This is a genomic window from Streptomyces sp. NBC_01717 (assembly GCF_036248255.1).
Classification (GTDB): domain Bacteria; phylum Actinomycetota; class Actinomycetes; order Streptomycetales; family Streptomycetaceae; genus Streptomyces.
Map to the genome: position 1 here is coordinate 4180477 of NZ_CP109178.1, position 227753 is coordinate 4408229.

The 227753-nt window shown below is 70.8% G+C and carries 213 protein-coding genes, 1 pseudogene and 1 riboswitch (2 of these 215 only partly in view); of the genes and pseudogenes, 116 read left to right on the plus strand and 98 right to left on the minus strand.

All coding sequences use genetic code 11. The annotated features are described in order from the left end of the window. The 6 genes from OHB49_RS18875 to OHB49_RS18900 form a co-directional block, all read right to left on the minus strand. Positions 1–2079, minus strand: the 5' portion of a protein-coding gene (locus tag OHB49_RS18875) for a zinc ribbon domain-containing protein (RefSeq protein WP_443079538.1). It extends 222 nt beyond the left edge of the window; only the first 2079 of its 2301 coding nucleotides appear in the window; it begins with the start codon at positions 2077–2079; the stop codon falls past the left edge of the window. 218 nt (positions 2080–2297) lie between these two features. Then, positions 2298–2990 (minus strand): demethylmenaquinone methyltransferase, encoded by a 693-nt coding sequence (locus tag OHB49_RS18880; RefSeq protein ID WP_030926348.1) that lies wholly within the window; start codon positions 2988–2990, stop codon positions 2298–2300. Positions 2991–3243: 253 nt separating this feature from the next. Further along, positions 3244–3897, minus strand: coding sequence for an imidazolonepropionase-like domain-containing protein (locus OHB49_RS18885; protein ID WP_329161656.1), 654 nt, complete (start codon positions 3895–3897; stop codon positions 3244–3246). A gap of 7 nt (positions 3898–3904) precedes the next feature. Continuing rightward, entirely contained in the window at positions 3905–5104 is a 1200-nt protein-coding gene (gene mqnC, locus OHB49_RS18890) for a cyclic dehypoxanthinyl futalosine synthase (protein WP_329161659.1), read from the minus strand. 72 nt (positions 5105–5176) lie between these two features. Further along, on the minus strand, positions 5177–6940 hold the full coding sequence (locus OHB49_RS18895; protein ID WP_329161660.1) for a serine/threonine-protein kinase: 1764 nt from the start codon (positions 6938–6940) through the stop codon (positions 5177–5179). Between the two features lie 384 nt (positions 6941–7324). Next, positions 7325–8203 (minus strand): menaquinone biosynthetic enzyme MqnA/MqnD family protein, encoded by an 879-nt coding sequence (locus OHB49_RS18900; RefSeq protein ID WP_329161662.1) that lies wholly within the window; start codon positions 8201–8203, stop codon positions 7325–7327. 352 nt (positions 8204–8555) lie between these two features. Between OHB49_RS18900 and OHB49_RS18905 the strand changes: the two genes are divergently transcribed. Next, entirely contained in the window at positions 8556–8759 is a 204-nt protein-coding gene (locus tag OHB49_RS18905) for a cold-shock protein (protein WP_003967102.1), read from the plus strand. A gap of 167 nt (positions 8760–8926) precedes the next feature. Then, positions 8927–9754, plus strand: coding sequence for a MerR family transcriptional regulator (locus tag OHB49_RS18910; protein WP_030975682.1), 828 nt, complete (start codon positions 8927–8929; stop codon positions 9752–9754). Positions 9755–9825: 71 nt separating this feature from the next. Here the strand turns inward: OHB49_RS18910 and OHB49_RS18915 are convergent, their stop codons facing one another. After that, on the minus strand, positions 9826–11052 hold the full coding sequence (locus tag OHB49_RS18915) for an amidohydrolase family protein (RefSeq protein ID WP_030975680.1): 1227 nt from the start codon (positions 11050–11052) through the stop codon (positions 9826–9828). A 261-nt stretch (positions 11053–11313) separates the two neighbouring features. Between OHB49_RS18915 and OHB49_RS18920 the strand changes: the two genes are divergently transcribed. After that, a complete protein-coding gene (locus OHB49_RS18920) occupies positions 11314–14286 on the plus strand; it encodes an AfsR/SARP family transcriptional regulator (RefSeq protein ID WP_329161666.1) in 2973 nt (990 codons plus the stop codon). Between the two features lie 194 nt (positions 14287–14480). Beyond that, positions 14481–14654 carry a hypothetical protein gene (locus tag OHB49_RS18925; RefSeq protein WP_329161668.1) on the plus strand — a complete coding sequence of 58 codons (174 nt, stop codon included), beginning with the start codon at positions 14481–14483 and terminating at the stop codon, positions 14652–14654. Between the two features lie 187 nt (positions 14655–14841). Here OHB49_RS18925 and OHB49_RS18930 read toward each other — a convergent pair whose 3' ends face one another. After that, positions 14842–16398, minus strand: a complete 1557-nt coding sequence (locus tag OHB49_RS18930; RefSeq protein ID WP_329161670.1) for a FadD3 family acyl-CoA ligase — start codon at positions 16396–16398, stop codon at positions 14842–14844. A gap of 97 nt (positions 16399–16495) precedes the next feature. Here OHB49_RS18930 and OHB49_RS18935 point away from each other — a divergent pair, with 97 nt between their 5' ends. The 3 genes from OHB49_RS18935 to OHB49_RS18945 are packed head-to-tail and all read left to right on the plus strand — an operon-like array spanning position 16496 to position 18897. Next, a complete protein-coding gene (locus tag OHB49_RS18935; RefSeq protein WP_329161672.1) occupies positions 16496–17644 on the plus strand; it encodes a lipid-transfer protein in 1149 nt (382 codons plus the stop codon). A 1-nt stretch (position 17645) separates the two neighbouring features. Next, a complete protein-coding gene (locus tag OHB49_RS18940; protein WP_329161674.1) occupies positions 17646–18086 on the plus strand; it encodes a Zn-ribbon domain-containing OB-fold protein in 441 nt (146 codons plus the stop codon). 31 nt (positions 18087–18117) lie between these two features. Continuing rightward, the gene (locus tag OHB49_RS18945) at positions 18118–18897 is read left to right on the plus strand and encodes an enoyl-CoA hydratase/isomerase family protein (RefSeq protein ID WP_329161676.1); all 780 of its coding nucleotides are present in this window, start codon (positions 18118–18120) and stop codon (positions 18895–18897) included. A 52-nt stretch (positions 18898–18949) separates the two neighbouring features. Here the strand turns inward: OHB49_RS18945 and OHB49_RS18950 are convergent, their stop codons facing one another. Next, positions 18950–19498, minus strand: a complete 549-nt coding sequence (locus OHB49_RS18950) for a hypothetical protein (protein WP_329161679.1) — start codon at positions 19496–19498, stop codon at positions 18950–18952. Between the two features lie 193 nt (positions 19499–19691). On the opposite strand from OHB49_RS18950, the gene OHB49_RS18955 reads away from it, so the two are divergent. Next, positions 19692–20342 (plus strand): hypothetical protein, encoded by a 651-nt coding sequence (locus OHB49_RS18955; protein ID WP_030975665.1) that lies wholly within the window; start codon positions 19692–19694, stop codon positions 20340–20342. A gap of 69 nt (positions 20343–20411) precedes the next feature. Here OHB49_RS18955 and OHB49_RS18960 read toward each other — a convergent pair whose 3' ends face one another. After that, positions 20412–22814 carry an outer membrane protein assembly factor BamB family protein gene (locus OHB49_RS18960; protein WP_030975663.1) on the minus strand — a complete coding sequence of 801 codons (2403 nt, stop codon included), beginning with the start codon at positions 22812–22814 and terminating at the stop codon, positions 20412–20414. A gap of 171 nt (positions 22815–22985) precedes the next feature. After that, the gene (locus OHB49_RS18965) at positions 22986–23924 is read right to left on the minus strand and encodes a VOC family protein (RefSeq protein ID WP_329161681.1); all 939 of its coding nucleotides are present in this window, start codon (positions 23922–23924) and stop codon (positions 22986–22988) included. Between the two features lie 296 nt (positions 23925–24220). On the opposite strand from OHB49_RS18965, the gene OHB49_RS18970 reads away from it, so the two are divergent. Continuing rightward, on the plus strand, positions 24221–24868 hold the full coding sequence (locus OHB49_RS18970) for a TetR family transcriptional regulator (protein ID WP_329161683.1): 648 nt from the start codon (positions 24221–24223) through the stop codon (positions 24866–24868). Positions 24869–24988: 120 nt separating this feature from the next. Here OHB49_RS18970 and OHB49_RS18975 read toward each other — a convergent pair whose 3' ends face one another. Next, on the minus strand, positions 24989–25480 hold the full coding sequence (locus OHB49_RS18975; RefSeq protein ID WP_329161684.1) for a nitroreductase family deazaflavin-dependent oxidoreductase: 492 nt from the start codon (positions 25478–25480) through the stop codon (positions 24989–24991). Continuing rightward, a complete protein-coding gene (locus OHB49_RS18980) occupies positions 25480–26724 on the minus strand; it encodes an acyl-CoA dehydrogenase family protein (RefSeq protein WP_329161686.1) in 1245 nt (414 codons plus the stop codon). Before OHB49_RS18980 ends, OHB49_RS18975 begins: the two co-directional genes overlap by 1 nt. Before the next feature lie 139 nt (positions 26725–26863). Here OHB49_RS18980 and OHB49_RS18985 point away from each other — a divergent pair, with 139 nt between their 5' ends. From OHB49_RS18985 to OHB49_RS19010, 6 genes are all read left to right on the plus strand, one after another. Then, positions 26864–28045 (plus strand): thiolase C-terminal domain-containing protein, encoded by a 1182-nt coding sequence (locus tag OHB49_RS18985; protein WP_329161688.1) that lies wholly within the window; start codon positions 26864–26866, stop codon positions 28043–28045. A 138-nt stretch (positions 28046–28183) separates the two neighbouring features. After that, positions 28184–28543 (plus strand): DUF805 domain-containing protein, encoded by a 360-nt coding sequence (locus OHB49_RS18990; RefSeq protein ID WP_329161690.1) that lies wholly within the window; start codon positions 28184–28186, stop codon positions 28541–28543. Between the two features lie 252 nt (positions 28544–28795). Continuing rightward, positions 28796–29482, plus strand: coding sequence for a pyridoxine/pyridoxamine 5'-phosphate oxidase (locus tag OHB49_RS18995; protein ID WP_329161691.1), 687 nt, complete (start codon positions 28796–28798; stop codon positions 29480–29482). A 111-nt stretch (positions 29483–29593) separates the two neighbouring features. Then, a complete protein-coding gene (htpX, locus tag OHB49_RS19000; protein WP_030975646.1) occupies positions 29594–30502 on the plus strand; it encodes a zinc metalloprotease HtpX in 909 nt (302 codons plus the stop codon). A gap of 18 nt (positions 30503–30520) precedes the next feature. Then, complete coding sequence (pspAB, locus tag OHB49_RS19005) at positions 30521–31105, plus strand: PspA-associated protein PspAB (protein ID WP_329161693.1); 585 nt, start codon at positions 30521–30523, stop codon at positions 31103–31105. A 34-nt stretch (positions 31106–31139) separates the two neighbouring features. Beyond that, entirely contained in the window at positions 31140–31742 is a 603-nt protein-coding gene (locus OHB49_RS19010; protein WP_329161695.1) for a DUF1707 SHOCT-like domain-containing protein, read from the plus strand. Between the two features lie 34 nt (positions 31743–31776). On the opposite strand, the gene OHB49_RS19015 is transcribed toward OHB49_RS19010, so the two are convergent. Both OHB49_RS19015 and OHB49_RS19020 read right to left on the minus strand, forming a co-directional pair. Further along, entirely contained in the window at positions 31777–32187 is a 411-nt protein-coding gene (locus tag OHB49_RS19015) for a Zn-ribbon domain-containing OB-fold protein (protein ID WP_329161697.1), read from the minus strand. After that, positions 32184–32636 (minus strand): DoxX family protein, encoded by a 453-nt coding sequence (locus tag OHB49_RS19020; RefSeq protein WP_329161699.1) that lies wholly within the window; start codon positions 32634–32636, stop codon positions 32184–32186. Before OHB49_RS19020 ends, OHB49_RS19015 begins: the two co-directional genes overlap by 4 nt. A gap of 172 nt (positions 32637–32808) precedes the next feature. Here OHB49_RS19020 and OHB49_RS19025 point away from each other — a divergent pair, with 172 nt between their 5' ends. Both OHB49_RS19025 and OHB49_RS19030 read left to right on the plus strand, forming a co-directional pair. Next, positions 32809–34026, plus strand: coding sequence for a flavin-containing monooxygenase (locus tag OHB49_RS19025; RefSeq protein WP_329161701.1), 1218 nt, complete (start codon positions 32809–32811; stop codon positions 34024–34026). Positions 34027–34141: 115 nt separating this feature from the next. After that, entirely contained in the window at positions 34142–34600 is a 459-nt protein-coding gene (locus OHB49_RS19030) for a carboxymuconolactone decarboxylase family protein (RefSeq protein WP_030975635.1), read from the plus strand. A 58-nt stretch (positions 34601–34658) separates the two neighbouring features. Here the strand turns inward: OHB49_RS19030 and OHB49_RS19035 are convergent, their stop codons facing one another. Beyond that, positions 34659–36626 (minus strand): Ig-like domain repeat protein, encoded by a 1968-nt coding sequence (locus OHB49_RS19035; protein ID WP_329161704.1) that lies wholly within the window; start codon positions 36624–36626, stop codon positions 34659–34661. Positions 36627–36995: 369 nt separating this feature from the next. Here OHB49_RS19035 and OHB49_RS19040 point away from each other — a divergent pair, with 369 nt between their 5' ends. From OHB49_RS19040 to OHB49_RS19050, 3 genes are all read left to right on the plus strand, one after another. Then, a complete protein-coding gene (locus tag OHB49_RS19040; protein WP_329161706.1) occupies positions 36996–39224 on the plus strand; it encodes an acetate--CoA ligase family protein in 2229 nt (742 codons plus the stop codon). A 31-nt stretch (positions 39225–39255) separates the two neighbouring features. Continuing rightward, positions 39256–40086 carry an enoyl-CoA hydratase/isomerase family protein gene (locus OHB49_RS19045; RefSeq protein ID WP_329161708.1) on the plus strand — a complete coding sequence of 277 codons (831 nt, stop codon included), beginning with the start codon at positions 39256–39258 and terminating at the stop codon, positions 40084–40086. A 71-nt stretch (positions 40087–40157) separates the two neighbouring features. Next, on the plus strand, positions 40158–40763 hold the full coding sequence (locus tag OHB49_RS19050) for a flavin reductase family protein (protein WP_329166539.1): 606 nt from the start codon (positions 40158–40160) through the stop codon (positions 40761–40763). Positions 40764–40840: 77 nt separating this feature from the next. On the opposite strand, the gene OHB49_RS19055 is transcribed toward OHB49_RS19050, so the two are convergent. After that, on the minus strand, positions 40841–42172 hold the full coding sequence (locus OHB49_RS19055) for an MFS transporter (RefSeq protein WP_376254058.1): 1332 nt from the start codon (positions 42170–42172) through the stop codon (positions 40841–40843). A gap of 161 nt (positions 42173–42333) precedes the next feature. Between OHB49_RS19055 and OHB49_RS19060 the strand changes: the two genes are divergently transcribed. Further along, entirely contained in the window at positions 42334–42666 is a 333-nt protein-coding gene (locus tag OHB49_RS19060; protein ID WP_030975625.1) for a hypothetical protein, read from the plus strand. Between the two features lie 19 nt (positions 42667–42685). Here the strand turns inward: OHB49_RS19060 and OHB49_RS19065 are convergent, their stop codons facing one another. Further along, complete coding sequence (locus OHB49_RS19065) at positions 42686–43057, minus strand: ribosomal maturation YjgA family protein (protein ID WP_329161710.1); 372 nt, start codon at positions 43055–43057, stop codon at positions 42686–42688. Continuing rightward, a complete protein-coding gene (locus OHB49_RS19070) occupies positions 43054–44277 on the minus strand; it encodes an MFS transporter (RefSeq protein ID WP_052189898.1) in 1224 nt (407 codons plus the stop codon). The genes OHB49_RS19065 and OHB49_RS19070 overlap by 4 nt, the downstream gene beginning before the upstream one ends. Positions 44278–44435: 158 nt before the next feature. On the opposite strand from OHB49_RS19070, the gene OHB49_RS19075 reads away from it, so the two are divergent. Next, on the plus strand, positions 44436–45425 hold the full coding sequence (locus OHB49_RS19075) for a GlxA family transcriptional regulator (RefSeq protein ID WP_329161712.1): 990 nt from the start codon (positions 44436–44438) through the stop codon (positions 45423–45425). Positions 45426–45477: 52 nt separating this feature from the next. Here OHB49_RS19075 and OHB49_RS19080 read toward each other — a convergent pair whose 3' ends face one another. The 3 genes from OHB49_RS19080 to OHB49_RS19090 form a co-directional block, all read right to left on the minus strand. After that, the gene (locus OHB49_RS19080; RefSeq protein ID WP_329161713.1) at positions 45478–46527 is read right to left on the minus strand and encodes a Zn-dependent alcohol dehydrogenase; all 1050 of its coding nucleotides are present in this window, start codon (positions 46525–46527) and stop codon (positions 45478–45480) included. Beyond that, a complete protein-coding gene (locus OHB49_RS19085; protein WP_030975616.1) occupies positions 46524–47675 on the minus strand; it encodes an acyl-CoA dehydrogenase family protein in 1152 nt (383 codons plus the stop codon). The genes OHB49_RS19080 and OHB49_RS19085 overlap by 4 nt, the downstream gene beginning before the upstream one ends. A gap of 82 nt (positions 47676–47757) precedes the next feature. Continuing rightward, on the minus strand, positions 47758–48672 hold the full coding sequence (locus OHB49_RS19090) for an SDR family oxidoreductase (RefSeq protein WP_030975614.1): 915 nt from the start codon (positions 48670–48672) through the stop codon (positions 47758–47760). A 100-nt stretch (positions 48673–48772) separates the two neighbouring features. Here OHB49_RS19090 and OHB49_RS19095 point away from each other — a divergent pair, with 100 nt between their 5' ends. Beyond that, positions 48773–49699 (plus strand): cyclase family protein, encoded by a 927-nt coding sequence (locus OHB49_RS19095; protein WP_329161716.1) that lies wholly within the window; start codon positions 48773–48775, stop codon positions 49697–49699. Between the two features lie 3 nt (positions 49700–49702). On the opposite strand, the gene OHB49_RS19100 is transcribed toward OHB49_RS19095, so the two are convergent. The 4 genes from OHB49_RS19100 to OHB49_RS19115 form a co-directional block, all read right to left on the minus strand. Beyond that, positions 49703–50197: an ATP-binding protein gene (locus OHB49_RS19100; protein ID WP_329161718.1), complete on the minus strand. Its 495-nt coding sequence runs from the start codon at positions 50195–50197 to the stop codon at positions 49703–49705. Between the two features lie 527 nt (positions 50198–50724). After that, on the minus strand, positions 50725–51678 hold the full coding sequence (locus OHB49_RS19105) for an acyl-CoA dehydrogenase family protein (protein WP_329161720.1): 954 nt from the start codon (positions 51676–51678) through the stop codon (positions 50725–50727). A 7-nt stretch (positions 51679–51685) separates the two neighbouring features. Continuing rightward, a complete protein-coding gene (locus OHB49_RS19110) occupies positions 51686–52852 on the minus strand; it encodes an acyl-CoA dehydrogenase family protein (RefSeq protein WP_329161722.1) in 1167 nt (388 codons plus the stop codon). Further along, positions 52849–54054, minus strand: a complete 1206-nt coding sequence (locus OHB49_RS19115) for an amidohydrolase family protein (RefSeq protein WP_329161724.1) — start codon at positions 54052–54054, stop codon at positions 52849–52851. Before OHB49_RS19115 ends, OHB49_RS19110 begins: the two co-directional genes overlap by 4 nt. Positions 54055–54243: 189 nt before the next feature. Between OHB49_RS19115 and OHB49_RS19120 the strand changes: the two genes are divergently transcribed. Continuing rightward, positions 54244–55788, plus strand: coding sequence for a class I adenylate-forming enzyme family protein (locus OHB49_RS19120; protein WP_329161725.1), 1545 nt, complete (start codon positions 54244–54246; stop codon positions 55786–55788). A gap of 141 nt (positions 55789–55929) precedes the next feature. Here the strand turns inward: OHB49_RS19120 and OHB49_RS19125 are convergent, their stop codons facing one another. Both OHB49_RS19125 and OHB49_RS19130 read right to left on the minus strand, forming a co-directional pair. Beyond that, a complete protein-coding gene (locus tag OHB49_RS19125; protein WP_329161727.1) occupies positions 55930–56451 on the minus strand; it encodes an EF-hand domain-containing protein in 522 nt (173 codons plus the stop codon). Positions 56452–56544: 93 nt separating this feature from the next. Next, positions 56545–56919, minus strand: coding sequence for an STAS domain-containing protein (locus OHB49_RS19130; protein WP_030926424.1), 375 nt, complete (start codon positions 56917–56919; stop codon positions 56545–56547). A gap of 278 nt (positions 56920–57197) precedes the next feature. On the opposite strand from OHB49_RS19130, the gene OHB49_RS19135 reads away from it, so the two are divergent. Further along, complete coding sequence (locus OHB49_RS19135; RefSeq protein ID WP_329161732.1) at positions 57198–57824, plus strand: RNA polymerase sigma factor; 627 nt, start codon at positions 57198–57200, stop codon at positions 57822–57824. Then, complete coding sequence (locus tag OHB49_RS19140; protein WP_329161734.1) at positions 57821–59254, plus strand: maleylpyruvate isomerase N-terminal domain-containing protein; 1434 nt, start codon at positions 57821–57823, stop codon at positions 59252–59254. Before OHB49_RS19135 ends, OHB49_RS19140 begins: the two co-directional genes overlap by 4 nt. Positions 59255–59272: 18 nt before the next feature. On the opposite strand, the gene purU is transcribed toward OHB49_RS19140, so the two are convergent. Then, positions 59273–60151: a formyltetrahydrofolate deformylase gene (gene purU / locus OHB49_RS19145; protein WP_030975594.1), complete on the minus strand. Its 879-nt coding sequence runs from the start codon at positions 60149–60151 to the stop codon at positions 59273–59275. Positions 60152–60179: 28 nt separating this feature from the next. Next, a complete protein-coding gene (locus OHB49_RS19150; RefSeq protein WP_030975592.1) occupies positions 60180–60626 on the minus strand; it encodes an SCO4402 family protein in 447 nt (148 codons plus the stop codon). A gap of 174 nt (positions 60627–60800) precedes the next feature. Between OHB49_RS19150 and OHB49_RS19155 the strand changes: the two genes are divergently transcribed. Continuing rightward, complete coding sequence (locus OHB49_RS19155) at positions 60801–62081, plus strand: ABC transporter substrate-binding protein (protein ID WP_030975590.1); 1281 nt, start codon at positions 60801–60803, stop codon at positions 62079–62081. A gap of 91 nt (positions 62082–62172) precedes the next feature. Here the strand turns inward: OHB49_RS19155 and OHB49_RS19160 are convergent, their stop codons facing one another. Then, positions 62173–63585, minus strand: a complete 1413-nt coding sequence (locus tag OHB49_RS19160; protein WP_329161739.1) for a hypothetical protein — start codon at positions 63583–63585, stop codon at positions 62173–62175. Between the two features lie 148 nt (positions 63586–63733). After that, positions 63734–65116 (minus strand): hypothetical protein, encoded by a 1383-nt coding sequence (locus OHB49_RS19165; protein WP_030975587.1) that lies wholly within the window; start codon positions 65114–65116, stop codon positions 63734–63736. A gap of 338 nt (positions 65117–65454) precedes the next feature. On the opposite strand from OHB49_RS19165, the gene OHB49_RS19170 reads away from it, so the two are divergent. Genes OHB49_RS19170 through OHB49_RS19180 form a run of 3 tightly spaced genes read left to right on the plus strand, consistent with a single transcriptional unit; the run spans position 65455 to position 68610 of the window. Next, positions 65455–66111: a bifunctional DNA primase/polymerase gene (locus OHB49_RS19170; protein ID WP_329166541.1), complete on the plus strand. Its 657-nt coding sequence runs from the start codon at positions 65455–65457 to the stop codon at positions 66109–66111. A 40-nt stretch (positions 66112–66151) separates the two neighbouring features. Further along, positions 66152–66961, plus strand: a complete 810-nt coding sequence (locus tag OHB49_RS19175; protein ID WP_030975583.1) for an ABC transporter ATP-binding protein — start codon at positions 66152–66154, stop codon at positions 66959–66961. Continuing rightward, positions 66958–68610 (plus strand): transporter, encoded by a 1653-nt coding sequence (locus tag OHB49_RS19180; protein ID WP_329161743.1) that lies wholly within the window; start codon positions 66958–66960, stop codon positions 68608–68610. The genes OHB49_RS19175 and OHB49_RS19180 overlap by 4 nt, the downstream gene beginning before the upstream one ends. A 33-nt stretch (positions 68611–68643) precedes the next feature. Here OHB49_RS19180 and OHB49_RS19185 read toward each other — a convergent pair whose 3' ends face one another. Together OHB49_RS19185 and OHB49_RS19190 are read right to left on the minus strand one after the other, a co-directional pair. Then, positions 68644–69537, minus strand: a complete 894-nt coding sequence (locus OHB49_RS19185) for an alpha/beta fold hydrolase (protein WP_030975580.1) — start codon at positions 69535–69537, stop codon at positions 68644–68646. Between the two features lie 597 nt (positions 69538–70134). Beyond that, positions 70135–70827 carry a metal-dependent transcriptional regulator gene (locus OHB49_RS19190; protein WP_030926443.1) on the minus strand — a complete coding sequence of 231 codons (693 nt, stop codon included), beginning with the start codon at positions 70825–70827 and terminating at the stop codon, positions 70135–70137. Positions 70828–71046: 219 nt separating this feature from the next. On the opposite strand from OHB49_RS19190, the gene OHB49_RS19195 reads away from it, so the two are divergent. Next, positions 71047–71802, plus strand: a complete 756-nt coding sequence (locus tag OHB49_RS19195; protein ID WP_030975578.1) for an SIS domain-containing protein — start codon at positions 71047–71049, stop codon at positions 71800–71802. Between the two features lie 194 nt (positions 71803–71996). Here OHB49_RS19195 and OHB49_RS19200 read toward each other — a convergent pair whose 3' ends face one another. After that, a complete protein-coding gene (locus OHB49_RS19200) occupies positions 71997–73331 on the minus strand; it encodes a PAS domain-containing protein (RefSeq protein WP_329161745.1) in 1335 nt (444 codons plus the stop codon). A gap of 19 nt (positions 73332–73350) precedes the next feature. Between OHB49_RS19200 and OHB49_RS19205 the strand changes: the two genes are divergently transcribed. After that, the gene (locus OHB49_RS19205; RefSeq protein WP_030975575.1) at positions 73351–73635 is read left to right on the plus strand and encodes a hypothetical protein; all 285 of its coding nucleotides are present in this window, start codon (positions 73351–73353) and stop codon (positions 73633–73635) included. A gap of 251 nt (positions 73636–73886) precedes the next feature. On the opposite strand, the gene pdxH is transcribed toward OHB49_RS19205, so the two are convergent. After that, positions 73887–74513, minus strand: a complete 627-nt coding sequence (gene pdxH / locus OHB49_RS19210; protein WP_329166543.1) for a pyridoxamine 5'-phosphate oxidase — start codon at positions 74511–74513, stop codon at positions 73887–73889. Between the two features lie 224 nt (positions 74514–74737). Between pdxH and OHB49_RS19215 the strand changes: the two genes are divergently transcribed. Further along, on the plus strand, positions 74738–75847 hold the full coding sequence (locus OHB49_RS19215; RefSeq protein WP_030975571.1) for a citrate synthase 2: 1110 nt from the start codon (positions 74738–74740) through the stop codon (positions 75845–75847). Positions 75848–75879: 32 nt separating this feature from the next. Here the strand turns inward: OHB49_RS19215 and OHB49_RS19220 are convergent, their stop codons facing one another. From OHB49_RS19220 to OHB49_RS19260, 9 genes are read right to left on the minus strand one after another with little or no spacing between them, the layout of a single operon-like run. Further along, complete coding sequence (locus OHB49_RS19220) at positions 75880–76464, minus strand: hypothetical protein (protein WP_329161749.1); 585 nt, start codon at positions 76462–76464, stop codon at positions 75880–75882. 13 nt (positions 76465–76477) lie between these two features. Next, positions 76478–77071, minus strand: coding sequence for a TetR/AcrR family transcriptional regulator (locus OHB49_RS19225; protein WP_329161751.1), 594 nt, complete (start codon positions 77069–77071; stop codon positions 76478–76480). Beyond that, positions 77059–77793 carry an enoyl-CoA hydratase family protein gene (locus OHB49_RS19230; protein ID WP_329161754.1) on the minus strand — a complete coding sequence of 245 codons (735 nt, stop codon included), beginning with the start codon at positions 77791–77793 and terminating at the stop codon, positions 77059–77061. The genes OHB49_RS19225 and OHB49_RS19230 overlap by 13 nt, the downstream gene beginning before the upstream one ends. Then, entirely contained in the window at positions 77790–79415 is a 1626-nt protein-coding gene (locus OHB49_RS19235; protein WP_329161756.1) for a 4-coumarate--CoA ligase family protein, read from the minus strand. The genes OHB49_RS19230 and OHB49_RS19235 overlap by 4 nt, the downstream gene beginning before the upstream one ends. Positions 79416–79460: 45 nt before the next feature. Further along, positions 79461–80657 carry an acyl-CoA dehydrogenase family protein gene (locus OHB49_RS19240; RefSeq protein ID WP_329161758.1) on the minus strand — a complete coding sequence of 399 codons (1197 nt, stop codon included), beginning with the start codon at positions 80655–80657 and terminating at the stop codon, positions 79461–79463. Continuing rightward, positions 80654–82600, minus strand: a complete 1947-nt coding sequence (locus tag OHB49_RS19245) for an acetyl/propionyl/methylcrotonyl-CoA carboxylase subunit alpha (protein ID WP_329161760.1) — start codon at positions 82598–82600, stop codon at positions 80654–80656. The genes OHB49_RS19240 and OHB49_RS19245 overlap by 4 nt, the downstream gene beginning before the upstream one ends. Positions 82601–82608: 8 nt before the next feature. Next, the gene (locus tag OHB49_RS19250) at positions 82609–84207 is read right to left on the minus strand and encodes an acyl-CoA carboxylase subunit beta (RefSeq protein ID WP_329161762.1); all 1599 of its coding nucleotides are present in this window, start codon (positions 84205–84207) and stop codon (positions 82609–82611) included. Further along, positions 84204–85922 carry an acyclic terpene utilization AtuA family protein gene (locus tag OHB49_RS19255; protein ID WP_329161764.1) on the minus strand — a complete coding sequence of 573 codons (1719 nt, stop codon included), beginning with the start codon at positions 85920–85922 and terminating at the stop codon, positions 84204–84206. Before OHB49_RS19255 ends, OHB49_RS19250 begins: the two co-directional genes overlap by 4 nt. Continuing rightward, positions 85919–86740, minus strand: a complete 822-nt coding sequence (locus OHB49_RS19260; RefSeq protein WP_329161766.1) for a TIGR03084 family metal-binding protein — start codon at positions 86738–86740, stop codon at positions 85919–85921. Before OHB49_RS19260 ends, OHB49_RS19255 begins: the two co-directional genes overlap by 4 nt. A 133-nt stretch (positions 86741–86873) precedes the next feature. Here OHB49_RS19260 and OHB49_RS19265 point away from each other — a divergent pair, with 133 nt between their 5' ends. Further along, positions 86874–87608 carry an NUDIX domain-containing protein gene (locus tag OHB49_RS19265; RefSeq protein WP_329161768.1) on the plus strand — a complete coding sequence of 245 codons (735 nt, stop codon included), beginning with the start codon at positions 86874–86876 and terminating at the stop codon, positions 87606–87608. Between the two features lie 11 nt (positions 87609–87619). On the opposite strand, the gene OHB49_RS19270 is transcribed toward OHB49_RS19265, so the two are convergent. Next, positions 87620–88585, minus strand: a complete 966-nt coding sequence (locus OHB49_RS19270) for an EamA family transporter (protein ID WP_329161770.1) — start codon at positions 88583–88585, stop codon at positions 87620–87622. A gap of 162 nt (positions 88586–88747) precedes the next feature. On the opposite strand from OHB49_RS19270, the gene OHB49_RS19275 reads away from it, so the two are divergent. Both OHB49_RS19275 and OHB49_RS19280 read left to right on the plus strand, forming a co-directional pair. Then, on the plus strand, positions 88748–89632 hold the full coding sequence (locus OHB49_RS19275; RefSeq protein ID WP_329161772.1) for a LysR family transcriptional regulator: 885 nt from the start codon (positions 88748–88750) through the stop codon (positions 89630–89632). A gap of 78 nt (positions 89633–89710) precedes the next feature. After that, a complete protein-coding gene (locus tag OHB49_RS19280) occupies positions 89711–90853 on the plus strand; it encodes a serine hydrolase domain-containing protein (RefSeq protein ID WP_329161774.1) in 1143 nt (380 codons plus the stop codon). A 165-nt stretch (positions 90854–91018) separates the two neighbouring features. On the opposite strand, the gene OHB49_RS19285 is transcribed toward OHB49_RS19280, so the two are convergent. After that, positions 91019–93838 (minus strand): FAD-binding and (Fe-S)-binding domain-containing protein, encoded by a 2820-nt coding sequence (locus OHB49_RS19285; protein ID WP_329161776.1) that lies wholly within the window; start codon positions 93836–93838, stop codon positions 91019–91021. A 146-nt stretch (positions 93839–93984) separates the two neighbouring features. Beyond that, positions 93985–95157 (minus strand): RNA-guided endonuclease InsQ/TnpB family protein, encoded by a 1173-nt coding sequence (locus OHB49_RS19290; protein WP_329161778.1) that lies wholly within the window; start codon positions 95155–95157, stop codon positions 93985–93987. Between the two features lie 454 nt (positions 95158–95611). Here OHB49_RS19290 and OHB49_RS19295 point away from each other — a divergent pair, with 454 nt between their 5' ends. The 7 genes from OHB49_RS19295 to serC all read left to right on the plus strand — a co-directional run bounded on the left by OHB49_RS19295 (position 95612) and on the right by serC (position 102163). Continuing rightward, positions 95612–97054: an ATP-binding protein gene (locus OHB49_RS19295; protein ID WP_329161780.1), complete on the plus strand. Its 1443-nt coding sequence runs from the start codon at positions 95612–95614 to the stop codon at positions 97052–97054. Further along, positions 97051–97491 carry a roadblock/LC7 domain-containing protein gene (locus OHB49_RS19300; protein WP_030975547.1) on the plus strand — a complete coding sequence of 147 codons (441 nt, stop codon included), beginning with the start codon at positions 97051–97053 and terminating at the stop codon, positions 97489–97491. Before OHB49_RS19295 ends, OHB49_RS19300 begins: the two co-directional genes overlap by 4 nt. Then, on the plus strand, positions 97488–97850 hold the full coding sequence (locus tag OHB49_RS19305) for a DUF742 domain-containing protein (RefSeq protein ID WP_030975545.1): 363 nt from the start codon (positions 97488–97490) through the stop codon (positions 97848–97850). Before OHB49_RS19300 ends, OHB49_RS19305 begins: the two co-directional genes overlap by 4 nt. Then, positions 97831–98493, plus strand: a complete 663-nt coding sequence (locus OHB49_RS19310; protein ID WP_030975543.1) for a GTP-binding protein — start codon at positions 97831–97833, stop codon at positions 98491–98493. Before OHB49_RS19305 ends, OHB49_RS19310 begins: the two co-directional genes overlap by 20 nt. Further along, positions 98490–99743 carry a cytochrome P450 gene (locus tag OHB49_RS19315; protein ID WP_030975541.1) on the plus strand — a complete coding sequence of 418 codons (1254 nt, stop codon included), beginning with the start codon at positions 98490–98492 and terminating at the stop codon, positions 99741–99743. Before OHB49_RS19310 ends, OHB49_RS19315 begins: the two co-directional genes overlap by 4 nt. After that, entirely contained in the window at positions 99743–100951 is a 1209-nt protein-coding gene (locus OHB49_RS19320) for a cytochrome P450 family protein (RefSeq protein WP_030975539.1), read from the plus strand. The genes OHB49_RS19315 and OHB49_RS19320 overlap by 1 nt, the downstream gene beginning before the upstream one ends. A 93-nt stretch (positions 100952–101044) precedes the next feature. Continuing rightward, positions 101045–102163, plus strand: coding sequence for a phosphoserine transaminase (gene serC, locus OHB49_RS19325; protein WP_030975537.1), 1119 nt, complete (start codon positions 101045–101047; stop codon positions 102161–102163). Between the two features lie 65 nt (positions 102164–102228). Here serC and OHB49_RS19330 read toward each other — a convergent pair whose 3' ends face one another. Beyond that, a complete protein-coding gene (locus OHB49_RS19330; protein WP_329161785.1) occupies positions 102229–102639 on the minus strand; it encodes a DUF4259 domain-containing protein in 411 nt (136 codons plus the stop codon). 70 nt (positions 102640–102709) lie between these two features. Here OHB49_RS19330 and OHB49_RS19335 point away from each other — a divergent pair. After that, positions 102710–102958, plus strand: a pseudogene (locus OHB49_RS19335) (Uma2 family endonuclease); the annotation flags it as partial. Here the strand turns inward: OHB49_RS19335 and OHB49_RS19340 are convergent. Together OHB49_RS19340 and OHB49_RS19345 are read right to left on the minus strand one after the other, a co-directional pair. Further along, positions 102933–103460: a GNAT family N-acetyltransferase gene (locus OHB49_RS19340; protein ID WP_329161786.1), complete on the minus strand. Its 528-nt coding sequence runs from the start codon at positions 103458–103460 to the stop codon at positions 102933–102935. The pseudogene OHB49_RS19335 and the gene OHB49_RS19340 overlap by 26 nt on opposite strands. An 82-nt stretch (positions 103461–103542) precedes the next feature. After that, entirely contained in the window at positions 103543–104547 is a 1005-nt protein-coding gene (locus OHB49_RS19345) for a WD40 repeat domain-containing protein (protein WP_329161788.1), read from the minus strand. A gap of 59 nt (positions 104548–104606) precedes the next feature. Here OHB49_RS19345 and OHB49_RS19350 point away from each other — a divergent pair, with 59 nt between their 5' ends. Further along, positions 104607–105338: a GDSL-type esterase/lipase family protein gene (locus tag OHB49_RS19350; RefSeq protein WP_329161789.1), complete on the plus strand. Its 732-nt coding sequence runs from the start codon at positions 104607–104609 to the stop codon at positions 105336–105338. Here OHB49_RS19350 and OHB49_RS19355 read toward each other — a convergent pair. Then, positions 105319–105978, minus strand: coding sequence for a TetR/AcrR family transcriptional regulator (locus OHB49_RS19355; protein WP_078852858.1), 660 nt, complete (start codon positions 105976–105978; stop codon positions 105319–105321). The two genes, OHB49_RS19350 and OHB49_RS19355, sit on opposite strands and share 20 nt — an antisense overlap. 259 nt (positions 105979–106237) lie before the next feature. Next, positions 106238–108028 (minus strand): serine/threonine-protein kinase, encoded by a 1791-nt coding sequence (locus OHB49_RS19360; RefSeq protein ID WP_329161792.1) that lies wholly within the window; start codon positions 108026–108028, stop codon positions 106238–106240. A gap of 254 nt (positions 108029–108282) precedes the next feature. Between OHB49_RS19360 and OHB49_RS19365 the strand changes: the two genes are divergently transcribed. Together OHB49_RS19365 and OHB49_RS19370 are read left to right on the plus strand one after the other, a co-directional pair. Next, a complete protein-coding gene (locus OHB49_RS19365; protein ID WP_329161793.1) occupies positions 108283–109605 on the plus strand; it encodes an AAA family ATPase in 1323 nt (440 codons plus the stop codon). Continuing rightward, positions 109602–110666: a tetratricopeptide repeat protein gene (locus OHB49_RS19370; protein ID WP_329161794.1), complete on the plus strand. Its 1065-nt coding sequence runs from the start codon at positions 109602–109604 to the stop codon at positions 110664–110666. Before OHB49_RS19365 ends, OHB49_RS19370 begins: the two co-directional genes overlap by 4 nt. A 1-nt stretch (position 110667) precedes the next feature. Here the strand turns inward: OHB49_RS19370 and OHB49_RS19375 are convergent, their stop codons facing one another. Genes OHB49_RS19375 through OHB49_RS19385 form a run of 3 tightly spaced genes read right to left on the minus strand, consistent with a single transcriptional unit; the run spans position 110668 to position 112833 of the window. Continuing rightward, entirely contained in the window at positions 110668–111531 is an 864-nt protein-coding gene (locus OHB49_RS19375) for an ABC transporter permease (protein WP_329161796.1), read from the minus strand. After that, positions 111491–112405 carry an ABC transporter ATP-binding protein gene (locus OHB49_RS19380; protein ID WP_443079663.1) on the minus strand — a complete coding sequence of 305 codons (915 nt, stop codon included), beginning with the start codon at positions 112403–112405 and terminating at the stop codon, positions 111491–111493. Before OHB49_RS19380 ends, OHB49_RS19375 begins: the two co-directional genes overlap by 41 nt. Next, positions 112378–112833, minus strand: coding sequence for a MarR family winged helix-turn-helix transcriptional regulator (locus OHB49_RS19385; RefSeq protein ID WP_030975513.1), 456 nt, complete (start codon positions 112831–112833; stop codon positions 112378–112380). Before OHB49_RS19385 ends, OHB49_RS19380 begins: the two co-directional genes overlap by 28 nt. A gap of 236 nt (positions 112834–113069) precedes the next feature. Between OHB49_RS19385 and OHB49_RS19390 the strand changes: the two genes are divergently transcribed. Further along, entirely contained in the window at positions 113070–114083 is a 1014-nt protein-coding gene (locus OHB49_RS19390) for a helix-turn-helix domain-containing protein (RefSeq protein WP_329161800.1), read from the plus strand. A gap of 12 nt (positions 114084–114095) precedes the next feature. Here OHB49_RS19390 and OHB49_RS19395 read toward each other — a convergent pair whose 3' ends face one another. Beyond that, positions 114096–114590: a cupin domain-containing protein gene (locus OHB49_RS19395; RefSeq protein ID WP_329161802.1), complete on the minus strand. Its 495-nt coding sequence runs from the start codon at positions 114588–114590 to the stop codon at positions 114096–114098. Between the two features lie 65 nt (positions 114591–114655). Here OHB49_RS19395 and pip point away from each other — a divergent pair, with 65 nt between their 5' ends. Continuing rightward, on the plus strand, positions 114656–115627 hold the full coding sequence (gene pip, locus OHB49_RS19400) for a prolyl aminopeptidase (RefSeq protein WP_329161805.1): 972 nt from the start codon (positions 114656–114658) through the stop codon (positions 115625–115627). 186 nt (positions 115628–115813) lie between these two features. After that, a complete protein-coding gene (locus OHB49_RS19405) occupies positions 115814–118093 on the plus strand; it encodes a peptidoglycan recognition protein family protein (protein WP_443079540.1) in 2280 nt (759 codons plus the stop codon). 84 nt (positions 118094–118177) lie between these two features. Here OHB49_RS19405 and OHB49_RS19410 read toward each other — a convergent pair whose 3' ends face one another. Continuing rightward, positions 118178–119173 (minus strand): aldo/keto reductase, encoded by a 996-nt coding sequence (locus tag OHB49_RS19410; RefSeq protein ID WP_329161808.1) that lies wholly within the window; start codon positions 119171–119173, stop codon positions 118178–118180. Between the two features lie 55 nt (positions 119174–119228). Then, positions 119229–119798, minus strand: a complete 570-nt coding sequence (locus OHB49_RS19415) for a PadR family transcriptional regulator (protein ID WP_329166545.1) — start codon at positions 119796–119798, stop codon at positions 119229–119231. A gap of 55 nt (positions 119799–119853) precedes the next feature. Between OHB49_RS19415 and OHB49_RS19420 the strand changes: the two genes are divergently transcribed. After that, on the plus strand, positions 119854–120627 hold the full coding sequence (locus OHB49_RS19420) for an alpha/beta fold hydrolase (protein ID WP_329161809.1): 774 nt from the start codon (positions 119854–119856) through the stop codon (positions 120625–120627). A 127-nt stretch (positions 120628–120754) separates the two neighbouring features. Here OHB49_RS19420 and thpR read toward each other — a convergent pair whose 3' ends face one another. The 3 genes from thpR to OHB49_RS19435 all read right to left on the minus strand — a co-directional run bounded on the left by thpR (position 120755) and on the right by OHB49_RS19435 (position 123344). Then, positions 120755–121318, minus strand: coding sequence for an RNA 2',3'-cyclic phosphodiesterase (gene thpR, locus OHB49_RS19425; protein WP_030975494.1), 564 nt, complete (start codon positions 121316–121318; stop codon positions 120755–120757). 153 nt (positions 121319–121471) lie between these two features. Then, entirely contained in the window at positions 121472–122806 is a 1335-nt protein-coding gene (locus OHB49_RS19430) for an MFS transporter (protein WP_329161810.1), read from the minus strand. A gap of 97 nt (positions 122807–122903) precedes the next feature. Further along, a complete protein-coding gene (locus OHB49_RS19435) occupies positions 122904–123344 on the minus strand; it encodes a MarR family winged helix-turn-helix transcriptional regulator (protein WP_030926516.1) in 441 nt (146 codons plus the stop codon). Positions 123345–123479: 135 nt separating this feature from the next. On the opposite strand from OHB49_RS19435, the gene OHB49_RS19440 reads away from it, so the two are divergent. Next, positions 123480–123674, plus strand: coding sequence for a hypothetical protein (locus tag OHB49_RS19440; RefSeq protein ID WP_030975490.1), 195 nt, complete (start codon positions 123480–123482; stop codon positions 123672–123674). A gap of 42 nt (positions 123675–123716) precedes the next feature. On the opposite strand, the gene OHB49_RS19445 is transcribed toward OHB49_RS19440, so the two are convergent. Next, positions 123717–125174: an NCS2 family permease gene (locus OHB49_RS19445; RefSeq protein WP_030926520.1), complete on the minus strand. Its 1458-nt coding sequence runs from the start codon at positions 125172–125174 to the stop codon at positions 123717–123719. Between the two features lie 187 nt (positions 125175–125361). On the opposite strand from OHB49_RS19445, the gene OHB49_RS19450 reads away from it, so the two are divergent. Further along, entirely contained in the window at positions 125362–125649 is a 288-nt protein-coding gene (locus tag OHB49_RS19450) for a DUF2530 domain-containing protein (protein WP_030975488.1), read from the plus strand. A 203-nt stretch (positions 125650–125852) separates the two neighbouring features. Continuing rightward, a complete protein-coding gene (locus tag OHB49_RS19455) occupies positions 125853–128321 on the plus strand; it encodes an HAD-IC family P-type ATPase (protein WP_030975482.1) in 2469 nt (822 codons plus the stop codon). 3 nt (positions 128322–128324) lie between these two features. Here OHB49_RS19455 and OHB49_RS19460 read toward each other — a convergent pair whose 3' ends face one another. The 4 genes from OHB49_RS19460 to OHB49_RS19475 form a co-directional block, all read right to left on the minus strand. Further along, on the minus strand, positions 128325–129092 hold the full coding sequence (locus OHB49_RS19460) for a DUF5707 domain-containing protein (RefSeq protein ID WP_329161812.1): 768 nt from the start codon (positions 129090–129092) through the stop codon (positions 128325–128327). Positions 129093–129195: 103 nt separating this feature from the next. Next, on the minus strand, positions 129196–130119 hold the full coding sequence (locus OHB49_RS19465; protein WP_329161813.1) for a hypothetical protein: 924 nt from the start codon (positions 130117–130119) through the stop codon (positions 129196–129198). 175 nt (positions 130120–130294) lie between these two features. Further along, entirely contained in the window at positions 130295–133501 is a 3207-nt protein-coding gene (locus tag OHB49_RS19470) for a sacsin N-terminal ATP-binding-like domain-containing protein (protein WP_329161814.1), read from the minus strand. A gap of 325 nt (positions 133502–133826) precedes the next feature. Next, positions 133827–134762 carry a DUF3027 domain-containing protein gene (locus OHB49_RS19475; protein ID WP_329161816.1) on the minus strand — a complete coding sequence of 312 codons (936 nt, stop codon included), beginning with the start codon at positions 134760–134762 and terminating at the stop codon, positions 133827–133829. A gap of 403 nt (positions 134763–135165) precedes the next feature. Here OHB49_RS19475 and OHB49_RS19480 point away from each other — a divergent pair, with 403 nt between their 5' ends. From OHB49_RS19480 to OHB49_RS19495, 4 genes are read left to right on the plus strand one after another with little or no spacing between them, the layout of a single operon-like run. Continuing rightward, positions 135166–136608 (plus strand): MFS transporter, encoded by a 1443-nt coding sequence (locus OHB49_RS19480; RefSeq protein WP_329161818.1) that lies wholly within the window; start codon positions 135166–135168, stop codon positions 136606–136608. Positions 136609–136635: 27 nt separating this feature from the next. Further along, entirely contained in the window at positions 136636–137115 is a 480-nt protein-coding gene (locus tag OHB49_RS19485) for a hypothetical protein (protein WP_030975473.1), read from the plus strand. A gap of 29 nt (positions 137116–137144) precedes the next feature. Then, positions 137145–137879 (plus strand): futalosine hydrolase, encoded by a 735-nt coding sequence (locus OHB49_RS19490; RefSeq protein WP_329161821.1) that lies wholly within the window; start codon positions 137145–137147, stop codon positions 137877–137879. Beyond that, positions 137863–138729, plus strand: coding sequence for a 1,4-dihydroxy-6-naphthoate synthase (locus OHB49_RS19495; protein ID WP_329161823.1), 867 nt, complete (start codon positions 137863–137865; stop codon positions 138727–138729). The genes OHB49_RS19490 and OHB49_RS19495 overlap by 17 nt, the downstream gene beginning before the upstream one ends. A 50-nt stretch (positions 138730–138779) precedes the next feature. Here the strand turns inward: OHB49_RS19495 and OHB49_RS19500 are convergent, their stop codons facing one another. Continuing rightward, on the minus strand, positions 138780–139163 hold the full coding sequence (locus OHB49_RS19500) for a cold-shock protein (protein ID WP_030926546.1): 384 nt from the start codon (positions 139161–139163) through the stop codon (positions 138780–138782). 197 nt (positions 139164–139360) lie between these two features. On the opposite strand from OHB49_RS19500, the gene OHB49_RS19505 reads away from it, so the two are divergent. Further along, on the plus strand, positions 139361–139597 hold the full coding sequence (locus tag OHB49_RS19505) for a hypothetical protein (protein WP_030926548.1): 237 nt from the start codon (positions 139361–139363) through the stop codon (positions 139595–139597). A 43-nt stretch (positions 139598–139640) separates the two neighbouring features. Here OHB49_RS19505 and OHB49_RS19510 read toward each other — a convergent pair whose 3' ends face one another. Beyond that, positions 139641–140267, minus strand: coding sequence for an HAD family hydrolase (locus tag OHB49_RS19510; RefSeq protein WP_329166546.1), 627 nt, complete (start codon positions 140265–140267; stop codon positions 139641–139643). Positions 140268–140403: 136 nt separating this feature from the next. On the opposite strand from OHB49_RS19510, the gene OHB49_RS19515 reads away from it, so the two are divergent. Genes OHB49_RS19515 through OHB49_RS19525 form a run of 3 tightly spaced genes read left to right on the plus strand, consistent with a single transcriptional unit; the run spans position 140404 to position 143335 of the window. Continuing rightward, on the plus strand, positions 140404–141414 hold the full coding sequence (locus OHB49_RS19515; protein WP_030975465.1) for a FecCD family ABC transporter permease: 1011 nt from the start codon (positions 140404–140406) through the stop codon (positions 141412–141414). Beyond that, positions 141411–142487 (plus strand): FecCD family ABC transporter permease, encoded by a 1077-nt coding sequence (locus tag OHB49_RS19520; RefSeq protein ID WP_329161827.1) that lies wholly within the window; start codon positions 141411–141413, stop codon positions 142485–142487. Before OHB49_RS19515 ends, OHB49_RS19520 begins: the two co-directional genes overlap by 4 nt. Beyond that, entirely contained in the window at positions 142484–143335 is an 852-nt protein-coding gene (locus OHB49_RS19525; RefSeq protein WP_030975462.1) for an ABC transporter ATP-binding protein, read from the plus strand. The genes OHB49_RS19520 and OHB49_RS19525 overlap by 4 nt, the downstream gene beginning before the upstream one ends. Positions 143336–143850: 515 nt before the next feature. Here the strand turns inward: OHB49_RS19525 and OHB49_RS19530 are convergent. Beyond that, complete coding sequence (locus OHB49_RS19530) at positions 143851–144966, minus strand: hypothetical protein (protein ID WP_329161829.1); 1116 nt, start codon at positions 144964–144966, stop codon at positions 143851–143853. Positions 144967–145042: 76 nt separating this feature from the next. On the opposite strand from OHB49_RS19530, the gene OHB49_RS19535 reads away from it, so the two are divergent. Next, a complete protein-coding gene (locus tag OHB49_RS19535; RefSeq protein ID WP_030975458.1) occupies positions 145043–147502 on the plus strand; it encodes a helicase C-terminal domain-containing protein in 2460 nt (819 codons plus the stop codon). 212 nt (positions 147503–147714) lie between these two features. Beyond that, positions 147715–149358 (plus strand): DNA repair helicase XPB, encoded by a 1644-nt coding sequence (locus OHB49_RS19540; protein ID WP_030975456.1) that lies wholly within the window; start codon positions 147715–147717, stop codon positions 149356–149358. Between the two features lie 97 nt (positions 149359–149455). Here the strand turns inward: OHB49_RS19540 and OHB49_RS19545 are convergent, their stop codons facing one another. Then, positions 149456–149683, minus strand: a complete 228-nt coding sequence (locus OHB49_RS19545; protein ID WP_329161832.1) for a hypothetical protein — start codon at positions 149681–149683, stop codon at positions 149456–149458. 383 nt (positions 149684–150066) lie between these two features. Between OHB49_RS19545 and OHB49_RS19550 the strand changes: the two genes are divergently transcribed. Continuing rightward, a complete protein-coding gene (locus OHB49_RS19550; protein WP_329161833.1) occupies positions 150067–152160 on the plus strand; it encodes a HelD family protein in 2094 nt (697 codons plus the stop codon). 67 nt (positions 152161–152227) lie between these two features. On the opposite strand, the gene OHB49_RS19555 is transcribed toward OHB49_RS19550, so the two are convergent. Then, complete coding sequence (locus tag OHB49_RS19555; RefSeq protein ID WP_329161834.1) at positions 152228–152935, minus strand: copper homeostasis protein CutC; 708 nt, start codon at positions 152933–152935, stop codon at positions 152228–152230. A gap of 245 nt (positions 152936–153180) precedes the next feature. On the opposite strand from OHB49_RS19555, the gene OHB49_RS19560 reads away from it, so the two are divergent. After that, complete coding sequence (locus OHB49_RS19560) at positions 153181–155460, plus strand: heavy metal translocating P-type ATPase (protein WP_329161836.1); 2280 nt, start codon at positions 153181–153183, stop codon at positions 155458–155460. A 24-nt stretch (positions 155461–155484) separates the two neighbouring features. Here the strand turns inward: OHB49_RS19560 and OHB49_RS19565 are convergent, their stop codons facing one another. Genes OHB49_RS19565 through OHB49_RS19575 form a run of 3 tightly spaced genes read right to left on the minus strand, consistent with a single transcriptional unit; the run spans position 155485 to position 157870 of the window. Next, positions 155485–156345, minus strand: a complete 861-nt coding sequence (locus OHB49_RS19565) for a biotin-dependent carboxyltransferase family protein (protein ID WP_329161838.1) — start codon at positions 156343–156345, stop codon at positions 155485–155487. After that, positions 156342–157124: a 5-oxoprolinase subunit B family protein gene (locus OHB49_RS19570; RefSeq protein WP_329161839.1), complete on the minus strand. Its 783-nt coding sequence runs from the start codon at positions 157122–157124 to the stop codon at positions 156342–156344. The genes OHB49_RS19565 and OHB49_RS19570 overlap by 4 nt, the downstream gene beginning before the upstream one ends. Continuing rightward, positions 157121–157870 (minus strand): LamB/YcsF family protein, encoded by a 750-nt coding sequence (locus OHB49_RS19575; RefSeq protein ID WP_329166547.1) that lies wholly within the window; start codon positions 157868–157870, stop codon positions 157121–157123. Before OHB49_RS19575 ends, OHB49_RS19570 begins: the two co-directional genes overlap by 4 nt. A 174-nt stretch (positions 157871–158044) precedes the next feature. On the opposite strand from OHB49_RS19575, the gene OHB49_RS19580 reads away from it, so the two are divergent. From OHB49_RS19580 to OHB49_RS19605, 6 genes are all read left to right on the plus strand, one after another. Further along, positions 158045–158761, plus strand: a complete 717-nt coding sequence (locus OHB49_RS19580) for a GntR family transcriptional regulator (RefSeq protein ID WP_313938545.1) — start codon at positions 158045–158047, stop codon at positions 158759–158761. A 377-nt stretch (positions 158762–159138) separates the two neighbouring features. Further along, entirely contained in the window at positions 159139–159870 is a 732-nt protein-coding gene (locus OHB49_RS19585; RefSeq protein WP_030979511.1) for a DUF969 domain-containing protein, read from the plus strand. Continuing rightward, positions 159867–160835 (plus strand): DUF979 domain-containing protein, encoded by a 969-nt coding sequence (locus OHB49_RS19590; RefSeq protein WP_329161841.1) that lies wholly within the window; start codon positions 159867–159869, stop codon positions 160833–160835. The genes OHB49_RS19585 and OHB49_RS19590 overlap by 4 nt, the downstream gene beginning before the upstream one ends. Positions 160836–160933: 98 nt before the next feature. Next, positions 160934–161962 carry a DUF2891 domain-containing protein gene (locus OHB49_RS19595; RefSeq protein WP_329161842.1) on the plus strand — a complete coding sequence of 343 codons (1029 nt, stop codon included), beginning with the start codon at positions 160934–160936 and terminating at the stop codon, positions 161960–161962. Between the two features lie 104 nt (positions 161963–162066). After that, on the plus strand, positions 162067–162780 hold the full coding sequence (locus OHB49_RS19600) for an HD domain-containing protein (RefSeq protein ID WP_329161843.1): 714 nt from the start codon (positions 162067–162069) through the stop codon (positions 162778–162780). Between the two features lie 95 nt (positions 162781–162875). Further along, positions 162876–164102, plus strand: coding sequence for a Cmx/CmrA family chloramphenicol efflux MFS transporter (locus OHB49_RS19605; protein ID WP_037853867.1), 1227 nt, complete (start codon positions 162876–162878; stop codon positions 164100–164102). 28 nt (positions 164103–164130) lie between these two features. On the opposite strand, the gene OHB49_RS19610 is transcribed toward OHB49_RS19605, so the two are convergent. Both OHB49_RS19610 and OHB49_RS19615 read right to left on the minus strand, forming a co-directional pair. After that, the gene (locus OHB49_RS19610; protein WP_030979503.1) at positions 164131–164406 is read right to left on the minus strand and encodes a DUF4031 domain-containing protein; all 276 of its coding nucleotides are present in this window, start codon (positions 164404–164406) and stop codon (positions 164131–164133) included. Further along, positions 164403–164771 (minus strand): hypothetical protein, encoded by a 369-nt coding sequence (locus tag OHB49_RS19615; protein WP_030933043.1) that lies wholly within the window; start codon positions 164769–164771, stop codon positions 164403–164405. The genes OHB49_RS19610 and OHB49_RS19615 overlap by 4 nt, the downstream gene beginning before the upstream one ends. Before the next feature lie 134 nt (positions 164772–164905). On the opposite strand from OHB49_RS19615, the gene OHB49_RS19620 reads away from it, so the two are divergent. The 3 genes from OHB49_RS19620 (at position 164906) to OHB49_RS19630 (ending at position 168460) form a co-directional block, all read left to right on the plus strand. Further along, positions 164906–165826 carry a MurR/RpiR family transcriptional regulator gene (locus tag OHB49_RS19620; protein ID WP_030933046.1) on the plus strand — a complete coding sequence of 307 codons (921 nt, stop codon included), beginning with the start codon at positions 164906–164908 and terminating at the stop codon, positions 165824–165826. A gap of 62 nt (positions 165827–165888) precedes the next feature. Beyond that, entirely contained in the window at positions 165889–166866 is a 978-nt protein-coding gene (gene murQ, locus OHB49_RS19625; RefSeq protein WP_329161848.1) for an N-acetylmuramic acid 6-phosphate etherase, read from the plus strand. Positions 166867–166918: 52 nt separating this feature from the next. Next, positions 166919–168460, plus strand: a complete 1542-nt coding sequence (locus tag OHB49_RS19630) for a PTS transporter subunit EIIC (RefSeq protein WP_030979497.1) — start codon at positions 166919–166921, stop codon at positions 168458–168460. 45 nt (positions 168461–168505) lie between these two features. Here OHB49_RS19630 and OHB49_RS19635 read toward each other — a convergent pair whose 3' ends face one another. From OHB49_RS19635 to OHB49_RS19645, 3 genes are all read right to left on the minus strand, one after another. Beyond that, positions 168506–168985: an amidase gene (locus OHB49_RS19635; protein WP_329161850.1), complete on the minus strand. Its 480-nt coding sequence runs from the start codon at positions 168983–168985 to the stop codon at positions 168506–168508. A gap of 121 nt (positions 168986–169106) precedes the next feature. Then, complete coding sequence (locus OHB49_RS19640; protein WP_030979493.1) at positions 169107–169343, minus strand: hypothetical protein; 237 nt, start codon at positions 169341–169343, stop codon at positions 169107–169109. Continuing rightward, positions 169333–169584 carry a hypothetical protein gene (locus tag OHB49_RS19645; RefSeq protein WP_030979491.1) on the minus strand — a complete coding sequence of 84 codons (252 nt, stop codon included), beginning with the start codon at positions 169582–169584 and terminating at the stop codon, positions 169333–169335. Before OHB49_RS19645 ends, OHB49_RS19640 begins: the two co-directional genes overlap by 11 nt. A 113-nt stretch (positions 169585–169697) precedes the next feature. On the opposite strand from OHB49_RS19645, the gene OHB49_RS19650 reads away from it, so the two are divergent. Together OHB49_RS19650 and OHB49_RS19655 are read left to right on the plus strand one after the other, a co-directional pair. After that, on the plus strand, positions 169698–170540 hold the full coding sequence (locus OHB49_RS19650; protein WP_030979489.1) for a helix-turn-helix domain-containing protein: 843 nt from the start codon (positions 169698–169700) through the stop codon (positions 170538–170540). Beyond that, positions 170521–170730 (plus strand): DUF397 domain-containing protein, encoded by a 210-nt coding sequence (locus OHB49_RS19655; RefSeq protein ID WP_329161852.1) that lies wholly within the window; start codon positions 170521–170523, stop codon positions 170728–170730. The genes OHB49_RS19650 and OHB49_RS19655 overlap by 20 nt, the downstream gene beginning before the upstream one ends. A 50-nt stretch (positions 170731–170780) precedes the next feature. Here OHB49_RS19655 and OHB49_RS19660 read toward each other — a convergent pair whose 3' ends face one another. Continuing rightward, positions 170781–171608 carry a glycoside hydrolase domain-containing protein gene (locus OHB49_RS19660; RefSeq protein ID WP_329161853.1) on the minus strand — a complete coding sequence of 276 codons (828 nt, stop codon included), beginning with the start codon at positions 171606–171608 and terminating at the stop codon, positions 170781–170783. A gap of 568 nt (positions 171609–172176) precedes the next feature. On the opposite strand from OHB49_RS19660, the gene OHB49_RS19665 reads away from it, so the two are divergent. Further along, positions 172177–173097, plus strand: coding sequence for a hypothetical protein (locus tag OHB49_RS19665; protein ID WP_443079541.1), 921 nt, complete (start codon positions 172177–172179; stop codon positions 173095–173097). A 187-nt stretch (positions 173098–173284) separates the two neighbouring features. Here the strand turns inward: OHB49_RS19665 and OHB49_RS19670 are convergent, their stop codons facing one another. Then, positions 173285–174559 carry an LAETG motif-containing sortase-dependent surface protein gene (locus OHB49_RS19670; RefSeq protein WP_329161854.1) on the minus strand — a complete coding sequence of 425 codons (1275 nt, stop codon included), beginning with the start codon at positions 174557–174559 and terminating at the stop codon, positions 173285–173287. A gap of 793 nt (positions 174560–175352) precedes the next feature. On the opposite strand from OHB49_RS19670, the gene OHB49_RS19675 reads away from it, so the two are divergent. Next, a complete protein-coding gene (locus tag OHB49_RS19675) occupies positions 175353–176021 on the plus strand; it encodes an HAD family acid phosphatase (protein WP_329161856.1) in 669 nt (222 codons plus the stop codon). 100 nt (positions 176022–176121) lie between these two features. Here the strand turns inward: OHB49_RS19675 and groL are convergent, their stop codons facing one another. The 4 genes from groL to thrC form a co-directional block, all read right to left on the minus strand. Next, entirely contained in the window at positions 176122–177744 is a 1623-nt protein-coding gene (gene groL / locus OHB49_RS19680; RefSeq protein WP_030933074.1) for a chaperonin GroEL, read from the minus strand. A gap of 358 nt (positions 177745–178102) precedes the next feature. Beyond that, positions 178103–178309, minus strand: coding sequence for a cold-shock protein (locus OHB49_RS19685; RefSeq protein ID WP_003967346.1), 207 nt, complete (start codon positions 178307–178309; stop codon positions 178103–178105). Positions 178310–178763: 454 nt separating this feature from the next. Beyond that, entirely contained in the window at positions 178764–179042 is a 279-nt protein-coding gene (locus OHB49_RS19690) for a MoaD/ThiS family protein (protein WP_030979478.1), read from the minus strand. Positions 179043–179100: 58 nt separating this feature from the next. Continuing rightward, positions 179101–180402: a threonine synthase gene (gene thrC, locus OHB49_RS19695; RefSeq protein WP_030933081.1), complete on the minus strand. Its 1302-nt coding sequence runs from the start codon at positions 180400–180402 to the stop codon at positions 179101–179103. 17 nt (positions 180403–180419) lie between these two features. Next, a riboswitch (SAM riboswitch) is annotated at positions 180420–180546 on the minus strand. A gap of 152 nt (positions 180547–180698) precedes the next feature. On the opposite strand from thrC, the gene OHB49_RS19700 reads away from it, so the two are divergent. Further along, the gene (locus OHB49_RS19700; RefSeq protein ID WP_329166550.1) at positions 180699–181649 is read left to right on the plus strand and encodes a glucosyl-3-phosphoglycerate synthase; all 951 of its coding nucleotides are present in this window, start codon (positions 180699–180701) and stop codon (positions 181647–181649) included. Between the two features lie 54 nt (positions 181650–181703). After that, entirely contained in the window at positions 181704–183098 is a 1395-nt protein-coding gene (locus OHB49_RS19705) for an alpha,alpha-trehalose-phosphate synthase (UDP-forming) (protein WP_329161861.1), read from the plus strand. 18 nt (positions 183099–183116) lie between these two features. On the opposite strand, the gene otsB is transcribed toward OHB49_RS19705, so the two are convergent. From otsB to OHB49_RS19720, 3 genes are all read right to left on the minus strand, one after another. Continuing rightward, a complete protein-coding gene (otsB, locus tag OHB49_RS19710; protein WP_329161862.1) occupies positions 183117–183971 on the minus strand; it encodes a trehalose-phosphatase in 855 nt (284 codons plus the stop codon). Between the two features lie 154 nt (positions 183972–184125). Then, positions 184126–184404: a DUF3263 domain-containing protein gene (locus OHB49_RS19715; RefSeq protein WP_329161863.1), complete on the minus strand. Its 279-nt coding sequence runs from the start codon at positions 184402–184404 to the stop codon at positions 184126–184128. Between the two features lie 32 nt (positions 184405–184436). Next, positions 184437–185702 carry an ABC transporter substrate-binding protein gene (locus OHB49_RS19720; RefSeq protein ID WP_443079542.1) on the minus strand — a complete coding sequence of 422 codons (1266 nt, stop codon included), beginning with the start codon at positions 185700–185702 and terminating at the stop codon, positions 184437–184439. A gap of 276 nt (positions 185703–185978) precedes the next feature. Between OHB49_RS19720 and OHB49_RS19725 the strand changes: the two genes are divergently transcribed. The 5 genes from OHB49_RS19725 to OHB49_RS19745 all read left to right on the plus strand — a co-directional run bounded on the left by OHB49_RS19725 (position 185979) and on the right by OHB49_RS19745 (position 191105). Then, the gene (locus OHB49_RS19725) at positions 185979–186887 is read left to right on the plus strand and encodes an SIS domain-containing protein (protein WP_329161864.1); all 909 of its coding nucleotides are present in this window, start codon (positions 185979–185981) and stop codon (positions 186885–186887) included. Between the two features lie 102 nt (positions 186888–186989). Beyond that, positions 186990–187922: an ROK family protein gene (locus OHB49_RS19730; protein ID WP_030979470.1), complete on the plus strand. Its 933-nt coding sequence runs from the start codon at positions 186990–186992 to the stop codon at positions 187920–187922. Continuing rightward, complete coding sequence (gene nagA, locus OHB49_RS19735) at positions 187922–189076, plus strand: N-acetylglucosamine-6-phosphate deacetylase (protein ID WP_329161865.1); 1155 nt, start codon at positions 187922–187924, stop codon at positions 189074–189076. Before OHB49_RS19730 ends, nagA begins: the two co-directional genes overlap by 1 nt. 167 nt (positions 189077–189243) lie before the next feature. Further along, positions 189244–190173, plus strand: a complete 930-nt coding sequence (locus OHB49_RS19740) for a 1-phosphofructokinase family hexose kinase (RefSeq protein WP_329166554.1) — start codon at positions 189244–189246, stop codon at positions 190171–190173. A gap of 83 nt (positions 190174–190256) precedes the next feature. Next, the gene (locus tag OHB49_RS19745) at positions 190257–191105 is read left to right on the plus strand and encodes a class II fructose-bisphosphate aldolase (RefSeq protein ID WP_030979465.1); all 849 of its coding nucleotides are present in this window, start codon (positions 190257–190259) and stop codon (positions 191103–191105) included. Between the two features lie 114 nt (positions 191106–191219). Here the strand turns inward: OHB49_RS19745 and OHB49_RS19750 are convergent, their stop codons facing one another. Together OHB49_RS19750 and cdgB are read right to left on the minus strand one after the other, a co-directional pair. Further along, positions 191220–192215 (minus strand): CBM35 domain-containing protein, encoded by a 996-nt coding sequence (locus OHB49_RS19750; RefSeq protein ID WP_329161868.1) that lies wholly within the window; start codon positions 192213–192215, stop codon positions 191220–191222. Between the two features lie 174 nt (positions 192216–192389). Beyond that, positions 192390–194048 (minus strand): diguanylate cyclase CdgB, encoded by a 1659-nt coding sequence (cdgB, locus tag OHB49_RS19755; RefSeq protein WP_329161870.1) that lies wholly within the window; start codon positions 194046–194048, stop codon positions 192390–192392. 385 nt (positions 194049–194433) lie between these two features. Here cdgB and OHB49_RS19760 point away from each other — a divergent pair, with 385 nt between their 5' ends. Continuing rightward, positions 194434–194940, plus strand: a complete 507-nt coding sequence (locus OHB49_RS19760) for a flavin reductase family protein (protein WP_329161872.1) — start codon at positions 194434–194436, stop codon at positions 194938–194940. A gap of 16 nt (positions 194941–194956) precedes the next feature. On the opposite strand, the gene arfB is transcribed toward OHB49_RS19760, so the two are convergent. Beyond that, on the minus strand, positions 194957–195382 hold the full coding sequence (gene arfB, locus OHB49_RS19765; protein WP_030979457.1) for an alternative ribosome rescue aminoacyl-tRNA hydrolase ArfB: 426 nt from the start codon (positions 195380–195382) through the stop codon (positions 194957–194959). A gap of 191 nt (positions 195383–195573) precedes the next feature. On the opposite strand from arfB, the gene OHB49_RS19770 reads away from it, so the two are divergent. From OHB49_RS19770 to OHB49_RS19780, 3 genes are all read left to right on the plus strand, one after another. Then, a complete protein-coding gene (locus OHB49_RS19770) occupies positions 195574–196149 on the plus strand; it encodes a TerD family protein (RefSeq protein ID WP_030933124.1) in 576 nt (191 codons plus the stop codon). Positions 196150–196442: 293 nt separating this feature from the next. Continuing rightward, positions 196443–196964, plus strand: a complete 522-nt coding sequence (locus tag OHB49_RS19775; protein WP_329161874.1) for a GNAT family N-acetyltransferase — start codon at positions 196443–196445, stop codon at positions 196962–196964. 136 nt (positions 196965–197100) lie between these two features. Then, on the plus strand, positions 197101–198699 hold the full coding sequence (locus OHB49_RS19780; RefSeq protein WP_329161876.1) for a M4 family metallopeptidase: 1599 nt from the start codon (positions 197101–197103) through the stop codon (positions 198697–198699). A gap of 24 nt (positions 198700–198723) precedes the next feature. On the opposite strand, the gene OHB49_RS19785 is transcribed toward OHB49_RS19780, so the two are convergent. The 3 genes from OHB49_RS19785 to OHB49_RS19795 form a co-directional block, all read right to left on the minus strand. After that, positions 198724–200115: a M1 family metallopeptidase gene (locus OHB49_RS19785; protein ID WP_329166555.1), complete on the minus strand. Its 1392-nt coding sequence runs from the start codon at positions 200113–200115 to the stop codon at positions 198724–198726. A gap of 62 nt (positions 200116–200177) precedes the next feature. Then, entirely contained in the window at positions 200178–200780 is a 603-nt protein-coding gene (locus tag OHB49_RS19790; protein ID WP_329161878.1) for an ankyrin repeat domain-containing protein, read from the minus strand. Between the two features lie 26 nt (positions 200781–200806). Then, entirely contained in the window at positions 200807–201364 is a 558-nt protein-coding gene (locus OHB49_RS19795) for a GlcG/HbpS family heme-binding protein (protein WP_329161880.1), read from the minus strand. 186 nt (positions 201365–201550) lie between these two features. Between OHB49_RS19795 and OHB49_RS19800 the strand changes: the two genes are divergently transcribed. From OHB49_RS19800 to OHB49_RS19810, 3 genes are all read left to right on the plus strand, one after another. Further along, the gene (locus OHB49_RS19800) at positions 201551–202891 is read left to right on the plus strand and encodes a sensor histidine kinase (protein WP_329161882.1); all 1341 of its coding nucleotides are present in this window, start codon (positions 201551–201553) and stop codon (positions 202889–202891) included. After that, the gene (locus tag OHB49_RS19805) at positions 202888–203514 is read left to right on the plus strand and encodes a response regulator transcription factor (protein ID WP_329161883.1); all 627 of its coding nucleotides are present in this window, start codon (positions 202888–202890) and stop codon (positions 203512–203514) included. Before OHB49_RS19800 ends, OHB49_RS19805 begins: the two co-directional genes overlap by 4 nt. A 105-nt stretch (positions 203515–203619) precedes the next feature. Further along, positions 203620–204117 carry a hypothetical protein gene (locus tag OHB49_RS19810; RefSeq protein ID WP_030979447.1) on the plus strand — a complete coding sequence of 166 codons (498 nt, stop codon included), beginning with the start codon at positions 203620–203622 and terminating at the stop codon, positions 204115–204117. A 26-nt stretch (positions 204118–204143) separates the two neighbouring features. Here the strand turns inward: OHB49_RS19810 and OHB49_RS19815 are convergent, their stop codons facing one another. Next, positions 204144–204845 (minus strand): pentapeptide repeat-containing protein, encoded by a 702-nt coding sequence (locus tag OHB49_RS19815; protein WP_052190119.1) that lies wholly within the window; start codon positions 204843–204845, stop codon positions 204144–204146. 100 nt (positions 204846–204945) lie between these two features. On the opposite strand from OHB49_RS19815, the gene OHB49_RS19820 reads away from it, so the two are divergent. Both OHB49_RS19820 and OHB49_RS19825 read left to right on the plus strand, forming a co-directional pair. Further along, the gene (locus OHB49_RS19820; RefSeq protein WP_329161886.1) at positions 204946–206145 is read left to right on the plus strand and encodes an NAD(P)-binding protein; all 1200 of its coding nucleotides are present in this window, start codon (positions 204946–204948) and stop codon (positions 206143–206145) included. Between the two features lie 45 nt (positions 206146–206190). Further along, positions 206191–207192 carry a zinc-binding dehydrogenase gene (locus OHB49_RS19825; RefSeq protein WP_329161888.1) on the plus strand — a complete coding sequence of 334 codons (1002 nt, stop codon included), beginning with the start codon at positions 206191–206193 and terminating at the stop codon, positions 207190–207192. A gap of 17 nt (positions 207193–207209) precedes the next feature. On the opposite strand, the gene OHB49_RS19830 is transcribed toward OHB49_RS19825, so the two are convergent. Then, a complete protein-coding gene (locus OHB49_RS19830; protein ID WP_030979439.1) occupies positions 207210–207683 on the minus strand; it encodes a GNAT family N-acetyltransferase in 474 nt (157 codons plus the stop codon). A gap of 55 nt (positions 207684–207738) precedes the next feature. After that, positions 207739–208677 (minus strand): aminoglycoside phosphotransferase family protein, encoded by a 939-nt coding sequence (locus OHB49_RS19835; protein WP_443079543.1) that lies wholly within the window; start codon positions 208675–208677, stop codon positions 207739–207741. Positions 208678–208686: 9 nt separating this feature from the next. Here OHB49_RS19835 and OHB49_RS19840 point away from each other — a divergent pair, with 9 nt between their 5' ends. The 21 genes from OHB49_RS19840 to OHB49_RS19940 form a co-directional block, all read left to right on the plus strand. Next, positions 208687–209349, plus strand: a complete 663-nt coding sequence (locus OHB49_RS19840; RefSeq protein WP_329161891.1) for a rhomboid-like protein — start codon at positions 208687–208689, stop codon at positions 209347–209349. A gap of 84 nt (positions 209350–209433) precedes the next feature. Next, positions 209434–210834: an NAD(P)/FAD-dependent oxidoreductase gene (locus OHB49_RS19845; RefSeq protein WP_329161893.1), complete on the plus strand. Its 1401-nt coding sequence runs from the start codon at positions 209434–209436 to the stop codon at positions 210832–210834. 201 nt (positions 210835–211035) lie between these two features. Next, positions 211036–211368, plus strand: coding sequence for a hypothetical protein (locus OHB49_RS19850; protein ID WP_329161895.1), 333 nt, complete (start codon positions 211036–211038; stop codon positions 211366–211368). Between the two features lie 22 nt (positions 211369–211390). Then, a complete protein-coding gene (locus OHB49_RS19855; RefSeq protein WP_267003503.1) occupies positions 211391–211702 on the plus strand; it encodes a pore-forming ESAT-6 family protein in 312 nt (103 codons plus the stop codon). 86 nt (positions 211703–211788) lie between these two features. Next, the gene (locus OHB49_RS19860) at positions 211789–212181 is read left to right on the plus strand and encodes a DUF6507 family protein (protein WP_326744825.1); all 393 of its coding nucleotides are present in this window, start codon (positions 211789–211791) and stop codon (positions 212179–212181) included. Further along, positions 212178–214799: an ADP-ribosyltransferase gene (locus OHB49_RS19865; protein ID WP_329161898.1), complete on the plus strand. Its 2622-nt coding sequence runs from the start codon at positions 212178–212180 to the stop codon at positions 214797–214799. The genes OHB49_RS19860 and OHB49_RS19865 overlap by 4 nt, the downstream gene beginning before the upstream one ends. A gap of 15 nt (positions 214800–214814) precedes the next feature. Then, the gene (locus OHB49_RS19870; RefSeq protein ID WP_329161899.1) at positions 214815–215228 is read left to right on the plus strand and encodes a hypothetical protein; all 414 of its coding nucleotides are present in this window, start codon (positions 214815–214817) and stop codon (positions 215226–215228) included. 2 nt (positions 215229–215230) lie between these two features. Then, the gene (locus tag OHB49_RS19875; protein ID WP_329161900.1) at positions 215231–215629 is read left to right on the plus strand and encodes a hypothetical protein; all 399 of its coding nucleotides are present in this window, start codon (positions 215231–215233) and stop codon (positions 215627–215629) included. 35 nt (positions 215630–215664) lie between these two features. Then, on the plus strand, positions 215665–216066 hold the full coding sequence (locus OHB49_RS19880) for a hypothetical protein (protein WP_329161901.1): 402 nt from the start codon (positions 215665–215667) through the stop codon (positions 216064–216066). Positions 216067–216068: 2 nt separating this feature from the next. Continuing rightward, positions 216069–216476 (plus strand): hypothetical protein, encoded by a 408-nt coding sequence (locus OHB49_RS19885; RefSeq protein ID WP_329161902.1) that lies wholly within the window; start codon positions 216069–216071, stop codon positions 216474–216476. 120 nt (positions 216477–216596) lie between these two features. Next, complete coding sequence (locus OHB49_RS19890) at positions 216597–216929, plus strand: hypothetical protein (protein WP_329161895.1); 333 nt, start codon at positions 216597–216599, stop codon at positions 216927–216929. Between the two features lie 59 nt (positions 216930–216988). Continuing rightward, entirely contained in the window at positions 216989–217300 is a 312-nt protein-coding gene (locus tag OHB49_RS19895) for a pore-forming ESAT-6 family protein (protein WP_267003503.1), read from the plus strand. 111 nt (positions 217301–217411) lie between these two features. Next, positions 217412–217804, plus strand: coding sequence for a DUF6507 family protein (locus OHB49_RS19900; RefSeq protein WP_326744825.1), 393 nt, complete (start codon positions 217412–217414; stop codon positions 217802–217804). Continuing rightward, entirely contained in the window at positions 217801–220725 is a 2925-nt protein-coding gene (locus OHB49_RS19905) for a hypothetical protein (RefSeq protein ID WP_329161905.1), read from the plus strand. Before OHB49_RS19900 ends, OHB49_RS19905 begins: the two co-directional genes overlap by 4 nt. A gap of 14 nt (positions 220726–220739) precedes the next feature. Continuing rightward, the gene (locus OHB49_RS19910) at positions 220740–221606 is read left to right on the plus strand and encodes an immunity 49 family protein (protein WP_329161907.1); all 867 of its coding nucleotides are present in this window, start codon (positions 220740–220742) and stop codon (positions 221604–221606) included. A gap of 311 nt (positions 221607–221917) precedes the next feature. Beyond that, positions 221918–222778 carry an immunity 49 family protein gene (locus OHB49_RS19915; protein WP_329161909.1) on the plus strand — a complete coding sequence of 287 codons (861 nt, stop codon included), beginning with the start codon at positions 221918–221920 and terminating at the stop codon, positions 222776–222778. Between the two features lie 80 nt (positions 222779–222858). Beyond that, the gene (locus OHB49_RS19920) at positions 222859–223512 is read left to right on the plus strand and encodes a pentapeptide repeat-containing protein (RefSeq protein ID WP_329166556.1); all 654 of its coding nucleotides are present in this window, start codon (positions 222859–222861) and stop codon (positions 223510–223512) included. Between the two features lie 545 nt (positions 223513–224057). Further along, positions 224058–224429 (plus strand): toxin-antitoxin system YwqK family antitoxin, encoded by a 372-nt coding sequence (locus OHB49_RS19925; RefSeq protein WP_329161911.1) that lies wholly within the window; start codon positions 224058–224060, stop codon positions 224427–224429. 671 nt (positions 224430–225100) lie between these two features. Continuing rightward, complete coding sequence (locus OHB49_RS19930; protein WP_030929537.1) at positions 225101–225412, plus strand: hypothetical protein; 312 nt, start codon at positions 225101–225103, stop codon at positions 225410–225412. 108 nt (positions 225413–225520) lie between these two features. Then, the gene (gene eccD, locus OHB49_RS19935; protein ID WP_313938503.1) at positions 225521–226861 is read left to right on the plus strand and encodes a type VII secretion integral membrane protein EccD; all 1341 of its coding nucleotides are present in this window, start codon (positions 225521–225523) and stop codon (positions 226859–226861) included. Between the two features lie 54 nt (positions 226862–226915). After that, positions 226916–227753, plus strand: partial view of a hypothetical protein gene (locus OHB49_RS19940; protein ID WP_329161914.1) — the 5' portion only. Its footprint extends 704 nt past the window's final position; the window shows 838 of its 1542 coding nt (coding positions 1–838); its start codon is at positions 226916–226918; its stop codon lies beyond the right edge, outside the window.

Sequence of the window (227753 nt, forward strand, 5' to 3'; positions counted from 1 at the left end):
CTGCAGCCGCAGGTAGTTCTTCTGGTTGGCGTCGGCGGTCCGCTCCAGGTTCCGGAAGTTCTCGTACGAGGTGTACGGGGCGTTGCGGATGACGCCGACCTTCAGCTCGGCCCGGCCGGTGGAACCCGCGTACGTGATCTGGTGGTTCCTCTCGCTCTCCCGGTCCCACTGGACCGGAACGGCGAAGGAGAAGCCGGCACTGTCGGAGACCATCCGGTAGCCGCCGGGGACGGTGGGCGCGGCAGGGGGCGCGGTCGCGGACGCGGTGGGGGACGTGGTCGGTACCGGCGTCGGGGACGGCGTCGGGCCGGCTTCGGGGGGCGCGCTGTCACTGCTCCCGGACGCCGCGGGCTTGTTGTCCTCGGCGGCCGCCGCGGGCGGCTGCCGGCTGTCGCTCTTGTCGCTCTTGAGGAACAGGACTCCGGCGGTGATCCCGCCGCCCAGCACGACGGCTGCGACGAGGGTCACGCTCCAGACGACGACGGAGCGCCTACGGGCGGCGGTGGCGGCCGCTGCGGTGGCCGCCACAGCTGGGCCGAGATGTACGGTCCGCGGATCGTACGGGGGGTACGGGGTGGGCTGGGGAGTGGCCGTGGGGACGGTTGTGGGCGGCGTCTGCGCCGGGGGGGTCCAGACGGGAGGCCGAGGCTGCGTGCCCGGGCCCCACGCCGGCGCCGGAGCCGTCGTGCCGGCCGGACGCCCCACCAGCCGCAGCAGATGCGGCGCCACCAGCACCGCTCCCCCCACCCACAGCAGCCCGAAGAGCAGCGCGTCCGGCACGCTCGGGGCGATCTCCGCCATGCCCTGACCGCCCACCCCGGCGACATCGCCCGAGAGCTCCGCGGACACCCCGCTCAACCCGGTGAGCAGCAGATACAGCACGAGGAACAGTCCGCCGGCGATGGCCTGTTCGCGCCGGTCCACCGAGCGGCGGGCGGCCGACACACCGACGTACAGCGCACAGACGACGCCGATCAGCACCGCACCGGCCACCGCCCACCCGTTCACCGCGTCGCCCAACTCGGAGAGTCCGAAGCCGCCGTGCTCCATCCCGGAGCCGAACCAGCCGAACTCGCCCCGCACGTCGTACTCGACCGGGGCGCCCCAGCTCACCCCGAGCACCGCCAGACCGATGTTGGGCAGCACCGGCAGTGTGAGCAGCATGGCCGTGCCGTCCACCCCGTCGACGTTGGCGTACGCGATGAACCCGATCAGCGCGCAGAGCGCGATGACCGCGCCGAGTGCCCGGACCGCCGTGCCCGTCGCACGGACCACGGCATGCGCGGCAGGGCGCTGCGCCAGCCACTGGGCCGCCGCGTCCTGTTGCAGGACGCCGCCGGTGACGAGCAGCGAGAGCACGAGCGCGCCGAGCGCCGCGAGCAGCGGGGAGGACGAGACCGACACCCCGGCGATGTCCGGCTGGGCGAACAGTCCGAGGACCAGGATCGCGCCGGTGACCAGGGCACTGATCCGCACCGCCGCCTCCATGCCGCCGCCCTGCTTGCGGGCCGCCCGGGCGGCGAGCAGCAGCGCACCGACCCAGAGCACGGTGACGGTGAGCGGTACGAGGGAGAGCGTGGCGCCGGCCTGTCCGGCGGTCCCGTAGCCGGCGCCGAACGCGTCGGAGCCCCCGGATCCGTCGGAACCGGAGCCGTACGGCGAGCCCGGCCCCGCCGCCCGGACCTCGAAGCCGCCGCCGAACGCCTGGAGCAGCATGGCGAGCGCGATCCGCAGGCGGTCGCTCCAGCCGACGACGACGTCGTCGCCCTGACCGTACGAGGGGATGGCCAGCGCCACCGCGAGCGCCAGGATCAGCCCGGTCGGCCAGGCGGCCGCCTTCAGCGACCCCGCCCAGTCGCCGCGCATCGCCCGGCCGAGGAACTCCCCGGCGGGCGACGGCCGGACGGGTGCGTAACCGGGCGGGGGTGCGTAACCGGGCGGCGGGCCCATCGGCGGCAGCGCGGGAGGAACCGGGTCCCCTGCTCCCGCCGCGGTCGGCTGTTCTCGCCCGCATTTCATGCAGAAACGCGCCCCTTCGGGCGCGGCGGTTCCGCAGTGCGGGCAGTAGGACGGCGGCATGGGCGGACTCCGGCGCAGCGACGGGGACACAGAGAACCGGTGACACACGGGAACGGAGAAAACGCGTGCCGTATCAACGGACACATCTTCCCGCCCACCGGTTCCCGCATTCACCGAACCCGGCAACTTCCGTCCGACGAAAGGGCTCGTCCCGGTTCATCGCGGCCGCGCCGCCTCCGGACCGCCTCGGCACCGCCGCGTCCCGACCGCCGCAGGCGTCAGGGGCGTACGCCCCGGTGCAGTGCCACCACACCGCCGGTGAGATTGCGCCAGGCCACCTTCGACCAGCCGGCCTTCTGCAGCAGCTGGGCGAGCCCGGACTGGTCGGGCCAGGCGCGGATGGACTCGGCGAGATAGACGTACGCGTCGGGGTTGGACGAGACGGCACGCGCGACCGGCGGCAGTGCCCGCATCAGGTACTCGGTGTAGACCGTGCGGAACGGCGCCCAGGTCGGCTGCGAGAACTCGCAGATCACCACGCGGCCGCCCGGCTTGGTCACCCGGTACAGCTCGCGCAGCGCCGTATCCGTGTCCTGGACGTTGCGCAGCCCGAAGGAGATGGTCACCGCGTCGAACGTCTCGTCGCGGAACGGCAGCTTCGTGGCGTCGCCCGCGGTGAACGGCAGCCAGGAGTGCCGCTTCTTGCCCACCTGGAGCATCCCGACGGAGAAGTCGCACGGCACGACGTACGCACCGGTCGCGGCGAACGGGAGCGAGGACGTCGCCGTGCCCGCGGCCAGGTCGAGGACCTTCTCCGCCGGGCGGGCGTGCACCGCCTTCGCGACCTCCTTGCGCCACAGCCGTGCCTGGCCGAGCGACAGCACATCGTTGGTGAGGTCGTAGTTCGCCGCCACGTCGTCGAACATCGAGGCGACTTCGTGCGGCTGCTTGTCCAGGGATGCTCGGGTCACCCACCCATTCAAGCAGCCCGGCCGGCGGCGCCTCGCGCCGGTCGGCACCCGGGCCCGCCGGAAGTCGGCTTCGACCTTGTGGAAGTGCCCGGGGGCCGGGCAGCCCGCGCCAGCGGTGATGCGGCAGAGCAACGGGCTGAGGGGGGCGTCGCCGATGCGTGGCCGTACACGGCCGCAGGCGCGTACGTACGTGGCCCGTCCGTCCCCTGACGGAGCGGAGCCCCGGATACCACCGGTCGGCGCACCGCCCCGGTCACCGCCGCCGGTACACCAGCCGCCCGCCCAGCACCGTGGCCACACACGTCCCCGCGCCCGCCGCGCAGAGCCCCGCCTCGTCCGGTACGTCGAAGACCGCGAGGTCGGCGCGGCCGCCGACGATGAGCGGGCCGTGGGCCGAGCCGGGCAGGTCGTGCCCCTCCGCGAACGGGTCCGGGCTCGGTTCGCCGATGAGGATGCCGGGGGCACCGACGGCCGAGACCTCCGTCAGACCCGAGCGGGCGACGGCGGTGCGCACGGCCGGGTCGTGGAACCGGCCCGCGAGGTGCGTGGTCCCGTACCGCAGCATCTGCTGCAGCCCGCGCCGAACGCTGCCCGCCCGCCGCGTCGCGTCCATCCCGGCGGCCAGCCGCTCGAACTCCTCGCCCCACAACGGCCGGTCGCCGAGCTGGTCCGCCTCGCGCGGGTCGGGGTGGTAGCAGCGGGTGAGCAGCCAGAGGCCGTGCCACTGCCGCAGACCGGGGGTGATGACGCCGGGCCACTGGCGGACACGGGCCGTCGGGTGGGTGGCCATGACGTCGTCGTACGGGCCGAGGGCGACGATCCGGTCGCCGTCCACGCCCACCGCGCCCTGCCGGACGGCAGCCGCGCCGACCGGAAGCACCAGCGGCGCGGCATGAACGGTCAGCAATGCGGCCTCAGTTGGCGCTCAGGAGCTTCAGCTCCGGATGCGCGGTGCCGCCCTCGATCGCGGTGGAGGAGATGTGCGAGACGACGCGCTCGTCGACCGGGTCGTTCGCCGGGTCGTCGTGGACGACGAGGTGCTCGTACGTCGTGGCGCGCTGCGCCGGGACGCGGCCGGCCTTGCGGATCAGGTCGATGATCTCCAGCCGGTTGGAGCGGTGCTTGGCACCCGCCGAGGAGACGACGTTCTCCTCCAGCATGATCGACCCGAGGTCGTCGGCGCCGTAGTGCAGCGACAGTTGGCCGACCTCCTTGCCGGTGGTCAGCCAGGAGCCCTGGATGTGCGCGACGTTGTCGAGGAAGAGCCGGGCGATGGCGATCATCCGCAGGTACTCGAAGAGCGTGGCCTGCGTCCGGCCCTTCAGGTGGTTGTTCTCCGGCTGGTACGTGTACGGGATGAACGCGCGGAAGCCACCCGTCCGGTCCTGTACGTCGCGGATCATCCGCAGGTGCTCGATGCGCTCGGCGTTGGTCTCGCCGGTGCCCATCAGCATGGTGGAGGTGGACTCGACACCGAGCCGGTGCGCCGCCTCCATGATCTCCAGCCAGCGCTCGCCGGACTCCTTGAGCGGGGCGATCGCCTTGCGCGGCCGGGCCGGCAGCAGCTCGGCCCCGGCTCCCGCGAAGGAGTCGAGACCGGCGGAGTGGATCCGCTGGATGGCCTCCTCGACGGAGACCTTGGAGATCCGGGCCATGTGCTCGACCTCGGAGGCGCCCAACGAGTGGATCACCAGCTGCGGGAACGCCTTCTTGATCGCGGAGAAGTGCTCCTCGTAGTACTCGACGCCGTAGTCCGGGTGGTGTCCGCCCTGGAACATGATCTGCGTGCCGCCGAGTTCGACGGTCTCCGCGCAGCGGCGCAGGATGTCGTCGAGGTCGCGGGACCAGCCCTTGGCGGTGTCCTTCGGTGCTGCGTAGAAGGCGCAGAACTTGCAGGCCGTGACGCACACGTTGGTGTAGTTGATGTTGCGCTCGATGATGTACGTCGCGATGTGCTCCGTACCGGCGTAACGACGGCGGCGCGCGGCGTCCGCGGCCGCACCCAGTGCGTGCAGCGGCGCCGACCGGTAGAGGTCGAGTGCCTCCTCCGGAGTGATCCGCCCGCCCTCGGCGGCTCGGTCGAGGATGGGCTGGAGGTCGGCCTTCTCGGTCACCGGGCTGTCACCTTTCGGCGGTTTTTCAACGGATCTACGGACCGCTTCAGCCTACGCCAGCCCCTGTCGGCGTCAGCGGCCGGACCGGCTGAGCGTGCCGTACGGCAGGCCCGCGCCCCTCTCCTCGGACCTGAAGCGCAGTGTTCCGTCGCCGGCCAGGGTGAACAGGACGTCGGTGGTGGTGCTCGTGCACAGCCCGGCGGTGCTGGGACGGTCCGGATCGGTGCGCTCCCGGAGCGTCAGTTCCTTGGCGGTGCCCGAGGAGAGCCGGGCGATGCTGTTGCAGCTGACGGTCACTCCGAGGGTGGAGACCGTGGTCTTCATACGGACGACGTCCGTGCCTTTCTCCCCCTCGGTGAACACGGCGGTGAGGGTGCCGTGCGGTTGTCCGGTGGTCTTCTCGGTCAGCGGCCCCTTCCAGGTGCCGACGAACGCCTTCGGCAGTGCGGCGACCTGGTAGGCGCCGCCCTCGTCCGTCGGGGTCGACGGCCGGGAGGCGGACGTGGTGGGCGCGGGCTGGGCGACGCCGTCGTGCCCCCCGGCGTCGCCGCCACCGCTGCCCGGCAGCAGATCGAAGAGGAAGGCGCTGCCCACGGTCACGGCGGCGAGCGCGCCCGCCACCGCGAGGGCGACGGTGCAACTGAGCCTGCGGCCGCGGTTCCGGTCGGGACGGGCCGGCCCGGAGTCGGCGCCGACGGTGAGGGAGAAGCGGGGTTCGGGGGTACGGGGGCCGGGCAGCCCGGTCGAGTTGTCCCCGGCGCTCCCCGCCGGCTGATGCGCCCGAGGAGGGAAGGCCGGCTCGATCGGCGGCCCGAACACCCCGAGCGCACCGCCGGTCCGGCCCCCGGCCTGTGCCTCGTTGCCACCCGGTGTCCCGTCGGCCTGGCCGTCGAGGAACGCATTGCTGAACGGCACCGGCCCCGACTGCACGGGCGCGTCCTGCGGCTCCAGGTCCAGCAGTGCCACCGCGGCCCGGCTGAGCTCCCGCACCAGGGTGCCGGGCAGCCAGCCCGCCGCCACCCGCGCGGCCGCCCCGTCCGGAGCCAGCCGCCGGGCCAGTTCCGAAGGGGTGGGCCGGAGCGCCGGGTCCTTCGCCAGGCACGCGGCGATCACCTCCCGCAGCTCACCCTCGATCTCGCCCAGCTCCGGTTCCTCGTGCACCACCTTGTAGAGGAGCACCGCCGAGGAGTCGCCGAGGAAGGGTGCGAGGCCCGTCGCCGCGTACGCGAGCACCGCGCCGAGCGAGAACATGTCGGCCGCACCCGAGATGGCCAGGCCCCGGATCTGCTCCGGTGCCATGTAGCCGGGCGAGCCGACCGAGACGCCGGTGGAGGTGAGCGAGGCGGTGGCGTCGATGGCACGGGCGATACCGAAGTCGATCAGGCGGGGGCCGTCCAGGGCGAGCAGCACGTTGGACGGCTTCACATCGCGGTGGATGAGTCCCTGCCCGTGCACGGCCGCCAGCGCCTCCGCGAGTCCGGCGCCCAGGGTCCGTACCGACTGTTCGGGCAGCGGCCCGTGCTCGGCGACCGCCCCCGACAGCGGCGGCCCGGCGACATAGCCGGTGGCCACCCACGGCACGGGCGCGTCCGGATCGGCGTCCAGGACAGGTGCCGTCCACTGCGCCCCGATCCGCCGCGCCGCGTCCACCTCGAGACGGAACCGGGCCCGGAACTGCTCGTCGAGCGCGAAGTGCGGATGGACGACCTTGACCGCGACGGTGCGTCCCCCCGCGCTGCGCCCCAGATAGACCCGGCCCATGCCGCCCGCACCGAGCCTGCCGAGCAGACGGTAGGCGCCGATGGTGAGCGGCTCGCCGGCTTCCAGCGGCTGCATATGGACTCCCCCTGTGGACCGGCCGGACCTCCGACCGAAGCCTAGGGGGCGAAGGTCATGCGGTCACAGAGAAACCATCCGCCGATTTCGCCCCTATGGGAACGAACAGCGGTTTTCGACACAGCAAAAGGCGCGAATGTGTCGTTCACTCGAACGATTCCTGCACTCAACCGGGACTCACCCCGGAAGCCATCCGCTATTCGGATACGGCGTGCGGGGTGGCCGGTCGCGGCATTCACCGGAAGGGAATCCCAGAGAGGGAATCCCCCGGACCGGGCAATAAATACCGGGCTATAAATAACGCCGGAGCGGGCGGGGCGGGCGGGAAGGACAGAGGAAGGTTCAGGATTCACCCATTGCCCGGCCCTTTCCCGTCCGCACGGATCAGTGGTCGAGCAGCTCGACGTTCACATCCGCCGGGAAGCCGCTCGTCGGTCCCGTCCGGCGCGCGAACTCCCGTACACCCTCCAGCTGCGCCGCACCGAAGCGGAAGTCCAGCGTCGTGAAGTACCGCTCCAGCAGTTCCGCGTCGAAGACCTCCCACCGCGCCGCGGTCTCCGAGACCTTGGTGACCTCTTCCAGGGAAAGGTCACGCGAGGCGATGAACGCCCGGTGGACCTCGTTCACCATGGCCGGGTGGGCGGCCAGGTAGTCCTTGCGGGCCGCCCAGACAGCGAAGACGAACGGCAGCCCCGTCCACTCCTTCCACATCTGTCCGAGGTCGTGGACCTGCAGGCCGAGCCGCGGCGCGTCGTGCAGCGAGGCACGCAGCGCGGCGTCACCGATGAGCACGGCGGCGTCCGCCTCCTGCATCATCAGGCCGAGGTCGGGCGGGCAGGTGTAGTAGTCCGGCGACACCTCGTAACGCTCGGCGAGCAGCAGTTGGGCGAGGCGTACCGAGGTGCGCGAGGTGGAGCCGAGCGCTACCCGGGCACCGTCGAGCTCCTCCAGCGGCCGCTGGGAGACGATCACGCATGACATGACGGGTCCGTCGCAGCCGACCGCGATGTCCGGGAAGGCCACGAGCTGATCGGCGTTGCGCAGGTACTCGACCAGGGTGATGGGGCCGATGTCGAGGTCACCGCGGACCAGCTGCTCGCTGAGCTTCTCCGGGGTGTCCTTCGACAGCTCCAGGTCGAGCAGGGTTCCGGTCCGTGCCAGGCCCCAGTAGAGGGGGAGACAGTTCAGGAACTGGATGTGGCCGACGCGCGGCCTGCTGCGACGGTCGTCGCCTGCTGCGAGAGAGACGGTTGAATTGTCCACATCGCGAGGCTAGACCCGCGCGGGGAGCCCGGTGCCACCGGGGCTCGGAGGCTCACCCGATCCCGCTCTCCGGACCGCCACGGACCGCTCCGCGACCACGCCCCGGCCGCCTCCCGAGCACCCCCGGGCCCCTATGTTCGTCAGCTCATCGGCACGGCTATCAAACGTCCGAGTGAAGTGATCTTTCCCTCTACCCCTCCGCACATGCTGCATGCTAGGCTCATCGCCAAGTTGCAGTTTGGTTTCCCTTGCAGTACAGAGCCTGCGGAGCATGTAACCCGCAGGCTTTTGTAGTTTTCAGACTTCTTTGCAGGTTCTGGAGCAGGGCAACCCTTTGGCCCAAGGAGGGCTTATGGCTACCGGAACCGTCAAGTGGTTCAACGCTGAAAAGGGCTTCGGCTTCATCGCCCAGGACGGCGGCGGCCCGGATGTCTTCGTTCACTACTCCGCGATCAACGCGTCCGGGTTCCGCTCCCTCGAGGAGAACCAGGTCGTGAACTTCGACGTCACTCAGGGGCCGAAGGGCCCGCAGGCTGAGAACGTCACCCCGGCCTAGTTGCCCGGGTCGGCCGATCGCGGCCGGCATGCATTACCCAAGGAGCCCCGCTCCTCCGCTTCGGCGGGGAACGGGGCTCCTGCCTTTTGCCGCCCCGCCGCGGTGCCGGCGCCACGTACGAGGGGCTTGACCTTGACACCGTGTGAGGCCGTGCACTGGGAGACATCATGTTCACCATCGGAGACTTCGCCAGGTACGGACGGGTGTCGGCCCGGATGCTGCGTCACTACGACGCCATCGGGCTTCTGCCTCCCGACCGTACCGACCCCGCCACCGGCTACCGCTTCTACGGTGCCGCCCAGCTCGCTCGCCTCAACCGCATCATCGCGCTGAAGGATCTCGGCTTCACGCTCCAGCAGGTGCAGGCCGTTCTCGACGACCAGGTCGGCCCCGAGGAGTTGCGCGGAATGCTGCGGCTGCGGCAGGTGGAGCTGGAGGCTGCCATGGCGGCAGCGGCGGCGCGGCTGGCGCAGGTCGAGGCGAGGCTCCGGTCGATCGAGAGCGAGGGGCACATGCCCGCTGACGAGGTTGTGGTCAAGAACGTTCCGGCCGTACGCGTGGCGGAACTGACCGGGACGGCGGTGAGCTATCAGCCGCAGGACATCACGCCGGTGATCGGACCGCTGTACGACCGGTTGTTCCCGCTGCTGGAGGCGGCCGGGATCAGGCCCACCGGACCCGGTGTCGCACGGTACGAGGACGCACCGGACGGCAACGGCACGATCGTCGTGCACGCCGGAGTGACGGTTTCGGTGCCGGTCGGTCCGGTCGGCGACACCGGTGTAACGGTGCTGGAGCTGCCCGCGTTCGAGGCGGCGACCATCGTCCACCGCGGCTCGATGGACGGGGTCCTGATCACCGAGCAGACGCTGGCCCGCTGGCTGGACGCCAACGGATACCGGTCGCTCGGCTACACCCGGGAGATCAATCTGGAGTGCCCCGAGGACAAGGACAAGTGGGTGACCGAGCTCCAGGAGCCGGTGGCCAGGGCCTGACCACGGCACGCGGGGCCCGCCGGAGACGGTTGGCCCCGTGCCGTACCACCCGCCGGCGGGGTCTCTGTGCGCTACGCCCCGGGCCCCGCCCACAGCCCGTCGGCCGTGAGCCCCAGAAGGTCGATCGCGTTGCGGCGCACGATCCGGTCCACCACGTCCGGGTCCAGGTGTCCCATCTGCGCCTCGCCGACCTCGCGGGATTTCGGCCAGGTCGAGTCCGAGTGCGGGTAGTCCGTCTCGTACAGCACGTTCCCGACGCCGATCGCGTCCAGGTTCTTCAGCCCGAAGGCGTCGTCGAAGAAGCACCCGTACACATGCTCCGTGAACAGTTCCGACGGCGGCCGGTGCACCTTGTCGGCGACCCCGCCCCAGGCCCGGTTCTCCTCCCAGACCACGTCGGCGCGTTCCAGGATGTACGGGATCCAGCCGATCTGACCCTCCGCGTACATGATCCGGAGGTTCGGGAAGCGTTCGAACTTGCCGCTCATCAGCCAGTCGACCATCGAGAAGCAGCAATTGGCGAAGGTGATCGTGGAACCGACCGCGGGCGGGGCATCGGCCGAGGTGGACGGCATCTTCGAGGAGGAGCCGATGTGCATCGCGATCACGGTGCCCGTCTCGTCACAGGCCCGCAGGAACGGATCCCACTCGTCCGTATGTATCGACGGAAGGCCGAGATGTGGGGGTATCTCGGAGAACGCGACGGCTCGCACCCCGCGCGCGGCGTTCCGCCGGACCTCGTCGGCGGCGAGCTGCGCGTCCCACAGCGGGACGAGGGTGAGCGGGATCAGCCGGCCCCCCGCCTCGGGGCCGCACCACTCCTCGACCATCCAGTCGTTGTACGCGCGCACGCCGAGCAGTCCGAGTTCGCGGTCCTTCGCCTCGGTGAACGTCTGGCCGCAGAACCGCGGGAAGGTCGGGAAGCAGAGCGCGGACTGGACATGGTTGATGTCCATGTCGGCGAGCCGGTCCGGCACCGAGAACGAGCCCGGACGCATCTGCTCGTACGTGATGATTTCGAGCTTGATCTCGTCCCTGTCGTAGCCGACCGAGGTGTCGAGCCGGGTGAGCGGCCGGTGCAGATCCTCGTACACCCACCAGTCGCCGATCGGGCCGTCGTCGCCCTTTGCACCCATGACCGGTGCGAACTTGCCGCCCATGAAGGTCATTTCCTTCAACGGGGCACGGACGATGCGCGGGCCGCGGTCGAGGTACTTGGACGGGAGCCGGTCCCGCCAGACATGAGCGGGCTCCACCGTGTGGTCGTCCACCGAGATGATCTTCGGGAAGGTCTCCATGCGTATCACGGTAGCGCTGATCTGACGAACCGTCAGCTATCTTCACCGGGGCCCCGTTCCAGATCGTTGTCGAGGGCTTGTGCAGAGAGTCACCCACTGCTGACGTGTCCGCCCATAACAAGGCAGACTGTTGAGCGCGATAGCAACGGTAGGGCGCAATCCGGATCCACCCGGCGCACATGGGTGCACCGGCGGGCATACCGAGCAACAGCACCAGCGTGACCGGCAGGACCGGCGGGGCGAGCAGGACAGGGGGCATCAATGGACCGTGACAACGGGCCACGCGTGCGTGTTCCGGAGCAGCGGGCTCCGCAGCAGCAGACGGCCGACACCGACCTCCGCTTCGCCGTACTCGGACCGGTACGCGCCTGGCGGGGCGGCGAACCGCTGCCCTCCGGCTCACCGCAGCAGCGAGCCCTGTTGACCGCCCTGCTCCTGCGCGACGGCCGCACGGCCACCGCCGCCGAACTCATCGACGCCATCTGGGGTGAGGAGCCGCCGTCCCAGGCGCTCGCCGCCGTACGGACATATGCTTCCCGACTGCGCAAGATCCTCGACCCGGACACGCTGGTCAGCAACGCCGGCGGATACGCGATACGGACCCGGCCCGACGCGCTCGACCTCACGGCGGCGCAGGAGCTGGCCGCGGACGCGGAGAAGGCGCGGGCCGGCGGCGACCGCGCCCGGGCCCGCGGCCTGTTCAACGAGGCACTGGCGCTGTGGGACGGCGAACCGCTGGCCTCCGTCCCGGGGCCGTACGCCGAGAACCAGCGCACCCGGCTGGAGGAGTGGCGGCTCCAGCTCACCGAGACCCGGCTCGACCTCGACCTTGAGCTCGGCTGCCACGCGGAGGCCGTCTCCGAACTGACCGCGCTCACCGCGGCGCACCCGCTGCGGGAGCGGCTGCGCGAATTGCTGATGATCGCCCTGTACCGCAGCGGCCGTCAGGCGGAAGCGCTCGCCGTGTACGCCGACACGCGACGGCTGCTCGCCGACGAACTCGGGGTGGACCCGCGCCCGGAGCTCTCGCAGCTCCAGCAGCGGATCCTGCAGGCCGACGAGGAACTGGCCCACTCGGCCGACGAGGCGGCACCCGCGCCCGCGGCCGTCCGCCCGGCCCAGCTCCCGGCCACGGTTCCGGACTTCACCGGCCGCGCCTCCTTCGTACGCGAACTGGGCAACCGGCTGGCGACGGCCGAGGGTTCGGTCATGGCCGTGTCGGCGCTGGCGGGTATCGGCGGCGTCGGCAAGACGACCCTGGCCGTGCACGTCGCGCATCAGGCCCGCCCGCACTTCCCGGACGGCCAGCTGTACGTCGACCTGCAGGGCGCGGGCGCACGGGCCGCCGAACCGGAAACGGTCCTGGGCGCCTTCCTGCGGGCGCTCGGCACCGCGGACTCGGCGATCCCCGACTCCCTGGACGAACGGGCCGCGCTCTACCGCTCCACGCTCGACGGCCGCCGCATCCTGGTCCTCCTGGACAACGCCCACGACGCGGCCCAGATCCGCCCGTTGCTCCCCGGCACGGCGGGCTGCGCGGCGCTGGTCACGAGCCGCGTCCGCATGGTCGACCTCGCGGGCGCGCACCTGGTGGACCTCGATGTGATGTCACCCGAGGAGGCGCTCCAGCTCTTCACCCGTATCGTCGGCGAGGAACGGGTCAACTCGGAGCGCGAGGCGGCCCTGGACGTGGTGGCCGCGTGCGGCTTCCTCCCCCTCGCCATCCGCATCGCCGCCTCCCGCCTGGCCGCCCGCCGCACGTGGACGGTCTCGGTCCTGGCGGCGAAGCTCGCCGACGAGCGCCGCCGCCTGGACGAACTCCAGGCGGGCGACCTGGCGGTGAAGGCCACATTCGAACTCGGCTACGGCCAACTGGAGCCGGCCCAGGCCCGCGCGTTCCGCCTGCTCGGCCTGGCGGACGGCCCGGACATCTCCCTTGCGGCAGCGGCGGCGCTGCTGAACCTGGAGGTGCATGCGGCGGAGGACCTGCTGGAGTCCTTGGTCGACACGAGCCTGCTGGAATCGGCGGCGCCGGGCAGGTACCGCTACCACGACCTGGTACGGCTCTACGCGCGTGCATGCGCGGAGCGGGACGAGCAGCCGCCGGTGGAACGAGAGTTGGCGCTGTCGCGACTGCTGGACTTCTACCTGGCCACGGCGGCGGGGGTGTACGCGCTGGAGCGGCCGGGGGAGCGCGTACTCGACCACTTCTCGCCCACCGAGTACCCCGGCCTGACTTTCCGCAACCGCGAATCCGCCTTGGACTGGCTCTTCGCCGAGTCGAGCGGACTTCTCGCGTGTGCACGCCAATCGGCCGGGATCGGCATGGCCGGCCGAGCCTCCGATCTCCTCATGGCGGCGGTGGACCTAGGCGAATCAGGCGCAAATTCACACCAGTTCGCCACAGCGGCAAAAGCGGTGAGCGAGGCGGCCGAGGCCGCCGGGGATGCCCAGGCGGAGGGGCGTGCACGCACCATGCTCACGCATGTGCACAGCGTCTCGGGACGGTTCGCCGATGCCGAGGCAGAGTCCCGGCGCGCTCTCGAGCTGGGTCGGCTCGCGGATGATCCGGTCTCCTTGGGACAGGCCCCGAACCAGCGGGGAATCATCGCCCTTTACGAGAACCGACACGCCGATGCTGAGAGCCACCTCACCGAGGCGCTGGCCGCCTTTCGGGCCGACGGCAATCGACCGGGCGAGGCGTCAGCGCTCTGCAACCTGTCCCGCGTCCACCTCGCCACAGGGAGAACGGCCAGCGCTGTAGATCTCGCGCAGCAAGGCGTCGGTATCTATGAGGCGGACGCCTCGGGTCTGGCGCTGCGCCTCGCCAACGGGAAGTACGCCTTGGGGCTTGCTCTCACTGGTACCGGCCAGACCGGCCGGGCGCAGGATGCGCTGACCGAGGCCATGTCCATATTCCGCGACAGCCGACAGCAGTTGTGGCACGGCATGACACTGTTCCGGCTGGCCCAGGTGCACCTCGCCATACGCCAGCCTGCCCACGCGGCATCGCATGCGGAGCAGGCGCTGGCTGTCCTGCGGGGCATCGGGGGCGAGTGGCGCCGCGCCAACATCCTCACCACACTCGGGCGCGGGCTCGCCGGCATAGGCCAGACGGACCGCGCGCAGGTCTGCTGGAACGAGGCCCTTTCGATCTTCGAGGAACTGAGCTCACCCGAGGCCAACTCCGTTCGCGATCTGCTGCATCCGGCTTCGGTTGCCCAAGCATCCTGACCGGCGTTCATCAATCGTTTATCGCCCCAAGGCACTCTCTTACTCATCGATCCGTCGCGTCGGGGGGCAGACGGATTGTCGAGTGGCCTCACCGCTAGGGTGAACGGCCCTGGAATGCCCGTCCGGCGATCCTCGGGGGAACCGCCGGGCGGGCTCATCCATCCGTAGCCATCACTTTTCAGGAGTTGAATCCCATGGCCGACAAGAGCGACATCCTCAAGCCGACGGACGCCCACGCCACCGGCGAGGAGATCACCACCCAGGACGCGCACGCCACCAGCGAGCCGCTCAAGCCGACGGACGCCCACGCCACCAGCGAGCCGGCCAAGCCGACGGACGCGCACGCCACCAGCGAGCCGGCCAACTAGATCTGACCCGCACGGGGAGCGGCCGCGGCGGCGCGGAGGGGGAGCCGTCGCGGCCGCTGCTTGTCCGCGCACCGTCAGTGCAGTCGAGTCAACGTTCGGCTGGTTCGCCACTGAGAGGTATCGCCCCCCTGTCACTCACCGCTGGCCGCCCCCGTGGGGGGCAGAAGTCTGACCAGTCAGGCACCCCCTACCCCCGCGCCCGCAGCTCCCCCTTCACCACCTTGCCGCTCGCGTTCCGCGGCAGTTCGTCCACGAACTCCACCGTCCTCGGGACCTTGTAGTTCGCCATCTCCCGCCTCGACCAGGCGATCAGGTCGTCGGCCGTCAGCGTCGCACCCGGGCGGCGGACCGCGTACGCCTTGCCGACCTCGCCGAGCCGCGGGTCCGCGATGCCGATCACCGCCACGTCGGCCACATCCGGGTGCAGCCCCAGGAGTTGTTCGATCTCCGCGGGATACGCGTTGAAGCCGCCGACGATGAACATGTCCTTGATCCGGTCCGTGATGCGCAGATTGCCCGCCGCGTCGAGGACGCCTATGTCACCCGTGTGGAGCCAGCCGTCCGAGGTGATGGTGGTGGCTGTGGTGCCGGGGTCCTCGAAGTAGCCCTGCATCACGTTGAAGCCCCGGACCAGGACCTCGCCGGGGGCGCCGGGGGCCGCCAGGACGCGGACCTCCGTGCCGGGGATCGCGCGGCCGGAGGTGGAGGAGATCACGTCGGGCCGGTCGCCGCGGCGGCACATGGTGACGATGCCGCTCGCCTCGGAGAGGCCGTATGCCGTGAGGACCGTCGCGATGCCCAGCTCCGTGCGCAGGCGTTCCACCAGTTGAAGGGGGACGACCGCCGCACCCGTCACCACCAGGCGCAGGGCCGAGAGGTCGTGCGCAGCCCGCGCCGGGTGGTCCAGCAGGGACTGGTGGAGGGTGGGTGGGCCGGGGAGGACCGAGATGCGTTCGGCGGCGATGTTCGCAAGGACCGTGTCCACGTTGAACACCGGCTGCGGCACCATCGTCGCGCCCCGCATCAGGCACGCGATGATGCCCGCCTTGTAGCCGAAGGTGTGGAAGAACGGGTTCACGATCAGATAGCGGTCGCCCTCGCGCAGGCCCGCCAGCTCGCTCCAGATCGCGTAGCAGCGCAGCGTCTGGGCGTGGGTGATCACGGCGCCTTTGGGGCGGCCCGTGGTGCCCGAGGTGTAGATGATGTCGGAGGGGGCGGAGGGGGCGATCGCGTCCGCTCGCGCCCACACCTCCGCCGGAGAGATCCGCTCGCCCGCCGCCAGGAAGTCCTTCCAGGTGACGTAGGACTCGGGGGCCGCGTCCGCCAGCACCACCACCCGTTCCAGGTCCGGGAGTTCCACCTCCGCCCGGCGCAGCGACGCCACGTAGGACGTGCCGAGGAACGTGCCGGTGACGAAGAGCAGCTTCGCGCGGCTGCGCTGCAGGATGTACGCCGCCTCCGTGCCCTTGAAGCGCGTGTTGAGCGGGACCAGGACCGCGCCGGCCGTGACCGCACCGAGCGCCGAGACGATCCAGTCCAGGGTGTTCGGCGCCCAGACCGCGACCCGGTCCCCCGGTTCCACGCCCGACGCCATGCACGCGGCGGCGGCTCGCTCGACGCGGTCGCCGAGTTCGGCGTACGAGATGCGGGAGCGGCCCTCGACGACCGCCTCCCGGCCCCCGTACCGCCACGCTGCCGTCCGTACCAGCCCCGGGATGCTGCCCCATTCCTCGTCGCCGCGCATCGCATGCCCTCCCGCCGAACCGCAATAGCTGACTAACCGTCAGATTAGCTGTAGCCTCTGCGGCTGTCAGCAGTCATGACGATCGCGGAGGTGGCGGATGGCGACGCTGAAGGACGTGACGGCGATAGCCGGTATCGGGCAGACGGCCTTCGCGAAACAACTTCCCGAGTCCGAGAAGACCTTGGCCTGCCGGGCGATCGTCGCGGCCCTCGACGACGCGGGCATCGCCGCGTCGGAGGTCGACGCGTTCGCCTCGTACACGATGGAGGAGACCGACGAGGTCGAGGTCGCCAAGGCGATCGGGGCCGGCGATGTCACCTTCTTCTCCAAGGTCGGCTACGGAGGCGGGGGTTCGTGCGCGACGATCGCGCATCTCGCCGCCGCCGTCGCCACCGGACAGGCGAGCGTCGGGGTCGCGTGGCGCTCACGGAAGCGCGGCTCGGGGCCGAGGCCCTGGAAGAACACCACCGTCCAGCTGCCCACCCCCGCCCAGTGGACCCGTCCGTACGGGCTGCTGCGGCCCGCCGACGAGATCGGGATGCTCGCACGGCGGTACATGCACGAGTACGGGGCCACCCGCGACCATCTCTTCAATGTCGCGCTCGCCTGTCGCAACCGCGCCAACCAGAACCCCGACGCTGTGATGTACGAACGGCCGCTGACCCGCGACATGTATATGACCTCGCGCTGGATCAGCGAGCCGCTCTGCCTCTTCGACAACTGTCTGGAGACGGACGGCGCCCTGGCCTGTGTGATCGTCTCCGCCGAGCGGGCCCGTGACTGCCGCCACAGGCCCGTCTACATCCACTCCGTCGCCCAGGGCCTGCCCGCCCAGCACCACGGGATGGTCAACTACTGGAACGACGACCCGCTCACCGGACCCGCATGGACGGCTGCCCGGCAGCTGTGGAAGCAGGCCGACTTCGGTCCGGACGATGTCGATGTCGCGCAGATCTACGACGCGTTCACCCCGCTCATCCCGCTCTCCCTGGAGGGCTACGGCTTCTGCGGTCGCGGCGAGGGCGCCGCGTTCACCGAGGGCGGGGCGCTGGAGAGCGGCGGCCGGCTGCCCATCAACACGGGCGGCGGCGGACTCAGCGAGGGGTACGTGCACGGTTTCAACCTCATCAACGAGGGCGTGAAGCAACTGCGCGGCACCTCCACCGCCCAGGTGCCGTCCGCCGCCACCTGCCTGGTCACCGCCGGTGAGGGCGTGCCCACCTCCGCCGTACTGCTGAGGAGCTGACATGGAATCGCTGTTGCTGCCCGTCGTCGACGGGGACGGAGCGCCTTTCTGGGAGTACGCCGCCCGGGGTGAACTCCGTGTCCAGGCATGCGCCGCCCCCGACTGCGGCAGACTCCGCTTCCCGCCCCGGCCCTGCTGCCCGCACTGCACGTCGTTCGAGAGCGAGTGGCGGGCGATGAGCGGGCGCGGGCGCATCTGGTCGTACGTGGTGCCGCATCCGCCGCTGCTGCCCGCGTACGCCGCACAGGCCCCGTACAACGCCGTCGTCGTCGAACTGGCCGACGCCCCGCACATCCGGCTGGTCGGCAATGTGGTCAGCGGGCCCGACGCGCCGCTGAACTCGGTCGATCCGGGGAGGTTGCGGATCGGGGCATCGGTAAAAGCGGTCTTCGCACCGGTGAGTCCGGATCTGACCGTGGTCCGCTGGCAGTTGGAGCGGTGAGGGGCAAGAGGCATGCGATGAGGGGACGACGGTGACACTGCGGACGGAGACCGACAAGGAGACCGGGGTCGCGGTCGTCACCCTCGACCGGACCGAGAAGCTGAACGCGATCGATCTGGCGACGGCGGATGAACTGGGCGGCGTCTGGCGGGCGTTCCGCTTCGATGACGAGGTGCGGGCCGTCGTCGTGACGGGCGCGGGCGGGCGGGCCTTCTGTACGGGGCTCGACCGGGACGTGGCGGTGCCTCAACCCTCGTCCCCGTACACGATCGACGATCCGCTGATCGCGATCGGGCCGAAGGCGAACGACCTGTGGAAGCCGGTGATCGCCGCCGTGGAGGGGATGGCGTGCGGTGGGGCGTTCTATCTGCTGGGCGAGGCGGAGTTCGTCGTCGCGTCCGAGGAGGCGACCTTCTTCGACCCGCATACGACGTACGGCATGGTCAGCGCGTACGAGGCGATCCACATGGCGCAGCGGATGCCGTTCGGGGAGGTGGCCCGGATGTCCCTGATGGGTACGGCCGAACGAGTGACGGCCCGCCGTGCCTACGAAACCGGGCTGGTCAGCGAGGTGACAGCGCCCGGTGGCGCGGTAGCCGCGGCGGTGCGGGCGGCGGGCGTGATCGCGTCGTATCCGACGGAGGCGGTGCAGGGGACGGTACGGGCGGTGTGGTCCGCGAAGGAGGCCGCGAGGGCGCAGGCGCTGGCCCATGCCCCGCAGCTGATCGCGCTCGGGAACCTGCCGGTGGAGCGGCAGGCTGAGCTGTTCAAGGGGCGGGGGCGGGGCAGCGGGGAGTTCCGGCTGCGGTGAGGCAGGGCCGGAACTCCCCGCTGCGGTGAGCCGGAGCCCCCGTCCGCTGCGGTCAGTAGCTCAGTTCGGCCTCGGCCCGGCACGTCTTCACCCGGGACACCTTGCCCGGGCTGTCCATCCGCACGGAGACGGTCGCGCTGTCGACGCCCGTCAGCTCCACGTTCGCCTCGCCGGTGCCGACGGTGTCGCCCCGCGCGTCGAGGAAGGTGACATCGACCTCGTACGTGTGCGTTCCGAGCTCGCTCGAGCTGACCTGGACGGTGGAGGAGGTCACAGCCCGCCGCTTGCCCTTGCGGGGCCGGGCGCAGCTGATCACGGTCACCGTGGGCGCGTCCGTCGCCGTGGCGTCGGGTGTCGCGGTCTCGTAGTCGGAGCTGCCGGACGAGCTGCTCGACGAGTCGTCGTAGATGTCGTCGTCGTAGTCGTTGTGGTGGTAGCTGCCGTTGCTCTTCTTGGAGTTGGAGCAGCCGCCACCGCTGCTGCTCGAACCGTGGCTCCTGCTGCCCCGGCTCTTGCCGCCGTGGCTCGACGTCGAGAATCCGGTGAGTGCGAGCACCACCACGACCAGAACCGCCGAAAGTTTCAGATGCTGCCGCATCATCGATGCAGCCCCCCTTGATTTGTTGTCATGTCGCTGTCCATAGACCGCGCGACACCGTAACGCATGGCCCGTGCAGGAAGAGGTGCCAGGCCGGTCCGTCCCTGGTGGCGAGGGTGGACGGCCGGGCGTAGCGTCGACGCCGAGAGCGGTGCAGATCCGCGACGCCGATCCGCATACCCGCAGGAGGCCGAAGATGATCCGCAACATCCTCGGCTCGATCGTCGCTCTCGCAGGAGCGGCGGCTGTCGTGCTGAGCCCCTTCCGTGTCTGGTACGACGGCCGTCTCGGGCGTCATTACCGGGTCGCGGACCTCTTCAACGGCATCAGTGGCGCGCGGCCGGGACCGTTGGCGTCGATCTGGCTGCCGTTCCTGTTCGCTGCCGCCGTGGCGTTGGTGGGCGTGGTGCTGCGATCGCGGCTGCTGGTCGCCTGCGCGGGCGTGATCGTGCTCGGCTTCACCGTGCTGTGGATGGTGCGCCAGGGGCAGGTGGGCGGGAGCCTGACGGTGGCGTCGGACGGGTCCGGGCTGCAGCTGGGGGTGGCGTACGCGGCGGGCGGCGGGGTGCTGCTCCTGCTGGGCGCGCTGCTGATGTCGGGACGGCACGGCAGCGGCAGCCGCCTCGGCCGCAGGGCCCGCAACCAGCCGTACGCGGCGCCGGGGGCGGAGGATCCGGATACGTGGCCGCCGACGCAGGAGCCTGGGCCGTCGGTGCAGACGAGTCCGTGGCCGGAGCCGGAGGTCGACCCGTACACGGGTCCGGACACGCACCGGAGGGACCAGGACACGGCGCCGTATCCCGTGCAGGAGGAAGGCCCTGACACCCGACGCCCTCCCCAGCCGTGACGCGTCCGCGATGCGGGGTTCCGTCCTCGAACGCCGGACGGGCGGGAAGCGGCCGCCGAACGGCCGCCCCTACGTCCGGGCCCTGTTCCCCGTACCCGTTCCCTTCAGCGCGTCGAGCGCGTACACGCAACGGTCCTTGCTGCACGCGTACACCACGCCGCCCTGCGCCACCGGTGAACCCGTGATCTCGCCGCCCGTCGCCAGCTTCCATCTCAGCTGACCGCCCGCCGCGTCCAACGTGTACAGCACATGGTCGGCGGAGCCGAAGTGGACCCGGCCGTCGGCCACGACCGGTGCGCCGACGACCTCGCCACCCGCGGCGAAGCGCCACTTCGGGGTGCCCGTCACCGCGTCCAGCGTGTAGAGCGCGTGGCCGCTGCCGACATGGACGTTGCCCGCTGCCACCAGCACCGGTTCGATCGACTGGCGGGCCTCCGTCGCAATGCGCCAGCGGTCCTTGCCGGTCGCCGCGTCCAGCGCGTACACCGTGCCGAGGTAGTCGGCCAGATACACCCCGCCGCCCGTGACCGCGGGGCCGGGTGCGAAGGCCGGCGGGGAGAGGAAGACCGCGGGCGACTCGAAGTGCCAGCGCACCCGGCCCGCCGCGATGTCGACGGCGAGGACCCGGGTGCCTGCGGCGATGTACACATAGCCGTCCGGCGCCGGGGTCACCCGGACGGGCACCCCGCCGCAGGAGGCCGCGTCGCCGATCGGGTACGACCAGCGCTCGATGCCCGTGCGGGCGTCGACGGCGCGCAGCCGGGCGTCCTGCCACAGGTACACGGTGCCTTCGTGGATCGCGGGCCCGGCCTCCGCCGTCTCGAAGTCGGTCTGTACGCCGCTCGTCTCCCACAGCTTCTCGCCGGTGGACGCCTCCCACGCCTGGACGCCGCCGCCACGCGTGCCGGTGACGACCGTGCCCCGGTCGGCCTTGAGGGAGTACACCCAGGCGTCCGTCTGCAGCCGCCACCGCTCGGCGCCGGTCAGCGCGTCCAGGGCGTACAGCGAAGGGCCGTCGGAGCCGTGGATGCGGCCGCCGTCGAGCGCCATCGACCAGGCCACGTCGCGGGTCTTGAACTGGCGCCGGCCGTTGCCGACGTCCAGCGCGTGCACCTCGAAGGACGTCACGTACAGCAGGTCCCCGGCGACAACCGGCGTGCCCCACACGTCGTTCGACATCCGGAACCGCCAGGGCCGCCAGCGGTCCGGCCCGGCGGGGGCCGCTTCAGGGGCGTGCGCCGGAGCGGGTACGGGCGGGGCGGCGGCCGGGGCCGTGCCGTTCAGTCCGGCGGGCGGGCGCACCCAGCCCGTCGCGGGACCGGCCTCGGCGCCGGCCATGGCACGCACGTCACCGGCGCGCGGTCCGGGCCCGATCGGCACCTTCGCACCGCTCAGCCGCACCGGACCGCCCCCGTCCGGAGCCTGGACGGGCGACCGGGAGAGGGAGGGTGCGGGGGACGGGGATCTCAGGTCGGCGCCGCTGCGCCATGCCGGCTCCCAGTCCGCGCCCGGCGGGCGATGGCGCGGTGGGGGCGGCGGAGCAGGCGCCGGTGCGGGTGCGGACGCCGCCGTACGCCCTCCCCCGCGCCGCTGCTCGATCATCGCCGTGGCCGATGTCGGCAGCCAGGCCGACGCCGTACCGCTGTCGTCGCTGCCGGAGGCGAAGAGGTGCGGGGCCAGCTGGGCCTGCAGATCGGCGGGGCTGGGCCGCAACGCCGCATCCATCTGCATACAGGACTCGATCAGGGGCCGCAGATCGTCGGGCAGGCCCTCCACATCGGGGCCCTCCCGCAGCAGCATGAAGACCGTCTCGACCGGGTTGGCCCCATGGAACGGCGCATGGCCGGTGGCGGCGAACACCAGCGTCGAGCCGAGCGAGAACACATCGCTGGCGCCCGTCACACTGCGCGAGTCCCGCGCCTGCTCGGGCGACATGTAGGCGGGGGTGCCCACCGCCACGTTGGTCATCGTCAGCCGGGTGTTGGAGACGCCGGACGCGATCCCGAAGTCGATCACCCGCGGGCCGTCCTCGACCACCAGCACGTTCGACGGCTTGAGGTCGCGGTGGACGAGGCCCGCGCCATGGATGGACTGCAGGGCCTCGGCGATACCGGCGGCCAGCCAGCGCACCGCCTGGGTCGGCATCGGACCGCACTCATTCACTATTTCCTCGAGCGAGGGAGCGGGCACGTACGCGGTGGCCAGCCACGGCACGGCGGCACGCGGATCGGCGTCCACCACGGCCGCCGTGTAGAACCCGCTGACCGCCCGGGCTGCCTCCACCTCACGCGTGAAGCGGACCCGGAACAACTGATCCTCGGCAAGTTCCGTACGTACGGTCTTGATCGCCACCCGTCGGCCCGACGCCGAGCGGGCGAGATAGACCAGCCCCATGCCGCCGGCCCCGAGCCGTCCCAGTACCTCGAACGGGCCGATCCGCCTCGGGTCGTGCTGCGTCAGCTGCTCCACCACTTACCTGCCACCTCCCCGTACGGACCTCAGCAACAGAAGCCCGCGAAAAACCGCCCCGTGCAGGGTCTCACCACTGGGCACCACCCGGCGGTGCGCACCCCGATTGTTCCTGGCTGAAGCGATGGTTGCGAACCCGGGGGCGGATCGGGGTGTCACATGTCACTCTGCCCTCTATCGGGGCACCGGGGGCTGAAGTACGGCGAACTCGGCACCCTGATTGTCGTGCAGGACCGCCATCCTCCCGTACGGGATGTCGAAGGGCGGCACGGAGACCCGGCCGCCGAGGTGGGCGCCGGTCTCGGCCGTGGCGTCGCAGTCCGCGACGGCGAAGTAATTGAGGAAATAGCTGGGCATCTCGGCCGGGAACGCGTCGGTGATCACACTGCGCCCGCCGATCGCGGTGTCGGGGCCCGGTTCGGTGCCTGCCGGGGACCACATCCGGAAGTCGACCCCGGGCACGTCTGCGCCCGACCCGCTGATGCCGGACTCGGGGGTCTCGGAGTCTGTGGTTTCGGACTCGGGGGTCTCGGACTCGGGGGTCTCGGACTCACCCGTGCCGGACTCACCTGTTCCGGACTCGCCCCTGCCCGACTCATCCGTGCCGACCGCAGCGAGATCCGTGCCACGGAACCCGAAGACCTGCTCGTAGAAGGCGTCCACGCGGTCCTTCTGCCGCGTGTACACCTCGGTCCAGCAGAAGGATCCCGGCTCGTTCTGCTTCTGGAACCCGCCGCGGTCCCCTGCCTGCCAGAGCCCGAAGACCGCGCCTCCGGGGTCGGCGGCCTGCGCGAGCACCCCGGCCCCGCCCATCCTGACGGGCTCGGTGATCACCTGACCGCCCGCCTGCCTGATCCTGGTGACGGTCGCGGCGATGTCGTCGGTGGCGAAGTAGATGCCCCAGGCGGTCGGCATCCGGCCGTCCTGCTTGGCGGCCAGTGCGGCTACCAGCTTGCCGCCGCTGAGGGCATCGACACAGGGGCCGCCCCTGTCCACCTCTTCGCCGGCCCGGAAGGTCCATCCGAAGAGCTCACCGTAGAAGCGCTTGCCCGCTTCGAGGTCGGGGAGCTGCACATCCACCCAGCACGGCGCGGAGTGCGCGAATGCGGCCATGGGCCCGGATCCTTCCGCAGTAGTGACGCTCGTCACACCCAAAGTAGCCGCGCGCCGGCCACGCCGCGCCACGACGAACCGTCGAACACGGTCTCGATATCGAAGTTCCTTGCCCATCGCGTCACGGAAAGTTATCCACGGAAGTTGTCCACAGGCTGTTGATAACACAATTCAAGCTGTGGATCGCATCCGCCGAAATCCGGCCACTTCCCCCACACCACCCCACCGCACCTGCGGACCTCCCCATTTGCAGTCGGCCGAATCGCGCTCCGATCACCCCTCGGTAAGCTGACGGCATGACAGGACAAGTGCGCACCGTCGACGGCCGCGTGGCCGGTCGACGCGGACAGGCGACGCGGCAGAAGCTGCTCGACTGCCTCAGCGAGATGCTCAGCTCCTCGCCGTACCGGGACGTCAAAGTCATCGACGTCGCCCGGAAGGCAGGGACTTCACCCGCGACCTTCTACCAATACTTCCCCGACGTCGAGGGCGCCGTCCTCGAGATCGCGGATGAAATGGCCAAGGAGGGCGCCGCGTTGACGGAACTGGTCGCGGGCCGCTCCTGGGTCGGCAAGTCCGGCTGGCAGACCGCCGAAGAACTCGTCGAGGGATTCCTCGACTTCTGGCGGCGCCACGACGCGATCCTCCGCGTGGTCGACCTCGGCGCGGCCGAGGGCGACAAGCGGTTCTACAAGATCCGCATGAAGATCCTCAACTCGGTCACCAACTCCCTTACGGATTCGGTGAAGGATCTCCAGGCCAAGGGCAAGGTCGACAAGGACATCAGCCCCGCGGCGATGGCGGGCTCGCTGGTCGCGATGCTGGCCGCGGTCGCCTCGCACCAGAAGGGCTTCCAGACCTGGGGTGTCAAGCAGGCTGAACTCAAGCCGAACCTTGCCCTGTTGGTGCACCTGGGCATCACCGGCAAGAAGCCGACGAAGTAGCGCCGGCTCCCGGCTCCCCCCTTCCGCTCCGGGCACCGCACGGCCATCCGGGCTGCCCACGTCCTGTCGCGCCGACGGCGGACCACGCAATGTGGTCCGCCGTCGGCGTATCACCGTGCCTTACGAAGTCGCGCGCCGCTCCAGCCGGAAGAGCCGGATCTCCCGCTCCACCCGCGCCTGGTACGTGGCGTACGGCGGCCAGAACGTCAGCGCCGCCTGCCACACCTCCTCCCGTTCCGCGCCCTCCAGCAGCCGGGCGCGTACCGCGATGTCGTGGCCCTTCCAGTTGATGACGGCGTCGTCCGGATGGGCCAACAGGTTCGCAGTCCAGGCAGGATGACCCGTACGGCCGAAGTTGCTGCCGATGAGAACCCACGTTCCGTCACCGTGCTCCGGGGTGGGCATACAGGCCAGTGGAGTGGTCCGCAGCTGCCCGCTCTTCGCGCCGCGCACCGTGAGGATCAACCCGGGCAGCATCTGCGCGCTGAGCAGTACCTTGCCGCGGGTGAGCCGGTGGACGGTGCGGTCCATGGCGGGTATGACGTGCGGGGCGATCCTCGCGAAGGCGCGGGTCGAGGACACCTTCTGGATCATCCGGGCTCCGGCTGCCATCAGACCGCCACCTCCATGCGCGGCCCGTACCCGGGCCCCTGCGCCTGCCCGTGCCCCTGTCCCTGGGCGTCCTGCGTGAAGAGCCCGGCCTGCTCGGCCGCGTGGTCGCGCAGCCGGTGGACCGGCCCGAAGAGCAGTTCGTCGGCGGCGGCCCGCTTGAAGTAGAGATGCGCCTCGTGTTCCCAGGTGAAGCCGATCCCACCGTGCAGCTGGACCGCCTCGGCGGTGGTGATCCGCAGGGTTTCCAGCGCCTGGGCGAGGGCGAGCCCTCCGGCCGCCGGGTCCCAGGCCGCGTAGTACGCCGCAGACCTGGCTGCCTGCACCCGCACGTACAGATCGGCCAGCCGGTGCTTCACGGCCTGGAAGGAGCCGATGGCGCGGCCGAACTGTTCGCGCGCCTTGACGTATTCGACGGTCCGGTCGAGTGCGCTCGCCGCGGCTCCGACCGCTTCCGCCGCCAGTACGGCGGCGGTGGTGCACCCGACGGCGGCCAGGGCGCCCGCAGGGCCGGCCACATCGGCCGTGTCGTCCGCGCCGAGCAGTTCCGCGGCGGTGTCGCGCAGTTCGATGCGAGCCAGCGGCCGGGTCTCGTCCAGCGAGGTCTGCCGGGTGCGGGCGAGCCCGGTCGCCGTGTCCACGCGGACGAGGAAGAGGAGCGTACGGCTGCGTGGGAAGCCGCCCGCGTGGGCCGCGACCAGCAGCAGCCCGGCGCTGTGCCCGTCGAGGACCCGCGCGGCCTCCCCGTACAGTCGCCACCCCTCCGGGCCGGGCCGGGCCTGTACGCCACCGGCCCGCCCGCCGCCCGCCCAGGCGCCACCGGTGGTGTCGCCGGTGAGACCGAGGGCGGTGGAGAGCGAGCCTCCGGGCACGGCGAGGGTCGCGGTCAGCTCACCCGCGGCGATGCGCGGCAGCAGGGCCGCTCGCTGGGCCTCGGTGCCGAGTGCGGTGATCAGAGGCGCGGCGAGCGCGGCGGTGGCGAGCAGCGGGGACGGCAGCAGGGCGCGGCCGGTCTCCTCGCAGGCGACGGCGAGTTCGACGGTCCCGCAGCCGACTCCTCCGTACTCCGGCGCGAGCGCGAGCCCCGGCAGCCCGAGGTCCTGGGCGAGTTGCCGCCACAGGGCCTCGTCATAACCGTGCGCGGTCCGCACGGCACTCCTGACCTCGCCGGGCCCGCAGCGTTTGACCAGCAGTTCGCGCAGGGTGCGGCGGATCTGGTCCTGCTCCGCGGTGAAGGCGGCGTCCATCGTCGGGCTCCTTCCCCTCAGGGGCCGTAGGCCTCTGATCTGACGGATCGTCATGCTAGGCGTGATGTTGCGAGAAACCCAGAGCCGCGCATGCGCTCGCCCACCCCCCTCCCGCCACATCTGATGTACCGTCAGATTCATGCCTTCCTCACCCTCCTCCCGCCCGCGCAAGGTCGCTGTCGTCGGCATATCCCTCGCGGACTGCGGACGCGTCGACGGCCCCACTCCGTACGTCCTGCACGCCCAGGCCGCCCGTCGGGCGCTCGCCGATTCCGGTCTGGACCGCTCGGTCGTCGACGGCTTCGCCTCCGCCGGACTCGGCACGCTCGCCCCGGTCGAGGTCGCGGAGTATCTGGGCCTCAAGCCCACCTGGGTGGACTCCACCGCGGTCGGCGGTGCGACCTGGGAGGTGATGGCCGCCCATGCCGCCGACGCCATCGCGGCCGGCCGCGCCGACGCCGTACTGCTGGTGTACGGGTCGACCGCGCGCGCAGACATCCGGGCCGGGCGCCGCACGTCGAATCTCTCGTTCGGCTCGCGCGGCCCGCTCCAGTTCGAAGTGCCGTACGGGCACTCACTGATCGCGAAGTACGCAATGGCCGCCCGCCGCCATATGCACGAGTACGGAACGACGTTGGAGCAGCTCGCCGAGGTAGCCGTGCAAGCCCGCGCGAACGCGTCGGCCAACCCGGACGCGATGTTCCGGGACCCGATCACGGTGGACGACGTCCTGTCGGGCCCGATGATCGCGGACCCGTTCACCAAGCTGCACTGCTGCATCCGCAGCGACGGCGGGTGCGCGGTACTGCTGGCGGCCGAGGAGTACGTGCCGGACACGGCGAAGGACCCGGTGTGGATCCTCGGCACGGGCGAGTACGTCTCGCACTCCACGATGTCCGAATGGGACGACTTCACGGTCTCCCCGGCCGCGGTTTCGGGCCGACTGGCCTTCGAGCGTGCCGGGGTGCGGCCCGCCGACATCGATCTGGCCGAGATCTATGACGCCTTCACCTATATGACGCTGGTGACGCTGGAGGATCTGGGGTTCTGCGCGAAGGGCGAGGGTGGCGCGTTCATCGAGAAGGGCCGGATCGGTCGGTCCGGGGAACTTCCGGTGAACACCGACGGGGGTGGTCTTTCGGCCTGCCATCCTGGGATGCGCGGGCTCTTCCTCCTGGTGGAATCCGTCCGTCAACTCCGTGGTGAGGCGGGGAAACGGCAGGTCAGAAGGGCGGACGGTAGCCTTCCCGAGCTGGCCGCGGCGTCGGGGACGGGTGGCTGGTTCTGTTCCTCGGGCACGATCGTGTTGGGACGGGGCTGAGAAGCCTGAATCCCAGGCAGGCACTGCCTGAAAGCGCTCTCTCTATAACTTTTTGACCCGCGCACCTCAAACCTCTAGGTTCTGGCGTCCAGGCTCGGTCCAGCGAGGACGAGCTTCCATCGTCCTTGGGGGGACAACATGCACTGGTATCTCGATGTCCTGAAGAAGTACGCGGTGTTCAGCGGCCGTGCGCGCCGCCAGGAGTACTGGATGTTCACGCTCTTCAATTACATCGCTTTCATCATCGCGGCTGTGCTCGACGCGGTGCTCGGCACGTCGCCGGTCATCACCGGTATCTACTTCGTCGCCATCCTGCTGCCCAGCCTCGGGGTCTTCATACGCCGCCTGCACGACACCGGCCGCTCCGGCTGGTGGATTCTGTTCGGGATCATCCCGGCGGTGGGCGGGATCACGCTGCTCGTCTTCTCGTGCCTCGAGGGCGACCGCAGCCAGAACGCGTACGGCCCGGACCCGAAGTCCGGCTACGCCGCGGCCTAGTGGGTCCCGCAGTCGGGCGACCGCCCGGCCGCACGCATGACCGCATGACCGTGCGCTCACCGCTCTGAGCGCACACCACACAGGGCGTCGCCCGGCAACCCACTGCCGGCCGACGCCCTGTGGGCGTTCGGCCACGCCGCGCTCCCAGGGATCGTCGTCCCCACCCGGTCCTCGACGCCGAGGAACTCGTCCGCCTCGCACACCGCGGACCGACCCGGCGGCCCCGCGCCCCGGCGGGCATGATGGGGCCGTATGACCGATGTGACGCCTGATCCGCACTCCGCCCAGCAGGCCTTCCGGGACCTCCTGCACGCCCAGCGCGTATGGGACGTCGAGCTGCCCGCGTTCGATCCCGCCGTCGCGCCCCGCACCCCGCTCCCCCTCTTCCACGCCTGGTTCGCCGAGGCGGTGGCCGCCGGGCAGGCCGAGCCGCACACCATGACGCTGGCCACCGTCGACGCCGAGGGACACCCGGACCTGCGGACACTGATGCTGCACGACGCGGACGACCGCGGCTGGCACTTCGCCACGCACGCCACCAGCGCGAAGGGCTGCCAGCTCGCCGCGCACCCGCACGCGGCGCTCGGCTTCTACTGGCCCGCGCAGGGCCGGCAGGTGCGGGTACGAGGTCCGGTCACCGCCTGCACCCCCGCCGAGAGCCGGGCCGATCTGCACGTCCGCTCGACCGGGGCGCTGGCGTCGGCGCTGGTGGGACGGCAGAGCGAGGTGCTCGGCTCGTACGAGGAGCTGAACCGCGCGTCGGACGCCGCCTGGGAACGGGCACAGGCGGAACCGGAGGCGGACGTGGCGAGCTGGACGCGGTACGTGGTCGAGCCGCGCGAGGTCGAGTTCTTCCAGGGTGACGCGAGGCGGCGCCACATCCGGCTGCGCTACCGCCGGGACGGCGGGGGGTGGGAGCGGGAGCTGCTCTGGCCGTGACCGGCCCTCCGGCCCGTCCGGCTCACTCGTTCCATCCGGTTTCATTCGGCTTATCGGGTTCCAACAGAAAAGGAGCACTATGGGAGACAGGTGAGTTGCTGGAGGCATTCCATGACACGAACCCGTTCCCGCTACGCCCCCGACCACGGTCTGACCACGCGCATGGTCACCACCATGTTCCTGATCGGCCTGCTGTACGTGGTCCTGGTGGGCGTGCTCCTCGCGGTGCTGCGGGGCGCCTGGCCGATCATCCTGATCTTCACCGGCGGCCTGTTCATCGCCCAGTTCTGGTTCAGCGACCGCATCGCCGCATTCAGCATGGGTGCCCGCGAGGTCACCCCGGAGGAAGCACCCGAGCTGCACGGCACCATCGACCGGATCTGCGCCCTGGCGGACATGCCGAAACCCCGGGTGGCCATCGCCCGGAGCGACGTACCGAACGCCTTCGCCACCGGCCGTGGCGAGAAGAGCGCCCTCGTCTGCGCCACCACCGGGCTCCTGCGCAGACTCGAACCCGAGGAGCTGGAGGGCGTCCTCGCGCACGAGATGTCGCACGTCGCCCACCGGGACGTCGCCGTCATGACGATCGCCTCGTTCCTCGGCGTCCTGGCCGGCATCGTCACCCGCGTCGCCCTCTGGGGTGGCTTCTCCCGCAACCGCAGCAGCGACCCCGTCGGCATCGCGATCATGCTGATCCCGCTGATCAGCGCCGTCGTGTACTGCCTGAGCTTCCTGCTCACCCGGCTGCTCTCGCGCTACCGCGAACTCTCCGCCGACCGCGCCGCCGCCCTCCTCACCGGCCGCCCCTCCGCGCTCGCCTCCGCGCTCACCAAGGTCAGCGGTCAGATGGCCAGGATCCCGACGGAGGACCTGCGGAAGGCGGAGCCGTACAACGCCTTCTACTTCGTCCCTGCGTTCTCCTCGAAGGAGAGCCTCAGCCGGCTGCTCTCCTCCCACCCGACCCTCGAGCAGCGGCTCGACCAGCTGGCCCGCATCACCGCCGAGCTCGCCCGCCCGTAAGGAACCAGGGAGTCCGCAGTGGGTCTTCTCGACACCATCCTCGGCCGCAGCAAACCGGTCCGCCCCGATCTCGACCAGCTCTTCGCCGTACCGTCCGCCGCCCTCACCCTCCAGGCGGGCGCCGGCTTCACCCCCACCGGTCTCGGCTCGGTCTGCTTCGCGGGAGTGGAGGGCGGCACCTTCGCCCGGATCCGGCAGGACGTCCAGGAACTGCTCGACGCGGACACGGACCGGGGCGGCATCCCGGTGGAGTTCAGCCAGGACACGTACGGCTACACCTGGCTGCTCTCCCGCCGCTCACCCGGCGATGTGGCCGCCCTGGTCAACGACCTGCACGCGGTCAACACCCTGCTCCAGGACGGCGGCTTCGGCCCACAGTTGCTCTGCTCACTGATCGGATTCCGGGACGCCGAGGGGCGGTCTCTGGCGCTGGTCTATCTGTACAAGCGCGGCACGTTCTATCCGTTCGCCCCGGTGCGGGGCGGCGCCGAAAAGCGCGACAACCAGTTGGAGTTGCAGATCAGGGCGACACTCGGGGACGACCTGCGGGTCGAGAAGGATCTCTCCCGGTGGTTCCCGGTCTGGGGGGCGCCCGGACTGTGATCCGGGCGCCGAGCCGTTCCGTATCATCAGGTTCATGACTGCTGAGCGCCCGAACTCCGTCAGTCGGCTGCGTGCTTCCGACGCCGACCGTGAAGCGGTGGTGGACCAGTTGAGGGAGGCCGCGGCCGAGGGCCGTATCGACCTCGACGAGCTGGACACCCGGCTGGGCCAGGCACTGGTCGCCAAGACCTACGCCGAACTGGCACCCCTCACCGCCGATCTGGGGCCCGCGCCGCAGGACGCGGGGAAGCCACTGGTCCTCAAGGGCGGCATCCACGGCGCGGTGCGCACCGGGCGCTGGAAGGTACCCGCGCACATCGATGTGGACGGCGGCATGGGCGGGGCCAAACTCGACTTCACGCAGACCGACTGCCGGCTGCGCGAGATCGAGCTGGAGGTCAACGGGCAGATGGGCGGGGTCAGGATCATCATCCCCGCGGGCTGGGCCGCGGAGACCGACGAGGTCGATCCCGGCCTGGGCGGCTTCAAGGACCGCACCAGGGACGAAAGGCTCCCGGGCACCCCGCTGATCCGCGTCACCGGCACGGCCGGCATGGGCGGTGTGGTCATCCGCCACCCCAACGTCTGGGAGCGGTGGAAGCTGCGGCGCGCGCTGCGGCGCAGCAGGTCGTTCTGAGTCGTGCCGGGTGAGCGGCCGATGCGGGGCCGCCTCACGGCCGGAAGACCGGGACCGCCTCGCCACCCTCCTCCTGCCTGAAGGTGACACGTAGTTCCATGCCGATGGCGAGGTCGGACTCCGCGCAGTCGACGATCTCCGTCATCATGCGCGGCCCCTCGGCGAGATCGACGACGGCCGCCGTGTACGGGACGCGGGCGCCGAACGGCGGCAGGTCGTTCCGATGGACGACCGACCAGGTGTAGAGCGTGGCGCGGCCGCCAGCCCGCTCCCAGGTGACGTCCTCGCTCCAGCAGCGCGGGCAGAACTCGCGTGGGTAGTGATGAGCTTTCCCGCAGGCGTGGCAGCGGCGCAGCAGCAGGTGTCCGTCGGCGGCCGCGTCCCAGTAGGGCCGGGTGAAGTCGTCCGGTTCGGGCAGGTCGAAGCGGGGGGCGGCCGTGGTCATCCGAAGAGTCCGATCGCGTGGTCGAGGGACCAGACCTGCCAGGACATGGCGAAGAGGGCGACCAGGGAGATCAGCGCCATCATCGCGTTCTGCCCCTGCTCGGCCCAGTCGTGGATCATCAGCACCAGGTAGAGGAGGTTGAGGACCAGTCCGCCGATGAGCGCGACGGGCGTCAGGAGGCCGGTGATCAGGCCGAGGCCCAGGGCGAGTTCGGCGTGGACGACGAGGTACGCCATGGCCTTGGGGCGGGGTGCGACGATCCGCTGGAAGCCGGTCCGTACCGCCGCCCATCGGTGTTTACCCGCGACGTCCGCCGCCCAGGCGATACCCGTACCGCGTTCGAACCAGCCCTTCTTGTCCTTGTGCCGCCAGCTCTCCAGCCACCACAGGCCGAGCCCTATTCGGAGGACGGCGAGCCACTCGGCTCCGCCGAGCCAGATCGTCTGCATCGGGGCCCCTCCCATTCACCGGATCTGACGGTACGTCAGTTCACCCGATCCGGCATCGCTGCGCAAGAGGTGCGCAGAACACGGGCCGGACGCACACACTCGTGATCAATTCGCAATCGATTCCGGTCTTGACCGAGACCCATCAAGTAATCGGGCGATTACGCTCCGATCCATGCCCAACAGCACCTCCACCTCCGGCAGTAGTCCCATGCCCGCGCCCGCCCCCGCGCCCACCGACCTCACGGAACACCGGCCCGTCTACGTCGTCGGCGGCGGCCCCGGCGGTCTCGCCGCCGCGGCGGCCCTGCGCGAGCAAGGGGTACGGGCCGTCGTGCTGGAGAAGTCCGGAAGCGTCGGCGCCTCCTGGCGCGGCCATTACGACCGGCTGCACCTGCACACCACCCGACGCTGGTCCACGCTGCCGGGGCTCGCGATGCCCCGCCGGTTCGGACGCTGGGTGTCCCGCGACCATGTGGTGCGCTACCTGGAGAAGTACGTCGAACACCACGAGCTGGAGGTGGTGACGGGCGTCGAGGTGACCCGTATCGACCGGGCGGCCGACGGCACCGGGTGGCAGCTGACCGCGACCGGCGGCCGGGTGCTGACCGGGCGGGCCGTCGTCGTGGCCACCGGCTTCAACCACACCCCGCGGATCCCGGACTGGGCCGGCCGCGACACCTTCGCGGGCGAGCTGGTGCACGCCCGCGACTACCGCAACCCCGCCCCGTACGCCGGCAAGGACGTCCTCGTCGTCGGGATCGGCAACACCGGCGCGGAGATAGCCGTGGACCTGGTGGAGGGCGGCGCTTCCCGGGTACGGATCGCGGTACGCACCGTTCCGCACATCGTGCGCCGCTCGACGGCGGGCTGGCCCGCGCAGGCGACCGGCATCCTGGTCCGCAGACTGCCGGTGCGGCTGGTCGACCGGGCCGGCCGGCTGATGGCCAAGGCCGCCGTGCCCGACCTCACCGAACAGGGTCTGCCGCGCCCGGACACGGGCCTGTACTCACGGGTCAAGGATGGCGCCATCCCGGTCCAGGACGTGGGGCTGATCGACGCGGTGCGGGGCGGCCACGTGCTGCCGGTGGCAACGGTCGACTCGTTCGACAAGGACACGGTCGTGCTGGCCGACGGGACCCGGATCACCCCGGACGCGGTGATCGCGGCGACCGGCTACCGGCGGGCCCTGGAACCGCTGGTCGGTCACCTCGACGTGCTGGACGCACGCGGCCGGCCGGTGGTGCACGGCGGCCGCACGCCGAAGCACGCACCCGGGCTCTACTTCACGGGATTCACCAATCCGATCAGCGGCATGTTCCGCGAAATGGCCCTGGACGCACGGAAGATCGCCAGGAAGCTGGCGAAGGAATCCGGCCGTCTCCGCCCCTGACCCGGATTTTCTCCCGGCCCCCCGTCACATCCTCGCGACGCGCTCCGTCATTGCTCCGAAGGACGAAAACCAGCGGGTGTCACCACAGGCCCCGAAGATCCGGAGGAGCAGCATCATGGAAGCACGGATGAAGAACCCGGCCGCCCTCATCCCCGAGGCCGTGCCCGCCATCCAGGAACTCCTGAAGGCCACCCGCAACCGCGGTGTGCCGGACTCGACACTGGAACTCGTCCACCTGCGGGCCAGCCAGATCAACGGCTGCAGTTACTGCGTCGACTACGGGGTCCGCAGCGCGAGGAAGGCGGGCGTGGCCGACGAGCAGCTGTTCGCCGTGGCGGCCTGGCGCGAGGCGCCGTACTTCTCCGACGAGGAGCGTGCGGCGCTGGCGCTCGCCGAGGCGGCGACGCGGCTGAGCGACCGGGGCGACGCGGTGCCGGACGAGATCTGGGACGCGGCGGCCGACCACTACGACGAGCAGGGACTGGCGGCGCTGACTCTGATGATCGGCATCACCAACCTGTTCAACCGTGTCAACGTCACCACCAGGCAGCCGGCGGGTCCGCCTACCTCGTAGCCGGTGCATGGAGAAGGGCCTCCACAGCCGTGGAGGCCCTTCTCGCTTCCGCCGGGCCCTACTTGGTGAAGATGAAGTACTTCCAGGCGCCGTGGGTGGTGGAGTTCACGTTGTCGCCGGAGGAGGCGTTGATGTACGAGGCGCGCATGCGCATCCGGTAGCCGGTGTCGTGCGTGCCGGTCAGCGTCACGGCGGACTTGCCGTTGGTCCCGAGCTTGAAGTACTGCGAGCCCGCGTCGTACCACTTGCCCTGGTAGTAGATCTCCAGGTTCAGCCTGTGCGAGCGGTTCTTGTAGTACGTCATGGTCGTGGTGAAGACCGGGTTGGTCTTCTTGTGGAAGTACGCGTACGAGGTCGAGCCGATCTTCGCCGTCTTGTACTGCTTGGCGACCGACGTGGACACCTTGACCTTGGCGTACGCGACGGACTTCGCGGTCTTCGGTGCATAGCGGGCGTCGCCCGCGAAGACGGCGGTGACCGTGGTGTCACGGGTCATGTCCACGGTGGCGGACAGATTGCCCTTGGAGTTGACCGTGCCCCGCTTGACCAGCTTCTTCGGCTTGTCCGTGCCGAACGGGTCGGCCCAGATCTCGACCGTCCGGTTCTTGTACGTCGTACCGAGGTGCGCGGTGAACGAGACATCGGTGCCGTACGAGTACAGGGCGCCGTTGCGGTTCAGGGTCAGCGAGGGCGTCGCCCGCGAGACGGCGACCGAGGCCTCGGCCGACACCGGCGCGTGCGTGGCGTCACCTGCGTACTGCGCGGTGTAGGTGACATCGCCGCCCGCGGGCGGGGCGTCCGTGAACGTGAAGGCGCCGTTCGCGGCGACCGTGCTCGTACCGAGCGACTTGCCCTTCGGGCTGTCGAGGTCGGTACGGACGACCGTGACCTTCGCGTCCGCCGGGAACGGCCTGTCGGAGGTCAGCCGCCCGGTTGCGCTGAGTTGCTTGCCGCGGGTCGCCCGGGCGGGAGCGGAGACAGTCGCCGTGACCGGGTAGCGGGCGGCGTCGTCGAGGACCCGGAGATAGGTCTTGCCCTGTCCCCGGGCGATGGCGAACAGCCGACTGCCGTCCGGCGCCCAGCTCAGCCCCTGTGCGGCGATGATGTCGCCACCGGAGGCGGAGGCCCCGTACGTGTATGTGCGGAACGGCTCCGTCGCGCCCGGCTTGAAGACGAAGACGTCCTTGTCGTACGGGCTGTCGGCGGCCAGGGCGACCGTGCCGTCCGGGGCGATGGCGGCGGAGTCGGGGCCGTACGCGTCGATCGGGTAGCCGCCGGTGCGGGTCAGGTCACCGGCGTTGATCGCGGTCGCCTCGTAGGAGGAGGTACCTGAGGTGGTGACGATCTGCGCGCCGTCGGCACTGAGCGCGAAGTCCGCCATGTCGCTGCGGGCATCGGCCTGCGCCCCTTCCTTGCGCAGGACGGGGGCGCCGGTGGACACGTCGTACACGGCCAGCTCCGACCAGGTGCCGTGGAACCCCAGCACCAGGGTGTTCCCCGCGGACTCCAGTTCGGGAGCGACGGTCCACGCATTGCCGGGGAGCTGGTCGAGCGCGATCTCGGGGGTGCCCTGCGCGGGGTCGAACGAGCCCAGGTTGCGCGAGGACTCCTGCCCGTACGCGAACCAGACCCGTCCGCCCGCCACCGCGAGGGTCTGCGGGTCGGTGTTCTCGCCGGTGCTGTACCGGGCGGCCGCGGTCGAGCCGGTCGTCTCGATGGCCACGACGGCGTCGGCGCCCGGGAGGGCCGCGTAGACGAATCCGGAGTCGGGCGAGATCGCCAGATCCCGCACGCCGGAGAGATCCGGGACGGTCGCCACGACCCGGCCCGTGTAGTCGGTGACGACGACCTTGTTGCCGGCCGGATCGCTGATGTACACCCGCTTGTGGACGCCGTCCACGGCGATGTCGCCGTACGAGGTGATCGGCAGGGCGCCGGCGGAGTCGGCCGCCGCCGGTCCTGCGGTGCCGACGGCCATGACCGTCGAGCTGAAAAGGACCGCGAGCGCGGTCGCCACGGTGCGCATGCGCACGTTGATTCGAACCCCCAGGGAGAAACCCGGTTCGGTCGGCCGGGTGACGAGTCGGGCCGCGCGACACCCGCACATCGTCATGTGAAGACAACGTGAAGGGCGCGGCCGCACGCGCAGCGTATGTCATGACTGCGGCAAATGGGGAGAGGTTTCTGTGGGGCGGCTGCGATTCGCGGCCGACGCGCCGTCGACTCCCGCACCTCGGGCGTGCGAAGGGGCGGTAACCGGGCCAGGGTCCGTCGAGCCTTTGCCTTCCTACCCATTCCTGACGGAGCGTCAGTTCAGTAACCTGACATGGCGTCAGCTAATTGGATACGGGCGCCCCGAAGCCCGGACGGACCTCTAGCAGGAGTGGGCGGAACGATGCTTGGATCGACTCACGGCACCCTCACCACACACTTCCGCGCCCGGGTGGTGGCCTGCGGCGAAGAGCCGCACGCCGCCGTCCACAGCATGACGGCCGCCGCCGCGGAAGGCGATCTCGACGTCAGCGGCCGCCCGCTGCACGCGACCGTGCCCGACCTGGACCGGTTCTTCCGGCCCGAGTCCGTCGCCGTCATCGGGGCATCCGACACCGAGGGCCGGCCCCGTACCGGCATCACCCAGCAGCTCGTCGCCTGGGCCGAGCGGGTCGGGGCACGCCTGCACCCGGTCCATCCCACCCGGGAGTCCGTCTTCGGCCGCCCCTGCTCTCCTTCCGTCGCGGACCTGCCGGAGCAGGTCGATCTGGCGGTGCTGCTGGTCGGCGACCCGCTCCCGGTGATCGAGGAACTCGGGCAGGCCAAGGTGAAGTTCGCGGTCGCCTTCGCCTCCGGATTCGCCGAGACCGGTGAAGAGGGCGCCGCCGCCCAGGCGCGGCTGGCGGCCGCGGTGGAGCGGTCGGGGCTGCGGCTGCTCGGGCCGAACACCAACCTCAACGCGTTCGAGGCGTTCCGGGACGACCTCGACGGGCCGGCGATCGCCCTGATCACCCAGTCCGGCCATCAGGGCCGCCCCGTCTACACCCTCCAGGAGCTGGGCGTACGGCTGTCGCACTGGGCCCCCACGGGCAACGAGGCGGATCTGGAGACCGCCGACTTCATCTCGTACTTCTCTCAGCGCCCCGAGGTCGGGGCCATCGCCTGCTACGTGGAAGGGCTCAAGGACGGGCGTTCCTTTCTGCTCGCCGCCGACCGGGCGGCACGGGCCGGGGTTCCGGTCGTGGCCGTCAAGGTGGGTCGTACGGAGACGGGGGCCAGGACGGCCGCGTCACACACCGGCAAGCTCACCGGCGCCGACCAGGTGGTGGACGCGGCGATGCGGCAGTTCGGCGTGATCCGGGTGGACGGGCTCGACGAACTCCAGGACACCGCCGCCCTGCTGGCCCGGGCACGGAAACCGCAGGCCGACGGGGTCGTCGTGTATTCGATCTCGGGCGGCACGGGCGCGCACTTCTCGGACCTGGCAACGGGGGCGGGGCTGAAACTCCCCACCCTGTCCGAGGAGAAGCAGCGCGAGCTGCACGAGTGGATTCCCGACTATCTGAATGTGGCGAACCCGGTCGACAACGGCGGGCATCCGGTCGGCGACTGGCGCGGCCGGAAGATCATCGACGCGATCCTCGCCGACCCGGACGTCGGGGTGCTGATCTGCCCGATCACCGGCCCGTTCCCCCCGATGAGCGACAGGCTCGCGCAGGACCTGGTGGACGCGGCGGAGACCACGGACAAGCTGGTGTGCGTGGTGTGGGGATCGCCGGTCGGTACGGAGGACGCGTACCGCACGACGCTGCTCGGCTCGTCGCGCGTCGCCACCTTCCGCACGTTCGGCAACTGCATCACCGCCGTGAAGGCCTATCTGGACCATCACCGGTTCGCCGCCTCGTACCGCTCGCCCTTCGACGAGGCGCCGCGCACGCCGTCGCCCTCGTTCCGCAAGGCGCAGGCCCTGATGCGTCCGGGCCACCAGCTGAGCGAGCACGCGGCGAAGCAGCTCCTGCGGGCCTACGGCATCCGCGTGCCCCGCGAGCAACTGGTCACCAGCGCGGCGGCGGCCGTCCGGGCGGCGGGCCTGGTCGGCTTCCCGGTCGTCATGAAGGCGTCCGGCGCGCGGCTGGCCCACAAGACGGAGCTCGGCCTGGTCAAGGTCGGGCTCACCTCCGCCAGCCAGGTCCGCGACGCGTACCGGGAACTGACCGACATCGCCCGCTACGAGGGCATCGAGCTGGACGGCGTCCTGGTCTGCCAGATGATCGAGCGGGGCGTCGAAATGATGGTCGGCGTCACCCACGATGCCCTGTTCGGGCCGACGGTGACGGTCGGACTCGGTGGCGTCCTCGTGGAGGTACTGCACGACGCGGCGGTGCGGGTGCCGCCGTTCGGCGAGGACCAGGTGCGGGCGATGCTCGGCGAACTGCGCGGGCGGGCCCTGCTGGAAGGCGTACGCGGCGGACCGCCGGTGGATGTCGACGCGCTCGTGGAGGTCGTGCTGCGCGTCCAGCGGATGGCGCTGGAACTGGGCGACGACCTCGCCGAGCTGGACATCAACCCGCTGATGGTGCTGGGGCGCGGACAGGGCGCCGTGGCGCTGGACGCCCTCGCCGTCTGTCGCTGACCGCCCACGCCACCTGCCGAGGAGCCACCTCATGCCGTCCTCCCCCGAAGACGCTCCCGGGTCCGCCGACCCGCTCGACTCATTGGTACTCCACGCCACTGACAACGGCGTCTCATGGATCACTCTCAACCGCCCCGAAGCGATGAACGCCGTCACCTGGGACCAGCGGGAACGCCTCATCGCCCTCCTCGCCCGGGCCTCCGCCGACCCGGCGGTCAGGGCCGTCGTCCTGACCGCCACCGGTCGCGGTTTCTGCGCGGGCGCCGACCTGCGCGGCGCCCCGTCCACGGGCGACCGGATCCCCGGCGATGTGGCCCGCACCATCCGGCTCGGCGCACAGCGTCTGATCGCGGCGGTCCTGGACTGCGAGAAGCCGGTGGTCGCGGCCGTCAACGGCACGGCGGCCGGCCTCGGCGCGCACCTGGCGTTCGCCTGCGACCTGGTGCTGGCCGCCGACTCGGCGAAGTTCATCGAGGTGTTCGTACGCCGCGGCCTCGTACCGGACGGCGGCGGCGCTTACCTGCTGCCCCGCCTGATCGGACCGCAGCGCACCAAGGAGCTGATGTTCTTCGGCGACGCACTCCCCGCGGCGGAGGCGGAACGTCTGGGTCTGGTCAACCGGGTGGTGCCGGCCGAGGAGTTGACGGCAACGGCCCGCGCGTGGTCGCAACGACTGGCGGACGGACCGACCCGCGCCCTCGCCCTCACCAAACAGCTGGTCAACGCATCCCTGGACGCCGACCGTGCAACTGCGTTCGCCGCCGAGGCGATGGCCCAGGAGATCAACATGACGACGCAGGACGCGGGCGAGGGCGTGTCGAGCTTCGTGGAACGCCGCACACCGAAGTACCGGGGGCTGTGACGATCCGGGCCCAGCTCTTCTGATCTGACGCTCCGTCAGCTTAAATGGGAGATGTGATGGGACACGCAGGCATGGCCGCCATCGCCGTCCGGTACCTCAGGTCCGTCGGCGCCGCCACAACTGCCGGCCCGGCGCCGGTCGATCCGCTGCCGCGCCCCGATCTTCGGGCCGTCGCCGACGACGAGCGGTTGCCCGTCGATCCGGCCGAGTTCCGGCGCGTGCTCGGTCACTTCGCGACCGGTGTCACCGTCGTCACCGCCCACGACCCGGACGACCCGGACGGCCCTGCGGGGTTCGCCTGCCAGTCGTTCGCCTCGCTCTCCCTCGACCCGCCACTGGTCACCTTCATGGTCGCCCGCACGTCGACGACCTGGCCGCGCATCGCCCGCGCCGGGGCGTTCTGCGTCAACATCCTGGGCGCGGAGCAGAGCGCGTTGTGCCGGGGGTTCGCGGTGAGCGGGGCCGACAAGTTCGCCGGGGTGACGTACCGGGCCGCTCCCGCGACCGGGTCGCCGCTGCTGGCCTCCGTACCGGCCTGGGTCGACTGCCGCATCCAGGCCGTCCACACGGGCGGCGACCATCTGATCGTGGTCGGGCGGGTGGAGGCGCTGGGGGCGGCGGACGGGGCCGGTCCGCTGCTGTTCCACCGGGGGGTGTTCGGGCGCTTCAGCGGGTGAGTGGCCCCCGTGCCCGGCGCCGCGTCCTGAACCGGCCGAGCTGTTCGTACACCACTCGACCGCGCCGGCTGAGCCGGTCACCCAGCGGCCACCACCGGCTCCGGGGTCTGCGCCTGCCGCCGGATCACCAGCGCCATCAGCGCCGCCGTCGCGCACAGCGCCCCCGACGCGTACCAGACCATGTCGTACGAGCCGAACACATCGCGCGCCACACCGCCGAGGAACGCCACCAGCGCCGCGCCCACCTGATGGGAGGCGAGGACCCAGCCGAAGACGATCGCGCTGTCTTCGCCGTACTGCTCGCGGCACAGGGCCAGCGTCGGCGGGACCGTGGCCACCCAGTCCAGGCCGTAGAACACGATGAAGAAGACCATCGGCGGGTGCACCGTCGGCGCCATCAGCATCGGCAGGAAGAGCAGCGAGATGCCGCGCAGCGCGTAGTAGACGGCGAGGAGCCGGCGGGCGTCGAAGCGGTCGGTGAGCCAGCCGGAGAAGACCGTGCCGATGATGTCGAAGACCCCGATGACGGCGAGCAGTGAGGCGGCTGCCGTGATGGGCATGCCGTGGTCGTGGGCCGACGGCACGAAGTGCGTACGGATCAGGCCGTTGGTCGAGGCGCCGCAGATCGCGAACGTGCCCGCGAGCAGCCAGAACGGTCCGGTGCGGGCGGCGTCGAACAGCACGCGTACGGTACGGGCCGCCGCGCCCCGGGCGGGCGCCGGCTTCTCCACGTACGCACCGCCGTAGGGGGCCAGGCCCACATCGGCCGGGTGGTCGCGCATCAGGAGCCAGACGAACGGGACGACGACGAGCGCGGCCAGCGCGACGGTCACCGAGGCCGGGCGCCAGCCGTGCTCCTCGACGATCCAGGCGCACAACGGCAGGAAGACCAGCTGACCGGAGGCGCCGGCCGCGGTGAGGATGCCGGTGACCAGGCCGCGCCTGGCGACGAACCAGCGGTTGGTGACCGTTGCCGAGAAGGCCAACGCCATCGAGCCGGTGCCGAGGCCGACGAGCAGGCCCCAATAGATCATCAGCTGCCAGGAAGCCGTCATCCAGACACTGGCCAGGGCCCCCGCCGCGACCGTGGAGAGGGCCACGACGACGACCCGGCGGATGCCGAACCGGTCCATCAGCGCGGCGGCGAACGGCGCGGTCAGTCCGTACAGCGCCATGTCGATCGAGACGGCCAGCCCGATCTCCCCGCGCGACCAGCCGAACTCCGTGTGCAGCGGGTCGATGAGGAGGCCGGGCAGGGAGTTGAACGCGGCGCCGCCGATGATCGTCACGAACGTGACGACGGCGACGATCCAGGCACGGTGGATGCGCAGGCGGGACGGCGTGCGGTCGACCGGGCGGCCGTCGTCCTGCGCGGGACCTGCGGCGGCGCTATCGGTTGTCTGGGTCACGTCGCCCAGCATCCGGTCCCGGGGCATGTCCTCACGAGTGGCCCGAAGGACATGGTTCGCAGGGATCGGGCCAGGAGGCAAGGCGTACGATCATCCGTCGGCCGGGGCGAACACTCACCCGGCCGAATGAGACGGACGAGCCGATCGAACCGGGGGATCTCATGCAATGGGTCGCGCGTCAGCAGTTCCATCACCGTTCCGCACTGATGCAGGCGTGGGGCGCCGGACTGCTGCTCATCGCCGCCGGGCTCTGGATCTGGCTGGCGTTCCTGCTGGTGGATCAGGCGGACGCGTACTGCTACCGCGTCACCATGCAGTGCACGGTGGTGTCGGAACTGCCCAAGCAGCTCACCGTCCTGGCGGTCTCCGGACCGCTCTCCGTCCTCGGCTCCGCGCTGCTCGTCGGTGGCAGTGTGCGCAGGCAGACCAGTGCGCATGTCTTCCAGGTCATCGAGATGCAGAAGTCCGAGGAGCGGGACCGGCAGAAGCGCTGACGGTAGCCTGCCCGGCCGGTCAGCCGGCCGTCCGGGCAGCCGCCCCGCGGTGCACGGCCCAGGCCGCACCCGCCCCCACCGCGTACCAGAACAGATCCGGCGCGTTGAACGTCGAGCCCAGCACCAGACGAGCGACCGTGCTGTGCCGGGACAGCACCCCGGGCACCCCCGTCAGCTGCAGCAACTCCACCGCCCAGCTGAACGCCAGCGCCGCCCCGGCCACCGCCGGCGGCCTCGCGCGGGGCGCGATCAGCACCACCAGCGTGTAGATCAGCACGGTGTAGAGCGCGTCCCCGGCGTACTTGGCCAGGCCGCCGGACGCCACCGCCCGGATTCCGAGCCCGGCCGCGACCGTCAGCGCCGCCGCTGCCGCCGCGGTTGCCCGGCTCACCCGATCCGCTCCAGGCGGCGGATCGGGCGGGCCGCCAGCAGCACCGCCACCACCAGCGCGTTGATCACTGCTCCGGCCAGCAGCACTTCCGAAGCGCCCACCGCGTCCGCGACCGGTCCCGCCAGTGCGCGGCCCGCCGCCAGCATCAGCAGGGAGCCCGCCACGTCGTATGCGTGGAGCCGGTTCAGGGCCTCCGGCGGGACGTGGGTCTGGACCGTCGTCGACCACATCACCAGCCAGAACGCGAACACCCCGCCCGCGACGAACTGCCCCACCCCCAGGGCGAACACCGGCATCCCGAGGCCCAGCACCACCAGGTTCACGCACACCCCGGTCAGGGCGATCGCGCCCGCCGCGAGCGGCCGGCGCGGTCTCAGCCGCAGGGCCAGCAGGCCGCCGACCACGCTGCCCGCGCCGTTCACCGCCATCATCACGCCGTAGGTGGCCGAGCCGTGTGCCTCGGTGACCTCGACCGCGGTCAGCGGGAGCATCGGGCCCATCACGGTGAAGCCGTACACCGTCCAGATCGCGATCACTCCCCACAGCCAGCTGCGCGCCCTGAATTCCCGCCAGCCGTCGACCAGTTCGGCGACGAATGTGCCGCGTGGCGCCTCGTCCGCCGGCATCGGGGCGAGGCGCAGCAGGAAGAGACAGACACCGGAGACAGCGAACGTCGACGCGTTCGCCGCGTACACCGCTCCGGCGCTCGCCAGCCCGACCAGCAGCCCCGCGAAGGCGGGGCCGGCCATGGTCATCAGCGCCTCGGAGACCCGGAGCACCGCGTTGCCGCGCTGCACGTCCAGCGACACCCGGGGCACGGTCGACGCGACGCCCGGCTGGAAGAGCGCGGCGCCGACGCCGGCCACCGAGCTCAGTGCGTACACCGCCCACAGCGGCGGGTTGCCGGTGGCGAAGGAGATGGCCAGTACGGATGCCCCGACCAGCCGCAGCCCGTCGGCGATGATCATCATCCGCCGCGGGGTGAACCGGTCCGCCAGCACTCCGCCGAAGAGCACGAAGAGCGCCAGTGGCCCCATCCAGGCGGCCAGCGCGAAGCCCACGGAGGAGGGCGGACGGCCGGCTCCCAGCAGACCCGCGGTGAGCGCCACCGGGATCATGCCGTCGCCGAACAGTGCGGCGGTACGGGCGATGAAGAAGAGCCGGAAGTTACGGTTCCAGAGCTCGCTTCCCGGTCGGTCACCGTCCCATCGCACATCCAGGGCCGACGAGGAACCCGGAGGGCCGAGGGAGGACGAAGGGGAGGGGGCGCTATCGAGGATCGCGCCGGGAATGCACTCGTGCTCTGCTGACTTTTCCTTCACGTCAGTGACATGTATCAGTTTAAGGTCTATACCACTAGGGGTGAAGGGAGTACGCCATGCGACATCGAGTCGTCGTCCTGGCCCTCGACGGGCTACTCCCTTTCGAACTGGGCATCCCACAAAGGATCTTCGGCCTGGCGCGCGATTCCGAGAGCGGCGACCGGGACCGGAAGCTGTACGAAGTCGTGACCTGTTCCGTCCGCCCACCGGGACCGGTCACCACCGACGCGGACTTCACCATCTCCGTCGAGCGCGGCCCCGAGGCGCTGGCCACCGCCGACACGGTCGTCATCCCCTCCTCCTACGAACTCGGCCCCGTCTACGAGGAGGGCAGGCTGACGGACGCGCTGGCCACCGCGCTCGCGTACATCAGGCCCGGCACCCGGCTCGTCTCGATCTGCACGGGCAGTTACGTGCTTGCCGCCGCCGGGCGTCTCGACGGACGCCCCGCCACCACGCACTGGTCGTCCGCCGACCACTTCCAGCAGCTGTTCCCGCAGGTCCGGGTCGACCCCGACGTCCTGTTCATCGACGACGGGGACGTCCTCACCTCCGCCGGGGTCGCCGCCGGGATCGACCTCTGCCTGCACATCGTGCGCCGCGACCACGGCACGGCCGTCGCCAATGACGTCGCCCGGCGCACGGTCGTACCGCCGCACCGCGACGGCGGGCAGGCACAGTACATCCAACGGCCCGTCCCCGAAGCACAGTTCGCGACCACGACGAGCGCGCGGGCCTGGGCGTTGGGGCGGCTCGACCGGCCGATCCTGCTGCGCGACATGGCACAGCAACAGTCGATGAGCGTACGGACGTTCACGCGCCGGTTCCGTGAGGAGGTCGGGATCAGTCCCGGGCAGTGGCTGACCCGGCAGCGGGTGGAGCGGGCACGGGGGCTGCTGGAGGCCACGGACCTGTCGATCGACCAGGTGGCGCGGGAAGCGGGGTTCGGGACGGCGACGTCGCTGCGCCAGCACGTCCAGGCGGCATTGGGGGTGTCACCGACGGTGTACCGGCGGACGTTCCGGGCGGGGGTGGCCGGTCGTTGAGGGCGCGGAACGGGATGCGGCGCCCGGGGAGCCTTTTGTGCCGGGAGGGGCACTAGAACACCAGCACGCCGCGCGCCACTCTCCCGTGGTGCGCGTCGTCCGCCGCCTTCGCGAAGTCCTCCACCGGATACGTCTCCGTCACCAGCTCGTCGAGGAGCAGCCGGCCGTCCCGGTACAGGTCCGCGTAGAGCGCGATGTCCCGCTGCGGGCGCGACGAGCCGTACCGGCAGCCCAGGATCGACTTGTCCAGGTACATCGACGAGACCAGGAACGACGCCTCCGCCGTCGCCGCCGGGACACCCAGCAGGATCGCCTGGCCGTGCCGGTCCAGAAGGTCGATCGCCTGCCGGATCAGTTCCGTGCGGCCCACGCACTCGAAGGCGTGGTCGGCGCCGGTCGGCAGGATCTCGCGCACGCCGTCCGCCGACGGCAGGAAGTGCGTCGCACCGAACTGCCGCGCCACCGCCTCCTTCGCCGGGTTGGCGTCCACCGCGACGATCGTCAGCGCGCCCGCGATCCGCGCACCCTGGATCACATTGAGCCCGATGCCGCCGGTGCCGATCACGACGACCGTGTCCCCGCGGTCGACCTTCGCCCGGTTGAGTACGGCTCCGACTCCCGTCAGCACACCGCAGCCGATCAGGGCGGCCGACGTCAGCGGGATGTCGGCGGGGATCTTCACCGCCTGCACGGCCTTGACGAGGGTCCGTTCGGCGAACGCCGAGTTGGAGGCGAACTGGTACAGCGGCTTGCCGCCCCGCGAGAACGGCTGACCGGGCATCCCGATCGCCTTGCGGCACATCGTCGGCCTGCCCCGGTCGCACTGGGCGCACGCGCCACAACTGGCCAGCGTGGACAGCGAGACATGGTCGCCGGGCGCGACATGCGTGACACCCGCGCCGATCGCCTCCACCACGCCCGCACCCTCGTGCCCGAGCACCACCGGCAGCGGGAACGGAATGGTCCCGTCCACGACCGACAGATCGCTGTGGCACAGGCCGGCGGCGGCCACCGCGACGAGCACCTCGCCGGGTCCCGGGTCACGTATCTCCAGGTCGTCGACGACCTCGGTCCGCTTGCCGTCGAAGACGACGCCTCTCATCTCGGCTCCCTCGGTAGGCCGAGCACCCGCTCGGCGATGATGTTCCGCTGGATCTCGTCCGAGCCGCCGTAGATGGTGTCGGACCGGGTGAACAGGAACAGGCGCTGTGCCTCGTCGAGTTCGTACGGCGTGGCGGGCGACCAGTCGTCCGGGCCGACGGCTCCGGCGGCGCCCCTGATCTCCACGGCGAGTTCGCCGAGCCGTTTGTGCCAGCCACCCCAGAGCAGCTTGGCGACGCTCGGGGCGCCCGCGTCGCCGGAACCGCCCAGGGTGCGCAGGGCGTTCCAGCGCATGGTCCTCAGTTCGGCCCACTGCCGGACGAGCCGTGCGCGCAGTACGGCGTCGGCGACCGCACCGCCGGCGACGGCGGACCGGACCACACGGTCCAGCTCGGCGGCGAAACCGATCTGCTGGACCAGGGTGGAGACGCCGCGCTCCAGGGCGAGCAGCCCCATGGCCACGGTCCAGCCGTTGCCCTCGCCGCCGACCACCTCCTCGGCGAGCGCGCCGTCGAAGAAGACCTCGTTGAACTCGCTCGTCCCGGACATCTGACGGATCGGGCGCACCTCGACACGGCCCGGCTGGTCCATCGGCACCAGCAGGAACGACAGTCCGTGGTGGCGCTGCGAGCCGGGGGTGGTGCGGGCGAGGACGAAGCACCAGTCGGCGTCCTGGGCGAGCGAGGTCCATATCTTCTGCCCGGTGACGATGTACCGGCCGGCGCCGTCCGGCACTGCTGCGGTCCGCACCCCGGCGAGGTCGGAGCCGGCGCCGGGTTCGCTGTAGCCCTGGCACCAGAGTTCCTCGCCCCGGGCGACGGCGGGGAGGAACCGCTGCTTCTGCGCGTCGGTTCCGTACGCGACGAGGGTGGGGGCGAGGAGGTTCTCGCCGATGTGGCCGACCCGGGCGGGCGCGGTGGTGCGTGCGTACTCCTCCGCCCAGGCGACCTGCTGGGTGAGGGTGGCGTGCCGGTTTCCGTAGCCGGCTGTCCCGGTGTCCCAGCCGAGGCCGATCCAGCCGGCGCGGCCCAGCTCCTGCTCCCAGGCGCGGCCGCCCTCGGTGGCGCAGGGCCGTGTGAGGTGGGCCTCCAGCCAGGACCGGGCCTCCTGGCGGAAGGCGTCGTCCGCCGCGTCGAACGCGAAGTCCACGTCCACTCCTTGGGGTCGGGCGGGAAATCCAGCCCCTCCGTCGGTCGAGGAGCGGGGTCCGGGGCGGGGCCCCGGCGGGATGTCACGCGTTGGGCCTCGCCTTCGCCGCCGCCGCGGCCGCCATCGCCTCCAGCTGCGCGAGCATCGGCATCGGATCCACCCCCACCGTCCCCGGCAGGAAGTCGGCGATCCGCTCCGGCGTCCAGGCCCCCTCCGCGTACCCCGCCCGCAGTTCCCTCGGCTGCGCCCAGACCGCGATCTTCGGGCCGGCGATCGTGTAGACCTGACCGGTGATCTTCTCCTTGCGGGCCCGATCGCTCAGCAGGTAGACGACGAGTGCGGCCACGTCCTCCGGTTCGCCGATCTCCTTCAGTTCCATCGGGACGTTCGCGGACATCCGGGTCCGGGCCACCGGGGCGACCGCGTTCGCCGTGACGCCGTACTTGTGCAGGCCGAGCGCCGCGCTCCGGACGAGCGAGATGATCCCGCCCTTCGCGGCGCTGTAGTTGGCCTGGGCGACGCTGCCCTGATGGTTGCCGCTGGTGAAGCCGACCAGCGTGCCGCCGCCCTGCTGCTTCCGCATGACCGCCGAGGCGGCCCGGAAGACGGTGAAGGTGCCCTTCAGGTGGGTGGCGACGACGGGGTCCCACTCCTCCTCGGACATGTTGAACAGCATCCGTTCGCGCAGGATCCCGGCCACGCACACGACTCCGTCGATCCGCCCGAACCGCGCCAGCGCCGTGTCCACGATCCGCTGTCCGCCCGCCATCGTGGAGATGTCGTCGGCGACCGCTACGGCCTCGCCGCCCGCCGCCTCGATCTCCTTGACGACGGACTCGGCTATCTCGCTGCTCGGTTCGCCGCCCTCGATGGAGACCCCGTAGTCGTTGACGACGACCCGGGCCCCCTGCGCCGCCGCGGCCAGCGCGACCGCTCGTCCGATGCCACGGCCGGCACCGGTCACGGCCACCACCTTGCCTGCCAAGAAGTTCCCCATGCCCGGCCCCTTCCCGCGGTTTCTGACGGACCGTTAGATTTTACGGGTAGTCGGCTCCGTCAGCACAAGACCGGCGACCCATCGATTCCAGGAGGCCCCCATGCCACTGCCGGCCGAGTTCCACGAGATCGCCAAACGCGTGAACAACTGGGGCCGCTGGGGCGCGGACGACGAGATCGGGACGCTCAACCTGATCACCGACGCGGTGGTACGGGACGCGGCGGCGACCGTCCGCACCGGGCAGCGGATCCCTCTCGCGCTCGCCCTCCAGCAGGACGGCGTGCAGAGCGGGCTGATTCCGGGGCGGGTCAACCCGCTGCATGCCATGGTCCAGATCAATCAGGAGATCTTCGGCCCAGGCACGGTCGCCACCAGCGACGACGTCGTGACGCTCGGGCTGCAGGCGGCCACCCACTGGGACGCGCTCACGCACGCCTCGCACTCCGGGAAGATCTACAACGGCCGCCCCGCCGCCACCGTCACCGCGCACGGCGGCGCACAGTTCAGCTCCATCGCCGCACCCCCGCACCTCGTCTCACGCGGCGTGCTGCTGGACGTGGCACGCGCCCGCGGCGTGGACCGGCTGCCCGGCGACCACGCCGTCACCCCGGAGGACCTGGACGCGGCCGAGGAGTTCGGCGGGATCCGGGTCCGGGCCGGTGACATCGTCCTCGTACGGACCGGGCAGATCCAGGTGTATCTGGCGGGCGACAAGCACGCGTACGCCTATCCGTCTCCCGGCCTGTCGATCCGGACGCCCGAGTGGTTCCACGCGCGCGATGTCGCCGCGGTCGCCAATGACACACTGACCTTCGAGATCTTCCCGGCGGAGATCGAGGATCTCTGGCTGGGTGTGCATGCACTGGACCTGGTCGAGATGGGCATGCTGCAGGGCCAGAACTGGAATCTGGAAGGGCTGTCCACAGCCTGTGCGGAGGCGGGACGCTACGGCTTTCTGCTCTCCGCCATGCCGGAACCGTTCGTCGGCGCCACCGGCACCCCGGTCGCCCCGGTGGCCGTCCTGTGACTCCTAAGCGGGATGGGTGACGACGGCGGGCGACGGCTCATGCACGCCGGCCCCGTGCGCCCCCACCTGCATCTGGACCTGCACCACGGGCGCCCCGCGGTCCACCTCGCACCAGATCTGCTTGCCGGCGCCTTCCGGCTGCCACCCCCAGCGGTCGGCGAGGCCGTCGACCAGCTCCAGGCCCCGGCCGCCGGTGTCCTCGCCCGCCGCGTGCCGCTGCTGCGGCGGGCGGCAGCTGGTATCGGCCACCTCGACCCGTACGGTCCCGGCCGCCCCCGCCGTTTCAGCCGCGCCGAACAGCATGCGCAGCACGGCCGGACACCCAGTATGGACGACCGCGTTGGTGACCAGCTCCGAGATCAGCAGGATGAGCGTCTCGGCCAGCGGCTCGTCGTCCCTTATCCCGGACCCGACCAGTCTCGACCGGGCCCACCTGCGGGCCCGCCCGACCTCTGCGGGATCCGGCCCGACCTCCAACTGAACCTGAAGCACCTGCACCGCTCACACCATCCGAACCGGCGGACACATCGCCTCGCGCCTCCTCAGGGTCACGGAACGTGATTCCCTTACGAGACAGCATGGTTGACGTACAGTCACCGCAACAAGCGCTTCGGGCATATTCCAGCGCGAAGGAGTACGCGTGGTGCATACTGTGCGACGCACGCTGCGGGGGGTCGAACAGAAGCACACGGAGGGCGCGGGAATCGCCCCACGGGCAGGCCCGGCGCTTCTGACGGGAACGCGAGCAGGGCACCGCGTCCGGACCGGAGTCGCCCCAGGGGCAACACCCGGATCGTCGGGTTCCACAACCACTCGCATCCAACGGAGCGTACCCGAGCCGACGGCAACTGCGGCCCGTGACGAATCACGCAAAGGACACAAGCCGGTATCGGGACTTACCGACTGCACTGCGTGACTCCGCAGCGTGAAGTTCAGGGGCGTTTCGCGTGACGTGCATGCACTCGGCACTCATCCCCCGATCGCAGCCGCACCCGTCCCGGGTCGGCCCTCGGTCCGCCGCGCGCTCAGCACAGATCGGCCGCAAGCGTCTCCTCGGCCTCGGCCGCCGTCAGCCACTGCCCGGCCCGCAGCCACGCCCGTTTGAGGTGCAGATGTACGTCCGCCTCCCAGGTGAAGCCCATCCCGCCGTGCACCTGGAGACAGTCCCGCGCATTGCGGACGGCCGCCTCGTCGGCGAGCAGCTTCGCGCCGGCGATCTCGACCGGGTCCGCGGTCACGGCCGCCGCGTACACCGCGGTACGGGCCAGCTCGGCGCGTACCAACATCTGGGCGCACAGGTGTTTGACCGACTGGAAGGCACCGATGGGCGAGCCGAACTGCTCGCGCCCACGTGCGTGTTGAACAGCCATCTCGGTGGTGCGTGCGGCGCTGCCGAGCTGCTCGGCGGCGGCCAGCAGTACGCCTTCCCGCCGGAACCGCGCCGCCTCGGCCCCGGGCAGAGGGTCCCCGAGCGAGGCCGCAGCCGTCACGCGGTGCAGCGGCGTGAGCGGATCGAGTGACCGTACGGGGCAGGTGGCGCCCCGTACGAACTCGCGCAGCGCCGCCCCCTCCAGCACCCGCACCTCCCCTCCCACCAGGGCGATCAGTGCGTCTGCCGCGCCCAGGTGGGCGACCGGGCGGCACTCGTCCAGCACCGCGACCACCGTCCCGCCCTCCGCCGCCCCCTTCACCGCACCGGCGGCGAGATGTGAGGCGGCCAGCGGTCCGGGCAACAGCACCCGCCCCGCCTCCTCGAACAGCAGGACGGACTCGGGCAGCCCGAGCCCCACGCCGCCCTCCGCCTCCGGCAGCCGCAGCGCGAAGAACCCGGCCGCGCCCAGCTCTCCCCACACCACCCGGTCGACGTCCGTACCCGCGTCGAGCGCCGCCCGCATCCGGTCCCTGCCGAAGCGGCCGGCGAGCAGCTCCCGTATCCCGGTCCGCAGGGCGCGCTGGTCGTCCGAAAGCTGGAAGTCCACAGTCCGCTCAGCGCCCCTTCGGCAGGCCGAGGATCCGCTCGGCGACGATGTTCTGCTGGATCTGCGAGGTGCCCGCGGCGATCGTGTACGAGAGCGAGGTCAGCCGGTCCAGGACCCATTCCCGGTCCAGATCGGCCCCGTCCGCGCCGAGCACCTCGGCCGCCGCGTCGTAGAGCTCCTGGCGGGCCTGCGAGTAGCGCAGCTTGAATACCGAGCCGCCGGTGCCGGGCACGCCACCGCTGCCCCCGGCCCGCTGCGCCTCGCTGACGTTCCACTGGGTGAGCCGCCACAGCGCCCGGAATTCGGCGTTCAGCCTGCCGAGCGTCCTGCGCAGCACCGGGTCGTCCCAGCGGCCGTTCGCCCGGGCCTCGGCGGCCAGGGCGGCCAGGGTGCGACGGCAGGCGACGACCTCGCCGACGAACGCCGTACCGCGCTCGAAGGACAGGGTGACCATGGTGACCCGCCAGCCGTCGTTCTCCGCGCCGACCCGGTGGGAGACCGGCACCCGCACCTCGTCGAGGAACATCTCGGCGAATTCGGTGGACCCGGCGAGCGTGCGCAGCGGGCGGACGGTGACACCGGGGGCGTCCATCCGCATCGCGAGCCAGCTGATCCCGCGGTGTTTCGGCGCGGCCGGATCCGTGCGCACGAGCAGTTCGCACCAGTCGGCGACCTCCGCGTGCGAGGTCCAGATCTTCTGGCCGCTGGCCACGTAGTGATCGCCGTCGCGGACCGCCCGGGTGCGCAGCGAGGCCAGGTCGGAGCCCGCTTCCGGTTCGCTGAACCCCTGGCACCAGATCTCGTCGCCGCACAGGACCGGCGGCAGCCAGCGGGCCCGCTGCTCGGCCGTGCCCTCGGTGGCGATCGTCGGCCCGGCGTGCAGCAGCCCGACGAAGTTCGCGCCGACGTACGGTGCCCCGGCCTTCTCCGTCTCCTCCAGGAAGATCAGGTGCTGGGTGGGGGTGGCGCCCCGCCCGCCCGCGTCGACGGGCCAGTGCAGCCCCGCGTACCCGGCGTCGTACAGCATCCGCTGCCAGGCGGTGTCGTACGCCCGCCGCCCCGGCCAGTCGTCGGGACGGGGTTTCGCGGGCAGTCCGGGCAGTACGTCGCCGAGCCACTCCCGCAGCCGCGCCCGGAACTCCTCCTCCTCGGGCGTGTACGACAGATCCGTCACCTGCCGAGGTCCCGGTCGAGGTCCAGGCTCAGCATCCGGATCGCGTTTCCGCGCATCAGTTTGTAGACGGTCTCGTCGTCCAGTCCCTTGACGTGGTCGAGGGCGACCTCCTTCGTGTGCGGGAAGGTCGAGTCGACGTGCGGGTAGTCGGTCTCGAACGTCGCGTTGTCCCGCCCGACCACATCGAGCGACGCGACACCGTGCTTGTCGCGGAAGAAACAGCAGAACATCTGCCGGTAGTAGTACGTCGACGGCGGTTCGGGGATCAGATCACGCACCCCGCCCCACGCCCGGTGCTCCTCCCACACGTCGTCGGCGCGTTCCAGGGCGTACGGGATCCACCCCATCTGGCCCTCGCTGTAGGCGAGCTTCAGCCGCGGGTACTTCACCAGCACCCCGCTGAACAGGAAGTCCATCATCGACGCCATCGCGTTGTTGAAGGAGAGCGAGGCCTGTACGGCGGGCGGGGCGTCCGGCGAGGCGGCCGGCATCTGTGAGCTGGACCCGATGTGCATGTTGACGACCGTGCCGGTCTCCTGGCAGATCGCGAAGAACGGGTCCCAGTGGCCGGTGTGGATCGACGGCAGCCCGAGATGGGTCGGGATCTCGGAGAAGGTCACCGCCCGCACCCCGCGCGCGGCGTTCCGCTCGATCTCCGCGACCGCCAGGTCGATGTCCCAGAGCGGAATGATGCAGAGCGGGATCAGTCGGCCACCGCTGTCGCCGCACCACTCCTCCACCATCCAGTCGTTGTAGGCGCGCACGCAGGCGAGCGCGACCTCTTTGTCGTGCGCCTCTGCGAAGGTCTGGCCGCAGAAGCGCGGGAAGGTGGGAAAGCAGAGCGACGCCTCGACGTGATTGAGGTCCATGTCCTTGAGCCGTTCGACCGGGTCCCAGCAGCCCCGGCGCATCTCGGCGCGGGTGATGCCCTCCAGCGTCATGTCGTCACGGTCGAAGCCGACGGCGGCGATGTTCCGCTTGTACGGGAACTTCAGGTCCTCGTAGATCCACCAGTCGGTCGGCGGGCCGTCCGGATCCATGGTGATCACGTATTTGCCGCCCGTGTACGCCAGCTCGCCGATGCCCGCGGTGAGCGGCTGCGGACCGCGGTCGCGGTACTTGGCGGGCAGCCAGGTCGAGAAGAGGTGCGGCGGCTCGATCACATGGTCGTCGACGCTGACGATCCGAGGCAGTTCCGTCATGGTGTCCCCTTCGGCGCACACGGCTCGCACCGGATGCGTGTCCGGTACGCATCCGATACGTATCTGATGACCCGTCAGATTCAGTTCGGCTCCCAGGCTAGCCCCGCGCCCCTGGACCGACAAGGCGCAGCGCTCTACGCTCTCCGCACGATCTGACTACCCGTCAGTTACGAGGGAGCGGGGAACGCAGTGAACGAGACCGCACACGCCCTGGGCGCATCGGCCACCTTCTGGGAGCTCATCGAGCGCCGCGCCGCGCTGACCCCGGACCGTCCCGTCCTCGTCCAGGACGACCGCTCCCTCACCTTCGGCGAGCTGCGCGAGCGCTGCGAGCGGGTCGCGGCCGGGCTGTACGGGCTGGGGGTGCGTCCCGGCAGTGTGGTCGCCTGGCAGCTGCCGACCCGCCTCGAAACGGCGCTGCTCTCCTTCGCCCTCACCCGGATCGGGGCCGTCCAGACACCCGTCATCCCGTTCTACCGGGATCGTGAGGTGGGGTTCGCGCTGCGCGAGTCGAAGGCCGGCTTCTTCGCCGTACCCGGCACCTGGCGCGGCTTCGACCACACGGCGATGGCGCACCGGCTGGCCGCGGAGCTGGACCGTCCACCGCTGATATTCGAGGCGTACGACCAGCTGCCGGACGCCGACCCGGCGGTACTGCCCGCACCGCCCACCGACGGCACTGCGGTGCGCTGGATCTACTGGACGTCGGGGACGACCTCCGATCCGAAGGGCGTCCTGCACACCGACCGCAGCCTGATCGCGGGCGGCTCGTGCCTGGCCCACGCGCTGCACCTGTCGGCCGACGACATCGGCTCGATGGCGTTCCCGTTCGCCCATATCGCCGGGCCCGACTACACCGTGATGCTGCTGCTCTACGGCTTCCCGGCGGTCCTCTTCGAGCAGTTCGCCATGCCCGGTGCACTGGACGCCTACCGGCGCCACGAAGTGACGGTTGCGGGCGGCTCGACCGCGTTCTACTCGATGTTCCTGACCGAACAGCGCAAGGACCCCACCGCCAGGGTGGTCCCCACCCTGCGGCTGCTGGCGGGCGGCGGGGCGCCGAAGCCGCCGGAGATCTACCACGCGGTCGTACGGGAGATGGGCGTCCAGCTCACCCACGGCTACGGCATGACCGAGGTCCCCATGATCACCATGGGCGCCCCGGACGACACGGTGGAGCACCTCGCCGAGACGGAGGGCCGGCCGCCCGAGGGCATGGAGATACGGATCACCGACGAGGACGGCAAGCCACTGCCGTACGGCACGGACGGCGAGGTACGGCTGCGTGGGGAGGCCGTCTGCCAGGGCTATCTGGACGCGGCCGCGACACGGGACGCCTTCGACGGGGACGGCTTCCTCATCACCGGTGATGTCGGCCATCTCCGGAGGAGCGGCCATCTGGTCCTCACCGGCCGGCTCAAGGACGTCATCATCCGCAAGGGCGAGAACATCTCCGCCAAGGAGATCGAGGACCTCCTCCACCGCCACCCCGGCGTGGCCGACGCGGCCGTGATCGGCCTGCCGGACATGGAACGCGGGGAACGCGTCTGCGCGGTCGTCGAGCAGCCGGCCGGGGCCGGGACGCTGACACTGGCGGAGCTCGCCGGGTATCTGCGCACGGCGGGGCTCGCGGTGCACAAGCTGCCGGAGCAGCTGGAGGTGGTGGACGCGCTGCCGCGCAACGAGACGTTGCGCAAGGTGCTCAAGTACAAGCTGCGCGAGCGGTTCTCCTGATACGCGCACACGGGGCACACCCATGGACCGCCGGGACACGCGCCCACGGACACACGGGTGGGGCCGGGTGGGGCCCCGGCGAGGAGGCCACGCACCCGGCCCGGTCGGTAACGCGCTGCGGACCGATCCGAAGGAAAAGCCCTACGCGTCCGGTTCGATCACCGTGAAGTAGACGGCGAACGCGGCCACCGCGTCCTCCTCGGCGATCCGGCCATCATGGTCCGCATCCAGGCTCCGTGCCGCCAGGCTCGCCGATTCGGCACTCGCACCGAGCACCTTCAGCGCACGCTCCACGGCCTGCACCGAGGCCGCGCCGTTGTCGTCGTTGTCGGCCACGGCGATCGCCCCGCGGAGGAACGGGCGGGCGATCTCCGCGAAGCGCTCGGGGTTGTCGCGCAGCCGTTTCACGGCCCCGCCCACGAACTCCTCACGGGTGACGCGCTGGTCCCCGTCGACGTCTGCGATGCCCGCCATGCCCTGCCAGAAGGCCTCCGCCCCCGTGTAGAGCGCCTGGCCCTTGTCGGAGCGGGCCGTCGTACCGAATTCTGCGAGCAGACGGGCCGCGGCGGCATTGAAATCGGCGCGATCGATGTATCCGTTGCCGTCCTGGTCGAAGGCGGCGAACCGGAAAGCGATCTTGCGCTCGTACTCTGCGCTGTCCATGCGGGGAGCGTACGACGCCGAACGGCGTCACGTGTCACTTACGCGCGCCACCGGTGTTACAACCTGGTCTTAACGCCGGGTGGCGGACACGTTTCAGGCCGAGAGCGGCTGGGCCTCTTCGTCGACAGCCGCGTCCCGGTCGGGGTAGACCTCGAACAGCCGGCGTACGCCGAGGGCGGCCAGCACCCGGTTGACGTGGGAGCCCTCCTCGGCGCCCCGGGCGGGCAGGATCAGTCGCAGCCGGCCACCACAGGAGCGCATCAGGCGGCGGGCGGCGACCAGCACGCCGACGCCGCTGGAATCGCAGAACAGCACCTCGGAGAGGTCGAGCACCACATCGTGCCGCCCGAAGGCGACCGCGTCGTGGATGCTCTGGCGGACGACCGGGGACGTCACCAGATCCAGCTCGCCGTATATGCGCAGTACGGTCCATGGGCCCTGCTCGGTCTCGGCCACTTGCAGAGTCACGCAACTCGGCCTCTCGTTCCAGGGATCCCAGAGATCCGGAAGTATCCGTTCCTCCTCGCGGCTGCCCCGCCGCACGCCCATGAAACACCGACCCGCCGAGGAAGACACAGTTGGTTTCAGGCAGAAATGATCACTTCAGGTCCGATTCCAACACCCTCGACGCCGCATTCCCTACCATCCAGGGCGTTCACAGTGGGCGTACTTGCCGCAAAGAGACGTGCATGGTCAGTACGGCCGACTACATTCGACGTGACGAGGGGTACAGGGCTGGGGGTCCTATGGCGAAAGACACACCACCCCGCTGGGACCGCAAGATGCAGCAACGGCTGGCACGCGGCGAGGCGGCAGCCCTCGGCGAGCTCTACGACCGTTTCGCCTCGCTCGTGCACAGCCAGGCCCACCGGATGCTCGACGACGAATCGGCCGCCGACCTGGTGACCCGCGAAGTCTTCGGTTACGTGTGGGAGAACCCCGACGCGTACGACCCCAAGCAGGGCTCGATGCGGTCCTGGGTGGCCCGGCTCACCCACCGCCAGTCCGTGCGGCGGCTGCGCGGGACGGCGCCGTCCGCGTTCGCACAGGGATACGAGGACGGGACCGACGACGGCGGCGGGACCGGCGGTGCGGAAGAGGCCGTGGCCCGGGAGGAGCTGGAGGAGCGGGTGCGGCGCGCCACGGCCGCGGCCCGCGCCGACTACATCGTCGCCTCCATGCCCGCACCGCTGCGGGCCGCGCTGGAGCTCGCGTACATCCAGCGCAGGGACTACCGGCAGACCGCGGCCGACCTCGGGGTGACCGAGGACGAGGCCCGCCGTCGCCTGCGGCTCGGACTGCAGCTGCTCTCCACCGCCAACACCCGTCCACTCGAAGGGTCCTCGCCACCCGGATACGGACGGGCCCTGTGAGCGCGAACGACGACGCGGACGGGCGCGACGACGAGGCGCAGGGCGCACGGCGCATACCGGGACCGCGGGCCGCCGCGGACGACTTCGACCTCGACGCCGTACCGCTGCCCGCCCCGCGCACGGAATCCGCACAGCAGAGGGAACCGGAGCCGGGAGCGGAGCCTGAAGCGGAACCGGAGCCCACGGATGGACCGGCGGTGCCGGCGGTGCCGACGGGACCGATGGAGCCCACGGGACGTACGACGGCCATGGGACCCCCGACACCGCCTGCCCTGGCGACCTCGCCTGCGCTGGTGCTCCCCCACCGCGTCCTCAAGTCCCTCCTCGGCGCGTGGGCCCTCGCCGCCTGTTCCGCCGAGGAGACCGAAGCCGTCGAGGCGCACCTCACCGGGTGCGCCGCCTGTGCGGACGAGGCGCTGCGGCTGCGCGACGCGGTCGGCCTGCTGCACAGCGACGGCAGCCTGGACCTCGATCCGATGCTGCGCTCCCGGGTGCTCGACGCCTGTCTGAGCCGCCGCCCGGCCAAGATCCCGGTGCCGGACTGGGCCGCTCCGTATGACGCTGAGACCGCCCGGCTCGATGCGCTGCTCCGGGACATCGGCGGCTCGGAATGGCACGCGCCGGTTCGGCTGAAGTGGTTCGAGCGTGAGCGGGCGGTCAACCGGAAGACGACGGTCGCCGGCGTGATCGGCCATCTCATGACCGTCGACGGACTGGTCAGCACGGCCCTCGGCCTGGACGATCCGCTCGGCAACGCCGCCGGCGAACGGGGCGGGAGCGACGCCGCCCCGGGCCGCGTCCCGCTCTCCCCCGGCGCGCGCACCGAGGCCTACTGGTCGGCCGCCCGGCGCCCGCCCACCCGGGCCGTCCGCGAGCCCTGGCGCGAGCAGAGCCACGCCCTCATCCGCACGGTGTCCTTCGCCGGCCGCGGGGTCGCCGAGCTCTCCGTCTCGTACGGGGACTTCGCCCTTCCGCTGCAGGACTCCATGCTGGACCGGGCCTTCGAGTGCTGGGTGCACGGCGGCGACATCGCGGACGCGGTGGACTATCCGTACGAGGCCCCGTCGGCCGCCCATCTCCACCGGATGATCGACCTGGCCGCGCGGCTCCTCCCGGCCGCCCTCGCCGGACGCCGCCGGGCCGGGCTCGCGGGGCCCGCCCGCCATCTGGTGACGGCCGGTTCGCCGGGCCGTTCGCTCCATCTGGAGATCGAGGGCTCGGGCGGCGGCGACTGGTACATCGCGCTGGACTCCCCGGCCGCCCTCGGCTCACCCGCCCACGCGGTCGCGCAGGTGGCGCTGGACGGCGCCGAGTTCTGCCAGCTGGTCGCGGGCCATGTGTCGCCCGTCGAGGCGGCGGCCGGGCAGGAGGGCGACCGCGAGGCGATCCGCGACGTCCTGTTCGCCGCGGCGTCCCTCAGCCGCCTCTGAGCCGTACCACCGGCCGCGCTACGCGAAGATCACCGTGCGTCGGCCGTTGAGCAGAATGCGGCGCTCCGCGTGCCACTTCACCGCGCGGGCCAGCGCCTGGCACTCCACATCGCGTCCGATCGCGACCAGCTCGTCCGGCGTCACGCCGTGCCCGACCCGCTCGACCTCCTGCTCGATGATCGGCCCCTCGTCGAGGTCGGCGGTCACATAGTGCGCCGTCGCACCGATCAGCTTCACCCCGCGGGCGTGCGCCTGGTGGTACGGCTTCGCGCCCTTGAAGCTGGGCAGGAAGGAGTGGTGGATGTTGATGATCCGGCCGCTGAGCTGCTTGCAGAGATCGTCCGAGAGGACCTGCATGTAGCGGGCGAGGACGACCAGCTCGACGTTCTCCGCGCGCACCAGCTCCAGCAGCTGCGCCTCCGCCTCCGCCTTGTTGTCCTTGGTGACCGGGATGTGCCGGAAGGGGATGTCGTACGAGGCGACGAGCTCGGCGAAGTCCGTGTGGTTGGAGACGACGGCCGCGATCTCGACCGGCAGCGCCCCGATACTGGCGCGGAAGAGAAGATCATTGAGGCAGTGGCCGAACTTGCTGACCATCAGCACGACCCGCATGCGCTCCGACGGCCGGTGGATCTGCCACTCCATCCGGAACGAGTCCCCGACGGCGGCGAAGCTGGCCCGCAGCTTCTCCACGGTCACCGGGGCGTACGCCGAGAAGTGGACGCGCATGAAGAAGAGACCCGTGTCGTGGTCACCGAACTGCTGGCTGTCCTCGATGTTGCAGCCGGTCATGAAGAGATAGCTCGACACGGCGTGCACGATGCCCTGTCTGTCCGGGCACGAGAGGATGAGGACGTACTGCTCGGGGGTGGTCTCAGCAGGCTGCGGCGCGGTCATGTCCGTAGCGTGCCACACCGACCACGGTTCAGGCGGTCCTGGTCATGATGCGGAGCACGTCCAATGAACGCGGCGGAACGTCCGGGTCCTCGCCGTCGTTCGTGGCGAGCAGCACATGGGCCTCGCGGGCGGCCCGTACGGCCTCCGGCCAGCCGTGGTGCTCCAGATAGGCGGACACCGGGGCATCCGCGCCGATCTGGTGCATGATGCGCAGCACCCGCAGCACGGCGACGTCGACGAGAGCGGCCTCGCCGGAGTCACGGAAGACCGTCCCGACGTATTTCTCGGCGGACCAGTTGTCCAGCCAGGTGTCCTCGACCAGGCGGTACACGGCGTCGGTGATGTCGCCGTACCCTTCCCGGCCGGCCAGCCAGCACTCGTGGTGGAAGACGGGGTCGGAGAGCATGTGCAGCGCCGAGCGCACGTTGCTGCGCCAGCGCCACCAGGGAACGTCATTGAGCGGCATGCCGCCCATGGTGGAGGAGCGACGGCCGCGACGGGAAGTGTTCTCCGAACCTTGCTGCACGGTTGTCGATCGTACGTTCCCTGCCGCCGGGCATGCATCGGCCCCTGTAATTCACCTGGATGTCACCGAGGGTTGAGCGAAGCACACATCTGCGTTACCCGGAGCGCGGAAATGTTCATGCCCATGACCGGATGGCGACGCCTCACCTCCCCCCGTCCCTACAAACTCCTCACATGTACGGCGGCGGTCGGGGCCTTGCTGATGACCGGCTGTGGCGTGCTGCCTGGGGCCCCGGGGGACTCCAGGGAGCCCGTCACCGTCATGACCTGGGCCCCCAACGGCTCCACCGGCCCCGATACGGCGAACATGGCCGGCATGACCGCGATGGCGCGGGCGTACGCGCGCTGGGTGAACAACAACGGTGGGATCGACGGCCACAAGCTGCTCGTCGTCACATGCAACGAGGGCGACACCCCGGTCGGAGCGGGGAACTGCGCCCGGCAGGCGGTCAAGGAGAAGGCGGTCGCGGTCGTCGGCTCGTACAGCCGGCACGGACAGGCCTTCATGGCGCCGCTCGAGGTCGCCGGGATCCCGTACATCGGCGGCTACGGCGCCTCCGAGGAGGAGTTCAGCAGCTACGACTCGTACCCGGTCAACGGCGGTCAGCCGGCGCTCCTCGCGGGCAACGCCAAGCAGCTCGCCCGCGGTTGCGAGCGGGTCTCCGTGGTGCGGCCCGACACGCTGGGCGGCGATAACCAGGCGTGGCTGCTCAACACCGGCCTCAAGGAAGCGCAACGGCCGGCTGCGACGGACGTCCGGGCCGCGGAGGCGGCGACGTCGTACGACGAGGCGGCCGGTCAGGCGCTGCAGGGGGCCGGAACGGCCGACGGGTGTGTGACGGCGGTGCTCGGGGACCGCACGGAGACGTTCTTCGACTCCTTCCGCCGGCTCGAACCGTCGTACGGGGACGTACGGATCTCCTCCGTGCTCGGCAGTGTCGACCAGCCGCTGATCGACCGCACCGGCGGCCGGGAGAGTCCCTTCGAGGGGGCGTACGTCGCCGGTTGGTACCCGGACGCGGGGGACGCCCGCTGGGACGAGATGCGCGAGGTGATCCGGAAGCACGCCTTCGGCGACAACCGGATCGACCCGGACGACACGGGCGTCCAGACGACATGGATCGCGTACACGGTGCTGAAGGAGATCGTCGCGGCGATCGACGAGCCGGAGATCACCGCGGGCAAGCTCACGGTTGCCCTGAACCGGGGCGCCAAGGTGGACACCGGCGGGCTCACGCCGGTGCTGAGGTGGCGGTTCGAGGACATGCTGGGGTCGTCGGCGTACCCGCGGATCGTGAACCGGAAGGTGACGTTCCAGGTGGTGCGGAAGGGGCGGCTGGTGGCGGAGAACAAGGGATTCGTGGACGTGACGAAGACGTTGGCGGACGCCAGCGCGAAGGGGTGAGGGGCGGGGAACAGGCCCGCCTCCCTGCCCCATACCCGGGGGCTGCGCCCCCGGGCCCTCTCCTCGAACGCCGGAGAGGCTGATCTACGGATCAGAGATCGGTCGACGATCGCCGAGTCAGCCCGTACTTCGTCGCGATCGAGTTCCACAGCCCTGACGCCTGCTGCTTCGCCTTGCTCGCCTCACCGCTCGCCCGGTCGGCCTGAGCCTTCTCGGACGTCGCACGAGCCTTCCCGTGCTTGCACACCTTCTTGCCGTTCTTGGCCTGGCGCGCCCACGCCGCGTAGTGGGCGTCGGCGGAGGCCGATGCCTGCCAGGCCTTCGTGAGCGCCTCGGTCAGCTGCGCGTGGTCGGGAAGCTTGTCCACGGACAGCCCCTGCAACCGTGTCACCAGCTCGCGGCGCTGCTGAGCGGCGCCCTGCAGATCCGTGACCGCCTGGTCCAGGTCCGTGCATGACCCGGTCTTGGCGACGGCCCCGATCACGGCGGAACGGCTGTTGTTGCTGTCGGCCAGCAGCTTGTCGAGAGCCTCGGCCTGCGGCTTCGCCGGGTCGGCGGCCGCCTGCGTGGAGGGCTGCGCGGCGGGTGAGCTAGCTGCGGCCACCGGCTGCTTGTCGTCCTTGCCCTTGTCGTCGCCGCTCATCAGCGCACCCGCGCCGAGCCCGATGATCGCGCAGCCGACGACGACCGCTGCGATCAGCGGGACGTGCGACGGCTTCTTGCGCTGCCCGGCCCGCCCCTGCGGCGGTTCGCTGTGCTGCGGCTGCTGCGGCTGCTGGAACGGCGGCTGCTGGGCGCCTCCGTACGGCGCGGCCTGCCCCGGGTCGAACCGGGGCATCTGCTGCGTGGCGCCTGCGGGCTCCTCGCTGCGGAACAGGTTGTCGAACTCGGCGGGCGGCTGCCGCTCGCCGGGCGTCCCGGGTCTGATGCTGTACGGAGCGCCGCCGGGCACCGGCGGCATGTACTGGGTCGCCTCGGCGTCGGAAGCCGGTGCGGGCGGCTGGGTGTGGGCCAGGAACTGGGTGGCCTCCGCGGGGCTCTCGGGTGGGAGACCGCCCGGCGCGGGACCGGCCGGCACCGGGGCGATGTACTGCGTGGCATCGGCGTCCGCACCCGCGCCCATGCCCGGCACGACCTCCGGGGGCAACGGCTGCGCATACGGCTGGGGCAGGGGCTGCCCCTGGGGCTGCTGTCCGTACGACGGCTCCTGGCCGTACTGGCCCTGCTGGCCCTCCTGGCCCTGCTGGCCGTACTGGTGCTGGCCGTGCTGGTGCTGGCCGTGCTGGTCGTACTGGCCCTGCTGGTCGTACTGGCCGTGGCCGTACTGTCCCTGTGACGCCTGAGGCCCCCAGGGCTGGCCCCACGGCTGCCCACCCGCCGGAGCGGCCTGGTCGGCCGCTCCGCCCGGTATCCAGGGCTCTCCGCCACCTGCGGGCAGCACGACACCTTCGTGCGTGGGCCGTACAGCAGGGAGCTGCTCGTCACCCTGTCCGCTCTGCGTCACCGGGACTCCTACGTGTAAACCTACGGAATCGTCGGCCCACGCTATCGGGTGGCTGCCACCCTTTGCCAAGCGCCCGTTGTCGCTCACCGCCGCTTCACCGGGGCAGTAACACACAGCGCCCTCACGGCGCAGTTAACGGGCGCCCCGGTCAGGCCGCCTGGAGTTCGAGTCGCGCCCCGAACTCCCGTACCGCCGGCTCGTCCCCGTACGGCACGAGCCTCTGCTGCAGATCGTCCAGATACTCCGTGCCCCGGCTGGACCGCACCGTCCCCAGCAGCTCCATCGCCTGCATTCCCGTATGACACGCCTGCTCGACCTCGCGCAGCTGCACCTGCGCCGTCGCGAGCAGCACCAGGCCGATGCCGCGGCGGCGGGCCCGGGACTCCGGGTGGCCCTCCAGGGACTCCGTCGCCCGGCGGACGGCCGCCTCGGCCTGGCCGAGGTCGCGGTGGCAGTGCGCCAGCTCGTCGGCCAGATAGGCGTGGTCGAAGTGGGCGATCCACGCCGGGTCGTCGCCCGTGTCGGGATCGGCTTGCTCCAGGGCCGTCAACGCCCGGCCCGTCACCTGCTGGCAGGTGCGGACGTCACCGAGCAGGGCATGCCCGCGGGCCTCCGCCGCGTAGAACATCGCCTCGGCGCGCGGGGTGACCCGCCCCCGCGCCCCCTCCTGCGCGGCCCGCGCCAGCTGCGCGATCTCCCGTGGGTTGCCGAGCTGGGCGGCGAGATGACTCATCGAAGCGGCCAGTACATAGCCGCCGTACGCCCGGTCGCCCGCGGCCTGCGCCAGCCGCAGCGCCTGGATGTAGTACCGCTGGGCGAGCCCGGGCTGCCCCGTGTCGACCGCCATGTAACCGGCGAGTTCGGTGAGCCGGGCGACGGCCGCGAACAGCTGCCGCCCGACCGTTTCGCGGTACGCCCCCGCGAGCAGCCCGGAGACCACGCTGTTCAGGTAGTGCACCAGCACCGGCCGGACGTGCCCGCTGCCGAACCGGTGGTCGAGGTCGACCAGCGCGGCCGTCATCGCCCGCACCGCCTCGACGTCCGACATCCCGACCCGGGCCCCGGCGGCCCGCGCCACCTGCGGGTCGGCGGCGGTGATCAACCAGTCCCGGCTGGGCTCGACCAGCGCCGACGACACGACCGCCGAACCGGACAGGAAGTCACGGCGGCCCACATCGCTGCGCCACAGCTCGCAGACCTGCTCGATGGCGCCGGTCACGGTCGGTGCGAACTGCAGGCCGACGCCGGACGCCAGATTCTTGCCGTTGGCCATCCCGGTCTCATCGATCGTGACCGTGCGGCCGAGCTTGCGGCCGAGCGCCTCGGCGATGATTCCCGGTGCCCGGCCGCGGGGTTGCTGTCCGCGCAGCCAGCGGGCCACGGAGGTCTTGTCGTACCGGAGATCGAGGCCGCGCTCCGCTCCGACCATGTTGACGCGGCGGGCCAGGCCCGCGTTGGAGCATCCGGCTTCCTGAATGAGTCCCTGGAGCCGTTCGTTCGGCTGGCGGGCGACGAGAGGCCTGGCTGCCATGTTTTCCCCCTGAGGCCGCAGTGATCGATGGGGAGATCACTGCCCGGCAATTGCACAAGAAATGCACACATACATCGTGTTGGTCGTTTCACGTTGTTCAGGGTGTTCGCGTACTCATCGTGGCGTTGTGCGTTCTTGGTACGTATTCGTCTTGGGCGAACTGTTCCGGATTCCCCCCAATGGCTACCCGCCCATCCACGCACCGCCTCATGCGCGCCCCCGTCCATGCATCCATGCGCCCCATATGCGGGATCGGTGCACCGTGGCCGCGTTCACCACGCCCGTAACCCCAGGTGGTTGCGGCAGTTGAGGTGTTCGTGGAAGAGCCCATCAAAGTCATGGAAGCCGCACAGATCCCCAAGCAGCGAGGAGAACAACTGCTCGACGCCGCCGTGCGGTACACGGAAGAGCGGCACTGGGACGTGTTCCCCGGCACCTGGCTCGAGGCGGTGGGAGGGGCGGAGCGATGCTCGTGCGGAGAGGCCGGCTGCGCCTCTCCCGGCGCCCACCCCAACCGGCCCGACTGGGCGGGCCGGTCGACCGGCAGCGGCGCCGCGGCCCGCCGGATGTGGTCCGAGTACCCCACGGCATCGGTCCTGTTGCCCACCGGGCGCACCTTCGACGCGATCGACGTACCGGAGTCGGCCGGTTTCCTCGCGCTGGCCCGGATGGAGCGGATGAACCTGCCGCTCGGCCCCGTCACCTGCACCCCCGACCGCCGGATGCTCTTCTTCGTACTGCCCGGGGCGGCGGCCAAGGTGGACGACCTCGTACGGAAGCTGGGCTGGAGCGCCGCCGCGATCGATCTGTCCGGCCGCGGCGACGGCGACTACGTGGCGGCGCCGCCGACCCGGGTCGGCGGGCGCGGTGCGGTGCAGTGGGCGCGCCGCCCCACCCCCGCAAACCGGTGGTTGCCGGACGCGGCGGAGGTCATCAGCCCGCTCGCGTACGCCTGCGGGCGGGAAGCAGCCACCGCGCGCGCACGCCTTTCGTAGGCTGTCCACCACATACGGGGACACCGAAAGGCAGTGCACCATGTCGGACCGGACGGAAGCGGAAGCGAGCGGGGCGGTGACGGCGCCGCCCGCCGTTCGCGTGCAGGGCCTCTGGAAGCGGTTCGGCGAGCAGACCGCCGTCGCCGGGATCGATCTGGAGCTGCCCGCAGGGAAGTTCATCGGTCTGGTCGGGCCCAACGGCGCGGGAAAGACCACCACTCTGTCGATGGTCACCGGCCTGCTCCGCCCCGACCACGGGACGATCGAGGTCGGCGGGCGCGACGTCTGGCGCGACCCGGTGGACGTCAAGGCCAGGATCGGCGTCCTGCCGGAGGGGCTGCGGCTCTTCGAACGCCTCTCGGGACGCGAACTCCTCGCGTACACCGGCCGATTGCGCGGGCTGCCGGGCGCCGAGGTCGACAAGCGTGCCACCCAGCTCCTGGACGTACTGGATCTGGCGGGCGCCCAGCACAAGCTGGTCGTCGACTACTCGACCGGCATGCGGAAGAAGATCGGGCTCGCGGCGGCTCTGCTGCACAACCCCGAAGTGCTCTTCCTCGACGAGCCGTTCGAGGGCGTCGACCCCGTCTCGGCACAGACCATCCGCAGGGTGCTGGAGCGGTACACCGGCTCCGGGGCGACCGTCGTCTTCTCCAGCCATGTGATGGAGCTCGTCGAGTCGCTGTGCGACTGGGTGGCCGTCATGGCGAACGGCACGATCCGGGCCCAGGGCACCCTCTCCGAGGTGCGCGGCTCGGCGTCGTCGCTGCAGAACGCGTTCCTCGAACTCGTCGGTGCGGGCGGCCGGGACACCGGCGAGTCCCTCGACTGGCTGGGCGGCACCCGATGAGCGTGCTCGACACCCCCGTCATCCCCGCCCCCCGCCCCTCGGACGGCCGGGGCGGTGAAGGACTCGTCTCCGTCTTCGTACGGCTCAAGCTGACACTGCTGCGCAACGGGCTGCGGCAGTCGTCGGGTCGACGGGCCGCCTACATCTCGTCCGTCGTCGTCACCCTGCTGATCGCCGCCGGCCAGGTCATCGGGCTGATCGCGCTGCGCGGCAACGCCCACGCAGGCTCGCTCGTGGTGCTGCTCACGGCGGTGCTGGCGCTCGGCTGGGCGGTGATGCCGCTGTTCTTCCCCAGCGGCGACGAAACCCTCGACCCGAGCCGGCTGGTGATGCTGCCGCTGCGGCCGCGCCCTCTGATCGGGGCGCTGCTGATGGCGTCCCTGATCGGCATCGGGCCGCTGTTCACGCTCTGCCTGGCGGTCGGTTCGGCGTTCGCGGTGGCGGAGGGGGCGGCGGCCGTGGTGTTCGCGGTGGTGGCCGCGCCGCTGACCCTGCTGGTGTGCGTGGCGCTGGCCCGGGCCGTCGCCACGGCCAACACCCGGCTGCTGACCTCCCGTAAGGGCCGCGATCTGGCGGTGCTCAGCGGGCTGGTGATCGCCGTCGGCATCCAGGTCGTCAACTTCGGTGCGCAGCGACTCGGCCGGGCCGGCGGGCTGTCCGCGCTCGACCCGGCCGCGGACGTGGTGCGCTGGCTGCCGCCGGCCTCGGCGATCGGTGCGGTGGACTCCGCGGCCCAGGGGTCGTACGGCCGGGCCGTGCTGCAACTGCTGCTCTCCTTCGCGGCATTGGGCGCGCTGCTGTGGCTGTGGCAGCGGAGTCTGGTGAAGCTCATGACCGCCCCGGACGGTTCGACGCTCGCCGCCGCGGAACCGACCCGCGAGAAGTCCGCGACGGCCGGCTCCCGGATCTCCACGCTGCTGCCCGAGGGGCGCACGGGGACGGTGATGCGGCGGAGTCTGCGGTACGTCGCACGGGACCCGAAGACCAAGGCGGCCTGGGTGACGGCGCTCGCCATCGGTCTGATCGTGCCGCTGCTCAACGCGGTGCAGGGCACCGGCTCGGTCTACTTCGCGTGTTTCGCCGCCGGGATGCTCGGCATCCAGATGTACAACCAGTTCGGGCAGGACACCTCCGCGTTCTGGATAGTGGCGCTGACGATCTCCTCCACCCGGGACGCCTACCTCGAACTGCGGGCGCGGGCGCTGGCACTGCTGGTGATCACCCTCCCGTACACGATCCTGGTGACCGTCGTGACGGCGGCGGTGCTCGGGGACTGGGCGGCGCTGCCGGGCGTCACGGGTCTCTCCTTCGCCCTGCTGGGCGCGATGCTGGCGACGGGCGCGGTGGCGTCGGCCAACTTCCCGTACTCGATCCCGCAGGACGGCGCGTTCAAGAACGTGGCACCGGGGCAGGCCGGGCTCGCCTGGATCTCGATCTTCGGCGGCATGGTCTCGGCGGCGGTACTGTGCGCGCCGGTGATCGTGGCGACGATCTGGCTGCATCTCGCCGATGCGGAGGACTGGTTGTGGCTGCTGGTGCCGGTGGGTGGCGTGTACGGGACGCTGATCGCCTGGGCGGGGCTGCGGCTGGCGGCTCCCCGCACGGCGAACCGGCTTCCGGAGATCCTGGCGGCGGTCAGCAAGGGGTGACCTGAGCGGGTCCGGCCGGGGGCGCGGCTGTCGTTACGAGGAGACGGGCTCGCGGTCGTCCTGGGGGTCCTCGGCGAACTGTTCGAGGAACGGCTCGACCGCCGCCCGCCAGCCCTCCGGCTGGTCGTAGTGGACGAGATGACCGGCGTCCGCCACCTCCGCGTACTGCCCGCGCGGCAGTACGCGGACCATCTCCTGGGCCTCCGCCCGGCCCAGTTCGCCGTCCAGGCCACGGACCACCAGCGTCGGGCACCGGACCTGCGCCAGCTCCTCCCAGTGCGCGTCGTGGACCCAGGTCGCGCGGGACTGGAGCATCTGGCGGCGGGAGAAGACCGGCCGCCAGCCGTCGGCCCGCTCGGCCATCACCTCGGCGAAGAACTCGCCGCGGGACGGGTTCGGCCGCTCCACCCAGGGGTCGTCCTCGCCGAACCACTTCCGTACGTCGGAGAGCGTCGCGAACGGCAGCGGCCAGGACTTGAACCAGTCCTCCCACTCCCGCTGCGAGGCGGCGCCGAGCGCGGAGGCCCGCATGTCGCAGATGATCAGGGCCCGGACGAGATCGGGGCGCTTCGCGGCGAGCTGCCAGGCGGTGAGGGCGCCCATCGAGTGGCCGACGACGGTGGCGGGGCCCAGGCCGAGCTGTTCGATCGCCTCCTCGGCGTCGGCGACGTACGCGTCCCGCGTGTACGGGCCTTCGGCCGGCTTCTCGCTGCGGCCGTGCCCCCGCTGGTCGAGGCCCACGGCCCGGTGCCGCTCGGCGAGCCAGCGGGTGGTGGGGGCCCAGTGGGAGGCCCGGCCCATCAGTCCATGGAGCAGTAAGACCCCGGGGGCGCGCTCGCCTTCCGTACGCCCTTTGGGCGGGTCGGCGAACTCCCAGGCCGCGAGGCGTACGCCGTCGGATCCCGTCACATCGATGCGCCGCACCATATGTCCTGGCACCCCCTTCTGGTCCTCGATCACCGCTCGCTCACCGTGCGGTCGCGTCACGCCAGACTATCGAACCTTTATTCGAACAACGGGTTCCGGCTCGCAACACCCCTCGTTCGAGTGACAGCCCCCAAGGATTGACGTCGGCCCCGGCGGGGAGATCTTCTTCGGGAGGCGGACCACTCGGGGATGAGGGCCCGCGGGGACCGACCTTGAGAGCTCGGGGCTCCAGGTCGGAACAGGGGAGGACAGGCCCCGGCGCCGCGCGGCGCCGGGGCCCTCCCATGCCAGGGGGGCGTGCGGGACGCTCCGCGCCGGAGTGCGGTCGGCCGGGGCGACCGGGCCTGCGGGCGCCGGAGCGCGTGCGGGCGGAGCCGGCCACCCGGGCGCAGTCGTCGAGGCGGCCGGGCTCGTGACAGTCACCTTCTGGTGCACATGCCAGTACGACGGGCGCATCTCCTGCTCCCTCCCCGACCGCGCGGCCAGGCGACCGCCACTCTCAGGTATGCCTCAGCCACAGCCTGGCACGCGATCCGCCCGAGCGCTGCAATTCCGGACGGAAAAACGGAAAGCGGACGTTACGCTTCAGTATCCCGGTCAGCGCTTGGCGACGAAGACGTGCGAAGCGACCTCGGCGTCCAGCTCCGCCGCCTCGCCACTGCTGCCGACCAGCACCCCGCCGGGCGACTGGGTCACGCTGACCACGGAGCCGGGCTGCACACCCGCCCGCCGCAACGTGTACATCAGCTGGGCGTCCGTCTGGATCGGCTCACCGATCCGCCGCACCACCACGGTCTTGCCCTCGGCTCCCGGGTCGAGCTCCGACAGGCTGACCATGTCCGCGTTCAGGAACGGGTCGGCCTCGGCCTTCTCGCCCAGCTCCTCCAGGCCCGGGATCGGATTCCCGTACGGAGACTCCGTCGGGTGCCGCAGCAGCTCCAGCACCCGGCGCTCCACGGCCTCGCTCATCACGTGCTCCCAGCGGCAGGCCTCGGCGTGCACCTGCTCCCACTCCAGGCCGATCACGTCGACGAGCAGGCACTCGGCGAGCCGGTGCTTGCGCATCACCCGCGTCGCCAGCCGGCGGCCCTCCTCCGTCAGCTCCAGATGCCGGTCGCCCGCGACCTGCACCAGCCCGTCGCGCTCCATGCGCGCCACCGTCTGGCTGACCGTCGGACCGCTCTGGTCCAGCCGTTCCGCGATCCGGGCGCGCATGGGGACGACGCCTTCCTCTTCGAGTTCGAGGATGGTGCGGAGATACATCTCCGTTGTGTCGATCAGTCCGGACATTCGTGCCCCTCGATGCTGTGACATGAAAAACGCCGTCAACGCCATGCGCTGGCCCTCAGCCAATTCTGACGCATACCTCCGACAACCGTGCCGCGCCGACCGAACCCTGGACCGCGCGTGCGGACCCGGGCGGTATTGACAGGTCACTGGTCCAGACCGCAACGTGATCCGCGGCACGGACACCCCACGGTCACCCACCCCGCCGAAAGGGCCTCCTCGATGAGCGACAGCAAGCTGGCCGGTCAGTTCCTCGACGCAGCGATCGGCCTGCTGGAGCGCGTACGCGACGAGGAGTCCGGCAACATCGCGGCCGCCGGGACCGCGATCGCCGACACCGTCGCGGCCGGCGGCCGGCTCTTCGCGTTCGGCGCCGGCCACTCGTCGCTCGCCGCCCAGGACGTCGTCTACCGGGCCGGCGGTCTGGCCCTGATGAACCTTCTCGCCGTGCCCGGCACGCTCGGCGTCGACGTGATGCCCGCGACGCTCGGCTCGGCGCTGGAGCGGGTCGACGGTCTGGCCGGTGCCGTACTGGACTCCAGCCCGGCGCGCGCCGGCGACCTGCTCGTGATCATCTCGCTCTCCGGGCGCAACGCGCTGCCTGTCGAGATGGCACGGGACGCCCGCGCGCTCGGACTGACCGTCGTCGGCGTCACCTCGGTGGCATACGCGGACGCGACACGGTCGCGGCACAGCTCCGGCGGATTCCTGCGGGACCACTGCGACATCGTCCTCGACAGCAAGATCGCGATCGGAGACGCGGAGCTGACCGCGGAAGGCATCGAGGCGCCGTTCGCGCCCGCCTCGACGGTGGTCACCAGCGCGCTGATGCAAGCGATGATGGCGGCGGCCGCGGAGCGGCTGGTGGAGCGGGGGATCGAGCCGCCGCTGCTGCGGTCCGGGAACGTCGACGGCGGGCACGAGTGGAACGGCCGCGTGATGACGGAGTACGCGGACCGGATCTTCTACCGGCAGTAGCGGAACCGGCGCCGCGCCCGGCACGCACCCTCGGCCGATGCGAGCGGGCACCCGGCACGCACCAGCACCCGGTACACGCACCCGCGCTCAGCGCCGGAGCGCCTCCGCCAGTGGGACCCGCGACGCCCACCGAGCCGGGTAGAGACCGGCCGGCAGACCCGTCGTGGGCGATTTCACCCCTGGTCGGGCCTGGCTCAGCCGCCCAGTACCTGAGCCAGGTCCACCGCGCCCGCCACCCGGACCGCAACGCTCTCCGCATACGCCGCGTCCGGGCGCTCGAAGGCCGTGCGATGGGCCGCCCGCAGGAACGTCACCACACCCAGCGTCCGACCCCGGCTGCGCATCACAGCGCACAACGCGTGCACCGAACCCTTCGGCCACTGACGCTCATCTGCCCAAGCCTCCACACCCGGACCGGCACTCGACCGCACCGAACCCGTCCGGTCCACCGCCTGCAGCGCCGGATGCCCCGGCGCATACCGCAGAGGAAGGCCGCCGCCGGCCACCGGCAGACACGGACCCGGGGCATCGGCCGGCGTCGCCGCCGCCCGCACCAGCCGCTCCCCCACCAGCACATCGATCAGCACATGGTCGGCGAAACCCGCCAACGCGAAATCCAGATACGACGTCGCCGCCTCCATCGGGTCCTCGCACTCGGCCGCCGACCGGCACGCCCGGTACAGCTGATTCGACCGGAACCGCACCCGGTCCGCCTCCTGCGCCGCCAGCTTCTCCGCCGTCACATCCTGGAACAACCAGCCGACCCCCAACGGCACCGGCTCCTCCGCGAGCGGCGACGCCAGCTGCAGAAACCCGCTGCGCCAGCAGCGCCGCCGGTCCCCGTCCGCCGACCGCAGCGTCACCCACAGCTCGGTGGGCGCGGGCGGCTGCCCCTCGGCCAGGACATGCTGCAGCGCACCCTCGAGCTCCTCCACCCCCTGTACGACCAACTCGGCGAGCGGACGCCCCAGCAGCGTCGTACGCCCACCGCCCAGCGCCCGCGCCGCACACGCGTTGACGACCGTCGGCCGCAGATCCACATCGACGAGGACCACACCCCACGACGCGTCCTCGAACAGCGCCTCACTCAGCGCGATCGACCGCTCCAGATCGATCTGCGCATGCACCTCGCTGAACGCGCAGTACACCCCGGCCGGCTTCCCGTCCGCACCCCGGACCCCGGCGGACTGCATCCGCACGAGCACCCGCCCGCCGTCCTTGCGCAGCAGAGCGAACTCATGCACCTGACGCCCCGGCGCATCCATGGCCGCCATCAGCCGCCCCTGCACCTCACCCACGTCCGCACTGCGCACCGCCCACCCCGCGAACCCGGGCCGCCCCACGGCCTCCTCGGCCGACCAGCCGAGAATCCGCTCCGCCTCACGGTTCCAGTGCGTGATCGTGCCGTCCGCGCCGAACGCACAGAGCGCCGCGTCCATCCCGTCGAGCAACGCCGCAAGCAGCTCCGACCCGGGGATCGGGTCGGGGCCGAGGGCATCAGTGGTCCCACTGCTCGTGGAAGCGCTCATCCCGGACCCCCTGCAGGACGTGTCCGCCATTGCCGCACGTCAGACCATTGAACTCGAACGTGACCCAGCACACATCGACTTCCAGGAAATCCGCCCCGTTCCCGGCGCCGGCGACTTCGTCCACGCCGCCATGCCCAAGGGCAGGTGGGCAGGCACTTGGACCGGGCGCATCTCCGTCCGCGCCTCCGGGAAACACAGCCTCAGCACGCCGGTGGGCCGCTGCACCGTGTCCCACAGGAACCTTCGGCTACTGCAGCGTGCCGACGGATACGCGTACAGCTACCGGCAGGAAGTCACCGAATAAATGGGTTGAGACATTCGCCGAGGGTTCCTAGGCTGCTGCCAGCGAAGAAAGGAGGTGTTCCGGAAGTGATTTCTTCTCGGACTCGTGAGGTGACTGCGGGCTGACGCCCGTTGTCGCGCTCTTTGCAGTGCAGGCCGGTCATCGGCCAATCCCAAGCAGTCACCGACCCGCAGGCTCGCCGGTAAGTCCGGCCGGCTCCTCCGCAAGGAGGAACCAGAGCCTGCGGGTTTCTGCATGCGCGGAGGGGCTTGCTACGGGCACAGGCGCTCGACGCGCCAGCCGTCGCCCTCGCGTACGTACCGCAGCCGGTCGTGCAGCCGGTTCTCGTGGCCCTGCCAGAACTCGATGGTCTCCGGTACGACGCGGAAGCCGCCCCACTGCGGGGGTGCGGGGATGCGTTCGCCCTCGGGGTAGCGGGCCGCCAGTTCCTCGTACCGGTCGATGAGCTCCTGGCGGGAGTCGATCACGGCCGACTGTTCGCTCGCCCAGGCGCCCAACTGGGAGCCGTGGGGGCGGGTGCGGAAGTAGGCGACCGTCTCCTCGCGGGCGATGCGGGCCGCGCTGCCGGTGACGACGACCTGGCGGGCCAGCGGGTGCCAGGGGAAGAGCAGCGAGACGTACGGGTTGGCGTCCAGTTCGCGGCCCTTGCGGGAGTTGTAGTTGGTGAAGAAGACGAAACCCCGGGCGTCGTACTTCTTCAGCAGCACCGTGCGGGAGGACGGGCGGCCGTCGGGGGTGGCGGTGGAGACCACCATGGCGTTCGGCTCATAGACCATTCCACCTGCGGCGATCTGCCGGAACCAGTGGGCGAACTGATGCATGGGGTCGGTGGCGAGCGTGTCCTCGGTGAAGGCCTCGGAGCGGTACTGCTCGCGCATCGCGGCCGGATCGGTGGCGGCATCGGAAGGGGAATCTGCGGTGGGCACGGGGTCATCCTGCCGCAGCGGCCCAGTTTGCCCGGCGAGGAGGGGTGTCAACCTCGCATCGGTAATGCCGGGGGCTGTGCGGGATGTCACGCTTCCCCGCGTCGTGGGAACCCGCCAATATCTTGGGGCAGGCCAGTGTGGCCTCCGTACAGCCGCCGATTCGAGGGAGCCGCATGATGTCCGACTTCGTACCCGGGCTCGAGGGAGTCATCGCGTTCGAGACGGAGATCGCCGAACCCGACAAGGAGGGCGGTTCGCTCCGCTACCGCGGGGTCGACATCGAGGATCTCGTGGGTCATGTGTCGTTCGGGAACGTGTGGGGTCTGCTGGTCGACGGGGCGTTCAACCCCGGTCTGCCGCCCGCCGAGCCGTTCCCGATCCCGGTCCACTCGGGTGACATCCGGGTCGATGTGCAGTCCGCGCTGGCGATGCTCGCGCCGGTGTGGGGTCTGAAGCCGCTGCTCGACATCGACGAGGAGACCGCGCGCAACGATCTGGCGCGGGCCGCCGTGATGGCGCTGTCGTACGTCGCGCAGTCGGCGCGCGGGCAGGGGCTGCCGATGGTTCCGCAGAGCGAGATCGACAAGGCGCAGTCCGTCGTCGAGCGGTTCATGATCCGTTGGCGCGGGGAGCCGGATCCGAAGCATGTGAAGGCCGTCGACGCGTACTGGACGTCGGCCGCCGAGCACGGCATGAACGCCTCCACGTTCACCGCGCGGGTCATCGCGTCGACGGGAGCCGATGTGGCGGCGGCGCTGTCGGGTGCGGTGGGTGCGATGTCGGGGCCGCTGCACGGCGGGGCGCCGTCCCGGGTCCTCGGGATGATCGAGGAGATCGAGCGGACCGGTGACGCGACCGCGTATGTGAAGAAGGCCCTGGACAAGGGTGAGCGGCTGATGGGCTTCGGGCACCGGGTGTACCGGGCGGAGGACCCGCGGGCGCGGGTGCTGCGGCGTACGGCGAAGGAGTTGGGCGCGCCGCGGTTCGAGGTCGCGGAGGCGCTGGAGAAGGCGGCGCTGGAGGAGTTGCACGCGCGGCGTCCGGACCGGGTGCTGGCGACGAACGTGGAGTTCTGGGCGGCGATCATGCTGGACTTCGCGGAGGTTCCGGCGCACATGTTCACGTCGATGTTCACGTGTGCGCGTACGGCGGGCTGGTCGGCGCACATTCTGGAGCAGAAGCGGACGGGCCGGCTGGTGCGGCCGTCGGCGAGGTATGTCGGGCCGGGGCCGCGTGATCCGCGGGCGATCGAGGGGTACGAGCAGATCACGGATCTGGGCAACTGACGGTCCCGGTGCTGCGCAAGCCCGGCGTCCGCCTAGAGCTTGCCGCGGAGAGTGATGGTGCGGTGTCCGCCGAGGCGGCGCCGCACCTCCTGTTCGAAGCCGTAGGTCAGCTCCGCCCAGTTCCAGAAGGTGAGGCCGAGCTGCCCGCAGGCGTAGTAGTTGTCCTCCCAGCTCCAGCGGTCGATGCCGGAGGGCCGGCGGCAGGAGGGGCACTCCACGGCGCCTTCGCCGCCATCCGCCCAGGCGCCGAGCCGGCCCGCGAACGGGGCCCAGGCGGTGTCGACGGGGCACCAGGTGTCGTCGACGAGGCGGATCTCGGTGGCGCAGAGCGGGCAGGTGGCAGCTCCCGCGTCGCCCTGGCCGCTGTCGAAGACGGTGCGTCCGGTTGCAACGTGGAGACCGTTGCTCCACAGCTCGACCGGTTCCGGGTCGTCGACGGCCTTGGCGTGGTTCGGACCAGGTGCGTTGCCGTAGCCGTCTCCGTCGAGGACGCAGTCGGTGCGCTCGGGGCTGACGATTCCGTCGGCGATCAGCCAGTCGAGGAGCCCGGCGCCGAGTTGTGCGGCGTTCTGCTCGGTGGCGTCGAGGTCGACGATCGTCTGGAAGTGGTCACCCACAGGTCCCCCAAGGTCAGTCGAGTGCGTCGTCCACCAGTGCCGCCCACTGTGCCACGACCCTCCGGCGCCTGGCGGTGTCGTCGGTCAGTACGTTGGCCAGGCCGAGGCCGCGGGCCATGTCGAGGAGGCCCTGGACGGTTTCGCGGGTGCCGGGCCGGGATTCGTCGGCCTTCAGGAGTTCGACGGCGATGCGGTGGGTCTCGCGGCCGACGCGGGCTTCGAGTTCGCTGACGCGGGGGTGCAGTGACGCCTCGTTGGAGGCGGCGACCCAGAGCTGGAGTGCGGCGCGGAACAGCGGTCCTGTGTAGAGGTCGACGAGGGCGGCGACGACGGCTGTGCGGCCTTGGACGGGCAGGGTGCGCAGGGCGGCGGAGCGTTCTTCGGCGACGTATTCGACGGCTGCGGTGAACAGGTCCTCGCGGGTGGGGAAGTGGTGCTGGGCGGCGCCGCGCGATACGCCTGCGCGTTCGGCGACGACGGAGACCGTGGAGCCTGCCCAGCCGTGTTCGGCGAGGCAGGCGACCGCGGCTTCGAGCAGCCGTCGGCGGGTGGCGCGGCTGCGGTCCTGCTTGGGGGTCCTGTCGGTGGGGGGCGTCACAACACCCATGCGGGGTCCCGTCGTTCGTGGAAGGCCGTCATCCCTTCCCGTGCCTCGGTGGAGGCGAAGAGTGCTGCCGAGCGGGCGATGAGGTCTTCGGCGTGCTGGTCGAAACTTTCCCGCACAGTAGCTGTGACCAGCTCCTTCGACGCTGCCAGCCCCTGTGGTGAGGCTCGGCGCAGTCCGTCGAGTACGGGTATGAGCGCCTTGTCCACGTCGTGGGCGGCGAGGGTGATCAGGGAGATCCGGGCGGCTTCGGTCGCGTCGAAGCGTTCTCCGGTGAGGTAGTAGCGGGCGGCGGCGCGTGGGTCGGTGCGGGGCAACAGGGGCAGGGAGATCACGGCGGGGGCGAGGCCGAGCCGGGATTCGGTGAGGGCGAAGGTGGAGGCGGGTCCGGCGGCGGAGATGTCGCAGGCGGCGAGGAGTCCGAGTCCGCCCGCCCGGACGTGTCCGTCGACGCGGGCCACCACGGGTTTGGGCAGGGTGACGATCTCCCGCATCAGGGCGACGAACGCTTCCGGGTCGGGGGGTGCGCCGAGGTCCGCGCCGGCGCAGAACGTGTTGCCCGTGTGGGTGAGGACCACGGCCCGTACGGTGTCGTCCTCGCCGTATCGGGCGAGGGTTTCGCGGAGTTCGGCGACGAGCCGCGCGGAGAGTGCGTTGCGGTTCGTCTGCGAGTCCATCCGTACGGTGGCGATGCCACGTTCTCGGCCGGTGCGGACCAGTTTCATGCTTCTGCCGCCTTCTCGATGGCTTCTTCGTCGGTGTTTTCCCGGTCGCGCAGTTCGCGCCGGAGGATCTTTCCGGAGGTGGCGCGGGGTACGGCGCCGATGAATTCGGCCCGCCGGATCTTCTTGTACGGGGCGACGCGCTCGGCGACGTACGCCATGACGTCGTCGGCGGTGAGGTCGTCGGGGGCGACTCCGGCCTGCCGGACCAGATATGCCTTGGGGACTTCGTTGCCGTCGGTGTCGTACACCCCGATGACGGCGGCGTCCGCGATCGACGGGTGGCCGAGCAGCAGGGCTTCGAGTTCGGCGGGGGCGACCTGGTAGCCCTTGTACTTGATGAGTTCCTTGACCCGGTCGACGACGTGGAGCCAGCCGTCGGCGTCGACGCGGCCGATGTCGCCGGTGTGCACCCATCCGTCGGCGTCGATCATGTCGGCGGTGGCCTCGGGCCGGCCGAGGTAGCCCTTCATCACCTGCGGGCCGCGGATGAGTACCTCGCCGTCGGTGTCGATGCCGGCGTCGCGGTCCGGGTCGTCGAGGGAGACGATCCGCATCTCGGTGCCCGGCAGGAGTTTCCCGACGGCGCCGGGCGGCGGGTTCTCGGCGGCGAGCGGGACGACGTGGGTGCCGGGCGAGAGTTCCGTCATGCCGTACGCCTGCCGTACCGGTGGCAGTCCGAGGCGCCGGGAGCAGGCGGCGGCGAGTCCTGCGTCGAGCGGGGCGGCGGCGCTGACGATGTACTCCAGCGAGGACAGGTCGTACTGGGAGACGACCGGGTGTTTGGCGAGGGCCAGGACGATCGGCGGAGCCACGTACAGTCCGCTGATCCGGTGCTTCTCGATCGCGGTGAGGAACTGGACGAGGTCGAAGCGCGGCAGGACGACGACGGTGGCGCCGAGCCGCAGCGGGGCGTTCATCAGGGCGGTCAGCCCGTAGATGTGGAAGAACGGGAGGACGGCGAGGATCCGGTGGCCGGGGTTCATCGGGATGAACGGCCGCAGCTGCTCCAGGTTGGTGGCCATGGAGCGGTGGGTGAGCATGACGCCCTTGGGTGTGCCGGTGGTGCCGGAGGAGTACGGCAGTGCGGCGATGTCCTCGGCCGGGTCGATGGTGATCTGCGGTTCGGGGGCGGTGGAGCCCAGCATGTCGAGTACGGAGGTGTGTCCGTCGGCCCGGTCGCAGACGAATATCTCCTCTATGCCGCCGACGAGTTCGGCGGCACGGCGGGCGGTCTCGAGGAGCGGGGAGACGGTGACGATCCAGCGGGCGGAGGAGTCGCGGAGCTGTTTGGCGAACTCCTCCGCCGTGGCGAGGGGGTGCACGGTGGTGACGGTGGCGCCCGCCCGGGTGGCTCCGAAGAACACGGTCGGGTAGGCGAGGGTGTTGGGGCTGTGCAGGGCGACGACGTCGCCCTTCCGGACCCCGGTGGCGGCGAGCGCCGCCGCGATCCGGCGGTGGAATGTGTCGAGCTGCCGGTAGGTGAGCGTGGTGGTGTCGTCGGTGCCGTCGATCAGGGCGACCGTGTCGCCGTAGGTGCCGGCGGCCTGTCCGAGGACCGCGTCATGGATGGGGAGGTCGAGCGGCTGGACGTCTGCGTACTCGCTGCGGAACACGTTCACCATGGCGGGTCCCTTCGAACGGCGGCTGGAGGGACAGAGTCCCCTGTGTCAGTACGACTTGGGGAGACCCAGGGACTGGTGGGAAACGTAGTTCAGGATCATTTCCCGGCTGACGGGTGCGATCCGGGCGACGCGGGCCGCGGTGATCAGGGAAGCGATCCCGTATTCGCGGGTGAGGCCGTTGCCGCCGAGGGTGTGCACCGCTTGGTCGACGGCTTTCACGCAGGCCTCGGCAGCGGCGTACTTCGCCATGTTGGCGGCTTCGCCCGCACCGATGTCGTCGCCCTCGTCGTAGAGCCTGGCGGCCTTCTGCATCATCAGGCGGGCCAGTTCGAGTTCGATGTGCGCCTGGGCGAGGGGGTGGGCGATGGCCTGGTGGGAGCCGATGGGCTCCTTCCACACCTGTCGGGTCCGGGCGTACTCGACGGCGCGGCCGAGGGCGTACCGGCCCATGCCGAGGGCGAAGGCGGCGGTCATGATGCGTTCGGGGTTGAGTCCGGCGAAGAGCTGGAGGAGGCCCGCGTCCTCTCCCCCACTCTCGGCTTCGCCCGAGCGGGAGGTACCCCCTCCGACGAGGGCGTCGGCGGGCAGCCGCACGTCGTCGAGGACCAGCTCGAACTGCTTCTCCGGTGCCTGGAGTTCCATGTCGATCTGCGAGCGCCGAAATCCGGGGGCGTCGCGCGGGACGATGAAGAGGCAGGGCTTGAGCCTGCCGGTCCTGGCGTCCTCGGTGCGCCCGACGATGAGGGTGGCGTCGGCGATGTCGACACCGGAGACGAACACCTTCCGCCCGGTGAGCAGCCACTCGTCGCCGTCGCGGCGGGCGGTGGTGGTGATGCGGTGGGAGTTGGAGCCGGCGTCGGGTTCGGTGATGCCGAAGGCCATGGTGAGGGTGCCGTCGGCGAGGCCGGGGAGCCACTGCTGTTTCTGGGTGTCGGTGCCGAAGCGGGCGATGACGGTGCCGCAGATCGCCGGGGAGACGATCATCATGAGGAGGGGCGATCCTGCCGCTCCCAGCTCTTCCAGGACTATGGAGAGTTCGGCCATGCCGCCGCCTCCGCCGCCGTACTCCTCGGGGAGGTTGACCCCCAGGTAGCCGAGCTTGGCGGCTTCGGTCCACAGTTCGCGGGGGTGGGCGCCGTCGCGTACGACGGAGGTCATGTAGTCGCGCCCGTACCGCTTTCCGAGTGCGGCGACGGCGGCGCGCAGGTCTTGCTGCTCTTCGGTTTCGAGGGCGGTGCTCATGGGGTCGGTTCCTCCTGTGCGTCTTGTACGACTGCGAGCAGGGCGCCGACCTCCACCTGGAGGCCGGGTGCGGCGTGGAGCGCGGTGAGGGTGCCGGTGGCGGGGGCGAGGATGCGGTGTTCCATCTTCATCGCCTCGAGCCAGATGAGGGGCTGTCCGGCTCGGACGGCGGCGCCGGGTGCGAGGCCGTCGGCGAGCCGGACGACGGTGCCGGGCATGGGGGCGAGCAGGGAGCCGGGTTCGGTGCGTTCGGTGGGGTCGGTGAAGCGGGGGAGGGTGGTGAAGGTGTACGAGCCGGTGGCGCCGTCCACGTGGACCCGGTCGTGGTGGGTGGCGAGGCGGAAGCGGTGGGTGACGCCGTCGTCGGTTTCGACGGTGACGTGGCCGGGGGTGGCGGTGAGGATCCGGGCACCGGGGGCGTCGATCGCGCCGCTGCGGGTGGTGCGGTAGGCGATCTCGTGTTCGGCGCCGTCGGGTTCGCTGCGGTAGCGCCTGGTCTGTGGCTGGGAGGGGAGATTGCGCCAGCCGCCGAAGCGGGATGTGCCGATGGCTTCCGGGTGCCGGGCGGCGTGGGCGGCGGCTGCGGCGAGGGCCGCGAGGTGCCGGTCCGCGTCGTCGCCCGGGGTGCGGGTGAGGGATTCCAGGTGGCGGTCGTAGAAGCCGGTGTCGGGGCGGGCGCCGGTGAAGTCGGGGTGGCGCAGGGACCGTACGAGCAGCGCGCGGTTGGTGACCGGGCCGTGGATGCGGGCGCGTTCCAGGGCGCGGGCGAGGAGTCGTACGGCCTGGGCGCGGGTGGGGGCGTGGGCGATGACCTTGGCGATCATCGGGTCGTAGTGCATGCCGATGGTGTCGCCGCCGGTGTATCCGGTGTCGAGGCGCAGACCGGGTTCGTCCGGTACGTCCAGCGTGAGCAGTGCTCCGGTCTGTGGCTGCCAGTCGCGGGCCGGGTCCTCCGCGTAGAGCCGGGCTTCGACGGCGTGCCCGTGCGGGGCGGGGGGCGTGGTGGGGAGGGGTTCGCCTTCGGCGACGGACAGTTGGAGGGCGACGAGGTCGAGCCCGAAGACGGCTTCGGTGACGGGGTGTTCGACCTGGAGCCGGGTGTTCATCTCCAGGAAGTACGGGTGTCCGTCGGCGGCGACGAGGAACTCGACGGTGCCCGCGCCCCGGTAGCCGACGGCGCGGGCCGCTGCGGTCGCCGCGTCGTGCAGCCGGGTGCGCAGCGCGTCGTCGAGGCCGGGCGCGGGGGCTTCCTCGATGACCTTCTGGTGGCGGCGCTGGAGCGAGCAGTCGCGGGTGCCGAGCGCCCATACGGTGCCGTGTGCGTCGGCCATGATCTGGACCTCGACGTGCCGGCCGCGTTCGACGTAGGGCTCGGCGAAGACTTCGCCGTCGCCGAAGGCGCTCGCTGCCTCGGCCGTGGCGGCCGCCATCTCGCCGGGCAGGGCGTCCAGTTCACGTACGACCCGCATGCCGCGTCCGCCGCCGCCCGCCGCGGCCTTCAGCAGCAGCGGCAGGTCACCTGCGGTGGCCTGCGCCGGGTCGACGGGTGCGAGCAGCGGCACCCCGGCGGCGGCCATCAGTTCCTTGGCCCGGGTCTTGGACGCCATCATCTCGATGGCCTTGACCGGCGGGCCGACCCAGACGAGCCCGGCGTCCTGTACGGCCCGGGCGAAGCCGGCGTTCTCGGAGAGGAAGCCGTAGCCGGGGTGCACGGCGTCGGCGCCCGCCGTGCGGGCGGCGCGTACGACGAGATCGCCGCGCAGATAGGTGTCGGCGGGCGCGGCCCCCGGCAGCCGTACGGCGATGTCGGCCTCCCTGACGTGCAGTGCGTCGGCGTCCGCGTCCGAGTACACGGCGACGGTGGCGATGCCCAGGGCACGGCAGGTACGGAAGATCCGGCAGGCGATCTCGCCCCGATTGGCGACGAGCAGGGTGCTGATCATGTTCGTCCTCACATCCGGAAGATGCCGAAGCCGCCGCGGGCGCCTTCGACCGGGGCGGTGTGGATCGCGGACAGGCAGATCCCGAGGACGGTCCTGGTGTCGCGCGGGTCGATGACCCCGTCGTCGTACAGCCGCCCGGAGAGGAACATCGGCAGCGACTCGGACTCGATCTGCTGCTCCACCATGGCACGCAGCCCGGCGTCGGCCTCGTCGTCGTAGGGCCGTCCCTTCGCGGCGGCGGAGGCCCGGGCGACGATGGACAGCACGCCCGCGAGCTGCTGCGGGCCCATCACGGCGGACTTGCTGCCGGGCCAGGCGAAGAGGAAGCGGGGGTCGTAGGCGCGCCCGCACATGCCGTAGTGCCCGGCCCCGTAGGAGGCGCCCATCAGCACGGACAGGTGCGGGACCCTGGAGTTGGACACCGCGTTGATCATCATCGCGCCGTGTTTGATGATGCCACCCTGCTCGTACTCCTTGCCGACCATGTAGCCGGTGGTGTTGTGCAGGAAGAGGAGGGGGATGTCGCGCTGGTTGGCGAGCTGGATGAACTGGGCGGCCTTCTGCGACTCCTCGCTGAACAGCACCCCTTGCGCGTTGGCGAGGATGCCGACGGGGTAGCCGTGCAGCCGGGCCCATCCGGTGACCAGGCTCGTGCCGTACAGCGGTTTGAACGCGTCGAAGTCGGAGCCGTCGACGATCCGGGCGATCACCTCGCGCGGGTCGAACGGGATCTTGAGATCTCCGGGCACGATCCCGAGCAGTTCGTCCTCGTCGTACTTCGGTGGCTCGGCGGGTCCCGGATCGGGGTGTGCCTTGCGCCAGTTGAGCCGGGCGACGATCCGCCGTGCCTGGCGCAGCGCGTCGTGCTCGTCGACGGCGAAGTGGTCGGCGAGTCCGGAGGTGCGGGCGTGCATGTCGGCGCCGCCGAGGGACTCGTCGTCGCTCTCCTCGCCGGTCGCCATCTTCACCAGCGGCGGTCCGCCGAGGAAGACCTTCGACTGCTCCTTGATCATGACGGTGTGGTCGGACATGCCGGGGACGTACGCCCCGCCGGCCGTGGAGTTCCCGAAGACGACCGCGACGGTGGGGATGCCCGCGGCGGAGAGCCGGGTGAGGTCCCGGAACAGTGCGCCGCCGGGGATGAAGATCTCCCTCTGGGACGGCAGATCGGCCCCGCCGGACTCGACGAGGCTGATGCAGGGCAGCCGGTTGGCGAAGGCGATCTCGTTGGCGCGCAGGGCCTTCTTCAGGGTCCAGGGGTTGGAGGCGCCGCCGCGCACGGTCGGGTCGTTGGCGGTGATCAGGCACTCGACGCCCTCGACGACCCCGATGCCCGTGACGAGCGAGGCCCCCACGGCGTACTCGCTGCCCCAGGCGGCCAGCGGCGACAGCTCCAGGAACGGTGTGTCGGCATCGACGAGCAGCTCGATCCGCTCCCGGGCGAGGAGTTTGCCGCGCCCCCGGTGCCGCTCGACGTACTTCTCGCCGCCTCCCGCGAGGGCCTTGCCGTGCTCGGTGCCGAGCTCGCCGAGCCGGTCGAGCATGGTGGCGCGGTTCGCGGCGTATTCGGGACTCGTGGTGTCGAGCCCGGTGGCCAGGACGGTCATGCGTGCGCCTCCGGTGCGTCGGTGGTTTCGAGCAGGGTCACGGGGATGGGGAGGTGCCGGGACCGCAGCCACTCCCCCACCGCCTTGGCCTGCGGATCGAAGCGGGCCTGGGCGGCGACGCCTTCGCCGAGGAGGCCGTGGACGACGAAGTTCAGTGCGCGGAGGTTCGGCAGGACGTGCCGTACGACGGTCAACTCGGCGGTTTCGGGCAGCAGTTCCTGGAAGCGTTCGACGGTCAGTTCGTGGGCCAGCCAGCGCCAGGCGTCGTCGGTGCGGACCCAGATGCCGATGTTGGCGTCACCGCCCTTGTCGCCGCTCCGGGCGCCGGCGATCCGGCCGAGGGGGGTGAGCTGGGTCAGCCCGGCGGGCAGGGGTTCGGGGAGAGCGGGCTCGTCGATTTCCTCGAGCGCCTTTGTCCGTACGGGTGGTGTCACCCGCTCCCGTCGCCCGTCCGGCCCCAAGGCGACGTGCTCGACGTCTTCCGCCGGTACGTACCTCGCCTCGAACACTCCGTAGGGCGCGCCCTTGCCGGGCGGGGCGGTGACATGGAAGCCCGGGTAGCTGCCGAGGGCCAGCTCGATCGCGGCCCCGGAGACCGCCCTGCCGACGGCCTCCGGGTCCTGGTCGCGGACGACGAGCCGGAGCAGGGCGGCGGCGGTCTCCTCGGTGTCGGCGTCGGCCCTGTCGGTACGGGCCAGTTCCCACCGCACCTCGTCGGGCGGCCCGGTACGGGACCGGGCGAGCGCCTGCGCGAACTGGTCCTGCACCAGCTGTGCCTTGGCCTCGATGTCGAGCCCGGTGAGCACGAAGACGACCTCGTTGCGCCAGCCGCCGAGCCGGGTGAGCCCCACCTTGAGGGTGGGCGGCGGGGCCTCGCCGCGCACCCCGGAGATCCGGACCCGGTCCGGCCCGTCCTGGGTCAGGCGTGCGGTGTCGAGCCGGGCGGTCACGTCCGGCCCGGCGTACCGGGCGCCGCCGGTCTCGTAGAGGAGCTGGGCCGTGACGGTCCCGACGTCGACGAAGCCGCCCGTGCCGTCGTGCTTGGTGATGACGGACGACCCGTCGGCGTGGATCTCGGCGAGCGGGAAGCCGGGCCGGCGGATGTCGTGGCCGCGGAAGAAGGAGTAGTTCCCGCCGGTGGCCTGGGTGCCGCACTCCAGGACGTGTCCGGCGACGACGGCCCCGGCGAGGGCGTCGTGGTCGTCCGGCCCCCAGCCGAAGTGGGCGGCGGCGGGGCCGGTGACGAGGGCGGCGTCGGTGACCCGGCCGGTGACGACGACATCGGCTCCGGCGCGCAGGCAGGCGGCGATGCCGTGGCCGCCGAGGTAGGCGTTGGCGGTGAGGAACCCGTCGGGCACGGGCAGGCTGTCGCCCTCGACATGCGCGACCCGGACCGGAACGCCCACCTTGCGGGCCAGTTCGGCGACGGCCCCGGCGAGTGCGGCCGGGTTGAGCCCCCCGGCATTGGCGACGATCTTCACACCGCGCTCGTGGGCGAGCCCGAGGCCTTCTTCGAGCTGCTGCAGGAAGGTGGTGGCGTAGCCGCGGGCAGGGTCCTTGAGCCGGCTGCGCCCGAGGATGAGCATGGTCAGCTCGGCGAGGTAGTCGCCGGTGAGGATGTCGAGGGGGCCGTCGGTGAGCATCTCCCGTACGGCGTCGAAGCGGTCACCGTAGAACCCGGAGGCGTTCCCGATCCGCAGCGGTGCGGCGGTCATCGGGCGCCGCCCCGTGCACCGCTGCCGGGTGCACCACCCCCGGGCGCGCGGCCGGGTCCGGGCGGGCCGGCGAAGGCCTGGGCGATGTCCAGCCACTGGTCGGCGTCGGCCCCGACGGCACGGACGGCGAGGTCGTCGCGGTGGGCGCGGCGGGTGACGAGGAGGCAGAAGTCGTGCAGCGGTCCGGTGACACGCTGTCCGGCGTCCTCGGGCCCGAATGCGATCACCTCGCCGTCGGGGGCTTCGAGTTCGATGCGGAACTCCTCGTCGGGCGCCTTGATCCCCTGTACGAGGAAGGCGTGGTCACGGGTCCGCACCCCGATCCGGGCGATGTGGCGCAGCCGGGTGGTCGGGGCGCGTACGGCACCGAGGGCGTCGGCGACGTCCTGCCCGTGCGCCCAGGTCTCCATCAGCCGCGCGGTCGCCATGGACGCGACGCTCATGGGCGGCCCGTACCAGGGGATGCGGGTGCCGGGCGGGGCGGCGCGCAGGGCTCGTTGGAGCCGGTCGCGCCCGTCGCGCCAGCGGGTGAGCAGCGTGGCCGGCTCCTCGGCCACGAGTTCCCCGGCGGCCTGGTCGACGAAGCTGTCGGGTGCCGCCTGTGCCTTGGCGACCTCCGCGGCGAAGGCACCCGGGTCGGTCACGGCGAGCAGGGCGACCTCGTCGGTCCAGGTCAGATGGGCGATCTGGTGGGCGACTGTCCAGCGTTCGGCGGGGGTCGGCCCGGCCCACTGCTCGGCGCTCAACTCCGCTACCAGCAGGTCGAGTTCGTCGCTCTCGCTGCGCAGATCGTCGAGCACGGCTGCGGCATCGGACACGGTGCGCTCCCCTCGGGGCGTGGCGGTGTGCCCAGGAGCATGTCAGCGGACCAGGAAACAAGCAAGCATGCTTGCATTGTTTGATGCGTCCGACTCCACGGCCGGGCCGGGATCCGGCTGCTAGCCTCCGCCGATGACTGACGAACCTCGCGCCGCAGGTGTGCGTTTCGACGACAACAGACTTGTCCTGGAGCAGTATCGGGACCAGGCCGGCATCTACTACTCCTTCCCGGGCGCCGCCCCGGACTCCTTCCGCGCCGACGGCCGGACCGCTGAGGGCACATCGGCCGCACTCTCCCTGACCGAGGCGCTGCACGCCCGGATCCGCCCGGTCGGCACGGCGGAGAACGTCCTGCGCGCGTGGTCGCAGGGAGCTCCCCCGCAGGACACGGCCGCCCTGGACGACCCGACGACAGCCGAACCGACCCGGGTCCGCGGCGGCGCGATCGTCATCCGCGACCGGCGGATGCTACTGATCCACTTCCCCGGGGACGACGGCTGCCACTACGAGATCCCGGGCGGCGGCGTCGAAGCCGGCGAGACACCGGAGGTGGCGGCGGTCCGCGAACTCCGGGAGGAGACCGGCCTGCACGGAACGGTCGTACGCGAAGTGGCCCGGATCTGGCGGGGCGGCACCCGGGGCCACTACTTCACGATGGAGGCGGACGGCGAAGTGGGCGAACCGGAGACACTGGACAACTACGGGGGCGCCCCGGCCTGGGTACCGGTCTCCGAGCTGCCCACCACCCCGCTCTGGCCCCGCCGGCTGTCCTGGCGGATCGCCCACTGGCACACCTCCGGCTGGCCGGCGTATCCGGCCGAACTGGCGGATACGGTCTGGGACCTGGACGCGGCCTGCGGGTGGTGACGGCCGACTCTCTAGGAGTTCGCCTTCGTGCGGCGGCCGGCGCCCACCTGGCTGCGGACCGCGCCCATGCTCGCCCCGATGACCAGCGCGATCGCCAGCGCGTCGGTGGCGGTCAGGGCCTGGTCGAGGATGAGGAATCCGGCCGTCGCCGCGATGGCCGGCTCCAGGCTCATCAGCACGGCGAACGTGTGCGCGGGCAGCCGGCGCAGCGCCATCAGTTCCAGGGTGTACGGGAGCACCGAGCTCATCAGCGCCACCGCCGCACCCATCGCCAGTGTCGACGGGACCGCCAGCTTCGCGCCCGATTCCAGGATGCCCAGCGGCAGTGACAGCACTGCGGCGACCACCATCGCCAGGGCCAGACCGTCGGCCTGCGGGAAGCGGCGGCCGGTGCGGGCGCTGAAGACGATGTACGTCGCCCACATCGCCCCCGCACCCAGCGCGAACGCCGCACCGAGCGGGTCCAGCCGGTCGAAGCCTCCGCCGCCCAGCAGGAACACCCCGCCCAGCGCGAGCCCCGCCCAGACGAAGTTGATCAGACGGCGGGAGGCGATCACCGAGAGCGCCAGCGGGCCGAGCACCTCCAGGGTGACGGCCGCACCCAGCGGAATGCGGTCGAGAGCCTGGTAGAAGAGCATGTTCATGGCGCCCATGGCGATGCCGAACGCAACCACCGTTCCCCAGTCGGCCCGCGAGTGACCGCGCAGCTTCGGGCGGCAGACGGCCAGCAGGACGACCGCGGCGACCACCAGCCGGAGCGTGACCACCCCGAGCGCACCGGCCCGCGGCATCAGCAGGGCCGCGACCGCCGAGCCGAACTGCACGGAGAGGCCGCCCGCGACCACCAGGGCCACCGGGGCGAGCGCCGCCCTTCGGCCGCCCGGACGCGCGGAGCCCGCCCCGTCGAGGGCGGACACCGCCTCCGGTACGGCGACGGCTGCTACGGCCGGCTCTGCGGCACTGCGCTGGTCGTTCACGTGGCGGCCTTCCTCCTCAAGGGGCTGAACGGGATCGAGTGCACTGTATTGCACTTCACGATTGAAGATACTGCACTCTTGCGGCGTGGGCCGTTTCTTTACCGTAGAGACCTCCGCGCGGCGCGTGAAATGCCCAATGCGCTCCCGTTATGCTGCCGACGCATGAGCACAGGACAGGGCCGCAGCGTCGAGCTGCGCCACTTGCGGGCCTTCCTCGCCGTCGCCGACGCGGGCAACGTCACACGCGCCGCAGCCGCGCTCCGGCTCACGCAGCCCGCCGTCTCCCGCACCCTCGCCGCCCTCGAGCAGCATCTCGGCGTCCGGCTCGTGGACCGCTCCACCCATCACCTCGCCCTCACCCCCGAGGGCGTCGTCTTCCGCGACAAGGCGGCCGCCGCGGTCGCCGCCTTCGACGAGGCGGTCGACTCCGGTGGCCTGCGCAACTGGCCGCTGCGGCTCGGACACGCCTGGTCCGCGTTCGGCCCGTACACCACACCGCTGCTCCGCGGCTGGCAGGACCGGTACCCGGAGACCCCTCTCGAACTGCTGCGGATCGACGACCGCACGGCCGGGCTCACCCGCGGCGAGGTCGACGCGGCTCTGCTGCGCGGGCCCGTCGAGGCGCCGGGGCTCGTCACCGAGGTGCTGTTCAGCGAGGACCGGGTGGCGGCGGTGACGGCGGACGGCCCGCTCGCCGCACACACCACGCTCCGTCTCGCCGATCTCGCGGACGGCACGGTCGTCCTCAACACCGTCTCCGGCACCACCACAGTCGACCTGTGGCCGCCGCACGCCCGCCCCGCCGCCACCCTCACCGTCGCCAACACCGACGACTGGCTGACCGCCATCGCGGCCGGCCGCGGCTCCGGGGTGTCGGTCGCCTCCACCGCCGACATGCATCCGCACACCGGGGTCGCGTACCGCCCGCTCGTCGACGCCCCGACCGTGCCGCTGCTGCTCGCCCGCCGCGACGCACCCGGCCATCCGGCGCTGCCGAAACTCGCGGCAATGGCCCGCGAAATCATTGGAGAAGACATCACCGGATGAGGGAATTTCCCTGCGCGGCAAGGGGGTTGGGGTGCTGTGAGAGCCGGACACAGGCCGACCGTCATCTGGGGGATCACCTTGACGAACGACATCACCGTGCACGGCACGGTCGCACCGGGCTTCGAAGGCGTACGGGAGACCTACGCCGCCGTACTCGCCGAGGACACCACCGAGCCCGGGTCCCAGCTCGCGGTGCGGCTGCACGGCCGGACGGTCGTCGATCTCTGGGCCGGGGACGGGATCGAGGCCGATTCACTGCCCGCCGTGTACTCGTCCACCAAGGGCGCCGCGCACCTGGTCGTCGCGCTGCTGGTCCAGGACGGCGTTCTCGACCTGGACCGTACGGTCGCCTCCTACTGGCCCGCGTTCGCCGCCGAGGGCAAGGGCGGGCTGACACTGCGGCAGCTGCTCGCGCACGCCTCCGGAGTGATCGGGGTGGAGGGCGGGTTCAGCGACGAGGAGCTGGCTGACGACCGGCTGCTCGCCGCCCGGCTGGCGGGGCAGACGCCGTTCTGGACGCCCGGTACGGCGTACGGGTACCACGGCCTGGTGATCGGGGCCCTCACCGGTGAAGTGGTGCGCCGGGTCACGGGGCGTTCGATCCAGGAGCTCTTCGAGGAGCGGATCAGGGCCCCGTACGGGCTGGACTTCTTTCTGGGACAGCCCGAGGCGCTCGAAGCGCGGTACGTCGCCGTCCGGCCGATGGCGCCCACCCCGGAGCAGGCGGCCGCGCTCGTGCTCGACCCGATCGATCCGAAGAGCCTCAGGGCCGTCGCCTTCAACTACCCGACCGACCTGATCACGTGGATCAACAATCCGTCCGTGCGGGCGCTGGGCCCGGCCTCGGTGGGTGGTGTGGGCTCGGCGCGCGGGCTGGCCGGGATGTACGCGGCCGCCATCTCGGAGGTGGACGGCCGGGCCCCGCTGCTCAAGGCGGAGACGCTCGCCGAGTTCGCCCGGCTGCACGCGGTCGGCACCGACCTGGTGACCGGCGAGGAGGACCACTTCGGGCTCGGCTTCGAGCGGCCGGCCGTGCGGTATCCGTCGCTGGGCGAGGGGGCGTTCGGGCACTGCGGTGCGGCGGGGTCGCAGGCGCTTGCCGATCCGGCCAGTGGGGTGGCGTACGGGTACACGCGGCGGCGGTATGCCTTTCCTGGTGGGGCGGCGCCGGAGAACGAGCGGTTGGTGGCGGCGGTGGTGCGGGCGGCCGCCACGGGCTGACAGCGTGTGGGGGCGGGGGAGGGCTGTTCCCCCGCCCCGCCCCTTCCCGAACCCGGGGCTCCGCCCCGAAGCCCCGCTGCGCAACAATCGCCGCAGGGGCTTGGGTGTTTCCACGGGGACTTGGGTGTTGCTGCACAGGGTTGGGTGTTGCTGTGGGGGCTTGGGTCAGATCGGGTGGGTGTCGGTGCCGTTCAGGCCCTCTGCCAGCAGCTCCGCCAGGTGCCTCGATCGCACGCCTGCCAGCTGGGCCAGCTGGGTCCGGCAGGAGAAGCCGTCGGCCAGGATGTCCGTGCCGGGCTCCGCACTCCGTACCGACGGCAGCAGCTGCTCCTCCGCGCAGGCCACCGACACCCCCCAGTGGCCCCGTTCGAAACCGAAGTTCCCCGCCAGTCCGCAGCAGCCACCGGCCAGTTCACCTGCCAGTCCGGCGCGTTCGCGCAGCCGTCGTTCCGCTGCGTCGCCGAGGACCGCGTGCTGGTGGCAGTGGGTCTGGCCGGTGACCGGGCGGTCCAGGCGCGGTGGTTGCCAGTCGGGGGCGTACTCCTCCAGGTACTGCGCCAAAGTGCGCACGGATGCGGCGAGTTCCGCGGCGCGGGGGTCGTCGGGGAGGAGTTCCGGGAGGTCCGTACGGAGAGTGGCGGCGCAACTCGGTTCGAGGACGACGAGCGGGTCGCCGAGGGCGGGTCCCATCCGGTCCAGCGTGCGGCGCATGACCCTGCGGGCCTTGTCCAGCTGGCCCGTCGACACGTAGGTGAGGCCGCAGCACACGCCTCGCCCCGGGTACAGGGCTGTCCGGCCCGCCGCCTCCAGGACCCGGACCGCCGCCCTGCCGACCTCCGGGGAGAGATGGTTGGTGAAGGTGTCCGGCCAGACCGTCACCACCTGGTCGCCCGACAGGAGCACCGTCCCCCGGCGCCTGCGCTTGGCCGCCCACCGGGTGAACGTCTCCCCCGGCAGAATCGGAATTGACCGCTCCGCAGCAATGCCCGCGAGCCGCTTCGCCAGTGCGGCGAGCGGGCGGATCCGGGCCAGCACGTTCAGCACCGGCGCGAACGGGGCCGCGAGCCGCAGCCACCCCGGCAGGCGGCCCATCACGTAGTGGGCGGCGGGGCGCAGCCGCCCCCGGTAGTGGTGGTGCAGGAACTCCGCCTTGTACGTGGCCATGTCCACGCCCACCGGGCAGTCGCTGCGGCATCCTTTGCAGGACAGGCACAGGTCGAGCGCGTCCCGGACCTCCTTCGACCGCCAGCCGTCCGTGATCACCTCACCCGCGAGCATCTCGTGCAGCAGCCGGGCCCGGCCGCGGGTGGAGTGCGCCTCCTCGCCTGTCGCCCGGAACGACGGGCACATCACGCCCGCGCCCGGCGCCTGCGCCGTACGGCACTTCGCGACGCCGACACACCGCCGTACGGCCGCCGAGAAGTCGCCGCCGTCGTGCGGGTAGCCGAAGGTGACGTCCACCGGGTGCTTCGGCAGGACGTCGAAGCGGAGGTTCTCGTCGAGGCGGGCCGGTCGGGCGAGCACCCCGGGGTTCATGCCGCCGTCCGGGTCCCAGAGGTCCTTGAACCGCCCGAAGAGCGCGACGAGTTCGTCTCCGTACATGCGGGGGAGCAGCTCGGCCCGGGCCTGCCCGTCGCCGTGTTCCCCGCTCAGTGAGCCGCCGTGCGCGACGACGAGCGTGGCCAGTTCCTCGGAGAAGCGGCGGAACCGGGCAACGCCGTCATCGCTCAGCAGGTCGAAGTCGATCCGCACATGGATGCAGCCGTCGCCGAAGTGCCCGTACGGTGTGCCGCGCAGTCCGTGGGCGGTGAGCAGGGCGCGGAATTCGCGCAGGTAGGGGCCGAGGCGGGCGGGTGGTACGGCGCAGTCCTCCCAGCCGGGCCAGGCCTCACTGCCGTCGGGCATCCGGGTCGCCGTGCCGGATGCGTCCTCCCGGATGCGCCACAGGGCCCGCTGCCCGGCCGGGTCGGTGACGACGGCCGCGTCCACCGCGTCGGCCGCCCGCAGGATCTGTTCGGCGCGCGCCCGCGCCTCGGCCGGGGTGGCGCCACCCGTCTCGACGAAGAGCCAGGCTCCGCCGCGCGGCAGACCGGCCGGTTCGCGTACGAGATCGGCGGCCATGCCCTCGACCGTCAGGGGGCAGTACGGGAGGAGGCCGGGGGCGGCTTCGGCGGCCGCGGACTCGTCGGCGTACCCGAGTACGGCGAGGGCGCGGGCCTCGGGTGCCTCGACCAGCCGTACGGTCGCCTCCGTCACCACGCCGAGCGTCCCCTCGCTGCCGCAGAAGGCGCGGGCGAGGTCCGGTCCGCGCTCCGGGAGCAGGGCGTCGAGGGCGTACCCGGAGATGCGGCGCGGAAGCTCGGGAAAGCCGGTGCGCAAAAGGGCGAGGTGACTGCCGGCCAGTTCGCGCAGGCCGGCGGGGGCGCCGTCCCACCGGCCGCGGCCCAGCCGCAGCGTGTCGCCGCCGTAGCGGGCGACGGCCAGTGCTTCGACGTTGTCGGCGGTGGTGCCCCAGGCCACCGAGTGGGAGCCGCAGGAGTTGTTGCCGATCATCCCGCCGAGTGTGCAGCGGCTGTGTGTGGACGGGTCCGGGCCGAACGTGAGGCCGTACGGTGCGGCGGCCCGGCGCAGGTCGTCCAGGATCACGCCGGGCTGGACGACGGCCGTGCGGGTCCCGGCGTCCAGCTCCACGATCGACCGCAGATGGCGGGTGAGGTCGAGGACCACACCGGTGCCGGTGGCCTGCCCGGCGATGGAGGTTCCGCCGCCGCGCGGCACCACGGGCACCTCGTGCGCACGGCAGACGGCGAGCGCGGCGGCGATGTCGTCGGCGTCGCGCGGGGCGACGACGCCGAGTGGTACGCGACGGTAGTTGGAGGCGTCCATCGTCATCAGCGCCCGTGCGGTGGCGTCGAACTCCACCTCTCCGCGCACAGCGCCGGAGAGGGCCCGCACAAGAGAGGTCCGCATCTGCTCGTCGGTCATGCGCCCAGGATGCCGTCGATCGTCCCGCCGACCGGGCCATTGGGGCTGCCGCCCCTCGCGTTTCCCGTCAACGACCCGGGACTGAAGTTCCCGGGCTTGCTGCTCGGGTCATCGATGGCTTCGATGAGTCCGGCTGCGTCCAGCTCTCACGCGATCAGCGTGAGAGCGGGGGCCGTTGACTCGGCCCCGCGGACCCACGCGTACCACCCTCTGTGGGCGATGTTGTGGGACGAGTTGTGGTCCGCGTGCTCAACGAAGCCGCAGGACCGGCAGGCGAACACGGCCTGGGAAGGCCGGTTGCCGCGTTCGACATGATGACACTGCGAGCATTCCTGGCTGGTGTACGCCGGATCGACGTGCACCACCGGCACTCCGGCCCGCTTCGCCTTGTAGGCGATGAAGGAGCCGAGCTGGGCGAAAGGCCAGGAGTGGAGCGTGGTGCGTTGGGGCTTTCTCAGCCGTGCCCGCTCCCGGATACCGCCCAAATCCTCCAGGGCGATTCCGCGACCGGTGCGTGCAGCCTCCGCCACGATCCGCTTGCTGATCTTGTGGTTGATGTCCTTGTTGCGGCGGGCCTCGCGGCCCGCGTACTTCTTCGCCCGCCGCTTCGCGGACTTCGTGCCCTTCCTCTGCAGCTTGGAACGCAGAGCTCGGTCCCTGGCCCGCTTGCGGTTGATCCTGCGCCCGGAGTACCTGGTGCCGTCGCTCGTGGCGGCGATGTTCACGATCCCGAAGTCCACACCGAGGAACGCGGCCGGGTGTGTGTTCGGTTCGGCCTCGGGGATCTCGCAGGTCGCGAGCAGATACCACTGCCCGCCCTCACACAGCAGGTCGGACTCGCCTTGCCGATACCGGGCCAGGACCTCCAACTGTTCCGTCTGTCCCGTGAAGGCCACGTTCTTCATGCGCCCGCCGGTGGTCCAGATCGATACCGTACGCCGTTCGTGCTGCCAGGACAGCATCCGGTCGTCATACGGCTGGGCCGCCTGGGGCCGGAAGGCGACCGACTTGCCCGAAACCCGGGCGTGGCGCTTCGAACCGGGCCTGCCACAACGGCCGTTCCGCAAGTTCGCCGCCAGGGCGGTATACGCGTCGCAGGTCTTCTTGACCGCATGCTGAGCAGCCTGCGCCCCGAGCTCCCACCGGGACTTGATCTCCCGATAGGTCAGCCTGCGCAGCGGCAGATTCCTGCGCACGCCCGTCTCGAACGCCACTGTCGCGGCCCAGGTCGCGGCCTCGTTGCACGCGGTCAGGGTCGCCTCAAGCACCGACGCCTGCAACGGCGTCGGCAGCAACTTGACCCGCACCACCAACTTCATGACAACGGACTCTAGTGCGCCAATCGCACAAACCAGCGGAGTCCGCTCACCTTCCACCCGCACCAGTGATCCATCGCCCACGCGTTCGCCTCCAACGCTCGTGGCCTTGTCCGGCTCCGCCGGGCGGCTGTGCGGGCACGTGCCCGGTGGCGCGACACTGCGGCACTCCGCGCCGCCCGCCCAGGACGCGATTCCTCCCGGGGTCGAAGCTCCGGGGTTCCTCGCGAGAATGCGCTGAATACGTCAGTACGTCGGAATACGTCGGAATGCGCCAGCCCCGTAGTCACATACATAACAAAGAAAGCCGCAAGCGCTTCCCAAACAGATCGTCAATTCTCATATAGTGACCTCGACTTGATTAGGAATTATCAGCTCCAGTTATCGCCTTCACCCTCTCCCGTGCCGAAGTGTCCGGATCCGCCCTGTCCGTCACCGTCCGCCCCAAGGACTCCGCTTGCGCTCCTCATCCCGGCCGACCGCACTGGCCCTGCTGGTCTCGGCGGCCGTCACCGGTTCCTGCTGCCTGTGGGCGGTCGTCGCCGCCCCCGCCTCGGTAAGGACCCCGCTGGCCTGGGGGGCGGGCGCCGCCGCCGTGCTCCTGTCGGTCGCCGTGGCCGCCACCGTGCACGCCCGGGCCACCATGCGTCTGCTGCGCGCGCGGCACGCGGCGGAGGCCGAGCGGTTCACCGCGGAGACCTCGCGGCTGGTGTCGTCGTCCGCGGCCGAGGCCCAGCGGTTCACCGCGGAAACGGCCAGGATCAAGGCCGCCGCCTCGGCCGAGACCGCCCGGATCGCCGAGCAGGCGGCCGCCGAAGCCGCCCGGCTGGGCGCCCAGGTGGAACAGCTGACCGCCCGCGCGGCCCGCAGCGCCACCGAGCGCTCCGCCGCGGTCGCCGCATGTGCCAATGCCGCGGGCCGGATGCAGGCCCTGGCCACGAGCATGCTCGCCGACCTGCGCGAGATGGAGCACCGGCACTCCGCCGAGGACGTCCTCGGCGATCTGCTGCATCTGGACCACCGCACCGCCCAGGTCGGCCGGGTGGCCGACTCCATCGCCGTGCTGACCGGTGCCCGCTCCGGGCGCCGCTGGGCGAAGCCGATCGTGATGGAGTCCATCCTGCGCGGTGCGATGGGCCGGATCGGCGGCTATCAGCGGGTACGTCTCCACTCGACCAGTGATGTCGCGATCGCCGGTCACGCCGCCGAGGGTGTCATGCACGCCCTCGCCGAACTCCTCGACAACGCCGCCAACTTCTCGCCGCCCACCGCGGAAGTCCATGTGTACGTCGAGGAGGTACCGGCCGGTGTCGTGCTGACGGTCGAGGACAGCGGTCTGGTGATGAGCGATGTGCAGTTGCGGCGCGCCGAGCGTGCGGTGTCCGCCACCGACCAGGACCTGGCCGGGCTGTCCGGCACCCGGCTCGGCCTGGCCGTCGTCGGCCGGCTGGCCCGTAAGCACGGTCTGACGGTGTCGTTCCGGCCGTCCGCGCGGGGCGGCACGGGGGCATTGATGATGCTTCCCCAGGAGCTCATCACCCGGGCCCCGGTGGGCGTCCCGGCACCCGACCCGGGCAGCGCGGCGGCACCCGCCCCGGCCGCCCGGCCGGAACCCGCCCACGACGCGACGGACGCGGCACCGAAGACCGACACCAGCACTGAGCCCGACACGGGCACCGGCGCCGGCACCGCGCCCGAGCCCGCCACCGGCGACAGCGGACTGCCCAAACGCACCCGCGGCCACACCCTCGCCGCCGCCGAGGCCCGCACCCGGACCGACGGCGCCACCGCAACTCCCCGGCCCTGTACGGCCGACCCCAAGGAACAGGCAGCGCGCTTCAGCAGCTTCCGCCAGGCTGTACGGCCCAATTCCCCGCACCCGGAAGGCAACACCCGATGACCGCGACCACCGACGAGAAGCTCAACTGGCTGCTGGAGGGGCTCCTGGAGCGCACCCCCGGCACCCGCCATGCCCTCGTCCTGTCCAGGGACGGCCTCAAGCTGTGCCGCACGCCCGAGCTCTCCGTCGACCAGGCCGACCAGCTGGCCGCGATCTCGGCCGGCATCCAGAGCCTGTCGCACGGCGCGTCCGTCGAGTTCGGTGACGGCACCGGCGGCGTACGGTCCGCGATGGCCGAGTTCTACGGCGGCGTGCTGTTCATCGTCGAGGCGGGCGCGGGCGCCCATCTCGCGGTCGTCGCCTCCGAGGACGCCGATGTCGGCCTCATCGGGCACAACATGAGCGAGCTCGTCGAGCAGCTCGGCGAGCACCTCAGCGCTCCGCCGCGCTCCTCCGCGGACCCGGCTGCCACCGTCGACGCGACCGCCGACGTATGACCCGCCCCCGACCCGGCCGGGACGACGGTCCGGACCGGCTGTACACCCTCACCGGTGGCCGCAGCCGGTCCGATTCGGACGCGTTCGACCTGGTGACGCTGGTGGTCTCCGAATGCGAGCCGTCCCCCGGCATGCAGTCGGAGCACGTCACCATCCTGCGCATGTGCGAGCGCCCCACCGCGGTCGTGGAGATCGCGGCGGGCCTCGGCCTGCCGGTCAGCATCGTCCGGATCATGCTGTCCGATCTGCTGGCCACCGGCCGGATCAGCGCCCGTCACCCCCGTACCACCCGTGTCGCGGACCGGTTCCCCGACCCCGACATCCTGGAACAGGTGCTCGTTGGACTCCGCAACCTCTGACCGTCCCGCCCTGCAGGCGACGGCCGACAACGGACTGAAGATCGTCGTCGTCGGCGGCTTCGGGGTCGGCAAGACCACCATGGTCCGCTCCGTAAGCGAGATCCGTCCGCTGAACACGGAAGAGACCATGACCCGCGCGGGCGAGGCCGTCGACCGTCTCGACGGGGTGCACGCGAAATCGTCCACGACCGTCGCCTTCGACTTCGGCCGGATCACGCTCGACGAACGCTCGGTGCTGTACCTGTTCGGCGCCCCCGGTCAGGAACGCTTCTGGTTCCTGTGGGACCGGCTGTTCTCCGGCACGCTCGGCGCCGTCGTCCTCGTCGACACCCGCCGGCTCGCCGACTCCTGGTACGCGATCGACCGCCTGGAGCACCACGGCACGCCGTTCATCGTGGCGTGCAACGACTTCGGCGGCCCGCTCCACACCGAACAGCAGATACGTGAGGCGCTCGACCTCTCGGACGACGTACCCCTGGTGGAGTGCGACGCCCGGGACCGTTCGTCGAGCAAGTACGTACTGATCACGCTGGTCGAGCACCTCCATGCGCTCGCGCAGGGCAAGGTGCCCGTCCCGTCCGCCGCCCGTCCGGATACCGCGCCGGAGCCCGCACCGCAGAAGACCCCGGAGCCCAGCTCGTGACCCAGCCCCCGGCGCCCCCCGCCGGCTGCCCCGTCCCGCACGGCCCCGCGCCGCTCTCCGGACCCCGGTTCCAGACCGAACCGACCCGGCTGTACCGGGAGATGCGCCGCGATCACGGAGCCGTGGCGCCTGTCGTCCTCGACGGCGACGTACCCGCCTGGCTCGTCCTCGGCTACCGCGAACTGCACCAGCTGACCAACGACCCGGTGCTGTTCAGCCGCGACTCCGACCTGTGGAACCAGTGGGACCGCATCCCGGACGACTGGCCGCTGCTGCCGATGATCGGCCGCAAGCAGCCGTCGATCCTCTACACCGTCGGCCCTCGCCACACCGAGCGCGCCGCGATGATCAGCAACGCACTGGAGGCAGTCGACCCGTTCGCGCTCAAGCGGTACGCGGAGGACTTCGCGGACACGCTCATCGACCGGTTCTGCTCCAAGGGTGAGACCGACATCATCGCCGACTACGCGATGCTGCTCCCGGCGCTCGTCCTGGCGAAGATCTACGGCTTCGGCAGCGACACCGGATTTGCGCTCGTCGGCTCGATCAACGACATGATCGACGGCCGGGAGCGGGCCCTGGCCGGGCAGCAGCACCTCGCCTCGTCCATGGCCCAGTTGCTGGTCGACAAGAACGCCGAGCCCGCCGACGACGTCGCAACCCGGATGCTCGCCGACCCAGGCGGCTTCACCGACGAGGAGATCGCCCAGGACCTGATGGTCATGATGGCCGCGGGCCACCAGCCGACCGCCGACTGGATGGGCAACTCGCTGCGGCTGATGCTCACCGACGACCGGTTCGCCGCGTCCCTGTCGGGCGGCCGGCACAGCGTCGCCGAGGCCATGAACGAGGTCCTCTGGGAGGACACCCCGACGCAGAACGTGGCGGGCCGCTGGGCGTCGCGCGACACCCACCTCGGCGGCCGTCACATCCAGGCGGGCGACCTGCTGCTGCTCGGCATCGCCGCCGCCAACGGGGATCCACAGGTCCGTACCGACGGCTCGTCACTGACCGGCGGCAACAACGCGTTTCTCTCCTTCGGCCACGGCGAGCACCGCTGCCCGTTCCCGGCCCAGGAGACCGCCGAGGTCATCGCCCGCACCGGCATCGAGGTGCTGCTGGACCGGCTGCCGGACCTCGACCTCGCCGTGCCCGCCGAAGAGCTGACCCGGCGCCCGTCCCCCTGGCTGCGGGGCCTGACGGACCTGCCCGTGACGTTCACTCCCACTCCCGCCCTTGGAGGCCATTGATGACCCGGATCGCCCTTGACCCCTTCGTCACCGACCTCGACGGCGAGAGCGCCCGGCTGCGCGCGGCGGGCCCGCTCGCCGAGGTGGAGCTGCCCGGCGGGGTGCACTGCTACGCGGTCACCCACCACGCCGAGGCGCGGCAACTGCTCACCGACAGCCGGGTGGTCAAGGACATCAACGTCTGGACCGCCTGGCAGCGCGGCGAGATACCGATGGACTGGCCGCTGATCGGCCTCGCCAACCCGGGCCGTTCCATGCTGACGGTCGACGGCGCGGACCACCGCCGGCTGCGCACCCTGGTCGCGCAGGCGCTGACCGTGAAGCGGGTGGAGCGGCTGCGGGCCGGCATCGAGGCGCTGACGACGGCGAGCCTGGACCGGCTGTCGGCGCTGCCCCGGGGCGAGCAGATCGACCTGAAGGCGGAGTTCGCGTACCCGCTGCCGATGAACGTGATCAGCGAGCTGATGGGCGTGGACGGCGCCGATCACCCTCGGCTGAAGGAGCTCTTCGAGAAGTTCTTCTCCACGCAGACGCCGCCGGAGGAGGTCCCGCAGATGATGGCGGACCTCGGCGCCCTCTTCACGAAGATCGTCGACGCCAAGCGCGAGAACCCGGGCGACGATCTGACGAGCGCCCTGATCGCAGCCTCCGAGGACGGCGACCACCTCACCGACGAGGAGATCGTCAACACCCTCCAGCTGATCATCGCGGCCGGTCACGAGACGACGATCAGCCTGATCGTGAACGCGGTCGTCGCCCTCCAGACCCACCCCGAGCAGCGCAAGCAGGTACTCGGCGGGGAGGTGCCGTGGGAGAACGTGATCGAGGAGACCCTGCGCTGGAAAACCCCGACCTCGCATGTGCTGATCCGGTTCGCCACGGAGGACGTCGAAGTCGGCGACAAGGTGCTGCCGAAGGGCGAGGCTCTGATCGTCTCCTTCGGTGCGCTGGGCCGCGACGAGGCGCAGTACGGGCCGACCGCCGGTGACTTCGATGTCACCCGCTCCCCCAACCGCCACATCGCGTTCGGCCACGGCCCGCATGTGTGCCCCGGGGCGGCTCTGTCGCGGCTGGAGGCGGGGGTGGCGCTGCCCGCACTGTACGAGCGGTTCCCGGATCTGGAGCTCGCCGTCCCGGCCTCCGAGCTGCGGAACAAGCCGATCGTCACCCAGAACGACCTGTACGACCTGCCGGTCGAGCTGGGCTGATCCACCGTTCGAGGTGATCCACAGGCCGGAGCGGGTGTCTCATCCGACGGACACGGTCCTCGACCGTGTCCGTCAGGTACTACGCTCCGGTTCGTGGCCGATATCCAGATTCCCGCTGACATCAAGCCCTCCGACGGACGCTTCGGCGCCGGTCCTTCCAAGGTGCGGACGGAGGCGCTCGACGCGCTGGCCGCCACCGGAACGTCTCTTCTCGGTACGTCCCACCGCCAGGCCCCGGTCAAGAACCTGGTCGGCTCGGTGCGTCAGGGTGTGCGCGACCTCTTCTCCCTCCCCGAGGGTTACGAGGTGATCCTGGGCAACGGCGGTTCCACCGCCTTCTGGGACATCGCGACGCACGGTCTGATCGAGACGAAGTCCCAGCACCTCAACTTCGGTGAGTTCTCGTCGAAGTTCACGAAGGCCGCCCAGCTCGCCCCGTGGCTGGCCGACCCGAGCGTCATCGCCTCCGAGCCGGGCACCCACCCGGAGCCGCAGGCCGAGGCGGGCGTCGACGTCTACGCGTTCACGCAGAACGAGACGTCGACCGGTGTCGCCATGCCGATCAAGCGCGTCGCGGGTGCCGACGAGGGCTCCCTCGTCCTGGTGGACGCCACCTCCGGCGCCGGTGGCCTGCCGGTCGACGTCACCGAGACGGACGTCTACTACTTCGGGCCGCAGAAGTGCTTCGCCGCCGACGGTGGCCTGTGGATCGCCGCGTTCTCCCCGGCGGCCCTGGAGCGCGCCGCGCGCATCCACGCCTCCGGCCGGCACATCCCGGAGTTCTTCTCGCTGCCGACGGCGATCGACAACTCCCTGAAGAACCAGACGTACAACACCCCGGCGCTCGCCACGCTGTTCCTCCTGAACGAGCAGCTGACCTGGCTGAACACCCAGGGCGGCCTGGACTTCTCGGTCGGCCGCACCGCCACGTCCGCGCGGAACCTGTACGGCTGGGCCGAGGAGTCGAAGTACGCGACCCCGTTCGTCACCGACCCGGCGAAGCGCTCGCAGGTCATCGGCACCATCGACTTCGCGGACGAGATCGACGCGTCGGCGGTCGCCAAGGTGCTGCGCGCCAACGGCATCGTCGACACGGAGCCGTACCGCAAGCTGGGCCGCAACCAGCTGCGTGTCGCGATGTTCCCGGCGATCGACCCGGCGGACGTGCTGGCCCTGACGGCCTGCATCGACTACGTGATCGAGAAGCTGTAACGAGCAGCTGTACGACTCCGAGGGGCCCTTGGTACGGATCCGTACCAAGGGCCCCTCGCCCTTCCTCACCCCGCCGCCTCCACCAGGACCGTCCGGAGCCTGCCGATCCCTTCCTCCCACGGCTCCCCGTGGCTGCCCTCGCTCCACAGCTCGAGCAGCTCGGACGGCTCGGTCACCACCCGGTCAAGAGCCTGAACAGCAAGGCCCCGCAGCTCCAGGGGAAGCTCCGGAAGCGGCTCGTCCGGCCCGTAGGCAGTCGTCACGGGCTCCCCGCCCGGGCACTGCGCGGCCACCAGGGCGGCGGCCGCCACGGCCACGACGGCCTCGTCGGAGTCGAGGTAGTCCTGAGTCCCGGCGACGACCGTCAGAGCCTCCCGGATCAGCTCGGCACGCTCGCCCTGCGGGGCGTCGTCCAGATCCCCCGAGAAGTCCGCTGCGGTGTCGCTGTCGAAATGACCGATGTCCCAGGTGCCCATGGCAACCCCTCCCTCAGTGATGCGGTTCATCGTGCCAACGAGCACTGACAAGGGCGTGTCCCGCTCGTTCACTCGACCGAGGTACAACAATGACCTGCGCGCCGAGGTCAGCGCGTACGCCGAGGCCAAGATCCCCGTCTATGTGATCGTCGACCGCAAGCACGGCCGGGTCCACGTCCTGACCGAGCCCATCGCCGACGGATACGACAGCCACCAGGTGTACGCCCCCGGCCGGCAGGTCACGCTCCCCGCCTCCATCGGCGCCGAGGTCACCCTCGATGTCGCGGATCTGCTCAAGGCCGGGCAGCACCGGAAGTGACATCCGTGCGGCGCCACCGCCGCTCCCCGTCCTCCCACTCGTCGGTGGGGACGAGGCCTGCCGCCGCGGCCACCGCCTCGGACGCGGTGTGGTCGGGGTGGATGTGCGCGACGACCGTATGCACCGTGCCCCCGGCCAGCAGGTGCGCCACCAGCCCCGCCGCCGCCTCCTTCGCGTAGCCCAGGCCCTGCCACCGGGTGCCGATCACCCAGGCGATCTCGGCTCGCGGGCCCGCCACCGTGGCCTGGACCCAGCCCGCCAGGCGGCTGTCGGCGCGGACCCGGAGTACCCAGTTCCACCAGTGTTCGGCAGGGTCGGGGGAGCCGGATTCCCAGCGGGTGTACCGGGCCCGGAGGGCGTCGAGGTCCTCCGGGGCGCCGCCCGTGTACGCGTGCAGGGCCGGGTCGGCGAGGACCGTCGCCATCTCCTCGGCGTGCGCGGCTCGCAGCGGAGTTGCGTCGAGCCGCTCGGTGGAGAAGGCCTCGGGTCCGTGGTTCGTCATAGCGCCCGACCCTACGTGCGGCGCTCCACGGGATGGCTGGGGGCCGCCCGGGACGTGCGCCGATGGGGTCGGGTGCGGTCGGTCAGCCGCGCTTGCGGCGCCGGTTCATGAAGACGAGTGCGCCCACGGCGGCGAGCAGCGCCGCCCCGACCAGCGTGCTGCCCTTCATCTCACTGCCGCCCGCGCCGCCGGCGGACGACGCGCCGCCACCGTCCTTCGACGGCGACTTGGAGCCGCTGCCGTTTCCGCGCGCTCCTGCGACGTCCACCCGTACCACCTCGCTCCGCGCGCCCTCCGAGCCGAACATCAGCGCCGAGCCGTCCGCCGTGTACGTCACGGACTCGGCCTGGCCCTGCAGCGGAGCGTCCACGCGGTGGTCGGCGCCGAGCCGTCCGTCCTCGAACGCGTAGCCACGGGCGCTGAAGTAGGACCGCAGCACCAGTTCCTTCCCGTCCGGCGAGAACGCCCCGTCCGTCACCCATGGCACCTCCCCGACCCGCCGGAACACATTGGTCCGGCCGGTGGTGAGCCGTGCGGGTCCTTCGTAGAGTCCGCCGCCGTCCTCGTTCTTCGAGGCGATGTAGACCCGGCCGGTCCTCGGGTGGACCATCAGCGCCTCGGCGTTGCGCGCCCCGTCCGCGTACTTCACGTCGAACTGGGTCGCCCGGACCGTCGCGTCCTTCAGGACCTTCGGTTCGCGGAACCGGTAGATCCAGACGTGGTCCCAGCTGCCGTTCAGGTTGTCGCCGATGTCGCCGACGTACAGATTGCCGTCCGGCCCGAGCGAGATCGCCTCCACGTCGCGCGGCGCGCCGACCCCGCGCATGGTGATCGTCGCGACGGTCCTCCCGGTCCGGGAGTCCACGGCGTAGATGTACGGACCGTCATCGCTGTCGTTGTGCGTCCAGTAGATGCCCGGGTGGGCGCGGCTCGCGGCGAGACCGCTGGACTCGGTGATCCGGGGGTCCTCGATCGTGAAGCTGCGGTCGGCAGCTCCGTCGTCGGCCGTGGCCGGGGCCGCGGTCACGGCCGCACCGGTGAGGACGAGCAGCGCGGCGGCGCCGGAGACAGTCAGATACGAACGCATGGGGTCAAGTGTCCATCGTCACGTCGCAGCCCGGCGCGTTGATCCGCCATGATGTCGCCATGCGTTTCATGTTCGTCGGCGATTCCATGACCATCGGGCGCGCCGGCGACTTCACCTGGCGCTACCGCATGTGGCAGCACCTCGAAGCGGCCTTCGACGACCCGTACGAGATCGTCGGCCCGCGCACCGAGCTGTACGACACCGCGACGAACACCCCGGTCTCGTACGCGTACGGCGACCCGGAGTTCCCCGCCGAGGCCCGCCGCCATCTGGCGGGCTGGGGCGAGGGGTGGCTGCACATGGCCCCGGTCATCGCGGACACGGTCACCGCGACCCGCGCGGACGTGCTGCTCGTCTCGCTCGGCCTGATAGACCTCGGGTTCTACACGGACAGCGAGCAGACCGCCCTGAACGTACGGGCGTTCATCGAGGCCGCCCGCGCCGCCGCACCGCACATCAGGGCCGTGCTCCTGCCTGTGATACCGAACGTCCGGGCCGAGTCCGATGCCCCGTTCGCCGCCGAGTGCGACCGCTTCAACGAGCTGCTCGCGAAGGCCGTCGCCGATCTCGACGCGCCGGCGTCCCCGATCCTGCTGGCGTCGCGCCCGGCCACGTACGACATCCACACGGACACCTACGACGGTACGCACCCCGGCCCCACCGGCGAGCAGAAGCTGGCCGCGGCGTTCGCCGACGCGATGCATCAGGGGTGGGGCCTGGGCGGTCCCTACACATCGGGCCCGTCCGGCGATCGAGGAGAACGGCGAACCGTCACGGCGAGCCCAGCATGATCAGGGAGAGCCGGGTCAGCTCATCGGTCAGCCAGTCGGGCGTGACCTGACGCGGACGGCGGCCGTGGTGGGCGAGGAGTTCGTCGACCGAGTGGGTCATCACCATGACGGCGACCCGCTGGTCGCCGTCCCCCACCTCACCCCGCTCCGCGGCGCGCTCGGCCTCGCAGGTCAGGAACTCCGACCACATCGTCCGCCACATCGCGACATGATCGTCCACCGTGCGGCTGACGCCCAGCACTTCGACGAACGCCACCCGCGCCGCGCGCGGATCAGCCGTGACGGCCCGCACATAGGCGTCGAAGAGGCGACGGAACCGCTCCTCGGTCGAGCACTCGTCCATGCCGTCGGAGAGCAGGACCGCCTCGGAGGCGCGCAGTCCGCGGGTCGCCACCTCGTCGTACAGTGCGATCAACAGCGCCTCACGTGAGGTGAACTGCTGGGAGAAGGCCCGGACCGGCACCTTCGCCTCGGCGCAGAGCTGCTCGACGGTCGTGTTCGCGTAGCCGTAGGCGGCGAACAGCGCCCGTCCGGCCCGCAACAGCCGTCCACGCCACTGCGCACGGTCCTCGGCGATCGCATGGACCGGCCCGACCGCCTCGCCCGTCCCTGTTCCGCGGCTCACCAGGGCATCCACCACAGGTCCTCTTTCGTCGGCCCCGACATCCCGACTCGGGGCGGCAACCCAGGAAACGCCGCCATTCTCCCCGTTCCGCCCCACAAGCGGAGGATCCGCCACGCCTTCGACGCCCGCCGATCGTCAGGCGCCCGAAGCCCGCCCCAACTCCGGTCGTCCGCCGCACTCCTGCCGCTACGGACCGGCCCTTTCGATAACGGTAAGCAGAGTTGTCACTGCCCCGATGACCGGCTCACACATGGTCGGCGGGTCCGGCGCGGGCTCAGCCGCCCGAGCCGGAGGCGACGGCGTTGCGCCAGACGGTGAGGTCCAGAGTCATATACGTACTGGGCGAGTCCTCGGCCGAGAAGCCCTGCACCGTCACCAGCCCCATGTGTCCTGTCCCGGTGGTGACGCAGATCTGTCGCCCCTTGGAGAGCTTGTTCACGTAGATGTTCTTGGTGAACCGGGTGTCCTCGCGGCAGGCGTCGAGCGATCCCTCCTGCCCCGGATCGAGCAGGACCAGGTTTCCGTCCTGGCTCTCCGCGTCGAGATATCCGCCGGTGTCGTAGGAGAGTTCGTAACCACCGTCCTCGCCCTCCACGGGCCGGATGTCGTCGTCATCGAGCGTCAGGTGGTACCCGGCTGTGAGGTTGATGCCCTTGTGGACGACGGGCTTCGGCGCAGGCTTGGCATCGGGCTTCGATTCGGCCGTCCCGTCCCCGCCGCTCGCCCGACTTTCCGGCTTGTCCTCGTTGCCCTGGCTGCCCTGTGACGAGCCGCTGCTCTGCGCCTGCTGCCCCTCGTCCTTGAGCAGGACGTACGTGCCGCCACCCGCGATACCGAAGACCAGTGCGGCGGCCAGGGCGATGACCGCTCCCCGCCCGCCCGCCCCCTTCGAGGACCGGGGCGCCGACGGAACAGGCTGTCCGAAGTGCCCGGGGTACGTCTGCGCGTACGCCGGGCCCTGGGTCGGTGCGTGAGCGTGGGCATGGGCCTGTGCCGCGGTGGGCGTCCGGTACTGCTGAGGGGGCCGGTACGCCATGGGCGGGCCGAAGCCCGTGGGTGCGGCGGCCGGACCCACCGGGGTGGTGGGCGAGTACGCCACGGGCGGGGCGGAGTTCGGCGGTGGCGGGGTCCGGGCGGGGGCGGGGGCCGCCGCCCGCCCGGTGATGTCGGCGGCGACCGAGCCCGGCAGCCAGTCCTCCGGGCGCCGCAGCACCGTCTCCGCGTTCGCGGCCTGGCATAGCCCGATGACCTCGGTGACCGACGGCCTGGCTTCGGGGTCCTTGGCGAGGCATCGGGTGACCAGCTCCGTCAGCCGCTCCGGGACCCCGCTGAGGTCGGGCTCCTCATGGACGATCCGGTAGAGCACACCGTGCGAGGTCCCCTCGCCGAAAGCCGGCGTCCCCGTCGCCGCGTACGCGGCGACCTGACCGAGGGCGAAGATGTCGGTGGCCGCGGTCACCCTGCGCCCCGCGGCCTGTTCGGGGGCCATGAACGAAGGCGTGCCGATCGTGACGCCGCTGCCGGTGAGCGAGGTCGCGTCGGCGGCGTGGGCGATACCGAAATCGATGACACGGGGCCCGTCGGCGGCGAGCAGCACATTGGACGGCTTGAGATCGCGGTGCACGATGCCCGCGCCATGGATGACGTGCAGGGCCTCGGCCATGCCCGCGATCAGCAGCAGCACCGTCTCGACAGGCAGCGCCCCATGGGCGACAACCGCGTCGGCCAGCGAGGGCCCCGGCACGTACGCGGTGGCCAGCCAGGGCTGCGCGCCGTCGGTGTCGGCGTCGATGACGGGTGCCGTGAACAGGCCCTGCACCCGCTGCGCGGACTGCACTTCCTGGGCGAACCGGCGGCGGAACTCGGCGTCCTCCCCGAACTCGGGGCGGATCACCTTGATGGCCACGGGCCGCCCACCGGGCGTGTACGACAGATACACCTTGCCCATGCCGCCCGCGCCGAGCTTGGCGGCCAGCCGGTATCCGCCGATGGTTGTCGGATCGTCTCCCGCAAGCGGCTGAAAGACCGGAGACGAACTCCCCCGGTCAGGCTGCTGAGCATTCATGAACTCACGTCTCCCCCGAAGAATGCCACCATCGACACGGCACCCTATCCAAGGACGACGCGTCGGCGCCCGCTAAGACGGACGTGCCGATCTCCCGCCGCGCAGGCGCCAGTTCAGCGGACCTCGCCGCCCCGGTCCCCGCCTTTTCCTCACCGCCTGGGCGGACTTCCTCCTGCACGCCGCGCGGCAACAGCGGCCGGGCAGCGCCGGAGGCCGCGTCGCCGGCTGCCGGAACCGCTCCGTAGGGTGTCGGCATGTCCCCCGAGTCGCCCCTGATCCAGAGCATGCGGACCGCCGTCGCCACGGCTCCCACCGACGTACCTCTGCGCCTGCATCTCGCCGAGCTGTTGCTCGGTGAGGGTCTGAGCGAGGCCGCGGTCGCCGAGGCCGCCGTGGCGTTGCAGCACGCGCCCGGGGACGCCGGGGCGCGGGCGCTCATGATGCGGGCGATGGGCCTGCCCGCACCGGCTGCCGAAAAGCCGGAGCCGACTCCGGCACCGGAGAAGCCCCGGGCGCAGGAGCCGGCACCGGAGGTGCCCGACGCACCCGCGCCGCCCACCGGCTTCGACTGGGCGGCCGCCGAGAACGAGGTCGCGGACGCCGTACCGCCGCGGTTCGTGACGTCCGGCCCCACCTCCACCGCCCCCGAAGCACCCCTCGCCGCGGACGACGGCGGCGCCCCGGGGGACGCCACGGCCTGGGAGGTCGACACCCCCGGTACCGTCACGCTCGCCGACGTCGGCGGCATGGAGGAGATCAAGGAGCGCCTCGAAGCCGCGTTCCTCGCTCCCATGCGCAATCCCGAACTGGGCAGGCTGTACGGGAAGAGCCTGCGCGGCGGGCTGTTGATGTACGGGCCGCCCGGCTGCGGGAAGACGTTCATCGCGCGGGCCGTCGCCGGTGAGCTCGGGGCGAGCTTCATGTCCGTGTCGATCAACGACGTGCTCGACATGTGGATGGGCAACTCCGAGCGCAACATGCACGAGGTCTTCGAGACCGCCCGCCGCCAGGCACCGTGCGTGCTGTTCCTCGACGAGGTCGACGCGCTGGGAGCCAAGCGCAGTCGTATGCAGCACGGCGGGATGCGCAACACCGTCAACCAGTTGCTCACCGAGCTGGACGGCGTCGGCGGGGCCAACGAGGGCGTGTTCGTGCTCGCCGCGACCAACGTCCCCTGGGACGTGGACATCGCGCTGCGGCGCCCCGGCCGGCTCGACCGCACCCTGCTCGTCCTGCCGCCGGACGCGCCCGCACGTGAGGCGATCCTCCGCTACCACCTGCGCGACCGGCCGATCGAATCCGTCGACCTGGGCAAGCTGGTCAAGGTCACCGAGGATCTGTCGGGCGCCGATCTGGCCCACCTCTGCGAATCCGCGTCGGAGCGGGCGCTCCTCGACTCGAGCCGTACCGGGGTGGTCCGGATGATCGACATGAAGGATCTGCTGGGTGCGGCGAAGGAGATCCGGCCGTCCACCGATCCCTGGTTCGCCTCGGCGCGCAATGTCGCGATGTTCGCCAACGAGGGCGGGATGTATGACGAGTTGCTCGCCTACCTGAAGAGGAAGCGCAAGCTGTGACCACTGCCGAACACCCCTTGACCGAGCAGGCGGCCGCCCTCATCGGCCTGGACCGGCTGGACGAGGCGAAGGCCCTGCTGACCAAGCGCCTCGCCGAGGACCCCGAGGACTTCCGGGCCTGGGTGCGGCTGGCGCGCTGTCATCTGCGCGAGCGGGAGTTCGAGGACGTCGTCACCACGACCGGCGAGGCACTGCGGATCGCCCCGCAGGACTGCGACGCGTGGATCGTGCGGATGTACGGGCTGCGCAGGACCGGTCGTCGCGACGAGGCGCTCGCGGCGGCCCAGGAGGCGGTGCGGATCAGCCCGCAGTCGTGGCAGGCGGTCAACGCACTCGCGGAAGCGGTCAGTGCCTGGCAGCCGCGCTGGCCCGAGGTGCTCGAACTGGCGCAGACGGCGGTCCGGCTGGCCCCGGAGGAGCCGGGGGCGTACGAGGGGCTGTGGAAGGCGGCGCTGCTCAACGGGGCCTTCGACGTGCGGGACCATGCGATCCGCGAGACGCTGCGGCTCGACCCGACGAGTGCCTGGGCGCTGCGTGAGCTCGCCGAGAAGCAGGCCGCCGCGCCCGGCACGGGGCCCAAGCGGCGGGCGGAGGTGTACGCGTCCGCGCTGGCCGCCGCCCCCGATTCCAACAGCTTGCGCATGGGGCTGGACCGGGCCGTGTTCCAGATGCTGCGCGGCACCCGGTGGCTCGCCGTGCTCAGTCTGGTGCTGGCGGGTGCGGCGATCGATCTGTTCCCGTCCGACGGGGACGGACCCGAGCTGCCGCTGCCGATCGGTACCCGGCTGTACGTTCTGGCGCTGATCGCGCTGGTCTGGGCGTTCGGCGCGTGGCGGCGCTACCGGAAGCTGCGCGCGGGGGTGCAGCTGAGTGTCCGGTCGCTGTTGCGGCGGATGTTCTGGGCGCGGCTGGTGCTGGTACAGGCGGTGGTGGGGACGCTGTGCGCGGTGGCCGTCGTGGCGGTGCCGTGGACGGACCGGGGTGTTCCGCAGGTGGTGTTCTGGCTGGGGCTCGGGCCGACGCTGCTGACGATCTGGTTCGACCGTCCGCGCACGCGGTAGCTCAGCGGGCCAGCCGGCCCAGGAGCGAACCTGCGGCGACGATGCCGACGAGCGCGGCGAAGGCGAGTATCGCGAAGTCGAGCCCCAGGTGGGCCGGCGTACCGATGAGCAGCCCGCGCAGGGCGTCGACCTGGTAGCTCAGCGGGTTCACCCTGCTGATGGCCTGGAGCCAGCCCGGCATCAGGGCGACCGGGTACAGCGCGTTGGACGCGAAGAACAGCGGCATGGTGATGGCCTGGCCGATGCCCATCAGCCGGTCGCGGGTCAGGACGATGCCGGCGATCGACATCGACAGGCAGGAGAAGAACGCCGAGGCGAGGACGACGACCACCACCACGCCGAGCAGGCGCAACGGGTTCCAGGTCATGCCGACACCGATCAGCGCGGCGATCACGATGACGACCGCCGCCTGGATCACGGCCTTCACCCCGGCGGCGAAGGCCTTGCCGGTCACCAGAGCGGTCCGGGGCGTCGGTGTGACCATGAGTTTGGTGAGGACCCCCGAGTCCCGCTCCCAGATGATCATGATGCCGTAGAAGATCGCGATGAACATGGCGGACTGGGCGATGATGCCGGGCGCCAGGAAGTCGAGATAGGGGACGCCGCCGGTCGGGATGGCGTGGATACGGGAGAACGTCACCCCGAAGATCAGCAGCCAGAGCGCCGGCTGCACGGCACGGGTGTAGATCTCGGTGCGGTCGTGGCGCAGCTTCTGCATTTCCACGACGCACATCGCGGTGACGCGCGCGGGGACGACGCGCCAGCCGGTGCGGGACGGCGGCGGGTCCAGCAGGAGAGCGAACCGCTGGTCGGGGGAGCCGGGTTCAGCCGAGGCGTGATGCGGTGCGACGGGTACGGCGGACATCGCGGAACGCTCCCTTCCCTTCATCGGAACCTGAGCCGGGGCCCGAGCCCGAGCCCGAGCCGGAGCCGGAGCCGGGGTCGTCCAGGCCGCTTCCGGAGTGGTACCGGAAGACGTCCTCCAGCGTCGGCGGCGGCAGGGCGGTCTCGCCGGACTCCCGGCGGTGCTCGATCAGTTCGGCCTTGAGCTCGGCGGGCGTGCCGAGCGCGCGGAGCCTGCCGAGGTGCATGAGGGCCAGCCGGTCGCAGCGCTGATCGGCCTCGTCCATGGAGTGGGTGGTGACCAGCACGGTCATCCCGGTGCCGGTCCGGATCTCGGTGATGCGGTCCCAGACGCTGTCGCGCGCGATCGGGTCCAGGCCGATGGTCGGTTCGTCCAGGATCATCAGGCGGGGTGCGCTGACCAGGGCCTGGGCCAGTTCGAGGCGGCGCACCATGCCGCCGGAGTAGGTGGCGGCGAGCCGGTGCGCCTGGGGGCCGAGGCCGACCGCGTCCAGCGCCTGTGCGACGCGGGCCGCGCGCTGGCGGCGGGGCACGTCGAAGACGCGGGCGAAGAGGGCGACGTTCTCCCGGCCGGTGAGGCCGGCGTCGGCCGACAGTTGCTGCGGTACGTAACCGAGCAGGCGCCGTACGGCCATCTTCTGCCGCGCCGCGTCATGGCCGAACACCTCGATGACACCGGACGGCACGGGCAGCAAGGTGGTGATCGCGCGCATGGTGGTCGTCTTGCCCGCGCCGTTGGGCCCGAGCAGGCCGAAGACCTCGCCGGGGCGGACCAGCAGGTCCAGCCCGTCGACGGCTTTCGACGTGCCGAAGGAGTAGGTCAGACCGGTGCAGCTGAGAGCGGGGGTCACGGGGGCTCCTCCCCTTCGCGCAATGAGTCGCCGAGTCTGCGCAGTGACGGAAGCGCGGCGGTCAGCGCGGCCCGGTCGGCCGCGTCGAGCTTCGCGACGTGTTCACGGAAGAGCGCGTCGCGCCGGGCACGCCACTCGCGCAGCCGCGCGACGCCTGCGGGGGTCGGGTACAGCAGCGCGGCACGCCCGTCACCGGGGTCGCTCTCCCGTCGCAACAGTCCTTGCGTGACCAGGTGATTGACCAGGGTGCTGACGGAGTTGGCCGCGAGGCAGAGGTCGTGCGCGGCGGCGGAGACCCGGATGCCGGGTTCGGCGTCGACGAGACGGAGCAGTTCGGCGTGCGCCCCACGCAGCCTGGGTGGGGGCAACCCGCTCCACAGCCGTCGCCGGGCGAGCCTCTGGATGCGGGGCAGAAGTCCGGCGAGCTCATCAGGTAGGTCACCTGCCGCCATACAGCCATTTTAGCTCTGTGTGCGAGGTATCGGCCCGGGTGCGACTGTCACAGTCCGACGGGGGGCCGCAGCGACGGCGACGGGGTTGACGCACGGTGACGAATCGGGTGCGCTGCCGGTGGACATCGAGACGGCACCACGGAAGAGGAGTGCCCGGCGAGAAGTCGTCAGTGACAGGTTCTCGCCACCCGACGTACCCCTTGTGAGCGACTGTCCGGCCGGTCAGGATGGCCGCCATGCTTGAGGTGTTGGGCGTCGACCCCGAATCCGAGACCGTGTATGCCGCGCTGCTCGACGGGCAGGCCGTGGCCGCGGACGAACTGGCACGCACCATCGGGTTCCCACCGACCCGGGTGCGCGCGGCGCTGCGTCGGCTCCAGTCGTGCGGGCTCGTCGGCCGCCACCACGGGCCTCCGGCCACCTACGTCGCCATCGATCCGGAAGTCGCCCTGGACGCACTGCTGTTGGGGCGACAGGAGCAGCTGCACAAGGCGAGGGTCCGGGCCGGGGAGTTCACCGAGCGTTTCCGTCGGGCGGCGGCCGACCGGGACCCGGCCGAGGTCATCGAGATCATCACAGGCGCGGAGGCCGTGCAGCAGCGGGGCCACCAAGTGATCCGCAGCGCACAGCAACAGCTGCGCGTCTTCGACAAACCGCCCTACCACGCCGACAGTGAACTAGACCCGAACCAGGCCGAACTCGACCTGCTCGCCCGTGGGGTGTCCGTCCGGGGCCTGTACGACGCGGAGAGCATCGACATGCCCGGCCGGGTGCATCTGCTGCGCATGTGGGCGGCGGCGGGCGAACAGGCCCGGGTGCTGGCCGACGTCCCCGCCAAGATGGCTCTCGCCGACGACCGGCTGGCGCTCCTGCCGCTGCGTCCCGGCTCGGGCCCGGACCCGAGCCCATCCTTCGTCGTCCTGCGCCGGTCGGCGATCCTCGACGCGCTGGCGGCGCTCTTCGAAGCACTGTGGGCGGTCGCCCAGCCGCTACGCCTGGACGGTGTGGAGAGCGAGGACCCGCACGCCCTGTCGGCGGAGGACCAGTTGCTGGTCAGCCTGCTGACCGCGGGCCTGCCGGACGAGGCCATCGCCCGCCAGGCCGGCGTCAGTTACCGCACGTTGCAGCGCCGACTGCACGCGCTGATGGAACGGGCCGACGCGCACACCCGGTTCCAGCTGGGCATCTACGCGGCAGCCCACGGCTGGGTGAACGGAGCAGCCCCCGGGGAACTCACCGCCGACGAATAGACCGCGTCGGCCTCACCGCTCCGGGAACCGCTCCCCGCACCTGCTGCAGAACACCGGCGCCGGATCGGCCGAGAGGCGGCCGCAGCCGGGACAGACCCGGTCCAGCATGCAGGGCCCCTCGCCGCCTTCGTGCGCCGCCGGGACCTCGACCGAGGGCTTGACGGTCAGGCCCGGACGGCGGCGGTGGACGGTGAGGTACGCCAGGCCGTCCGGTCCGGCCGCGAGGGCGCGGCGGGAGGTGCGGGGCAGCCAGAGGACCGTGGTGGGGGCGAGCTCCAGGACCTCTGCGCCCCTGGCCACCCGGCCGCTTCCCGCGATGACGACGAGGAGCACGTCGAGGACGTCCTCCTGATGCTCACCGACCTCGGCGCCCGGCGGCAGACGCACCAGGTTGGCGTCCAGCTCCCGCCCCTGTTCGGCCAGTTGCCAGAGTGCACCGCGCCGGTCGGGGGCTGCGATGGCGAGCAGATCGTCGAGTACGGCCAGGACCCGTGGGGTGGAAATCACGGCAGCCACGCTACGCCCCGCCATAAGGTGAGCCCTTTGGCCCGGACCGGAAGGACGACGCCGCCATGGACCGCGAGCCCGGCGAGAAGTACCCGCCGATCGAACCGTACGACCAGGGCATGCTCGATGTCGGTGACGGCAACCTCGTGCACTGGGAGGTCTGCGGCAACCCGGACGGCAAGCCCGCGCTCGTCGTCCACGGCGGTCCTGGGTCGGGGTGCGGCGCGCACACCCGGCAGTACTTCGACCCGGACCGTTACCGGGTCGTCCTCTTCGACCAGCGGGGCTGCGGCCGGTCGACCCCGCACGCGAGTGACCCGGCCGCCGACATGCGGCACAACACCACCGCCCACCTCATCGCCGACATGGAGCGGCTGCGTGTCCGTCTCGGGATCGAGAAGTGGCTGCTGTACGGGGGGTCCTGGGGGTCGACGCTGATCCTGGCGTACGCCGAGGAGCATCCGGAGCGGGTCTCCGAGATCGTGATCCCGGCCGTCACGACGACCCGGCGCAGTGAGATCGACTGGCTGTACCGGGGCGTCGGGAAGATCTTTCCGGAGGCGTGGGACCTGTTCCGGGCGGGCGTCCCGGAGGCGGCCGGGGACGGCGACCTGGTGGCCGCGTACGCCCGGCGGATGGAGAGCCCGGACGCTGCGGTGCGGGCGAGGGCCACGGCCGACTGGTGCGCCTGGGAGGACGCGGTGCTCTCCCAGGAGACGTACTCGGGACCGCCCCCCTACAGCGGCCGGCCGGGCAGCGCGCGGCAGGCGCTGGTACGGATCTGCTCGCACTACTTCTCCCACGGCGCCTGGCTGGAGGAGGGGCAGCTGATCCGGAACGCCGGGCGGCTGGCGGGGATCCCGGGTGTGCTGGTGCACGGCCGGTTCGACCTCGGCGGCCCGCTGATCACCGCGTGGGAGTTGGTGAAGGCATGGCCGGACGCGGAGCTGACCGTGATCGACGGGGCGGGGCATCTGGGCGGGCCGGCGACCACCCGCGCGGTCCTGGAGGCGCTGGACCGGTTCGCCGCGCAGTAGAGGACGGGGGTCGGCGCAACGCCGGGGGCGGTCCCGTCGGCCGGATGGAGCAATGGCATGCTGTGCAGCCCGCCGCAGTGCGGTGGATCTTGCTCCTCTCGTCGGAATTCCCGTGGCGTTCCCCCAACGTGCCCCCGAGCCGACGGAACCTGACTGTCCCACCACTCTCTTCACAAGGGATACGACTTGAGATCGCGGCGAAGACTCTGGGCCACGGCTGCTGTTGCAACGACGGCGGTGGCCGGTGTCCTGGTGTTCCAGGGCATGACCGGAAATTCCGACGACAGTGCCGACAGCAAGGCGGGTCCGGTCCGGGCCGAGGTACGCGAGGCGGCGCTGAAGGTGTCCGCCGACGGCAGTTCCGCGACTCTCGGCCGGCGGGACACCGCTCCGTTCAGCATGCTGGGGGTCACCTGGACCGACCCGGCGGCCAAGGTGTCCGGATCCGTCGAGGTACGGACCCGGTCCGCCGCCGACGGGAACTGGACGTCCTGGACGCCGCTGGAGACCGACAACGACGGCCGTACGGAGACGGGCCGCTCCGGTGTCCGCGGGTCCACCGAACCGCGGTGGGTCGGCCCGTCCAACGGCGTCGAGGTACGCGTGACCGCGGGCGCCAAGGTCTCCGCGAAGCTGCCCGCCGGGCTGCAGCTGGACACCGTCGACCCCGGCAAGGGCTCGTCGCTGCACGCGGCCCCGGCCGCCTTCGTCGCCGAAACCGATATCCCGGCCGACCCGTCGTCGTCCGACTCCCCCTCGGCCGATCCGACGGCCACCTCTGAACCGACCCCAACGGTCACGGAGTCCGACACCGCCCCGGCATCCGAGGCGCCGACCGTGACACCTTCCGAGACGGCGACGGACAGCCCCTCGCCCACGGCGAGCGACAGCTCCTCGCCGACCGCGAGCACCTCGCCGTCCGCATCGCTGGCGCCCGCACCGCCGTCGACCGTGCCCAAGCCGCCCATCACCTCGCGTGCAGGCTGGGGCGCTGACGAGTCGATCAGCCCGGAGGCGCCGGAGTACAACGACACGGTCAAGGCCGTCTTCGTCCACCACACCGCGGGGACCAACGACTACTCCTGCGCCGACTCCGCGGCGATCGTGCGCAGCGTGTACGCGTACCACGTCCAGAGCGAGCACTGGAAGGACATCGGCTACAACTTCCTGGTCGACAAGTGCGGGACGATCTTCGAGGGCCGCAAGGGCGGCGTGGACCGGCCGGTCCTCGGCGCACACACCTACGGCTTCAACCGGGAGTCGACCGGTATCTCCGTCCTCGGCACCTACACGGATGCGGCCGCCCCCGGCGCGGTGACCGCCTCGGTGGCCCGGATCGCCGCGTGGAAGCTCGGCCAGTACAAGGGCGACCCGGCGGGCAGCACCATGCTCACCGCGGGCGCCAACGGGTCCAACGGCTTCGGGAAGACCTTCACCGCCGGTACGCAGTACTCCTTCAAGCAGATCTCCGGCCACCGCGACGGCTTCAACACCGAGTGCCCCGGCACCAAGCTGTACGGCCAGCTGCCGACCATCCGCAGTTACGCGGCCGGGCCCGTCACCGGACTCACCGTCAAGTCGATGACCGGTGCCACGCTGTCCGGGACGTCGTACTACACCAGGTCCGCGATCACGGTCGGCTGGTCGGCGAGCACGCCGAGCGCCTTCATCTCCAAGTACGAGCTGCTGGTCGACGGCAAGAGCGTCGCCACCACCGTTGGCACCGCGACTTCGGCGAAGGCCACCCTCGGTGCCGGCACCCACAAGATCCAGGTCCGCGCCACGCACCAGTCGGGGAAGACGGCCACGTCCGCGGTCGCGACCGTGATCGCCGATCAGACGGCTCCCACGTTCACCACCAAGCCGAACCTCGCGCTGCGCACCGGCACGGTGAACACCACCGCCGTCCCGCTCACCCTGAAGTGGAAGGCGACCGACGCCGCGTCCCTGAAGGAGGTCCGGCTGACCGCCCCGGTCGCCAAGACCTACGGGCCGGCCACCACGAGCGCCTCGCACACCGCCAAATCCGGTGTGTCGACCGCCTGGTCCATGACCGCCTACGACCTGGCGGGCAACACCGCGGCCACCTCCGTCTCCGGCACCCCGGTCATCCTCCAGGAGACCTCGGCCACGAAGACCGGCACCTGGACGACGAAGTCGTCGTCCAGTTATCTCGGCGGCAAGTCGTACTCCAGCTCGTCCAAGAGCGCGAGCCTGACCTGGACGTTCACCGGCAGGTCGGCCGCCTGGGTGGTCTCGCGCGCCAGTACGTCCGGCCAGGCGTACGTCTATGTCGACGGCACGAAGGTGGCCACGGTCGACCTGAAGTCGTCCACCACCAAGTACCGAGACGCGCTGTGGACGAAGAGCTGGTCCACGAGCGCCAAGCACACGGTCAAGATCGTCGTCGTCGCCACCTCGGGACGGCCGACGATCACCACCGACGGCCTGGTCTACCTCAAGTAGCCGCCACGCCCGACGACCTGAGCCCGGCTCCGCGCGCTTGTGCCGCAGAGCCGGGCTCAGTTGTTCACAGCGAAGTACCCCTGCTCACCAGGCGAAGGCCTCCGGCGACGGGCCGGGGCCCGGGAAGATCTCGTCCAGGGCGGCCAGCACCTCGTCCGACAGCTCCAGGTCCACGGCGCGCACCGCCGAGTCCAGCTGCTCACGCGTACGCGGGCCGGAGATCGGGCCCGTCACGCCCGGACGGGTCAGCAGCCAGGCCAGGCCCACCTCGCCGGGCTCCAGGCCGTGCTTCTCCAGCAGGTCCTCGTACGCCTGGATCTGCGCGCGCACCGTGGTGTTGGCGAGCGCGTCCCCGGACCGGCCGGACGCCGAACGGGCCGCGCCGCCCTCGCGCTCCTTGCGGATCACACCGCCGAGCAGTCCGCCGTGCAGCGGGGACCACGGGATGACACCGAGGCCGTACTCCTGCGCGGCCGGGATGACCTCCATCTCGGCGCGGCGTTCGGCGAGGTTGTAGAGGCACTGCTCGCTGACCAGGCCGTACGAGCCGAGGCGCTTCGCGGTCTCGTTGGTCTGGGCGATCTTCCAGCCGGCGAAGTTGGACGAGCCCGCGTAGAGGATCTTGCCCTGCTGGATCAGGACGTCGATGGCCTGCCAGATCTCCTCGACCGGGGTGGCGCGGTCGATGTGGTGGAACTGGTACAGGTCGATGTGGTCCGTCTGCAGCCGCTTGAGGCTGGCGTCGACGGCGCGCCGGATGTTGAGCGCGGAGAGCTTGTGGTGGTTGGGCCAGGCGTCGCCTTCCGCGGCCATGTTCCCGTACACCTTGGTGGCGAGTACGACCTTGTCGCGGCGTTCCCCGCCCTTGGCGAACCAGGTGCCGAGGATCTCCTCCGTGCGGCCCTTGTTCTCGCCCCAGCCGTAGACATTGGCAGTGTCGAAAAAGTTGACGCCCGCGTCCAGCGCGGCGTCCATGATCGCGTGGCTGTCGGCCTCATTGGTCTGCGGACCGAAATTCATGGTGCCGAGGACAAGTCGGCTGACTTCAAGTCCGGTGCGTCCGAGCTGCGTGTACTTCATGGGCACCAAGCCAACGCCTTCGAGTCCGCTCGAAGCAAGGGCTCATCGGGCGGACTCAGCGGGTTTCCAGATGCTTGAGGGTCGTTGTCAGCCAGCTCAGTTCCGCCTCGCTCGCCGCACGGGCGATCGTGAGAACGCCTCGTCGGAACGGGTCGTCGAAGGCCTCAGGGCCGAGGGGGCGCTCGCCCCCGGAGCCGTAGTCGTAGAAGAAACTGCTCGGCTCCTGCAGGAACGTCAGCCTGCGCCGCAGTACGTCCGCCTGCTCGGCGGGGGCCTGCAGGTGGCGGAGGAAGGCGAGGACGGTGAACCAGCGGTTCTCGTCGCTGATGTCCACATCGTCGGCCTCGCGCAGCCGGCGGCGCAGCTCCTCGCGCCCGTCGTCGGTCAGGGTCAGCGTGTGGCGGGGGGCGGCCCTGCTGCCGGGCTCGGTCCGGCGGCCGAGCCACCCGGCGCGCTCCAGGCGCTTGATCGCCGGGTACAGCGTGCCGTCCGCGATCGGGCGGACATGGCCGGTGAGGTGGGCGACGCGTCGCTTCAACTCGTAGCCGTGCAACGGCTGCTCGTACAGAAATCCCAGGATGGCCAGTTCCAGCACCCGAGCATCCTCCCCTCTCGCTTCATACATCGACACCGATATATGGTCTCGCCGATGGTTTCATGGCCGGAGGGGAGCGGGAGACATGCAGAACGCACAGGTGACTGCGGACGGTGCGCGCATCCGGTGGGTGGAGATCCCCGGCAGCGACGGACGGACCCGCGTCTATCTGCATGGGCTCGGCGCCTCGTCCGGTCCGTACTTCACCGCGAGCGCCGTCCATCCACTCCTCGCCGGCAGCCGTTCGCTGCTCATGGACATGCTCGGCTTCGGCATCAGTGACCGGCCCACGGACTTCGACTACACGCTCGAAGCGCACGCCGACGCGATCGCCGTCGCGCTCAGGGCCGCCGATGCGTACGCCTCGGACGTCGTCGCACACAGCATGGGCGGTTCGGTGGCCATCGTGCTCGCGGCACGCCACCCGGAGCTGGTGGCGCGGCTCGTCCTGATCGACGCCAACCTCGACCCGGTCGCGCCCGATCGGCAACGGCCCGGCAGCAGCGGCATCGCCTCGTACACGGAGGCGGAGTTCCTCGATCAGGGCATGGCCGAGGTGCGCGACCGGGTGGGACCCCACTGGTGGTCGACGATGCGGCTCTCGGGCTCGGAGGCGCTGCACCGCAGCGCCGTGCACCTCGCGCGCGGGACGACGCCCACGATGCGCGAGCAGCTGCTGGAGCTGAAGATTCCGCGCACTTACCTTCGGCCCGAGAGCGACGGGCCGCTGCCCGACGAGGACGGTCTGGTCGAGGGCGGGGTGCGGGTCGTGCCGGTCCCGGGGTGCGAGCACAACATCATGCTGGACAACCCCGAGGCGTTCGCGAAGGAGACGGCCCTGGCCCTGGGGCTCGGCTGAGCCGGTGTCGGTGCCTCAGCCTCCGACTGCGGCTGTCACGGCGACAACGGCGAACATCAGTACGAGCACGGCGGCCATGATGCGGTTTCTGGTCTTCGGGTCCACCCGTCGAGCGTAACCGCACCGCTCAGTGCCCCAGCGGCCAGGAGGCCACCACCTCGTACCGAGGCCGCTCCCCCGGCACCCCGGCAACCGGCAGATTGCTGCGTACGAGAGCGACCTCGCCGACCTCCCACGGTGTGCCCTCGAAGGTGTCCAGGGCCTCCAGATAGGGGTGCAGGTCGGTCTCGGAGCGGCTGCGGGCGAGGGTGAGGTGCGGGGTGTAGCGGCGGTGCTCGTCCATCGCGACGCCGGCGCGGCGGGCTGCCGCGTCGGCGCGCTCGGCAAGGAGCCTCAGCGTGTCGAGCTCGCCCGCGGCCCCGGCCCACAGCACATGGCCGTCGAACCGGCCGCCTCGGTGGATGCGCAGCGGGAACCGCTCGGTGCGCCGGGCGGCGCGCCCCAGCCGCTCGTGCAGATCGGGCAGCAGCCCTTCGTCGACCACACCGAGGAAGGCGAGCGTGAAGTGCCACGCATCGGTGCCGGTCCAGCGCATGCCACCGGCCCCCGGAAGGGTGTGCAGCGGGGCCACGGCACGGCGGAGCTCCGCGACGGCGGAGTCGGGCGGCAGGACGGCAACGAAGAGTCTCATGCGGCTCATGGGCCGAGTGTCGCACCGTACCGGCGCGCGTCCCGGTCACCGTGCGTACCGCGTTGTACCTGCGAAACAGCCCCGAGTGCCTACGCGAAGGCCCCGGCCGGTATCCACCGGCCGGGGCCTTGGCACGTCGCGTACGAGCGCTCCTCAGGCCGCCGTCGCCAGCTGCTCGCGGGGGACGAACCGCACATGCGGGCGGCCCGGCCGCAGGTCGACCTTGATCCGCAGGCCGCCGACGCGGGCCAGCATGAAGCCGACGCCGAGTGCGGCGAACATCGAGAACGTGCCGCCGACCGCCATGGCGGTCCGGACGCCGTACGTGTCGCTGATCCAGCCCACGATCGGGGCGCCCACCGGCGTACCCCCGGCGAAGACCATCATGTACAGGCTCATCACCCGGCCGCGCATGGCCGGGTCGGCGGCCATCTGGACGCTCGTGTTCGCGCTGATGTTGGTGGTCAGGCCGATCATGCCGATCGGGAGCAGCAGGATCGCGAAGAGCCAGACGTACGGCGACATGGACGCGATGATCTCCAGGAGACCGAACACCGTCCCCGCCGCCACCAGCATCCGCAGCCGCGAGGAGCGCCGGCGGGCGGCCAGCAGCGCGCCGGCCAGTGAACCGGCCGCCATGAGGATGTTGAAGAACGAGTACATCCCCGCGCCGCCGTGGAAGATCTCGTCCGCGAAGGCGGTGAGCCAGATCGGGAAGTTGAAGCCGAACGTGCCGACGAAGCCGACCAGGACGATCGGCCAGATCAGCTCGGGGCGCCCCGAGACATAGCGCAGCCCCTCGCGGAGCTGACCCTTGGCACGCGGCACGACGATCGCCTTGTGCAGTTCGCTCGTGCGCATCAGCAGCAGGCCGATGAGCGGGGCGCCGAAGGACAGGCCGTTGAACATGAAGGCCCAGCCGCTGCCGACCGTGGTGATCAGGACACCCGCGACGGCGGGACCGATCAGCCGGGCCGACTGGAAGTTGGCCGAATTCAGACTGACCGCGTTCCGCAGCTGGGCGGGTCCGACCATCTCGGAGACGAAGGACTGGCGGGCCGGGTTGTCCACGACCGTGACCATGCCGAGCAGGAAGGCGATCAGGTAGACGTGCCACACCTGGACGACGCCGGAGAGGGTGAGGGCGGCGAGGGCGAGCCCACAGAGACCGAGCGCGGCCTGGCTGACGAGGAGGAGCTTGCGCTTCGGGAGCCGGTCGGCGATGACGCCGCCGTACAGGCCGAAGAGCAGCATGGGAAGGAACTGGAGGGCCGTGGTGATGCCGACGGCGGTGGCGGACCCGGTGAGGCTCAGAACGAGCCAGTCCTGCGTGATGCGGGACATCCAGGTACCGGTGTTGGAGATCACCGCGCCTGTGGCGAACAGGCGGTAGTTGCGGATCTTCAGCGACGAGAAGGTCCCGCCGGGCTTGCTCTCGTGGGTGGACGTCGGTGCGGGGGCGGAGTCTGCTCCGGATCCCGTACTCAAAAGGGTTCGCCTCCTCGGGCGTGGACTGCGTGCTGACTGACGGGATGCGGCCGTACGGGCTGCACGCGGACTCCGGCCCGGCGTACCCCCCGTACCGCTACAGGTGGGCGAGCTTCTCCAGCACTGGTGCGGCCTTGCGCAGCGTCTCCCACTCGTCCTCGTCCAGGCCTTCGGCGAGGGTGGCCAGCCAGGCGTTCCGCTTGGAGCGGCTCTCCTCGAGCATGGCCTCGGCCTGCTCGGTCTGGCTGACCATCTTCTGGCGACGGTCATCGGGGTGCGGTTCCAGTCTGACCAGTCCCTTGGCTTCGAGCAGCGCGACGATGCGGGTCATCGACGGAGGCTGCACATGCTCCTTGCGGGCCAGCTCACCGGGAGTGGCGGAACCGCAGCGGGCGAGCGTGCCGAGCACCGACATCTCGGTGGGGCTCAGCGACTCGTCGACGCGCTGGTGCTTGAGGCGTCGGCCCAGCAGCATCACAGCGGAACGAAGGGAGCTCACGGCGGCGGCACTCTCGCCGTCGTGGATCAGGTCAGGCATGTTTGTTAGCGTAACTCATTACCTACCCTAAATACCACTCGGCTGGTACACGCGCGGGCTATCGATCACCCAAACGAGTGAGTCGGATCCGGAAAGTGACGCGAAACGACCTCAAAGGCCGTAACCCTGCTTGCCATGGGATCGACAGTGCTCAGCCTGCGGATAGACGGTGAGCTGCTCGACCGGCTCCGGCAGCACGCCGCCAGACGCGGAATGAGCGTCCAGGACTATGTCGTCAGGACGCTCATCCGCGACGATTTCGACGAGCGCTTCAAAGCCGCCGTCGACGAGACGGAAAAGTTCTACGGGGCGGACGACCGGGTGAACTGACTCGCCCGGTCGTCCGCCCCGCAGAGGGCGACGTGTGAAGGGTTACGACGTCAGGCCGAGGGCCGGCATCGCGTAGTAGAAGACGAAGACCGCCGACACCACGTACATGGCCACCGGCACCTCGCGCCAGCGACCGGCCGCCACCCGCAGCACGGAGAAGGCGATGAAGCCGATGCCGATGCCGTTGGTGATCGAGTACGTGAACGGCATCATCACCATGGCCAGGAAGGCCGGAACGGCGAGCGTGTAGTCGCTCCAGTCGATGTCCCGCACCGACCCCGCGATGATCAGGAAGCCGACCGCCAGCAGCGCCGGCGTGGCCGCCTGCGACGGAACCATGGTCGCCAGCGGCGTCAGGAACAGCGCCACCGTGAACAGCAGACCCGTCACCACGCTCGCGAAACCGGTGCGGGCACCCTCTCCGACACCCGCCGTGGACTCCACGAAGCAGGTACTGGCGGAGGAGGAGCTCGCACCGCCCGCGGCGACCGCGATGCCGTCCACGAACAGCACCTTGTTGATGCCGGGGAAGTTGCCGTCCTTGTCCGTCAGCTTGGCCTCGTCACCGACACCGAGGATGGTGCCCATCGCGTCGAAGAAGCAGGACAGCAGCACGGTGAAGACGAACAGGATGCCGGTCAGCGCACCGACCTTGTCGAAGCCGCCGAACAGGCTGACCTTGCCGATCAGTCCGAAGTCGGGGGTGGCGACCGGGTTGCCCGGCCACTGCGGAACGGTCAGGCCCCAGGCCTCGCCCGGCAGGTCGGCGACCGTGTCGATGACCATGGCGACGACCGTCATGGCGACGATCGAGATCAGGATCGCGCCCGGCACCTTGCGGACGATCAGTGCGAGGGTGAGCAGCGCCCCGAGGATGAAGACCAGAACCGGCCAGCCGTTGAGGTGGCCGTCGCTGCCGAGCTGGAGCGGCACGGTGGTGTGCGCGACGTCCGGGATACGGGAGACGAAGCCCGAGTCGACCAGACCGATCAGCAGGATGAAGAGACCGATACCGATCGCGATGCCCTTGCGGAGCGACTTCGGTACGGCGTTCATCACGCGTTCGCGCAGCCCGGTCGCGACGAGCAGCATGACGACGATGCCGGCGAGGACGACCATGCCCATCGCGTCCGGCCAGCTCATCCGGGGGGCGAGCTGCAGGGCGACGACGGTGTTGACGCCGAGACCGGCGGCCAGCGCGATCGGCACATTGCCGATGACGCCCATCAGCAGGGTGGAGAACGCGGCGGTCAGCACGGTGGCGGTGACCAGCTGGCCGCCATTGAGCTGATGCCCGTACATGTCTTTCGCGCTGCCGAGAATGATCGGGTTCAGCACGATGATGTACGCCATCGCGAAGAACGTGGCGAATCCGCCGCGGATCTCACGCGCGACCGACGACCCCCGCTCGGAGATCTTGAAGAAACGGTCCAAGCCGCCGTGCGGCTGTGGCGCTATGGGCTGCCTGGAGTCGACCGAAGCGGTGGCCGAGGGAGACATGTATGACCTCAGTCGTGCGTAGAGGGGGGAGAAGAGTGGTCAGCTTTGGACTTTTACACGAATAAATCGAGACAGCCGTAAGCAGATTCAGTATGAATACATAAGGCGAAGATCGCTATCTCCGCGCGTAGACCCTTGGGCCGACTGGCCCGACAGGCTTTACATACGGGCCGCATACACTGACCCCATGGCGAAGTGGACACCGACACACGAGGCACCCGAGCCCCTGGAGGGGCCCGTCGTCGCCACCATCACCGGCGGAACGATCCTCTGGTTCGTCCTCTTCCTCGTCCAGCTCCCGTTCTACGGCTGGTTCGACGAGCACGGGCACACCTGGTGGGTGTGGACGTGTCTGGCCGGTGCCGGGCTCGGACTGATCGGCATCTGGTACGTCCGGGGGCGCGACGCGGCGCTCAAGCGGGCGGCCGCCGCCGCCAAGACCGGAACGGCCGACACGGCCGACGGCAGCCACTGACACCACCGGCGCAAGCCGCCGGCCCCGGCCACCGACCTGAGCCACCGGCGGAGACCGGGACACGGGTCGGCGCGCAACCGTCACGAAAGTCAGGGACGCGACCCCCGACTTCCCTGACGCCCCGGACCGCACCCCTCCTCCTGCGGTCTGATCTTCGGATCCCCGGCGGGTGAATCGGGCGTTCCGCCCGTACCGTCGGAACCATGACGCAGCGGGCAGTCGACTCCTCCGGTAAGCAGAAACCCCGCCGGCCCCGGCCGGCCCCCATCGACGCCGGATCCGAACTCGACCCGGTCCACCCGATGAAGCTGCCGGACTCCGCGGTGCACAGCACCGGGCTGACCGCCGCCGAGGTGGCCGAGCGGATCGCCCGGGGCGAGGTCAACGACGTACCCGTCCGCTCGTCCCGCTCCGTCGGCGAGATCGTCCGCGCCAATGTCTTCACCCGGTTCAACCTGATCATCGGCGTGCTCTGGCTGGTCATGCTGTTCGTCGCGCCGTTCCAGGACAGCCTCTTCGGCTACGTGATCATCGCCAACACCGGCATCGGCATCGTCCAGGAGTGGCGGGCCAAGAAGACCCTCGACGGCCTGGCCGTCATCGGCGAGGCGAAACCCACGGTCCGGCGCGACGGGGTCGCCGCGGAGATATCCACCTCGGAGATCGTCCTCGGCGATCTGGTCGAGCTCGGCCCCGGTGACAAGGTCGTCGTGGACGGCGCGGTGGCCGAGGCCGACAACCTGGAGATCGACGAGTCGCTGCTCACCGGCGAGGCCGACCCCGTGGTGAAACAGCCCGGCGATCCGGTGATGTCCGGCAGCTTCGTCGTCGCGGGCGGCGGCGCGTTCTCCGCCACCAAGGTCGGCCGCGAGGCCTACGCCGCGCAGCTCGCCGAGGAGGCGTCGCGCTTCACCCTCGTCCAGTCCGAACTGCGCAGCGGCATCAGCACGATCCTCAAGTACGTCACCTGGATGATGGTGCCGACCGCGATCGGCCTGATCATCAGCCAGCTCGTCGTCAAGAAGACCGACCTCAAGGACTCCATCGCCCGGACGGTCGGCGGAATCGTGCCGATGATCCCTGAGGGGCTGGTCCTGCTCACCTCGGTCGCCTTCGCGATCGGTGTCGTACGGCTCGGCCGCAAGCAGTGCCTGGTGCAGGAGCTGCCCGCCATCGAGGGCCTCGCCCGGGTCGACGTCGTCTGCCTCGACAAGACCGGCACGCTCACCGAAGGCGGCATGGACGTCACCGAGGTGCGGGCGCTGGGTGGTGCGGACGACCCGTACATACGCCAGGTGCTGGCCAACCTCGGCGCGTCCGACCCGCGGCCCAATGCCAGCCTGCAGGCGATCGTCGACGCTTACCCGTCCCCGAACGGCGAGGCGTGGCGCTGCACGGAGGCGCTGCCGTTCTCCTCGGCACGCAAGTACAGCGGCGCCGCGTTCGACGAGGGCAGCGGCAAGGCGTCGAGCTGGCTGCTCGGCGCACCCGATGTGCTGCTCCCGGACCACGACCCGGCGCTCGGCGAGATCGAGCAGCTCAACCGGCAGGGACTGCGGGTCCTGCTGCTGGCCCGTGCACAGGGGGAGCTGGAAGGGCCGCAGAGCGCCGCCGGAGCCGAACCGGCCGCACTGGTCGTCCTGGAGCAGCGGCTGCGGCCGGACGCCGGGCAGACACTCCGCTACTTCGCCGACCAGCGGGTCGCCACGAAGGTCATCTCCGGGGACAACGCCGTCTCGGTCGGTGCGGTCGCGGGCAAGCTCGGCCTGCCCGGCGCCGAACACACCCTGGACGCGCGCCGGCTACCGACGGACCCGGACGACATGGCCACGGCCATGGAGGAGAACGCGGTCTTCGGCCGGGTCACCCCGCAGCAGAAGCGGGAGATGGTCGCCGCGCTCCAGTCCCGCGGTCACACGGTCGCGATGACGGGGGACGGGGTCAACGACGTGCTGGCACTCAAGGACGCCGACATCGGCGTCTCGATGGGATCCGGCTCGGAGGCGACGCGCGCGGTGGCGCAGATCGTGCTGCTCAACAACAGCTTCGCGACCCTGCCGTCGGTGGTCGCCGAGGGCCGCCGGGTCATCGGCAACATCACCCGGGTCGCCACCCTGTTCCTGACGAAGACCGTCTACTCGGTACTGCTGGCGATCCTGGTGGTCTGCTTCCAGGTCGAGTACCCGTTCCTGCCCCGGCATCTGACCCTGCTGTCGACGCTGACGATCGGCGTCCCGGCGTTCTTCCTGGCCCTCGCGCCCAACAAGGAGCGGGCCCAGCCGCACTTCGTCCGCAGAGTCATGCGGTACTCGGTCCCGTCCGGCGTCATCGCGGGCATCGCCACCTTCGCGACGTATCTGATCGCCCGGCACTACTACACGGGGCCGGGTGCGCTGGACGCGGAGACCAGTGCGGCGACGCTCACGCTGTTCCTGGTCTCGATGTGGGTCCTCGCGATCATCGCCCGCCCCTACACCTGGTGGCGGATCCTCCTGGTCGCGGCGATGGGGGCGGCGTTCCTGATCGTGCTGGTGGTGCCGTGGCTGCAGGGCTTCTTCGCGCTGAAGCTGGTGGGCACGGCCATGCCGTGGGCTGCGGTGGGGATTGCGGTGGTGGCGGCGACCGCCCTGGAGTTCACCTGGCGCCTGGTCAGTCGCCGCTTCCCGGTATAGCTGCTAGCGCACGTCGACGTAGTCACCGGTGGTGGTGACGGCCGGAGTGGTGGACGTGCCGGCGAAGCTGTAGCGCCAGTAGCCGTCGACCGAGGCCTTCACCGTGGTCTTCAGGGCGCCGGTGCTGCTCGACTTGATCGTCTTCACCGTGGTGTAGGCGGTGCCGGTCTTCTTACGGAACTGCAGCTTCACCGGCTGGACGGTGTAGCCGGCGTAGGCGTGCGTCTCCCAGTTGGCGCGCGTCAGCTTGCCGGTGACCGTGATGGTCCTGCCCTTCTTGACGGGCTCCGGGGCGGCGTTGACCGTCAGCTTCGACAGCCGCTGCACATGGGTCGTGGCGTAGGAGTCGTACGACGTGCTGGAGCCGTCCTTGGCCTCGGCGCCCGCGAGGATGTGCCAGGAACCGGCCAGTGCGTTCCTGGTCAGGTCGGCCCTCGGGTCGACCGTGAGGGTGAGCGAGCAGGTGGCGGTGGTGGCGCTCGCGTCCTTGCAGGTCGCTTCCTGCGTCGGCACCAGCGCGCCGTCCATGCCCTTTTCCAGGCTCGTCCCGTGCCAGAGGATCACCCAACCGGTGGCAATGCCGGAGGCGTGCGAGGCGGTGACGGACACGGTGACCGTCTTCGGCACCGTCGTCCCCAGAACGATGTCCTTGCCGCCGTTGACGGTGACCTTGGAGAGGACGGGAGCCGTTGCGGCATGCGCGGCCGGCACGGCGAGGGCGGAGAGAGCCAGGGCGCCCGATACGGCGGCGACAGTGGCACGAATGCGCATAAGTGTCCCCAGGTGTGATGAGTCGGTGAGTGCGCCGGGCAGCGGGACCTCGCTCGGAGATCCCGCTGCCCGGGTGGAACCGTTGGTGGAACTACTGCCGTGACTACTGCACGTCGACGTAGTCACCGGTGGTGGTGACGGCCGGGGTGGTGGACGTGCCGGCGAAGCTGTAGCGCCAGTAGCCGTCGACCGAGGCGGTGACCGTGGTCTTCAGGGCGCCGGTGCTGCTCGACTTGATCGTCTTCACCGTGGTGTAGGCGGTGCTGGTCTTCTTACGGAACTGCAGCTTCACCGGCTGGACGGTGTAGCCGTGGTAGGCGAAGTCGTCCCAGTTGGCGCGCGTCAGCTTGCCGGTGACCGTGATGGTCTTGCCCTTCTTGACGGGCTCCGGGGCCGCGTTGACCGTCAGCTTCGAGAAGCGCTGCAGCTTGGTGGTACCCAGGCCGTCCTGCTCCGCGAAGCCGATCTGGCTCGGGTCGAAGTCGGGGTCGGACGGGTCCTGGCCGTTGAGGTCGGCGGCGAAGCCCACCGCCTTCCACGTCGTGGCGTCCGCATTGCCGATGAAGTCGATCTGCGGCCAGACGTCGATCTGCCCCTTGCAGGTGGCGACCGTCGAGGAGACGGTCTTGCAGGTGGGGGCCACGTCGCCGAACAGGATGTTCGTCGGGTCGTCGAACGAACCGCGGTAGAGCTCGACATCGAGCATGAAGTCGTCGGCGAAGATGTCCACGTCGGCGGCGTGCGTCACGGTGAACGTGGTCGGCACGGTCACCGTGTTGGTGGTGCCGACGACGATCGGCTTGCCGCCGTTCACCGAAAGCTTGGAGAAGGTGAGGTCGAGCGGGGCGGTCTCGTCGGCGGCGATGGAGCGCGCGCCGGTCTTCGTGCCGGACGCGTCGTGCGCGGCACGCACGACGTCGGCGAGTACCGAGTGGTGCGCGTCGGCGGCGTTGGCCGCCGACGGTACGACGAGGGCGGAGAGAGCCAGGGCGCCGGTCACGGCGGCCACAGTGGCACGTATACGCATGTTCATTCCCCGGTGGAGAAAGGGGCCCGCGGAGGTCGTCCGTCCGTGGGGCCCAAGATCGTCTGTAAAGCCTGGTGGCTTCACGGACGAGATCAATGAGGCGGGTGAACGGTTGTACGGCCGGGAAGATTCTTTGCGTATGCGTGACCGGGACCTGGCAATGGGGCCCGGGTCGTCAGTCGAACCAGCGGTCCCGGGCCAGTTCCTCCGTGCGCGACGGGTCCTCCAGCAGCGCCGCGACCTCGAAGCGGCGCGGCCACTGCCCCGCCGCCCACGCCAGGCCCGCCGCGACGCCCTCGAGCGTCGACGCGTGGACGACCCCGTCCGGGGTACGGCGCCAGTCCAGTTCGACGCCGCCCGCGCGGAGTTCGCCGTGTTCGACGTACGTGTCCGGGGTCCCTGCGCCGAGCAGGATCCGTACCGGTTCCGGCACCTGGTGCTCCTCGCCCTCCGTCGTCACCTGTGCCTGGACGGTCTCGCCGAGCCGTCGCACCTGGAACAGTTCGGCCAGTTCGGCGGCGCGCGCCGGGGCCACCGGCAGCAACGGAAGGCTGTCCGTCAGCGGCAGCAGATCGGGGGCGTCCGCGATCACCGTGTCCGCCGCGTCGACGACCCGCACCTCGCCGTCGACCACGGCCCGCAGCTCGTCGGGCAGCGTGACGTGTTCGGGGTCGAGATCGGCCAGCGCCGTGTACAGCTCGTGGAGTTGCACGGAGCCGACCGGCCGGCTCCCGTCCGCGAGCCGGCCGAGGAGTTCGGCGGCACCGCCCGGCTCGTCGAGGAGCGCCGCGACGGACGTCCGTACGCCGAGCGCGCGCAGCACCTGGACGTCGTCGAAGCCGGCCGCGTCGGCGGAGTCGTACAGTCCGGACAGCCGCGGGTCGCCGCCTGCGGCCCGCAGACCTGCCGGGCGTCGGCCGTCGAGCACCGGGTGGTCGCGCAGCCACCAGGCGGTGTACGGGCGCACGGACCGGGTCGTACCGTCCGGGAGCAGCACCCGCACCGGTTGCGTCAGTGCGTCGCGCAGCGGCGGCCGGGAGAGCAGGGCGAGCGCCTGCGGCCAGGCGTCGTCGTCGACGAGGTCGAGGTCGCGGACGGCGACGAGTTCGGTGGCGACCGGCGGCACGGGGGTGTCCGGCAGCTGGTCGAGGATGTCCTCGCACCACACGTCGACGGCGTCGAGCAGCCCCGCGTCGTCGGGTTCGGTGAAGTCGCCTTCGCGTGGCTCCAGTTCGTCCGGGTCGAGGACGACATCGGTGGCGCGGACGAGTGCGAAGGTGGCCAGCACCCCGCAGGCGGTCAACGGCTGTTCGCCCCAGCGTACGGCCAGTTCCTCGTCGCAGAGGGCGAGTTCGCCGTCACGCATGATCTGCGCGAACGGGCTTCCCGGCAGCACGAGTTCACCGGCCGGAGCGGGTTCGCCCTCCTCGTCCGGGAGCGCGAGGGCACCGAGCCACGGTTCGTCGCCGGGTGACAGGTCCGCGTCCCGGACCAGCGTGAGGACGGTCTCCGCGAGCTCTCCGGCGTCCAGCGCGTCCTCGTCCCACACCTCACCCGCGTCCAGCGAACCGGCGACCGCCGCGCGCACCTGTGGGGTCGTCAGCACGGCGCGCGGGGTGGCGGGCAGGGCGCCCAGCTTCTCCAGGAGCGGATGGGCGGCGTCCGGATGCGCGACCTTCAGGCCGAGCCGGGCCAGCCGGTCCAGGACCGGGCCGGTGAGCGCTTCCGGCAGCGGCAGCAGGACCTGACGGGGACCGATCGTGGTGCGCGGGGCCGCAATGCCGTCCGGCCCCTCCACCGCCTGATCCACCGTCCCGGCCAGCGGCACCGGCAGTCCGGAGAGCCGGTCCGGGTCGATGCCGGACAGGCTGTCGTACAGCCTCCGCCACCAGGCGGGATCGCGCTCCAGACCGGCGAGCCGGTCGATGGCCTCGGTCAGCGGCACCCTGGCCACTCCGAGCGTGCGCAGTTCGCTGCGGCGCTCAAGTCCTGCGGGCAGCAGGCACGGCAGCACCTCGGCCAGCACCCGGACGGTCTCGGCGCCGACCCCCTCCAGTACTTCGGCCTCGATGGGCCGCAGCGCGGTGGTGGCCTCGTGGGCACTCTGCGGCTCCGCGTCCCAGGCGTCCCACCGGTCCGGTTCGGCGGCGGTGTCGCGCGGGGCGGCGGGCTCCAGGAACGCGACGCGCGGCAGCCGTTCCAGGATCGCGCCGCGCAGCGCACCGTCCAGTTCGCCGCTGCCCAGCGGGCCGGGCACCAGGTCGATCGTTCCGACACTCACCGGCTGCCAGTCCGCGAGCAGTTCGGCGTAGGCGTCGGCCGCGCGCTGCACCAGGAAGTCGGTGAGCGGGCCGGGCGCGGGGTGGCGGCGGGTGGTGTCGAGCGGCAGCGACGCGATGAGCAGGGCGGGCACGCCGAGGGGTTCGTCGGTGGGGGTCGGGGCGTGGACGACGGGGGCGGTACGGGGGAAGACCGGCGCCCCGTCCATGTCCACGGGCACCGCCCAGGTCACCGACCAGTGCGGGCGCAACCGTTCCTCGAGGGGGCGGTCGGCGAGCAGGGCCGGCTCGATCGGACCGTGATGCGCGACCGTGCGCCAGCGGTTCGTGCCGTGCACGGAGTCGTCGACGTGCGTGTACGGGCCGTGCTGGGAGCGGTGCAACGTCCTTACCCCGTCAGGGGTGTCGATGACGATCTCTTCGAGGCCGGGCAGCGTCAGGAGCAGCGCGTCGTCGACGGCGGCGAGCAGCCGGCCGACGAGATCCTCGGCGACGCCGTCGCGCAGCGGCAGGACGACGACCGTGTCGTACCCGTCCGGCGCGGTGCCCTCGGCGGGCAGCGGGAGCCGGAGCAGCGGTACGTGACCGTCGCGGCGGCGGAGCTCGTCACCGAGACCGGGGCTGCCGACGGCGGCCTGCCGGGCGAGGCCGCGGGCCTCGGCGAGGGACCAGCGGACCCCACCGTGCCGGCCGACCACAGCGGGCTCGTCACTGACCGCGAGCACCGCGGCGAAACCGACACCGAACCTGCCCACGGCGGACTCGTGGCCCTCACGCTTGGCGGAGGCCCGGAGCGTGCTGAGCGATTCGACGCCGGTGGCGTCGAGGGGGGCGCCGGTGTTGGCGGCGGCGAGGACGGCGTTCCCGGCGTCGCCGGGGTGCAGGGTGAGACGCAGACGGCCGGGGACGCCGGCGCGGGCGGCGGCGTCGGCGGCGTTCTGGGCCAGCTCGACGACGAGGCGGTCACGGTAGCCGCCGAGTGCGAGGTCCTCCTCGGCGTTGGCGTCCTCCCGGAACCGGGCGGGACCGGCGCCCCAGGCATCGAGCACCCCGCGCCGCAGCCGCGCCGTCCCGAACGGATCGGCCCCCTCGGTCGCATTCATGCTCACTCTGACTCCGCTCTGTCCGGTGACGCGTTATCCGTGTGCGGCGGGGAGTGCGGGTGCACCCGTGCCGCCAGTGTGCGCCCGAAGGTACCGCGAGCGGAAAGCCGGTGCGCCGAGCCCGTGCGCCACGTTTTGTCCTCAAACGCCGGACAGGCTCGGGTCGACCCCGTCCGAGCCCGTCGGCGGGGCCCCATGCCTTGAGGCCATGGGGGAGATCGAGGAGGAAGCGGTCAGCCGGACGAAGCGGTCACCCGGTGGCCGCCAGGGCGCCGCAAACGGCCCCCGGGCACCGTGGGCCCGAATTCCCCGGCGGCCAGGAGCGTCAGGAGTGGCCGAGGTCCTCCGACGGCGCGTCCGGCTCCGCCGGAACCGACCCGCCGTCCCTCGCCGGGCGCAGCAGGTACTCGTCCACCTGCATCGTGTCCAGCGCGTGCGGCGCGGGCTTCGGCGGCTTCGGCATCACCGCGGCCTCCGAGTGCCCACCGCACCCGTACGACAGCGAGACGACCCGCCCGTCCGCCGGGCTGAACTCGTTCGCGCACACTCCGAACGCCTGCCGCAGCGATCCCGCGATCGGCATCAGGAAGGCACACGTGTCGCAGGACGCCGGTGCCGCCTGCGCCATCGGCGTCTTCGCGCCGAACGCCTCGTCCCACCGGTCGGCCGCCGCATGCAGCCCGTACCGGGACAGCACCCGCGCCCGCCGCATCCCGAGCTCTTCGGCGACCGCTGCGATCGAGCCGCGGTCCGTCGCCTCCGGGCGCGTCGTCAGCTCCGCGTCCTCCGCGTCGACGAGATCGGCCAGTTCCTCCGACATCTCGGAGACCACCGAGTTCGGCGGCGGCTCGTCCTCACCGGTGTACCCGGGCTCCAGACGCAGATCCTCCGCCTCGGTGGGCAGCAGATCGCCGGGTCCCATGTCGCCGGGGCGCAGCCGCTCGCTCCACGGCACCCACTCCGGCGCGAGCAGCGCATCCGTCCCGGGCAGCAGTACCGCCTCGTCGAGCGTGACGTTCTTGGCGCGGGAGGCCCTGGCGACCGTCACCGCCCAGCGCCAGCCCCGGTAACCGGGTTCCTTGCACTCGAAGTAGTGCGTGACGACCCGGTCCCCTTCGGAGACCAGCGCCACGTGCTCACCGACCACTCCTGGCGCGGCGGCTTCCTCGGCCGCCGAGCGCGCGAGGTCTACCGCCTCGGCGCACAGGCGGTCGGGGGCAGGGGTACGGGCAGTACGGCTTCGCGTCGTAGCAGCACTCACAGGTCTCGCTTCTCTCCATACGCCGTCTCACGAGCGCGCCAGCAGATCCATCGATTTCGGCCATAACGGTTGCGGGCGGAGCGGACCTGGGGGCCGCGTCGACGTCCACACCCGTTGTGCCTGCCTCGGGCGCGCCTTCTGCTATCCATTCTGCGGGATCGCCGAGAGGCGCGCGGCCAAGAACAACCGCCGGTGGCGCGCTACGCACGCTACCCTCTCCGCCGCTCCCCGCCCACCTGCCCGTCCCAAACAAGGCCGTATCCACTGCCGTGTCCGTGTCAGAACGGACCCGGTAGCCGCGACGACGGGCGGCCGCGGTCCGCACTGACCCGACAGGGCGGCGCTCATCGCGCCTCACACCGTTCTCGGTTCGTTACCGGTGTGACTGGGGCACTATGACGGGGTGGCTTCCGCCAGGTCGCACGACGGGTCCGGCCCGCTCCGCAGGACGGGCCGGACGATCGGTCATGCCCTGCACGCGCCGTTCACCGGCACGGCGAAAGGAATCCGCAAGGCGACCCACGCCCACGGCGCCGGCGAATCCGGGCTCGGCAAACTGATCGAGTTGCATGCCGTGAACGGCGCGGGCGACGTGATGATCACCGTCGCGCTCGCCTCGACGGTGTTCTTCTCCGTGCCGACGGACGAGGCCCGGGGGCGCGTAGCCCTCTATCTGGCCGTCACGATGGCGCCCTTCACACTCCTCGCCCCTGTCATCGGCCCCCTCCTGGACCGCCTGCCGCACGGCCGCCGCGCCGCGATGGCGGGCGCCATGCTGGCCCGGGCGCTGCTGGCACTCACCATGTCGAGCGCGGTCGCCACGGGTGGTCTGGAGCTGTATCCGGCGGCGCTGGGCGTCCTGGTCTCCTCGAAGGCGTACGGGGTCGTACGCAGCGCGGTCGTGCCGCGCCTGCTGCCACCCGGTTTCTCCCTGGTGAAGGCGAACTCCCGGGTCACCCTGGCCGGGCTCCTGGCCACCGGTGTGGCGGCGCCGATCGGGGCCGGGCTGCAGACCGTCGGATCCGGCTGGCCGCTGTACGGCGCGTGCGTGATCTTCATAGGCGGCACCGTGCTCGCCTTCACGCTGCCGCGCAAGGTCGACTCGGCGAAGGGTGAGCGCCGGGCCCGGCTGGTCGAGCCCCACGGCCATCAGCCATCCGTCCTGGCCAAGCCCTCCAAGGCCAACGGGAACGGGAAAAGGGCCAACGGCAAGAAAACCACCATGAGGTCCGGGGAGAAGGAGAGGCGGCCGGGGCTGCGGACCGTCGGGCCGTCCGTCCTGCACGGGCTCCAGGCGAACGCCGCCCACCGCGCCCTCTCCGGCTTCCTGATCTTCTTCCTGGCGTTCCTGCTGCGTGAGCAGCCGCTGGCCGGGCAGAGCGCCGCCGTGTCGCTCGGCATCGTCGGTGTCGCGGCCGGTGTCGGCAATGCCCTCGGTACGGCCATGGGCTCCTGGCTCCGGACCCGCGGTCCCGAGGTGATCATCGCCGCGGTGCTGGGGCTGGCCCTCGGCGTCGCCGTCCTCGCCGCGGTCTTCTTCTCCACTTTGATGGTCGCCGCGCTCAGTGCGATGGCGGGCTTCACCCAGGCTCTGTCCAAGCTGTCGCTGGACGCGATGATCCAGCGCGACGTGCCGGAGGAGGTACGGACCTCCGCGTTCGCCCGGTCCGAGACTCTGCTGCAGATGTCCTGGGTGGTCGGCGGCGGCATCGGCATCTCTCTCCCCCTCAACGGCGTACTGGGGATGTCCGTCGCCGCGGGGATCCTCGCCCTCGGTGCGACAGCCTCCGTACGGGGTCTGCTGAGCGCCGCGCGGCGCGGCTCGCCGCACCCCCGCGTGGCGTGAGCCGGAGCGACCGATAACCTTCGGCCCATGACCGTTGCGTTCTTCTCCGGTAAGGGCCGTCGTATCGGCGTCGCTCTTGGTGCCGTGTCCGCGGGACTCCTTGTCCTGTCCGCCTGCGACAAGCCGACGCCGCTCGCCACCGTGACGGTCGGCGACACCTCGGTGACCACCGAGGCGTCCTGCTACAACGACGGCGACGCCCTCAAGGACTCGCAGATCCAGGCCTGCTTGAACAAGAAGGCGGAGAAGTCCGTCAAGGTCGCGATGGACGACAAGGTCCGCTTCGGCGTCGACCCCGAGATCGCGGACAACGGCTGGACGCTCTTCATCAACGGCCAGCAGGCCGAGCAGGAGCCGTACAAGAGGACCTACCGGTCCGTCCCGGGCAGCGCCTTCTTCTCCAGCCAGACCGGCGGAACCACGAACAAGACGCAGGTCAGCATCGTGGAGACCAAGGGCAAGAAGCTCACCGGCATCTGGCACTTCGAGCTCAAGAAGACCAGCTGATCCCCTCCTGACCTGGGAGGACCCTCCCCGTGCGTGTGCTTGTCGTGACCGCTGTCCCGGTGGAACGGGACGCGGTCACGCGTGCGTTCACGGACGGGCCGCAGATCCTCGACGTGCCTGGCGCCGAGCTGCACCGCGCCGGTGCCTTCGATGTCGTCGCGGGCGGCGCGGGTCCGGCCTCCGCGGCCGCCGCGGCCGCTTTCGCCCTGGCCTCGGGGGCCGGGGCGGAGGTCGGTCCGGGCGCCGGGGCGGAACCGTACGGCCTGGTCGTCTCGGCCGGGATCGGCGGCGGGTTCGCGCCCGGAGCCCCCGTCGGTTCCCTCGTCGTGGCGAGCGGTATCGTCGCCGCCGATCTGGGCGCCGAGACCCCCGACGGTTTCGTGCCCGTCACCGCCCTTGGCTTCGGGCGGGAACGGTTCGTGCCGCCGCCCGGCCTGGTACGGGACGTGGCCGCGGCCACCGGCGCGCTGACCGGCGAGGTCCTCACCGTCTCCACCGTGACCGGCAGCGCCGGACGCGCCGCCGCTCTGCGCACCGCCCACCCGCACGCTGTCGCCGAGGCCATGGAGGGGTTCGGGGTCGCCGAGGCCGCCGAGCGGCTGCGCGTACCGGTGCTGGAGATCCGGGCCGTCTCGAACGCCGTCGGCCCGCGCGACCGGAACGCCTGGCGCATCGGCGACGCGCTGGCCGCGCTCACCGAAGCGTTCGGGAAGCTCACCCCCGTACTGGAAGGCTGGACCACTCCCCATGACCGACACCGCTGACACCACCGGCGACGCCCTGCGCATCGCCTTCTCGCCGTGCCCGAACGACACGTTCGTCTTCGACGCCTGGGCGCACGGCCGGGTCCCCGGCGCGCCCGCACTCGATGTCACGTTCGCCGACATCGACCTCACCAACGGCATGGCCGAGCGCGGCGAGCTGGACGTGCTGAAGGTGTCGTACGCGGTACTGCCCTGGGTCCTGGAGGAGTACGCGCTGCTGCCCTGCGGCGGGGCGCTGGGACGCGGCTGCGGGCCGCTCGTCCTGACGAAGGAGCCGGGTACGGATCTGACGGGGAAGACCGTCGCCGTGCCGAGCGAGCGCTCGACCGCCTATCTGCTGTTCCGGCTCTGGGCGGCGGATGTCGTCCCGGGTGACGTCGGCGAGATCGTCGTCATGCCGTTCGACGAGATCATGCCCGCCGTGCGCGACGGGAAGGTGGACGCCGGTCTCGTCATCCACGAGGCGAGGTTCACGTACCGGAACTACGGCCTGCACAGCCTCGCCGACATGGGCGAGCACTGGGAGTTGGCGACCGGTCTGCCGATCCCGCTCGGCGCGATCATCGCCAAGCGGTCGCTGGGCGCCGAGAAGCTGAAGGCGCTGGCCGATTCGGTGCGCACGTCGGTACGGATGGCCTGGGACGACCCGGAGGCGTCGCGGCCGTACGTGCTGGAGCACGCCCAGGAGATGGACCCGGCCGTGGCCGACCAGCACATCGGGCTGTACGTCAACGAGTTCACCGCGGACCTCGGCGAGAACGGCTACGCGGCGATCCGCGGACTGCTGACCCGCGCGGCGGCCGAGGGGCTGGTGCCGCCCCTCGGCCCGGACGCGCTGTCGTTCGCCTGACGGTGACGGGCGCCGTCCGGCGACAGGCTGTGCGGCCTGTCGCCGGTCCGCTATACGTCGAGCTGGTCGGCGACCGCGCGCAGCAGGCCGCCGATCTGCTTGCCGGCCGCCTTGTCGGGGTAGCGGCCCCGCTCCAGCATCGGCGTGATGTTCTCCAGCAGCGTCGTCAGATCCTGCACGATCGATGCCAGTTCGTCCGGCTTGCGACGCTGGGCGGCCGCGACGGACGGCGTCGGGTCCAAAATCGTCACCGATAGCGCCTGATCTCCGCGCTGACCTGCGACGACGCCGAATTCGACGCGCTGACCGGGCTTGAGGGCGTCCACTCCGTCAGGGAGCACCGACGAGTGGACGAACACGTCGCCACCGTCGTCGCGGGAAAGGAAGCCGAAGCCCTTCTCGCTGTTGAACCATTTGACCTTGCCAGTCGGCAAAGCACGCACCCCATCTCAACCTGTATGCCGGAACCAAGCCTCAGCAGGTCAGGCCGGACCATGGTCGTGCTCCCCTGCTGGCAGAAGCCTCCACAGGTGCAGTACCCCTCGTCAAGCCTGGTCATCCGGACTGTGTCCAGAAACGGCGCACTACGGGTGAAGAGGGGTTCTTCCGGGGTGGGAACTACCCTTGCGGGGTGAGTACTCCTCCTTCTGGTGCAGGCGACCGGCTCGTCCGGGTCGGCGCGATCGTCTTCTTCATCGGGGCGCTGGCCACGCTGGTCACAGTGGCCCCGCTGTTCCTCGGGACCGACCCGTTCCCGTCCATCGCGTACGCGGTGTGCATGTTGATGGGGGTGGGATTCCTGATCGCGGCGGCCGGCGTGGTGCGGTCGGCGTGGGCAGGGTCTCCGAAGCGGGACGCCACGCGGTAGAGCGAAAGCCGGGGGCGGCGGTGGTGTGATCCGCCGGACGGCCCTACGCGGCCCGGTAGGCGTCCAGCCAGGCCGGGAACTCCGTCAGGTTCTGCAGGATCACATCCGCGCCCGCCGCTCGCAGTTCGTCCGCGTCGCACGGGCCCGTCGTGACCGCCACCGACAGTGCCTCCGCCGTGCGGGCGCCGCGTACGTCCCCGGTGTGGTCGCCGACATACACGTGTGCGCCGTGCTCGCGCAGCGCCCGCGCCTTCCCCTCCGCCCACAGGCCGCCGACGATCTCGTCGGCCTCGATTCCGAGATGCGCCAGGTGGAGCCTGGCGTTCGGCTCGTACTTCGCCGTGACGACGATCGTCCGGCCGCCCCGCTCGCGGATCGCGGCGATGGACTCCCGGGCGCCGGGCAGCGCAGGGGTCGGGGTGATGGCGTGTGTGGGATAGATCTCCCGGTACCGGTCGGCCGTGGCGGCCACGGCGTCCGCCGGGAACCAGTTCGCCAGTTCGTCCTCCAGGGGCGGACCGAGCCTGCTGACCACCAGCTCGGCGTCGATCTGCCTCCCCGTCTCGGCGGAAAGCGCCTGGTAGGCAGCCTTGATGCCGGGCCGGGAGTCGATGAGCGTCATATCGAGGTCGAAGCCGACCGTCAGGGGGTGCGAAGCCATGGCCCCCATTGTGCCGAGGTCACGGATCTGCCCCTCGCCCTCCGGGCCCCATCGCACCCTGCCTAGACTAAGCCAAGCCTTACCTGGCTGTGCCGGCCCTGCGTGGCCGCACAGAGCCAGGTCGTCCAGTTTGTGATTGGGTCCGATGCCAGCCGCCGCACCTCGCCGCCACAGACGCGCTCTCGCGACGGCGACGGCCGTCCTGGCGCTGCTCGTGGCCGTCCTGCTCAGCCTTGCCGTGGGCGCGCGCACCATCGCGCCCTCCGCGGTGCTCGACGCCCTGCTGCACGGCGGGCACTCCGACGCCGCCGAAGTGATTCGCCAGTTGCGGGTGCCGCGCACCCTGATCGGGCTGATGGTCGGTGCGGCGCTGGCCCTCGCGGGCACGGTGCTCCAGGGCATCACCCGTAACCCCATCGCCGACCCCGGGATCCTCGGTATCAGCCAGGGCGCCTCGGTCGGCGTGGTGCTGGCCATCGCGTACGCGGGGATCCACACGCTGACCGGGTACGTCTGGTTCGCGTTCGCAGGGGCGGCCGTCGCGTCCGTCGCCGTGTACGCGATCGCGTCGCGCGGGCGCGGCGGGGCGACGCCGGTGAAGCTCGCACTGGGCGGGGCCGCGATCAATGCGCTGCTGGTGTCCGTGACGATGGCGGTGCTGACGACGAAGGCGTCCGCGCTCGACGAGTTCCGCTTCTGGCAGGTCGGTTCGATCGCCGGGCGGGAGGCCGAGGTGGCGCAGCAGATCTGGCCGTTCCTGCTGGTCGGCACGGTGCTCGTGCTGTCCGTGGCGCGGGGCCTCGATGCACTGGCGCTGGGCGAGGACGTGGCGAAGGGGCTGGGGCAGAAGGTCGCGACGGTACGGATCGTCGGCGGCGTCGGGGCCACCGTGCTGACCGGGGTCGGGGTGGCCGCGGCCGGGCCGATCGCGTTCATCGGGCTGGCCGTTCCGCACATCGCCCGCGCGATCGTCGGCAGCGACCACCGGTGGGTACTGCCGATGGCGGCGCTGATCGGCCCCGTGATGCTGCTGGTCTCGGACGTCATCGGCCGGATCGTCTTCCCGCCGGGCGAGGTCCCGGCGGGCGTGATGACGGCGCTGATCGGGGTGCCGTTCCTGGTCGCACTGGTACGTCGGAAGGCGGTCCCGGCATGAGCGGCACCCTCACCCGGACCCCGGTCCGGCCCGCCGGGTACAGCGTCGTAAGGATCGGGCCGCGCGGGCGGTTCCTGCTGCACCGGCGTGCGGCCGTCGCCGCGGCGGTCCTCGTCGTGCTGCTGGCGGTCGTCTGTGTCGCGTACCTCTGCGTCGGCGAGAGCTTCGTCGCGCCGGCCGAGGTCGTGAAGGTGATCCTCGGGCAGCCGTCGCCGTACGAACTGGTCGTCGGGACGCTGCGGCTGCCGCGGATGGTCGTCGGCCTGCTCGTCGGCGCGGCCTTCGGGATCGCCGGGGCACTGATCCAGACGGTGGCCCGCAATCCGCTGGCCAGTCCCGACATCATCGGCATCAGCCAGGGCGCGGGCGCGCTCACGGTCGGCGCGATGACGTTCGGCGTCACCTCGTACACCATGCTGCCGTATCTGTCGGTCATCGGCGGGATCGCGGCGGCGGCGCTCGTGTACGTCTTCGCGTGGCGCGGCGGGCTGCACGCCACCCGGTTCGTCCTCATCGGCATCGGCTTCGCCATCGCGCTGCGGTCCGTCACCACGCTGTTCCTGACCAAGGGCGACTATCTGGTCGCCCAGCAGGCGCAGATCTGGATGACGGGTTCGCTGAACGGCCGCGGCTGGAACGAGGTGGCGCCGATCGGCTGGACGCTGCTCGTGCTCCTACCGGCCGTCCTGTGGGCGGCTCGTGCGCAGCGCACCGTGTCGATGGACGACGACACCGCGACCGCGCTGGGGGTACGGCTGGGCCGGGTACGTCTGGGGCTCGTCGCGCTCGGTGTGATCCTGGCGTCCGTGGCGACGGGGACGGCCGGGCCGGTCGACTTCGTGGCGCTGCTCGCCCCGCAGGTCGCCCGCCGCATGACGCGTACCGCCCAGATCCCGCTGCTGTGCTCGGCGCTGCTCGGCGCAGTGATCGTCGTCTTCGGCGATCTGCTGGCGCGCAAACTCTTCTCGCCCACCGAGCTGCCGGTGGGTGTGCTGACGGCGGCGGTCGGCGCCCCGTATCTGATCTGGCTGATCGTCCGCGGTCACGGTGGCCGTAATGGAGGCAAGGCATGAGCTCGACCCGTACGTCCGATGCCGTGGCCGAGGCGACGACCGGCCGGCTCACCGCGCGCCGACTGACCCTCGCCTACGAGGACCGCACGGTCGTGCACGAGCTGGACCTGACGGTTCCCGACGGCCGGGTGACGGTCATCGTCGGCCCGAACGCGTGCGGCAAGTCGACCACTCTGCGCGCGCTGGGCCGGCTGCTCAAGCCGCGCGGCGGGGCGGTACTCCTCGACGGTACGGAGCTGTCCCGGATACCCACCAAGAAGATCGCCCAGTCGATAGGGCTGCTGCCGCAGACCCCGGTCGCGCCCGAGGCGATCACCGTCTCCGACCTCGTCGCCCGCGGCCGTCAGCCACACCAGCACTGGTGGCAGCAGTGGTCGGAGGAGGACGAGCGGGCCGTCACCGACGCCATGGACCGTACGGACATCACGGCGCTCGGCGACCGGTCCGTGGACGAACTGTCCGGCGGGCAGCGGCAGCGGGTCTGGATCGCGATGGCGCTGGCCCAGGAGACGGATCTGCTGCTGCTCGACGAACCGACGACGTACCTCGACATCTCGCACCAGGTGGAGGTCCTCGACCTGGTGCGCCAGCTCGCCGCACCGGCGGCCGACGGCAGCCGCGGCCGGACGGTCGTCACCGTGCTCCACGACCTGAACCAGGCCGCGCGGTACGCGGACCACCTGATCGCGATGAAGGCGGGCCGGATCGTCGCCGAGGGCCACCCGGCGGACATCGTCACCGCGGAGCTCGTACGCGAGGTGTTCGGCCTGGAGGCGGTGATCGTCCCGGACCCGGTGACGGGTTCACCCCTGGTGGTCCCGGGCGCCCCCTGGACCCCTGCGCGGTGATCCCTCCGGGGGCGCCTGCTTCCCGGCCCCGGTCCGGGACGGGGGGTCCGTCCTCAAGCGCCGGACGGGCTCGGGGTTGTGTTGCCCGGCAACGGCGTGAGGGCGCGTCCACCCGCGGGTGGGGTGGGCGGGGCCCCTCCGGGGCGTCTCCTCGGGACTGGCGCGGAAGCCCGCAACGCGGCGGGGCCCGACACGTACGCCAGCCCCTGCGGGGACTCCCCTGCACGGCCCCACCTACGCATCACCCGCGTCTGCGAACCGGTGGAACGCATCGCCGCACCCGCGGGACGGCCGGTCCGGGGCCGTGCAGGGGAGTCCCCGCAGGGTGACGAACAAAGACCCGGGCTCCCCCGCGTACCCGCCGAAGGTTCGTCGCCCGAGGAGACGCCCCGGAGGGGCCCCGGACCACCACCCACCGCACACGGCGACGACGGCCCCGGGAACCGGACACACACCAGGCCCGTCCGGCGATTGAGGACAACCGGCAGTCGGACGCCCCGGCACCAAGCCCCCGCCTACTCCACCCGCCGCCGCGCCCGCCACACCAGGAACAGCGCGGACGCCACCGCCGCCGCCCGCACCACCACCGGCCACACCCCGCTGAGCGCCTCGCCCATCCCGTCCTCCGGGATCGGCTCGCCCCAGCGCCCGTCCATCCGCCCCCACAGCCAGACCAGGCCGCCCGCCGCGACCGCCCCCGGCAGCCCCATCGAGGCCAGCTTGGCCTCCCTGCGCGAGAGCGTGCGTGAGCCGTACGCGAGCAGCCAGCCGCCCGCCAGGGCCACCCAGTACCCGGTCACCGCACCGGTGACCAGCAGCGCGGCGGCGAGCAGCAACAACGGGTGGGAGAACCGGAACCCCTTGTTCTCCCGTGGTGCACGCCGACGCAACCGCGGCCGCCACCGACCGCCCGGCGCGTCGTCCGCCCCGCCGGAATCAGCGCCGTCGGAGCCGGCCTCGGCACCGTCACCGCCCGCGCCCTCCTCCGCATCCGCACCGGCCCCCGCCGCGGTCTCCTCCACCGGCGGCCGCGGCGGCCTCAAGAGCTCGGCGATCTCCACCCCGCCGACGAACCCCGGCACCTCCACACCGTCCCCGAACGGCCCCGACTCGATACGCCACCAGTCGGGTTCGCTCCCGGACGCGCCCAGTTCGTCCGTCCCCGCCATGTGCGGCGGCGACGGCACCCGCTGGGCCGGCACATCGCCCCCCGAAGCCCCCGAGGCCCCTGTGGTCCCTGAGGTCTCCGGGGCCCGAGAGACCCCCGCCGCCCCCTCCGACGCGCCCTTGCGCGAAGTCTCTTTCCGGAGCGTCCCTCTGCGCGACCGGGGGATCCCCCGCGACTGCGGATCACCCGCATCCGGAGCCCCCGCCGCCCCCGGCAACGTCACCGTTCCGTCGGCCGACCGGGCCGCCGCGGCGACCAGTTCGTCCGGTGTGCCGAGCCGCCCGATGATGCGGCGCACCGCCGCCGGCGTGTCCGTGGCCTGGCTTCCGCGCTGCCGGTCGATCTCGGTGCGCAGTGCCGCCACGAGCCGCATCCGGGTGCCCGAGGACAGCTGTTGCTGCTGGGCCAGATCCCCGACCCGGCTCAGATAGTCGTAGACGAGCTGGTCGCTCTCGATCCCCACGCGATGGTTCCCCTCTGACCGGCCTGCACCGACGGTAGCGCCCTCGGGCCTGTCCGGAGCGACTACCGTGGGACGGATGGGGATGACCACACCACCGCGGACGCTCGCCGAAGCTCTGCGCGCCCGGGACGACGAGTCGTTGGCCGGGCTGCTCCGCGCCCGCCCCGATCTTCTGTCTCCGGTGCCGAACGACATCACCCAACTGGCGACGAGGGCCGGTACCCGGGCCTCTGTCGTACGCGCGCTGGAGCACCTCGACCGGTTCGCCCTGCAGACCGCGGAGGCGCTGGCCGTCGCGCCCGATCCGGCCCCGTACGAGACTCTGCTCGCCCTGCTCACCGGCGACGGCCAGGACGACGGCACGGCCCGCGACGACGCGGGTACGGCCATCCGGAGCGCGGCACCCGGCGCCCTCGCGACCCTGCGCGAACAGGCCCTCGTCTGGGGCGAGGACGACCGGCTGCGGCTGGTGCGTACCGCGCGCGAACTCCTTGCCCCGTCCCCGCAGCATCCCTCCCCCACCGGGCTGGGGCCGACCGTCGCCGAGGCCACGGCCGGCATGTCGCCGGGCCGGCTCCAGGAGATCCTGACGGCGGCCGGGCTGCCCGCCACCCATGACCCGGTCTCCGCCGTCGCCTCTCTGTCCGCGCTCTTCACCGACCGCACCAGGATGGGCGAACTGCTCGACACCGCGCCCGTCGAGGCCCTCTCGGTGCTGGACCGGCTGGTGTGGGGCCCGCCGTACGGGGAGGTGACCCCGAATCCGACGCCGCCCGTGAAGTGGCTGCGCGACCGCGGGCTGCTGCTGCCCGTGTCGACGCGCACGGTCGTCCTGCCGCGCGAGGCTGCCCTGCATCTGCGGGCAGGGCGCGCCCACCGCGTACCGGAGCCGTTGCCGCCCGCCGTCGTGGCGGTCGCGACACGCGATCCCCAGGCTGTGGACAGTGCGGCGGCGGGCCAGGCATTCCTGGCGGTGTCCACCGTCGAGGAACTCCTGACGAGCTGGAACGGCGGTGGCCCGCCGATACTGCGCGCCGGCGGCCTCAGCGTCCGCGAGCTGAAGCGGACCGCGGCCGTCCTCGACGTCTCCGAGCCGATCGCCACGTTCTGGCTCGAACTCGCCTACGCGGCCGGGCTGCTGGCCTCCGACGGCGAGGCCGACGAGCGGTACGCGCCGACTCCCGCATACGACGACTGGACCGAACTCCCCGTCCAGGACCGCTGGGTGCACCTCGCCACCACTTGGCTCGCCGCCACCCGCACCGCCGGCCTGGTCGGCGGCCAGGACGCCAAGGGCCGGGCCCTGTCCGCGCTCGGCCCCGACCTCGACCGCTCGGCCGCCCCCGAGGTACGCCACCGCGTCCTGGCCCTGCTCGCCTCGCTGGACCCCGGCACCGCCCCGGACCCGGAGACGCTGCTCGCCCGGCTCCGCTGGGAGCGGCCGCTGCGCGGCGCCTCCACCTCCGCCGGGAACACCACCGACCTGCGGTCCCGGATCGCCCTGTGGACGCTGAACGAGTCCGAACTCCTCGGCATCACCGGCCGCGGCGCGCTCTCCTCCCAGTCCCGCGCCCTGCTCGACTCCGGGCCCGCGAAGGCCGCCGCGCTGCTCGCCCCGCTGATCCCGGAACCCCTCGACCACGTGCTGCTCCAGGCCGACCTGACGGCCGTCGCGCCCGGCCCGCTGGAACGTCCCCTCGCCGACACGCTGTCCGTCCTCGCGGACATCGAGTCGAAGGGTGGGGCGACGGTCTACCGGTTCACGCCGGGCTCCGTACGCCGAGCGCTGGACGCCGGACAGTCCGCGGCCGATCTGCACGCGTTCCTCGCCGCGCACAGCCGTACGCCGGTCCCGCAACCCCTCAGCTACCTCATCGACGACGTCGCCCGCCGCCACGGCCATCTGCGGATCGGCGCCGCATCCGCGTACGTGCGCTGCGACGACGAGGCCGTGCTCAACGAGATCCTCGCCGACCGACGCTCGGCCACCCTGCGCCTGCGCCGCCTCGCACCGACGGCACTGGCCGCCCAGATCGACCCGGCGTCCCTGCTCGAAGGGCTGCGCGAGATGGGCTACGCCCCGGCCGCCGAGTCCGCCGAGGGCGACGTCCTGATCACCCGCGCGGGCACCCGCCGCACCCCGCTCCGTACACCGCCCGCCCCTGTCCCCGAGGGCCCGCCGGTCCCCGACGGAACGCTGCTGGGCGCGGCGGTACGGGCGATCCGCGCCGGGGACACGGCCGCGACGGTCGTCCACAGGGAGACGGACGGGACCGCCGCCGCCACGGCCGGCTCACTGCCCCGCACGACGTCCGCGGAGACCCTCGCGACGGTCCAGGCGGCGGCCATGACGGGCTCTGCGGTGTGGATCGGGTACGTCAACGCGGACGGCGCGGCCAGCCAGCGGGTCATCGCCCCGGTCCGGGTGGAGGGCGGCTTCGTGACGGCGTACGACCATACGGCGGACGAGGTCCGCACCTACCCGCTGCACCGGATCACCGGCGTCGCCGAACTGGCCGACGACGCCACCACCTGACCTCCCGGCCCAGCGGGACGAGCCACCGCCGGCGCATGCGTTCCACGGCCCGAGCGAAGTCACCGGCGGGCCGGGACACGTCCGCTACCGCCACGGCGAGCGAGTGGCCGGACATCCCGCCGGCCGTCACCTACGCGCCACCTACCCCGCATGCGGCACACTGGACGTTTGGCCGCACGGGCGGCCGCACCCCGTAGAAAGGGCCGAGACGCGTGACCGGACCCCTCATCGTCCAAAGCGACAAGACGCTGCTCCTGGAAGTCGACCACGACCAGGCCGATGCCTGCCGTCGCGCGATCGCGCCCTTCGCGGAACTGGAGCGGGCGCCCGAGCACATCCACACCTACCGGCTGACCCCCCTCGGACTGTGGAACGCGCGGGCCGCCGGGCACGACGCCGAGCAGGTCGTCGACGCGCTCGTGCAGTACTCGCGCTATCCGGTACCGCACGCGCTGCTCGTCGACATCGCCGAGACGATGGCCCGGTACGGCCGCCTCACGCTCTCCAAGCATCCGGTCCACGGGCTGGTGCTGACCTCCACGGACCGGCCCGTGCTGGAGGAGATCCTCCGGTCGAAGAAGGTCCAGCCGCTGGTCGGGGTCCGGATCGACCCGGACACCGTGGCGGTGCACCCGTCCGAGCGCGGGCAGATCAAGCAGACGCTGCTGAAGCTGGGCTGGCCGGCCGAGGACCTCGCCGGGTACGTCGACGGCGAGGCGCACCCGATCGAGCTGGCCGAGGACGGCTGGGCACTGCGGCCGTACCAGAAGCAGGCCGTCGAAGGGTTCTGGCACGGCGGCTCCGGTGTCGTCGTACTGCCCTGTGGTGCGGGCAAGACGCTGGTCGGGGCCGGTGCGATGGCGGAGGCCAAGGCGACCACGCTGATCCTGGTGACGAACACCGTCTCGGCCCGGCAGTGGAAGCACGAGTTGGTGAAGCGGACGTCGCTGACCGAGGACGAGATCGGCGAGTACAGCGGTACGCGCAAGGAGATCCGGCCGGTCACCATCGCCACGTACCAGGTCCTGACGACCCGCCGTAAGGGCGTCTACCCGCATCTGGAGCTGTTCGACTCCCGCGACTGGGGCCTGGTGATCTACGACGAGGTGCATCTGCTGCCCGCACCCGTCTTCAAGTTCACCGCCGACCTCCAGGCCCGGCGCCGGCTCGGCCTCACCGCGACGCTCGTCCGGGAGGACGGCCGCGAGTCGGACGTCTTCTCGCTGATCGGCCCCAAGCGGTTCGACGCGCCGTGGAAGGAGATCGAGGCGCAGGGGTACATCGCGCCTGCCGACTGTGTCGAGGTCCGGGTCAATCTGACGGATTCGGAGCGGCTGGCCTACGCGACGGCAGAGGCCGAGGAGAAGTACCGGTTCTGCGCGACGACCGCGACGAAGCGGAAGGTGACGGAGGCGCTGGTGCGCAAGCACCGGGGCGAGCAGACCCTCGTCATCGGGCAGTACATCGACCAGCTCGACGAGCTGGGCGAGCATCTGGACGCACCGGTGATCAAGGGCGAGACGAGCAACGCCCAGCGGGAGAAGCTCTTCGACGCGTTCCGCCAGGGCGAGCTCAGCGTCCTCGTCGTGTCGAAGGTCGCGAACTTCTCGATCGACCTGCCGGAGGCGACCGTCGCCATCCAGGTGTCGGGCACGTTCGGCTCACGGCAGGAGGAGGCACAGCGGCTCGGCCGGGTGCTGCGGCCGAAGGCGGACGGGCACGAGGCCCGGTTCTACTCGGTGGTCGCCCGCGACACGATCGACCAGGACTTCGCGGCACACCGCCAGCGGTTCCTGGCCGAGCAGGGGTACGCGTACCGGATCGTGGACGCGGACGAGCTGCTGACGGACAACTGAGCGACTGGATCGATCGGGTCCCGGCGCGGGCCGGGGCTCGTCGCCTCCGCGCCGGATGCTCATGCCGACGCACGCGTGCCCAGTGGCCCCGCCGTACTCAGTGTTCGCGGCGTACGGGGTGCTCGTGCTGTTCTCGAGGGTCGCGGCGGAGGACTCCTGCCTCCTCCGCGTACTCGCCGAGGACGACCACGCCGAACGCGGCGCGTGCGAAGACCTTCACAGCGCGCACGGCGTCGCCGACGTGGTGGGTGGGCGGGTGACCGGTGGCGGCCGTCGCGCCGTGCGCGGGACCGGTTCCGTGTGGGTTCAGGCTGGCGGTGCTCATGTAATCCATGGTCCTGCGCCCGTCCCGTGACGGCATCGGCCCACGGACGGAATCCCCGTGGTCTTCGCGTAGGCCTCCGGTCGGATGCCGTCCCCTACGGGTGGGACGGGGGGACCGGGGGTGGGCCGGGCAGCTCAATTCGTTCGACCCCGCCGATCGCGGTCGATACAATCGCCGGTCTGCCCGCCTCCCGCACCGTGGTACCGGCTCGTCGCCGGCAGCCGGGGGAGCGCCGCCGACCGGACGGAAACCGGCCGACAGTCGTACGTGCACCTGCGTGCGTACCCCGTGATCGATCCTCGAGCGGACCGCATCGCCCCCTGGCCGTGACCGGGAGCGAGCTGCGGGCCGCCGTCCTGCGTTGAAAAGCCGGAGGCAACACCGTGCCCGCGCACGAACACGAAAGCGACACCACCACCACCGATCCGCTGGCTCGCGAGCGCACCCATCTCGCGGCGTCCCGGGCCGCGTTGCGCGCCATGCGGGAGGACGCCCAGGCCCTCGACATCCGCGACGTCACCGCGAACTGGGTCAACGCCGCCGTCCTGCAGGCCCAGATCGACGAACGCATCAAGTCGCTCGCCGACCTCTCCCACACCCCGCTCTTCTTCGGGCGTCTCGACTATCTGCACCCGGTCGGTGCCGAGCAGGCCGAAGGCGCGGAGGGAGAGCAGTTCTACATCGGGCGTCGGCACGTCCATGACGCCGACGGCGATCCGATGGTCATCGACTGGCGTGCGCCGGTCTCGCAGCCGTTCTACCGGGCCTCGAAGAAGGATCCGCAGGACGTCGGACAGCGCCGCCGCTTCGGGTACACCGGCGGCGAGCTGACCGCGTACGAGGACGAGCACCTCAGCGACCCCACCGAGGCCGCGCAGACCAGCAAACTGCTCCAGGCGGAGATCGAGCGGCCGCGCGTCGGTCCGATGCGCGACATCGTGGCGACGATCCAGCCCGAGCAGGACGAGATCGTCCGCAGCGGGCTCGGCGGGACGGTGTGCGTGCAGGGAGGGCCCGGAACCGGCAAGACCGCCGTCGGCCTGCACCGGGTCGCGTATCTGCTGTACGCGCACCGTGACCGCCTCGCCCGCACCGGCACGCTGGTCATCGGGCCGAACCGGTCGTTCCTCCACTACATCGAGCAGGTACTCCCGGCCCTCGGTGAGCTGGAGGTGAAGCAGGCGACCGTCGACGATCTGGTGGCGGCGCATGTCGAGGTGCGGGGTGCGGACGCGGCGGAGGCGGCCGTCGTCAAGGGTGACGCCCGGATGGCGGAGGTGCTTCGGCGGGCGATCCGTTCGCATGTGACGCTGCCGACGGAGCCGGTGATGGTGGTGCGCGGTTCGCGCCGCTGGCGGGTACCCGCATACGAACTGGAGGAGATGGTCACCGAGTTGCTGGCCCGCGACATGCGGTACGGCGCAGCGCACGAGGCGCTTCCGCAGCGCATCGCGCACGCCGTCCTGGTGCGGATGGAGGAGGCCGGCGAGGCCCCCGACGACCGGGTGCAGAACGCGGTGGCCCGTACTCCCGCGGTCAAGGCGGCCGTGAAGGCGATCTGGCCCGCCGTCGACCCGGCGAAGCTGGTGCTGCGACTGCTGTCCGACCCGGAGTTCCTGGCCGCGCACGCGGACGGGCTGCTCACCGAGGACGAGCAGAAGACGATCCTGTGGACGAAACCGGCCCGGAGCGTGAAGTCGGCGAAGTGGTCGGCGGCCGACGCGGTGCTGATCGACGAGGCGAGCGATCTGGTGGCGCGTACGCACTCGCTCGGCCATGTCGTCCTCGACGAGGCGCAGGACCTCTCCCCCATGCAGTACCGGGCGGTGGGCCGCCGCTGCACGACCGGTTCGGCGACCGTGCTCGGCGACCTGGCGCAGGGGACGACGCCGTGGTCGACCGAGAGCTGGGCACAGGCGCTGCACCACCTGGGCAAGGAGGACGCGGTGGTGGAGGAGCTGACGGCGGGCTTCCGTGTGCCGAGGGAGGTCATCGCCTACGCGTCACGGCTGCTGCCGGTGATCTCGCCGGGCCTCGCGGAGGTGGAGTCGGTGCGTGAGTCGCCGGGTTCACTGGCGGTACGGGAAGTGGCCGGCCCGGCCGCTCTGGACGCGGCGGTACTCGCGGCGTGCGAGGAGTCACTGACGCAGGAGGGGTCGATCGGCCTGATCGCCGCGGACGCCCGGATCCCGGCGCTGGCGGAGGCGCTGACGGCGGCGGGGCACGCGTATCTGTCCCCCGGCGAGGAGACGACGGCCGAGTCCCGGCTGACGCTGGTCCCGGCGTCGCTGGCCAAGGGCCTGGAGTACGACTATGTGGTGCTGGACGAGCCGGCGGCGGTGGTCGACGGCGAACCGGACGAACGCACGGGCCTGCGCCGGTTGTACGTGGCGCTGACCCGTGCGGTGTCGGGGTTGACGGTGGTGCACGCGGCGGGGTTGCCGGAGGCGCTCGGGGGTACCGCGGCCGTCCGGTAGCCGCCGGGCCTCGATCGCCGGACGGGCTCGGCCCTCCCGTCCGTCCGGCGATCGAGGACGGGACCGGTCACTCCGGCGAGCCGCCGTGTCCGTCGAGCCGCGCCCGCCACTCCCGTACCGCCGCCACGTCCACCGGCGCGTCCCATCCCTCGGGTCGCGCCGCACCCCCGATGTGCACCGCGTCGATGCCCGCGGCCAGCAGCTCCGGCAGGTGTTCGAGCCGCAGCCCGCCCCCGACCAGGATCTGCGGCTCGTACCCGGGCTCGCCCTTCCGTGCCGCCTCGACGAGCAGCGTCGGGATGCCGTCGTCGACGCCGAGCGCCGATCCGGCCGTGAGGTACGTGTCGAGGCCGGGCAGGTCCGCCAGCTGCTTGCGCAGGGCGTCCCGGTCGGTGGCGCGGTCGATCGCGCGGTGGAACGTCCAGCTGCAGCCGTCCAGCTCGGCGACGAGCCGCTCGACGGCGACCAGGTCCGCGTGCCCCTGCGCGTCCAGGAAGCCGAGGACGAATTCCTCGGCGCCCTCGGCCCGCAGCTCGCGCGCCTTCCGCACGAGTACGTCGATGTCACCGGCCGCGAATCCGTCCGCCACCCTGAGCATCACCCGCAGCGGAATGTCGACTGCGGCACGGATCTTCGCGAAGGTCGCGCAGGACGGGGTGAGTCCGTCCGCCGCCATGTCGGTGACCAGCTCGAGCCGGTCTGCACCACCCGCCTGGGCAGCGACCGCGTCCTCCGCGTCGAGAGCGATCACCTCCAGGACTGCACGGTTGCTCATGGGACCCCATTCCTCCAGTAAACAGCTATAGGTCTAGTCCAATGGCCAGCCTACGGGTCAGTCGGCTGAAGGTGCAGCTTCCCTGCGGACGTGAAGATACGCGAGGCCGGAGGGGCACCCGGCGGCCGGACACACCCGGGTCCGCAGTCCGGCACCGGATCCACCCTTGCGCTTCATAGGGGAGGGGGGTATACATGCATCAGCATCAGATACCCCCTAGGGGTATATACGCCAGGGAGGACACCGTGCCCGCGCACACTGCCGCAACCGGCACCGGCACCACCGCAGAGGTCGAGCTCTCCATCGGCGGCATGACCTGCGCCTCGTGCGCGGCCCGCATCGAGAAGAAGCTCAACCGGATGGACGGCGTCACCGCCACCGTCAACTACGCCACCGAGAGGGCCAAGGTCAGCTACCGGGGCGAGGGCTTGTCCGTACAGGACCTGATCACCACCGTCGAGAAGACCGGCTACACGGCGCGGCAACCCGCGCCTCCGGTACGGACCGAGGGGTCCACGCCCGCCGCCGAGGACAAGGCCGACGCGCTCCGCCCGCTGCGGCAGCGGCTGCTCACCGCCGTCGTGCTCGCCGTCCCGGTGATCGCGATGGCGATGATCCCTGCGCTGCAGTTCATGTACTGGCAGTGGCTCTCACTGACCCTGACCGTCCCCGTCGTCACCTACGCGGCCTGGCCGTTCCACCGCGCCGCCTGGACCAACGCCCGGCACGGCTCGGCGACGATGGACACACTGATCTCCGTCGGCACGTCGGCCGCGTTCCTCTGGTCCGTATGGGCGCTGTTCTTCGGCACGGCCGGGATGCCGGGCATGACACACCCCTTCGAGCTGACCATCGGCCGCAGCGACGGCGCCGGGAACATCTATCTGGAGGCCGCGGCCGGAGTCACCGCGTTCATCCTGGCCGGCCGCTGGTTCGAGGCCCGCTCCAAGCGGAAGGCCGGCGCGGCACTCAAGACGCTCCTGGAGCTGGGCGCCAAGGAGGTCACCGTGCTGAGGGGCGGCCGTGAGGTGACCGTGCCGACGGCTGAGCTGCAGGTCGGGAACCGGTTCCTGGTCCGTCCCGGCGAGAAGATCGCCACCGACGGCACCGTCGTCGAGGGCGCCTCGGCGGTGGACGCGTCGATGCTCACCGGCGAGTCCGTGCCGGTCGAGGTCGGGGTCGGTGACGCCGTCACCGGTGCCACGCTCAACGCGGGCGGCCGGCTCGTCGTCGAGGCGACCCGGGTCGGCGCCGACACCCAGCTGGCACGGATGGCGAAGCTCGTCGAGGACGCGCAGAACGGCAAGGCGGCGGCCCAGCGGCTGGCCGACCGGATCTCGGCGGTGTTCGTCCCGGTCGTCCTGCTGATCGCGCTGGTCACCCTGGTCGTCTGGCTGCTTCTCACCAACGACGTGACGGCCGCGTTCACCGCCGCCGTCGCCGTACTGATCATCGCCTGCCCGTGCGCCCTCGGCCTCGCCACGCCCACCGCCCTCATGGTCGGCACGGGCCGCGGCGCGCAGCTCGGCATCCTGATCAAGGGACCCGAGGTCCTGGAGACCACACGCCGTATCGACACGATCGTCCTCGACAAGACCGGTACCGTCACCACCGGCCGGATGACCCTCCAGGACATCCACGTGACGGCGGGCACCGACACGTCGCAGGCGCTGCGGCTGGCAGGCGCCCTGGAGCACGCCTCCGAGCACCCCATCGCCCAGGCCGTCGCCACCGGCGCCCGCGAGCGGACCGCAGCGACACTGCCCGTCCCCGAGGACTTCACCGGCCTCGCGGGCCTCGGCGTCCAGGGTGTCGTCGAGGGCCACGCCGTCCTCATCGGCCGTGAGCAGCTGCTCGCCGAGTGGGAGATCCACCTGCCCGAGGAGCTGGCCCGGAAGAAGGCGGCGGCGGAAGCGGCCGGACGGACAGCCGTCGCGGTGGCCTGGGACGGCGAGGCGCGGGCGGTCCTGGAGGTCGCCGACGCGGTGAAGGACACCAGCGCCGAGGCGATCGCGCGGCTGCGGGCCCTGGGCCTGACACCCCTCCTCCTCACCGGGGACAACCGGGCGGTGGCGGAGTCGGTCGCGGCGGAGGTCGGGATCGACCGGGACGACGTGTACGCGCAGGTCATGCCCGAGGACAAGGTCGATGTCGTCAGGCGGCTGCAGACGCAGGGCCGCTCGGTCGCGATGGTCGGCGACGGCGTCAACGACGCGGCGGCGCTGGCCCAGGCGGACCTGGGCCTGGCGATGGGCACGGGCACGGACGCGGCCATCGAGGCCGGCGACCTGACCCTGGTCCGCGGGGACCTGCGGGCGGCGGCGGACGCGATCCGGCTGTCGCGGAAGACGCTGGGGACGATCCGTACGAACCTGTTCTGGGCGTTCGCGTACAACGTGGCGGCGCTGCCGCTGGCCGCGGCGGGGCTGCTGAACCCGATGATCGCGGGGGCGGCGATGGCGTTCTCGTCGGTGTTCGTGGTGGGCAACTCGTTGCGGCTGCGGGGGTTCCGCGCGGCGGTGTAGGACCGCACCCGACAGGCCCGGTGCTCAGCCCGCGCTCACGAACCGCACCCGGGTGCCCGGCACCGCCTGTGCCGCCCCCGCGAGTGCGGTCTCGTCCACGACCCCGACGACCGGGTAGCCCCCGGTCGTCGGGTGGTCGTTGAGGAACACCACCGGGCGGCCGTCCGGCGGCACCTGAATGGCGCCGAGCACCATCCCCTCACTGGGCAGTTCGCCCTCGTGGGCGCGCGCCAGGGCCGGGCCCTCCGTGCGCAGCCCGATCCGGTTGCTGTGCGGCGAGACCCGGTACGTGGCCGTGGTGAGCGTGCGCAGCGCCTGATCCGTGAACCAGGTGTGGCGGGGGCCGAGGCGTACGGGGAGAACGAGCTCGGCGGGTGCGCCCGGCCAGGGCACGGTGTCGGGGGCCGCGGGCCGCGACGCCTCGTGGCCCAGCGGCAGTACGTCGCCGTCGCGCAGCGGGGCCGGGCCGAGCCCGGAGAGCAGGTCCGCGGACCTGCTGCCCAGCACCGGTTCCGGCAGGAGACCACCCCCGAACGCGAGATAGCTGCGCAGCCCCTGCACCGCGGGGCCGGCGTCGAGCACCGCGCCCGCCGGTACGTGCACGGGTGTCCCCCAGGCCACGGGCCGTCCGTCGACCGTGACCCGGCAGGGCGCACCGCCGACGACGGCGACCACCGGCCGGTCCGGGCGGACCGCGCAGCCGGTGGCGGTCGTCTCCAACAGCGCCGCGTCCGCGGGGTTTCCGGCCAGCCGGTTGGCGAGGCGGCGGGAGGGGGCGTCCAGGGCGCCGGCGCGCGGCACCCCGAGGTGCGCCCAGCCGATACGGCCCGCGTCCTGAACGGTGGTCAGGGCTCCGGCCCTGACCACCTCGATGGCACCGGTCATGACCGCACCTCCGTCGCGACGAAGCGCACCCGCGCTCCGGGGCTCAGCAGGGCGGCCGGTTCGCGGGCCGGGTTCCACAGTTCGCCCGGCTCGGGCATCCGCCCGATGATCTGCCAGCCGCCGGGCGACGGGCGCGGGTACACCCCGGTGTACGCCCCCGCGAGGGCCAGCGCACCGGCCGGAACCCTGGTGCGCGGTGTCGCGCGGCGCGGCATGTGCAGGTGCTCGGGGAGGCCGGTGAGGTAGCCGAAGCCGGGGGCGAACCCGCAGAAGGCCACGCGGAATTCGGTCCCGGCGTGGATGCGGGGCACGTCGGCGACGGTGACGCCCCAGGCCGCCGCGACGTCGGCGAGGTCCGGGCCGTCGTAGACGACGGGGATCTCGACGGGCTCCCCGGTGTCGCGCCGCAGCGGCGGTACCTCCCAGGAGACGAGTTCCCGGGCGAGCCGCGCGCTGCCGTCCGCGGTGCGGTCCGCGATGCCGTCGAGCAGGACGGTCCGGGCACCGGGAACGATCTCGCGTACTGCGGGCAGTTCGCCGCGTGCGCGACGCCGCAGCAACTCGGCGTGGAAGGCCTCGGCGTGCTCACCGGAGGGCAACTCGACGAGCAGCGCCCCGGCCCCGACGGGAAGAACGCGGATGCCGGCCGGGGTGCTCGCGTCGCGGGACGGGCGGGCGCTCGCCCCCCGCGACCCGGACGTACGCGTGTCGTGGGCCTGTCCAGTGAGGACGCTCCGCTCGGCCGTGACCCCACGCGCGGCGCCGGCACCCGCGCTCATGCGAATGCCCGCACGGCCACGCCCGCTTCTTCGAGCGCCGCTCTGATCCTGCGTGCCAGCGCCGCCGCGCCCGGGGTGTCGCCGTGCACGCACAGCGAGCGTGCCGCGACGGGTATCCGGCTGCCGTCCGCGCCGGTGACGCCCCGGTCCACCGCCATCCCGACACTGCGGCGCACGACTTCGTCCTCGTCGTGCAGCACCGCGCCGGGCTCGCTCCGTGGGACCAGCGTGCCCTGCGGGGTGTACGCGCGGTCGGCGAAGGCCTCCTCGACGGCGGTGAGACCCGCGGCCCGGGCGTGGTCGAGCAGGCGCGACCCGGGGAGTCCGAGGACCGCCAGGTCCCCGCCGGCCAGCCTGACGCCCTCGACCACGGCTGCGGCCTGGTCGTCGTCCCAGACGGCGCGGTTGTAGAGGGCGCCGTGCGGTTTGACGTACGCGACCGTGGAGCCGGCCGCTTCGGCGAAGACCCGCAGGGCGCCGATCTGGTAGGCGATCTCGGCGGTGAGTTCGGCGGGTGGCACATCCATGGAGCGACGCCCGAAGCCGGCCAGATCGCGGTAGGCGACCTGGGCGCCGATCCGGACGCCCCTGGCTGCCGCGATGTCGCAGACCCGCCGCATCACGGAAGCGTCGCCCGCGTGGAAACCGCAGGCCACATTGGCACTGGTGACGCAGTCGAGCAGCGCGTCGTCATCGGTGAGGGTCCAGTGCCCGAACCCTTCGCCGAGATCCGCGTTGAGATCCATCGGGTTCGTCGGGCTCGCCGGGTTCGTCGGGTTCGTCAGATCCATCACGGGCGCACGCTAGCGATTGTTCAACAATCTGACAAGACCCGGCTTGGGGAGCGAGACACCCGTACGGTTCACTGGGCACAGAGTGCGCACCGGACGACGCGCACGGCAACAGGCGGAGGACGGGGCATGGCGGGGAATGCGGGCGGCCGGACCTCTCCGGATCTCTCGGAACTGGCGGCGGACAGTGCCTCCCTCGCCCGGTCCGGCACCGCCGAGCGGGTCGCCGCCATCCTGCGGGACCGGATCACCGAGGGCTACTTCCCGCCGGGCAGCCGGCTCTCCGAGGAGAGCATCAGCGGAGCCCTCGCGGTGTCCCGGAACACCCTTCGCGAGGCCTTCCGCCTGCTGTCGCACGAACGCCTCCTGGAACACCGGCTCAACAAGGGCGTCTTCGTGCGCGTCCTCGCCGTCGACGACCTGGTGGACATCTACCGGGTCCGGCTGCTCGTCGAGTGCGCCGCCCTGCGGACGCTGGGCGAGCCGCCGTACGACCTGACGGCCGTCGAGGCTGCCGTGTCGACGGGCGAGCAGGCGGCGCTGGCCGGCGACTGGCCGGGCTGCTCGACCGCCAACATCCGCTTCCACCAGGCCCTGGCCGGTCTCGCGAACAGCCCCCGCACGGACGAGCTGATGCGCAACGTCCTCGCCGAACTGCGGCTGGCCTTCCACGTGATGGCCGACCCGCGCCGGTTCCACGAGCCCTACCTCACCCGGAACAGGGAGATCGCGGACAGACTCGCCGAGGGCGACGCTGCGGGCGCCGAGCGGATGCTGGCCTTCTACCTGGAGGACTCACGGCGCCAGCTGGCGGAGGCGTACGCGGAGCGCCTGACCGCGCGATAGCCCCGCCCCGGGCACCCGCCGCACGGCGGCCCCACTCCGTTCGGCCCGGCGTTCGGCCCCGCGCCGGGCCGCGTCACGTGCGGAACGTTCCACAATCCGCGCGATCCCCCCGAGCCCCACCCCGCACGCCATGCGCCGGACTCCTTCCGGGCGAAACTGCAGATCAGGACCAAATCGCACCATCTGTCGCCCGTACCGACCGAACGGCGCACCGCCCGCCCCGGCCACACCGCTCCCTCACCTCACACTTTGCTATCCATGTAGCCCACACCCTTGTGGGTTTGTTGAACAATCGCTTAATGTCTCGCGCACTACCCCCGTCTGATCAGGACCGAGCAGGCCTGCCTGCACGTCCATGCGCGGAAGAAGGCCGACGCGTGATCGTTCTCCTCGGCGTGCTCGTGGTGATCCTCGGATTCGCCACCCGCCGCAATCCCCTCCTCGTGGTGGGTGTCGCAGGCATCGTCACAGGGCTGCTCGGCAAGCTCTCCCCGCAGGAGGTGCTGGCCACATTCGGCAACAGCTTCGCCTCCGCGCGCTCCGTGACCGTCTTCGTCATCACCCTGCCCGTCATCGGGCTTCTCGAGCGGTACGGACTCCAGGAGCAGGCCCGTACCCTCATCGGCAAGCTGGGCAGGCTGACCACCGGCCGCTTCCTGGCGCTCTACCTGCTGATACGGCAGCTCACTGCCTCCGTCGGCCTCACCAGCATCGGCGGCCCCGCGCAGAGTGTGCGGCCGCTGATCGCCCCGATGGCCGAGGCCGCCGCCGAGGCCAAGGCGGGTCGTCCGCTGCCGCAGAAGCTCCGCGAGAAGGTCCGCTCGCACGCGTCCGGCGCCGACACCATCGGAGTGTTCTTCGGTGAGGACTGCTTCATCGCCATCGGATCGATCCTGCTGATCACCGGCTTCGTGAACTCCACGTACGACCAGCACCTCGAGCCCTTGCACCTGGCCCTGTGGGCGATCCCCTCCGCGATCTGCGCCTTCCTGATCCACGGGGCCCGCCTGCTCAACCTGGACCGGCAGCTGGAGCGCGAACTCGCCGTCGCCGCCGCCGAGAACGACCTGACGACACACGCCGGGCTCCGGACGGAGGACGCCAAGTGATCAAGTCCGAGTATTTCTTCTGGCTGGTCGGCGCGGTGTTCCTCGTCATGGCCGCGCAGATGGTCATGGACCGCAGCAACCCCAAGCGCTTCGGATCGGCCGGGTTCTGGGGTCTGCTGGGCGCCGCGTTCTTCTACTCCACCGGAGTCGTCGACAAGTCCCTCCCCGCCGAACCGCTGGGCGTCGCCGTCCTGATCCTGATCGTCCTGGGCGGCTGCGGTCTCACCGGCAAGGGCGCGTCACACACTCCTGCCCGCGAGAAGCGCGCCGCCTCGGCCGCACGCTTCGGCAACAAGCTGTTCCTTCCGGCTCTCACCATCCCCGTCGTCGCGATGATCTGCGCGACGCTCGTGAAGAACTGGAAGATCGGTGGCGAACCGGTCCTGGAGCCGGGATACGAGACCATCCTCGGCCTCGGCGTCGGCGCCATCGCCGCGCTGATCGTGGGCATGGTGCTGCTGCGCGAGCGGAGGATCTCCGTACCACTGCACTCCGGTCGCAACATGCTGGAATCGATGGGCTGGGCGCTGATCCTGCCTCAGCTGCTCGCAGTCCTCGGCTCGATCTTCCAGTCCGCCGGTGTCGGCGAGCAGGTCGGAAGGATCACCGAGGCGGTGCTGCCGGACGGCCAGAAGTTCGTGGCCGTGGCCGTCTACTGCTGCGGCATGGCGCTGTTCACCATCGTCATGGGCAATGCCTTCGCCGCGTTCCCGGTGATGACCGCCGCGATCGGCTGGCCCGTCCTCATCCAGCAGATGAACGGCAACGCGCCCGCGATCCTCGCCATCGGCATGCTCTGCGGCTTCTGCGGCACCCTCGTCACCCCGATGGCCGCCAACTTCAACCTGGTTCCCGCCGCTCTGCTCGAACTCAAGGACCAGTACGGCCCGATCAAGGCCCAGCTCCCCACGGCAGCGGCCCTGCTGGTCTGCAACATCGCCATCATGGCCCTCTTCGCCTTCTGACCCGGACCGCCACTGACCCGAGCCTCCTCCACCCCTGCCCCCTGGCCCGAGCCGCCCCTTGACCCGAGCCGCTCGCCCACCCCTCTGGAGTGACCCTGATGTCCCCCGCGCTCCCTGCCACGTACGCCGTCCCCTTCACGGAACTGGCCCTCGCCAACGTCGTACGCGAATACCCCAACGCCCCTGCCCACCTGTACGCCGGCCCCGAGGAACTGGTCGCGCCCCGCACCCTGCACCCTGCCTTCTACGGCGGGTACGACTGGCATTCCACCGTGCACATGCACTGGCTGCTCGTCCGCCTGCTGCGCCGCTTCTCCACCACCGGGGACCTCCCGGCCACGGTCACCACCCGTGTCCACGAGGTACTGAACTCCCACCTCACCCCGGAGAACCTCGCCGTCGAGGCGGCGTATCTCCGCAAGCGCCCGCACTTCGAACGCCCCTACGGCTGGGCGTGGCTGGTGGCGCTGGCGGCGGAGTGCCGTGCGCTCGGCACCCCCGAGGGCGACCGCTGGGCCGACGCCCTCACCCCTGCCGTGGAGGCGGTCGGCGAACTCCTCACCGCCTGGCTGCCCAAGGCGACGTACCCGATCAGGCACGGAATCCACCCCAACAGCGCCTTCGGCCTGGGCATGGTTCTGGACGCGGGCGAGCGCGCCGGTCTGCCCCGCCCGGTGCTCGACGCGGTGGCGGAACGACTGCGCACCTGGTTCACCGAGGACCATGACGCCCCCGCCCACTGGGAGCCGTCCGGGCAGGACTTCCTCTCCCCCGCCCTGACCGAGGCCGACGCGATGCGCCGGGTGCTCCCCGTCGCGGAGTTCCGTACCTGGCTGGCCGGGTTCCTGCCGGGGCTTACGGACTCTCCGCTGCTCACCCCGCCCGTGGTCTCCGACCACTCGGACCCGCAGATCGGCCACCTCCTGGGCCTCACCATGAGCCGGGCGGCGGCCCTCCGTACGATCGCCGGCGCGCTGGGCGAGGGTCCCGTCCACACCGCGCTGACCGCTTCGGCCGAGGCTCATCTCGCCGTCGGCCTGCCGTCGGTCTCCTCCGGTGACTTCAGCACGGACCACTGGCTGGCCACCTTCGCCGCACTGGCCCTGGACACCCCGCCCGGCCACTGACCGGTCCGGCAACACCGCACAACGACCGGGGCGGCCCTCGCCGGGCCGCCCCGGTCCCGGCAGGCCATGTCCTCAGGCGGCCGGCCGGCCCTTAGGGTCGTCCCATGACCGACAGCTCGCGCGAAAGCAGTGCCTCCGGGGCCGCCCACGAGGCGGGCAACGTTCACGAAGCGGGATCTGCCGCCGACGTCCTCCGGGGCCGCTGGCAGGAGACGCTCACGGGCGCCCGGGGCGGCGCCGGTGGCCCCGACCCCGTGCCGTACGCCGACAACCTGCTGACCCGTTGGGCCGAACCGCATCGCCGGTACCACACCACCGCTCATCTGACGGCGGTCCTCGACCGGATCGACACACTGGCCGGGCACGCCGCCGACCCGGACGCCGTCCGTCTCGCCGCGTGGTTCCACGACGCGGTGTACCGCCCGGACCGCTCGGAGAACGAGGAGCGCAGCGCCGCTCTGGCCGAGCGCGCCCTGCCCGAGGCCGGTGTCGCGGACGACATCACCGCCGAAGTGGCGCGACTGGTCCGGCTCACCGTCACTCACGACCCGGCGGCCGGCGACACCGACGGCGAGGTGCTGTGCGACGCGGATCTGGCGATCCTGGCGGCCGCCCCCAAGGAGTACGCGGAGTACGCGGCGCAGGTGCGGGAGGAGTACGGCTTCGTCCCCGACGACGCGTTCCGGGACGGCCGGGCAGCCGTACTGCGTCAACTGCTCGGGCTGCCGAGACTGTTCCGTACGCCGCACGGGATCGCGGAGTGGGAGCCGCGCGCCCGGCAGAACCTGCTGACGGAGCTCGAACTGCTCACCCGTTGAGACAGTCGGCACGATCCGCAGATACGGGAATGTAACGGCCTACATCGTCGTTGGCACCTGTCATGCCCGACTCTGCCGTTCGTCATCGCACCCGTATGCCTTTGGCCGTATACATCTTGGGCCTTTCGGTATTCGCCCTCGGTACGAGCGAGTTCATGCTCTCCGGGCTGCTGCCGCCGATCGCCGACGACATGAATGTGTCGATCCCGCGGGCCGGGCTCCTGATATCCGCCTTCGCCATCGGCATGGTGATCGGCGCGCCCCTGCTCGCCGTGGCCACGCTCCGGCTGCCGCGCCGGACCACCCTCATCACCCTGATCTCGGTCTTCGGCCTCGGGCAGGTCGCGGGTGCGCTCGCTCCGACGTACGAGGTGCTCTTCGCGTCCCGTGTGGTGAGCGCCTTCGCGTGCGCCGGGTTCTGGGCGGTCGGTGCGGCGGTCGCCATCGCGATGGTGCCGGTGAACGCGCGGGCCAGAGCGATGGCCGTGATGATCGGCGGGCTGTCGATCGCGAACGTCCTCGGCGTACCGCTGGGGGCGTTTCTCGGTGAGAACCTCGGCTGGCGGTCGGCGTTCTGGGCGGTCGGCGCGGCGTCGGCGGTGGCTCTGGCCGGTGTGGCGACGCTGATCCCCCGCATCCCGCTCCCTGCGGAGAAGCCGCAGCTCAAGCGGGAGATGTCCATCTACCGCGACCGTCAGGTGTGGCTGTCGATCGCGGTCACGGCGCTGGCGGCGGGCGGGGTCTTCTGCGCGTTCAGCTATCTCGCGCCGCTGCTGACGGATGTCGCCGGACTGGACTCGGGCTGGGTGCCGACGGTCCTCGCGCTGTTCGGGATCGGTGCGCTGATCGGTACGACGATCGGCGGCCGGGTCGCGGACGCGCACCTCTTCGGGGTGCTGATCAGCGGCATCGCGGCGTCGACGGTCTTCCTGGTCGCGCTGGCACTGTTCGCCTCGAACCAGGTCGCCGCGGTCGGGCTCGCGTTCCTGCTGGGCCTGTCGGCGTTCTACACGGCCCCGGCGCTGAACGCCCGGATGTTCAACATCGCGGGCGCGGCCCCGACCCTGGCGGGTGCGACGACGACCGCCGCGTTCAATCTGGGCAACACGGGCGGCCCCTGGCTGGGCGGCACGGTGATCGACGCGGACTTCGGGTTCGCGGCGACGGCCTGGGCGGGCGCGGCGATGACGGTGCTTGCACTGGTGGGGGTGGTGTGGTCGCTGCGGCTGCACGGCGGGGGCAGGTCGCGCCGGGTGGCCGGTTCGCCCGCAGCGGCGTCTTCCTCGGAGGCGTCCGTGGAAGCGGCTGCCCCGGCGGTGTGACCCCGGCAGCCACGTCGGCCGCATCCGTTCAGCTGCCGGGAACCGGGCGTCCCTTGGGGCGTCGCAGTCCGGCGTCCGTCAGCCGGCGCACCAGTTCCTTGGAGCCGATCTCCCGGGCCCCGGCCCGCACCGCGTCCACGTACCGGGTTTCCGGTACGTCGTAGTGGTCGCGCTCGAAGGCCTTCGGCGGGCAGCCGATCGAGGCGGCGAAGGCGTGCAGCTCCTCGAACGAGACATCGCTCACCAGATGCGACCAGAGGCGTCCGTGACCCGGCCAGTCCGGCGGGTCGATATAGACCGTCACCGGCGCAGCACCCCGCTCAGCGCGCCGACGCGCGCCACCATCACGGTCGCCTTGGTGCATACCCAGCGCGGGTCCGGCCCCAGTTCCGGTTCGACGTCGAGGGCGTGCGGGTCACCGGCGTCGCAGACCGGGCACAGCGGCCACCGGCCGTAACGCTCCAGCAGCGCGTCCTGGACGTCCTGGGCGACCAGGCCGACCAGGTACTCCACGCCGTCCGGCCACTGTTCGACCCACCAGCGCCGGTGCGTCACCGCGTCCTCGACGAGGGAGACGATCTCGGCCTCGGCGACGTCGCCGGCAGTGAGATCGGCCATCACCAGCGCGCGGGCGGTATGCAGCGCCTGCTCCAGGCGGTTCAACTCCATGGAGTCATTCTCACCCCGTACCCAACCGGCCTTCGCCGTAAGGAGACCTTCGGCACCGACAGATTCTCGGTTCCGCCAGAGGTCGGGACCAAAGAGGGGTTGACGTGCCACAGGGTTGAAAATATCTTTCAAATGTGACCAATGACCTGAAGGAAAGTTTCAGCGGTGATTCTCCGCCCGCACCGGCCGCCCTCGCGGCCAAGGTTCGGACGCTCGCACCGTCCATGACCCGCTCCATGCAGCGGGTCGCCGAAGCCGTCGCGGGTGACCCCGCCGGCTGCGCCGCCCTGACGGTCACCGGTCTCGCCGAGCTCACCGGCACCAGCGAAGCGACCGTGGTCCGCACGGCCCGTCTCCTCGGCTACCCCGGATACCGGGATCTGCGCCTCGCCCTGGCCGGGCTCGCCGCCCACCAGCAGTCCGGCCGCGCCCCCGCTGTCACGGCGGACATAGCGGTCGACGACCCGATCGCCGATGTGGTCGCCAAGCTCGCCTTCGACGAGCAGCAGACCCTCGCCGACACGGCCGCCGGGCTCGACACGGTGCAGCTCGGTGCCGCCGTCGCCGCCGCGTCGACCGCCCGCCGGATCGACATCTACGGCGTCGGCGCCTCCTCCCTCGTCGCCCAGGACCTGGGGCAGAAGCTGCTCCGGATCGGCCTGATCGCGCACGCCCACACGGACCCGCACCTGGCGGTGACCAACGCCGTGCAGCTCCGCTCCGGCGATGTGGCGATCGCGATCACCCACTCCGGCTCCACGGTCGATGTGATCGAACCGCTCCGGGTGGCCTTCGACCAGGGGGCGACGACGATCGCGATCACCGGCCGCCCCGACGGCCCGGTGACGCAGTACGCGGACCACGTGCTGACGACGTCCACCGCCCGTGAGAGCGAACTGCGCCCCGCCGCGATGTCGAGCCGTACGAGCCAGCTGCTCGTCGTGGACTGCCTGTTCATCGGCGTCGCCCAGCGGACGTACGAGACGGCCGCCCCGGCGCTGGCCGCCTCCTACGAGGCGCTCGCCCACCGGCATACCCCTCGCAGCACGCGCTGACCACATCGCCGTACCCGCTGAACCGCACGAGACACGAGATCGAGAAAGCAGAGCCGCTGTCCATGACCTCCACCACCGATGCCAACGCCGCGACGCCCGGCAGGGACTCCGAGTACGGGGAGCTGCGCGCCGAGCTCGCCACCCTCACCACCGAGGCGTTCCGGCCCGAGCTCGCCGAGATCGACCGGCTGGGCACACTGGAGATTGCCCGGATCATGAACGGCGAGGACCGGACCGTCCCCACCGCCGTCGCCGCCCGGCTGCCCGAGATCGCAGCGGCGATCGACGGCACGGCCGCTCGCATGGCCCGCGGCGGCCGGCTGATCTACGCGGGCGCGGGCACCCCGGGCCGGCTGGGCATCCTGGACGCCAGCGAGTGCCCGCCCACGTTCAACACCGACCCGTCCGAGGTCATCGGCCTGATCGCGGGCGGACCGTCCGCGATCATCACGGCCGTCGAGGGTGCCGAGGACAGCACGGAGCTGGCCGCCGCCGACCTCGACGCCCTGAACCTCACCGCCGACGACACGGTGGTCGGCATCTCCGCCTCCGGCCGTACGCCGTACGCGATCGGGGCCGTCGAGCACGCCCGCGCCAAGGGCGCGCTCACCATCGGCCTGTCCTGCAACGCGGACTCGGCGCTCGGCGCCGCGGCCGAGCACCCCATCGAGATCGTCGTCGGTCCCGAGCTGCTCACCGGCTCGACCCGGCTGAAGGCCGGTACGGCGCAGAAGCTCGTCCTCAACATGCTGTCGACGATCACGATGATCCGGCTCGGCAAGACGTACGGAAACCTCATGGTCGACGTCCGCGCCTCCAACGAGAAGCTGCGCGCCCGCTCCCGCCGGATCGTCGCCCTCGCCACCGGCGCCTCCGACGAGGAGATCGAGGCCGCGCTCGCCGCCACCGACGGCGAGGTGAAGAACGCGATCCTCACCATCCTCGGCCAGGTCGACGGTCCCACCGCCGCCACCCTCCTGTCCGCGTCCGACGGCCACCTCCGTGCCGCCCTCGCGGCCGCACCACGCACCACCACCTGACCCCATCCGGGGAACCGCCCAGCACCCCCCGCACAGCAAGGCACCACGCACCATGGCTACAGAAGACAAGAACCGCGCCACTGCCGCCGCGATCCTTCCGCTCGTCGGTGGCGCCGCGAACGTCAGCTCCGTCGTCCACTGCATGACCCGGCTCCGGCTGGGCCTGCACGACCGCTCCCTCGTCGACGACGAGGCCCTGAAGGCGCTCCCCGCCGTCATGGGTGTGGTCGAGGACGACACGTATCAGATCGTCCTCGGTCCGGGCACCGTCGCCCGGGTCACCCCGGAGTTCGAAAAGCTGGTTCAGGAGGGGCGCGCAGCCGCCCCCGAAGCGGCCACTGCGGCCGTGCCGGCCGCTGCCACCGGCACCACCACCGCGGCCGAACTCGCCGCCCAGGGCGCCGCGATCAAGGCCGCGCGGAAGGCGAAGAACGCCACCCCGTTCAAGCTCTTCCTCCGGAAGATCGCGAACATCTTCGTCCCGCTGATCCCGGCCCTCATCGGCTGCGGCATCATCGCCGGTCTCAACGGCCTGCTGAAGAACCTGGGCTGGCTGACGTCGGTGACGCCCGCGCTCGGCGCGATGGCGTCCGGCTTCATGGCGCTGATCGCCGTCTTCGTCGGCTACAACACGGCGAAGGAGTTCGGCGGCACGCCGATCCTCGGCGGTGCGGTCGCCGCGATCATCGTCTTCCCCGGCGTCGCGGACATCGAGGCGTTCGGCCAGAAGCTCTCCCCCGGCCAGGGCGGTGTGCTGGGCGCGCTCGGCGCGGCGGTCCTCGCGGTGTACGTGGAGAAGTGGTGCCGCCGCTGGGTCCCGGAGGCGCTGGACGTCCTGGTCACCCCGACGCTGACGGTGCTGATCTCCGGCCTGGTGACGATCTTCGGCCTGATGTACGTGGCCGGTGAGGTCTCCACCGCGATCGGCGACTTCGCCAACTGGCTGCTGTCCAACGGCGGTGCGGGCGCGGGTCTGGTCCTCGGCGGCTTCTTCCTCCCCCTGGTCATGCTGGGTCTGCACCAGGCACTGATCCCGATCCACACCACCCTGATCGAGCAGCAGGGCTACACGGTCCTCCTCCCGATCCTCGCCATGGCGGGTGCGGGCCAGGTCGGCGCGGCTCTCGCGGTCTACCTCCGTCTCCCCCGCAACGAGTCGATCCGCAGGACGATCAAGTCGGCTCTCCCGGCCGGTCTGCTGGGCGTGGGTGAGCCCCTGATCTACGGTGTCTCGCTCCCCCTCGGCCGCCCGTTCATCACGGCGTGCGTGGGCGGTGCGTTCGGCGGGGCGTTCGTCGGCTTCTTCAACCAGCTCGGCAGCGCGGTCGGCTCCACGGCGATCGGCCCGTCCGGCTGGGCCCTGTTCCCGCTCCTCGACGGCAACCACGGTCTGGGCACGACGATCGCGATCTACGCGGGCGGCCTGCTGGTCGGCTACCTGGCGGGCTTCGTCGCCACGTACTTCTTCGGCTTCAGCAAGGACCTGCTGGCGGAGTTCAACGTGTCGCAGGAACCGGCGGCTTCGACGGTCGCCGCAACCGGCACCCCGACTGCCCCGGTCACCGACCCGGCACCGGAGCCGGCCCGCGCCTGATCCCGTGACGCAACGGAGGGCGGCGCCCACACGGGTGCCGCCCTTTCACGCTTCCCCGGCCGCAGTACGCAGGAACCGCACCAAGTCGTCCACGCTGTAACCGAGTTTCGGCCCACGTTCCGCCGCCATGAGCAGCAACTGACCGACGATCTCGGCACCCCACCCGTCGCTGCCGTCCGAGGACCACTCCCAGAGCTTCTCGATCCCCAGGTCGGTCATCAGCAGCCCATGCTCGGCCCTTATCTCGGCACACACGTCGGCGACGGCGTCAAGCAGCGTGGCCCCGGGGCGCTCACATCTGAGCCCGAAATACGAACCGAGGTCCTCCACTGCGCACCCCTCCGGTGGGTGCGCCCTGATTCCGTCGTAGCGGGGATCGTTCGCACGGGGATACTCCGCCACCGGGCAGTGGGCCAGCGTGAATCGGTGCCGCCCCGCCGGTAGGGGTTGCGGCGGGCGGTACGCATCGAGACCGAGGGCCTCGTGCGCCAACGCCGAAGCCTCGTCGTGCGTATCCGCGGTCACGGTGGCCGTCCTGCTGCCGTCATCGGCCACCGCCGTCCACCGGCCAGTGGACTCGTCACAGCTGAAACGAATCGAGAGCTCCATACCTCACCGTCCCATCCACCACCGACAACACCGCGCCTCATCTCGGCCACCGCCCCTTCCGGTTGGCCTCCGTGACCCGCGCCCGCAGCACCACCCCGGGCGGCGCCGGTTGCACCGATTCGGGTGGACAGTCCCACTCCGCCCCACCTCCCGGCGGCCGCAACTGCACGTACGGTCCGACACAACCCATCACGCGCCCCACGCGCCCGTCCCGCGAGTCCACCGCGTACGTCCCGGGCTCCGGCGTACACGGTTCGAGTCCCTCACCCGTCATGACCGGCCTCCCCGTCACACTTCTTGTCCAGAACGGCGCTCAGCCGCAGCGCCGTGTCGATGTTGCAGCGCCCGAGATCCACCAACGGCGCGGGCTCGTTCCCCGCGCACGACACCGGGTCGATCCGCAACGACGGGAGCGTGAGCCCCACACCTTTCAGCCCTTGCCTCAGCGTCTCCACCGCGTCCTCCGCCTCCCGCACTCCTCCGGCGGCAACCCGTCGTCGCTCCGTAGTGGTCATCCTGCACACCTTCCACGCTCGGTAATCGCAATGCCTACCCAGCGTGTCCGACACGCGGCTAGCCTGGTAGTGGCGCAGGTCCAACAACCGCAGGTGTGTCACAGGGAGTTGCCATGCCGAGCCCCAAGAAGCTCGACCCGTCCTCGTCTCCACGCGCCCTTCTCGGCGCCGAACTCCGCCACCGGAGGGACAGGGCCGGCCTCTCGCAGGAAGAACTCGGGCTCCCGCTCTTCGTCAGCGGCTCATTCATCGGCCAACTGGAGTCCGGTACGCGCCGGATGCAGTTGGACCAGGCCCAGAAGTTCGACGAGATCCTGACGACGGACGGGTTCTTCGTACGGAACTGCGTGGCCCTGAAGAAGTCGAAGTACCCGGACCACTTCGCCGAGGCGGCGGAGGCGGAGGCCGTCGCGAAGACCATCAAGGAGTACGCGCCGCAGCTGATCCCCGGGTTGTTGCAGACGGAGGCGTACGCGCGCGCGGTCTTCCGGGGCGGACTGCCGACGGCATCGGAGAGCCTGGTCGACGACCGAGTCGCGGTGAGACTGGAACGGGCACAGCTGCTGTCCGATCCAACAACGCCCCTAGTTTGGGCAGTTCTGGACGAAGCCGTGCTACGCCGAGTGGTCGGCGGACCGGCAGTGATGGCGGAGGCGCTCAATCACCTCCTGACGCTGACCCATGAACATCGAATCATCGTGCAGGTACTGCCATTCAGTGCGGGTGGACATGCCGCAATGGCAGGCAGCCTCAAGTTAATGGCGTTCTCGGACGCACCTTCACTCGCCTACCTGGAGAGCCTCGGTTCGGGCCAGCTGCTTGACGATCCAGCCGCCGTCGCCGAGCACGAACTGACCTACGATCTCCTAGTGGCCAGCGCACTGTCACCCCAGGCGTCCCTGGCCTTGATCGAGTCGGTGGCGGAGGATTACGCCCATGAAGCCCAGCAGCTCTGACTACGACCTGGCCACAGCAACCTGGCACAAGTCCTCGTACAGCGACGCAAGCGGCGGCAACTGCCTCGAGGTCGCCGACGGCCACCCCGGAGCCGTCCCCGTCCGCGACTCCAAGGTCCCGGACGGCCCGGCGCTCGTCTTCCGTACGGCGGCGTGGTCGTCCTTCGTCGCGAACCTCAAGCGCACTTAGAGCGCGCGCAGGTCCGCTCCTTCGGAGTCAGCCCTCGGACGGCCGCCGGCTCAGCCGGTGATGGCGACCGGCGCGTCCCACGCGTCGCGGTCCACGGTGATCGTGTAACCGTTCCGCGTCTCCTTGCTGTTGACCATGTACTGGTGGGCGCGGCTGTGGTTGGTGAACTGCGTGGCCCCCCACGGCCAATCCGTGGTCGTGGTGTTTGCCTTGTCCCACAGGGCGTACCAGAGGTTGCCCGGCAGGTCGGTCTTGTCGGTCGCCGTCGCGATGGCCTTGGCGCTGGAGCTGGTGAAGCCGTAGTACCCCGCCCGGTAGGTCTTGGCGTGCAGCGTCTTGTCGAAGGCGCGTACGTACGTCAATACCGCTTTGTTGCACGCCGTGTTGGTGATGTCGTACGACTCCATGTCCAGGTAGATCGGGCTGCCGGCCTTCATGCCCAGGGCCGACGCCTTGGCCACCGCGTCCGCGCCGTCGGTGGCGCCGAGCGAAGCGGCGGTGGAGGCGGTGAGTTTCTCGGGGCTCGAGCCGGTCTGGCAGCTCGGCTGGGCGCCGACGTACAACGGGATGAGCTTCCAGCCGACCGTGCTGACCGACTTCACCCAGGATGCGGTGAGGTTGGGCTGACTGCAGCCGCGGTTCTTGCCACCGATGTAGACGGCGGCGGCGCCGTAGAGCCCGCCGTGCCAGGCCTTCATCGCGGACAGGGAGGGCGCGGCGCAGGTGTCGAAGGCGCGGCCGGTGTACGTCTTCTGCGCGGGCCACGTCGTGGCGGCCATCGAGGTCTGCGCGGCGATCCCGGTTCCGGCCACCACGGCGGCGCCTGCCGTCGCCCAGGCGATGTAACGGCCCTTCTTCGACATCCGGTGCTTGGACATCCCCACCCCATTCATGACGCGTCACGGCATGCGTGACGTGCGAACCGAAGACAGTTGAGCCCCCTGACACGACGCCCATCCACCACACCGACGAAAGGTGTGCGACCCACGGCGTCCGGGGTGGATCGCACCGTAGCCGACGCGACTTTCTCGTCGGGAAACCCCGCACCTTGATCGCCACAAGATTCCCTCAAGTCATGGCAAAACCTGGAGAGTCCGCGATGTCACGACACGGTCCGCCTCCCCCTTTGGCCGCACTTCGACATGGCTGTACCCGCCGATGGCACAAGCGTGACGTGCGCATGGCCTGTGCGCCTTTACATCTTCCGTGCACGGGACTCCTGGGCCGCGTGCGCCCCGGAGCTCAAGCCCCGCACTCCGAGCGCTCTTTCAAGGAATGGGTGGAGGGCTTCAACCCACCCACCCTCCCCAGCAGGCAATTTCACTCTTCGTGACCGGCTTGCCACGCACGGTGCGGACGCTCTAGCGTTCCGAATAACGAACGACCCCTGCCGGTGCGGGAACACCGAACAGGGGTCTGACCAGCAAGATCGAAAAGAGCGATCCCATGGCTGACAGCCAGCTTAGTGCTGCCTCGTGCGCACCGCACGCACCCCCGCACAACCCGCACACGCCGCCGCACCCGATGGCCAACCCTGGCTACGGCAAGCGGTCCGCGTCCGCCCAACGTCCGTGTACCGCGCACGACTTCGCACACCTTCCGCCGCGTGAGGCCGCCGTCGCCGCCTATGTCGACCGGCTGCCGGACGGGGCCGACATCTCCGTGAAGACGCTGGCCAAGGTCCTGCCGTACGGGCAGTGCGCACTGCGGACCGCGCTGAACAACCTCCAGCGGGCCGGGCATCTGCGCCGGGGCAGCGAGCACGTCATCGGCTCGGGCAGCGCGCGCTGGGTGACGCGTACGTTCTTCTCCCGCACGCCTCGCGACGACGACTGGTGGGCCGCGTTCACCAGGGGCGACGTACCGCCGGAGCAGCCGCGGCCGACCCGCTCCCGGGCATTTATCCTGCTGGCCGCACTCGGCCGCACCGCACCCGCGCTGAGCCTGTCATCGACGGACTGCGCAGCGCTGGAGCCGTACGTCACCACGTGGTTCGACCGGGGCGCCACCGAAGTACAGCTGCTGCACGCACTGACCGACGGGTTGCCGGTCCCGGTGCATCACGCGGCGGCACTGGTCCGCAGCCGCCTGACCACCAAGATGCCACCCGAACGGGTCGCTCCGCCCACACCGTCCGCCGCGCTGCGGGTCCTGGAGTGCGCGAAATGCGGCACACCGGGCCGGGCAGAGACGCTGCCCGGCGGCGAGTGCGGGCCATGCCGGGGTGAGCAGACCTCCGTATCGGCGAGCAGCCGCGGGATCCCGGCTGACGGAGTCAGCGACCGGATGGCCGAGGTGCGGGCCGCGATGGCCCCCGCCCTAAGAAGCGGTGCGCAATCACGGCCGCGACTCCGTCCGCGCCGATGAGGTCTGGCCCACCCGCTACGGGCCCTGCTGCCGCGCTCCGAACTCCGAACCCGTAGGCGTTGGCCTGCAGGTGGCTACGCGCCGGGGCGGCCGTGTCACCGCAACGGGCCCGACACCGTTCGGTGTCGGGCCCGTTGGGCGGTCAGCGCGTGGGCCGGGGTGCCTGATCGGCACCCCGCCTCACGCGTCAGGCGTGGGAGCCGGCCTTGCGACGGCGTGCGACGAACACCGCGCCCGCGCCGATCGCCAGGGCCGCGCCGCTCGTGAGGGCGAGCTGCGACGTCGCGGAGGACGAGCCCGTGGCGGCGAGGCTGCCGCTCACGGGGCTCGCCGACGCGCCGCCCTGCGGCTTGACGTCCGAAGTGTTCGGCTCGGTCGTGCTCGGCTTGGCGTCGTCGACCTTGCCGGGCTTGCTGCCCGCGGCTGCGATCAGGAACTCGTAGCCCTCGAGGTCCGGGTTCCCGCCACAGGTGCCGTTGTCGTTGAAGTAGTCACCGGCGACGAAGGTGACGCCGTTGCCCGCCGGGGCCGAGGCGTCGACCGTGAGGCGCATCTTGACGTCGGCGTGGGCGCCTGCCTTCAGTGGGCTGATGGCGTCCATGTAGTGCTCGTTGTCGACGGTCTTCCACGTCGAGGACTCGGCGGACGACCACTGCAGGTGCACCAGGTCGTCGATGTCCTTGAGCCCGCTCTTGTCGGTCGCGTGGACGTAGGCGAACGGAAGTACCTCGTCCATCGTCTTCGCGGTGCCGTTGGTCACCCGGAGATTGAAGTTGACCTTCGTGCCGGCGACGACTGTGGACGGCAGACCGGTGACGACCGTGGTGAGCTTGGCCTCGGGGACGCAGTCCTCGCCGCCCTCACCCGCCTCCTCCTTCGCCTTGGCCAGCGCCTCGTCGGCGGCGGTCTTGTCAGCGAGCGCCGCCTCGGTGGCCTTCTGCGCCTGGTCCAGCTTCCGGGCCGCGGCGACCCGCTCGTCGTCACGCGCGTCCAGGGCGTCCACGACCTTGGCGTCGGCGGCGACCTTGACATCGGCGGCGGCTGCGGCGGCGGCTTCCGCCTCGGTGAGAGCCGTCGCCGCCGCGGTCTTCTCCTCCTCGGTGGCCGTCTCCGGGAGGGCGTCGACCGCCGCCTTGGCGTCGACGACCGCCTGGTCGGCGTTGGTCTTCGCGGTGGCGGCGTCGGCCGCCGCGGCCTGGGCGGCCTTGGCCGCCACAGCCAGCGGAGAGGTGTCGGACAGGACCGCTTCCAGAGCCGCGTAGGCGGCACTCTCGGCCGCTACGGCGTCGTCGTACACATCCTGCGCTGCGGCGGCGGCCTTTTCCAACTCCGCGATGGACGGCTTCTCCTGCGTCTGCGCTGTCGGCCTGTCGTCGGCGAACGCAGGGGTGACCGACAGGAGGAGCGCAGGGGTGGTCACTGCGGCGGCAACAGCTGTGGCAAGAATCCGGCGAATCTTCACAAGAGCCCTTCGGGGTCCGAAAAGAGAAGAAGGGTCGCAGCGGAATGGGACACGCATATGCGACTTGAGGCGATCGTATGACCGGGACAGCGGTCGGCCGTCACGAGTTTTTCACCCGCTCCGGCCGGCACCACCACACCGGCACAGACAGAAGAGACGAAAGGGTGCAGTTGCTTTCACTACCTGCACTTTCGCTGTGATGAATGCCACATGCACCTGGATGCCTCGTCCTACACCTCCGCCGGCGCCCCTGCGCTCACAACCCGGAAGGACGGCCGCAGAGTTGGGGCGTTTCCATCGAGGAACTCGACAGGGAGGCGATCGAGGCCGCGAAGCAACTCCTGAGCAAGAGACCAGTGGAAGTACCCCGGGACCGGCCATCGACCTGCCGCAACGGGGCGGACCGTCCGCAACGCCGCCCGGGCGCGGATGCCGGATTCGCAGGCCTTGAGTCGCGGAGTCCGAGCGCGCTGTTCCGCTGCCGCCCGATCACCGAAATGCCACCCGAACGGCCCGCTCCGCCCACACCGTCCGCCGCGCCGCGGATCCTGGAGTGCGCGAGATGCGGGGCACCGGGCCGGGCATGGGGCGCCGGGTGGCCGAGGGGTCCGTCACCGGATGGCGGAGATACGCGCTGCGGACGGCCATCGATCCGAGAGGGTTACGTCCGATTCATAGTGTGTCCATTTCATGGTGCGTCCATGAAAAGTTTCCTACCGGCCAGTAGACATGTGACTCGGCCTCACCGAGTGTTGAACGCGTGCATGTCAACCTCGACACAGGAGACACCCTCATGAGCCGAAGCCGTACCCGGTTCACCCGTACGGCGGGCGTCGCCGCCGCGGCCGCCGTTCTCGCCCTCGTCGCGCCCGCCACAGCCGCCCAGGCCGCCCCCGTGTCGTCGCCCACCGCCGGGGCAGTCGCCACGTCCTGGGCCCCCGGCGGCAATGCCGCCATCCTGGGCATCGACTACGGCACCTGGCAGCGTGATGTCGCCGCGGTCATCGACGTGGCCCGCCCCTACATCCAACAGCGCATCGCGCAGACCCCCGCGGGCCAGAAACCGGCGATCGTCCTCGACATCGACAACTCGTCGCTGGAGACGGACTTCCACTACTTCTGGACGTTCCCGACCCCCGCGATCGCCCAGGTCCGTGATCTGGTCCGGTACGCCGACTCCCAGGGCGTCGCCATCTTCTTCGTCACCGCCCGCCCGGGCATCATCGCCTCGCTGACGCAGCACAACCTCACCGCGGTCGGCTACCCGGTGACCGGCCTCTACGTCCGCGACCTGCCCGACCTCTTCGACGAAGTCAGCACGTACAAGACCGCCAAGCGTGCCGAGATCGAGGCCCGGGGCTACACGATCATCGCCAACATCGGCAACAACGAAAGCGACCTGGTCGGCGGCCACGCCGAGCGGACGTTCAAGCTCCCGGACTACGACGGCAAGCTCTCCTGACCGCTGACCGGCCGTCACCGCCGCGGACATGGCATCGGCCCCCGGGACCAGTACAGGTCCCGGGGGCCGATGTGCGACCGAAACTACTGATCCGTCAGGATCAGAAGTCCATGTCACCGCCCGGCATGCCGCCCGGAGCGGCCGCAGAGGCCTTCTCCGGCTTGTCGGCGATGACGGCCTCGGTGGTCAGGAACAGCGCGGCGATCGACGCGGCGTTCTGCAGAGCGGAGCGCGTGACCTTCGCCGGGTCGAGAATGCCCTCGGCGATCATGTCGACGTACTCGCCGGTCGCGGCGTTCAGACCGTGACCGATCGGCAGGTTGCGCACCTTCTCGACGACGACGCCACCCTCGAGACCACCGTTGACGGCGATCTGCTTGAGCGGAGCCTCCAGCGCCAGCTTGACGGCGTTGGCGCCGGTCGCCTCGTCACCCGAGAGCTCCAGCTTCTCGAAGACGGCGGAGGCCTGCAGCAGCGCCACGCCACCACCGGCGACGATGCCCTCCTCGACGGCCGCCTTCGCGTTGCGAACGGCGTCCTCGATGCGGTGCTTGCGCTCCTTGAGCTCGACCTCGGTGGCGGCACCGGCCTTGATGACGGCCACGCCGCCGGCCAGCTTCGCCAGGCGCTCCTGGAGCTTCTCGCGGTCGTAGTCCGAGTCGGAGTTCTCGATCTCGGCACGGATCTGGTTGACGCGACCCTGAACCTGGTCGCTGTCACCGGCACCGTCGACGATCGTGGTCTCGTCCTTGGTGATGACGACCTTGCGGGCGCGGCCCAGCAGGTCCAGGCCGGCGTTCTCGAGCTTGAGACCGACCTCCTCGGAGATGACCGTGCCACCGGTGAGGATGGCGATGTCGCCGAGCATGGCCTTGCGGCGGTCACCGAAGCCCGGGGCCTTGACGGCAACGGACTTGAAGGTGCCACGGATCTTGTTGACGACCAGGGTCGACAGAGCCTCGCCCTCGACGTCCTCGGCGATGATCAGCAGTGCCTTGCCGGACTGCATGACCTTCTCCAGCAGCGGAAGGAGGTCCTTCACGTTGCTGACCTTGGAGTTGACGATCAGGATGTACGGGTCGTCGAGGGACGACTCCATGCGCTCCATGTCGGTGGCGAAGTACGCCGAGATGTAGCCCTTGTCGAAGCGCATACCCTCGGTGAGCTCCAGCTCCAGACCGAAGGTCTGGGACTCCTCGACGGTGATGACGCCTTCCTTGCCGACCTTGTCCATCGCCTCGGCGATGAGCTCGCCGATCTGGGTGTCGGCGGCGGAGATGGAGGCCGTCGAAGCGATCTGCTCCTTGGTCTCCACGTCCTTGGCCTGCTCCAGCAGAGCGGCGGAGACGGCCTCGACGGCCTTCTCGATGCCCCGCTTGAGGGCCATCGGGTTTGCACCCGCGGCTACGTTGCGAAGGCCCTCACGGACGAGCGCCTGGGCGAGAACGGTGGCGGTGGTCGTACCGTCGCCGGCGACGTCGTCCGTCTTCTTGGCGACTTCCTTGACCAGCTCTGCGCCGATCTTCTCGTACGGGTCCTCGAGCTCGATCTCCTTGGCGATGGAAACACCATCGTTGGTGATCGTGGGCGCGCCCCACTTCTTCTCGAGGACGACGTTGCGGCCCTTGGGGCCAAGGGTGACCTTGACGGCGTCGGCGAGCTGGTTCATCCCGCGCTCGAGACCGCGCCGTGCCTCCTCGTCGAACGCGATGATCTTGGCCATGTGAAGTGGTCCTCCCGGACAGGGGTGGATTTCTCCGGACCGAGTGGCGCCCGCGACGGACGGCCTGCCTGCCCGGTGGTTCCTTGCCCCACCGGACCTGCGGGCCTCACCGGCCCGGTCCAAGTTCTGTCACTCTCACCTGGAGAGTGCTAACGCCAATGATTAGCACTCGACCCCCACGAGTGCAAGCGCCCCCGGCGGTTGTGGACAAGGCGTGGACGGGGCGACGGTCCGTGGAATGAGGAATGTCGTGGGGAGGCCACGCGGGTGATGGCCGACGCGACGCGTGAAGGGCCCGTCCCCCTGGGGGTACGGGCCCTTCATGCGTGAGTGGTGTCGTTGGCCGACCGCGCCGAGCTCAGCCGACGGCGAGCTTGACCATGTCCGCCTGCGGCCCCTTCTGGCCCTGCGAGATCTCGAATTCAACTCGCTGACCCTCTTCGAGGGTGCGGTACCCGTCCATCTGGATCGCGCTGTAGTGGACGAAAACATCCGCACCACCGTCGACCGCGATGAAGCCGTACCCCTTCTCCGCGTTGAACCACTTGACGGTGCCCTGAGCCATGCCTAACTCCCCTATTACTGGCCCTTGCACAGGACCGCACTTCGCGGGCCCGGGTCAGAACTCACCCTCCGACAGGAGAGGGTGCGTGCGCCGGAACGCGTCGACCGCGGCCGAATGTATCTGCCCAACTGCCCTCTGCAACAGGTCAATCGGACGAGAATTCTGGGCAGCACCGAACGCCCGAATATGCGGAATTTATGCGATTCCAGGGCAACTCGGGCCGGGCAAAGGCCACTTATGGCGCAAGGGGTTCGAGCACTTTGGCTGCATCTTGTCGCGGGCGGGCGCATTCTCATATGCGGTCGGCACGGGCAGCGGAGGGGACTTCCCAACTGTACCCCGCTTAACCATGCAGAATTGCCCCCTCCGCTTACCTCGCAGAGGGGGCAATTCCGGTGACACTGTGAAGTCGGCCGCGGGGCCTACGGGGAGTCCGTGCCGGGGCGACGGAGGGTCAGCAGCCGCCCGCGACGGCGGGGATGATCGAGACGCCGGCGCCGTCCGGGGTGGCCGCCTCCAGGCCGCCCTCGAAGCGCACGTCGTCGTCGTTGACGTACACGTTCACGAACCGGCGCAGCTTGCCCTGGTCGTCCAGGACGCGCGCGGCGATGCCCGGGTGGTTCTGCTCCAGCGACTCGATCACCTGGGAGAGGGTCGCGCCCTCGGCCGGGACCTCGGCCTGACCGCCCGTGTAGGTGCGCAGGATGGTGGGGATACGGACCTTGACGCTCATGTGGGTGCCTTCCTTACGTCTCGGGTGGACGTCTCGGGTGGACGTCCCGGTGGTCGGGTCAGCTGCGGGCCAGGCCGGCGGCGCGGAACGCGTCGAGGCTGGGCCGGATGGTCGCCGTCGGGCCGGTGGTCGGGGCGACCGCGTCCAGCGTCTTCAGACCGTCACCGGTGTTGAGGACGACGGTGGTGAGCGTCGGGTCCAGCAGGCCGGCCTCGATCAGCTTCTTCGTCACGCCGACCGTCACCCCGCCGGCCGTCTCCGCGAAGATGCCCTCGGTGCGCGCCAGCAGCTTGATCGCGTCGACGACCTGCTCGTCGTCGACGTCCTCGACGGCACCGCCGGTCCGGCGGGCGATGTCCAGGACGTAGGGGCCGTCCGCCGGGTTGCCGATCGCCAGCGACTTGGCGATCGTGTTCGGCTTCTGGGGGCGTACGACGTCGTGACCGGCCTTGAAGGCGGTGGAGACCGGGGAGCAGCCCTCGGCCTGGGCGCCGAAGATCTTGTACGGCTTGTCCTCGACGAGACCGAGCTTGATCAGCTCCTGCAGACCCTTGTCGATCTTCGTGAGCTGCGAGCCGGACGCGATCGGGATGACGAGCTGGTCGGGCAGCCGCCAGCCGAGCTGCTCGCAGATCTCGTACGCGAGCGTCTTGGAGCCCTCGCCGTAGTACGGGCGCAGGTTGACGTTGACGAAGCCCCAGCCCTCGCCGAGCGGGTCGCCGATGAGCTCCGAGCAGAAGCGGTTGACGTCGTCGTAGTTGCCCTCGATGCCGACCAGTTCACCGCCGTACACCGCGGCCATGACGACCTTGCCCTGCTCCAGGTCGTGCGGGATGAACACGCAGGACCGCAGGCCGGCCCGGGCGGCGGCCGCGCCCACGGCGCCGGCGAGGTTGCCGGTGGAGGAGCAGGAGAGAGTGGTGAAACCGAAGGCGCGGGCGGCCTCGACGGCGATCGCGACGACACGGTCCTTGAAGGAGTGCGTCGGGTTGCCGGAGTCGTCCTTGACGTACAGGCCGCCGGTGACGCCCAGTTCGCGGGCGAGGTTGTCGGCCTTGACCAGCTTGGTGAAGCCGGGGTTGATGTTGGGCTTGTCCGCGACATCGGCGGGGACCGGCAGCAGCGGCGCGTAACGCCAGATGTTGTTCGGTCCGGCCTCGATGCGCTTCTTCAGCTCGTCCGGGGAGCCGCTCGGCAGGTCGTACGCCACTTCGAGCGGCCCGAAACAGGTCGCGCAGGCGAAAATGGGACCGAGCTCGAAACGCTCTCCGCACTCGCGGCAGGAAAGTGCCGCGGCGGGACCGAGGTCGACAGCGTCGGCGGAAGAATTGGTGCTCACTGCAACGGTCTGCGTAGCCATGATGGCGAGGCCCTTTCTCCTCATCTTCCTCGCGACGCATTTCGCCACGAGACGGAATTGGCACCTTCCCCACCTGACCTCGCGGTCGGCAGGAGGGTTGCCGGGACTTCAACGGGCCGTTCCCTCAGTCCCTCTGGATGAGCGCTGTGGCACTGGATCATCGATCCAGGCATTTATCGGCGGAGGACCCCGGCATGCGAGGGTCGTCCGCGTTGTTCAAGACTGTAACCGAAGCATCGGACGGTTGAGATAGCCGTCCGAACCGCGAGATGGATCACATACAGGGAGTATCGACCGTGCTGGAAGAGGTCGAACGCTGGCTGACCAGGCGTTCCTGGTCGGCCGCCGACCGCCCGCTTGACCGGCTCGTCGCCGCCAGGGCCAGGGATCCGCTGCGCGGAAGTGTGAGCGTCGTGCTGCCCGCCCTCAACGAGGAGGCGACGGTCGGCGCGATCGTCGAGACGATCCGGGTCGAGCTGATGGAGAAGGTCCAGCTGGTCGACGAGCTGCTGGTGATCGACTCCGGGTCGACGGACGCCACCTCCGAGGTCGCCCGGAAGGCGGGCGCCCGGGTGGTGCACCGTGACGACATACTCCCGCGGATACCCGCCCTGCCCGGCAAGGGCGAGGTCCTCTGGCGATCACTCCTGGTCACCGACGGGGACATCATCTGCTTCATAGACGCCGACCTGAAGGACTTCTCCGCGGACTTCGTCTCCGGCATCATCGGCCCGCTGCTCACCGATCCCGAGGTGCAGTTCGTGAAGGCGATGTACGACCGCCCGCTCGGGGACACAGCAGGCCAGGGCGGTCGTGTCACGGAACTCGTGGCCCGCCCGCTGCTCAATCTGCACTGGCCTCAGCTGGCCGGCTTCGTCCAGCCGCTGGGCGGCGAGTACGCGGTGCGGCGCTCACTGCTGGAGCGGCTGCCGTTCCCGGTCGGTTACGGAGTGGAACTGGGCCTGCTCGTGGATGCGCTGCACACCGTGGGGCTGGACGCGCTGGCCCAGGTCGATGTGGGTGTCAGGAAGCACCGCCATCAGGACGGACAGGCGCTGGGCCGGATGGCGGCGGCCATCTACCGAACGGCACAACTGCGCCTCTCCCGTGGCCACTTGGTACGACCATCCCTCACCCAGTTCGAACGGGGCGAGACCGGCTTCGTACCGCGCACGCACGCCGTGGACACGGAGGAGCGGCCGCCGATGCAGGAGATCAGGGAGTACGTTTCGCGCCGCGCCGCCTGAGGTGGTCTGACTTCGCACGTTTGGGCGGTTCGCGATCGGGCTAGATTCCGCAACATGGTCTCCGAGCACGTGATCACGTCTGCTGCCCAGGTACTCGTCGCGTCCAACCGCGGCCCGGTCTCGTACGCACTGAGCGAGGACGGTTCGATCAGCGCCAAACGGGGCGGCGGCGGACTCGTCTCCGGGCTGAGCGCCGTCGAGGACAAGCTGTGGGTCTGCGCGGCGCTCGGTGACGGGGACCGGGTGGCGGTCCGGCGCGGGATCGCCGAGCCGGGCGTACGGATGCTCGACATCGACGCCGATGTGCACGCCGACGCGTACAACGGCATCGCGAACTCGGTGCTCTGGTTCGTCCACCACATGCTGTACCAGACGCCGCTGGAGCCGGTCTTCGACGCGGAGTTCCGCCGGCAGTGGGCGTCGTTCGAGGCGTACAACCTGGCCTTCGCGCAGGCGCTCGCCGAGGAGGCGGGCGAGGGCGCGGCGGTGCTGGTGCAGGACTACCACCTGGCCCTGGTCCCCGGCATGCTCCGCGACCTCCGCCCCGACCTGCGGATCGGCCACTTCTCGCACACCCCGTGGGCCCCGGTCGACTACTTCCGCCTGCTGCCCGACGACATCGCGGAGCAGCTGCTGCGCGGCATGCTCGGCGCGGACCGGGCGGGCTTCCTGACCCAGCGGTGGGCGGACGCGTTCACCGCCTGCTGCACGGAGGTCCTGGGCGGCACCGGCCGGACGAGGATCGGCGTGCACGGTCTGGGCGCGGACGCGGACTTCCTGCGCCGCCGGGCGCACGAGGCGGACGTGGACGAGCGGATGGCGATCCTGCGGGAGCAGGTGGGCGGCACCGGCCGGAAGACGATCGTGCGGGTCGACCGTACGGAACTGTCCAAGAACATCGTGCGCGGGCTGCTGGCGTACCGGGAGCTGCTGAACACCCGTCCGCAGTGGCGCGAGCGGGTGGTGCATGTGGCGTTCGCATACCCGTCGCGGCAGGACCTGGCGGTGTACCGGGAGTACACGGCCGAGGTGCAGCGGCTGGCGGACGACATCAACGAGGCGTACGGGACACCCGATTGGACCCCGGTACTGCTGCATGTGAACGACGACTTCGCGCGCTCGCTGGGGGCGTACCGGCTGGCGGACGTGGCGCTCGTCAACCCGATCCGCGACGGCATGAACCTGGTCGCGAAGGAGGTCCCGGTGGTCTCCGACCAGGGCTGCGCGCTGGTGCTGTCGCGGGAGGCGGGGGCGTACGAGGAGCTGGGCGCGGACGCGATCGTGGTGAACCCGTACGACGTGTCGGCGACGGCCGTCGCGCTGCACGAGGCGCTGACGATGCCGGACGGGGAGCGGGCGGAGCGGTCGAAGCGGCTGGCCGCTGCGGCGACTGCATTGCCGCCCCAGCGGTGGTTCCTGGAGCAGCTGGAGGCGTTGCGGCGGGACTGACCGTTCGGCGGCGATCGTTCAGAGGCGCCGGGCGAGCGCCGCGAGGAAGTCGACCACGGCCGCCGGACCCGGCAGCAACAGGTCCGCACGCTCGGCCAGTTCCGGTACTTCCGCGCTTCCGCTGCACACCAGCAGACCCGGGATGCCGTCGGGGCCCTCCGTGCGGAGCTTCTCCACCGCCGCGTACGCGGCGAGGTCGCCCAGGTCGTCCCCGGCGTACAGGACGGACTCGGCGTCCGTCTCCCGTACGTACTTCGCGAGCGCCACGCCCTTGTCCATGCCGGGCGGACGCAGTTCCAGGACGAGGCGCCCCGGCTCGACGATCAGCCCGTGCCGGGCCGCCAGCTCGCCCAGCGGGCCGCGCAGCGCGTCGAAGGCGGCCTGCGGGTCGGCGGCTCGGCGCGTGTGAACGGCGAGCGCCTGCCCCTTCTCCTCGATCCATGTGCCGTGCCAGGAGTCGAACCGGTCCAGCACGCCCGGAAGTTCGGCGCGGACCGCCGCCACACCGGGGTGCGGGGCGGGGGCGTGAACGGTGCTGGAGACGGCGTCCCAGCGTTCGGCGCCGTAGTGGCCGAGGACGACGAGGTGGTCGAGGCCCGGGACGCCCGCGAAACCGCCGTGCCGGACCGCGACGCCGGCCGGGCGGCCGGTGATCACGGCGACGGAGGCGACCTTCGGGGCGAGCGCGGCGATGGCCGGGACGGCGCCGGGGTGGGCGCGGGCCTGCTCCGGGTCCGGGACTATGTCGGCGAGGGTGCCGTCGAAATCGAGGGCGACCACTGCGCGGTCGGGGCGGGCGAGGATGGCGGCGAGGCCCTCGCGGCCGGCCGGCGTGGTGGGGGTGGGGAGGGGTCGCTCTGGGTTGCTGCCCATGTGCCGAGCCTATCGGGGGTGCCGGAGCGCGGCTACGGCTGCGCCTGCGGCGGGCCTGTTCCCCTGCTCCGCCCCTGTCCGAAACCCACGGCTCCACCCTGGGCCCCCGCTCCTCGAACACCGGAGAGGTCGGTCCTTCCGGGGCAGCCCCCGGCTACCGCCTCTCCCGCCGGGCCTCCCGCACCCGCCGCAGCCGGTTGACCGTAACCGGATCCTCCTCCAGCGCCCGCCGGTCGTCCAGCAACGCGTTCAGCAGCTGGTAGTAGCGCGTCGGCGAGATCCCCAGCCCCTCGCGGATCTCCCGCTCCTTCGCCCCGGGCCCGGGCCACGACCGCCGTTCCACGGCCAGCACCGCACGCTCCCTCTCGGAGAGCCCCGGCTGCGTCGTGTCCGGGGTCTCCGCACCGTGGGAGTCGTTCTCGGAGGCGGTCATATCAGCCAACATAACGCCCGCGCCGCATCCCGCTACTCCGCCTCTTCCGCTGTCGCCGCCCCCCGCGCGATCTCGGCCAGCACACCCGCCGGACTGCCGCCCGGCTCCACCGCCTTGCCGATGTTCTGCTTGATCAGCTCGCTCGTCCGCGCCCACGACGTCTTGCCGACGGGGTAGAACTCCGCGTTCGGCAGCGCCTCCAGGAACTTCCGCAGCGGCTTGTGCTTGGCGTCCGTCTCCATCACCTCGGACGCGCTGTCGGTGACCGGCAGCAGGTCGTACTCGTCGGCGAAGGCCACCACGTTCTTGTCCTCGAACATGTAGTCGAAGAATTTTCCGATGGCTTCGCGGTGGTTGTTCTGCTTGAAGCCCATGATCCAGTCGGCAACGCCCATCGAGCCCTCGGTCGGGCCGTTGATGCCGGGCAGCGGCACCATGCCGACCTGGACGCCCTTCTGCTCGGCCTCCTGCATCAGCGTGGGGTGCCCGTTGAGCATCCCCACCTTGCCGCTCGTGAACGCCTCGAACGCCTGTGCCCGGTCCAGCTTTCCGGGGGCCACCGGGCCGACCAGACCCTTGTCGACCAGATTCGCCTTCAGCCAGTCGAAGGTCTTGACGTTCTCGGGCGACTCGATGTCGTACGAGCCGACGTCGTCCGTGTAGCCGCCGCCCCCACTGAGCAGCCACATCATGGTCTCGGCCTGGGACTCCTCCTGGCCGAGCGGCAGCGCGAACGGGTAGGTGACGCCACGCTGCTTGAGCACCACGGCGTCGTCACGGATGTCGTCCCAGGTCTTCGGGGCGGCCAGTCCCGCCTTGCTGAAGTACTTCTTGTTGTAGAAGAGCAGCCGGGTGCTGGCGACGAACGGCAGTCCGTACTGGGTCTGGTTGTACTGGCCCGCATCGACCAGCCGCGGCAGGAAGTTCGCCTGCGTGCGGATGGCGAGCATGTCGTCGGCGCTGTAGAGCTTCCCGGCCTTGGCGTAGTCCGCGTAGGCACCGATCTGCGCGATGTCCGGGGCCTGCCCCTTCTTCACCATGTCGGCGACCTTGCGGTCGACGTCCTTCCACGAATAGACGTTGACGTCGACCTTGATGCCCTTGTGGGACGCCTCGAAGTTCCTGGCGAGTTCGTCCCAGTACTTCTTGGAGCTGTTCGCCGCGCTGTTGCCGTAGTCGGCCGCGACGAGTTTGAGGGTGACGTCCCCCGCTGCGCTGCCGGTGCCACAGCCCGACAGCGATGCCGCCATGCCGAGTGCGGCTACCGCCGCGGTCAGTCCCAAGTAGTGCCGCTGCACAGCCAGTCCATCCTCATCGATTCGGTGACCACCCGACCGTCCGGATGAGCTGCGATTTTTACCCATGTCGCCAAGGGAGGTCTACACCAGAGAAGTATCGCTTCTGCAACGTAACCGGACCTGTGTCCGGATGGTCCGGGGTGTCATTGCACGGGAACGGGACCGGCTGTTAAGTACATCTCGGCACACGGCACTTCGTGGTCTGTACCTTTACGTGCCCGCTGTTCTGCACCGCCCGTCGTTACCGTTCCCCCACGCACCGAGGAGCCGTCCAGCATGTCCCGTACCGCATCAGAGATTGCCACCCAGCCCAGCTGCTGGCGGCGCGCCGCGGAGGCGGGGGCCGAGTTCGACGGACTGCCGCGGCCGGGTGAGCGGGTCGCCGTCACCGGGTGCGGCACCTCCTGGTTCATGGCGATCGCATACGCGGCGCTGCGCGAGGCGGCCGGGCAGGGCGAGACCGATGCGTTCGCCTCGTCGGAGTTCCCCGCGGGGCGTCCGTACGACCGGGTCGTGGCGATCACCCGCTCCGGCACGACGACCGAGGTCCTCGACCTCCTCGGTGAGCTGCGCGGCAAGGTGGCCACCGTCGCGCTGACCGCCGACCCGAGGACGCCCGTGATGGACGCCGCCGACGCCGTGGCCGTACTGGACTGGGCGGACGAGGAGTCGGTCGTCCAGACCCGGTTCGCCACCACCGCGCTGGCCTTCCTGCGGGCCGGCCTGGAGGCGGCGGGTCCGCTTCCGGCGGGGGTGAAGACGGTCGCCGAGGCGGCGGTCGACGCGGAGCTCGCGGTGACGGAACCGCTGGCGGAAGCGGTCGTCGCGGCCGAGCAGTGGACATTCCTGGGGCGCGGCTGGACGTACGGGCTGGCCCAGGAGGCCGGGCTCAAGATGCGCGAGGCGGCGGGTGCCTGGACCGAGTCGTACCCGGCGATGGAGTACCGCCACGGACCGATCTCGATCACCGGGCCGAACCGGGTCGCGTGGGTGTTCGGCGCACTGCCCGACGGGCTCGCGGGCGAGGTCGCGGGGGTCGGCGGCACGCTGGTGGCCCATGCCACGGCCGACCCGATGGCCGATCTGATCCGGGCCCAGCGGCTCGCGGTCGAGATCGCGGAGTCGAAGGGGTATGACCCGGACCACCCGCGCAATCTTTCCCGCAGCGTGATCCTGGCACCCTGAGCCGTCGGCCGCGCCGACCGCCCGCGTCATTTTGTATGTATGCGCAACAAACAGCGATAGTGGACTAGACCTATCGGGGTCCGGCGGGCGAAACTGTTTTCCGTGAAACACGTCATCGCCCTCGATGTGGGCGGCACCGGAATGAAGGCCGCCCTGGTCGGGGCCGACGGCACCCTGCTGTACGAGGCCCGGCGCGCGACCGGCCGGGAGCGCGGACCCGACGCCGTCGTGGAGTCGATCCTCGCCTTCGCCGCGGAGCTGCGCGCCCACGGTGAGGAACAGTTCGGCGAGAGTGCCGCCGCGGCCGGTGTCGCCGTACCCGGCATCGTCGACGCGGAGAACGGGATCGCGGTCTACGCCTCGAACCTCGGCTGGCGCGACGTACCGATGCGGGACAAGCTCGGCGAGCGGCTCGGCGGAGTGCCCGTCGCGCTCGGCCACGACGTCAGGACCGGCGGGCTCGCCGAGGGCCGGATCGGCGCGGGCAAGGGCGCCGACCGCTTCCTCTTCGTGCCGCTGGGCACCGGCATCGCCGGGGCCATCGGCATCGCGGGCACCATCGAGGCGGGCGCGCACGGGTACGCGGGCGAGATCGGGCACATCGTGGTCCGACCGGACGGGCCGGACTGCGGCTGCGGACAGCGCGGCTGTCTGGAGACCCTGGCCTCCGCCTCCGCGGTAAGCCGCGCCTGGGCCGCCGCGTCGGGCGACCCGAAAGCCGATGCGGCGGACTGCGCGAAGGCCGTCGAGTCGGGCGATCCCGCGGCCGTACGGGTCTGGCGGAACGCGGTCGACGCGCTCGCCGCCGGGCTGGTCACCGCGCTCACCCTGCTCGACCCGCGCACGCTGATCATCGGTGGCGGGCTCGCCGAGGCGGGGGAAACCTTGTTCGTACCACTCCGTGCGGCCGTCGAGGAACGCGTCACGTTCCAGAAGCTGCCCCACATCGTCCCGGCGGCCCTCGGGGACACCGCCGGATGCCTGGGCGCAGGGCTGCTCGCCTGGGATCTTCTCTCCACGGAGGTATCCGCCTGATGGCCGGACGCGCAGACAGCACGGTTCTCGCAGGGGCCAAGGTGGTTCTTCCCACCGGGACCGTCGAGAACGGGCGGGTGATCGTCGAGGGCACCCGGATCGTCGGCAGTGCACACGAAGGCGCCCGGACCGTCGATCTGACCGGCCACTGGGTCGTGCCCGGCTTCGTCGACATGCACAACCACGGCGGCGGCGGCGCGTCCTTCACCTCCGGCACCGTGGACGAGGTCCTCACCGGCGTCCGCACCCACCGCGAGCACGGCACCACCACCCTGGTCGCCTCCACCGTCACCGGCGAGATGGACTTCCTGGCCCAGCGGGCCGGCATCCTCTCCGAGCTCGTCGAGCAGGGCGATCTGGCCGGAATCCACTTCGAGGGCCCGTTCATCTCGCCGTGCCGCAAGGGCGCGCACAGCGAGAAGCTGCTGCGCCACCCGGACCCGGCCGAGGTCCGCAAGCTGATGGACGCGGCGCACGGCACCGCGAAGATGTTCACCCTCGCCACCGAACTGCCGGGCGGCATCGAGTCGGTGCGGCTGCTCGCCGAGCACGGGGTGATCGCCGCGATCGGGCACACCGACGCGACGTACGAGCAGACCGTCGAGGCGATCGACGCGGGCGCCACCGTCGCCACCCACCTGTTCAACGCGATGCCGCCGCTCGCCCACCGCGAGCCCGGGCCGATCGCCGCGCTCCTGGAGGACGAGCGGATCACCGTCGAGCTGATCAACGACGGTACGCACCTGCACCCGGCCGCCCTGGAGCTGGCCTACCGCCACGCGGGCGCCGCCCGCGTGGCGCTGATCACGGACGCGATGGACGCGGCCGGCTTCGGTGACGGTCAGTACCAGCTGGGCCCGCTCGCCGTCGAGGTCAAGGACGGCGTCGCCCGGCTCGTCGAGGGCGGCTCGATCGCGGGCTCCACGCTCACCCTGGACACCGCGTTCCGCCGGGCCGTCACCCTCGACAGGATCCCGGTCGACGAGGTCGTGCAGTCCATCTCCGCCAACCCGGCGCGCCTGCTCGGCGTGTACGACAAGGTCGGCTCGCTGGAGCCGGGCAAGGACGCCGACCTGGTGGTCCTGGACGCGGACTTCACGCTGAAGGGCGTCATGCGCAAGGGCGATTGGGTCATTGAGCCCCATCTCGGGTGATTCAGCCCATTATTGACGACGGGTCGAATACGTAACGAAGAGAAGGCGGTTGGCCCCGAGGTCTGGGCCGACCGCCGTCTCTTTGGCATGATCGCTTCGTAAACAGCAGGGAAAGCGCGTTCTGGCAAGGGATCCGCGCTCCGGCACGGATCGAAGGGGTGACCGAGGTGATCCTCACGGTCACGCTGAACACGGCACTCGACCTGACGTACGGCGTACCGGCGTTGGTCCCGCACACCAGCCACCGCGTCGGCGACATCTCCGAACGCCCCGGCGGCAAGGGCCTCAACGTGGCCCGGGTGCTCTCCGCGCTCGACCACGAGACCGTGGTCACCGGCTTCGCCGGAGGCGCCACCGGAGCCGCACTCCGCGACCTGCTGGCCGGCCTCCCGCCGCGCGACGCACTCGTCGCCGTCGCCGGGAACACCCGCCGCACGATCGCCGTCGTCGACGCGTCCACCGGCGACACCACCCAACTCAACGAACCGGGCCCGCTCGTCACCGCCGGCGAATGGGCCGCCTTCCTCACCACGTACCGAAAGCTCCTCGGCGAATCGGACGCGGTCGCCCTCTGCGGCAGCCTGCCGCCCGGCATCCACGTCGGCGCGTACGCCGAACTGGTCCGCCTGGCCCGCACCGCCGACGTCCCCGTCCTCCTCGACACCAGCGGCGAACCGCTGCGCCGGGGCATCGCGGCCCGCCCCGACCTGATCAAGCCGAACGCCGACGAACTCGCCCAGCTCACCGGCTCCCGCGAACCGCTGCGCGCCACCCGCGACGCGCGCCGCCGCGGCGCGCACGGCGTCGTAGCCTCGCTCGGCGCGGACGGCATGCTCGCCGTAACACCCGACGGCACCTGGCGGGCCGCACCGCCCGCCCGGGTCGCGGGCAACCCGACCGGAGCGGGTGACTCCGCGGTGGCCGGGCTGCTGTCCGGGCTCGTCGAGGGCCTGAGCTGGCCGGACCGGCTGCGCAGGGCGGTGGCACTGTCAACGGCGACGGTGCTGGCCCCCGCGGCCGGGGAGTTCGACCGGGCGGCGTACGAGGAACTGCAGTCGCGCGTCGATGTCGAGGAGTACGCACCGACGACGGCCTGAGCCGCGGAGCCGCCCGGCACCATCCCGCACGATCCAGCACCATCCCGCACCATCCCGCACCATCAGAAGTCTCAGGGGGCAGCATGCCGCTCGTCAGCACCGGTGAACTCGTCTCGGCCGCCCAGGCCGACGGCCACGGGATCGCCGCCTTCAACGTCATCACGCTGGAGCACGCGGAGGCCATCGCCGCGGGCGCGGAGCGCGCCGGGGCGCCCGCCATCCTGCAGATCTCCGAGAACGCCGTGAAGTTCCACGGCGGCCGGCTCTCCGCGATCGCCGCCGCGACGGCCGCCGTCGCCCGTTCCTCCGGCGCGCCGCTCGCCCTCCACCTCGACCACGTCGAGTCCGTCGACCTGCTGCACCAGGCGCACGCGGAGGGCTTCGGCTCGGTGATGTTCGATGCCTCGAAGCTCCCGTACGAGCAGAACGTGCAGGCCACGGCCGACGCGGTGGCCTGGGGTCACGAGCGCGGCATCTGGATCGAGGCGGAACTCGGCAAGGTCGGCGGCAAGGAGGGCGAGGCCCCGCTCGACGCCCACGCCCCCGGCGTCCGCACGGACCCGGCCGAGGCCGCCGCCTATGTCGCGGCGACCGGCGTGGACGCGCTGGCCGTCGCGGTCGGCTCCTCGCACGCCATGACGGAACGCACCGCCGCCCTGGACCACGCCCTGATCGGGCAGCTGCGCGACGCGGTCACGGTCCCGCTGGTGCTGCACGGCTCCAGCGGCGTCCCGGACGACGAGATCCGCCAGGCGGTCGCCTCCGGCATGCGCAAGATCAATGTGGGCACGGCCCTGAACACGGCCTTCACGGGCGCGGTGCGCGCCTACCTGGCCGAGAACCCGACGGGCGTCGACCCGCGCAAGTACCTCGTCCCGGGCCGCGAGGCGATGGCTGCGACGGTGGCGGGATTCCTGGCGCTGATGGGCTGAGGAGCCACGAGGCGGCCGGCACGGGAGAGCCTGCACAGAAGAAACTGCCCTACGTCCTCGTCCGAACCGTCGCGGTTCGGAAGAAGGCGTAGGGCAGGTCGGTTCCGGGAGTGCTCAGCCCTTCGCCGGCGTGACCTCGAGCCAGTCGAGGATCACGTCGCACTGGTTGCCGGTCTCGCACGAGATCTTGATCTCGTTGTCGCCCTCGTTCAAGGTCACCGGCGCCCACGTGGTCTGCCAGTTCTTCTCCCAGTTCGGGTCCGAGGACTTCACGAAGTTCTTCAGACCGATGGGCTGGCTGTTGGCCTTGCCGTTGACCGTCAGCGTGGCGTTGGCGTCCTTGGCCGGGATGGCGTACCGCACAGTCAGCCGGTACGACCCCGCCGTCTTCATGGACGCCTTCCAGGTCACCGAGGACCCCGGCTGGTTGAAGCCGGTGACGTACACGCCGTCCGCGCCCTCGGCGCCCTTGATGGTCTTCTCGACGGTGGCCGTGCCACCCAGCTTCAGCGTCGCCGCGTCCTGCTTCGGCAGCTCCACCGGAGCTTCGGAGGCCGCGCCGGTGTCCTTCGGCTTCGGGGACTCGTCGACCTGACCGGCGGCACCGGCCGAGGTGGCGGCCCCGTTCTTCTTGTCGTCGTTGCCGTCGCCGGTCATCAGCGCGGCACCGATGCCGATGACCACGACCGCGACGACGGCGACCGCACCGATCAGCAGACCCCTGTTGTTCGGACCGCCCTTGCCGGGGCCACCGGTCCGGCCGCGGCCGCCCTGTGCCGCGACCGGTGCGGTGGGCGCACCGCCGGGGTAGGTCTCGGGGGCGGCGTACTGCGCATTCGGTCCGCCGTAGGGCGCCTGCGGCTGACCGTACGGTGCCTGCGGCTGGCCGTACGGCTGCTGCTGCGGCACCTGCTGCCCGTACTGGCGCTCGCCTACGGTCCGCACCTGGTTGTACGAGGTCCTCGGCACGCCGGGCTGCGAGGCCGGACCCGGGTAGCCGTATCCGCCCTGCCGTGGCGCCTGGGCGCCGGCCGCCTGTCCGTCCTCGTACAGGTAGCCGAACGGATCGTCGTCCTCGGGTGTGTTTGCGCCGTTGTTCCCGGCCGTCATCCCTGGGTCACTCCTCACCATGTCGCCAGCCGTCGCCGAAAATCGCCAGCCGTGGCCGACCGGCCGAGCCTACCTCGAACGGAGCACACCAAGAATTACCGTTGGTCTCCGGGGCCACTTACGGACCGTGGCGGTGGTACGACAACGGATGCCGGGACGGACCTGTCGTGAACGTCAGCCGGCCCTGCGGTGAACTTTCGACCGGGACCGTTTTTCCACGTACATCCGCTGGTCGGCGGAGCGCAGCACCTCTTCGACGGTCATGCCGCAGCCGGCCCAGCCGATCCCGAAGCTCGCCCCGACCCGCACCGCGCGACCATCCACCCGAATGGGCGGAATGATGGCGTTTCGTAGACGTACCGCCAGATCCGCGGCATCCGCGGCGCCGAGCCCGTCCGCGAGGACGACGAATTCGTCACCCCCGAGCCGTGCGACGGTGTCACCGTCGCGCACACAGGTGGTGAGCCGGCGGGCGACCTCGATCAGGACGGCGTCACCGGTGTGGTGCCCGAAGCGGTCGTTGATCGACTTGAAGCCGTCGAGGTCGCAGAAGAGGACGGCGAGTCCCTTCGCCGCGTCGTCGCTGTCGCCGTCGGGTGCCACGGCGTGCACATGGTGGTCGTACGGGCCGCCGGCCACCGCGTCGGCCTCGAAGCCGTCGGCACGGAAGCCGTGCACGCGACCCTCCGCGTCCTCGACGTCGCCGTACGCCGCGTCCAGCGCCTCCACGGCGGTGGCGGCCGCCGCGTGCGGACGCTCGCAGAGCCGGGCACTGAGCCGCGCGCGCAGCTCGGCACTGTTGGGCAGCCCGGTCAGCGCGTCGTGCGAGGCGCGGTGCGCCAGATGCAGCTCGTGGCGCTTGCGCTCCTCTATGTCCTCCACGTGGGTGAGGAGGAAACGCGGGCCGTCGGCGGTGTCCGCGACGACGGAGTTGCGCAGCGACACCCAGAGGTACGAGCCGTCCCGGCGCCCGAGCCGCAGCTCGGCTCGGCCGCCCTCGGCGGACGTCCGCAGCAGGGTGCCGACGTCCTCGGGGTGGACCAGGTCGGCGAAGGAGTAGCGGCGCAGTACGGAGGCGGGGCGGCCGAGCAGCCGGCACAGGGCGTCGTTGGTGCGCAGCAGCCTGCCGTGCTGGTCACCGCCCATCTCGGCGATGGCCATGCCGCTGGGGGCGTACTCGAAGGCCTGGCGGAACGACTCCTCGCTGGCCCGCAGCGCCGCCTGTTCGCGTTCGAGCCGGACCAGGGCGCGCTGCATGTTTGCTCGGAGCCGGGCGTTACTGATCGCAATGGCCGCCTGCGACGCGTACATCTGGAGAGCCTCGCGGCCCCACGCGCCGGGACGGCGGCCGTTGCGCGGGCGGTCGACGGAGATGACGCCGAGGAGGTCCTGGCCGCCCCCGGACGCGTACATCGGGGCGTAGAGCCGGTCCTGCGGGTGCCACTCGTCCTCGAAGCGGGGCTCGGGGCCCTCGGTGTGCCACTGCGGTACGTCGTCGTCGAGGAGGACCCAGCCGTCGGTGTGCGGTATGAAGCGGAGACCGTCCCAGCACTCACCCATGGCCAGGCGGCGATCCCACGAGGTGCGGGAACCGACGCGGCCGGTGATCAGGGCTTCGGCGGCGGAGTTGCCCGCGAAGGCGGCGACGACCAGATCACCGTCGGGACGGACGAGGTTGACGCAGGCCAGCTCATATCCGAGACCGGCGACGATTCCGTCGGCCACGGTCTGCAGTGTGTCGGCCAGGCTCCGCGCCGTATTGAGATCGGCGACGGCCTGATGCAGCTGCCGCATCGTCGCCAGACGGACGTACGGCTCCGACTCGGCCTCCATTGCTCGCACTCCCCGAGACCTCGACAGCACTCCAGGTTTCATATCGACGTACTTGTTCGCAGTGTCACCGCCACTGAATCACAGTGAGCTGTGCACCCGGTACACAGGGTCAACAAATATTGCGCTCTGTGACTCAAGTCACAACAGATGATGAAGGCTTGTGAGCAGCACACCGAGGTGGCCCGTCCGTTTCTTGAACGCAAATCTGTACGTTGCAGTACGTTGCACCGCGCCGTCCCGGCGCGTCCCCCTCGGGCCGGAGTCCTAGGACCGCTCTGGTCCCCTGGCCCGATGCGGCGGCCCGCGACCCGCGGCTAGCGTTCCCGTTGTGTTGCAGACGAAGCCCCCCACCCCGCGGTCCGAGCCCATCCCCCATGCTGAGGGGGTGAGCAACGACGAGTTCCGCGGCGCCCTCGCCCGGCTGGCCGCCGGCGTGGTCCTGATCACCGCCGAGGAGCCGCCGCTCGACGAGGACGGGCGTGGCGAGGACGTCGGCATGACGGCGACCGCCTTCATGTCCGTGTCGCTGGACCCGCCGCTCGTCCTGGTGAGCCTGCGCAACGGCTCCCGGATGGACGACCTGCTCGACGAACAGCCGCTGTGGGCGGTCTCCGTGCTGTCGGAGAGCCAGCGGCACATCGCGGGACGGTTCGCGATGAAGGGCCGGATCAGCGACCGGCTGCTGTTCGAGGACATCCCCTATGTACGGGGAGAGGTGTCGAGCGCACCTCTGGTCGGCGGGGCCCTCGCCACCCTGGAGTGCCGCACGGAGCAGCGGGTGCCCGCGGGCGACCACACGCTGGTGATCGGACGGGTGCTGAGCGCGGCACTGCCGAGCGCGGACGGCGGGCCGCTGACGTACTTCCAGGGGCGCTACCGGCAGCTGGGCTGAAGCCCGGCGTCCGGGGTCACCAATCGCGGCCGGAGCGGCCGCGCTTCGTGTCGCCGCGCTGCTTCTTCTCGCGCAGTCGGCGTTCGTTGATCCCGCGCGGGATCCTGGTCTTGCGGCGCGGCTTGGGGGGCGGCGCCGTGGCTTCGGCCAGCAGGGAGGCGAGGCGGACGAGGGCGGTCTCGCGGTTGCGCCACTGGGAGCGGTGCTCCGACGCCCGCACCGTGACCACGCCGCCCACCAGTCGGCTCTCCAGTCGCTGGAGCGCCCGGTCCTTCCACACCTCGGGAAGCGCGTCGGTCGCCGCGAGGTCGAAGCGGAGCTCCACCTGGGAGTCGCTGGTGTTGACGTGCTGACCGCCGGGCCCGGAGGACCGCGAGAAACGCCACATGAGCTCGGCCTCCGGCAGGGAGACCGAACCGCGGATGACATAGGGCCCGGACATGACACCCATGTTCCCTGGCCGCCGCCCCTCCCGTCACCTCCTTTTGCCGCATCCGCTCACCCGTTCGGCCGACGGTTCGGTAAAGAAAGTAAAGGGAGCAGGAACCTCCCGGTCCTCTGCCTGCGTTATGACGTGTGACGGTAGCTTCGTGATGGCACGAAGCCCGCACACGACGATGAAAGGGACTTCCCATGGCAGTAAGCCTGTCCAAGGGCGGCAACGTCTCGCTCACCAAGGAGGCCCCGGGCCTGACCGCCGTCACGGTCGGCCTCGGCTGGGACGTCCGCACCACCACCGGCACCGACTTCGACCTCGACGCCTCGGCGATCGCGGTGAACCCGGGCGGGAAGGTCGTCTCCGACGGCCACTTCGTCTTCTTCAACAACAAGTCGACCCCGGACCAGACCATCGTCCACACCGGTGACAACGTCACGGGCGCGGGCGAGGGTGACGACGAGCAGATCAACGTCAACCTGGCGGGCCTGCCGGCCGACGTCGACAAGATCGTCTTCCCGGTCTCCATCTACGACGCCGAGACCCGCAGCCAGAACTTCGGCCAGGTGCGCAACGCGTTCATCCGCATCATCAACCAGGCCGGCGGCACCGAGATCGCCCGCTACGACCTGAGCGAGGACGCCGCCACCGAGACCGCGATGGTCTTCGGCGAGCTGTACCGCAACGGCGCGGAGTGGAAGTTCCGCGCCGTGGGCCAGGGCTACGCCTCGGGCCTGCGCGGCATCGCCCAGGACTTCGGCGTCAACCTCTGACGCAAGAGTGTTCATGGCCTGACCTGACAGACGCGAGCCCCCGGTCGATTCCTCGGCCGGGGGCTCCCGTCCGTCATGCCGTCAGACGACCGCGTCCGACCGCATGACGCACTACGGACGACGCATGACCTCACCGACGGAACGGGCCCGATCGGACAATTGACGCGCGCCCGTCCGACTCGGCGCTCATTCGGCCGTTCCACGGACGGTCGCCCTGCGGATTGCCGCCCTACGGGTGGCTGCGCGCGGCGCCGACGCACGGCGGCACCGCGCGCCCCCATAGGCTGCGCCGCGTGATCATCGAACCGCTGCTGCCGGTGACCGGCGCGCTTCCCGGCCCGCTGCTCGCCGAACTCACCGCGCTCTACGCGTCCGATCCGGCGTTCCAGCAGATCAGCGGCGACTTCCCGAACCCCCATGACATCCGGTCGGAACAGGTCGCGGCCTCGCTCGCCGAGGAGCTGGCGAACCCGGACACCGAGGTGCTGCTCGCCCGGTCGCAGGGCCGGTTGGTCGGCGTGTCCATCACCCTCGCGCGCCATCCGGACCCGGCCGACCCCGACCCGTGGATCGGGCTGCTCATGGTCGACGGACGACACCACCGCTCCGGCTACGGACGACAGCTGGCCGGGCTCGTCGAGGAGCGGTTCCGGGCAGCCGGGCGGGACGGAATCCGACTCGCCGTCCTGGACAACAACCCCAAGGCGCTCGCCTTCTGGACGGCACTCGGCTACGAGGTCATCGACCACCGGCGCGACCGCCAACTGGACCGCCCCTGCGCGGTGTTGCGCAAGCCGTTGAAGCCTGCCGAATAACGGACACGAGAGCATCCCAGTCGGACAAGAAGTGGTCAAAAAAATGTGAGGCAATTGTCAGCACTCCGTCAAATTCGGTCATGCGGTGGCACGCTCTCCGCTCGTAACCCCCCACGGAACGAACAACGGAGAACGCATGACCCCCCACGTGAACACCCGTCGTGCCGCAGCCCTGGCCGCCGTGGCCGCGATGGTCGTCGTCGGCGTGCAGTCCGGTGCGGCGACCGCAGCCCCGGGCAACGCCCACGACGGCGCCTCCGCCACCCGTACCGCCGGCACGTCCGGCGCGAGGACCGTGATCGACCCGAACACCGCGCCGGAGCGGACCGCCGCGATCAAGTCGGCCCAGTCGGACGCCTCTTCGACGGCCGACGCGCTCGGGCTCGGCAGCCGGGAGAAGCTGATCGTCCGCGATGTGATCAAGGACGCCGACGGCACCGTCCACACCCGCTACGAGCGCACCTACGCCGGACTGCCCGTCCTCGGCGGCGACCTCGTCACCCACACCACCGGCAGCGGAAAGCTCAAGAGCGTCACCAAGGCGAACAACGCCCGGATAACGGTGCCGTCCACGACGCCGAAGGTGAAGACCGCGGCGAGCGCCCGCAAGGTGATCTGGGCGGGCAGCGGCAAGCCCGTCCTCGCCTTCGAGACGGTGAGGACCGGCGTGCAGAAGGACGGCACGCCCAGCAGGCGTCACCTCATCACGGACGCCGTCACCGGCAGGACGCTGCACAGCTACGAGGCGATCGAGACCGGCGTCGGCAACAGCCAGTACAGCGGCAAGGTCACCCTGTCGACCACCGCGAGCGGCTCCGGCTTCGAGCTGACCGACGGCGACCGCGGCGGCCACAAGACGTACGACCTGAACCAGGGCGAGAGCGGCACCGGCGCGCTCGTCACCGACGACGACGACACCTGGGGCGACAGCACCGGCGGCGACCGGCAGACCGCCGCGGTCGACGCCCACTACGGTGCCGCCATGACCTGGGACTTCTACAAGTCCGCGCTGGGCCGCGACGGCATCGCGGGCGACGGCAAGGCCGCCTACTCCCGGGTCCACTACGGCAACGCGTACGTCAACGCGTTCTGGGACGACAGCTGCTTCTGCATGACGTACGGCGACGGCGCCGACAACAAGAGCGCCCTCACCAGCCTCGACGTCGCGGGCCACGAGATGAGCCACGGCCTGACCGCGGCGACGGCCAAGCTCGACTACGCAGGCGAGTCCGGCGGCCTGAACGAGGCGACCAGCGACATCCTCGGCACCTCGGTCGAGTTCTTCGCCGACAGCAGCAGCGACGCCGGCGACTACCTCATCGGCGAGAAGATCGACATCAACGGCGACGGCACCCCGCTGCGCTACATGGACAAGCCGAGCAAGGACGGCGGTTCGGCGGACTACTGGAGCGCCGGCGTCGGCGACCTCGACGTCCACTACTCCTCCGGCGTCGCCAACCACTTCTTCTACCTGCTGTCCGAGGGCAGCGGCCCGAAGACCATCAACGGGGTGGACTACGACTCCCCGACCGCCGACGGCTCGACCGTCACCGGCATCGGCCGGGACAAGGCGGTCCAGATCTGGTACAAGGCGCTCTCCGCGTACATGACCTCGACCACCGACTACGCGGCCGCGCGCACGGCCACGGAGAAGGCGGCGACCGACCTGTACGGGGCGGGCAGCCCGGAGCTCGCGGCCGTGGACGCCGCCTGGTCGGGCGTCAACGTGAAGTAGTTCCCGGCGGGTTCCCGGGGCCGGTCAGCTCCTTTCCGGGGCGGGCCGGCCATCGCCGTACAGCCAGGTGTTCCACAGATCCGTCAGATCCTTCCCCGTCGTCCGCTCCACGTACGCGGTGAAGTCGGCCGTCGACGCGGTGCCGTACCGATGGGCCTTCGTCCAGCCCGCGAGGAGCGCGAGGAACCGCCGGTCGTCGTCGATCGCCTGCCGGATCTTGTGGATCACCATCGCCCCGCGCTCGTACACCGGGTCCTGGGAAATGTCCGCGGCCGTCGGCGGACGCGCGGGCGGGAACGCCCAGTTGGCATCGTCGGCGAAGGCGGCGTCGAAACTGCGCCGGACGGGAACGCCCTCCTTGTCCGCCTTCCACAGCCACTCCGCGTAGGTCGCGAAGCCCTCATTGAGCCACATGTCGCGCCAGCTGGCGGGCGTGACGGAGTCCCCGAACCACTGGTGGGCCATCTCGTGGACGAGGGTTCCGACGGTCGGCGGCCCGGGGAAGTACGGCCGGTTCTGGGTCTCCAGCGCATACCCGGAGTCGTGCGGTCGGCCGACGATCGCGCCGGTGGACGAGAACGGGTACGGGCCGAAGCGCGCCGCCTCCCACCGCACCACCTCGGGGATCCGGGCGAGGGTCCGGGCACTCGCCGCGGCCACCTTCGGGTCCACGGCCGTGAACACCTTGATGCCGTCGGGGGTCGTCGACGCCTTCGTGTCGAAGCGGCCGACGACGAGCGTCGCGAGATAGGTCGCCATGGGTTCGGCGGTGTGCCAGTGGTACGTGGTGGTGGCGCCGGAGACCTTCCGGGACGTCAGCTCACCGTTGGAGACGGCCGTCAGACCCCGGGGGACGGTGGCCGTGAGGTCGTACGTCGCCTTGTCGCTCGGGTGGTCGTTACCGGGGAACCAGGCCATCGACCCGACCGGCTCACCGAGTGCCACCGATCCGTCCGCCGTCCTCAGCCAGCCCTCCTTCGACCCGTCAGGATCGGTGAGGGTCAGCGGGGAACCGGAGTAGTGGACGACCGTACGGAAGGTCCGGCCCTTGTGCAGATGGCGCTCCACCTCGGCGGCGGGGCGCAGCGTCAGCTCGCGGCCCGCCCGGTTGACGGCGGCCGGACGCCCCTCGACCTTCGCGGAATCGACGGTCAGCCCGGCCAGGTCGAGGTTGAAGGCGCTGAGGTCCTGGGTGGCGCGCGCGGTGATCACGGCGGTGGCGCGGATCCGCTGGGCGGCCGGGTCGACGTCGAAGGTGAGGTCATAGTGCGTGACGTCGTACCCGCCGTTGCCGGCCTTCGGGAAGTACGGGTCGCGCAGACCGGCGGCGCCGGGAGTGCCCTCCACACCACCGGTCCCGCCGGTGCAGCCGACGGCGAGGGAGACGACGGTGGCGGTGACGAAGGCCAGGAACAGGGCAGTGGGGCGCACGCGATGATCCTATGTGCGGAATGTCGGATTGAGGGATCGGCGGATGCTCACTTCGGGTACCGGTTCCGCAGCAGCGCCGCGATCTCCGCGAACCCGCGCCGCTCCGCGTGTTCCAGCGCCGTCACCCCGTCGCCGTCCGGCAGACCGGGGGTCGCGCCCGCCGCCAGCAACAGTTCGACGATCTCCTGGTGCGCCCGGCCGCCGTCGCCCAGGATCACGGCCTCCAGCAGGGCGGTCCAGCCGAGCCGGTTGACGTGGTCGACGTCGATGTCCGTGAGGCGGAGCAGCTCCCGTACGTAACCGACGTGGCCGCGCTCGCTCGCCGGGATCAGCGCGATGCCGCCGAACCGGTTACGGAGCTTCAGGTCGGGACCGGCCGGCAGCAGGATGTGCAGCATCGCGACGCTGCCGGTGACGCCGGTCGCCAGCCAGGGACTGTCCTCGCGCCGGTCCTGCGCGTCGGGATCCGCACCCGCCTCGACGAGCAGCCGGGCGAGCCGGACGTGGTCGCCGTACACGGCGAGGAGCAGCGGGGTGCGCCGCTCCTCGTCGCGGGCGTCGACGCGGGCGCCGCCCTCGACAGCGGTGCGTGCGGCATCGGCGTCACCGGTGCGCGCGGCTCGGAGGAGGTCCTGATCGAGGGTGTTCATCCGCGGTCTCTCCTGTGGTCGGTGTCCTACTTGGCGAGTGCGGCGACGCCCGCCCGGGCGAACTTCTCGTCGAGGTCGCCACTGGGGGCACCGGCCACTCCGATGCCGGCCACCGGTGCGTCCTTGACCTGCACCGGGGCGCCGCCCGCGAGGAACAGGGTGCCAGGGATGTCCTTCAGGTTCGGGGCCTGCGCCAGGCGGCCCGCGAGCACGGAGGTGGGGGCGTTCCAGGAGACAGCGGTGTACGCCTTCTTCTCGGCGGACTCGTACGCCTGCGGGCCGGAGCCGTCGCCGCGCAGCGTCACGACGGTGTTGCCGTTCCGGTCGACGACGGCGACCGCCACACGCTGGTTCTCCTTCTCGGCGGCGTCGAGGGCGGCCCGCGCGGCCTTGGTGGCGGCGGCGACGGTCAGATGCGTGGTCTGCTGGAGGTTCCGGTCCGCCGTGTCGGCCGTGACGGCGGCGGCAGGCGCAGCGGCAGGTGCGGAGGCGCTCGCGGACATGGCACCGAAGGTTCCGGCACCGAGCGCGGCGGCGGCGACGGCACCGGTGAGGACACGGGTGCGCAGCGGCATCTTCTTCATGGTGGGGCTCCTCGGCGGTTCGATGGTGTTCCGCCCGGCGGGGGTCCGTTCAGGCGGTCTCTGCGATCGATCCTCCGGCTGGACCCGGCCCCGTGACGTCGACGTACCGGCTCGACACCGCGCGCAGGACGGCTGACGGGCCCATCGGCCGATCGGTTGATGCGGGGCCGGCCGCACCGGGTCACCATGGATGTATCCGCGCAGGTCAAGCAGCAGCTCTTTCAGCAGTCGGCAGGGAGTAAGAGGTACGAGGTGGAGCACCGGACCGAAGCCACCGACCCGGATGACCGCCGGCTCGCGCTGCTCATGCACGCCGCGTTCTTCCTGCTGCTCGGCGCGTCCCTGGCCCGCTTCCTGCTCCGCCACCCGGGCGAGGACCGCACCCCGTGGATCATCGCGCTGTCCGTCGCGCTCGCCGCGCTGTATCTGCTGGGCCCGGCGCTCGGCTCTCGCCCCACCCCGCGCCGACTGGCCCGGCTCGGCGTGCTGGTGGCCGTGTGGATGGTGCTCGTCGTCCTCGCGCCGAGCTTCGCCTGGTGCGCGGTGCCGCTCTTTTACACCGGGCTGCGGCTGCTCCCGCCGCGCGCCGCGTTCGCCCTCGTCGCACTGCTCACCGTGTTCGTCGTGGCCGCGCAGTTGCGGCTGGCCCACGGCTTCGACCCGAATCTGGTGCTCGCGCCCCCCGCCGTGGCGGCCACCGCGACCGCGGTCTTCGTCCACATGCAGCGCCAGGGGGTGCGCCAGCGCGAACTGATCGACGATCTGCTGCGTACCCGCCGCGAACTCGCCGCCACCGAACGCCGCGAAGGCACGCTCGCCGAACGCCAGCGGCTCTCCATGGAGATCCACGACACCCTCGCGCAGGGCCTGTCCAGCCAGCAGATGCTGCTCCAGGCCGCGGACCGCACCTGGGAGGCCGACCCGGCGACCGCCCGCCGCCATGTCCGTACGGCCACCGGCATCGCCGAGCGCAACCTCGCCGAAGCGCGCCGCTTCGTCCACGACCTGGCACCGGCGGATCTCGCGGAGGGAGGTGGCCTGGAGGCGGCGCTGCGCGCACTGGCCACCCGCGAAACGGCGCAGGCCCAGGGACTGCTCATGGTCCGCTGCCATGTGGAGGGGACGCCGCACGCGGCACTGCCCGACCGGGTGCAGTCCGCGCTGCTGCGCATCGCCCAGGGCGCCCTGGCCAATGTGAAGGAGCACGCGGACGCCACGGAGGCCGCGCTGACACTGACCCACCTGGACGACCGGACCGTCCTGGACATCGCCGACAACGGCCGCGGCTTCACCCCGCCCGCACCGGCGGTAGCCCTGCGCCGTACGTGGGGGGCGGCCGCCCTGCATCCGGCAGCAGGCGTACGCGGCCACGGACTGCCCGCGATGCGCGCCCGGCTGCACCAGCTCGGCGGCACGCTCACGATCGAGTCGGCACCGGGCGACGGAACCGTCGTCTCCGCCGAGGTCCCCCTGCCCGCCCCCTCGTCCTCGCCCGCCCCGTCGCCCTCGCCGGAGGAACCCTCATGACCCCGCCCGCCGTACGGATCCTGCTCTGCGACGACCACGCCGTCGTACGTGCCGGACTGCTCGCCCTCCTGGGCAGCGAACCGGACATCGAGGTCGTCGGCGAGGCGGGCAGCGGCGAGGAGGCCGTCGTCCTGGCCGCCCGGCTGACCCCCGACGTCGTGCTGATGGACCTCCAACTGGGCGAAGGAATCGACGGCGTCGAAGCCACCCGTCGCATCGCGGTCACCGGCGTCCATGTCCTCGTCCTCACGACGTACGACACGGACGCCGACATCACCCGCGCCATCGAAGCGGGCGCCACCGGCTATCTGCTGAAGGCGGAACGCCCGGAGGAACTGTTCGCCGCGATCCGCTCGGCGGCCCAGGGACGCACCACGCTCTCCCCACCGGTTGCCAGCCGTGTCATGGCCCGCATGCGCAGCCCCCTGCCGACGCTCACGGACCGCGAACGCGACATCCTGGGCCAGCTGTCCCAGGGCCTGGGCAACCGGGAAATCGCCCGGGCCCTGTTCATCAGCGAGGCCACGGTCAAGACGCACCTGGGCCGCATCTACGACAAACTCGGCGTCGACACCCGCGCGGGCGCCGTGTCCGTGGCGAAGGAGCAGCGGCTGCTGCCGTGAACCGGGCCGCCCGCGGCGAGGACCGCCGCGGTGCCGGGCGCCCGGGGCAGTGGGGCACCAACCGCTCCGGCGTTGACGCATCCCCGGGCATGACACCATCGAACCGTGCTCGACATCGGCTACTCCCTCTCCCGACGCTTCCCCGATCCCCCGCAGACCGACTACCGCCGCGCGGACGCCCACGCCCTGCGGCACGATCTCTTCTCCGGGGACGTCTACCTCGCGGACACCAAGGCGGACCGCGAAGTATCCACAGCCTGGGGATGGGTTCCCGTGCTCGACTTCGCCTGGGCGCTGTGCGACATCGTCGAGCAGATCGACCAGGACCCGCGCGGCAGCCGCTCGCACCGGCGGCAGTTCGCCGAGCTCGACTTCACCGAATCGTCCGACCGGATGCTCTTCGAGCGCCGCTTCGGCTGGGTCGACGTCGAGGCCGACTGGATGCCCGGCGACGAGCCCCCGCTCACCTTCAGCCACTCCCTCCTGCGCCGCGAGGCCCGCGACTTCCTGCACGACCTGATCGCCGACCTCGCCGACATGCACGAGGGGCTCGCCGACAACCCCGTGATCTGGGACCTCCAGGCCCGCTTCCCCCGCGTCTGACTGCCCCGGAGGACCGCAGCAACCCGCTACGCCTCCACCCGCACCCCGATCTGTGCCGCGAAGGCCGGCGCCAGCTCCATCAGCTGCAGCGGGCTGATCACCGCCCCCGCCAGCCGCTCCACCCCCCGCGCGATGTCCAGCTCGGCGGCCGTTCGCAGATCCACGGCGTCCATCCGCGCGGAGCTGAAGTCGGCCCGCTTCAGCACGCAGTCCCGGAACTCCACCCGCACCAGCTGCGCGTCCCCGAAGTCCGGCTCGGACAGCACACAGCCCTCGAAGACCACGTCCGTCAGCCGCGCCTTCCGCAGATTCAGGTAATCGATCTTCCCGCCGCGCACATGCACCCGCTCCAGCACCGCACCGTGCAGCTGCACCCCGCCCAGCCGCGCGTCCACCACCTCCACATCGCGCAGCGACGCCCCCGCGAGGTCGGTGCCGACACCCCGCACCCCCGTCAGCACCGAGTCGATGAAACGGGCCCTGACCAGCTTCGTACGGTCGAGACCGCACCCCTCCAGCGCGCAGTCCATGAACCGCGCGCCCGGCCCGGACCCGTCCGCGAGATCCACCCCCTCGAACCGCACACCGTCGTAGTCGCCGTCCGGCTCCAGTCCCTCCCCGTCGTACGGAACGAGCGGCGGCAGCCGCACCTCCGGCCGCCGCGCCGCCGCCACGACGCCCTTCCCGCCCCCGCCGTCACTCCTGCTGTTACGTGCCATGGGTCCCATCGTGACCCACGCCACCGACAACGCCGCGCGCCGATGTCACACATCGGCGCTTCCGGCCGTCCCTTCTGTGACGCTTCTTCGACCGAGGGGACCGGAAGACATGCAGCGCATCCACATCATCGGCGGCGGCCTCGCCGGGTTCACCGCAGCGATCACGGCCGCCGAGTCCGGTGCCCTGGTGACCGTCCACGAGGCCCACCACACCCTCGGCGGCCGCGCCAGGACCGCCGAAGGCCCGTATCGAACCAATGACGGACCCCACGCCCTCTACCGCCGCGGACCCCACTGGACCTGGCTCGCGCAGCGCGGCCTCCTCGGCCCGACCGCCACCGTGCCGCTGCGCCAGGCCGGAAAAATCCGCTTCCGGCTGGGCGGCGCCCTGCGCAGGACCCCGCCCCTCGCCCTCCTCCGCCTGACCCGCCGCCGGGCCGAACACGCCCCCGTCGACACCGATTTCCGCACCTGGGCCACCGCCCAGGTCGGCGAGGAGGGCGCCCGTGCGGCCGCACATTTCGCCGCTGTCGCGCTCTACCACCACGACCCCGGTTCGCTCTCCGCCGCGTTCGTCCAGGAGCGGCTGCGCCGCGCCGCCGCACTACCGCCCGAGGCCCGCTACCCGGTCGGCGGCTGGGCGCAGGTCATCGACCGGATGGCCGCGCGCGCCTGGAACCTGAGCGTCCGGATCGAGACGGCGACCCGGATCGACCCGAGCGCCCTCGACGGGCTGGCCCGCAGCGGCCCGGTGGTCGTCGCCACCTCCCTCGACGCCGCCCGCGGCCTGCTCCGCGACCCCACCCTGACGTGGGACAGCGGCAGGACCGCCCTGATCGACCTGGCCCTGCGCACCCGCCGCGGCGACGCGTTCGCCGTCTCCGACCTGGACGCCCCCGGCTGGACAGAACGCTTCAGCGCCCAGGACCGCACCCTTGCCCCGGCGGGCCGACAGCTCGTCCAGGGCCAGATTCCGGTCGCCCCCGGCGAGTCGAAGGCGACCGGTGTCGCCCGGGCCGAAGACCTCCTCGACCTCGGCTTCCCGGGCTGGCGCGACCGTGTCGAGTGGCGGCGCGAGGCCCTCGCCACCGGCCGTACGGGCGCGGTCGACCGCCCCGGCACCACCTGGCGGGACCGGCCGGCCATCGACCGCGGCAACGGCATCTACCTCGCGGGCGACCAGGTCGCGGCGCCCGGACTGCTCAGCGAGGTGTCGTTCAACAGCGGAATGGAGGCCGCCGTGCTCGCGCTCGGAGCGAGCGAACAGTCCCTGCCGACCGGTCGGCCACTTGACCTCAAGCGGAGTTGAGGTCGGAGGGTGGGCCCGAAAGCCAGTCGACCCGGGGAGCCCGCCATGCACGCCGTCCGCCTCCACACCTTCGGCCCCGCCGAGAACCTCACGTACGAGACGACCGACGACCCCGTACCCGGCCCCGGCCAGGTCCGTATCGCCGTCGCCGCGGCGGGCGTGCACCTCCTGGACACCGCCCTGCGCGAGGGCATGACAGGCCCCTTCCCGGCCCCCGCCGAACTGCCCACCGTCCCGGGCCGGGAAGTCGCCGGAACGGTCGACATGCTCGGCGGGTCCACCGACCCCGGACTGCTCGGCAGGCGCGTCGTCGCCCATCTCGGCACGGCCCCCGGCGGTTACGCCGAACTCGCCGTCACCGACGCCGACAGGCTCCACCGGATCCCGCCCGGCCTCGACGAAGCCGAAGCCGTCGCCATGATCGGCACCGGCCGCACCGCACTCGGCATCCTGCAGTTCACCGACCTCGGCCCCGACTCCATCGCCCTGGTCCCGGCCGCCGCGGGCGGCATCGGCACCCTGCTCGTGCAGTACGCCAAGAACGCCGGGGCCATCGTCATAGGCCTGGCCGGCGGTCCCGCCAAGACCGCCGCGGTCAGGGCCAACGGCGCCGACCTCGCCGTCGACTACACCCTCCCCGACTGGCCCCGGCGGGTCCGCGCCCACCTGGACGGCCTCGGCCGCCGCGCCACCGTCGTCTACGACTCCGTGGGCGGCGTCACCGGCCGCGCGGCCGTCGACCTCCTCGGCAAGGGCGGGCAGCACATCGTCTTCGGCTGGTCCGGCGAAGGACTCCACAACGGGTCCCCGCTCACCTTCACCGACGAGGAACTCGCCGAACGCGGCATCACATCCCAGGGCGTCCTCGGACCGGCGATGATGCAGAAGGCGGGCGGCCTGCGCGTCCTCGAGGAACGCGCGCTCGCCGAAGCCGCCGCCGGACGGCTGCACCCCGCCGTCCAGCGCTTCCCCCTCGCCGAAGCGGCCGCCGCCCACCGCGCCCTGGAGACGCGCGGCACGATGGGCAAGGTCGTCCTCGTGCCGTAGCTGGCGTCCGGCACAGATCAGCCGCCGAGCTCCGCCAGCGCCCCGTCCGTCAGCCGGTACACCGTCCACTCGTCCTGCGGCCGCGCACCCAGCGACTCGTAGAAGGCGATGGACGGGGCGTTCCAGTCCAGCACCGACCACTCCAGACGCTCGTAACCACGCTCCACACAGATCCGTGCCAGCTCCGTCAGCAGCGCCTTCCCGTGCCCGCCACCGCGCCGGTCCGGACGTACGTACAGGTCCTCCAGGTAGATGCCGTGCACCCCGCGCCACGTCGAGAAGTTCAGGAACCACAGCGCGAAACCGACGATCTCACCGTCCTCGTCGGACTCGGCGATGTGCGCGTACGCTGCGGGCCGCTCACCGAAGAGTGCCTCGCGCAGCTGCTCCTGGGTGGCGTTCGCCTCATGGAGCGCCTTCTCGTAGTCGGCGAGCTCACGGACCATCGCGTGAATGACAGGGACATCGGCAGCGGTAGCGGTACGAATCATGAGGGCAGCGTAAACACGCGTCCGCCCTGTGCCGCCGCTCGCCCCTGCCCCTCCCTCACTCCGCCCGCCCCAGCAGCTGCCGGGCGATCTCCACCTGGTCCGGCGGCAGCCGGTGTTCGCCCTCCGCCACACCCCAGAGGCCGTTCTGCAGCGCCCGCCCCACTGTCCAGGCCCGCGCCCGCTCCCGGTCCAGCCCCAGCACCTCCGTCATCAGATCGAACCGCCACCGCACCGCCGACGCGTCGAACCGGTTGGCCAGCGCGGGCATCAGATCGAACCCGGGGTCCCCGGCCAGCGGCTTCGGGTCCAGCGCGACCCACTCGTGCGCCCGGCCCTCGTCGGCCCGGCCGGCCAGGATGTTGTCGTAGTGCAGGTCCCAGTGGAGCAGCCGGTCCCCCGGTTCGCCCGCCACCTCCCGTACCGCCGCAGCGCAGTCCCGCAGCAGCCGCCGCTCCTCCTCGTCCGCCAGCCCGGCCACCGCCCGCGCCACCCCGTCCAGCATCCGCTCCGCGACATCCCCGAGCCGGCGCAGTCCGTCCGGCGCAGGTACGGACGTCAGCCGGGCCAACAGCCCGGCGAGCACCTCGACCGCCGCCCGCTCATCGGCCACCTCCGACAGCGGCCGTCGCTCGTCCAGCCGTTCCAGCAGCATCGTGCCGGTCCCGGGGTCATGGTCGAGCAGCCCCACCGCTCCCGCACCCGCCTCGCCCCAGACCCGCAGCGCGACCGGCTCCCCCGCCGTCTCCTCGTCCTGCGCCTGAAGCTTCAACGCCGCCCGCCGGCCGTCCGACGCGCGCACCACCGGCAGCACCAGCGCACACACCCCGTACATCGCGGCCCCGTCCCGCCGCAGCCCCCACTCCCCCAGGAACCGGTCCGCGAGCCCGGGCAGCGCCGCCACGAACGCCCGCCCGGCCGCCCCGTTGTACTTGGACTGGGTGGCGATCAGCGCGTCCGGAATGTCAATCACGCACCCGATCGTAGGACCGTGCATCAATCGACTATGGCCCCGAGCAGTCCCTCCCCACCCGCACGCCCGGCTCCCGCGCGAGCCGTCCGCGCCGTCGGCGCCTGGATCCGCAGCGCCCCCGGCACCTACATCTGGCTGACGATCCTCTTCGCCACGACCTTCGTCGTGCACCAGATGTCCCCCGACTTCGAAGAGGACTTCCTGCGCCAGCGCTCGACCAACATCCACGAACTCGTCCGCGACCCGGTGCGCGTCCTCATCTCCAGCGCCTTCTGGATCGAGGGCGGCCACTGGCTCACGTACGCCTTCCTCTTCACGGTCTTCCACGCCCCCGCCGAACGCTGGCTCGGCACGCTGCGGTGGTTCGCGGTCGCCGCGCTCGCGCACGTCCTGGCCACGCTCGTCAGCGAGGGCGTCCTCGCCTGGGCCGTCCGCCACGGGCAGGCACCCGTGTCCGTGGTCAACACCTTGGACGTCGGGGTCAGTTACGCACTCGCGGGTGTGGTCGCCGTCCTCACGTACCACGTCCCCCGCCCCTGGCGGCTGGTGTACCTCTTCGCCGTCCTCGTCGTCTACGGCGTCCCCCTGATCACCGGCCGCACCTTCACCGACCTCGGTCACTTCACCGCCGCACTCATCGGTCTCGCCTGCTACCCGCTCACCCGGGGGACGACGAAACCACCCCTCGCGCAGTAACGTCCCGCCACACAGGAACTCGGGCTTCACACGGCCCCGGGCTTCACACAGACTCGGGCTTCACAGCGGACAAGCAGGGGCAACATGAGCACCGTCAGCACGGTCAACGGCGGAATATCGTTCTGGTACGCGGATCAGGGCACCCCCCCAGCCCGCGAACCCCTGCCCGGCGACAGCACGGCCGACGTCTGCATCGTCGGCGGCGGATACACCGGCCTGTGGACCGCCTACTACCTCAAGAAGGCCGTCCCCTTCCTCAACATCACTGTCCTGGAAGCCAAGTTCTGCGGATACGGCGCCTCCGGGCGCAACGGCGGCTGGCTCTACAACGGCATCGCGGGCCGCGACCGCTACGCGAAACTCCACGGCCACGACGCCGCGGTCCGCCTCCAGAAAGCGATGAACGACACCGTCGACGAAGTCGTACGCGTCGCCGCCGAGGAGAACATCGACGCCGACATCCACCAGGGCGGCGTCCTCGAAGTCGCGTACACCCCCGCCCAGCTGGCCCGCCTCAAGGACTTCCACTCCGTGGAGATCGCCTTCGGCGAGACCGACCGTGTCCTGCGCGGCGCCCGCGAGACCGCCGAACGCATCCGCGTCACCGGAGCCGTCGGCTCCACCTGGACCCCGCACGGCGCCCGCCTGCACCCGGTCAAACTGGTCAAGGGCCTCGCCGACGCCGTCGAAGCGCTCGGCGTCACCATCCACGAATCGACCCCCGTCACAGAGATCAGGCCCAAGCACGCCCACACCCCGTACGGCACCGTCCGCGCCCCGTACATCCTGCGCTGCACCGAAGGCTTCACCTCGGGACTCAAGGGCCAGCGGCGCACCTGGCTCCCGATGAACTCCTCGATGATCGCCACCGAGCCGCTCCCCAAGGAGATCTGGGACACCATCGGCTGGGACGGACGCGAGACCCTCGGCGACATGGCCCACGCCTACATGTACGCCCAGCGCACCGCCGATGGCCGCATCGCACTCGGCGGCCGCGGCGTCCCCTACCGCTACGGCTCCGCCACCGACAACGACGGCCGCACCCAGCCCGCCACCATCGAGGCGCTCCGCGACATCCTGGTCCGCTTCTTCCCCACCACGGCGGGCGTCCGCATCGACCACGCCTGGTCCGGCGTCCTCGGCGTCCCTCGCGACTGGTGCGCCACCGTCACTCTCGACCGCTCCACCGGCCTGGGCTGGGCCGGCGGTTACGTCGGCTCCGGCGTCACCACCACGAACCTCGCCGCCCGCACCCTGCGCGACCTGATCCAGCAGGACTCCGGCCAGTCGGGCCCCACCGACCTGACCACCCTCCCCTGGGTCAACCACAAGGTCCGCCGGTGGGAACCGGAGCCCTTCCGCTGGATCGGCGTCCACGGCATGTACGCCGCCTACCGCGCCGCGGACCGCCGGGAACTCACCTCCCCGCGCCCCGGCACCGACCCCATCGCCAAGGCGGCGGACCGGCTGGCGGGGCGTCACTGACCGACGGAGATCCCGCGAAGATCTTCTGAAGATCCCGCGAACCCACGAACTCGCGATGGCCTGAATATCCGCTTCATACGCCTTTGATCACGCGCGGCCGTGTCATGCGTCGGTCGCGGCCGGGATCGCCGGTTGAACGGGCGTGCCGGGTTCGCAAGGATGGCCTCCTATGGGATCACTCGGCTTGGCAGGGGGAAGCGAATGAAGTTCGACATGGGGGCGCAGGTTCTGTCGAGTCTGACGTCGAAGTCGCGTGGTTCGAGTGATGACTTGGGCACGTTGATCCGTCAGTTGGTGCAGGCGGCTGCGCCGTTGGAGGGGAAGTTCAACGGTGCGGGGCGGGTGGCGTTCGATTCGTTCAAGAACCGGTCGGACGAGATCACGGCGGCGTTGAACGGTTCGCTGTCGGCGCTGCTGGGTGGTCAGTCGGGCATGGAGCAGGCGTTCGGCTCGGGTGACCAGGAGCAAGGTGACAACGCGCGTCAGCAGATGGGCGCGGCGAACTTCGACGCGGCCCGCTTCGGCGGACGCTGAGCAGTAGGGGTTGGGGTTTCTGATGGCTGGTGGCAGTGATCGTCGGGCGTATGACACGGGTGCGTCGGCGGATGCGCAGGGCAACATCCAGGTCGTGATCGCGCGTCTGGAGGAAGTCATCGCGGCGCGTGACGGCCAGGTGAAGGCTGCGATGGCGGACTTCACCGCGGACGGCGTGGCGGATGAGTACCACGGCAAGGAAATGCGGTGGAACCGGGCCTCGCAGGAGGTCAAGAGCATCATCCAGTTGCTGAAGACGACGCTGGAGAAGAACGACGGCACCGCGCAGCACACGATCACGCGCGCGAAGGCAGCCGTCGACAACATCGGCTGATCCGCGGGCGGAAGCCGCGGTGGACAACATCGGCTGACCTGGGTGCGGTTGGGCGCCGGTCGGTGACGGGGAGCATGGGGTAGGGCATGACCGGGTGGGATCTGAAGCCGCAGGGTATTCAGGGTGTGCTGAAGACGACGGGTGAGACGGCGGGGAAGATCGAGTCGTACGCGAAGTCGTACGGCACGCATCTGACGTCGGCGGCGACGAGTGCGGGCACGATCACCGCGGAGGACGGTGGTGAGGGCGGGGAGAAGGCCGGTGGCGGCCTGGTCGCTCTCGCCCTGTCGCAGTACGCCGAACACGCCACGACGGACCTGAAGTTCATCGCCGCCCGGGCCGGGAAGTCGTTGACCGGTGCGGTCGACGCGACGACCGCCTACCTCAACGGTGACCTGGAAATGGCCGCCGAGTCACAGCGCAAGGCTTTGGGTATCCCGGACCTGGACCTGACGAAGCCCGGGGTGCAGACCAAGTGATCAAGCCGGAAGCGATACCGCAGTTCACCGGCGACCTCGGCCAGCTGGAGAAGGACTACGGCAGCCTGAAAACCGATGCCGGGCACATCCGCAGCACCGGGTCCGATGTCCACACCCAGTTCCAGGGTCTGTCCGCCTACTACCAGGCCCCCGAGGCGGAGAAACTCTTCGCGTCGACGAAGCCGGTCCAGGACCGGGCCGACACCTTCGCCGACGACCTGGAAAAAGTCTCCACCGCCCTGTCGGACTACGCCACCGAAGTCCGCCCGCTGGCCGCGAAGCTCGAGCAGCTGAAGACGGACGCGACGACGTTCGTCAACGCGAACAAGGACGACGACGACTGGGAGTACGACGAAGACAAGATCGACGAGCACAACCAGCTCCGCGACGACGTCACCGCGACCGTCGCCGCGTTCTGGGCCGCCGAACGCACCTGCCACAACAAGATCACCGCCCTGTTCGGCGGAACCCAGATGGTCGCCGGCGACGGATCCGACCGCAAAGACCAGTACGGATTCAACGCCGACGACCTCAAGAACGCGAAACTCCCCTGGGGCGACCCGGTCGAGGAAAAGCACCACGTCTGGGAAGTCGGCCACTGGGTCAAGTCGTTCGTCTGGGACGGACTGATCGTCGACGGGATCTGGGGCACCATCAAGGGCCTGGGCACCCTCGTCGGGTTCGGCGGCTGGGACGCCATGGGCCAGGCCTGGAAAGGCCTCGCCCAACTCGCCACCGGCCTCGCCATCACCGCGATCCCCGGCGCAGGCGCCCTGTTCTGGACCCTCCCCGACGACAAACTCCCCTCCTGGCTGCGTGACTCACGCACCGCCATGAAGGAAACCGGCAAAGCACTCGTCGCCTGGGACGAATGGGGCAAGAACCCCGGACGGGCCGCCGGAGCCGTCACCTTCAACGTCCTGACCACCGTCTTCACCGGCGGCGCAGGCGCCGGAGTCTCCGGCGCCGGCAAAGCCGGCGCCGTCGCCAAGGTCCTCTCCGTCGCAGGCAAAGCCGGCAAGGTCATCGACCCCATGACCTACATCGCCAAAGGCGCCGGCGCAGGCCTCTCCAAAATCGGCGACATCACCAAAGGCCTCAAGGGCATCGGCAACATCGAGATCCCCACGTTGCCCGATGGCTCGTTCCACTTGCCCGACGGACACGTGCTGGACCCCAACGGCAACCTCATCCCACCGACCGGCGCGCTCGACACGCCCTCGATCCCGCACGCCACGGTCCCCGGGACGTCGCTGCCCACCTCCTGGCAGATCCAGCCCACGTCGGTGCCCGGAGTCCATGCCGGAAGCGGCATTCCCGATGTGCCGCACACGGGTGGCGGCTTCGACAACGTGCCGGCCGGCGGCGGCAGCCATGTGCCCGGCGCTCCGGCGACCCACGTACCGAACGGTTCCTTCGGGCCTGCCCCGGCGGCCTTCGACCCTGCAGGCCACGTACCGGGGAGCCCGGCGTCGCACGTACCGAACGGATCGTTCGGCCCCGCCCCGGCGGCGTTCGACCCGGCGGGCCACGTGCCGGGCGGTCCTGCGGGTCACATACCGGGCACGCCGGCAGGCCACGTCCCGAGCGGCTCGTTCGGCCCTGCCCCTGCGGCGTTCGACCCCGCGAGCCACGTACCTGGCGGTCCCGCAAGCCACATACCCGGCGGACCGGCAGCGCACGTTCCCGGCGAGCACTTCCCGACGGCTACGGGGCACGACGTCCCGACCACGCACGGACACGACGCACCGGGTACGCACGGGCACGACGCCTCGCACCCCGGCGGGCACGCCGACGACGTGGCCGCACACGCCGACGACGCGACGCACGCCGGTGACACCGGCGGACATGTCGACCCGCACGGCGCCGCAGGCGACGCGCTGCACGGCGTGGACGACGCGGCTACGGCCGGCCACCATGGCGTGGACGGGACGGATGTCGCCGGGGCGGCGGACGACTTCAAGTACAGCCCGCACATCTCTGCGGATGACTTCGATGAACTCTCGACCGCCGAGAAGCACAGGGTCGCCGCAGCCGAACTCACCGATGGCACCGTTCCGTTCACTGACGACCTGGCAGCGATCGAATACGGCCGGGACTACTGGAACGACTACGTCGACAACCTGGACCCGTCGGCGAAGCAGGCGCTCTGGGACTACACCGGCGAGACGTTCCCCTCGTACCACGACATGAACGGCCATCTGCGAGGCACGCCCGGCTACGGCCCGAGGCCCGAGGTGCTGCATGACATCGGCGAGATGGACAGGGTCATGTCGACCCGACCTGTGCCCGACGACATCATGGTCGTCCGGGGTACTGGTCTGGGCCACCTCAACCTGGAGTCTCCGCTCGACATGCTGGGCAATACCTATCCCGACAAGGGATACACCTCCACTTCCCTCGGTAATCACCCGGTGCCCAGCTTCGCGGGCAAGGAGGCGATCCTGCATCTCCGTGTGCCGAAGGGGACGCCCGCGCTGTGGCTGGAGAAGGTCAGCAAGTTCGACGTGGAGGAACGGGAGCTGCTCCTGGCCCGTGGCTCCGAGTTCAAGGTGACCCGTGTGTTCATGGACAATGGCCAGGCCCAGGTCTACGGGGAAGTCCTACCTGCGAAGTAAGGGAGCATTGCACGTATGAGCAGGGAACAGCGACCTGATCCGGGACCTAATCCGCGCCTGAACGAGGATCTGTTGTTCAACGCGGCGCCCGGTGGACCACCGCGCTACAGCCATCTGTCCCAGAAGCCCGTTCAGTACCTCACCGTCGCGGACAGAGACGGCGACGTGATCGGCTATGTCTGGGCGAACGACGAGGACGACGCCGCCGGGTGGGTGGTCCGCAAGGCGGGCGGCGACGAGGCATTCAACAAGGGCGCCAGATGGGCCAGGAAACTCCACGACGCGAAGGCCCGCGGCATTGTGCCTTCCGCCGCCCTGGCAGAGATGATTCAGGAGTCGGACCCCACGAAGAGCAGCCACGTCGTACCCGGGTCCTTGACCGAGGCGCCGAACGCCGACGTGGTCAGGAGACTGGCCAACCCGGAGTGAGGGTGACCAGCGGAAACCGACCCAATCCGCGCTTCGAAGAAGACATGCAGTTCAAGCGCATCGCCGGACCGCCCCGCTACAACCGTGTCGCGCGGGGGCCTGTGCAGCATGTGCGGGTGGTCGCGGACAACAGCGTGGTGATCGGATACGTCTGGGCGAACGACGAGGACGATGCCGCCGGCTGGCTGGTGCCGCCAGGGCTGGGCGCCGCCGAGATCAATGCCGGCGCCGCATGGCTTCGGAAGCTGCGGGACGCGAAGGCGCGAGAGATCGCCCCCACCACCCTGCTCACCGAACTGATCCGGGACACGAGCGACATTCAAGGAAGCCGCGTCGTGCCCGGCTCGCCGGCCGAATCCACGACCCTCGATGAACTCAAGGAACTGGCGAACCAGGGCTGACCACCCCCATCGAGAAGTGACGGAGCACAGCCCGAATGAGCAGGGAACAGCGGCCCAATCCGCGATTGAACGAGGACCTGTTGTTCAACGCGGCGCCCGGTGGGCCACCGCGCTACAGCCGTCTGTCCAACAGGCCCGTTCAGTACCTCACCGTCGTGGACAGGCATGGTCAGGTGATCGGCTACGCCTGGGCGAACGACGAGGACGACGCCGCCGGGTGGGTGGTCCGCAAGGCGGGCGGCCACGAGGCGTTCAACGAGGGCTCCGTGTGGGCCATCAAGCTCCACGATGCGAAGGCCCGCGGCATTGTGCCTTCCGCCGCCCTGGCAGAGATGATTCAGGAGTCGGACCCCACGAAGAGCAGCCACGTCGTACCCGGGTCCTTGACCGAGGCGCCGAACGCCGAGGCGGTCCGGAGACGGGCCAACCCGGAGTGAGAGTGACCAGCGAAAACCGACCCAATCCGCGCTTCGATGAGGACCTGCACTTCGAGCGCGGCGACGGGCCCCCGGACTATGGCTACAGGACGGATGGTCCCGTCCGTCATTTTGCCGTGGCGGACGGAACCGACACGGTACTGGGCTATGTGTGGGGTAACGACGAAGATGACGCGGCAGCCTGGGAGCCACGGTCGTCTGCCGGCCCCCGCGCATTCAACGGTGGCTTTCTGTGGGAGATGAAACTGCGCGAGTTCAAGGCGCGCGGTACAGCTCCTACGGTCGCCCTCGCCGAGATGATCATGGATTCGAGCGACATCGAATCGAGTCATGTCGTCGCTGGTTCGCAGGCCGAGGCACCTACCCTTGCCGCTCTCAAGGAGTTGGCCAGGGAGCCGGACACGGCGTGACTCATCGCAGTCGGCTCTGTCATGCGTTGGTCACAACGGGCGGTCTCGGGTTGAACCGGCGTGGCTCGTTCGTCAGGATGGGTGTCGTAAAGGATCACTTGGCCTGGCAGGGGGAAGCGAATGAAGTTCGACATGGGGGCGCAGGTTCTGTCGAGTCTGACGTCGAAGTCGCGTGGTTCGAGTGATGACTTGGGCACGTTGATCCGTCAGTTGGTTCAGGCGGCTGCGCCGTTGGAGGGGAAGTTCAACGGTGCGGGGCGGGTGGCGTTCGATTCGTTCAAGAACCGGTCGGACGAGATCACGGCGGCGTTGAACGGTTCGCTGTCGGCGCTGCTGGGTGGTCAGTCGGGCATGGAGCAGGCGTTCGGCTCGGGTGACCAGGAGCAAGGTGACAACGCGCGTCAGCAGATGGGCGCGGCGAACTTCGACGCGGCCCGCTTCGGCGGACGCTGACCGCCTCTCGGTTTCTTGGGTTCCACAGATTTCACGGATTTCACGGGGAGTGTTTGTTGATGGCTGGTGGCAGTGATCGTCGGGCGTATGACACGGGTGCGTCGGCGGATGCGCAGGGCAACATCCAGGTCGTGATCGCGCGTCTGGAGGAAGTGATCGCAGCGCGTGACGGCCAGGTGAAGGCTGCGATGGCGGACTTCACCGCGGACGGTGTGGCGGATGAGTACCACGGCAAGGAAATGCGGTGGAACCGGGCCTCGCAGGAGGTCAAGAGCATCATCCAGTTGCTGAAGACGACGCTGGAGAAGAACGACGGGACCGCGCAGCACACGATCACGCGCGCGAAGGCAGCCGTCGACAACATCGGCTGAGACCTCACCGCACCGGATTTCCCGGGGGTGTTGGCCCTCGGGACCGTGGTGCGCGCGGAAACGTTTTGTTCGACTGTTCGTGGTGGGTAGTTGGGGCACGGGGGTGTGCTGGTGACCGGGTGGGATCTGAAGCCGCAGGGTATTCAGGGTGTGCTGAAGACGACGGGTGAGACGGCGGGGAAGATCGAGTCGTACGCGAAGTCGTACGGCACGCATCTGACGTCGGCGGCGACGAGTGCGGGCACGATCACCGCGGAGGACGGTGGTGAGGGCGGGGAGAAGGCCGGTGGCGGCCTGGTCGCTCTCGCCCTGTCGCAGTACGCCGAACACGCCACGACGGACCTGAAGTTCATCGCCGCCCGGGCCGGGAAGTCGTTGACCGGTGCGGTCGACGCGACGACCGCCTACCTCAACGGTGACCTGGAAATGGCCGCCGAGTCACAGCGCAAGGCTTTGGGTATCCCGGACCTGGACCTGACGAAGCCCGGGGTGCAGACCAAGTGATCAAGCCGGAAGCGATACCGCAGTTCACCGGCGACCTCGGCCAGCTGGAGAAGGACTACGGCAGCCTGAAAACCGATGCCGGGCACATCCGCAGCACCGGGTCCGATGTCCACACCCAGTTCCAGGGTCTGTCCGCCTACTACCAGGCCCCCGAGGCGGAGAAACTCTTCGCGTCGACGAAGCCGGTCCAGGACCGGGCCGACACCTTCGCCGACGACCTGGAAAAAGTCTCCACCGCCCTGTCGGACTACGCCACCGAAGTCCGCCCGCTGGCCGCGAAGCTCGAGCAGCTGAAGACGGACGCGACGACGTTCGTCAACGCGAACAAGGACGACGACGACTGGGAGTACGACGAAGACAAGATCGACGAGCACAACCAGCTCCGCGACGACGTCACCGCGACCGTCGCCGCGTTCTGGGCCGCCGAACGCACCTGCCACAACAAGATCACCGCCCTGTTCGGCGGAACCCAGATGGTCGCCGGCGACGGATCCGACCGCAAAGACCAGTACGGATTCAACGCCGACGACCTCAAGAACGCGAAACTCCCCTGGGGCGACCCGGTCGAGGAAAAGCACCACGTCTGGGAAGTCGGCCACTGGGTCAAGTCGTTCGTCTGGGACGGACTGATCGTCGACGGGATCTGGGGCACCATCAAGGGCCTGGGCACCCTCGTCGGGTTCGGCGGCTGGGACGCCATGGGCCAGGCCTGGAAAGGCCTCGCCCAACTCGCCACCGGCCTCGCGATCACCGCGATCCCCGGCGCAGGCGCCCTGTTCTGGACCCTCCCCGACGACAAACTCCCCTCCTGGCTGCGTGACTCACGCACCGCCATGAAGGAAACCGGCAAAGCACTCGTCGCCTGGGACGAATGGGGCAAGAACCCCGGACGGGCCGCCGGAGCCGTCACCTTCAACGTCCTGACCACCGTCTTCACCGGCGGCGCAGGCGCCGGAGTCTCCGGAGCCGGCAAAGCCGGCGCCGTCGCCAAGGTCCTCTCCGTCGCAGGCAAAGCCGGCAAGGTCATCGACCCCATGACCTACATCGCCAAAGGCGCCGGCGCAGGCCTCTCCAAAATCGGCGACATCGCGAAGGGCCTCAAGGGGATCGAGAACATCGAGATCCCGAAGCTGCCGGACGACGCGATCGTGCTGCCCGAGGGTGCGCTCAAGCTGCCCGACGGGGCCGTACACCTCCCCGAGGGAGCAGCCATCCCGGACGGGGCGGTCAAGCTCCCCGACGGCAATTTCAAGCTGCCCGACGATGTCCCGGTCCTGCCCGAGGGCGCCACCAAGCTGCCCACGGCACCCGGTGCACCCGCCCGCTACTTCGACAACGAGTACAACCTCCTCGACGAGAACGGCAACGTCCTCCAGAAGGTCGACGACGCCCGCGTCGAACCCTCCCCCGACATCAACCCCGGCACCGGCGCCGACACCCCGCACGCCGGCCCCCCGGACAGGGAACCGGCGCTGGTCGGCGCGGGCGCCCACACCGCCGACAACGCTGCCCACGTCGGCACCAACGCAGGCGACCACGCCATCCGCATCGGCGACAGCCTCGGCAACGACCTCGGCGACATCGGCCGCACCGGCGACAACCTCCCGGGCAACAACATCGGCGACAACCTCCCCGGAGGCAACGCAGGCAACCACCTCCCCGGAGGCGGAGTCGGCAACCACATGCCCACCGGCCACGCCGGCGACCACATGCCCACCAACAGCTTGGACAACACAGGGTCCGGCAGCCGTGCCGGCGAGAACGTGCCGGGACAGCGGACCGGGACCCCCGGCACAGGCCCTTCCAGCAGCCACGACGTGCCCGCCAGCTCCACCGCCGACAACGGGCTCGCCCGCCACAACGGCCCGACCGGCCCTGGTAATGCGGACGACCTGGGGCACTTCGCGGACGACGCGGGCCACTCCGCGGATGACGCAGCCCACACAGCGGATGACTCCGGCCATGCCGCTGATGACGGGGACACACCCGCGAACCACACGGACGAGGGCATCGGGAACGGCCATAGCGGGGACCGGGAACTGACCGCCGCGGAGCGGAAGCAGATCCAGGACGAGCACATCCGGAGGGCCAACGAGCCCGACGGGCAGTGGTTCGCAAAGCACTACGACATACTCGGCCGCCGCAAGAGCATCAAAGTGGTGGACGGCGTCGAGCTCCCCCAATTGGCCAAAAACGCCGAGGGTAAGTGGATCTCCAGGTACGACCTGCCGAGCGGGCCGTCCGAGACAAAGTTCGGCTCGAAGCCGCTCGGGACGGACACCGTGCCGGACGGGAATCTGCCGGAGCTTGACAACGCAGCAGCGAACCGCAAGGCCTCTGTGGACCTCACCAACGCGGCCAAGGCGTACGACGAAATGCCGACCGCCACGACGGAGGAGGCCCTCGCCAAGGCGAAGGAGGCATACACCGAGCAGGTTGGTGACGTACCCAACAACAGCAAGCTATCTGAGGCGCTGGGCGAGAAGGCGGCCGCGTTGCACGTGGTTCCCCACGAGTTCCCGACGGCCGAGGTGATCGAGCTTCCGAAGACACCCAACGGCGCCAACATGTTCGACCAGGTGTACAAGCTCGGCCCCGACGGAGAGCGCCTCATCGTCGAGGCCAAGGCCCCGAGCGGAGATCTCGACTGGCGTCACGGCCGTGCCGACCCGGAGAACCCAGCCAACCCGAACCTGGGCGACGACGGCGGGGCTCAGGGCATGAGGGTCAAGCAGGGCACCAGGCTGTATATCCGCACGATTCTCGGTGAAATGGCGAAGCGCGGTGGACGTGATGCCGAGATCGCGGCGGAGCTCCGTACCGCACTGAAAGAGGGGAAGCTGCAGTATGTCCTGGTGAAGGCAAAAGACCCCGTTGGCTCCTCCTACGCTGGTGCCATGCTCGAGCATTTGAAGATCTAGTAAGAGGAGGGCAAGTGGTCACGCACATTCCCCGCCACGACTTCCGCACGGACAACGCGGCTGCAACCATGGCGCCGATCATCAAGGCCGCCGAAGAGGTGCTCGACGATCTCGAGACGTCCGAGTTCGACCGCTTCGATGCCTTGGGCTACACCCTGGCTGCAGCGGAGTGGCACTGCTTGACGGACCCGATGGCCACGGAGTTCCCGACATGGGAGGCGTGGGTCACGGCCATGCAGGTCGGCTCCGCCCTGTTCATCTCAGGTACGGCGGCCGAAGGGCCCGTGCCGTGCCATATCGGCAGCAGGGGCGAGGTGAAGAACCTGCCCGCGACCGGCCCACAGGATTACCTGCACGCGGGGGACTGGCTCACTTCCTTCTATCTGGCGACGATCTGCCGCGAAAACGAGCGTCTCAACCAGCTGGCGCAGGTGCCCATCTCGTTCCTTCGCGAGTCCGGCGCGGAGTTCGACGAGTACATCTACGCGTGGGTGGAGACCCTGCAGAACGCCTGGTTCGGGCGGCGGGAAACCTGGGACACCCTGGTCACGGCGGTCAATGGAACCGCCCCCGAGAGGGCACAGGTCGCCGGCAAAGAGCTGATGCTGAAGATCCTTTATCCGCCGCTGGAGCTCTTCCACCGCTACCAGCGACAGGACGCCCCGAAGTTCAACGCGGCACTGGTCGACGCTCTCACCTGGCACAAGGAGTACTGGACCGCCAACGAGGCGCGTTCTCTGAGTGGCGAAGGCCTGGTCGCTCTCGCCCCACTGGCCATCGCCTGTATGGCCCATGACGCCGGTATTCCGATCGAGATCGAGTCCGAATACCTTCCCAAGGCTCTCCTCCAGCGCAACTGGGTCGGCGAGTACGACACCTGAACGCAGACTCGCAGTTGATGACGTTGCCTTCCTCGGTGACAGTGGAGTGAGGCCCTGCCCTGCGGGAGCTCCGGACCAATCGAGCTTGCGGAATTCCCGTACCCCGTCCGGCGAGTGCGACTCTGCACTGCCCGGCTCTGTGGACCCAGGTCGACAGAGCCGGGCAGCGTCGTTGGAACAAGCTCATTGAAGCAGCGAAGGCACCGCCCCGAAACGGCCCGTCATGCCGACACGGAACTGTTGCCGGTCGGTGTCATCCGCCGATCAATCTCTTCGACCACTACCAGCGATATCGCTGAACGGAGCACCCCGTGACCATCACTGTTCCCCGGCATAGTGAGGCGGGACCCAACTCCGCGCAGTGGGCCGAACTTCTCGGCGAGGACCTGGCCGAATCCATCGATCGGCTCGAAGCATCGCCGACCATGATCGACTCTGCGTTCCGTACCGCTCTCCTCTACCTGGAGGCGCGTTGCACGGTCGATCCGCAGGCCGCGGAGCTGGAAACATGGGAAGCGGTGGTCGCCGCCATGCAGGTGGGGTCGGCGCTGTTCGCCGTGACGGGGGCGACCGAGGGGACCGTCGAGTGCCGCATCAATCGTGAGATGCGGACTCTCCCGGCCATCGGGCAGCGTTCGTTCGCCGACGCGGGAAACTGGCTGACGGCGTTCTGGCTGGCGATCGTGTGCCGCGACCAGAAGAGGATGACGCAGCTGTGTCAGATTCCGCTGGATGGTCTGCGTTCGCCCGAGGGAGAGTACGACGAGTACATCTACCACTGGGTGGATGCTCTGCAGACGTACTGGCTACAGCGTCCTGGCCTGGTGGAGAAGCTGGTGGCTGCGATCGAAGGGTCCTATCCCGAAGCGGTCTCGGCCACTCCCCGGGATCTGCTCCAGGGAGTTCTGTACCCGCCGATCGGCCTGTTCCACCGCTTCGTCCAGAAGGATGAGCAGGGTTTCAACCAGGCTTTGGTGGAGGCGCTTGAACTGCACAAGGCGTACTGGACGGCTGACGAGGACCGGGCCAAGGATCCTGATGGCCGTATCGCTCTGGGCCCTCTTGCCCTGGCCTGCCTCGCTCACGACGGCGAGATCCCTCTCGCAGTGGAGTCCGACTACCTGCCCAAGCACCTCCTGCAGCGCAGCTGGCTCGGCGAGTTCCCCACCTGAGCTCCAGGGGAGAACACGTGATCACGCACATTGCCATCCGGTCCGGTCGCGGTGGGCGAAGGTCCGATGCCGTGGGGAAGATGATGTCATCTCGCACCCGTAAGGGTTGGGCGCCGCACGAATTCCCTGCCGGCCGAGCCGCCGCCGAACGGCTGCATGAATGGCTGCAGGAATCGGACGGTAAAGGGCTCGACGCCGTGGGTCTCGACTTCAGCGCCGCAGACCTGTCGGGCGGAAACTTCTCCGAATCATGGTTCACCGAGGCCATGTTGGTCGGTACGAACCTGGCTGGAGCAGATCTCTACCGTGCAGATCTCGAGGGAGCGGATCTCTCCGGAGCGAACCTGACCAACGCCTCGCTGGTACGGGCAAACTTCGACGATGCGACGCTCCGGGGAGCAACTCTCGACGGGGCCGACCTCGTCAAGGCTTCGCTCTACGACGTCGATGCCTCGGGGGCGAGTTTCCGCGGTACGCGACTGATGGGTGCATCCCTGTTGGACGTGAACCTCTGTGGGGCCGATCTGACGAATGCAGTGGTGGACGAGAACTCCTTCAAGGTCAGGATCGACGAGAACACTGACCTGGACGGATTCTCAGGAACAGTTTTTGGTCCGGTCGAAGCTCTTACTGAAGAAGGCCCCAAGGAATTGGGCGGCGCCGACCTCGAGCAGTGGATTCGCGAGAGGAACGGGAATGTGAGGGTGATTCCTTCGCGAGCCGGCACACACTGATTGTCCGAGTACCTCGGCACGTCAAGCCTTACCCGACGACGAGGGCTACACCAAGGCGCTCGGCGATAGCACAGCCAAGTCGGTCAAGTGACCGGAAGAGACGTCAGGCATGTTCAACTCGGCACTGAGCAAAGCAGTGATGCATGGGGGCCGTGGCCCCGACCTGACCGACCTGCTCTGACCCTCGGGAGCAGCACTTCCAGCACGAACTGTTCGAGCCCAGCAGCCTGGGGTGGAACTGATTCGTCCATGCGTCGGCGGCATCGGCATCGCTACGCGACTCTCCGTAGTGGGGTGTCTCGGCGAAGCCGGCCTCGCCCAGCAGACTCAGCAGAGCCGCCCTGTGGCCTTTCCGGACGCCGAAGTCGGTGCCATTGCCGTCTCGGGCACCGGGAAGTGAATCGACGCAGAGGGACGCGAAGACCGTGAACGCGATCTCGTCACACTGGCTTCCGTGCAAACTGCAACCTTACGCTGGATGACGTGGGCAGCTTGCATCGAAGGTTCACCGGAAATCCGCCGACCGACGACAATTGGATTCCCTGATGGCCGAGGTGGCACGAATCGACATCGACGACCCCGACGTCGATATGGATCAGGGGCAGCGCGTGCTGTACCGCGGGGAACCCTTCACGGGCGAGGCCGAAGAACGCCTGGGGGGCGTTGTTGTCAGCCTGGATTCCTACGTGGCCGGCGTGCAGGACGGTCCCAGCCGTGAGTGGTACAAGGACGGCACGCTCAGGTCCGAGGGAACGGCCCGCATGGGGCTTCCTGTAGGGGTTTCCAAAGAGTGGCACCCGAACGGCACGCTCGCCGCTGAGCGCGTGTTCGCCGAGGACGGGTTGACCTTGCTGGCGGATCGCCAGTGGGACGAGAAGGGTCGTCCCACGAAGAACTGGCTCAAGGGCGAGAGATGATCCCCTCCCTGGCATAGGCAGAGTCACCGGACTGGTTCATCTCTCCGCTGGGCGGCATGGCCGCTACCACCCGCATTCCGATCCAGCGTCCGCTCGACGACCCGGAGTTGCCCCTGCGTCTGCGCGCCGTACGCCCCGAGTGGCTCATCGGATTCCTCGATGTTCGGTCAGGCACACGCGCGCACCGAAGCCGGTGCGTGAGCAGCTGAACCGCACGACTCGGTGGGTGCAGGCCCACCGGTCCGAGCAGCACCGGTCGTTCATCGGCAGCGTTGCGGACCGAGCAGCCCCGGCGCCCCGCCGTTCCTCATCCCCGCCCCACGCCTCACCGACCGACCGTCTGTATCGCCCTGATTCCTGTCCTTTGGCTCTGCTTCATGATTGTCCGGGGTCTGTCCCACTCCCGGGTACGGGTTGTACTGCTGACTTGTCCATGCCTTATGTTGCGGAGGCAAAGCAAGGGGGATTTCCGTATGCCGCGACACACGCAGCCGACTGCAGCGCAGCGGACGACATCGCCCGGCGCGGGCCTCGGCGCCGTGGGGCGCGTCGGGCGTGCCCGATGGGTAGTGGCCGGGCGAGGCAGCGTTCATGCAGTGGACGCAGGACGCGGTACGCGCGACGGTTCACCGACGACCGAGGCAATGGACGACTGAGGCAGCGGACGACGAATGGCACGGGATTACGACAGCCAGCTTCTGGAGTCGGTGGCGGTACGCCGCCGCAGGATGCGGGACGCGCTGCTGTTCGGTGTGCAGCGGTCGCGGCGCACGGCGGACGAGCGGCTCGGGAAGGTGTTCGCCGGGATCGCCATCGCGGCCGTCCTGTGCGCGGGATGCGTCGGGTGGTCCTTCCTCCAGCACACGCTGGCGAAGCAGAAGGCCGAGCAGGAGAAGCAGCAGCGCCAGGAGCAGCAGTACGAGCAGCCGACGCCCGCGGCGAAACCGGACAAGTCCGGGAAATCCAGCCCCGGTTCTCCGTAGCCCCGGCCGCCCGATGACGACCTCTGTGAACAGCACCATGGGCGCGCCCAGCCGGCCCCCGTCCTCAACGTCGCGACGATAGGTTCCCGTAAAGTGGTGAGCACAGCAATGACTTCCCGGGCTCAGCTGAGCCGGGTGACCCTGGTAGGCGAGCGACGCCGGGCCGACATCGTCCTGCCGTCCGACACGCCGATCGGCCAACTGCTTCCGGACATATTGCAGTTGCTGGACGACCGGGCCGCGTCGCGCCCGATGACACGGCAGTTGATCACATCCGACGGCTCCGCGCTGCCGCACGACAGCACACTGTCCTCCGCGGAGATCGCGGACGGCGCCGTGCTCCGGCTGGTCCGGGCCCACTCCGCGCCCCCCGCCCCCGTCGTGCACGACGTCACCGATCTGGTGGCCGACGACCTCGACCTCCAGGCGTGGCGCTGGCGTCCCGCCGCCCGCCGGGCCAGCGCGGGCGTGGCGACCGTGGCATTCGCAGTGATCGCGGCACTGCTCGCCCGCCGCGAGTTCGCACTCGACGCCCTCGCGGGCGCGCTCGTCGCCGTCACGCTCCTCCTCCTGGTGGCCGGCGCACTCGTCGCCAGGATCGGCCAGGGCAACCGCGGCCTCGCGACCGCCTTGCTGCTCGCCTCCGGCGGCCTCGGCATCCTCACCGCCTGGACCGCCGCGGACGCCTACGACTGGTCGGGAACCGCACGTCTCGCGGCCGTCGCGGGCGCACTCGTCCTCGTACTGCTGCTGCTCGGCTACTTCTCGCCGCTCGGCCGCGGCGGACTCATCGGGGCCGTGGCGACCGCCGCGATCACCGTCGTGTGGGAGGCCGTCGCCGCCGTCCAGGACGACCTGTCCCGGCTGGGCGCCGTCATGGCCGTCTTCTCCGTGGTGCTGCTCGGGCTGCTCCCCCGGCTCGCGCTGATGGCCTCCGGGCTGACCGCACTCGACGACCGCCGCTCCGGCGGCGTCTCCGTCAGCCGCCACCAGGTGGGCAACGCCCTCGCGGCCACCCACCGCGGCCTCGCCCTCGCGACGACGGTCACCGCCGTCTCCGCGGCGGCCGGCGGCTGGCTGCTCACCCAGGCGCAGACACCGACCGTGTGGACCGCGGCGCTGCCCGCGCTCGTGGCCCTCGTGCTGCTGTCCCGGGCCCGGGCCTTCCCGCTGGTCGCCGAGGTCGTGGCACTCATCGCCGCCGCCGCGGTCCTCGTCGTACGCCTCGTCATGGTGTGGATGCAGCACTCCGGAGGCGCCGGGCCGCTCGCCGTGCTCTGCGCGGCCGCGGTCCTGCCCCTGCTCGTCCTGGCGGTGCAGCCGCCCGAGCATGTGCAGGTCCGGCTGCGGCGTATGGCCGACCTGGTCGAGTCCATCGGCGTCGTGGGGCTCTTCCCGCTCGCCGTCGGGGCATTCGGCGTGTACGGACAGCTGCTCAACAAGTTCTGAGTCCACGCTCAGGCGCTCCGAGCGGGGCAGCAGGGCGGAAAGAGGAAGGCTGACATGCCGAACGGAGACAACTGGCAGGGCGATGTGCTGCGCGACCTGCGCGGCGCCGCCGGCCGGCAGAGCAGGCCGCAGCAGGGCCCGCCGCAGCAAGGAGCGGGGCAGCAGAGCGCGCAGGACCCCGCCGGATACGCCCAGGGCGGCCCCACGCCGAACCCCGGGCACGCGGCACCCCCGCAGGGCGCCCCCGCACCGGAGTCCGGCTACGGGTACCCGCCCCAGCAGGGCACCCCCGCCGGATACGCCCAGCCCGCCCCCGGCCCCGCGCCGGACGCCACATACGGGTACCCGCCCCAGCAGCAGGCCGGACCCATACCCGACGCCGCATACGGATACGCACCACAGCAGCAGAACACCCCCGCACCGGACCCCGCCTACGGCTACCCGCCCCAGCAGGGCACCCCCGCAGGCTCCTCCGCCGGATACCCGCAGGCCCCCGCCGCGTACCCGCAGGCCGCGCCGGGCCCCACGTACGGGCACGCACCACAGCAACAGGCCGCGCCCGCACCGGACGCCGCCTACGGCTACCCGCCCCAGCAGGCCGCCGCCGCGCAGCAGCAGCCCGGGGCCACGCCCGCGCACACCTCCGCGTACACCCCCACGACCCGCCCCCACCACGCCCCCGACTCCCGGCCCGTGGTGGACAAGGCCCTGGTCACCGCGGGGCGCAAGCCCCGGCACGGGCAGTCGTTCGCCTCGCGTGCCACGCGCGCCCTGCGCCGCACCGTCTCCTCGTCGGCCGCGAAGGAGGTCGCCGAGATCACCCGGATCGCCGAGGTGCTCCAGCAGCCTGTGACGACCGGTCGGCAGATCTCCGTCACCTCCATCCGGGGTG

Coding starts and splice junctions, on each gene's coding strand:
- murQ (WP_329161848.1), top strand. CDS start 165,889: ATGACCTCCACCACCGATGCCAACGCCGCGACGCCCGGCAGGGACTCC.
- OHB49_RS19020 (WP_329161699.1), bottom strand. CDS start 32,636: ATGCAGACGATCTGGCTCGGCGGAGCCGAGTGGCTCGCCGTCCTCCGA.
- OHB49_RS19265 (WP_329161768.1), top strand. CDS start 86,874: ATGACTGACGAACCTCGCGCCGCAGGTGTGCGTTTCGACGACAACAGA.
- OHB49_RS19750 (WP_329161868.1), bottom strand. CDS start 192,215: ATGACGGCCGGGAACAACGGCGCAAACACACCCGAGGACGACGATCCG.
- OHB49_RS19675 (WP_329161856.1), top strand. CDS start 175,353: ATGAGCCGAAGCCGTACCCGGTTCACCCGTACGGCGGGCGTCGCCGCC.
- OHB49_RS18910 (WP_030975682.1), top strand. CDS start 8,927: ATGTTCACCATCGGAGACTTCGCCAGGTACGGACGGGTGTCGGCCCGG.
- OHB49_RS18930 (WP_329161670.1), bottom strand. CDS start 16,398: ATGCGCGGCGACGAGGAATGGGGCAGCATCCCGGGGCTGGTACGGACG.
- OHB49_RS19685 (WP_003967346.1), bottom strand. CDS start 178,309: ATGGCTCAGGGCACCGTCAAGTGGTTCAACGCGGAGAAGGGGTACGGC.
- OHB49_RS19655 (WP_329161852.1), top strand. CDS start 170,521: ATGAAGCCCAGCAGCTCTGACTACGACCTGGCCACAGCAACCTGGCAC.
- OHB49_RS19460 (WP_329161812.1), bottom strand. CDS start 129,092: ATGCGCATTCGTGCCACTGTCGCCGCCGTATCGGGCGCCCTGGCTCTC.
- OHB49_RS19825 (WP_329161888.1), top strand. CDS start 206,191: ATGCACGCCGTCCGCCTCCACACCTTCGGCCCCGCCGAGAACCTCACG.
- pip (WP_329161805.1), top strand. CDS start 114,656: ATGGACCGCGAGCCCGGCGAGAAGTACCCGCCGATCGAACCGTACGAC.
- OHB49_RS19570 (WP_329161839.1), bottom strand. CDS start 157,124: ATGAGCGCGGGTGCCGGCGCCGCGCGTGGGGTCACGGCCGAGCGGAGC.
- otsB (WP_329161862.1), bottom strand. CDS start 183,971: ATGGGCAGCAACCCAGAGCGACCCCTCCCCACCCCCACCACGCCGGCC.
- OHB49_RS19420 (WP_329161809.1), top strand. CDS start 119,854: ATGCAGAACGCACAGGTGACTGCGGACGGTGCGCGCATCCGGTGGGTG.
- nagA (WP_329161865.1), top strand. CDS start 187,922: ATGGCCGGACGCGCAGACAGCACGGTTCTCGCAGGGGCCAAGGTGGTT.
- OHB49_RS19415 (WP_329166545.1), bottom strand. CDS start 119,798: ATGTATGAAGCGAGAGGGGAGGATGCTCGGGTGCTGGAACTGGCCATC.
- thrC (WP_030933081.1), bottom strand. CDS start 180,402: ATGGCTACGCAGACCGTTGCAGTGAGCACCAATTCTTCCGCCGACGCT.
- OHB49_RS19545 (WP_329161832.1), bottom strand. CDS start 149,683: ATGAGCACCGCCAGCCTGAACCCACACGGAACCGGTCCCGCGCACGGC.
- OHB49_RS19035 (WP_329161704.1), bottom strand. CDS start 36,626: ATGCGCACCGTGGCGACCGCGCTCGCGGTCCTTTTCAGCTCGACGGTC.
- OHB49_RS19645 (WP_030979491.1), bottom strand. CDS start 169,584: ATGACCACTACGGAGCGACGACGGGTTGCCGCCGGAGGAGTGCGGGAG.
- OHB49_RS19840 (WP_329161891.1), top strand. CDS start 208,687: ATGGCCCCGAGCAGTCCCTCCCCACCCGCACGCCCGGCTCCCGCGCGA.
- OHB49_RS19390 (WP_329161800.1), top strand. CDS start 113,070: ATGCTTGAGGTGTTGGGCGTCGACCCCGAATCCGAGACCGTGTATGCC.
- OHB49_RS18985 (WP_329161688.1), top strand. CDS start 26,864: ATGCCTTCCTCACCCTCCTCCCGCCCGCGCAAGGTCGCTGTCGTCGGC.
- OHB49_RS18975 (WP_329161684.1), bottom strand. CDS start 25,480: ATGGCAGCCGGAGCCCGGATGATCCAGAAGGTGTCCTCGACCCGCGCC.
- OHB49_RS19880 (WP_329161901.1), top strand. CDS start 215,665: ATGAGCAGGGAACAGCGGCCCAATCCGCGATTGAACGAGGACCTGTTG.
- OHB49_RS19705 (WP_329161861.1), top strand. CDS start 181,704: ATGGTCTCCGAGCACGTGATCACGTCTGCTGCCCAGGTACTCGTCGCG.
- OHB49_RS19835 (WP_443079543.1), bottom strand. CDS start 208,677: ATGCACGGTCCTACGATCGGGTGCGTGATTGACATTCCGGACGCGCTG.
- OHB49_RS18980 (WP_329161686.1), bottom strand. CDS start 26,724: ATGGACGCCGCCTTCACCGCGGAGCAGGACCAGATCCGCCGCACCCTG.
- OHB49_RS19025 (WP_329161701.1), top strand. CDS start 32,809: ATGCCCAACAGCACCTCCACCTCCGGCAGTAGTCCCATGCCCGCGCCC.
- OHB49_RS19605 (WP_037853867.1), top strand. CDS start 162,876: ATGCCTTTGGCCGTATACATCTTGGGCCTTTCGGTATTCGCCCTCGGT.
- OHB49_RS19090 (WP_030975614.1), bottom strand. CDS start 48,672: ATGGGGAACTTCTTGGCAGGCAAGGTGGTGGCCGTGACCGGTGCCGGC.
- OHB49_RS19440 (WP_030975490.1), top strand. CDS start 123,480: ATGGGATCGACAGTGCTCAGCCTGCGGATAGACGGTGAGCTGCTCGAC.
- OHB49_RS19535 (WP_030975458.1), top strand. CDS start 145,043: ATGGGGATGACCACACCACCGCGGACGCTCGCCGAAGCTCTGCGCGCC.
- OHB49_RS19180 (WP_329161743.1), top strand. CDS start 66,958: ATGAGCGTGCTCGACACCCCCGTCATCCCCGCCCCCCGCCCCTCGGAC.
- OHB49_RS19510 (WP_329166546.1), bottom strand. CDS start 140,267: ATGGGGGCCATGGCTTCGCACCCCCTGACGGTCGGCTTCGACCTCGAT.
- htpX (WP_030975646.1), top strand. CDS start 29,594: ATGACACGAACCCGTTCCCGCTACGCCCCCGACCACGGTCTGACCACG.
- OHB49_RS19285 (WP_329161776.1), bottom strand. CDS start 93,838: ATGACCGACGAGCAGATGCGGACCTCTCTTGTGCGGGCCCTCTCCGGC.
- OHB49_RS19820 (WP_329161886.1), top strand. CDS start 204,946: ATGCAGCGCATCCACATCATCGGCGGCGGCCTCGCCGGGTTCACCGCA.
- OHB49_RS19890 (WP_329161895.1), top strand. CDS start 216,597: ATGAAGTTCGACATGGGGGCGCAGGTTCTGTCGAGTCTGACGTCGAAG.
- OHB49_RS19595 (WP_329161842.1), top strand. CDS start 160,934: ATGTCCCCCGCGCTCCCTGCCACGTACGCCGTCCCCTTCACGGAACTG.
- OHB49_RS19525 (WP_030975462.1), top strand. CDS start 142,484: ATGAGCTCGACCCGTACGTCCGATGCCGTGGCCGAGGCGACGACCGGC.
- OHB49_RS19465 (WP_329161813.1), bottom strand. CDS start 130,119: ATGCGTATACGTGCCACTGTGGCCGCCGTGACCGGCGCCCTGGCTCTC.
- OHB49_RS19925 (WP_329161911.1), top strand. CDS start 224,058: ATGGCCGAGGTGGCACGAATCGACATCGACGACCCCGACGTCGATATG.
- OHB49_RS18940 (WP_329161674.1), top strand. CDS start 17,646: ATGGAATCGCTGTTGCTGCCCGTCGTCGACGGGGACGGAGCGCCTTTC.
- OHB49_RS18915 (WP_030975680.1), bottom strand. CDS start 11,052: ATGGAGACCTTCCCGAAGATCATCTCGGTGGACGACCACACGGTGGAG.
- OHB49_RS19150 (WP_030975592.1), bottom strand. CDS start 60,626: ATGGGCGGCATGCCGCTCAATGACGTTCCCTGGTGGCGCTGGCGCAGC.
- OHB49_RS19455 (WP_030975482.1), top strand. CDS start 125,853: ATGACGCAGCGGGCAGTCGACTCCTCCGGTAAGCAGAAACCCCGCCGG.
- OHB49_RS19555 (WP_329161834.1), bottom strand. CDS start 152,935: ATGAGCAACCGTGCAGTCCTGGAGGTGATCGCTCTCGACGCGGAGGAC.
- OHB49_RS19385 (WP_030975513.1), bottom strand. CDS start 112,833: ATGGCGGCAGGTGACCTACCTGATGAGCTCGCCGGACTTCTGCCCCGC.
- OHB49_RS19165 (WP_030975587.1), bottom strand. CDS start 65,116: ATGGCAGCCAGGCCTCTCGTCGCCCGCCAGCCGAACGAACGGCTCCAG.
- OHB49_RS19845 (WP_329161893.1), top strand. CDS start 209,434: ATGAGCACCGTCAGCACGGTCAACGGCGGAATATCGTTCTGGTACGCG.
- OHB49_RS18950 (WP_329161679.1), bottom strand. CDS start 19,498: ATGATGCGGCAGCATCTGAAACTTTCGGCGGTTCTGGTCGTGGTGGTG.
- OHB49_RS19190 (WP_030926443.1), bottom strand. CDS start 70,827: ATGTCCGGACTGATCGACACAACGGAGATGTATCTCCGCACCATCCTC.
- OHB49_RS19225 (WP_329161751.1), bottom strand. CDS start 77,071: ATGGGTGTTGTGACGCCCCCCACCGACAGGACCCCCAAGCAGGACCGC.
- OHB49_RS19515 (WP_030975465.1), top strand. CDS start 140,404: ATGCCAGCCGCCGCACCTCGCCGCCACAGACGCGCTCTCGCGACGGCG.
- OHB49_RS19470 (WP_329161814.1), bottom strand. CDS start 133,501: ATGAATGCGACCGAGGGGGCCGATCCGTTCGGGACGGCGCGGCTGCGG.
- OHB49_RS19345 (WP_329161788.1), bottom strand. CDS start 104,547: ATGCGTTCGTATCTGACTGTCTCCGGCGCCGCCGCGCTGCTCGTCCTC.
- OHB49_RS18990 (WP_329161690.1), top strand. CDS start 28,184: ATGCACTGGTATCTCGATGTCCTGAAGAAGTACGCGGTGTTCAGCGGC.
- OHB49_RS19215 (WP_030975571.1), top strand. CDS start 74,738: ATGTCCGACTTCGTACCCGGGCTCGAGGGAGTCATCGCGTTCGAGACG.
- OHB49_RS19780 (WP_329161876.1), top strand. CDS start 197,101: ATGACCCCCCACGTGAACACCCGTCGTGCCGCAGCCCTGGCCGCCGTG.
- OHB49_RS18935 (WP_329161672.1), top strand. CDS start 16,496: ATGGCGACGCTGAAGGACGTGACGGCGATAGCCGGTATCGGGCAGACG.
- OHB49_RS19575 (WP_329166547.1), bottom strand. CDS start 157,870: ATGGATCTCAACGCGGATCTCGGCGAAGGGTTCGGGCACTGGACCCTC.
- OHB49_RS19660 (WP_329161853.1), bottom strand. CDS start 171,608: ATGTCCAAGCACCGGATGTCGAAGAAGGGCCGTTACATCGCCTGGGCG.
- OHB49_RS19895 (WP_267003503.1), top strand. CDS start 216,989: ATGGCTGGTGGCAGTGATCGTCGGGCGTATGACACGGGTGCGTCGGCG.
- OHB49_RS18970 (WP_329161683.1), top strand. CDS start 24,221: ATGACAGGACAAGTGCGCACCGTCGACGGCCGCGTGGCCGGTCGACGC.
- OHB49_RS19320 (WP_030975539.1), top strand. CDS start 99,743: ATGACCCGGATCGCCCTTGACCCCTTCGTCACCGACCTCGACGGCGAG.
- OHB49_RS19745 (WP_030979465.1), top strand. CDS start 190,257: ATGCCGCTCGTCAGCACCGGTGAACTCGTCTCGGCCGCCCAGGCCGAC.
- OHB49_RS19245 (WP_329161760.1), bottom strand. CDS start 82,600: ATGATCAGCACCCTGCTCGTCGCCAATCGGGGCGAGATCGCCTGCCGG.
- OHB49_RS19200 (WP_329161745.1), bottom strand. CDS start 73,331: ATGAGCGCTTCCACGAGCAGTGGGACCACTGATGCCCTCGGCCCCGAC.
- OHB49_RS19690 (WP_030979478.1), bottom strand. CDS start 179,042: ATGAGCGTCAAGGTCCGTATCCCCACCATCCTGCGCACCTACACGGGC.
- OHB49_RS19195 (WP_030975578.1), top strand. CDS start 71,047: ATGAGCGACAGCAAGCTGGCCGGTCAGTTCCTCGACGCAGCGATCGGC.
- OHB49_RS19805 (WP_329161883.1), top strand. CDS start 202,888: ATGACCCCGCCCGCCGTACGGATCCTGCTCTGCGACGACCACGCCGTC.
- OHB49_RS19015 (WP_329161697.1), bottom strand. CDS start 32,187: ATGACCACGGCCGCCCCCCGCTTCGACCTGCCCGAACCGGACGACTTC.
- OHB49_RS19030 (WP_030975635.1), top strand. CDS start 34,142: ATGGAAGCACGGATGAAGAACCCGGCCGCCCTCATCCCCGAGGCCGTG.
- OHB49_RS19075 (WP_329161712.1), top strand. CDS start 44,436: ATGCGACATCGAGTCGTCGTCCTGGCCCTCGACGGGCTACTCCCTTTC.
- OHB49_RS19650 (WP_030979489.1), top strand. CDS start 169,698: ATGCCGAGCCCCAAGAAGCTCGACCCGTCCTCGTCTCCACGCGCCCTT.
- OHB49_RS19060 (WP_030975625.1), top strand. CDS start 42,334: ATGCAATGGGTCGCGCGTCAGCAGTTCCATCACCGTTCCGCACTGATG.
- OHB49_RS18955 (WP_030975665.1), top strand. CDS start 19,692: ATGATCCGCAACATCCTCGGCTCGATCGTCGCTCTCGCAGGAGCGGCG.
- OHB49_RS19115 (WP_329161724.1), bottom strand. CDS start 54,054: ATGACGGAACTGCCTCGGATCGTCAGCGTCGACGACCATGTGATCGAG.
- purU (WP_030975594.1), bottom strand. CDS start 60,151: ATGACCGCGCCGCAGCCTGCTGAGACCACCCCCGAGCAGTACGTCCTC.
- OHB49_RS19850 (WP_329161895.1), top strand. CDS start 211,036: ATGAAGTTCGACATGGGGGCGCAGGTTCTGTCGAGTCTGACGTCGAAG.
- OHB49_RS19305 (WP_030975545.1), top strand. CDS start 97,488: ATGACCCGCCCCCGACCCGGCCGGGACGACGGTCCGGACCGGCTGTAC.
- OHB49_RS19930 (WP_030929537.1), top strand. CDS start 225,101: ATGGCACGGGATTACGACAGCCAGCTTCTGGAGTCGGTGGCGGTACGC.
- OHB49_RS19375 (WP_329161796.1), bottom strand. CDS start 111,531: ATGTCCGCCGTACCCGTCGCACCGCATCACGCCTCGGCTGAACCCGGC.
- OHB49_RS18905 (WP_003967102.1), top strand. CDS start 8,556: ATGGCTACCGGAACCGTCAAGTGGTTCAACGCTGAAAAGGGCTTCGGC.
- OHB49_RS19255 (WP_329161764.1), bottom strand. CDS start 85,922: ATGACCGCCGCACCGCTGCGGATCGGGAACGCCTCCGGGTTCTACGGT.
- OHB49_RS19080 (WP_329161713.1), bottom strand. CDS start 46,527: ATGAGAGGCGTCGTCTTCGACGGCAAGCGGACCGAGGTCGTCGACGAC.
- cdgB (WP_329161870.1), bottom strand. CDS start 194,048: ATGGAGGCCGAGTCGGAGCCGTACGTCCGTCTGGCGACGATGCGGCAG.
- OHB49_RS19640 (WP_030979493.1), bottom strand. CDS start 169,343: ATGACGGGTGAGGGACTCGAACCGTGTACGCCGGAGCCCGGGACGTAC.
- OHB49_RS19725 (WP_329161864.1), top strand. CDS start 185,979: ATGTCCCGTACCGCATCAGAGATTGCCACCCAGCCCAGCTGCTGGCGG.
- OHB49_RS18895 (WP_329161660.1), bottom strand. CDS start 6,940: ATGCAGCCGCTGGAAGCCGGCGAGCCGCTCACCATCGGCGCCTACCGT.
- OHB49_RS19340 (WP_329161786.1), bottom strand. CDS start 103,460: ATGACGAACCACGGACCCGAGGCCTTCTCCACCGAGCGGCTCGACGCA.
- OHB49_RS19410 (WP_329161808.1), bottom strand. CDS start 119,173: ATGAAGTACACGCAGCTCGGACGCACCGGACTTGAAGTCAGCCGACTT.
- OHB49_RS19770 (WP_030933124.1), top strand. CDS start 195,574: ATGGCAGTAAGCCTGTCCAAGGGCGGCAACGTCTCGCTCACCAAGGAG.
- OHB49_RS18995 (WP_329161691.1), top strand. CDS start 28,796: ATGACCGATGTGACGCCTGATCCGCACTCCGCCCAGCAGGCCTTCCGG.
- OHB49_RS19600 (WP_329161843.1), top strand. CDS start 162,067: ATGACCGACAGCTCGCGCGAAAGCAGTGCCTCCGGGGCCGCCCACGAG.
- OHB49_RS19155 (WP_030975590.1), top strand. CDS start 60,801: ATGACCGGATGGCGACGCCTCACCTCCCCCCGTCCCTACAAACTCCTC.
- OHB49_RS19290 (WP_329161778.1), bottom strand. CDS start 95,157: ATGAAGTTGGTGGTGCGGGTCAAGTTGCTGCCGACGCCGTTGCAGGCG.
- OHB49_RS19095 (WP_329161716.1), top strand. CDS start 48,773: ATGCCACTGCCGGCCGAGTTCCACGAGATCGCCAAACGCGTGAACAAC.
- OHB49_RS19350 (WP_329161789.1), top strand. CDS start 104,607: ATGCGTTTCATGTTCGTCGGCGATTCCATGACCATCGGGCGCGCCGGC.
- OHB49_RS19275 (WP_329161772.1), top strand. CDS start 88,748: ATGAGCACAGGACAGGGCCGCAGCGTCGAGCTGCGCCACTTGCGGGCC.
- OHB49_RS19715 (WP_329161863.1), bottom strand. CDS start 184,404: ATGACCGCCTCCGAGAACGACTCCCACGGTGCGGAGACCCCGGACACG.
- thpR (WP_030975494.1), bottom strand. CDS start 121,318: ATGAGACTCTTCGTTGCCGTCCTGCCGCCCGACTCCGCCGTCGCGGAG.
- OHB49_RS19520 (WP_329161827.1), top strand. CDS start 141,411: ATGAGCGGCACCCTCACCCGGACCCCGGTCCGGCCCGCCGGGTACAGC.
- OHB49_RS18920 (WP_329161666.1), top strand. CDS start 11,314: ATGGACCGTGACAACGGGCCACGCGTGCGTGTTCCGGAGCAGCGGGCT.
- groL (WP_030933074.1), bottom strand. CDS start 177,744: ATGGCCAAGATCATCGCGTTCGACGAGGAGGCACGGCGCGGTCTCGAG.
- OHB49_RS19435 (WP_030926516.1), bottom strand. CDS start 123,344: ATGCCTGACCTGATCCACGACGGCGAGAGTGCCGCCGCCGTGAGCTCC.
- OHB49_RS19920 (WP_329166556.1), top strand. CDS start 222,859: ATGATGTCATCTCGCACCCGTAAGGGTTGGGCGCCGCACGAATTCCCT.
- OHB49_RS19235 (WP_329161756.1), bottom strand. CDS start 79,415: ATGGTGAACGTGTTCCGCAGCGAGTACGCAGACGTCCAGCCGCTCGAC.
- OHB49_RS19795 (WP_329161880.1), bottom strand. CDS start 201,364: ATGAAGAAGATGCCGCTGCGCACCCGTGTCCTCACCGGTGCCGTCGCC.
- OHB49_RS19050 (WP_329166539.1), top strand. CDS start 40,158: ATGGCCGCCATCGCCGTCCGGTACCTCAGGTCCGTCGGCGCCGCCACA.
- OHB49_RS19830 (WP_030979439.1), bottom strand. CDS start 207,683: ATGATTCGTACCGCTACCGCTGCCGATGTCCCTGTCATTCACGCGATG.
- OHB49_RS19580 (WP_313938545.1), top strand. CDS start 158,045: ATGGCGGGGAATGCGGGCGGCCGGACCTCTCCGGATCTCTCGGAACTG.
- OHB49_RS19135 (WP_329161732.1), top strand. CDS start 57,198: ATGGCGAAAGACACACCACCCCGCTGGGACCGCAAGATGCAGCAACGG.
- OHB49_RS18965 (WP_329161681.1), bottom strand. CDS start 23,924: ATGGCCGCATTCGCGCACTCCGCGCCGTGCTGGGTGGATGTGCAGCTC.
- OHB49_RS19790 (WP_329161878.1), bottom strand. CDS start 200,780: ATGAACACCCTCGATCAGGACCTCCTCCGAGCCGCGCGCACCGGTGAC.
- OHB49_RS19125 (WP_329161727.1), bottom strand. CDS start 56,451: ATGGACAGCGCAGAGTACGAGCGCAAGATCGCTTTCCGGTTCGCCGCC.
- OHB49_RS19615 (WP_030933043.1), bottom strand. CDS start 164,771: ATGGAGTTGAACCGCCTGGAGCAGGCGCTGCATACCGCCCGCGCGCTG.
- OHB49_RS19665 (WP_443079541.1), top strand. CDS start 172,177: ATGGCTGACAGCCAGCTTAGTGCTGCCTCGTGCGCACCGCACGCACCC.
- OHB49_RS19010 (WP_329161695.1), top strand. CDS start 31,140: ATGACTGCTGAGCGCCCGAACTCCGTCAGTCGGCTGCGTGCTTCCGAC.
- OHB49_RS19360 (WP_329161792.1), bottom strand. CDS start 108,028: ATGAATGCTCAGCAGCCTGACCGGGGGAGTTCGTCTCCGGTCTTTCAG.
- OHB49_RS19815 (WP_052190119.1), bottom strand. CDS start 204,845: ATGGGACCCATGGCACGTAACAGCAGGAGTGACGGCGGGGGCGGGAAG.
- OHB49_RS19495 (WP_329161823.1), top strand. CDS start 137,863: ATGACCGACACCGCTGACACCACCGGCGACGCCCTGCGCATCGCCTTC.
- OHB49_RS19445 (WP_030926520.1), bottom strand. CDS start 125,174: ATGTCTCCCTCGGCCACCGCTTCGGTCGACTCCAGGCAGCCCATAGCG.
- OHB49_RS19045 (WP_329161708.1), top strand. CDS start 39,256: ATGCCGTCCTCCCCCGAAGACGCTCCCGGGTCCGCCGACCCGCTCGAC.
- OHB49_RS19185 (WP_030975580.1), bottom strand. CDS start 69,537: ATGGTGCGGCGCATCGATGTGACGGGATCCGACGGCGTACGCCTCGCG.
- OHB49_RS19800 (WP_329161882.1), top strand. CDS start 201,551: ATGGATGTATCCGCGCAGGTCAAGCAGCAGCTCTTTCAGCAGTCGGCA.
- eccD (WP_313938503.1), top strand. CDS start 225,521: ATGACTTCCCGGGCTCAGCTGAGCCGGGTGACCCTGGTAGGCGAGCGA.
- OHB49_RS19330 (WP_329161785.1), bottom strand. CDS start 102,639: ATGGGCACCTGGGACATCGGTCATTTCGACAGCGACACCGCAGCGGAC.
- OHB49_RS19250 (WP_329161762.1), bottom strand. CDS start 84,207: ATGACCGTCCTGGCCACCGGGCTCGACACCACGAGTCCCGAATACGCC.
- OHB49_RS19240 (WP_329161758.1), bottom strand. CDS start 80,657: ATGAGCACCGCCCTCGAAACCGAAGAGCAGCAAGACCTGCGCGCCGCC.
- OHB49_RS19300 (WP_030975547.1), top strand. CDS start 97,051: ATGACCGCGACCACCGACGAGAAGCTCAACTGGCTGCTGGAGGGGCTC.
- OHB49_RS19170 (WP_329166541.1), top strand. CDS start 65,455: ATGGAAGCCGCACAGATCCCCAAGCAGCGAGGAGAACAACTGCTCGAC.
- OHB49_RS19175 (WP_030975583.1), top strand. CDS start 66,152: ATGTCGGACCGGACGGAAGCGGAAGCGAGCGGGGCGGTGACGGCGCCG.
- OHB49_RS18925 (WP_329161668.1), top strand. CDS start 14,481: ATGGCCGACAAGAGCGACATCCTCAAGCCGACGGACGCCCACGCCACC.
- OHB49_RS19630 (WP_030979497.1), top strand. CDS start 166,919: ATGGCTACAGAAGACAAGAACCGCGCCACTGCCGCCGCGATCCTTCCG.
- OHB49_RS19855 (WP_267003503.1), top strand. CDS start 211,391: ATGGCTGGTGGCAGTGATCGTCGGGCGTATGACACGGGTGCGTCGGCG.
- OHB49_RS19450 (WP_030975488.1), top strand. CDS start 125,362: ATGGCGAAGTGGACACCGACACACGAGGCACCCGAGCCCCTGGAGGGG.
- OHB49_RS19860 (WP_326744825.1), top strand. CDS start 211,789: ATGACCGGGTGGGATCTGAAGCCGCAGGGTATTCAGGGTGTGCTGAAG.
- OHB49_RS19230 (WP_329161754.1), bottom strand. CDS start 77,793: ATGAAACTGGTCCGCACCGGCCGAGAACGTGGCATCGCCACCGTACGG.
- OHB49_RS19565 (WP_329161838.1), bottom strand. CDS start 156,345: ATGACCGGTGCCATCGAGGTGGTCAGGGCCGGAGCCCTGACCACCGTT.
- OHB49_RS19365 (WP_329161793.1), top strand. CDS start 108,283: ATGTCCCCCGAGTCGCCCCTGATCCAGAGCATGCGGACCGCCGTCGCC.
- OHB49_RS19040 (WP_329161706.1), top strand. CDS start 36,996: ATGCTTGGATCGACTCACGGCACCCTCACCACACACTTCCGCGCCCGG.
- OHB49_RS19870 (WP_329161899.1), top strand. CDS start 214,815: ATGAGCAGGGAACAGCGACCTGATCCGGGACCTAATCCGCGCCTGAAC.
- pdxH (WP_329166543.1), bottom strand. CDS start 74,513: ATGCGCGAGCAGTACCGCTCCGAGGCCTTCACCGAGGACACGCTCGCC.
- arfB (WP_030979457.1), bottom strand. CDS start 195,382: ATGTCCGGGCCCTATGTCATCCGCGGTTCGGTCTCCCTGCCGGAGGCC.
- OHB49_RS19485 (WP_030975473.1), top strand. CDS start 136,636: ATGACCGTTGCGTTCTTCTCCGGTAAGGGCCGTCGTATCGGCGTCGCT.